Below are 226,078 nucleotides of genomic sequence, written 5' to 3' on the forward strand. Positions count from 1 at the left end.
GCGGTCAGCACGATGGGGCGCAGGCGCCGCACGGCCGATTCGACGATCGCGTCCCAGGCCGGCACGCCGGCGGCGCGGTCGAGCTCGATCTGGTCGATCAGGATCACGGCGTTGCGCTGGATCATGCCCATCAGCGCGATCACGCCGAGCAGCGCCACGAAGCCGAAAGGCCGGTTCAGCAGCAGCAGCGCGGCAGCCACGCCGGCGATGCCCATCGGGCCGGTGATGAACACCAGCAGCGAGCGGCTGAAGCTGTGCAGCTGCAGCATCAGCAGCGTGAACACCAGGAACAGCATGATCGGCACGCCCGCCACGATCGAGGCCGAGCCCTTGGAGCTTTCCTCCACGGCGCCCGCCACCTCGATGCGGTAGCCGCCCTGCCCGGCCGCATGCCAGCCGGCTTCCAGCTGGCGCAGCTTGGGCAGCAGCTGTTCGGTCACGGTGGCGCCCTGCAGGCCTTCCACCACGTCGCCCTGCACGGTGATGGCGTAGTCGCGGTTCTCGCGCCACATCACGCCGGGCTCCCAGGTGAACACCGGCCGGGCGATCTGCGTGAGCGGGATCGAACGGCCCGTGGTCGTCGGGATGTAGGCGTTGCCGATGTCCGAGATGGCCTCGCGCTCGTCGGCCGACTGGCGCAGCACGATGTCGATCAGCAGGTCGTTCTCGCGGTACTGGCCGACCGTGGTGCCGCTGAACATGGTGCGCGATGCTTGCGCGATGGCCTGGCTGGTCACGCCGAGCGCACGCGCCTTGGCCTGGTCGATCTCCAGGCGGATCACCTTGACCGACTCGTTCCAGTTGTCGTTCACGCCGCGCATGTTGGGGCTCTCGCGCAGCACGGCCTTCACCTCGTCGGCGCGGGCGCGCAGCTGGGCGGGCTCGGTGCCGATCACGCGGAACTGCACCGGGTACGGCACCGGCGGGCCGTTGGGCAGCAGCTTCACGCGGCCGCGCACCTCGGGGAACTCTTCGGCCAGCAAGGCGGGCAGGCGCAGGCGCAGCGTTTCGCGCACCTTCAGGTCCTTGGCCAGCACGATGAGCTGCGACACGTTGGTCTGCGGAAACACCTGGTCCAGCGGCAGGTAGAAGCGCGGCACGCCGGAGCCGATCCAGGTGCTGACGGTCTTCACGCCCTCTTCCTTCATCACGCGCTGTTCGACGCGCTTGGCCACCTCTTCGTTGGCGGCGAACGAGGTGCCTTCGGGGAACCAGATGTCCACCATGATCTCGGGCCGGCTCGAATCGGGGAAGAACTGCTGCTGCACCTTGCCCATGCCGACGATGCCCAGCGCAAAGATCAGCACGGTGGCGCCGATGGTCAGCCAGCGGTGCTGCACGCACCAGTTCACCGCGCGGCGGAAGCTGTTGTAGAACGGCGTGTCGAACAGCTCGTGCGGCGGCGCGTCGGGGTCGTGCGGCTTCACCTTGAGCAGCAGCGTGCCCAGGTACGGCACGAAGTACACCGACACGATCCACGACAGCACCAGCGCAATCACCGTCACCGCGAAGATCGCGAAGGTGTATTCGCCCGTCACCGACTTGGCGATGCCGATCGGCAGGAAGCCCGCCGCCGTGATGAGCGTGCCCGTGAGCATCGGCTTGGCCGTGACGTCGTAGGCGAAGGTGGCGGCGCGGACCTTGTCGTAGCCCTCCTCCATCTTCCGCACCATCATCTCGACCGCGATGATCGCGTCGTCCACCAGGAGGCCGAGCGCGATGATCAGCGACCCCAGCGATATCTTGTGCAGCCCGATGCCGAAGTAGTTCATGGCCAGGAAGGTCACGGCCAGCACCAGCGGAATGGTGATGGCCACCACCAGCCCCGGGCGCATGTCGATGTACCAGCCGAAGCGCCCGCCCTTGTGCAGGCCGAGCGCGATGATGCTCACGGCCAGCACGATGGCCACGGCCTCGATGAGCACGCCGACGAACTCGTTGACCGAGCTGGCCACCGACACCGGCTGGTCCTGCACCTGCGCCAGCTTCACGCCGGCCGGCAGGCGCTGGTCGATGGTGGCGGTGGTGGCCTTGAGCGCCTTGCCCAGCGCGATGATGTCGCCGCCCTTGGCCATCGACACACCCAGCGCGATCACTTCCTTGCCCTGGTGGTGCACCTTGACGGCCGGCGGATCCACGTAGCCGCGGCGGATCTCGGCGATGTCGCCGAGCTTGATCTGGTTGCCCGAGCTGCCGCGGATCGGCATCTCGCGCAGTTGCTCGACGCTGGTGAACTGGCCGCCCACGCGCACCTGCACCACGTCCAGCGGCGACTGGATCGTGCCGGCGCTTTCGACCGCGTTCTGCGAGCCGAGCTGCGCCAGCACGGCGTTGAAGTCGAGCCCCAGCTGGGCCAGGCGCTTCTGCGAGATCTCGATGAAAACCTTTTCGTCCTGCACGCCGAACTGGTCGACCTTGGCCACGTCCTTCACGCGCAGCAGCTGCTGGCGCACGTCGTCGGCCAGCGTCTTGAGCTCGGCGTAGCTGAAGCCTTCGCTTTCCAGCGCGTAGATCACGCCGTAGACGTCGCCGAAATCGTCATTGAAGAACGGCCCCTGCACACCCGCGGGCAAGGTGCCGCGCATGTCGCCGATCTTCTTGCGCACCGTGTACCAGACGTTGGCCACCTCGGCGGCCTTGGACGAGTCCTTGATCTGGAAAATGATCTGCGACTCGCCCGGCTTGGAGTAGCTGCGGATCTTGTCGGCGTACGGCGCTTCCTGCAGCGTGCGCTCCAACTTGTCGGTGACCTGCTCGGCCACCTGTTGCGCGGTGGCGCCGGGCCAGTAGGTGCGCACCACCATGGCACGGAAGGTGAATGGCGGGTCTTCGTCCTGGCCGAGCTGGAAGTACGCGAAGGCGCCCAGCACCATCAGCACCACCATCAGGTAGCGCGTGAGGGGCGCGTGGTCCAGCGCCCATTTGGAAAGGTTGAAGCCGGGCGACTTGTACTCGGACGCCGGAGTTGTCGCAGGGGTTGCGGGGGTCGCAGGGCCTTCCGTCATTTGGCGGCACCCGTTGCGATCTCCTTCTTCGTCGCGGCCACGGCCTCGACCGCCTGCTGCTTCGCCTGCGCCTGTTGCTGGCCATTGGCGGCGGCCGCCATGGCCTCCTTCGACTGGTAGATGGTGACCTTCTGCCCCGGCGACAGCACGTGCACGCCTGCGGCCACGACCATCATCCCGGTCGACAGGCCCGAACCGATCACGGCCTCATTGCCGTCGGCCGTGACCACCTGCACCGGCTGCGAGCGCACGGTCATGCTGTCCTTGTCGAGCACCCAGACCGCCGAGCCCTTGCCTTCCTGGCGCAGCGCGCTGGTCGGCAGCTTGATCACCGCGACGTCGGTGCGCGCCAGCGCCTGCGGCCTGGCGTAGACGGTGGCGCCGAGCGCCGGCGAGGTCGCGGCGTCGATCGACACCTTGACCGAGTAGGTGCGCGTGACCGCGTCGGCACTGGCCGCCACCTCGCGCACCTGGCCCTGCAGCACCTCGCCGCCGGACCAGCCGCGCACCGCGACCGGCGAGCCGGGCTTGATCAGCGCGGCGCGATCTTCAGGCACCGCGAACACCACGTCGCGCGCACCGTCCTGGGCGATGCGCACGACCGGCGTGCCGGCCTGCACCACCTGGCCCGGCTCGGCCTCGATGGCCGTGATGACGCCCGCCACGTCGGCCACCAGCGTCGTGTAGCTGGCCTGGTTGCCTTGCGAGGCCAGTTGCGCCTGCGCCTGTTCGAGCTGGGCCTGCGCGGCCTTCCAGGTGGTTTCGCGGCGTTCCAGTTCGGCGCCGCTGATGAAGTTCTGCGATCGCAGTTCGGTGTAGCGCTTGAGGTCGGCGGCTGCCAGATCGCGGTTGGTCAGTGCGGCAGCCTGCTGGGCACGGGCGGCCTCGGCGGCCAGGCGATAGTCCTGCGGATCGAGCTGAGCCAAGACCTGGCCGGCCTGCACGTGCTGGCCGAGCTCGGCCTGGCGGCGGATGATCTTGCCCGCCACCCGGAAGCCCAGGCGCGATTCGACCCGGGCCCGCACCTCGGCCGAGAACTCGGGCTGGGCGTCGTAGTCGCTGGTGCCGACGGTCACGAACTTGACCGCCCTCACGGGCTCCTGGGCAGGCGGTTTCGGCGAACAGCCGGCCAGAAAGATGGCGGGAAGCAGCAGCCAGGCGGCGCTGCGGGCACGGAGTGAGGCGGCGGAGGCGGTCATGAGACACCCAAGAAGAGAGGAACCGGGCCATTAATGACCCACCGGTTAGTAATCTAGGGTAAACGTTAAACAGTGTCAATGACCCGCGGGTCAGTTGACCATGTCGACAGCAATGTCTGCGCTAGGTTCTCTGCCCCATTTCGACCAACCGGTTATCAGGAAGCTCGAAGTAATCGGATGCCCGGCCCGCGTTGCGCTGCAGCCAGCCGAACAGCACCCGTCGCACCGGGTTCATGCCCGGCAGGTTCTCCTCGCCCACCGAGGCGCGGGAGACGAAGTACGAGGTCTTCATCGAGTCGATGGCCAGGGTCTTCTGGTAGGCCAGGATGCGGATGAACTCCGGCACGTCGGCCCGCTCCATGAAGCCGTGCCGCGCCGTGACCACCCAGATGCCGTCCATCTGCTGCTCGGCCTCGATGCGCAGGCGCGCGTCCACGCGCGGCGTGTCGCACGAGAGCACGCGCAGCACGATCACCTGCTCGTGCAGCACCTGGTTGTGCTTGAGGTTGTGCAGCAGCGCATGCGGCACCGCCGTGGCGTCGGGGTTCAGGAACACGGCCGTGCCGCTCACCCGGTGCGGCATGTTCAGCGCCAGCGACTCGACGAAGGGCCGCAGCGGCAGGCTGTCGGCCGCCGCCGCTTCCAGGCCCAGGCGCCGGCCCTTGGCCCAGGTGGTGAACAGCACCATCACCCCGGCCGCCACCGCCAGCGTGAGCCAGCCGCCCTCGGCCACCTTCAGGCTGTTGGACACCACGAAGGTCAGGTCGACCGCCGCGAAGGCCGCCACGCCGACCACCACCGCCACCTTGTTCCAGCGCCACAGGCCCCAGGCCACGATGCCGGCCAGCAATGTGGTCGTCACCATCGTGATCGACACCGCGATGCCATACGCCGCCGACAGCGCGCCCGAACTGCGGAAGCCCAGCACCAGCAGCAGCACGCCGACCATCAGCAACCAGTTGACGGCTGGCACGTAGATCTGCCCGATGGCCGTGCCAGAGGTCTGCACCACGCGCATGCGCGGCAGGTAGCCCATGCGCATCGCCTGCGCGGTGAGCGAGAAGGCGCCCGAGATCACCGCCTGCGACGCGATCACCGTGGCCATGGCGGCCAGCACCACCATCGGCAGCACACCCCACGAGGGAAAGAGCCGGAAGAACGGGTTGTCGATGGCCGCCGGGTTCGCCAGCACCAGCGCGCCCTGCCCGAAGTAGTTGAGCACCAGCCCCGGCAGCGCGATGAAGAGCCACGCGAGACGGATCGGCCTGGCACCGAAGTGCCCCATGTCGGCATACAGCGCCTCGCCGCCCGTGAACGCCAGGAACACCGCGCCCAGCACGGCCAGCGACTGCGCCCGGTGCACGACCAGGAAGCTCACCGCCCGGCGCGGGTCGAGCGCCGCCAGCACCTGCGGCTGCTGCAGCACCTGCCACAGCCCGGCCACGCCCAGCACCAGGAACCACAGCAGCATCACCGGCCCGAAGATCTTGCCGACCACACCGGTGCCCTTCTTCTGCACCATGAACAGCCCCACGAGGATCGCCAGCGTGATCGGGATCACCACGCGCTGCAGCACCGGCGCCTGCACCTCCAGGCCCTCCACCGCCGACAGCACCGAGATCGCCGGCGTGATCAGGCTGTCGCCGTAGAACATGGCCGCGCCCACCAGGCCCAGGACCCCGATCCCGCGCCACACCCAGGGCCGGGTCTTCGGGCCGGAAACGGCGTTGCGCGCCAGCGCCTGCAGCGCCAGGATGCCGCCTTCGCCGTCGTGGTCGGCGCGCAGCACGAACACCACGTACTTGAGCGTCACCACGAACATCAGGCCCCAGAAGATCAGCGAGAGCAGGCCCAGCACCGCGTCGGGCGAGAACGGCACGCCGTGCTCGGGGTTCATCGTTTCCTTGAAGGCGTACAGCGGCGAGGTGCCGATGTCGCCGAAGACGACGCCCAGCGCCGCGATCATCAGCCCCGGCCCGGCCGGATGTGCGGTGTCGCCCGAAGCGGGAAGCGCAGTCCCGGAAGCCGCGGCAGTTGCTTTCATCGTCATGAGCGAAAGAGAGATGGAAAGTGGCGACGCCGCCAGCATAGTGCCCGGACATGACGTCGCCGACAATCGTGGCGTGTCCGCCACTCCTCCTGCCAATCCTCGTCATGCCGCCGCGCCGGCCCATTACGAAAACTTCCCCGTGGCCTCGTGGCTGTGCCCGCCGCACCTGCGCCCGCCGATCGCCGCGATCTACCACTTTGCCCGCACCGCCGACGACATCGCCGACGAAGGCGACGCCTCGCCCGATGCGCGCCTGGCCGAGCTGCGCGCCTACCGCGAGGAACTGGCCGCCGCCGCGCGCGGCGAAGCACTGCCCGACTCGCGCTGGCCCCACGTGTTCGGTCCGCTGGCCTGGGCCATCACCGAGTACCGCCTGCCCGAAGACCTGCTCGCCGACCTGCTCAGCGCCTTCATGCAGGACATCGAGAAGACCCGCGACCGCGGCACCTACGCCGACCGCGCCGAGCTGCTCGACTACTGCCGCCGCTCCGCCAACCCGGTCGGCCGGCTGCTGCTGCACCTGTACGGCGTGACCGATGCGCAGGCACTGGCCCAGAGCGACGCCATCTGCAGCGCGCTGCAGCTCATCAACTTCTGGCAGGACCCGAGCGTCGACCTGCCGCGCGGGCGCTTCTACTTTCCGCGCACCGACTGCGCGCGGCGCGGCCTGACGTCCGAGCATTTCAAGGTCTTCGCGCCGCTGTCTTCCGCGCCGCCACCGCAGGAAGCTATCAATCTGATAGCGGTGGTGGCCTTCTGGGCGCGCGAGCTCATGACCGAGGGCGCCCCGCTCGTGCACCGCCTGCCGGGCCGCGTGGGCTGGGAGCTGCGCCTGGTCGTGCAGGGCGGCCTGCGCATCCTGGACAAGATCGAGGACCTGGGCTTCGACACCTTCACGCAGCGCCCCACCGTCGGCAAGGCCGACGCGCCCGTGCTGCTCTGGAAGGCATGGCGGATGCGGAGACAATCACGGCCCATGAAAGCAGCGCCTCCCCGATGAATCCCGAGCAATACGTGCAAGACAAGGCCGCCGCTTCGGGCAGCAGTTTCTATTACGCCTTCCTGTTCCTGCCCAAGCCGCGGCGCGCCGCGATCACGGCTTTTTATGCCTTCTGCCGCGAAGTCGACGACGTGGTCGACGAGGTCTCCGACCCCGGCGTGGCCGCCACCAAGCTCGCCTGGTGGCGCACCGAGGTCGCCCAGGCCTTTGCCGGCACGCCGCGCCATCCGGTCATGCAGGCGCTCATGCCGCATGCCGCCACCTACGGCATCGAGGCGCGCCAACTCAACGAAGTGATCGACGGCTGCCAGATGGACCTGGACCAGACCCGCTACCTCGACTTTCCCGGCCTCGCGCGCTACTGCCATCTCGTGGCCGGCGTGGTTGGCGAGGTGGCGGCGCGCATCTTCGGCCAGACCGATCCGCAGACCACCGCCTACGCCCACAAGCTCGGCCTGGCGCTACAGCTCACCAACATCCTGCGCGACGTTGGCGAAGACGCGCTGCGCGGTCGCATCTACCTGCCGGTCAACGAGCTGCAACAGTTCGACGTGAAGGCGCACGAAATTCTCAACCGCGTGCACTCCGACCGTTTTGTCGCGCTCATGAAGTTCCAGGCCCAGCGTGCCCACGCCGCCTACGACGAGGCGCTGGCCCTGCTGCCACTGGCCGACCGCCGCACGCAGAAGCCCGGCCTGATGATGGCCAGCATCTACCGCACGCTGCTGCGCGAGATCGAGCGCGACGACTTCCAGGTGCTGAACCAGCGCATCAGCCTGACGCCGGTGCGCAAGTTCTGGCTGGCCTGGAAAGTCCAGGCGCTGGGCCGGATATGACGCCCCACCCTTCGTGCCCATGAGGCTCGCCGTCATCGGCGCCGGCTGGGCCGGCCTGGCCTGCGCCGTCGAGGCCACGCGCCTCGGGCACGCCGTCACCCTGTTCGAAGCCGCGCCGATGGCCGGCGGGCGGGCGCGGCGGGTCGATCACATGCACGGCATGGCGCTGGACAACGGCCAGCACATCCTGATCGGCGCCTACACCGCCACGCTGGCGCTCATGCGCGACGTGGGGGTCGATGTCGACACCGCCCTGCAGCGCCTGCCGCTGTCGCTGCGCTTTGCCGACGGCGGCGGGCTGCAGCTGCCCGCGGGCCGGCCGCCGCCGCTCGACCTGCTCATCGGCATCTTCACCGCGCGCGGCTGGAGCTGGCGCGACAAGGCCGCGCTGCTGGCCACCGCCGTGCGCTGGCGCCTCGCGGGCTTTCGCTGCGCGCCCGGCACCAGCGTTGCCACGCTGTGCGCCGGCCTCACGCCGCGCGTGATGCACGAACTCATCGAGCCGCTGTGCGTCTCGGCGCTCAACACGCCCGTGCCGCAATCGAGCGGCCAGGTGTTCCTGCGCGTGCTGCACGACGCGCTGTTCAGCGGGCGCGGCGGTGCCGACCTGCTGCTGCCGCGCGTCGACCTTGGCGCCCTGCTGCCCGATGCCGCGCTGGCCTGGCTCGCGCGGCACGGCGCCACCGCGCGCATCGGCCACCGCGTGCGCGCCATCGCACCCGAGGGCGACCGGTGGCGCGTCGATGACGAGCTCTTCGACCAGGCCGTGCTGGCCTGCGCGCCCTGGGACGCGGCGCGCCTCGTGCGTGCCACCGGCCTGCCGGCCGCTTCGCGCTGGTGCAACGTCACCGAATCGCTGCGCTTCGAGGCGATTGCCACGGTCTACGTGCGCGGTGCCGCGCCGCTGGCCGAGCCGATGCTCGCGCTGCGCAGCCAGCCGGGCAGCGCACCGGCCCAGTTCGTGTTCGATCGCGGCCAGCTCGGTGGACCAGAAGGCGTGCTCGCCTTCGTCGTGAGCGCCAACGAAACGCCGCGCGAGACGCTCGAGAAACAGGTGCTCGCGCAAGCCGGCGCGCAGCTCGGGCAGCCCGGGCTCACGCCGATCCAGACCGTGGTCGAGAAACGCGCCACCTTCGCCTGCACGCCCGGCCTGGCGCGCCCGCCCGCCGCCATCGCGCCGGGGCTGCAGGCCTGCGGCGACTACACCGAAGGCCCTTATCCCGCCACGCTCGAAGGTGCCGTCCTCAACGGACTGGCCGTCGCGCGCGCACTAGCCACGCCATGACAACGACCCTGCGCTACCTGGATTTCGACTACAGCGAAGACACCGAAGACCACGGCACCTTCGACGCCATGGCCTCGACCCCGCCCGAGCGCACGCCCGAGGTGGAGGCCGAGATCGCGCAGGTGCTGGCCTGGGCCGAGGCCACCTTCCCCGGTGCGCGCGGCGCGCTCGACGACGGTGCGGTGTGGGACTGCGACGTGCAGCGCACGCGGGAAGACAACCCGCGCCTGGACACCCTCACGCTCTCGCTCAGCGGCACCGCCGACTTCTGCGCGGCGCTGCGTGAGCGCTTCGGGCTCGACTGAAGAAAGTCGGCGGCCTTCTCAGGCCGTCTTGTTGCGCAGGCGCAGCAGGCTCAACCCCAGCAGCACGAAGGCACCGCCCGACACGCGGTTGAACAGCTGCGCGCGCTTGGGGTTCGCGAACTGCTTCTTCAGCAGGCGCGCCAGCAGCACGTACGAGCCATGCGCCAGCACCGAGCCGGCCGCGAAGGTCGTGGTGAGCACGGCGAACTGCGTGAGGATCGGCGCGTCGTGCGTGAGGAACTGCGGGAACAGCGCCGAGAAGAACAGGATGCCCTTCGGGTTGGTCAGCGCCACCGTCACGCCATGCCCGAACAGCCGGCGCGCGGAACGCGAAGGCGCCGGCGCGGCCGACGGCTGCAGCTCGGCGAACACGCTCGTGCGGCTGCGCCACTGCCGGATGCCCAGGTACACGAGGTAGCCCGCGCCTGCCACCTTCAGCACCATGAAGGCCGTGGCCGAGGTGTTGAGCACCACGCCCAGCCCGCCCATCGCGGCGGCCGAGACCAGGAAGAGCCCGCAGGCGTTGCCCAGCGAACTGATCATCGCGCGGCGCGGGCCGACGGAGATGGCATTGGAGACCGCAAGCAGCACGGCCGGACCGGGCGTGAAGACGACGACCAGGGTCACGCCGCAAAAGAGGAGCCAGGTGGAGAGATGCATGGGAGGAAATTCGCGCGAAAGGGGTGTGAGAAGGCAGCCGCAAAACTATAGTCCGGGCAGCCGCGCGCCGCTCGGGCCGCGCCGATAGTCCCCTGACGCTCCTCACCCATGATCACCTGCTACCTGCGCTACATCGTCGATCCCTTCAAGCTCAAGGAATTCGAGCACTACGGCAAGCTCTGGATTCCGCTGGTCGAGAAGTTCGGCGGCCAGCACCACGGCTACTTCCTGCCGTCCGAAGGCGCGAACAACGTGGCGCTGGCGATGTTCAGCTTCCCGAGCCTGGCCGCGTACGAGACCTACCGGGCCGACTCGATGCAGGACGCCGACTGCCAGGCTGCCTTCCGCTACGCCGAGGAAACGCGCTGCATCGTCAGCTACGAACGCAGCTTCTTCCGCCCCGTGTTCCGCTGACCGCTGAGGTTCAGGCGCCCAGCGCGATGCACAGCGCGTGCAGGTTGGGCACGATCAGCTGCGGACGCGCGCCGTGCTCCCACGGTCGCTCGTCGCGCACCAGCCACGCGGCCTGCATGCCGGCGTTGAGCGCACCCACCACGTCGAGCGCGGCATCGTCGCCCACGTGCAGCACGTCCTTGGGCAGCAGGCCGACCGAGGCCGCCGCGGCGCGGAAGATCGGCGCGTGCGGCTTGCCGCTGCCGAAGGCGCGCGCATTGAAGGCAGTGCGGAACCACCGGCCGACGCCGGTCTTGTGGAGGTCGGCGTTGCCGTTCGACACCGCCACCAGCGGGTAGCGCTCGCTGAGCCACTTGAGTGCCGGCAGGGCGTCGTCGTACAGCGTGACGCGCTGGCGCTCTTCGAAAAAGGCGTCGAAGGCCGGATCGGCCAGCGCCGGGTCTTCGCCCGCGCGCACGAGCGCCGTGCGGATCGACTCGCGGCGCAGCGCGCTCAGGTCGTGTGCGAGGTCGGAGCGCTCCTTGGCGGTGGCTTCGCGCAGCTCGCGCAGCACGCCCGGCGTGAGCAGCAGCGAGGCCGTCTTGGGCGCCTCGCGCAGCAGCCATTCGTGCAGCACGCGCTCGGCACGCTCGATGGTCGGCCAGATCGGCCACAGGGTGTCGTCCAGGTCGAGCGTGATCGCCGAGATGCGCGAGATGTCGAGCGGCGTGGCGCCGCCGGGCGCCGAGGAAGCGGAAGTCATGCCCGAGAATATCGCATGCCTCTCGCCTCCGATGACCGCAAGAACGAACGCACCGCAGTGCTCTGGTGCAACCTGGGTTCGCCCGATGCCCCCACCGCCGCCGCGGTGCGCCCCTACCTCGCCGACTTCCTGGGCGACCCGCGCGTGGTCGAGATTCCCAGGGCGCTGTGGACGCTGATCCTGCACGGCATCATCCTGCGCACGCGGCCCGCGAAGTCGGCCGCGAAGTACGCCAGTATCTGGCTGCCCGAAGGCTCGCCGCTCAAGGTCTGGACCCAGAAGCAGGCCACCCTGCTGGCCGGCTGGCTCGGTGAACGCGGCCACCGCGTGACGGTGCGCGACGCGATGCGCTACGCCAACCCGTCGATCGCCTCGCGGCTCGACGCGCTGCAGGCCGAGGGCGCCACGCGCGTGCTGGTGCTGCAGGCCTACCCGCAGTATTCGGCCACCACCACGGCCAGCGTGATCGACGCCGTGAACGCCTGGAGCCGCCGCCAGCGCCGCGTGCCCGAGTTCCGCTTCGTCAACCAGTACCACGACGACCTGGCCTACATCGAGGCGCTCGCGCAAGGCATCGAGAAGCACTGGAAGACCGAAGGCCGCGGCGAGCTGCTGGTGATGAGCTTCCACGGCATTCCCGCGCGCAACATCGCGCTGGGCGACCCCTACGAGGCGCAGTGCCTCGAGACCGCGCGCCTGCTCGCGGCAAGGCTGGGCCTGGCGTCCACGCAGTACCGCACGACCTTCCAGTCGCGCTTCGGCCGCGCCAAGTGGCTAGAGCCCTACACCGAGCCCACCCTGCGCGAACTCGGCGCACGCGGCGTGAAGCACGTCGACGTGGTGTGCCCGGGCTTTCCGGCCGACTGCCTCGAAACGCTCGAAGAGATCGCCATGGAAGGCCGCGAAGCCTTCCTGCACGCGGGCGGCGAGCGCTTCGGCTACATCCCCTGCCTCAACGACAGCCCGGCGTGGATCACCGCGCTCGCGGGCATCGCCGAACGCCACCTGGCGGGCTGGCCGACCCGACAAGACACGACGACCACGCCATGAAGAAAGACCTGCACGAAGCCAACCGCCAGTCGTGGAACGCCGCCACGGTCGCGCACAACAGCCACAAGGGCGACCAAGCCGCCTTCTTCCGCGCGGGCGGCTCCACGTTGTTCCCCGAGGAAAGCGCCCTGCTCGGCGACGTGGACGGCCTGTCGGTGCTGCACCTGCAGTGCAACGCGGGACAGGACAGCCTGAGCATCGCGCGCCGCGGCGCCCGCGTGACCGGCGTCGACATCTCCGACGAAGCCATCGACTTCGCCACCCGGCTCTCGACCGAGTCGGGCATTGCGGCGCGCTTCGAGCGCGCGGACGTCTACGACTACTTCGAGGCCGCCGCCGCGCGCGGCGAGCGCCACGACCTCGTGTTCTGTTCGTACGGCACGCTGTGCTGGCTGTCCGACATCGGCGCCTGGGCGCGCGGCGTGGCACAGTTGCTGAAGCCCGGCGGTCGCTTCGTGATCGTCGAGTTCCATCCGTTCGCGCTGGTGTTCGACCCGCAGTGGAAGTTCCACTACGACTACTTCAACGACGCCCCTGTGCCCGAGGAAGGCGTGGGCGACTACGTGGCCGAATCGGGCGACGGCCTCGTGCCCGACGACCGGCCGATGCCCGGCGTGCAAGGCTTTCGCAACCCGCACCCGAGCTTCGAGTTCACCTGGGGCGTGGGCCAGGTGACGACCGCGCTCGCGCAGGCGGGCCTGGCCATCGAGCGCTTCGAGGAGTACCCGTACACCAACGGCTGGAAGCCCTTCGAGGGCATGCGCGAGTTGGGCGGGCGGCGCATGGCCCCGCCCGAAGGCATGCCGCGCATTCCGCTGATGTACGCGCTGGCGGCCCGCCGCGCCTGAGCGAACTCAGAAGCGGCCGAGGTAGTCCAGCTTGCCGATGGGCACGCCCTTGTGGCGCAGCACGTCGTAGGCGGTGGTCACGTGGAAGAAGAAGTTCGGCAGCGCGAACTGCAGCAGGTAGCGCTGCGCGGTGAAGTGCGCCTCGCCTTCGCGCGCCTTGATGGTCACGGGGCGTTCTTCGTGGCCGTCGATGAGCGCACGGTCCACGCTGGCCAGGAAATCCTGCGTCTTCACGATGCGCGCCAGCAGGTCGTCCCAGGTCTTTTCCTCGTCGGGAAAGCTCGGGGCCGTGATGCCCGCGATGCGCGCCGTGCCCAGCTTGGAGGCGTCGCTCGCGCGCTGGATCTGGCCGGCCAGCGTGAGCATGTCGGGCGCGAGGCGCGCCTCAACCAGCGTCGCCGGGTCGATGCCCTGGGCCTTCGCATGCGCGAGGCCCTTGTCGAGCAGGTGGGTGAGTTGCCCGAGTCCGCGGGTGAAAACCGGCACGGACAGGTCGTACATCGAGAGGGCCATGGCGAGGTGATCTTGGAGTTGAAGTCGGCCGGATTGTGATCCGGCCATGCCTTCAACGACCGGCCGCGCGAATAAACCCTTCGATCGGATCCAGTTGTTCCGCCACGTTGAGCGCGGGCGCGTGGCCGCAGCCCTGCACCTCGATCACCTGCAGACGCCCGGCCGCGCCCGGACCGCGCCGGTGCATCTCGTCGATCACCTCGGGCAGCACCAGGTCGGACTCGGCGCCGCGCAGGCACAGCACCGGCGCCTCGATCACGTCGTAGTGCGGCCAGATCAGGTAGTCGTTGTCGTGCGCGCTGAACTGCCTGACCATGGCCGGGTCGTAGTGCGGCGTGACGCGGCCGTCGGCCAGGCGGCGCGTGGAGCTTTCGGTCAGGCGGCGCCACTGCGCGTCGCTGAGCCAGCCGTAGGGCTTGTAGACCGTGCGGAAGAAGGCCTCCAGCTCGGCCACCGTGGCGAAGGCCGGCGGGTCGCCGGCGTAGGCGCGGATGCGCTCGATGGCGGCCTGCGCGAGCTGCGGCGCGTTGTCGTTGAGCGTGAGGCTGGCGATGCGCGCCTTCATGCGCGGCTCGAACAGGCCCGACGCGCAGACCGTGCCGATCGCGCCGCCCATCGAGGTGCCCACCCAGTGCACGCGGCCCAGCCGCAGCTCGTCGCACAGCGCGTTGGCCAGCCGTGCGTAGAACGCGAGCGTGTATTCGTCGTCGGGCGCCGGGCTCCACTGGCTCAGGCCACGCCCCAACGTGTCGGGACAGATCACGCGAAAGCCGCGCGCCGCGAAGTGCTGCGCCAGTTCGTCCATGTCGCGGCTGGTGCGCGCCAGGCCGTGCCAGGCGATGACGACGGGCGCGTTGGCGGGGCCCCAATCGAGCCAGTGGATTTCACGGCCTGCGAGTTGTGCGTAGTGCGATGTCGGCGTCATGGTGCTGTTGTTGTTGCCGTCGCTCATTTCGCTGCCCTCGCCCGCAGCTTGCCGACGATGCCGGTCGGGAAGTAGTAGACCGACAGCACGAACAACACGCCCAGCCACAACAGCCAGCGGTCGGGCGACAGCAGCGCCGCGAGCCACGGCAGGCCGCTGGCAGCCTCGTTGCCCAGGCGCAGCAGGTCCTGCAGGTAGCTCTGCGCCACCACGAACAGCACCGCGCCGATGGCCGCGCCGTGGATCGTGCCCATGCCGCCGATCACCACGATAAGCAGCACGTCGATCATGATCTCGAAGCTCAGCGAGGTGTCGGGCCCGTTGTAGCGCAGCCAGATGGCGAGCATCGCGCCGGCCAGCGTGGCGAACAGCGCCGACAGCACGGCCGCCGTGGTGCGGTACACCACCACGCGGTAGCCGATGGCCTCGGCGCGGAACTCGTTCTCGCGGATGGCCTGCAACACGCGGCCGAAGGGCGAGTTCACGATGCGCAGCATCGCCAGCACCAGCACCACCGCCGCCACGAACAGCAGGTAGTAGCACAGCAGGCGCCCGTCGAGCGAGACGCCGAGGAACGGTTCTTCGGCGAACTCGAAGCTCGGCGAGATCAGCTCGGGCAGCTTGAAGGTCAGGCCGTCCTCGCCGCCGGTGAAGTCCGACAGCTGCGAGGCCAGCGTCTGGAACGCCGAGGCCACGGCCAGTGTGATCATCGCGAAGAAGATCGCCCGCACCCGCAGCGAGAACAACCCGATGGCCAGCGAGAGCACGAGCGAGATCGCGAGCGACGCGCCCAGCCCCACCAGCACCGCGCCCCAGTTGGGCCCCAGCCGCGAGGCCGAGATGGCGATGCCGTAGGCGCCGATGCCGAAGAACATCGTGTGCGCGAAGCTCACGATGCCGGTGTAGCCCAGCAGCAGGTCGAAGCTCGCGACCAGCACCACGAACACCAGGATCTTGGCCGCGACGCTGAGCGCCTTCACGCCCGGGAACAGGAACGGCGCGAAGGCCAGCGCCAGGAACAGGGCCAGCAGCAGCAGCGCCAGCAGGCGGCTGCGCGGCATGTCGTTGGACAGAAGTCGTTTCAGGAACATGACGGCTTTCTCCTCAACGGTTCGCCACGGGGTACACGCCCTGCGGGCGCCACAGCAGCACGGCCACCATGAGGAAGATGCTCGCGAACTGCGTGAGCGTGGGCAGCAGGAAGCCGATGTAGTTGGTCATGAGGCCCACCAGCAGCGCGCCGAGCAGCGCCCCGCCGGTCGAGCCCAGCCCGCCGATGATGATCACGATGAAGATCAGCACGTTGACCTGAGCGCCCATCTGCGGCACCAGGTTCTGCTGGAACAGGCCCCACATCACGCCGCCCAGGCCGGCCAGCGCGCTGCCCACCACGAACACGCCCACGAACAGGCGCCCGATGCGGTAGCCCAGCGACTCGACCATCTCGTGGTCCTGCACGCCCGCGCGGATCAGGAGGCCGATCTTGGTGCGGCCCAGCGTCCAGGCCAGCACACCGAACACCACCACGCCCACGGCCACCGCGAGCAGGCGGTACTTGCTGATGGCGGCGTCGCCCACCAGCAGCGAGCCGCGCAGCGCCTCGGGCAGCGGCAGCGGAATCTGCGCCGGGCCCCAGATCACCTTGATGAGCTCTTCGCCGATGATCATGCCGCCCATCGTGATGAGGATCTGCTTCAGGTGCTGGCCGTACACCGGCCGCACGATGAAGCGCTCGAAGGCCAGGCCGATGGCACCGGCCACCGCCATCGCGGCCAGCATGGCCGGGAACACGGCCACGAGGTTTCGCCACAGCTCGCCCGAGCCGGTCCAGTCGCCCATGAGCCCGAGCACGCTGCTGGCCACGAAGGCGCCCAGCGCAATGAACACGCCGTGGCCGAAGTTCAGCACGTCCATCAGGCCGAACACCAGCGTGAGGCCCGAGGCGATGATGAAGATGATCATGCCCATCGCCAGCCCCGCCACCGTGAGCGTGAGCCAGGTCGAGACCGAGCCCGTGAGCGGCAGCGCGACGAGCGCGAGGATGGGGGCAAGAAGCAAGGGCTTCCAGTCGAAGTCGAGTTTCATAGGGCGAGTCCGAGCAGCGATTGCTGCAGTTGCGCATCGGCGGAGAACGCGGCCATCGAGCCGCTGTGCACCACGCGGCCGTTGTCCATCACCGCGACGGTGTCGCCCAGGCGCTGGGCGAAGTGGATGTTCTGTTCGACCAGCAGGATCGTCACGCCGCTGCGTTTGAGCTCGCCGAAGGCCTCGATCATGTTGTTGATCATCACGGGCGCCAGGCCCTTGCTGGGCTCGTCGATGATGAGCAGCTGGCGCGGCTCGACGATGGCGCGCGACACGGCCAGCATCTGCTTCTGTCCGCCCGACAGCTTGCCGGCCGGGTGGTTCCAGAACTTCTCGACCGCGGGAAAGAGCTTGAAGATCCACTTCAGCCGTGTGTCGTCGATGGCGTCGGCATTCTTGGCGCCGCGCGCGGCCAGCACCATGTTCTCCTTCACCGTGAGGTCGGAGAAGATGCCCATGTTCTCGGGCACGTAGGCCACGCCGAGCTCGGCGATCTGCGGCGTGTGCAGGGCCGTGATGTCCTTGCCGGCGAACTGCACCCTGCCCTGCGACGCATGCCACAGGCCCATGATGGTGCGCAGCGTGGTGGTCTTGCCCGCGCCGTTGCGGCCCAGCAGCATGGTGAGCTGGCCCTTGGGCACGGCCAGGTCGACGCCGTGCAGGATGTGGTACGCCCCGATGTGCGTCTGCACGCCTTCCAGGGTCAGCAAATTTTCGGTGCTCATGCGGCCTCCTTCGCGATGCCCAGGTAGGCCTCCTGCACGACCGGCGAGGCGATCACCTCGGCCGGTTCGCCGTCTGCCACGAGCGTGCCGTTGTGCAGCACGATGATGCGGTCCGCGAGCTCGCGCACCACGTCCATCTTGTGTTCGACCAAGAGGATGGTCTTGGTCTTGTCCTGCTTGAGCTTGCGGATCAGGTCGAGGATGACGGGCGCCTCGGCCGCGTGCATGCCGGCCGTGGGCTCGTCGAACATGAAGACCTTGGGTTCGAGCGCCATCAGCAGCGCCACCTCGAGCTTGCGCTGGTCGCCGTGCGGCAGGCTGGCCACGGTGGCGTGGGCGCGCGGCTCCAGCGCCACGTCGGCCAGGATCTGCTCGGCGCGTTCGGTCAGCGCCTTGTGGTCGCTCCAGATGCTCCACAGGTTGAGCCCGTGGCGGTGCGCGCCGGCGCGCGTGGCCTGCACCGCGAGCCGCACGTTCTCCAGCACCGTGAGGTTCGGGAACAGGTTGGTGAGCTGGAACGCGCGCCCCAGCCCGGCGTGCGTGCGCGCCGACGGCGACAGGTGCGACAACGGTTGCCCGTCGAGCGACACCGTGCCGGCCGTGGCCTTGAGCTGCCCGGAGATCAGGTTGAAGTAAGTGGTCTTGCCCGCGCCGTTGGGGCCGACGATGGCCGTCAACGTGCCTGGCGCGAATGCGCAGCTCACGCTGTTGACGGCCACGTGCCCTCCGAAGCGGATGGTCAGATCCCGGGTCTCAAGCATTGTGGAAAGGTCCTTGCGAATCGAAAAATCAGTGATGGATGAGCGGCCTCAACAGGTGCCGATCACGTAGTAGTTGGTGCCCGTCTGCTTCAGCGTGGTCATGGCGTAGATGTTCCACAGGCCCATCGACTGGCCCGAGCCGTTGGCATAGGTCAGCCCCCACAGCGCATAGGCGCGCCCGGCCATGGTGTGCGCGTAGTTGCTCGCGGTGTAGCACGTGCCTCCGCCGCCCGGGCCCGCCGTGGTCGCGCCCGTGGCGGCCGCCGACATCGCGCCTTCGACGTTGCTCGCGTTCAGCGCGGCCACGGTCCAGCTGTAGCTGGTCGACGCGGCCAGGCCGGTGTCGGTGTAGCTGGTGCCCGTCACCGGCGAGGCGTTGACCTTGCTGGCGCCGCGGTACACGTTGTAGCCCGAAGCGCCCGAGACGCCGGCCCAGCCGATCACCATGCTGCTGCTGGTCGCGCCCGAGGTGCCCACGCCCGTGGGTGCCGGCAGCCCGCCGCCGCCGGCCGAACCGGTCACGCGGTCGATCATGGCCTTCATGGCGGCCATCTGCGGGCCCGACTTCTTGGCGTAGTTGGCGCTGTCGTAGCCCCACCAGTCCCAGCAGCTGTTGGTGGCCGCGGTGCTGGTCTGCGGGTAGATCAGGATGATGTTGTTGGTGTCGGCCCAGCGGTTGTAGCCCGTCTTCTTGACGTACTGGTCGCTCACGTCGGTGTAGTTCTGCTTGCAGCCGTGCAGCACCAGGTGCACGCGGCACGAGGTGGTGGTGCAGGCCTGCGGCACGTAGAGCCAGCCGGTGGCGGCCACGCCGTGGCCGGAGACGAACTCCGACTGGTTGAACTCGGTGAAGGTGCCGCCCAGCGCGCCGTTGTTGCGCGGGTTCAGCGGGCCGTACAGCTGCGTGAGGATCTCGCCCGCGAGGTCGAAGCCGCAGTTGTTGATGTACGGCGCGGCCGTGGTGCTGCAGGCGCCGCCGTAGTCGTCGGTGACCATCGCGTGGCCCGCGCCGAGGTTGTTCTTGTAGACCGTGTTGGCGGCCGGCACGAAGCTCTGGTAGTAGGTCTTCAGGTCGTCCATCACCGGCTGCTTGACGGTGTTGTCCGAAGTGCCCGAGAACAGGTAGACCTTGGAATTCGTGAGGTTCGACACCGGGTCGATCGCACCGCTGGCGGCCCAGCTGTTGGTGGTGCTCACGAGCGTCGAGACCGGGATGCTGGTGCTGTGCGTCATGCAGCGCCCGGTGGCATTGACCACCGAGCCTTCGGCGCAGTAGTACGGACCGCCGGCGACCACGCCCGCGCCGCGCTTGAAGGTGGCCGAGTAGGCCACGTGCAGCTGCACCGCCATGAAGCCGCCGGCCGACAGGCCGGACACGCTCACCTCCGCCGGGTTGGCGCCCAGTGCCGGCAGCGGCACGGCCGCCGTCGCGGCCTGCGCCGCCGCCGTGATCACCGCTGCTGCGGCAAACCCCTTCCAGTTGTTCCATCGCATCGCTGGCATCGCTGTCTCCTATTGGTTTGTGTATCGAACGCTTGCTTGCAGACTGACGAATCGGCCGTGGAGCGCGGCAACTTGCGCGGACGCAGGCTGGCGCTTCGCCCGGCGGCCATCCGGGGCGAAAAGGGGCGGCGCCTGCATGCGCGCCGCGGGTTCAGGGAACGATCAGCGCCGTGTTCAGCGCTTGTTCTTGATGGGGATGTCCATCTCTTCCGGCTTGATTTCGTGCACCAGCTCCGGCACGCCCCACGCGAACGCGGGGTCGGCCTTGATCTTGAAGTGGTACATCGACTGCATCGCCTGGTGGTCTTCCTTGCGGAAGGTCATCTTGCCCTTGGGCGTGTCGAAGCTCATGCCTTCCATGGTGCTGATGAGCTTGTTGGTGCCGGTGTCGCCGTTGGTCTTCTTCAGCGCCGTCACCACCGCCATCGCGGCCGAGAAACCGCCGGCCGTGAAGAAGTCCGGCGGCGTCTTGAATTCCTTGTAGTGGGCCGCGACCATGGCCTCGTTCACCGGGTTCTTCGGGATGCCGAAGTAGTAGTAGGCCGCGCCTTCCATGCCCGGCAGCGACTTGTAGGCCGCCATGGCCGGCAGGATGTTGCCGCCGGTGGCGATCTCGATGCCGTAGCGCTTCAGGTCGAGGTCGACGATCTTGAACGGGTTGCCCGCGCCGGCCCAGACGATCCAGATGATCTTGCGGCCCGGCTGGTCCTTGAGCTTGTCGATCAGGCGCTGCGCACCGGCCGTGAAGTCGGTGGTGGCGGGCGGCAGGTATTCCTCGTGGGCGAGCTTGGCTTTCTTCAGCGCGGCGCCGAAGGCCTTCACGCCGTCGCGGCCGAAGGCGTTGTCCTGCGCCAGCGTGGCGACGGTGACGCCGGCCTTGTCGATGGCCACGGCGTTGGAGATGGCGTCCTGGCTCGAGTTGCGGCCGGTGCGGAAGATGTACTTGTTCCACTTGTCGCCGGTGATCGAGTCGGCCACGGCGGGCTCGACGATCAGGATCTTCTTGTACTCCTCGGCCACCGGCAGCATGGCCAGCGCCACGCCCGAAGCGGTCGGGCCGACCGCGAGCGCGGCCTTGTCGTCGGAGTACGCGGCGGCCAGCAGCGACTTGCCCAGGTCGGGCTTGCCCTGGTCGTCCTTCTCGATGACCACGAGCTTCTTGCCGTTGACCATCATCGTGCCGCCGGTGGCGTAGTTCAGGCCCATCATCAGGCCGGTCTGCGTCTGCTTGCCGTAGGCCTCCAGCGCGCCGGTCTTGCTGTAGACGTGGGCGATGCGGATCTCGTTCGATTGGGCCCAGGCGGGCATGGTGGCAACGGTGGCGCCCAGGGCGGCCAGGGCGATGAGGTGGCGACGGTGCATGTCTTGTCTCCTGATAAAGGTGACTGAATATTGCACAGTTCGTGCCACCCGCCTAAGCCATTGATAACAAAGGCTTCCTCATTCGGGTGCAACCGGTTTCGCCTGATTTCAGTGCATTTGCGTTGTCTTGTTTTCAGACAACTGTCTGCTGATCAGTCAGGGTTTCCCAGCAGAGTCGCGGCGCGCCGCGAGCCAACTTTCGAACTCGCGCTCGGCCCGCATCCGCAGCTCGTTGCGCGTGTGGTTGCACACCGCATGCGCGAGGCGCCGGTGCTTCTGCTGGCGCACGCCGCCCAGCGTGGCGTCGAGCAGGTGTTCGATGGTGGCCGACTCGGGGCGCCCATGCGGCTCGTCGAAGTCCATCGGCAGCCCGCACCAGTGGCAGTTCGGGCCGAAGGTGGAGCGCAGTGCCTTCACGCTCATGACAGGCCCATCCCCGTCATGCGTTCATACAGCGTGGCGCGCGAGATGCCCAGCAGCCGCGAGGTCGCGAGCTTGTTGCCGCCGGTGCTTTCGAGCGCGGCGGCGATGGCCTTGCGTTCCAGCTCGGCCACCTGCTGCGACAGCGGGCGCAGCAACGCGGCCTCCTGGTCGACGTCGCGCAGGCTGTGCGAGGTATCGGGTGCCTCGATCTGCTCCAGCCCGGCCTCGCGCAGGATGCGCTCGAGCTGCGCCGCGTCGATGCGCTGCGAGTCGCTGCGCATCGTCACCTGCTCCAGCACGTTGCGCAGCTCGCGGATGTTGCCGCGCCAGTGCTGGCCGGCCAAGAGCGCGAGCGCGTCGGGCGTGAGTTCGGGCGGGGCCTCGCCGCTGCGCAGCGCCATGTCCTCGCCCAGCGCCTCGACCAGCGCCGGGATGTCGCTGCGCCGCTCGCGCAGCGGCGGCACACGCAACGGCAACACGTTGAGGCGGTAATACAGGTCTTCGCGGAACAGGCCGCGGCGCACCAGTTCGGGCAGGTCGCGCGAGGTGGCGGCGATCACGCGGGCGTCGAAGGGAATCAGCTTGTTGGAGCCCAGCGGCTCGATCTCGCCTTCCTGCAGCGCGCGCAACAGCTTGGCCTGCAGGCCCAGCGGCATGTCCCCGATTTCGTCGAGGAACAGGCTGCCGCCGTCGGCCAGCTTGAACTTGCCTTCGCGCCCGCGCTTGTCGGCGCCGGTGAAGGCGCCGGGGGCGAAACCGAAAAACTCGGCCTCGAGCAGCGTATCGGGCACGGCCGCGATGTTGACGCTGACGAACTGGCCCTTGGCGCGCGTGGACGACGCATGGATCGCATGCGCCAGCAGCTCCTTGCCGGTGCCGGTCTCGCCCAGCAGCAGCACCGGGCTGGTGGACTGCGCGGCGCGGCGCGCATGGCGCTTCACCTCCACGGCCGCCGGGCTGCTGCCGATGAAGCTCGCGAAGGTGTACTTGGAACGGCGCTGGCCGTCGGGCGCGTGTTGGTACAGCGGGTTGTTGCGCTGGCTGGCCAGCTCGCGGCGCGCGTCGTCGAGGTCGCGCTGCAGCAGCGCGAACTTGCTGATGAGCGGCTGCAGCGTGGTCTCGGGCTGGTCGAACAGCACGATGCCGATGGCGCCGATGACCTTGCCCAGGCCCTCCCCGTCTTCGCGCTCCTCGCGCAGCGGAATGCGGCTGACGACGAAGGTGCCGGCCTTGTTGGTCAGCAGGTCGATGAGGATCGGCTCGCCGGTTTCGAGCACGCGGCGCATCATGGTGTTGGGGATCACGTCCTCGACCATGTGGCCCATGAACTCGTCGATGGACGAGAAACCCAGCGCCGGCAGGAAACGGCGATAGCCCTCGTTCACCCAGACGATGCGCCCGCTGCGGTCGACCAGGAACATGCCCTGGCTGATGCTCGAAAACAAATGAAACATCGAGCGCGCGGCGAGCGCGAGGATGCCTTCGGCGTCCAGGGGCAAGGCGGGCGGCGGTGCGGCGGCGGAGGGAGCGACGGACATGCGCGGATCGTACTGTGTGCGGCCCCTGCCCCTGCCGCGCGCAGGCCCACATGCAACCAAAAACAAAAGCCTTCAGCAAGCCTTAAGTAAATCAATCGTTTGATTTCAATCATGCTCTAATCGCGCCGATGAACGCCAGGGACCCCCTCCCCCCCACGCCAACGCCAACGCCCGTTCCATCGCCGCGCCGCGCCCCGCGCAGCGACGGCGCCGAGGCGCGCCACCGCCTGCTGCACACCGCGCTGCGGCTGTTCGCCCAGAACGGTTTCGCCAAGACCTCGATCCGCGAGATCGCGCGCGAGGCCGGCGTGAACGTCTCGGCCATCAGCTACTACTTCGGCGACAAGGAGGGGCTGTACTCCGCCACCTTCAACGAGCCGATGGGCAGCGATTCGAACGACCTGGTGGCCGCCTGCAACGTGCCCGGTCAGTCGCTCGAAGCCACGCTGCGCATCTGCATGGCGGCCATGATCGATCCGCTCAAGCAGGGCGAGATCGTGCGCCAGTGCATCCAGCTGCACATGCGCGAAATGCTGGAGCCCACCAGCCAGTGGGCCAAGGAACTGGAGCGCGACATCAAGGGCCCGCACCGCGCCATCGTCGAGCTGCTGTGCCGCCACCTGCAGGTGGAGCGCGCCGACGACGACATCCACCGCCTGACCTTCGCGATCACCGGGCTGTCGATGCAGCTGTACGTGAGCCAGGATTTCATCGAGGCCCTGCGCCCGTCGCTGCTGCGCACGCCGCGCGCCATCGACACCTGGGCCGACCGGCTCACGGGCTACGCGATGGCGCTGGTCCAGGCCGAAACCGCACGCCGCCGCCAGGTGGCCGCCGAGCAGAGAAAGAAGCCATGAGACGACTCCGACGGATTGCCCTTGTTCTGAGCCTGCCGCTGGGCCTCGGCCTTGCCGGCTGCGGCCTGACGCGCCCGCCCGCCTCGGTGCAGGCGCCCTTCCCCGCGCAGTGGCATGCGCCCCTGCCCCACGGCGGCTCGCTGGCCGCGCTGGCCGAGTGGTGGCGCCAGCTCGACGACCCGCTGCTGGTCGAGCTGATCGCCGCCGCCGAAACCGCCAGCCCCACCCTCGCGAGCGCCGCGGCGCGCGTGGCCGAGGCGCGCTCCACGCGCGTGCAGGCCGGCGCGGCGCTGCTGCCCAGCCTGGACGGCACGGCGTCGGCCAGCCGGGGCGTGTCGGGCTCGTCGTTCGGATCGGGCGGCTCTTCAAGCAGCAGCAGCGCCTCCACCGCGCCGGTCACCACGCTGCAGGCCGGCCTGCAGTCGAAGTGGGAGATCGACCTGTTCGGCCGCCTGCGCGCCGACCGCGACGCAGCCCAGCAGAAGCTCGACAGCGCCACCGCCAAGTGGCACGACGCCCGCGTCGCCGTGGCGGCCGAAACGGCCAACGCCTATTTCGCCGAGCGCGCCTGCCAGCAGCAGTTGAACGTGTCCGAGTCCGATGCGAAGTCGCGCGGCGAAACGGCGCGGCTCACCGACCTGTCGGCGCGCGCCGGCTTCACCGCACCGGCCGACGCCGCGCTGGCGCGTGCCAGCGCCTCCGACGCCTCCGGCCGCCTCACGCAACAGCGCGCCCTGTGCGCGGTGCAGCGCAAGGCGCTGGTGGCGCTCAGCGGGCTCGACGAACCCACGCTGGCGCAGAAGCTCGCGGCCTCCCCCACGCAGCGCGCGCTGCCGGTGGTCGGCGCCATCGCCAGCGTGCCGGCGCAGGCGCTCTCGCAGCGGCCCGACGTGTACGCGGCCGAACTCGGCGTGGCCGCGGCCAGCGCCGAGGTGGGCTCGGCCGAGGCCGAGCGCTACCCCAAGCTCACGCTCTCGGGCTCGATCGGCCGCATGCAGATCCGCACCAGCGGCTTTCGCGAATCGCTCGACACCTGGACGGTCGGGCCGCTGTCGCTCACCGTGCCGCTGCTCGACGGCGGCGCGCGCGCGGCCAACGCCGAAGCCGCCAAGGCGCGCTACACCGAGGCCGTGTCGCTCTACCGCGCCAACGTGCGCCAGGCGGTGCGCGAGGTCGAGGAAGCCCTGGTGAACCTCGACGCTACCACCGCGCGCAGCACCGACGCCGACAGCGCGGTGAAGAACTACCAGGCCTCGTTCGACGCCACCCAGGCCCGCTACAGCAGCGGCCTGGCCAGCCTGTTCGAGCTCGAGGATTCGCGGCGCACGCTGTTCGCCGCGCAGACCGCGCGCGTCTCGCTGCAGCGCGAGAGCACCGAAGCCTGGGTCTCCCTGTACCGCTCGATGGGCGGCGGCTGGAGCCGCCCCGCCGAAGCATCGTCCCCAATGACCACCACCCCGGCCGCCAAGGTCGCGACGTCGCCATGAAAACAATGAAGCGTTCCACCCTTGTCCTCGCGCTGCTGGCGCTGATCGTCGTCGTTGGCGCCGGCCTGTGGCTCACCCGCAAGCCGGCCGACGACAAGGCGGCACCCGCCGCGAAAGGCCCCGCCCAGCGCCCGGCGCTGACCGTCTCGGTCGCCAGGCCCGAGGCCACCGAGCTGACCGTCACGCTGGCCGCCAACGGCAACGTGGCGGCCTGGCAGGAGGCCGTGATCGGCTCCGAATCGAACGGCCTGAAGCTGGCCGAGGTGCGCGTCAACGTGGGCGACACCGTGAAGAAGGGCCAGGTGCTCGCGGTGTTCTCGCCCGAGACGGTGCAGGCCGACATCGCGCAGGCGCGCGCCTCGCTGGCCGAGGCCCGCGCCTCGGCGGCCGATGCCGCCGGCAACGCCGCGCGCGCCCGCACGCTGCAGGCCACGGGCGCGCTGAGCCAGCAGCAGATCAACCAGTACCAGACCACCGAGCAGACCGCCAAGGCCCGCGCCGAGGCGGCCGAGGCCGTGCTGGCCGCGCAGCAGGTGCGCGGGCGCAACACGCAGGTGCTGGCACCCGACGACGGCGTGATCTCCGCGCGCACCGCCACGGTCGGCAGCGTGGTGGGCGCCGGCACCGAGCTGTTCCGGCTGATCCGCCAGGGCCGGCTCGAATGGCGCGCCGAAGTCACCTCGGCCGAGCTGGGCCGCGTCGCCGTGGGCACGCCGGCCTTCGTGGTCAGCGCCAGCGGCGCGCAGGTGAAGGGCACGGTGCGCAGCATCGCGCCCACGGTCGATCCACAGACGCGCGCGGCGCTGGTCTACGTCGACCTGCCCAACGTGCAGCAGAACACCGGCGTGAAGGCCGGCATGTTCGCGCGCGGCGACTTCGAGCTCGGCCGCAGTTCCGCGCCGACCGTGCCGCAAAGCGCGATCGTGCCGCGCGACGGCTTCAACAACGTCTTCACGCTGCTGCCCGACGGCCGCGTGGCGCAGCTCAAGGTGCAGACCGGCCGCCGCCTGAAGGACCGCGTGGAGATCACCAGCGCCCTGCCCGAGGGCGTGCAGATCGTGGTGCAGGGGGCGGGCTTCCTCAATGACGGCGACCTGGTGCGCGTGGTGGATGCCACGCCCGCGGCCGCCTCGTCCGCCACCCCGGCGAAGGCAGGGGCCTCCGCGCCTTCGCCCAAGTAAGCCAACACAAGGAACACGCCATGAACGTTTCCGCCTGGTCCATACGCAACCCCATTCCGGCGGTGATGCTGTTCGTGCTGCTCACCTTCGGGGGGCTGCTGTCGTTCAACGCCATGAAGGTGCAGAACTTCCCGGACATCGACCTGCCGACCGTCACCGTCTCGGCCTCGCTGCCGGGTGCCGCGCCCTCGCAGCTGGAGACCGACGTCGCGCGCAAGCTCGAGAACTCCATCGCCACCATCCAGGGCCTGAAGCACATCACGACCAAGGTGCAGGACGGCGCCGCCACGCTGATCGTCGAGTTCCGCCTCGAGAAGCCCGTGCAGGAAGCCGTGGACGACGTGCGCTCGGCCGTGCAGAAGGTGCGCGCCGACCTGCCCGCCGACGTGCGCGACCCGGTCGTCACCAAGCTCGACTTCGCGGCCCAGCCGGTGCTGGCCTTCACCATCGCCTCGTCGCGCATGGACAACGAGGCGCTGAGCTGGTTCGTCGACAACGACATCACCAAGAAGCTGCTCGCGCTGCCCGGCGTGGGCGCGGTGAACCGCGTGGGCGGCGTCACGCGCCAGGTGCACATCGACCTCGACCCGGCCAAGCTGCAGGCGCTGGGCGCCTCGGCGGCCGACATCTCGCGCCAGCTGCGCCAGGTGCAGACCGAAAGCGCGGGCGGGCGCATCGACCTGGGCGGCAGCGAACAGCCGGTGCGCACCATGGCCACCGTGCAGTCGGCCGACCAGCTCGCCGACATGCAGATCGCGCTGAGCGACGGCCGCCGCATCCGCCTGGACCAGGTGGCGCGCATCAGCGACACCATCGCCGAGCCGCGCGCCGCCGCGCTGCTCAATGGCAAGCCGGTGGTGGGCTTCGAGGTGGCCCGCAGCCGCGGCGCCAGCGAGGTCGAAGTGGGCCGCGCCATTCAAAAGGCGCTGGCCGACCTGCGCGTGCAGCGCCCCGACATCGAGCTGACCGAGGCCTTCAACTTCGTCGACCCGGTGGAAGAAGAGTACGACGGTTCGCTGCACCTGTTGTACGAGGGCGCCATCCTTGCGGTGATCGTGGTGTGGCTCTTTTTGCGCGACTGGCGCGCCACCTTCGTCTCTGCCGTGGCGCTGCCGATGTCGGTGATTCCGGCCTTCATCGGCATGCACCTGCTGGGCTTCTCGGTCAACGTGATCTCGCTGCTCGCGCTCTCGCTCGTGGTCGGCATCTTGGTCGACGACGCCATCGTGGAGGTCGAGAACATCGTGCGCCACCTGCGCATGGGCAAGTCGCCCTACCAGGCGGCCATGGAGGCGGCGGATGAAATCGGTCTGGCCGTGATCGCCACCACCTTCACGTTGATCGCGGTGTTCCTGCCCACGGCCTTCATGAGCGGCGTGGCCGGCAAGTTCTTCAAGCAGTTCGGCTGGACCGCCTCGCTCGCGGTGTTCGCCTCGCTGGTGGTGGCGCGGGTGCTCACGCCGATGATGGCGGCCTACATCCTCAAGCCGATCGTCGGCGCCGAGAAGGAGCCCGGCTGGCTGCGCTGGTACATGCGCGCCGTGGAGTGGAGCACCCACCACCGCTTCAAGACGATGGTGATGGCCACCCTCTTCTTCTTCGGCTCGCTGGCGATGATCCCGCTGCTCAAGACCGGCTTCATCCCGGCCGACGACAACTCGCAGACGCAGGTCTACCTGTCGCTGCCGCCGGGTTCCACGCTGGCGCAGACCACGGCCGCGGCCGAGGAAACGCGCCGCCGCGTGATGAAGATCAACCACGTGAAGAGCGTCTACACCACGGTGGCGGGCGGCAGCGCCGGCGGCGACCCGTTCGCGAACTTCGGCACGCCCGAGACGCGCAAGGCCACGCTGACGATCCAGCTCGACCCGCGCGGCGACCGGCCGCGCAAGCAGGTGATCGAGAAAGAGATCCGCACCGCGCTCGAAACCCTGCCCGGCGTGCGCAGCACCGTGGGCCTGGGCGGCTCGGGCGAGAAGTACATCCTGGTGCTCACGGGCGAAGACCCGGTGGCGCTGTCGGCCGCCGCCGGCGCGGTCGAGAAAGACCTGCGCACCATTCCCGGCCTGGGCAACATCACCTCGACCGCGAGCCTGATCCGCCCCGAGATCGCCGTGCGCCCCGACTTCGCGCGCGCCGCCGACCTGGGCGTGACCAGCTCGGCCATCGCCGAGACGCTGCGCGTGGCCACGCTGGGCGACTACGACCAGGCGCTGGCCAAGCTCAACCTCGCGCAGCGGCAGGTGCCGATCGTGGTGAAGCTCGAAGACTCGGCGCGGCAAGACCTCGACCTGATCGGGCGCCTGTCGGTGCCGGGCGCGCGCGGCCCCGTCATGCTGAGCCAGGTGGCCTCGCTCACGATGGAAGGCGGCCCGGCCGTCATCGACCGCTACGACCGCTCGCGCAACGTCAACTTCGAGATCGAGCTGTCGGGCGTGGGCCTGGGCGACGCCAAGACCGCCGTCGAGGCCCTGCCCTCGATCCAGAAGCTGCCGCCGGGCGTGCGCATCGCCGAGGTGGGCGACGCCGAAGTGATGACCGAGCTGTTCGCCAGTTTCGGCCTGGCGATGCTCACGGGCGTGCTGTGCATCTACATCGTGCTGGTGCTGCTGTTCAAGGACTTCCTGCACCCGGTGACCATCCTGTGCGCGCTGCCGCTCGCGCTGGGCGGCGCCTTCGTGGGCCTCCTGATCGGGCAGAAGGCGCTGTCGATGCCCTCGCTGATCGGCCTGATCATGCTGATGGGCATCGCCACGAAGAACTCGATTCTTCTGGTGGAGTACGCCATCGTGGCGCGCCGCGACCACGGCATGAGCCGCTGGGACGCGCTGCGCGACGCCTGCCACAAGCGCGCGCGGCCCATCATCATGACCACGCTCGCCATGGGCGCCGGCATGCTGCCCATTGCCGTGGGCTTCGGCACCGCCGACTCGAGCTTCCGCTCGCCGATGGCGATGGCGGTGATCGGCGGGCTGATCACCTCCACGGTGCTGAGTTTGCTGGTGGTGCCGGCCGTGTTCACCTACGTGGACGACATCGAGCACTGGATACGGCGCACCGTGCGCAAGGTGCGCGGGCAGCCGGCCGATCCGCACATCGACGACGACCTGGTCGAGGCGCCGCAGCGCTGAGACCCCTGGGCGCGGGCAGCGGTGAACCCGCTACCGCGCCTCGATGTTCAGCACCACCACGCCCGCCACGATGGCCAGCAGGCCGACCACGCGCGTCAGCGTGACCGCTTCACCGAACCAGACCATGCCGGCGACCGCGATCAGCGCGGTGCCGGCACCGGCCCAGACCGCGTAGCCCAGCCCCACATCCAGTTCGCGCACCGCGAGCGACATGAGCCAGATCGCGCCGGCATAGCAGGCGGCGGTGAGCAGCGATGGCGACAGGCGGGTGAAACCTTCGGCATGGCGAAGGGCGATGGTGCCGGCGACTTCCGCCGCCACGCTGGCCGCAAGCAGCAGCCAGGCCAGAGTCTGTGGACTCTTCATGGGAATACCTCGTCACACCCCTGCCGTACCGGGCATGGAATGCGGGCGATGCAAGCGGTACCCCGAACGAAGCCGCCATTCTGGGGACATGCGGCGACGCGGTGATGACTGCGCAGTCAAGCCCCTTGGCGCCGCAGGCGCATTCAAAAAAAATGCCGCGGGCGCCAATCGCCCGCGGCATGTGAACCGAAAAAGAAAGTCGGTCGCGTCAGGCGTCCAGCTGCGCCAGTCGCTTCAGCTTGCGTTCGCTCATGCGCTTGGCCAGGCGCGGCAGCACCAGCACGGCGACGATGGCGATGATCACCACGATCGACTCGGGGCGCTGGAAAAACACGATCGGGCTGCCCTGCCCCATGGCGATGGCGTTGCGCAGGTTGGCTTCGGCGAGCGGCCCGAGGATCATGCCGACCACCACGGGGGCGGTCGGGAAGTCGAAGCGCCGCATCACCACGCCCAAGAGGCCAATGCCGAACAGCAGGAACAGGTCGAAGGTGTTCTGGCGCATGCCGTACGCACCGACGGTCGCGAAGATCAGGATGCCGGCGTACAGCTGCGGCTTCGGGATCTTGAGCAGCTTGACCCACAGGCCGACCATCGGCAGGTTGAGCACCAGCAGCATCAGGTTGCCGATGTACAGCGAGGCGATCAGCGCCCAGACCAGTGCGGCCGAGGTGGTGAAGAGCTGCGGGCCCGGCTGGATGCCGTAGTTCTGGAACGCGCCCAGCATGATGGCCGTGGTGTTCGACGTCGGAATGCCCAGCGTGAGCAGCGGGATCAGCGCGGCGGTCACGGTGGCGTTGTTGGCGGCCTCGGGGCCGGCCACGCCTTCGATGGCGCCGGTGGTGCCGAACTCGGCCTTGTTCTGCGGGTCTTTCGCGAGCTTCTTCTCGGTGGCGTAGCTCAGGAAGGTCGGGATCTCGGTGCCGCCGGCCGGAATGCAGCCGAAGGGCGTGCCGATGGCCGCGCCGCGCAGCCAGGCGGGAATGGAACGCTTCCAGTCGCGGCCGGTCATGTGCACGCGGGTCAGCTTGTTCTGGCCCTCGACCACGCGGCCTTCGTACAGCACGGCGTACAGCACCTCGGCCACGGCAAACAGGCCCACTGCCACCAGCACGATTTCGATGCCGTCGAGCAGCTCGGGCATGTTGCCGGTGTAGCGGCCCTGGCCGGTGATCTGGTCCAGGCCGACGCAGCCGATGGCCAGGCCGACGAACAGCGCCGTCATGCCGCGCAGCGTGCTCTTGCCGAGCACCGCGCTCACCGTGGTGAAGGCCAGCAGCATCAAGAGGAAGTACTCGGGTGCCGCCAGGCGCACGGCGTAGTCGGCCACGAAGGGCGCGAACAGCGTGACGACCACGGTGGCGATGGTGCCGGCCACGAAGGAGCCGATGGCCGCGGTGGCGAGCGCGGCGCCCGCGCGGCCGCTCTTGGCCATCTTGTTGCCTTCCATGGCCGTGACCATGCTGGCGGTTTCGCCGGGCGTGTTCAGCAGGATCGAGGTGGTCGAGCCGCCGTACATGGCGCCGTAGTAGATGCCCGAGAAGAAGATCATCGAGGCCGTGATGTCGACCTTGCCGGTGATCGGCAGCAGCATGGCCACCGCCACGGCGGGGCCGATGCCGGGCAGCACGCCCACGGCCGTGCCCAGGGCACAGCCGATGAGGCACCACAGCAGGTTGATGGGGGTGATCGCGGCCGCGAAGCCGGTCATCAGTGCGTTGAAGATATCCATTTGGCGTGGCTCCGCTCAGATCCAGCCGGTGCTGGTGAGACCCGGCAGGCTGATGGCCAGGAACTTGGTGAACATCCAGAAGACCGGGGCCGAGATCGCCAGGCCGGTCACCAAGTCGGTGACCCAGGTGGCCGGTGCGTTGACCTTGGCCTGCCCGGCGGCGCGGCGCAGGCCCTGCACGGCCAGCAGGTAGCACAGCGCGCAGCTCAGGATGAAGCCGATGCTGGTGATGAGCGCCGCATTGAGCAGCAGGCCCGCCGCCACCCAGATGAAGCCGGGCCAGTAGGCGGTGTCGGCGCCCGAGGGGGCGTCAAGCTCGCGGAAACCGCCGCTGAACGCTTCCCAGGTGATCCACGCGCCGCAGACCATCAGGACGATCGAGACCATCCAGGGCAGGAAGTTGGGGCCGACGCCGCCGTAGCCGGCTTCGGAAGAAATGCCGATGGCGCCGAAGGCCAGCGCAGCGCCGGTCAACAGCACGCCGAGGCCGACGACGTATTGCGGCCAGCGGGCCGCGCCGGAGGTGGCCTCAGCGGAATGTGAGACCGAGGATTCTGGAGTTGTCATTTTTTGCTCCCGCAGTCGTGGGGGAAAAGAACTGCCTCCTTCCAGAAACACCGCGGAACTGGCTCTGCCAGGCCGCAGGTGTTGCCCCCGGAAGGGGGTTGGCGCAGCGACACGAAGTGCGCGCAGCCTGGGGGCGAGCCAAATTCAGACCATGCCGGACTTGGCCATGATCGCGCGCAGGCTGGCGAAGTCGTCGTCGACGAACTTGGCGAAGGCATCGCCCGACAGCACGGCCGGCGTCCAGTCGTTCTTCTTGAGCGACTCGGCCCACGACGGGCTCTTGAGCGCAGCCAGCACCATGTCGGTCAGGGCCTTGCGCTGCTCGGCCGAGATGCCGGGCGCGCCGTACACGCCGCGCCAGTTGCCGATCTCGACGTCGATGCCCTGTTCCTTCAGGGTCGGCACGTTGATGCCCGGCAGGCGCTGGGCGGAGGTGACAGCAATGGGTTTCATCTTGCCGGCGGCGATGTACTCGGCGAATTCGCTGTAGCCGCTGCCGCCGATGGTGACGTTGCCGCCCAGGATGGCGGCGGTGGCTTCACCGCCTCCGCGGAAGGCCACGTAGTTGATCTTGGACGGATCGGCGCCGACCTTCTGCGCGATCATGGCCGCGGCGATGTGCTCGGTGGAGCCGCGCGAGCCGCCGCCCCACTTGACGCTGCCCGGGTCCTTCTTGAGCTGCTCGACCACGTCCTTCATGGTCTTGAAGGGCGAGTTCGACGGCAGCACGAACACGTTGTATTCGGTGGTCAGGCGCGCGATGGGCGTGGCCTGCGACAGGTTGACCGGCGGCTTGCCGGTGATGATGCCGCCCAGCATCACCGAGCCCATGACCATCAGCGCGTTGGCGTCGCCCTTGGAGCCGTTGACGAACTGGGCCAGGCCCAGCGCACCGGCGGCACCGCCCTTGTTATCGTAGGCGACGGTGTCGGCCACCTTGGCGTCGGTCAGGGCCTTGCCCAGCGCGCGGCCGGTGGTGTCCCAGCCGCCACCCGGGTTGGCCGGGATCATCATCTTGACGTTGGCGGCAGCGCGCGCCGACAGCGGCAAGGCGCCGGCAGCGGCCAGTGCGGCCAGGGACTTCAAAAAGGTATCGCGACGCATCGTTGGTGTCTCCTGAGAACTTGGGAACGGATGGAACCTGACTTGGACCTGAGCCGCTATCATGCGCCGCCCCGCTGTCAGTTGGCTGTCCACCAGACTGGGGAAAACACCGAAGTACCGACCCCTGCCCGTATGAAGCTGCTGCTCGTCGAAGACGACCCCTCGATGCAAATCACCCTGCAGCGCACCCTCGGGCGACGCCGCATCGACGTGCGCATCTGCGGCGACGGCGCGCAGGCGATCGCGCAGTGGCGCGCCGTCGAGCCCGACGTGGTGGCGCTCGACCTGAGCCTGCCGCACGTCGACGGCCTGCAGGTGCTGGCCCAGGCGCGCGCCGAGGGCCTGCGCACGCCGGTGCTGCTGCTGACCGCGCGCGGCACGGTGGGCGATCGCATCATGGGCCTGAACGCCGGCGCGGACGACTACCTGCCCAAGCCCTTCGACCTGGACGAGCTCGAGGCCCGCATCCGCGCGCTGCGCCGGCGCAGCCTGAGCGCGGGGCCCGACCCGACGCTGAACCCGCTGGAGGTCGGCAGCCTGCGCTTCGAGCCCGACAACGGCGCCGTCTATCACCGCTCGGAACTGCTCGAGCTCACGCCGCGCGAGCTCGCGCTGCTCAAGGCGCTGATGATGAAACCCGGCCACGCGGTCACCAAGGAGCGCCTGTTCGAGCTGGTGTTCCCGGGCGAATCCGAGGTGCAGTACGAGGCCATCGAGGTGGTCGTGTACCGCCTGCGCAAGAAACTGGTGGGCACCGGCACCGTGCTGATGACGATGCGCGGCCTGGGCTATCTCTTGCGGGCCGAGACTTGAGGGCGGCCCTGCGGCGCACGATGTCGTCCCTGCGCGCGCGGCTCCTGCTCGGCATCCTGGTGCCGGTGGCGGTGTTCGTCGTGATCAACAGCGTGAGCCTGTACCGCCAGAGCCTGGCGGCCGCCACCACCGCCTACGACCGCACGCTGCTGGCCTCGGCCAAGACCATCGGCGAGCAGCTCGACGTGGAAGGCTACGACGACATGGCGCGGCTGCGCGCGATCGTGCCCTACTCCGCGCTCGAGGCCTTCGAGGCCGACAACCGCAGCCGGCTGTTCTACCGCGTCTCGGCGCTCGACGGCGAGATGGTCTCGGGTTTCGCCGAGCTGCCCTTCTGGCGCGGGCGCATCCCCGACCGCGGGGCGTACGCGGCGCTGGTCGATTTCTACGACGCCGAGTTCCGCGGCCAGCCGGTGCGCGTCGCCGTGATGCTGCAGCCGGTGGCCAGCGCGCGCGGCCGCGGCATGGCCGTGGTGCAGGTCGCCGAAACATTGGAGTTGCGCGAGACGCTGGTGCGCAAGCTGCTGCTCGACATGCTCTGGCGCCAGCTGCTGCTGATGGGCGTGATCGCGCTGGTCACCGTGGTCGTGGTGCAGCGCGCCACGCGGCCGGTGCGCGAGCTCGGCGAAGCCATCGAGCGGCGCCCCGAAGACGACCTCTCGCCCATCGACGCGCCCGGCGCCCCGGCCGAGTTGCGCCCGCTGATCGACGCCACCACCGAGGTCATGGGCCGGCTGCAGCGCCTGCTCGACCACCAGAAGCGCTTCGTGCGCGACAGCGCCCACCAGCTGCGCACGCCGCTGGCGGTGCTGAAGGCGCAGGTGCAGTCGGCGCGCCGCGGAGACGTCGCACCCGAGCAGGCACTGGTCGAGATCAGCCAGACCGTCGAGCGCGCCACCACGCTGGCCAACCAGATGCTGTCGCTGGCCAAGGTGGAGCAGCTGCGCCAGCAGCCCGAGTCGGCGCTGCTCGACCTGGGCGACGTGGTGCGCCACATCGCGCTCGACCTGTCGCCGCTGGTGGCCGACAAGGCGCTCGATTTCGAGCTGGCCGCCGACGACGCCGTGACCGTGCGCGCGCACCAGTGGATGCTGCAGGAGCTCACGCGCAACCTGCTGCACAACGCCATCAAGCACAGCCCCGCGGGCGCGCCGCTCTCGGTGCGCGTGCAGGCCGAGGGCGACGAGGCCGTGCTCACCGTGCGCGACGACGGCCCGGGCATTTCCGCCGAGCTGCGCCAGCGCCTGTTCGCGCCCTTCTCGGCGGGCAACACCGCGAGCGGCTCGGGCCTGGGGCTGGCGATCTGCCGCGAGATCGTTCTGGCCCTGGGCGGGCGCATCAGCCTCGACAACCGCACGGTACCCAACCCCGGCGGCACCGACCGCGTGACCGGGCTCGACGCCGTGGTGCGGCTGCCGCTGTCGCGCCACAATGGCTGACCTTTCTTTTCCGACCTTCATGGACCGTCTGCGCATCGACAAGTGGCTCTGGGCCGCCCGCTTCTTCAAGACCCGCTCGCTGGCCGCGGACGAAATCGGCAAGAACCGCATCCAGGTGAACGGCGAGGTCGCCAAGGCCTCGCGCGAGGTCAAGGCCGGCGACACCGTCGCCATGCGCCTGGGCCCGCTCACGCGGACCGTGACCGTGCGCGGCCTCAGCGGCCAGCGCGGCCCGGCGCCCGTGGCCCAGCAGCTGTACGAGGAAACGCCCGAGAGCCTGGCGGCGCAGGCCGCCTTCCGCGAGCAGCGGCGCATGGGCAGCGAGCCGGCCCTGGCCATCGAGCAGGGCCGCCCGACCAAGCGCGACCGGCGCGAGATCGACGGCGTGCGCCACCAGGCCGAGTGGGACAACCGCTGGAGCGCGTCGATCGACGAAAGCAACGGCGACGACGACCACCCGCCGCCGCGCGGTCGCCCGCAACGCTGATTCGCGTACCCTGCGGGCTTCGTTTCTTTTTTGACGGAGCGCCCGCAGATGTCCAAGTTCAAGAAGTACCGCGTCGGCAGCAAGTTCAAACTCTCGCGCATCGACCCCGACGATTCGCCCTTTCTCACGGGCGACGAGTCGGCCCAGCGCGCCGAGCTCGACACCCTGGCCGTCGAGCTCGACGAACTGCAGGACGTGCTGCATGCCGAAGGCCGGCGCAAGGTGCTGCTGGTGCTGCAGGGCATGGACACCAGCGGCAAGGACGGCACGGTGCGCTGGGTGTTCTCGCGCACCTCGCCACTGGGCGTGCGGGTGACGGCCTTCAAGGCGCCGAGCGAAGACGAACGCGCGCACGACTACCTCTGGCGCTGCCACGCCGCCGTGCCGCGCACCGGCGAGATCATGGTGTGGAACCGCAGCCACTACGAGGACGTGCTGGTGCCTGTGGTCGAAGGCTGGATCGACGGCGACGAGGCCCGCCGCCGCTATGCGCAGATCAACGACTTCGAGCGGCTGCTCACCGAGACCGGCACGGTGGTGGTCAAGTGCATGCTGCACATCGACAAGGACGAGCAGCGCGAGCGGCTGCAGGCCCGCATCGACACGCCCGGCAAGCAATGGAAGTTCAGCATGGGCGACCTCGAGGTGCGCACCAAGTGGGCCGACTACCAGAAGGCCTATCAGAACGCGCTGGCCGCCACCTCGAGCGAGCACGCGCCGTGGCACGTGATCCCGGCCAACAGCAAGCGGCACCGCAACATGATGATCGCGCAGCTGCTCGTGAAGACGCTGCGCGACATGAAGCTCAAGCCCCCGCCGCCCGACCCGGCGCTCAAGGGCATGGTCGTGAAGTGAGCCGGGAAGGTCCGGCTCAGGAGCGGCGCACGGGCGCCGTGGGGCGCATCGGCGTTTGCGCCAGCACGCGGCAGTTGCCGAACTCGCAGCGCACGGCCCAGGCCACGCCGGTGGTGCACGGCACGCTGTAGCTCTCGTAGCCCGGGCCCTTGGCCGTCAGCTCGGCGCGCGGCTGCACGTTGCAGCGGCCGGCCTTGGCCAGGCGCTCGACGTTGTAGGTGTCGATGCCCGTGCGGCGCGGCTTGAGCGCGAGCACGGGGTTGAAAGTGTTGCCGTAGAACGTGTCCTGCACGTTCGGGTCGAGGTTGCGGTAGCCGCGCTTGGCCATGCAATGGACGATGGCGATCTGCTGGTGCTCGGCGATCAGCGCGCTGCTGGGGCGGGTCTTCCAGTCGATGACGGCGGCGCTGATGCCGGTGTACGAGGCCGCGGCGACGATGCCCTGGCCGTGCACCGTGATCAGGCCCAGGCCGAGTGCGGCCCACATGGCGTCGCCCGATTCGCTGCGCGCGGTGATGCGGGTGGCGGCGGTGCGGCAGTCGGCCACGTCGCTGTCGTAGCGCACCTTGTCCACGCCTTCCATGGCCACCATCGGCACGTACGACATGCCGGTGCCCTGGCCGGGCCCGGGCGGCGGTGCGCTGGCGCATCCGGCCAGAACCACGGTGGCCAATGCAATGCTGAGCGGCAGCTTCATGGGAATCCCTCGTCCTCTTCGCGGTAGTTGCGAGGGATTTAACCATACATATAGTTACTCTTGAATCGACTTGTCGCGAATGAGAGACGACCTCCAGACGAGGCATTCGGGCGGCGATCCGGGGTCTGCGACAGGGCAAGGTACAGTTTTCACCCCTCCCCGGTTTCCCCTCCATGCCCTGTATTCCCCGGCTTTCCGCTCCCCACTTTCTCTCGATTGCACTCGCCGCCGCATCCTTCGGTGCCGCAGCCCAGCAGCCGCAACTTTCCGCTGTCGACCTGGCCCGCAAGAACGCCTGCATGGCCTGCCATGGCCTGGTGCACAAGCAGGTCGGGCCGGGCTTCGCGCAGATCGCCGAGCGCTACCGCAACGATGCGGCCGCGCCGGCGCGCCTGGCCGACAAGATCCGCAACGGCAGTGTCGGCACCTGGGGCCGCGTGATCATGCCGCGCCAGTCGCTGGTGTCGGAGGCCGATGCGCAGGTGCTCGCGCGCTGGGTGCTGGCGCAGCCGCAACAGCAGCAGCCACCCGCGCGCTGAATCGCCGCTCAGGTCGACAGCTGCGACGGCGCGGCCGACGCCACCCGGAAATCCGCCGGGAACGTCCAGGTGCCGGGCGCCTCGCGCTTGCCCAGCTGGCTCAATTGATAGCCCATGCCCCACACCGCGTGCAGCGACAGGCCGTGCGGCTGGTCGACATACAACCCGAGCTTGCGGCGCAGCTTCGACACGTTGGCGTCCAGCGTGCGCGAGCCGGCGGCCACGCCGCTTTGCCAGCCGATCATTTCCAGGTGCTCCCGGTCCAGCGGCCGGTTCATGTGGCGGAAGAATTCGGCCGCGAGGTCGAATTCGATCGGCGTCAGGCGAATCTCGGTGCCGGCCACATCGACCATGTCGAACGGCGACAACAGGCTGAATTCCTGCCAGTCGAGGCTGCGCGGCACCACCGGCCGGTTGCGCTGGCGCAGGAAGAATTCGAGCATGAAGTACATCTCCTCGAAGGTCGACGGCTCCGGCAGCACGGCGTCGTCGGGGCCGGCGTGCAACAGCGACAACCCGCGGATCTGGCGCTTGCGCGCGCTCATGATCAATGGCGTGTGATAGCGCAGCGTTTCACGCACCTGGCCCACGAGTTTTTGTACGTCGTCGGGTGCCGAGGGAATTGAAAGCAGCAGCGCCTCGAAATTACCGCCGGGTGCCACCTGCGAAATCAATTCGTCGACATGCGCAAATGCGACGGGCGTATAACCCAGCATCTTGACGGCACGACTGGCGTGCCACCGCGTTCGGGGAGAGGGGTCCAACACTGCAATGTGCGGGGAGTTTTGCTCAAACATTGAAAATTACCTTGCACACCGTGGCGTCACAAACTTCTATTTTTGCCCCGTTGGCGGGGAAATCGACTTTCATCATTCAACCCTTCAGGAATAAATTGCTCTGAATTGTTGAAGGCAGACGCATTTTTTTACGAATGCATTTCCAGCCGGCGCAATTCCTTGGGAAGTGAATCTATTCCCAAATAAAGTTCACAGGTATGAATGAAGAGAACAGAAATATGAGGATCGGGCACGGCGGCCACGCCATGCACCCATCCACCGGCCAGGGCGGCCGGGCCGGCGGCGCGCCGGTCAGCTGAGGAGCAGCGTGCCGTCTGCCGCGGCCTGCCCCTGCTGCAGGGCGAAGGTGCGCGGCGTGCAGCCGTACTTCTTGCGGAAGACGAGGCCGAAGTAGGCCGGGTCTGCAAAGCCGCAGTCGTAGGCGACCTGGGCGACGAACCTGCGCGCGCCCTCGGGGCTGCGCAGCATGCGGGCCGCGGCCTCGAGCCGGTCGTTCTGCAGGGTTTCGAGAAAGGTCATGCCGCGGCCGGCCTTGGCGAACACCTTGTGCACGTAGCGCACCGACACGTTGAAGCTGGCGGCCAGCTTCTGCGCGTCGATCTCGGTGTCGGCGTGGTGCTCGCGAATCCAGGCCCGCATGCGGGCGTGCAGGTCGCCGTCGCGCGGCGACACGCGCTCGCCCAGCGCACCCGGCTGCGCCCTCAGCCCGTTCTGCTCCAGCGAGAACGACAGCATCGACATCAGGTGCTCACCGAGCAGCTGGCGCTGCGCGGGGCTCTGGATGCTGCACAGGTGCTCGACGTCCAGCGCCCGCAGGTAGCCCGACAGCATCCCGGCCCAGCCCTTGGCGCCGGCCAGCCGCAGGTCGGTGGACTGGTCCGCATGCGGCAGCCAGCGGTTCACCACCGCTTCCGACAGGCCCAGCGTCCATGAGTTGGTGGCCTCCGTCGAGCGCAGGCGCAGCGGCTGCCAGGAATCGATCAGGACCATGTCGCCCGCAGCCAGTTCGATGCGCTGGCGCTGCTCGCTGATGGCCAGGCCGCCGTCGAGCTTGATCAGCAGGTGATAGGGATAGACCTCGGCGCCCATGAGCTGGCTCGGGCCCGTGCGCTCGATGGTCGCGCCGCTGCCGTGCACCCGCATGAAGGCCATCCCGGCCGTGTCGACGATGGTGAGTTCCTGCTGGAAGTGGCTGCGCTCGGGGCTGTCCAGCCGCCCCACGTGCGGGCCGATCTCGTCGGCCCAGAAGGCGAACCCGTCTTTGCGCGACACCATGCCGGTGTGAAAGCGCTGGATGCGACTGTCGGTGTCGGACATGCGGCACGCCCCTCTTCCTCCATGCAGCCGGCGCCACGCCAGAAGCCGCGGGTCACGAACGGGAACTCCCGATTTTTTCCTGACAGGTCCGCGTGGACCTCGGATAATTTTTACAAACGATAACAGAGATAACAGCCCGGGTGTTCGGGGGGATGACGCACCGCGCCCACCGGCGCAAGCCACGGTTCCACGCCTTGCCGATCGCCGGTCGGCATGTCGGTCGGGCCCGCTTCGCCCTTCGGCCGGCGCTCGCGGCGGGCAATTGCATCCGGATGTGACTCGCGACACATCCGCGCCGCGAAAGCGAATGTCAAAGAAGGGCGCGATTCGTAGCATTCCTTCGGATCGAACGTCAACCGGAACTCTCTCTACTGGGGATGAAATGGCTGCCTTGTTTTTCACGGAACTCGAACCTTTCGGCACGCGATGGCGCGCAGCGCTGGCGTCCTGCCTGCCAGCGCTGCGCCGCGATGCCGAAGTGGTGCGGCCTGCTTCCCCCCCGCCGCCGGCGGACCGGGTGTGTGCGCTGGTCTTCATCGCCAACCTGGCGCAACTGGCCGACACCGACGGCCCGGAGGTGGCGGCGGGCGTGAGCCGCGAGATCCGGCGCCGGCTCTTCGCGGCCTTCCCGCCGTCGGGCGACACCGACCTGAGCTGCCTGCGCGACGACTGCTTTCTGCTGCGAACCCGCCACGCGCGGCTGGACGACCTGCTGGCCGCGCTCGGGCGCGAGCCGATCCTCGTGAAGGGCATCGCCGCGCAGCCGCAGCTGCATGCCGACTGGATCGCCCTGCGCGACAGCGGTCCGATGAGCCCGGCCGAGATCGAACTGGCGCTGTGGGCCGCACAACCGCATCCCGCGCCCACGGCCAGGGTGCGGCCTGCGAGCGACGTCGTGGTGGACGACATCGAGCACGTGTACGACCTGCGCATTGCGCGGCAGGGAGATGCCCTGTGGCTGCGCGAGCGCTGTCTGCGAGGTGCCGAGGAACGGGCCCGGATCGACACGCTGTTCGCGCAGCTCCAGCCCGGCTGAGATGGCCTTGCCGCCTTCAGCCCATCGCAGCCCGGCCCGGCGAAGGGGCGCCCGATGGCGAGTCGCCCCGGGGGCGCCGCACCGTCCTGTTCCTTGACCGCCGCCCGTGGATTCGCCCATGAGAACGAACCGCCGATGGTCTCGCAACCCCCTTGGCCATGTATCTCCATCCCCTGATCGCCAGCGTGCCGCCCGACGAGCGCGCCGCCTTGATTCGCAGCAGCGCGCTGCATTCCTACCGGCGCAACGAGATCGTGCTGCAGGCGGACACGCACACCGACCGCATCTACTGCGTGGCCACGGGCCTGCTGCGCGCGGTCGACAGGGACGTGACGACCGATTTCATCCGCCGGGGCGATTTCTTCCTCGGCCCCTCGCTGGGCGAGAACAGCTACCAGGCCACCTCGACGCTGGTGGCCGCCCTGCCCTCGTCGGTCTACCACCTGCCGGTGGCCGCGGTGCGCCGGCTGTGCGCGCTGTACCCCGAGGTGACCATGGGCCTGCTGGAGATCGCGATGAAGCGCGTCGCCATGGTGCGCGGGCAGCTGCGCCGCATCTCGTCGCTGTCGTCCGAAAGCCTGGTGAGCCGCGTGCTGCACGAGCTGACGCAGCTGGCGCCGGCCGCCACAGGCGGCTACGACAAGCGCATCACGCAGGCGGTGATCGCGTCGTACTCGGGGCTCTCGCGCGAGGTCGTCAACAAGACCATGCGCGACATGGAAAGCCGCGGGCTGGTGCGCCGCGACGACCAGGGCGTGCACGTGCCGCCGACCTTCGCCTCGACCGATTTCGGCAGCCTGCCGCCGGACGCCCACGAGCTCTCCGACGAGCTCTGTGCCTGGAACGGCGACAGCCCCGAAGCGCCATGACACGCCGCCTTCATCGGCCCTGACTGCAACAAGGACAGCACCGACGATGCCCAAAGGAATTCCGAACCCCGTCGACATGTATGGCATTTCGCCCCGCCCCTGGGGCTTCGAGGTGTCGCTCGTGCGAAACGGCGTGCGCTACGCGCGCCTCTTCGGCCACGCCAGCTACGGCGGCCCCCAGCAGGCGCTGCGATGCGCCCAGGCCTGGCGCGACACCATCGTGAAGGAGCATCCGCCGGTCGCGCGCAAGGACCGCGCGCAGACCCTGCGCAGCAACAACAAGACGGGCGAGCCCGGCGTCTTCAGCCGCCTGTCCGCGCAAGGCAAGCCGGTGGCCTGGCTGGCCAAGACCTACCTCGGGAACGAGGAAATCCTGCGCGCCGAATTCGACCTCGCCGACTGGGGCCCCGCGGCCCGCGCGCATGCCATCGGCGAGCGGCAACGCCAACTCGGCCGCATGGTCGGCCTCGCGCGGCTGCACCCCGCCGAAGAAGCCATCCGCCGGCGCCCGCCGCCCGACGACGAAGCGGCGCTGCCGCCCAAGCGCTCGAAGTCGGAGATCGTGCGACGCAACAACACGAGCGGCGTCAGCGGCGTGCAATTCAAGACGCCGCGCGCGGGCCATCCGGGGTACTGGGTGGCGATCACCTACACGGCGGGCAAGGGCAGTGTGAGCAAGTCGTTCTCGGTGCGCACGCTCGGCCATGACGTGGCCCGCGACATGGCCATCGCCGAACGCCAGCAGCAGTTGCAGGCGAAGACGTCGGACGACGACGCCTGAGCGCCAGCAGCGTCCTGGCGAGGATTTGCAACGCCGCCCTGGCGTGAAAAGCGCGATTTCATGCCCAGTTATTTGCGGGACACCACACCAGCTAACGCTGGTTCTGTTGCTCGCTCCTGTGCGCGATGACCGCGTCGCGCACCGCGCGCTTCGGCGCCAGTTGCGGCTTGCCGCAACTGCTGCAGCGATAGAAGCGCAGGCCGGGCAGGAACTTCATCCACGACCGCCGGTGGATGCGCTCCAGCCCGGCCAGTCCGCATCGGCAGCGGACGAAAGGATTGCCGAAGGCCGGGCCGGGCGCGCGGCCGTGGCGTGTCGTTGCGTACCCAGGAGCGTCGGTGTGCATGCGGGTCATCGTGCCGACCCACGGACACGCCGCACGCCCGACTGTGATCCCGCTCACTTGCCGCCGCAACAAATCTGCGCGCGGCCCCGCGCGGGTCTACGTGGCAGCAGGCGCCTGCGGTTCGCCCAGCGAGAGCATCAACCGGTTGGCCCAGTTGAAGAAGGCCGCGCCGTGCACGACGTCGGCAATCGCCAGGTCGTCCAGCCCCTGCGCGCGCAAGGCGTCGACGTGCGCAGGCCCGAAGGTCGACGGTGTGGCCGACAGCGCGACCGACGCCTGCACGATCGCATTCCAGCGCGCGCCCAGCTCAGCTTGCACGCCCTCGTCGAGCAGGCGCTGCACGTCGTCCGTGCGCTGCGAGAAATGCGAGGCGAAGCGCGCGTGCACCGAGGCGCAGTAGATGCAGCCGTTGAAGCGCGAAGCCGCGGCGGCCGAGAGCTCGCGCTCGGCGCGCGGCAGGCCGGCCTCGGGGTTGTAGAAGATGTCCTTGTCGGTGCGCGTGCGCGCGCCGAGGATGTCGGGGTCGCGCGCCAGCAGGCGGAAGTACGGTGACTTGGCGCGCGACGCATCGACGAGGCCCGCGTAGTGGCGCTCGGTCAGTTCGTCCTCCGGCAGCGGCTCAAGCCAGGGCAGCCATTCGAGCTGCGCCTGCGTGAAGCTGCGCGGGTGCGTGTTGCCGGGATGGGTCAGGGTCGATTCGGTGCTCATGGGGCGCTCATGCAGAAGGAGTGGCCAGCGCGCGCAGGCCGATGACGACGCGGATCTGGAACGCAAGGAACGCCACCAGTTGCGACAAGGTGACGATCTCCGTGGTGCGCCATCCCGCGTCGAGCAGCGCCTGCAGCGCGGCCGGGCTGGCGTCGCGCGGATGAAAGACCAGCAGGTGCGCATGCGCGAGGCCGGCCGACAGCCGCTCGCCGAGCACCGCGCGCTGCGCCGCATCGACGGCGTAGACCGGGCCGTCCGCGTCTTCCACGCTCAGCGGACCTTCCGGATAACGGCCATACGGCCCTTGGGCAGCACCGCGTGCGACCTCCGCCTCGATGGCCTGCGCCACGCCCTGCCCCGCCAAGGCCTCGGCATAAAAGCGCGCCACGTCGGGCTGCTTGTGCAATCCAGCGACGAAGGCCGCTATGGCGAAACGATCCGCGATCTCGAAGTGACCGGCCACGGGTTCAACCGGCGCGAACAGCGCGAGATAACTCTGCTGTGCCTGCGTGCGCGCCTGCTCGCGCTGCGCACGCAGTCGATCGAGCGCGCTGCCGGGCGCAATGCCCACCAGCTGGTCGATCACGTCAACAGCTTCGGGAACGGGAAAAGAAGAAACAACGGCATTCATAGAAGAAAAACAGCCTAGAGAAGCGCAAGCGATTGAAGGTCCGGCACGCCCGTGTCGCGCGCCCAGCCCAGGGCCGGTGCGACGACCGTGGCGGTCAGTTCGATGGAACGCAGGATGGCCGCGTGCGGCGGATCGACCGAATGCACCTGGCACACGAGGTCGGTCACGCGCGCGAGCGTGCGGTCGGCGCGCAGCGAGGCGATCACGTCGTCGGGCGCGCCGACATGCACGTCGTACGCGGCGATCAGCTGGTCGAGCGGCGCATCGGTGCGGACGCGGTCGGCCAGGCCGATCTGCCCCGTGGCGGCGGCCTGCACCACCGCGCGGCGCAGCCCGGTCTCGGCCAGGCGCAGCGCCTCCTTGCGGGTGTCCGCCACGAACACGCTGCGCGAGCCCACGATGCGCGGCGTGCGCCCCGGCGGCAGCGCGGCCAGGTAGGCGTCGATGATCGGGTCCTGCAGGTCGGCCAGCGATGCATCGGGCGCCGGCGCGGTACGCGGCTGCGTGCGCGAAAGCATCAGCCCGTCGCCAGCCGTGCCAGCGCGCGTGCCGCCGCTCACCGAGAACGTGGCCTGCCAGAGCCGGCCGAGCAGTTGCGCGCCCGCCGGGTACAGCGTGTCGCCGCCGGGCAGCGGCCGGCCGGCCCAGGCGTCGCGCACCGTGGCGAGCTGCCGTTCGAACAGCGCCGCGCGGTCGTCGCTGTCCAGCCCGAAGGCGGCGAAGGACGCCGGCGTGCCGCCCGTGCCGACGCCCACTTCGAGCCGGCCGCCCGAGAGCAGGTCCAGCACGATCGCGTCTTCGGCCGTGCGCACCGCGTTCTCCAGCGGCAGCGTGACGATGCCCGTGCCCAGGCGGATGCGCCGCGTGCGCGAGGCGACGTGGGCGAGGAAGACGAAGGGCGACGGCAAGCCGCCCTCATGCTCATGGAAATGGTGCTGCGCCACCCACGCGGAATCGAAGCCGAAGGCCTCGGCATGGGCGATCTGCGCGGTGACGAGGCGGTAGCGCTCGGCGGCGGGGGCATCGTCGAGCAGCCGACTGAAGAAGCCGAGCCGCTTGCGCGGGGAAATGAAGGTACCGGGCATCCGAAGGCCTGTGGGGTCGAGAGCCTTCGAGTGTTGCGCCGCAGGCCGCTCGAATGGAACGCCGGTTTTCGCGTTTGCTTATGCGCTTTGCGCGCATCGCGCGTTCAGTGCGGCATCGCAGGTGATCGCCGTGTGAAGCGCCGCAGCCAGCCCACGCCCGCCCCGGCGCCGACGGCCATCAGCCCGGTGGTGGCCAGCATCGCCGCCGTGTGGAGCGCGACGGCGGCGAGCGCCGGCACGAGCGAACCACTCATCGCGCCCTTCGCTGCATCGCCCATGCACAGCGGGATCAGCGCCGGCACCAGCATCAGCCCGGCACCGTGCGCGGTGGACATCATGAAAGACCACAGCGCCAGCCCCGCATGCCCCGCCGGCGCACGCGCCATGGCGGGCAGGCGCCCCGACAGGTGAACAAGCGCGACCACCGCGAACAACCCGCCGGCCAGCCACTGCAACAGGCCCCGGTCCATCGACAGGCCGAAGGCGACCGCAATGACCACGAGCGCCACTGAGGCGACGTGCCCGACACCGATCGGCCACAGCGCCCGCAGCGCCTGCGCCCGGTCGTGCGAACGCAGGCCCCAGGCGGCGGCGAACATCCAGCCGGTGGTGGGGTTCAGGCCGTGCAGGACGCCCATTCCCGCTACCGCCAGCCAGGGCCAGAGGCTTGCCATGATGCGGACCGATCGGCACGCCAGGTCGCGCGCTTTCTTAGGACTGCGCGTGGCAGCAACCACCCGCCGCCGCAACAGGCGCGGGCTCGTAGCGGTCGTGGTGACGGATCCAGTCCATCGCGTAGGACGGGTTGTGCTCGTCGCGGCCCTTGGGCACGAGGTCGAGCATGTTGTAGGTGCCCATCATCACTTCCACGCCGCGACCGTAGGTCGAGTAGGTGTGGAACACGTCGCCGGCGTCGTCCTTGAAGAACACGCTGACGCCGGGTGCCTCCTCGCTCGGGAACGGCTGCTTCACGTAGTTGTAGGCAACGGCGCCGCTGGCCATTTCGTCGGGCGTGAAGCTCACGCCGAAGTCGTGGTTGAAGTCGTTGTCGTGCGACGAGACCCAGGCGAACTGCCAGCCCATGCGTCGGCGGAAGGCCTCGATGTGGGCGAGCGGCGCGCGCGAGACGGCCACCAGCGTGACGTCGCGGTGCTCGAGGTGCACGCGCATGCCGTCGGAATGGTCGGCCATGAACGAGCAGCTCTGGCAGCCCTGCTCCCAGTCGGGGCCGAACATGAAGTGCTGCACGAGCAGCTGGCGGCGGCCTTCGAACAGGTCGGCCAGCGGGCGGCGACCTTGAGGGGTGTCGAAGACGTAGGCCTTCTCGACGCGGGTCCACGGCAACGCGCGGCGCTCTTCGGCGATGCGGTCGCGCAGCTGGGTCAGTTCCTTCTCGCGCGCCAGCAGCGACTTGCGCGCGTCGATCCAGCGCTCGGGGGTCACGACGGTGTGATTCACTGGGGTGTTCATGGTGTGCTCCTTGCCGTGTGTCTCGTTCAGGCCGTGGCCGTCTTCGGGCGACGCACCGCACGGACCTTGCTGGCCCGGCCGTCGCCGGCGTAGAAGAGCCCCGCGCCGTCGGACTCCAGGCCGCTCACGCCGACGCCGCTGGGCATTTCCAGCCGCGCGATCACGTCGCCGCTGGCGGGGTCGATGCGGCGGATGTCGCTCTGGTCGCCTTCCCAGGTGCCATGCCAGAGTTCGCCGTCGACCCAGGTCACGCCGGTGACGAAGCGGTTCGATTCGATGGTGCGGCGGATGGCGCCCGTCGCCGGATCGATCTGGTGGATCTTGCGGTCGCGGTACTCGCCCACCCACAGGCTGCCTTCGGCCCAGGTGAGGCCCGAGTCGGAGCCGTTGCCGGGCGCGGGAATCGAGGCCAGCACCTTGCCGGTGGCGGCATCGATCTTGTCGATGCGCGCCTCGACGATCTGATAGAAGCAGGTGCCGTCGAAGGCGGTGCCGGCGTCGCAGGCGACGTCGATGCGGCGCGTGGCTTCGCCGCTCGCGGGGTCGAAGGCGACCAGTTGCCCGCCGGTGGCGGCCCACACCTGGTGGCCGTCGTGCGTCACGCCGTGGATGCGCTCCACGCCTTCGAACGGGCCGTATTCACGCACGATCTGCGCGGCCTGCACGGCGCCTTCGAAACGGTCCTTGCCTGCCTTCTTGCTCTGACTGCTACTGCTCATGGTGGGCTCCTGTAGGTGCGCCACAGGGGGTAGCGCATGAGCCCGACTCTATTCAATCGGCAGCGCGGCGGGGAGTAACAAGATCGTCGTGAATCCCGCCAGCGGCGGGGCCAGCCAGCGGCGCGCCCGCGTCTGCCCGATGGCACGCACGCGCCGTTCCGCCTCGAGTTCGGCCAGCGCGCGCTGCACGGTGCGCTGGCTCGCGCCCAGCGCCAATGCGAGCGCCGAGGTCGACCAGGCCGCGCCGTCGGACAGCAGCGCCACGAGCGAGGCCTGCTCGCCGTCGATGGGCGGTGCCAGCACCACGACCGGACGCGCATCCAGAGGTTGGAGGATGAAGCCCTGCGGCGTGGCCTCGATGCGCGCCATCGGCTTGAGGAGCGCGCGCAGCCGGCCGATCTCGACGCGCAGCCGCGCGCGGTGCGTTTCGTCGGGGTCGCGGGTGCGGAAGGCGTCGGCGATCAGCGCGTCGCGGTCGACATCGCCGGGCCAGGCCGCAGCCAGCGCACGCGCCAACGAGAACAGCACCGGCCGGCGCGCGAGCGAACGCCAGGTGTCGCCGCCCCCGACGCCGCGGCGGCAGGCATCGACGACGAGCGCGTCGGACGCGAGCAGCGCCTCGACCTCATCGAGGCGCAGGGCCTGTTCACCGCCGACCGCGATGCGCCGGGCGGCGGGACGTTCGAGCGCGGCCCGTGCTTCCGCCACCTCGGCCAGCAGTGCCGGCACGCGCGCACGCAGGGCCGCGTCATGCGCGCGGGTGAGCGCTGCCCGTGCTGTGCCTGTGCGCAGCGAACGCAAGGCCAGCTCCGCCGATGCCAGCTCGGCCACCGCCGCCAGCAACGGCGGCAGGCTGTGCCCGTCGAGCAGCGACAGCGCGGCAGCGGCCTCGTCGAGCCGGCCGAGCAGCAGCAACCGGCGCGCCGCGATGAGCCGCGCCTGCAGCGCATTGGCCAGATCGTCGCGCGCCTCGAGCGTGGCGGCCGCCGCGGTCAGCGCGCGCGGCGAGCCGCCCAGGTCGCGCATCGCCAACGCCACCTCGGCCTCGGCGACGACGCAACGTGCACGCGCCAGTTCTTCGTGCGACCCGAAGCCGCTCGCGGCACGCCGCAGCAGCTCGCGCGCACGCGGGTGCTCGCCAAGCTGGGCCATCGCGATGCCGCGCAGCGCGAGCGCCGGCGGGTCGTCGCGCAGGGCCACGCGCTTGAGGGCACCCAGCGCGTCGCCGGCAGCGAGCGCGCGCGCGGAGGCGGCGATGAGGGAATCCATGGGGCGACAGGCTACAACACCGCGGGTGCGCCGCGGCCTGCCTCCTCACGAGGCGGCGTCTTCAGTCCAGCGAGATGCCGCGCTCACGGATCAGCGCGTGCCACTTCTTGGTCTCGGCGAAGGCGTAGGTCTTCATCAGCACGCTGTCGCTCGGCACCGGCTCCCAGCCGCCTTCCTGCAGCCGCTTGCGCACGCCCTCGTTCGCCAGCGCGGCCTGCATCTCCTTCGAAAGGCGCTCCTGGATCGCGGCGGGCGTGCTGGCCGGCACCACCAGCCCCTGCCATGCGTAGGCTTCCGAATCCTTGAAGCCCTGCTCGCCCACCGTGGGCACGGCGGGCAGGATCGGCAGGCGCTTGGCGCTGAACGCCATCAGCGGAATGACCTTCCCCGACTGGATGGCGCTGAGCCCCGACGAGGTGTCCACCACCATCAGCGGCACCTGTCCGCCCATCACGTCCTGCAGCGCGGGCGCGGCACCGCGGTACGGCACGTGCATCGTCGACAGGCCGCTGCGGCTCAGGAACAGCTCCATCGCCAGATGGTGCGGGCTGCCGTTGCCCGGCGAGGCGTACGACAGCGTGCCCGGCTTGCTCTTGAGCTGCTCCATCAGGGCGCCGATGGTCTTGAGATTCGTCGACGGCGCCGCCACCAGGACCAACGGCGTGCGCGCCATCAGGCCGAGCATCGCGAAGTCGCGATCGACGGCATAGGGCAGCTTCTTGTAGAGCGCGGGGTTGTACACGAGCACGCCGTTGTCGGCCGTGAACACGGTGTAGCCGTCGCCCGGCGACCGGGCCGTGACCTCGGCGCCGATGATGGCGCCGGCACCGGCCCGGTTGTCGACGATCACCGGCTGGCCGGCCTGGACCGACATCTGTGCGCCGATGGTGCGGGCCAGGAAGTCGCTGCCACCGCCAGCGGGGTAGCCGACGATCCACTTGATCGGCTTGGACGGAAAGGCCTGTGCCTGCGCTTGCGCGGGAGCCCCCGCGAAAGCAAGCGCGGCGGCCGCGAGCGAAAGAAAGCCGCGGCGCGCAAGGCGATGAGAAACGGGCATGAACGATGTCTCCTGGCAGTGGTTGTTGTGATGGCGCTGCGATTGGATGCGAGCTTCATTCATGGTTCAATCAGATATTTCTTTCCCACTTATCGGATAAACCGATGAATGTCACGTTGCGCCAATTGCGCGCCTTCATCGCGGTGGCCCGCGCCGGCAGCGTGACCGAGGCCGCCCTGCGGCTGCACATCACGCAGTCGGCGCTGAGCGGCCTCATCAAGGACCTGGAGTCGAACCTGGGCGTGCAGATGCTTCACCGCACGACGCGCAAGCTGCAGCTGTCCAGCGCAGGCGAGGTGTTCCTGCCGATGGCCGAGCGCATCCTGCAAGACCTGGGCATGGCGCTCGATGCGGTGTCCGACCTGCGCGAGCTGCGCACCGGCACCGTGCGCATCGCGGTGCCGCAGGTGATGGCGTGCACGGTCATGCCGGAAATCATGGCCGCCTTCGCCCGGAAGTACCCCGGCATCCGCGTGCGCCTGCAGGACTCGATGGTGGAAAGCGTGCTGGGCCGGCTCATCAACGGCGACGTGGACCTGGCCATCGGCCCCGAGCGCGACGCGCCGGCCAACGTGGTGGCGCGCACGCTCTTCACCCTGCCCTTTCTGGCGGTGCTGCCGCCGGGGCATCCGCTGACCAAAAAGCAGCGGGTCGCCTGGAGCGACCTGGTCCGCTACCCCGTGATCTCGCTGCAGGGCGAATACACGCAGCTGCTCAGTGCCGAGCTGTATGCGTCGCCGGGCCGGCTCGAGTTCAGCCCGACGCATGAAGTCGCCTTCCTGACGACGGCCTTGAGCATGGTCGAGCACGGGCTGGGCGTGACCACCTGCCTGCCCTATGCGGGCGTGCTGCTGCAGCGCCAGCAACTCGAATTCCGCCCGCTCGTCACGCCCGTGCTCAGCCGCAAGTTCCAGGTGTGGCTCAACAAGGACCGGGGGCTCTCGCCGTCGGCGCAGGAGTTTCTGGACTTCCTGCTGCAGCACATCGAAGACCACCCGGCGCCCGAGGTGCGCGCGTTCCGCAAGGCGCGCTGAGCACGCGCGCAGCGGACCTCAGCTGCTGCCAGCGCCCATCGCGGGCGCCTGCACCCTCGCCTCCAGCCGCGTGCCCCCATCGCCCGCATCGATCTGCAACGTGCCGCCGATGCGGGCCATGCGCGCCTGCATGCTGCGCAGGCCCAGTCCGCCGATCGATGAGGCGACCGTCACCGCGTCGAAGCCCACGCCGTCGTCCTCGACGCTCAGCAGCACGCCCGCTTCGCCGTCGGCCAGCAGTTGCACGCGCAGGGTGCGCGCACGGCTGTGCTTCACCACATTGGCCAGCGCCTCCTCGAGCAGGCGCGTAAGGCCCAGCACCTGGCGCGCGGACAGCGCGCAGGGCCAGGCCGCGGGCGTCTGCCAGTGGCTGCGCACGCCCATCTCCTCGAACAGGCGTCCGAAGCGGTGGCGCATGGGCGCCAGCCATTGCGTGGGCGTGGCGGCCACCGGGGCCGCGCCGCCGCTGTGGGTGTCGATGATCTGGCGCAGGTCGTCGCGCAGCGACTTGAACATCGACAGGTACTGCGGCCGCTGCAGCGCCTCGCCCGACTGTTCCACCAGCGCGATCGAGCGCACCAGCGAGCTGCCCAGGCCGTCGTGCAGGTCGTGCGCCACGCTCAGGCGCTCGTGCAGCCGCACGTTGTCGAGCTCCAGGCGGTGTTCGCGGCTGAGCGTGTCGGCCAGCTCGGTGCGCGCCCCGCGCACTTCGCGCGCCAGCTCGTCGTTGAAGCTCTCGACACGGCGCAGGCTGCGCGTGAAGCCGCCCGCCAGGATCAGCGACATGCCGATCATGATCAGCGGCGCCGTGACCACGGTGTAGCCGAAGCGGTCGTCGATGACGCGCAGGATCATCAGCGCGTCGTGCACCGCGGCCACCAGGAAGCCGAAGGCGCACAGGGCCAGCAGCAGGTGCTCGGTTTTCTTCGTGTCGAGCGCGCGCAGGATGAACTGCACACACACGGCCATGAAAAGCAGCGAATACGCGATGAACACCGCCAGCGTCGCGACCGACAGCGCGGGCTGCGGCAGCAGCGCGATCGCCGCCACGGCCAGCGCGGCCACGGCCCACAGCGCGCGGCTCAGGCGCGGAAAGCGCTGGCCGCCGAAGTGCCACATGAACATGCAGAAGCAGCTCACATACAGGACCATCCAGGCCGTGATCCAGCGCGACCAGGCGTCGGTGGAGGCGAACGGCCACGGCAAGGTGCTGACCACGGTGTTGCTCGCGAACACCAGCCAGGCGATGGCGCTGAGCGCGTACCAGCCGTAGGCGACCTCTTGCCGGCGCATGAGCCACAGCACGAGGAAGAAGCAGCCCAGCGTGATCGAGATGACGAGGTTGACCGCGGGCAGCACGCGCGCGAACAGGCGGCGTTCGTCGTGGTACGCCACCGCCGCGTCCGCCGGGCCGAGCACCACGCGGCCCAGCCCCGAGCCGTACATGCTGCCGCCCACCACCTGCACCCACAGCGTGTTGGTGCCGGGGTTCAACGCGGCGGCCGGCAGGAAGAAGACGCGCGGCGTGTTCCAGCTGCGGCTCAGCGGCTCGACCAGGCTGGCGTCGCGCCAGAGCAGGTTGTCGTTCAGCGAGAGCGCGCCGGCCATGCTCAGGTAGTCGACGGCCACGCCCAGCTGCGGCGCGTCGTCGCGACCGGCGCAGGGGCGCTGCCAGTCGATGCGGTACCACACGATGCCTTCGAAGCCGGGCCAGCGCGTGGCCCAGTGGTCGGGCAGCGTCACCGGCTGCCAGCCGTCGATGGGCGGCGGTGCTTCAGGCCCCGCGCCGGCGGTGGCGCGCACGGCCCGCACGCTGTCGATGTGCGGTGCGCACGCCTCGGCCGCCCATGCCGTGTGCGCGAACAACCACCACAGGCTCAGGCCAGCAAGCCACGCGAACGCGCTGCGAAAACGGCGCGCGTGCGCGAGGAAACGGTGAGCTTGCGGTAGATGTTCTTGATGTGGCATTCGACGGTGTGCCGCGACAGGAAGATCTGCTCGGCTATCTCGCGGTTGGTCAGGCCTTCGGCAACCAGCTGGAGGATCTGCAGTTCGCGCGCGGTCAGCACATCTTCGCCGACGCGCCCCGGCGTGGCCGGCGGCGCTTGCGTGAGGTCGAGGATGCGCCGCGCGATGAAGGGATCGATCGGCGCCCCGCCGCGCAGCACGCTGCGGATCGACAGCAGCAACTCCAGGTCGTCGCGCTCCTTGAGCACGTAGCCGGTGGCGCCGGCGCGCAGCGCGTTGAGGATCAGGTCGTCGGTGCTCCAGGCGGAGATCACGAGGATGCCGGGGCCGTCGTCGGCGCTCATTGCCGCACCGGTCGGTGCGCTCATCTGCGCGATCAGCTCCACGCCGTTGCCGTCGGGCAGGCCCAGGTCGACCAGCGCCAGCGCGAACGACTGCCGCGCGAGTTCGATGCGCGCATCGGCCAGCGTGGCGGCGAGCACCAGCACGTCGTTGCCGTAGCCCAGCTGGTTCAGGATGCCGACGATGCGCCGCTGCATCAGCGCGTCGTCCTCGACGATGAGCACGGGCGCCGGCAGGTCGGGGCTGGGCGGCGGCGTCATCGCCGGGCCGTCGGGGTGGGGAGAGAAAGCGGGCATCAGGACGGTTCGGACAAGGGGGCAAGCATGCCCGAATCATCACCCAGGCTCCGCGCGCGAAGGTGCAGTGTCCCCTTGCGGCGGCTCTGCGGCCATCACCAGATCTGGGGGTTCTGACGGCGTGGCGCGGCATCGGTCGGCCTTCGCCTACAGACAGGCACCATGCGAGCGACCATCGTGAGGTCATGACACATCCGATCGAACTCATCATCGACGAGCCGGCTCCCGGATCCTTTGTCTGGCGGCTGCTCGAAACCGACACCGACGGTGCGCATCCCACCGTCCTTCGCTGCGCCTTCGACCCGGTCGAGAGCTACGAGCTCGCCCTGGCCTCGGGACAGCGCGCCCTGCGCAGCGAGATGCGTGCGCACGGCACTACAACAGAAGGCCACTGAGCGTCAGCATGCGCTGACGGCGGCTTCGCGAGGCGTCCTACCGCTCTCGCGCCGTCGGTTCCTAGGATGGTTTTCGGGCGCCGGTTCTCTTGCGCTTGTCGCAACGAGGCAACCGCCGGCGCCTTCAAGGAGATGACCATGCAAAGAAAGCTCATGTGGATGTGCGCCGTTGCCGTGTCCTGTCTCACGGCCGTGTCGGCGCAAGCGCAGGTGAACCCGCCGCCCGCGGCCACGGTCGATCCGGCGGTCGCCGAATACAAGGCGGCCCGCGACAAGATCTCGGCCGACTACAAGGCCGACCGCGCCGCTTGCGATGCCATGAAGGACAACGCCAAGGACGTCTGCGTCGAGGAAGCCAAGGGCAAGGAAAAGATCGCCAAGGCCGAGCTCGACCAGAAGATGAAGCCCAGCGACGGCAATGCCCGCAAGGTGGCCGAAGCCAAGGTGGAAGTGGCCTACAGCATCGCCAAGGAAAGATGCGACGACCAGAAGGGCGAGGCCAAGTCGACCTGCGTGAAGCAGGCCAAGGCCGATGAAAGCAAGGGCATGGCCGAAGTCAAGGCGATGAAGAAGTAACCAACCGGGTCGCAGCCCTTCCCGTTGGCGCTGGCCGGGGGCGGTCGCATACTCGACAGATGCCCTCCTCTTCCACGCGTCCACGGGTCTACCTTGCCGGCCCCGACGTGTTCCGGCCCGACGCCGCGCAGTACTTTGCCGCGCTGGCCCTGGCCTGCGACGCGCTCGGCATGACGGCCGTGCCACCGTTCGACGGCAAGGCGGCCGGCCCCGACCCCGCGCGCCGGATCTACGAGGAAAACATGAAGCTGCTGCGGTCGGCGGACGGCGTCATTGCCAACCTCGCGCCGTTTCGCGGGCTGGAGCCCGACTCGGGGACGGTGTTCGAGGTCGGCGTGGCCATTGCGCTGGGCCTTCCGGTGGCCGCCTACGGCGTTCCGCCGGGCACCTATGCGCAGCGCGCCGCCACGGCCGGCGTCGTCGGCCGCGACCCGGACGGCAGCCTGCGCGACCCCGAGGGCACGCTGATCGAAGATTTCGGGCTGCCGCTGAACCTCATGCTGGCCTGTTCGGTGCGCTTTTCGGACCTGGCGACCGACGCCTTGCGGGTGCTGGCCGAGGTGTTGGGGTCTGCACCTGCCCAGCGGCAGTGAGCAAAAATTCGTGAAATAAGTCACGAATCTAAGGCGGGACATCACCAATTCTGGGGAGCGATCCTCTCGAAGTAAGCCTTTCAGCCTCTTTTTGCGTTGGACATGCCAACGCCCCAATAAGGAGGCCCGGATGCCCCCCTCAGATCAACAAGCAGTTTTCGAAGCGGCGGGCCGCCTGGGTTCCATGGAGGTCCTGACCACGCAGACCAGCGCCGTCGTCTCGATGCTGCGCGCGCTGTACGCCGCGCACCCCGAGCCGGCCAAGGTCCGCTACCACTTCGACCGGCTGATCGGCCAGTTGCTGACCAGCCCCTACCTCAGCCACGACCCGGATCACGCGCTGATCCTCCAGGACACGGCCGCGACCCTCGTGCGGCCACCGCTCGAATCCGACCCGGTGCGCTGAGCATCGGATGCACACCCAGGAGACACTGAAATGAGTTTTGAAAAAATCAAGCTCCGGTTCGGCCGGTCGTTCCGTCGCGGCGATCGCGTCGTCTGCGAAGGCCGGCTCGGCACCATCACCGGGGCGACCTATCCGCATGTGCGGGTGCGTTTCGACGGCCGGCAGATTGCGGTGCCTTGCGATCCTTGCGAACTGCATGTGGGCACAGCGCCGATCGCGACGCTGTCCGCGCTCGAACCGCAGCCGTCCTGAAGACATCGCCTCGCCTTTTCGGCGGGCAGCCACGCATTGCGAGCAGACGCAAAAAAGCCCCGACTGGCGGGGCTCTTTTGGGCTGTTTGATCACTGCAAGGTGATCAGGAAGCCAATCCTGGCGGAACCGGAGGGATTCGAACCCTCGATGAGGCTCTACACCCCATACTCCCTTAGCAGGGGAGCACCTTCGGCCACTCGGTCACAGTTCCTGAAAGCAACCGCAATTATGCCATTACTTAAGCGCTCGGTTGGTCCAGATCGAACGCTTTATGCAGTGCGCGCACGGCCAATTCCATATATTTTTCGTCGATCACGACCGAGGTCTTGATTTCGCTGGTCGAGATCATCTGGATGTTGATGCCCTCTTCGCTCAACACACGGAACATCTTGCTCGCGACGCCCACGTGGCTGCGCATGCCGATGCCCACGATGCTGACCTTGCAGATCTTGGTGTCGCCCACGATTTCGGTGGCGCCCAGCGAAGGCATCACCTTCGACTCGAGCAGTTCGACCGTGCGCGCGAACTCGTTGCGATGCACGGTGAAGCTGAAGTCGGTCTTGCCGTCCTTGCTCAGGTTCTGGATGATCACGTCGACTTCGATGTTGGCGTCTGCCACGGCACCGAGGATGTGATACGCGATGCCCGGCTTGTCGGGCACGCCGAGCACCGAGATCTTGGCTTCGTCGCGATTGAATGCGATGCCGGATACGACGGCTTGTTCCATGTTTTCGTCTTCCTCGAAAGTGATCAGCGTGCCGGACTTGGCCTCTTCATTGATGTCGATGTCCCATGCGGTGAAGCTCGAGAGCACACGCAGCGGCACCTTGTACTTGCCGGCGAATTCCACCGAGCGGATTTGCAGCACCTTGGAGCCCAGGCTGGCCATCTCGAGCATCTCTTCGAAGCTCACGGTGGTCAGACGGCGCGCATCGGGCTCGACGCGCGGGTCGGTGGTGTAGACGCCGTCGACGTCGGTGTAGATCAGGCACTCGCTGGCCTTCATGGCCGCCGCGATGGCCACGGCCGAGGTGTCGCTGCCGCCACGGCCCAGCGTGGTGATGTTGCCCTCGTCGTCCACGCCCTGGAAGCCGGTGATGACCACCACGCGACCGGCTGCGAGGTCGGCACGCACCTTGGCGTCGTCGATGCTCTCGATGCGGGCCTTGGTGTACGAGTTGTCGGTGCGCACCGACACCTGCCAGCCCGCGTAGCTCACCGACTCCACGCCCTCGGCCTGCAGCGCCATGGCCAGCAGTGCCGACGACGCCTGTTCGCCGGTGGAGGCGAGCATGTCGAGTTCGCGGTGATAGGCCACGCCGGGTTTGCCCGGGGAGAGCTCCTTGGCAAGACCGAGCAGGCGGTTGGTTTCGCCGCTCATGGCGCTGGGCACCACGATCATCTGGTGACCCGCACGCGCCCATTTGGCGACGCGCTTGGCGACATTGCGGATGCGCTCGGTCGAGCCCATCGACGTGCCGCCGTATTTGTGAACGATCAATGCCATGGATGAAATCAGAGAAAGATAAAGGGCCGCCTGGAAAGCGGCGCCCTGCAAGCCGTCAGAGCGAAGTCTTCAGCGAGGGCGGGGCATTGTACCAATGCAGCCGCTCTCCCCTGCGCTCGGCGAAGCCCGCGCCCACCTTGAGGTGGATGCGGTGGCCGCGCGTGGTGCAGGCGCGGACCTGGTCCAGCAGCTGGTCGAGCTGCGCCGCGCTCGGTGCGCAGCCGTGCGACTGCATCAGCCAGTGGCGCAGCACGTTGGCTTGCCGCGCGCGGGACAGCGCCTGCAGCGGCCGCAGCTGCGGCGGTTCACCGACCACGGCCAGGTCCTGCGCCGCCAGTTCGCCCAGCAGCTGCTGGGCCTGCGCCGCGTGGCCGATGCTGCGGGCGAAGGTCGCACGAAACTGCGGGAAGGTGTCCGCCAGCGCCGGCAGCAGCACGGCGCGGATGCGGTTGCGGGTGTAGCGCGCGTCGGCGTTGCTCGGGTCTTCGATCCACGGCAACTGCTGTTGCACCAGCCAGCTGCGGATGTCGGCCGCTGGCACTGCGAGCAGCGGCCGGTGAATGTTCAATCCGTCGCGCACCGCATGCGCGGGCATGGCCGCCAAGCCCGGCAGGCCGGCGCCGCGGGAGAGCGCCAGCAGCAGTGTTTCGATCTGGTCATCGGCATGGTGCCCCAGTGCAATGGACGACACGGCAGGCCGCGCCCCATCGGCTTGCGCCATGGCGGCATACGCCTGATAGCGTGCGCGTCGCGCCGCATCCTCGGGACTGTCGCCTAAGGCATGCCTCGCATCGACCCGGTGCGTCACCAACGGCACACCGAGCTGTTCGCAGAGCCGCGCGCACTGCCGCTCGAAATCGTCGGCCGCCGCCTGCAGGCCATGGTGCACGTGAAAGGCGATCACTTGCCCCGGCCATCGCGTCGCGCAGGCCGCGAGCAAGGCGGTCGAATCCGCGCCGCCGCTGAAGCCGACGGCCAGCGGCAGGCTCGCCGGTTCGAACGCGGCCATGGCGCGTTCGAAGGCTTCGCTCATGATGGAAAAGGGAAAGCCGCTCAGCGGCTGTTGTCGGCCTTGGTGTCGTTGAACCGGCCGTAGCTCTGCAGGCGCTCGTAGCGGCGGTCCAGCAGTTCCTTCGTCTTCAGGTCGCTGACCTGGCGGAAGGCGTCGTTGAGCGCGCGCTTGAGGAACGCGGCCATCTGGCGATGGTCGCGGTGCGCGCCGCCGACGGGTTCGTTGACGATCTTGTCGACCAGGCCCAGCGCCTTCAGGCGGTGCGCCGTGATGCCCAGTGCATCTGCGGCTTCCTGCGCCTTGTCGCTGGTCTTCCAGAGAATCGACGCGCAGCCTTCGGGGCTGATCACCGAGTAGATCGAGTACTGCAGCATCACGAGCTGGTCGCCGACCGAAATGGCCAGCGCGCCGCCCGAGCCGCCTTCACCGATGATGGTGACGATGATGGGTACCTCGAGCTGCGCCATCTCGAAGATGTTGCGGCCGATGGCTTCCGACTGGCCGCGCTCTTCGGCGTCGATGCCGGGGTAGGCGCCGGGCGTGTCGACGAAGGTGAACACCGGCAGCTTGAATTTCTCGGCCGTCTTCATGAGACGCAGCGCCTTGCGGTAACCCTCGGGCTTGCTCATGCCGAAGTTGCGCGCGGTGCGCTCCTTCGTGTCGCGGCCCTTCTGGTGACCGAGCACCATGCAGGGCACGCCATTGAAGCGCGCCAAGCCACCGACGATCGACAGGTCGTCCGAGAAGTGGCGGTCGCCATGCAGCTCGACGAAGTCCGTGAAGATCTCGTTGACGTAGTCGAGCGTGTACGGGCGCTCCGGATGCCGCGCGATCTTGGTGATCTGCCAGGGCGTCAGGTCGCTGTAGATGTCTTTGGTGAGTTGCTGGCTTTTCTTGCCGAGCTGATCGATTTCTTCCGAGATGTCGACCGCCGATTCGGTCTGTACATAGCGCAGTTCTTCGATCTTTGTTTCGAGTTCAGCAATGGGCTGCTCGAAGTCGAGGAAGGTTCGTTTCGCCAACGTCTTCTCCTGTTTGTTTCATCAATTGACCGGCCATCCGGCTCTTTTGCATTTATTCCAGAAACACCGAGGAACCGGCTTTGCCGGGCCTGCGGTGTTGCCCCCTCGAAGGGGGTTGGCGAAGCGACACGAAGTGCGCGAAGCCTGGGGGTGATCCTTAGTAAACGACCGGCACGGGGTCCAGCGATCGCCAAATATACCAAGTCGCCACGCTGCAATACGGCGCCCAGGCCACGGCGACATCGCGGGCATCGCTGCGGCTGACCGGGTCGCCCGAAAAATAGTTCACGCTGATGCCGTTGAGCAGGCCCTGGTCGTCGACCGGCAGCACGTTCGGGCGCATCAGGTGGAAGATGAGGAACATCTCGGCGGTCCAGCGGCTGATGCCACGGATGGCCACGAGCTCTTCGATGATGAGCTCGTCCGACATGTCTTTCCAGCGGTCGACATGCACGGTGCCCGAATCGAAATTCAGGGCCAGGTCGACCAGGTATTCGATCTTGCGCGCCGACAGCCCGGCGCCGCGCATGTCGTCGACCTTGAGCTTGAGCACGTTGGCCGGCGTGAGCTTGCGCGGCAGCGCCGCGAACTTGTCCCAGGTCGACTGCGCAGCCTTCACCGAAATCTGCTGGCCCACGATGCTGCGCGCCAGCGTGGTGAAGGCGTCGCCGCGCGACTCGAGGCAGGCCTCGCCGAACTTCGGAATGAGCCGCTTCATCACGCGGTCTTTCTTGGCCAGGTGCTTGCAGGCTTCCTCCCAATAGTCCGGCGTGTAGATGCGCACGCTGGTCTGCTGGGTGGCGGGTACGGGGTTCGTCGTTCCGTTCACTGTGCAGCCGCCCAGGTCGTTCCCGTGGGCGAATCCTTGAGCACGATGCCCTGCTCGAGGAGTTCCTGGCGAATGCGATCGGCTTCGGCGAAATTCTTCGCCGCCTTGGCCGCCGCGCGTGCCTCGATCTTCGCCTGGATGGTGGCTTCGTCGAGCGTGGTGCCCGCCTGCAGGAACGCCTTCGGATCGCCTTGCAGCAACCCCAGCGTGCCGGCCAGCGCCTTGAGCAGGCCCGCGGTGTCTGCGGACTTCGTGCGATTGACTTCGCCGGCCAGCTCGAACAGCACGGCGATGGCTTCGGGCGTGCCGAAGTCTTCGTCCATCGCCGCCTTGAAACGCGCCGCGTGGGGCTGCGTCCAGTCGATGGCCACGGTCCCTGGCGCCACCAGGTCGAGCGCGGTGTACAGGCGCTTGAGCGAGTTGCGCGCGTCGTCGAGGTGCGCGTCGCTGTAGTTGAGCGCGCTGCGGTAATGCGTGCGCACGAGGAAGAAGCGCAGGCTCTCGGCGTCGTACTTCTGCAGCACTTCGCGGATGGTGAAGAAGTTGCCCAGGCTCTTGGACATCTTCTCGTTGTCCACGCGCACGAAGCCGTTGTGCACCCAGAAACGCGACAGCGGCTTGCCGTTGGCGCCTTCGCTCTGCGCAATTTCGTTCTCGTGGTGCGGGAACTGCAGGTCGGCGCCGCCGCCGTGGATGTCGAAGGTCTCTCCGAGCGTGGCGCAGCTCATGGCCGAGCACTCGATGTGCCAGCCCGGGCGGCCGGTGCCGAAGGGGCTGTCCCACTTGGCGTCGTCGGGCTCGGTCGGCTTGGCGGATTTCCAGAGCACGAAGTCGAGCGGGTCCTGCTTGCCGTCGAGCACCGCGACGCGTTCGCCGGCATGCAGTTCGTCGAGCGACTTGCCCGAGAGCTTGCCGTAGCCCGGGAACTTGCGCACGGCGTAGTTCACGTCGCCGTTGTCCGAGCGGTAGGCCAGGCCCTTGCGCTCCAGCGTCTCAATGATGCCGAGCATCTGCGGCACGTATTCGGTGGCGCGCGGCTCGATGGTCGGCGGCTCGATGCGCAGCGCACCGATGTCCTCGTGCATGGCCGCGATCACCTCGTCGGTCAGCGCGCGGATGGTGATGCCGCGCTGGACCGCGCGGGCGATGATCTTGTCGTCGATGTCGGTGATGTTGCGCACGTAGGTCACGGCATAGCCGCTGGCACGCAGCCAGCGCTGCACCACGTCGAACGCCATCATCATGCGGGCGTGGCCGATGTGGCACAGGTCATAGACGGTCATGCCGCACACGTACATGCGAACCTGTCCAGGTTGCAGGGGGGAGAAATCCTCCAATTCACGCGACAGCGTGTTGTAGATGCGCAGACTCATGGGACTCGGAAAGCGTTGATTCGCGCACGTGCGGTACGGGCGAGCAACGGTGTATTTCAGGGGTGACGGGGGGCGTGGCTACGAGGGGTTCGACGTGGCCCCTCGGCTACAATGCGACGCAGTATAAACGGCTGCCGCCGCGCAGCATCCGGGTGTTCTCCAGGCCCCCGCTCCCCCCCAATCCTGCCGAGGCTTCATGAAGCACGCCGCGTTCTCCAGACTCCCCATCGCCTTTGCACTGCTGTTCGGTCTGTGGGGCTTCGCCGCGCACGCCAACGACTACGACGACGTCAACCTCCTGCTGCGCCAGGGCAAGGCCGCCGAGGCGCTGGCCAAGGCCGACACCTACATCGCCGGCAAGCCGCGCGACCCGCAGATGCGCTTCCTGCGCGGCGTGATCCTCACCGAGCAGAACAAGACCGCCGACGCGATCACCGCGTTCACGCAGCTCACCCAGGATTTCCCGGAACTGCCCGAGCCCTACAACAACCTCGCAGCGCTGTACGCGTCGCAGAGCAAGTTCGACCAGGCCCGCGCCGCGCTCGAAACCGCGCTCAAGCTCAGCCCCAACTACGCCACCGCGCACGAAAACCTCGGCGACGTGTACGCGCGCCTGGCGGCCCAGGAATACCAGCGCGCCCAGCAGTTCGCCACCACCAACGCGAGCGTCGCGCCCAAGCTCGCGCTGATCCGCCAGATCTTCACGCCCAAGGCTGCGGCCGATGCGGCCGTGCTGCCGGCCGCGCCCGCCGAAGTGCGCAAGCCCGTGGGCCGCACGACCAAGTAACAGCCTCTTGCAATCCGGCGGTGCGCACACAGTTGCCTCCCAACCTGCGCCATCGCAGGCCCACTGCCCTCCCCTCCACCCGCACACGGAGCCTCATTTGACGACCTCTGCACTTTCCCGTTTCAGCCGCCGCGGCGCCCTCGCACTGGCCGCGGCCCTGGCCTTCGGCGCCGCCGCCGGCGTGCACGCCCAGCAGGCCGCGCCGCGCGTCAAGCTCGCCACCTCGGCGGGCGACATCGTGGTCGAGCTCGATGCGGCCAAGGCCCCCAAGACGGTCGAAAACTTCCTGCAGTACGTCAAGGACAAGCACTACGACGGCACGGTGTTCCACCGCGTCATCGACGGCTTCATGATCCAGGGCGGCGGCTTCACGGCCGACCTGCAGCAAAAGCCCACGCGCCCGCCGATCCCGCTCGAGGCCAACAACGGCCTGAAGAACGACAAGTACACGATCGCGATGGCCCGCACCGGCAACCCCAATTCGGCCACCTCGCAGTTCTTCATCAACGTGAAGAACAACGACTCGCTCAACGCGCCCAACCCCGACGGCTACGGCTACACCGTGTTCGGCAAGGTCGTCGCCGGCACCGACGTGGTCGACAAGATCCGCGCCGTGCAGACCGGCAACAAGGGCGGCATGCAGAACGTGCCCGTCGAAACCCTCACCATCAAGTCCGCCACGCTGGCGAAGTAATCTCGTTTCCGAAGAAGGAGCTAACTCATGAGCAACCCCCAAGTCGAACTGCACATCAAGAACTACGGCGTCATCACGCTCGAACTCGACGGCGTGAAGGCACCGAAGTCGACCGCCAACTTCATCGAGTACGTGAAGAAGGGCCACTACGACAACACGGTGTTCCACCGCGTGATCCCCGGCTTCATGGTGCAAGGCGGCGGTTTCGAGCCCGGCATGAAGCAAAAGCCCACCGGTGCCGAGATCGAGAACGAAGCCAACAACGGCCTCAAGAACGCCAACTACACCGTGGCCATGGCCCGCACGAGCGCACCGCACTCGGCCACCGCCCAGTTCTTCATCAACGTGGCCGACAACGGATTCCTGAACCACACCGCCCCCTCGGCCCAGGGCTGGGGCTATGCGGTGTTCGGCAAGGTCACGGGCGGCACCGATGTCGTCGACAAGATCAAGGCCGTGAAGACGGGCCGCAAGGGCTTCCATGACGACGTGCCCCTCGAGGACGTCGTGATCGAAAAGGCAGTCGTCACTGTCGAGTGATGCACTTCAGGCACGGCGCAGCGGCATGACCCCGGTGGCGAACCCGGCTTTCTCCGAGCTGGTGGCGCCGCCCGCGTGGCGCACCGTCGACCTGATCTCCGACCTGCACCTGCAGGCCAGCGAGCTGGCCACCTTCGAGGCCTGGCAGGGCTACCTGCAGACCACGCCGGCCGATGCGCTGGTCATCCTCGGCGACCTGTTCGAGGTGTGGGTGGGCGACGATGCCGCCGCCCAGCCCGGCTTCGAGGCGCAGTGCGCCGAACTGCTGCAGCGCACCGCGCAGCGCATGCCGGTGTTCTTCATGCACGGCAACCGCGACTTCCTCGTCGGCAAGGCCTTTGCCGCGCAATGCCGCCTGACGCTGCTCGACGACCCCACGGTGCTGGTGCTACACGGCGAACGCTGGCTGCTCAGCCATGGCGACGCGCTCTGCCTCGAAGACACCGACTACCTCCAGTTTCGCGCCCAGGTGCGCACGCCCGAATGGCAGGCCGCATTCCTCGCGCGCCCACTGGAAGAGCGCCGCGCCCTCGCCCGCGCCATCCGCGCACAGAGCGAAGACCGCAAGCGCGATCCCTCGACCCTCTGGGCCGACGTGGACGCCGACGCTGCCCGCCAATGGCTGCAGCATGCGGGCGCCAGCGCGCTGATCCATGGCCACACCCACCGCCCCGCCGTCCACGACCTGGGCCACGGCCTGCGTCGCATCGTGCTGAGCGACTGGGACGCCGCCGCACACCCGCCGCGCGCGCAGCTGCTGTGCCTGTCGGCCGCCGGCGCGCAGCGCGTCGACCTGCGGTAAGCACACCGAACGCCGATGTTCAAGTGGCTGCGCCGGCTGCGCACCCTGCCCCCGATTCCCGACGCCGCCTGGCGCGCCACGCTCACGCGCTACGCCTTCCTGGGCGCCTTGCCGCCTGCGCAGCAGCAACGGCTGCGCACGCTGGCGGCCGAGTTCCTGCGGGACAAGGAATTCCACGGCACGCAGGGCTTCGTCATCACCGACGAGGTGGCGCTGGCCATCGCGGCGCAGGCCGTGCTGCCGGTGCTGCACCTGAAGGACGGGCTCGACTGGTACGACGATTTCGTCGGCATCGTGGTGCATCCGTCCGAGGTGGTGGCGCCGCGCAAGGTCGTCGATGACGCGCTGGTCGTGCACGAGTACGAAGAGGTCGTCGCCGGCGAGGCGATGGACCAGGGCCCCGTGATGCTCAGCTGGCAGGACGTGCTCGCGAGCAGCGTCAGCAGCGAGGGCGGCTACAACGTCGTGATCCACGAGTTCGCCCACAAGATCGACATGCGCAACGGCATCGCCGACGGCTGCCCGCCGCTGCCAGCCGGCTTCATGGGCCGGCGCAGTGCGCGCGAGGCCCGCGCGACCTGGATGGCCGTGCTGCAGCCGGCCTACGACGACTTCCGCGAAAAGACCATCCTCGCCGAACGCTTCGGCGCCGAGCCGCCCTGGCTCGACGATTACGGTGCCACCTCGATCAGCGAGTTCTTCGCGGTGGCCTGCGAGGCCTACTTCGTGAATCGGCCGAACTTCGCGCGGGACTTCCCGGGAGTGCTGGTTCTCTTCGATGCGTTCTTTCGGCCTGCGCAGGCCTGACCGCCCCTCACATCTGGTTTCCTTGCTTGCGCGCGCGATCGCGGTCCGCATACCTCGTCCTGAGTAGGCGCTGATCGGGGGCGCCTTGCCTTTGCAGGCCCCAGGCGTAGCATCGCTGCGGCCATCGCCCTCCACAGCGTCGCTGCGCGCCTGATGACCTGGAGCGTCGCCATCGGGGGCGGCGTTGCTTCATGTGATTCGCCCCCGCGGATAACAACACAGGAGCAGAAAATGGTGACCTATATCGGCATGCTGAGCTTCACGGACAAGGGCATCCAGAGCGTCAAGGAAACCACCAAACGCGCTGCCGCCGCCAAGGAAACCGCCCAGAAGCTCGGCGTCAACATGCGCGAGATCTTCTGGACCATGGGCGACTGCGATGTGGTCTGCGTGCTGGAGTCCGAGGACGAGCAGGCGCTCTGTGCATTCAGCCTGGCCATCGCCATGCAGGGCAATGTGCGCACGCGCTCCCTGCGCGCCTATACCGCCGGGGAAATGGACAAGATCCTGGCCAGGCTGCCTTGAGCCGGGACGGGTCGACACGCATGAAAAAGCCCGCACGCGGCGGGCTCTTTCTCATGAATGCGCGCTGGCGCCTTACTTGCGCAGCAAGGCCTTCAGTGCGTTCTGCAGACGGCGCGCAGTGGCGGCGTCGTGCGCGGCGGCGAGCACCTTGCCGGCGTCCTGACCCCAGGTCTGGGCCGGCGTCGGATCACCACGCTTCGTCAGCAGCTTGAGCTGCAGCGCGCGGCGTGCGTCGAGTTGCTCGGCGGGCGTCGGCACTTCGGCGGCCATCTCCAGACGCAGCAGCGCTTCGGCGGCATCGCTCGCGGCGGCCGTCGGTGCGGCGCCCACGGCTTGCGACCATTGCGTGCGCACGGCCGGCGTCACGGCACGGCCCAGTTCCTGCACGCTCGGCAGGCGGGCGGCATCGCGCTGCTCCCAGGCGCCAAGCACCTGCGTGAGCGCTTCGCCGTGGGCCTGCGCGGCCAGCTTGCGCAGCGCCATATCGGCACGCTCGAGCGCCTCGCGCTGGGCGCGGAAGGCGGCATCGCCCAGACGCGGGCCGCGGTCTTCGCGTGGCGGACGGTCGCCGAAACGGCCACCGCCCGGTGCGCCGCGATCGCCACCACGGGCATCGGGACGCGGGCCGCCGCGGTCGTTCGGACGGCCGGGGCCGCCGGCACCAGGACGGCCACCGTCGCGGCGATCACCGAAGCGACCCGTGCCGCGAGCGGCCGGTGCGGCTTCGGCCTTCTTGCTGCTCGGCCGGTCGTCGCCACGCATGGCGACCACGGGCTTGGGTGCGGGCTTCGGCGGTGCGGCCGGCGCGACGCTTGCGGCTTCACCTGCTTCGTGCGCGGCGCTGTCGCTGCGGGCCGAAGCATCGGCGCCGTCTGCGGGCGCGACCAGGTCGGGCGCGTCGGCCGCAGCTGCCGCGGGTGCGGACGGCGTGGCTTCGGCATCGCTCGAACCCGGCGTCTGCTCGGCGCTCTCGCCGAACTCGGCGGCAGCCTGGCCGGGGGCTTCGACACCGGTTGCGCCGACCGAAGGACCGTCGCTCGTGGTGGCGGGAGCCGATGCAGGCGCCGGCACTTCACCGCGCAGCGCGGCTTCGAGGCCGGCGATGGCGGCGCGGATCTTCTGTGCGTCGCCACCGGCATTGGCCGCGTCGAGCGCCCTGGACGCGTCGAGCACGTAGCGATCGTGCTCGCTCATGGCGGCCGATGCCTTTTCGCGCTCGACCGTCTTGCGGTTGAAGGCTTCGTCGATGGGTGCGCGGAACGCGTCCCACAGCTTCTGTTCGTGGCGGCGGTCGAGCGGCACGCTCTGCGCCTCGTGCTGCCAGCGCTGCTGCAGCGCCTTCACGGCGTCGATGCGCAGCATCGGCTGGGCGCCCAGCTCTGTGGCCTCGGCGATCATGGCCTGGCGGCGTTCGACGCTGGCCTTCTGCGCGGTTTCGAACGGGGCACGGGCAGCACCGAAGGCTTCGTTCCACAGCGGTTGCAGCTCGGCAAACACCTTCTCGCCCACGTGGCCGGCATCGCGCCAGCGGTCGGCAAACTGGTGCAGCGCGCGGTTGTGCGCCTTCAGGTCGGTGGCGCCGGCATGCGCGGCGGCCCAGGCCTTGACCTCTTCGATCAGCGCGACGCGCAGGGCGCGGTGTTCGGCGGCATCGGCACGCACCTTCTCGAGCCAGGCCTCGACGACCTTGTGGGCTTCGTTGCAGGCTTCGTCGAAACGCTTCCACAGCGCGTGGTTCGGCACGCCGCCCTGGTCGGCCTGCTTCCACTGGTCGCGCAGGGCGCGCAGGGTTTCCTGCATCTTGCGGCCACCAAGGGCCTGGCCTTCGGGGCGCTTGAGCAGGCCTTCGGCCTTGGCGACGAGGTCTTCGCGGACCTTGTCGGCGCTCCAGCGCTGCCAGCCTTCGAGTTCTCCGGCAGCGACCAGTGCGGCATGCACGCGGGCTTCGAGCGGCGCGTCGACCAGCTTGCCGTGCTCCTTGAGCACGGCGCGCAGCGCGGCGGCAGCGCCGGCGCTGGCCTTGCCGTGGCCTTCGGCGGTTTCCTGTTCGAGTTTGGCGAGCGCGGCCTGCACGGCGTCTTGCGCCGCGGCGCGCACGGCCGGGTCGACCTTGGGTGCGGCGGGACGGGCGGGCGCGGCGGGCTTGGGCGCAACCACTTCGCCGCGTGCGGCGCGCAGTTCGTCGGCCCAGACGGGCACCGGCGGCAGCGGCGCGGCGGCATCGGCGGCCGCAGCCACGGCCTGCGCCAGCGCGCCGTGGAACGAATCGGACACCACGAGCAGCTGCGACTTGGAGGCTTCGAGCTGGGGCGCGAACTTGGCGTCGAGGCTGTTCCAGTTGGCGTCGGCCACGATGTCGGCGGCCTGCTGCTGCCAGTGGGTCACGTCGGCGCGCAGCGATTCCTCGGCGGCCTGGGCGTCCTTCCAGCCCTTGGTGGACAGCACTTCGAAGCGCTGCGCCAGCAAGACGGCGGCTTCGCGGTGGACCTGCGCGCGGTGCTGCAGGTCTTCGATGCCCTTGACGCGCTCGGCCAACTGGGCCTTCAGCCCGGCCAGCGGTTCGCGCGACAGCGGCGCGCCGGCCTTGGCGGCGTCACGCTGCCAGGCCAGTGCGTCGGCGATGTTGAGCTTGGACTGCGCCAGCAGCGTTTCGGCCTTCTGCGCCCATTCGGCGGCGATGGCTTCCTGGCCCTTGGCGCGTTTGATTTCGTCGAGCTTTTCGCGCAGCAGGCGCGCGGCGCCCTTGTCGCGGCCGCTCAACTCCTTGAAGACCTCTTGCATCTGCTCGGACGAAGGGTTGCCCGCGAGCCAGTCGCGGATGCGCGCGGCGCGCTCGCCCGAGGTCGGCGCGGTGAAGGCGCCGCCGGTGAGCGTGTCGAGGGCCTGGAGGTCGTGTGGCTTGGAAGAAGTAGAGGTCACTGCGCGAAATCGTTGTCTTGGTAGAGAAAGCGAAGGCGCCGGCAAAGGCCGGCGCACATCGACATTTTCACCCAGTTGGCGAACAGCCCGCCGAATTCCGTGTCGGAACTGCGGCGCGCACCGTTCAGCGGGCTGGAAAGGGCCCGCAAGATATATGGCAAGGCGAGGCGAAAAGCCAGGCCCCGCCGGCTATTTCATGGTCAGGCTCAGCTCGGCGCCGGGCTTCCAGTCGTTGCCGCTGGCCGTGGTGCGCACGGCCCCCAGGAACAGGCGCTCGCTCGGCAGCTTCTGCGCCAGCAGGTAGTCGCGCACCACGGCGCCGCGCTCGACGGCGAGCTGGCGCATCGATTCCTCGTCGACCGGCACGCTGGCCAGTAGCAGGTTTTCCATTTCCTTCACCGGCAGGTCCTTGGCCAGGCCGACCATGTTGCGCGGCTTGGTGATGTCGGAGCGCTTGTAGACGGCCGTGAGCAGCTCCGGGTATTCAGCATCGGTCACCGGCGCCACCTCGGTGCCGGTCTGGCCACCGCGCACGGCGACGCGGCGCTTCTCGGCCTGGGTCAGCTGGCGCAGGCGCTGGCGCTGGTAGGCGTCGCGCTCCTTCTCGAGGCTGGAGGTGCCCACCACCGTCATCTGCAGCGTCGGCCGCTCGGTCAGGGCCTTCACGACCTTGTCCAGGCTTTCTTTCGCGCCGCTGCTGAGCGTGGAACTGCCAGGCTCGAAGGTGATGGCGCTCGAGTCGCCGCTGCCGCCACCGCCCAGGCCGCCGGTCAGCAGGCTGAACGGCGCGGTCACGGCCTTGACGATCAGGTTGACCACGGCCTTGAAGATCAGCGGGCCGATGCTGAACTGCGGATCGTTGAGCGAGCCGCGCAGCGGCAGGTCGACATCGATCACGCCGTTGCGGTCGGCCAGCAGGGTCACGGCCAGGCGCACGGGCAGGCTGTTGGGCGCGCCGGCCACCTCGTCGCCGAACTTCAGCTGGTTGAGCACCAGCTTGTTGGTGGCGGTGAGCTGGCCGTCGGGCGCGATCTTGTAGTTGACGTCCATGCTCATCTTGCCGCGCTCGATGCCGTGGCCCGCGTAGCGCACCGAGTACGGCGACAGCGGCGCCAAGTCGAGGTCGCGCATCTTGGCCGTGATGTCGAGTTCGAGCGGCTTGGCCAGCGGGTTGAGCTTGCCGGTGATTTCCAGCGCCGCGGTCTGCTGCGCCTTGCCGCGCAGCTCGAGGTCGGCCAGCGCCGGTCGACCGCCCTGCCCGTTCGGCGGGTTCGACGAGAAGGAACTGAGCTTGCCGGTCAGCTCGCTCAGGTCGGCCGAGTAGTTGGGCTTGACGAACAGGTCGGTGAAGTCGATCTTGCCGTTGACCAGGCTCATCGGACCGAAGTTGATGACCGGCGCCGGGCCGCTGTCGGCCGCCGGCGCGACAGCCACGGCCGGTGCGGACGCGGCCGGCGCAGGCTCGGACGCGCCGCCGACCATGGCTTCGGCCGACACCGGCGCACCACCCGAAGCCCGCTGCGGCGCCGAGGCGGCCGGCGCGCGGGTCGTGGTGGTCGTGCCGCCCGGGCCCTTCCTGGTGCTGGCTTCGGTGGCGGCGGCCGCGGCGGCCTTCGAGGCTTCCTCGCCCTTCTTGGTCAGGCTCAGCAGGTTCAGGCGGCCGGTGGGATCGACGATCACGCGAGCGAAGAAATCGGTCAGCGTGGTTTCGCGCACGTCCACCGTCGGGGCCGCGTTGGGTGCGAGGCTGACCTGCAGGCCGCGCAGGCTCAGGGTCTTCCAGCTCAGCAGCTGGCTGTTGTTGCGGTCGAAGCCCGGCGACTGGGTCAGCGAGACACTGTTGGCGCGGAAGTCGTCCAGCGCGGTGTCGCCGGCCAGCTTCAGGCTCATGCCGGCCGGCGCGCTCGCGTAGCGCACCGTGCCGCGGTAGTTCGCGAAGGCGCGGCGGATGTCGACATTGAGCGCGTCGGCGTAGTAGGCCTTGAAGGCATGCGCCGGGAACGACGCCACCTCGAGCCGCCCTTCGGCCGCCAGCGGCTTGAGCACGATGTTGCCCTTGTAGTCGAAGCGCCCCGGGTCCGCGCGGCGGCCCGCGCCGATGCGGCCCGACACCTGCAGCGGCGAGACGGTGTTGGTGTCGGGTGCGATCTTCTGGGCCAGCAGCTTGAAGGCCGTGACCTCGATCGCCACCGGCGCCGAGCCGGCCTTGTCCGCATACGACAGGTTGCCGTTGTCGACCGCCAGCGTGCCCAGCGTCAGCGCCCAGGGCTTGGTGTTGGCGCTGTTGGGACGCGCCGCGCCGGCGTCGGCCGGCTTGGGCGCCGCCACCTTGGCGCCGCCGGCCGGGGTCTTGAGCCAGCGCTCGAACATCCAGCGCTTCTCGTTGTCGCGCTCGACGCTCACCTTGGGGTTGGTCGCGGTGAACGACGCGATGTTCAAGGTGTGCCTGGTCATGTCGACCTCGGCGTCGACCAGCTCGAAGCGCCCGACGCTGGCCAGCGCGGTCTTGGCCTGGGTCAGCGCCAGGCCGTCGGCGGCCAGGCGGCGCGCCTTGAACTTCAGGTCGGGCTGGGCCCAGGACACGTCGATCTGGCCGCTGAGCTTGCCGTCGAGCGTGGGCTCCAGGCTCTGCGCCAGGTACGGCGCGGCCAGCGACAGCGGCAGCGCCTCGACCTCGGTCTGCACGTCAGCGACCTTGTCGGTGGCGTTGCCCTTGAACTTCAGCGTGGCGCCCGCGACGGCGGTGCTGCCGTCGAACTGCGCGGGCTTTTCCATGGGCCAGGTGACGGCCGTGAGGTTGATGCCGAGGTCGGTGAGGTCGATGGCTGCGGCGGGCTTGACGGTTTCGTCGCGCCAGCCGACACGGCCGCCGTCGAGCGCGATCTTGTCGACCTGCACCTTGAGCTTGGGCTTCTCGGCGGCCGGATTGCCGCCCGGGGCGCTGGCGGCGGGCGCGGGCAGCGGCGCCGCCTTTTCGGCCGCGCCGGTCGCCGGGTCGGTGGCCATCAGGTTGAGCTGGCCGGCGGCGTCGCGCGCCACCACCAGCTGCGGCTTGGCCAGCGCGACCTCGCTCAGGTGGAACACCGACTCCAGCGGTCGCACGTCGGCCAGCGCCAGCTTGAGCGAGTCGAAGCCCAGCAGGTCGCGCCCGCGCGCGTCGCCCAGCTTGGCGCCATGGGCCTCGACCGTGCCCGTGATCTTCAGGCCGATGGTGTTGGTCTGCTGGAAATCGATCTTCAGGTCGGCATCCAGGCTGCCGGCCTGCAGCTTCACCGGCAGGCCGCCGGGGATGTAGCCCAGGTAGGGCACGAGGTCGAGCCCCTTGAACTGCACGTGGGCGTCGGTCTTGCGGCTTTGCGCGAACGGGGTCGTGAAGGCGGCCGAGTCGAACTGGCTGCCGTTGAGCGCGAAGGCCAGCTTGGGCTCGGTCTTGATCTCGCGCTTGGAGGCGAGGTTGCTCAGGAACGGGACGTTCAGCATGAAGCCGCGCAGCTCGTGCCGGCGCTTGACGGTCTGGTCGTCGAAGTCGACCGCGCCGTCCTTGATCGAGATGTTGTAGATCGCGAAGCGCGCGGGCTCGGCCTTCGGATCGGGCGGCGGGCCCGAGGCCAGCTTGGCCAGGATGTCGTCGATGTCGTACTTGCCGTCGGCCAGGTGCGTGAGCAGCACCGCGGGCGCCTCGACCGTCACCGCGTCGATCACGGGCGCCAGGCGGAACAGCGATTGCAATTCAGCGTCGGCATAGATGCGCTTGATGGCCACCTGCGGCTGCTTGCCGTCGGCGGTGGCGATGCGCAGGTCATTCAGTGCGAGCTCGAGCGTCCAGGGCTTGAAGTCGATCTTGCCGACGGTGACCTGCCGGCCCAGTTTCTCGCTCGCGATCTTCTGGAGCTGGCTCTTGGCGATCGGCGGCACCGCCAGCCACGCGATGACCCACAGGGCCAACAACACCAGCAACGCGACGACCCCACGCCGCACCCATTTGTTCTGTTTGATCGAAGCAGCATCCATCCGCAGAAGTGTGCCGCAAACAGATGCCAACAAAGTCTGCGGAAACGTGAATGCGTTCCCTTTTGGCGAGGCATTGCGATGCCCGCGCGCCCCTCGACAGGATCGGTAGGCCGAAAGTGTGAGCCCCACAAACAAGAAAGCCCGGTGAGTCGACGAAGTGTCTTGTCACCGGGCTTGATGGCGGGCTCAAAACCCATGCCATCGATTCGCGCGACCGGAAGTAATGGTTCCCGCCGTGCTGGCAGCAAGAGATTGCCGCCGTGGAGTCCTCCATCGTTCGAGTCCTTGACTTGCACCTCGGACTGCCTGACTTCGGAAAAACGCCTGAAACCTCAGGCCCGTCCAGATTAGGCGTCTCACCCTTCCTTTGCAAATCCCTTTTTCCAAGGGATTTCCCGTAGGCCCGCCCCCCTTGGAAGCCCCTCGGACGGAGGGATTCTTCAAGCACTTATTAACATATGAAACCAAATCCTTATGCTTGACCGTGTATTTAGCCACGATAGAATCCCGCCTGCCCTTGCTGCCGGACGCAGCAGGGCCTCCCTGAATCCGCTGCCGAATTCCACCGGCGTGATCAGGCCGCCGCGCTCCCTACCCCACACCCCCTCCATGCGCGGAGCCTGATTCGTACATACCAATCCAAGCGCCGCTGCCTTCATCCACCGCCCTTTCAGGCGCTGCATGCCAGGTGCCGCACAGAAAGGAAAAAAGCGATGAGCAAGGCGTTTGATGCCACAGCCCGCGGGCTACGGACCTTCGTGTCCGATGTGGCAGACGGCTTTTTTGAAATCACCCACAACGGGTTTGCGCTGGTCGGCCTGGCCATCGTGTTCGCGGCCCTCGCCCTCGTGGCGCGTCCCGACCTGCGCAAGACCGGCGAGGAACAACTGATGGGCTGGCTGCAGTCGCGCAAGCCCGCGCCCGAACCCACCGACCTGGAGCCGACCGCCATCGAGCGCACTACGGCCGCAAGCCCTGACGAGCTGCCCAAGCAGCAGGCGGCGGTGGCCTACTGGCTCAGCAAGAAGTACCGCGTCGCGGCCGAGCCGCTGAGCGTACTGGTTTCCGAGGCCTACCAGATCGGCAAGCGCACCAAGCTCGACCCGACGCTGATCCTGGCCATCATGGCCATCGAGTCCAGCTTCAACCCGTTCGCGCAAAGCCACGTCGGCGCCCAGGGCCTGATGCAGGTCATGACCCGCGTGCACGGCGACAAGTACGAAAGCGCGGGCGGCACGCTCACCGCCTTCGACCCCGTGACCAACATGCGCGTCGGCGTGAAGGTGCTGCAGGAATGCATCGCCCGCGCCGGCTCGCTCGAAGGCGGCCTGCGCTACTACGTGGGCGCCGCCAACCTCGACGACGACGGCGGCTATGCCGCCAAGGTGCTGGCCGAACACGAGCGCCTGCGCCAGGTCGCCGCCGGCCGTGCGCCGTCGACGATGGTCGTGCCGCCGCCGACCACGGCGCGCGCACAGCCGATCCCGGTCGTGGCGCCGGCCAAGCCCGCGGGTGAAGAGCCCGCCACCGGCAGCGAGCCGGCCAAGGTCGCCCTGCTCTCCGCAGTTTCCTGAGGCCTTGCCGGCCCTCCCGGCCTGGATGCGTGCAGGCCTGCGCTACACTCGGCCTGTACGCGACTGGCGATAGGCGCAGCACCCTGAAAAAGGTGCCACGCGCTGACGTGGAATACCACTGGGAAGCGTGCCGCCTGACCACAACAGGCGTTCAGCCGTTCGCCTGGGCAGCCCTTGTTTGGTTGAACAAGGACCTCGTCTTCAAAGGACTGCCATGTACCAACGCAATATCCTGGTCGAACAGACCGATCCCGAAATCTGGGCCGCCATTCAAGCCGAAAACGCGCGCCAGGAACATCACATCGAGCTGATCGCCAGCGAGAACTACGCCTCGCCGGCCGTCATGGCCGCCCAGGGCTCGCAGCTCACTAATAAATACGCCGAAGGCTACCCAGGCAAGCGCTACTACGGCGGCTGCGAGCATGTCGACGTGGCCGAGCAACTGGCCATCGATCGCGTCAAGCAGATCTTCGGCGCCGACGCCGCGAACGTGCAGCCGCATTGCGGCGCCTCGGCCAACGAAGCCGTGATGCTCGCCTTCCTGAAGCCCGGCGACACCATCATGGGCATGAGCCTGGCCGAAGGCGGCCACCTGACCCACGGCATGCCTCTCAACATGAGCGGCAAGTGGTTCAACGTGGTGAGCTACGGCCTGGACGCCAATGAAGCCATCGACTACGACGCAATGGAACGCAAGGCGCATGAGCACATGCCCAAGCTGATCATCGCGGGCGCCTCGGCCTACTCGCTGCACATCGACTTCGAACGCTTCGCCAAGGTCGCCAAGGACGTCGGCGCGATCTTCATGGTCGACATCGCCCACTACGCCGGCCTCGTGGCCGCGGGCGTGTACCCCAACCCGGTGCCGCACGCCGACATCGTGACCTCGACCACGCACAAGAGCCTGCGCGGCCCGCGCGGCGGCATCATCCTGATGAAGTCGCAGCACGAGAAGGCGATCAACAGCGCCATCTTCCCCGGCCTGCAAGGCGGCCCGCTGATGCACGTGATCGCCGCCAAGGCCGTCGCGTTCAAGGAAGCCCTGACGCCCGAGTTCAAGGCCTACCAGCAACAGGTGGTCAAGAACGCCCAGATCGTGGCCGACACCCTCACCGCGCGCGGCCTGCGCATCGTGAGCGGACGCACCGAAAGCCACGTCATGCTGGTCGACCTGCGTTCCAAGGGCATCACCGGCAAGGAAGCCGAAGCCGTGCTGGGCGCCGCCCACATGACGATCAACAAGAACGCGATCCCCAACGACCCGGAAAAGCCGATGGTCACCAGCGGCGTGCGCATCGGCACCCCCGCCATGACCACGCGCGGCTTCAAGGACGAAGAGGCCCGCATCACGGCGAACCTGGTGGCCGACGTGCTCGAGAACCCGCGCGACGCGGCGAACATCGACGCGGTGCGCGCCAAGGTCCACGCCTTGACGAGCCGCTTCCCTGTCTACCGTTGATTTCGTAAATAGAAGAAGAGAAGCACTGGCCGCATGAAATGCCCTTTTTGCGGTCATCTCGAAACGCAGGTCGTCGAGACCCGCGTTTCGGAAGACGCCGACTTCGTCCGCAGGCGCCGCCAGTGCAGCGCCTGCGACAAGCGCTTCACCACGTATGAGCGCCCAGACGTCAATTTCCCCGTCGTGGTCAAGAAGGACGGCAGCCGCGCCGACTTCGACTCGACCAAGGTCCGCGCCTCGATGATGCTGGCGCTGCGCAAGCGCCCCGTGAGCATCGAGCAAATCGACAACGCCCTGCTGCGCATCGAACAGAAACTCCTGGCCAGCGGCCTGCGCGAAATCGATTCGACGAAAGTCGGCGAGCTCGTGATGCGCGAACTCAAGAAACTCGACAAGGTCGCCTACGTGCGCTTTGCCTCGGTGTACCGCAGCTTCGAGGACGTGGACGAGTTCCGGCAGCTGCTGCGCGACATCTGACCCCCGAGAAGGCGTGAACGAACCCGGCATGTCCTCTTCCCAACACGACGCCTCCCACATCGCGACCGCTCTGCGGCTCGCCGCCTCCGCGATCCGCCTGACCGACCCGAACCCGCGCGTCGGCTGCGTGCTGTGCGACGCCGACGGCCACGTGATCGGCCAGGGCCACACGCAACAGGCCGGCGGCCCGCATGCCGAAGTGATGGCGCTGCGCGACGCGCAGGCCCAAGGCCATTCGACTGCGGGCGCCACCGCCTACGTCACGCTCGAACCCTGCTCGCACCACGGCCGCACCGGCCCCTGCTGCGACGCACTGATCGCCGCCGGCGTGCGCCGCGTCGTGGCCTCGCTCGCCGACCCGAACCCGCTCGTGGCGGGACAAGGCTTCGAGCGCCTGCGTGCGGCGGGCGTCGAGGTCGAAGTCGGGCCGGGCGCCGACGAATCCCGCGAACTCAACATCGGCTTCTTCAGCCGCATGATCCGCAAGCAGCCTTGGGTTCGAATGAAGATCGCCGCCTCGATCGACGGCCGCACCGGCCTGCACAACGGCGTGAGCCAGTGGATCACCGGCGAGGCCGCGCGCGCCGACGGCCACGCCTGGCGGGCCCGCACCGGCGCCGTGCTGACCGGCGTCGGCACGCTGCTCGAAGACAACCCGCGGCTGGACGTGCGCCTGGTCGAAACGCCGCGCCAGCCCCACCTCGTGGTGGTCGACAGCCACCTCCAGACCTCGCCCGACGCTCACATTTTCATAGCTGGCCGCGCCGTCTGGATCTATGCGGCCAGCCGGCACAACGAAGAAAAGGCGGCCGCGCTCGAAGCCCGCGGCGCCACCATCACCTGCCTGCCCAACCTGCACGGCAAGGTCGACCTGCCCGCGATGCTCCAGGACCTCGCGGCACGCGGCGTCAACGAGCTGCATGTCGAATCGGGCCACAAGCTCAACGGCTCGCTGCTGCGCGAAGGCTGCGTGGACGAACTGCTGGTGTACCTGGCGCCCAAGCTGATCGGCAGCGGGCTCGACATCGCCAGCCACCTGCATGCCGAAGGCCCGCTCACGTCGCTCGCAGGCGCGCTGCCGCTCGAATTCAAGTCGGTGGACATGCTGGGGCCCGACCTGCGCATCGTCGCGCGCGTCGCCGGCCGCGACCGCTTCTGAGCCGCCGCGCACGCGGCGCGGCACATTCGCAGCCGCAAACCGGCCCTTCGGGCCGAAGACCCCTCGATGTCTGCGAAAATGTGGAAATGTTCACCGGAATCATCACCGGCGTGGGGCGCATCGCCGCCATCCACGACCTCGGCACCTCCTCCTCCTACGGCAAGCGACTCAGCATCGAGGTGCCCGACGGCTACCTCGACGACGTCGGGCTCGGCGACAGCATCGCGCTCAACGGCGCCTGCATGACGGTCACCACGCTCGCACCTGAACGCGGGCAATTCACCATCGACATTTCCGCGGAGTCCCTCGACAAGACGGCCGGCCTGACCGACGAAGGCAGCCGCATCAACCTCGAGAAGGCCCTGCGCGCGAGCGACCGCCTCGGCGGCCACATCGTCTCGGGCCACGTGGACGGCATCGGCCACGTGAGCTTCTTCGCGCCGGTCGGCGAAAGCTGGGAGCTGCGCGTGGTCGCACCGCCCGCGCTGGCGCGCTTCCTGGCCTACAAGGGCTCGATCACCATCAACGGCGTGAGCCTCACGGTCAACAGCGTGGCTGACATCGAAGGCGGCGCCGAGATCAGCATCAACCTGATCCCGCACACCGTGGAAAACACCTCCCTCGGCGGCCTGAAGGCCGGCTCGAAGGTCAACCTCGAAATCGACACCGTGGCGCGCTACGTGGAGCGCATGCTTCAGGCCGGCATGCTCACCCCCTCTCCTACGTCTCCCAAGGACACTTCGAAATGAACGCCTCCGTCACGCCGATCGGCGCCCCGCGCGCCGACCGTGCACCCGCACCGATCTCCCCGGTCGAAGACATCGTGGCCGAGCTGGCCGCCGGCCGCATGGTCATCCTCGTGGACGAGGAAGACCGCGAGAACGAAGGCGACATCGTCATCGCCGCCGACCACATCACCGCCGAATCCATCAACTTCATGGCCCGCCACGCGCGCGGCCTGATCTGCCTCACGCTCTCGCGCGAGATGTGCGAGCGGTTGCAGCTGCCGCCGATGGTCCAGCGCAACGGTGCCAAGCATTCCACCGCCTTCACCGTCTCCATCGAGGCGGCCGAAGGCGTGACCACCGGCATCTCGGCCGCCGACCGCGCCCGCACCGTGCAGGCCGCCGTGGCACGCAACGCCGTGGCCGCCGACCTGGTGCAGCCCGGCCACATCTTCCCGCTGCAGGCGGTGGACGGCGGCGTGCTCATGCGCGCCGGCCACACCGAAGCCGGCTGCGACCTCGCCGCCATGGCCGGCTGCTCGCCCGCCTCGGTGATCTGCGAGGTGATGAATGAAGACGGCACGATGGCCCGCCTGCCCGACCTGCAGATCTTCGCGGCCGAGCACGGCCTCAAGATCGGCACCATCGCCGCGCTCATCGAGCACCGCAGCCGCGTCGAATCGCTGGTCGAAAAAGTCGGCTGCCGCGAAATCCAGACCAACTGGGGCACCTTCACCGCCCACGCCTTCGTCGACAAGCCCAGCCGCGGCGTGCACCTCGCGTTGGTGCGCGGCCAGTGGGCGCCTGAAGACACGGTGTCGGTGCGCGTGCACGAGCCGCTGTCGGTGCTCGACGCGCTCGAAGTCAACCGCCCGATGCACTCCTGGAGCCTGGACGCCAGCCTCTCGCACATCGCGAACGAAGGCAAGGGCGTGGCCGTGCTGCTGAACTGCGGCGAAACCGCGGCCGAGCTGCTTGCGCAGTTCGACGGCACCGCACGCCCCGCGCAAGCGCCCGAGCGCGGCCGCATGGACCTGCGCAACTACGGCATCGGCGCGCAGATCCTGCGCGAATGCGGCGTGCACAAGATGAACTTGCTCGGCGCGCCGCGTCGCATGCCGAGCATGGCCGCCGGCTTCGGCCTCGAGATCGCCGGTTACCTCACGAAAGACTGAACGACCATGCAAGGTTCCAACAAGGGCGAGATCACGCTCAACGGCAAAGGCCTGCGCATCGGCATCGTGCAGGCGCGCTTCAACGCCGACATCACCGACGCACTGGCCGCGGCCTGCCTGTCGGAGCTCGAGGCGCTCGGCGTGGCTGCGTCCGACATCCATCATGTGCAGGTGCCCGGCGCACTCGAAGTGCCGGTGGCGCTGCAGGCGCTCGCCGAGCGCGGCGGCTACCACGCGCTCGTGGCACTGGGCTGCATCATCCGCGGCGAGACCTACCACTTCGAACTGGTGGCCAACGAATCGGGCGCGAGCGTGAGCCGCGTCGCGCTCGACTACCGCCTGCCCATCGCCAACGCGATCCTCACGACCGAAAACCTCGAACAGGCCGTCGCCCGCCAGACCGACAAGGGCCGCGACGCAGCCCAGGTGGCGGTCGAGATGGCACAACTGCTGGCCACCCTTTCATGACCGAAGACACCTCCAAGTCCGCCAAGCCCCGCCAGTCGCGCACCGGCCTCACCAGCACGGGCGCACGCAAGGCCGCGGCCAAGTCGAACCGCAGCCGCGCACGCGAGTTCGCGCTGCAGGCGCTCTACCAGCACCTGGTGGGCCGCAACGACCCGACCGACATCGACCACTTCACGCGCGACCTCGCGGGCTTCCACAAGGCCGACGCGGCGCACTACGACGCGCTGCTGCACGGCTCGATCAACGGCGCCGAACAGCTCGACGCGCTGATCCTGCCGCTGCTGGACCGCAAGTTCGCAGAGATCTCGCCCATCGAGCACGCCGTGATGTGGATCGGCGTGTACGAGTTCCAGAACTGCCCCGACGTGCCCTGGCGCGTGGTGCTCAACGAGTGCATCGAACTCGCCAAGGAATTCGGCGGCACCGACGGCCACAAGTACGTGAACGCCGTGCTCAACGGGCTGGCACCGCAGCTGCGCCCACTTGAAGTGGAAGCCGACCGGGCCACCGGCAAGGCGCGCCCATGAGGATCTCGACGCGCGCGCAGCGCATCGAACCGTTCTACGTGATGGAAGTGGCCAAGGCGGCCGGCGTGCTGGCCCGCGAAGTGGCCCACACCGACCGTCCGATGATCTTCCTGAACATCGGCGAGCCTGACTTCACCGCCCCGCCCCTGGTGCAGGAAGCGGCCGCCCGCGCCGTGCGCGCCGGCGCCACGCAGTACACGCAGGCCACCGGCCTCGATCACCTGCGCGAGCGCATCAGCGGCTGGTACAAGCAGCGCTTCAATGTCGACGTGCCGGCCCGCCGCATCGTCGTCACGGCCGGTGCCTCGGCCGCGCTGCAACTGGCCTGCCTCGCGCTGATCGAATCGGGCGACGAGATCCTGATGCCCGACCCGAGCTACCCCTGCAACCGCCACTTCGTGAGCGCGGCGGACGGCAAGGCCGTGCTGGTGCCGACCACGGCCGAGGAGCGCTTCCAGCTCACCGCCGCCAAGGTCGAGGCCGCCTGGACCGACAAGACGCGCGGCGTGCTGCTGGCCTCGCCCTCGAACCCGACCGGCACCTCGATCGCGCCCGACGAGCTGCGCCGCATCCACGAGGTGGTGTCGCAGCGCGGCGGCATCACGCTGATCGACGAGATCTACCTGGGCCTGTCGTACGACGATGCCTTCGGGCAGACGGCGCTGGCCATCGACGACAACGTCATCAGCATCAACAGCTTCAGCAAGTACTTCAACATGACGGGCTGGCGCCTGGGCTGGCTGGTGGTGCCTGAAGTGCTGGTGCCGGTGGTCGAGCGCCTGGCGCAGAACCTCTTCATCTGCGCGAGCACGGTGTCGCAGTACGCCGCGCTGGCCTGCTTCGAGGCCGAGAGCATCGCCGAGTACGAACGCCGCCGCGCCGAGTTCAAGGCGCGCCGCGACTGGTTCATTCCGCAACTGAACGCGCTGGGCCTGAACGTGCCCGTGGTGCCCGACGGCGCCTTCTACGCCTGGGCCGACTGCACGAGCGTGGCCGACAAGCTCGGCATCTCGGGCAGCTGGGACTTCGCCTTTGAGACCATGAAGCGCGCCCACCTGGCCGTGACGCCGGGCCGCGATTTCGGCACGGCCGAAACCGCGAAATTCGTGCGCTTCTCCACCGCCAGTTCGATGGCGCACCTGCAGGAATCGGTCGAGCGCCTGCGGGCCATGATCGCCTCATGAGTTTCGAGTTTCCGATTCGCGTCTACTGGGAAGACACCGATGCGGGCGGCATCGTGTTCTATGCCAATTACCTGAAGTTCATGGAGCGCGGTCGCACCGAGTGGCTGCGCTCCCTGGGCGTCGAGCAGCGCAAGCTCAAGGAAGCCACCGGCGGCCAGTTCGTGGTGAGCGAAACGCAGCTCAAATACCATCGGCCCTCGCGGCTGGACGACGAACTGCTGGTTACAGCCGAGCTGCGGCAACTGGGCACCGCGTCGTTGATAATCGGTCAGCGCGTGCTATCAAAAACAGAGCAAGAACGCACCGGGGCCGCGGCACCGGTCTTGCTGTGCGAAGGCACGATCCGCATCGGCTGGGTGGACGCCGCCACCTTGCGCCCTGCGCGCATTCCGGCCCAAGTTTCGGGAACCCTCGAGCACTCCAGCGGCTCCATGACTCAACCTTTCAAGCCATGAACCAAGATCTCTCCATCATCAATCTCCTGCTCCACGCCAGCTTCGTGGTGCAACTGGTCGTGCTGCTGCTGGTGATCGTGTCGGTCGCCAGCTGGGCCGCCATCATCCGCAAGTACTTTGCCCTCAAGCGCATCCGCGTGCTCAACGACGACTTCGAGCGCGAGTTCTGGTCGGGCACCAGCCTGAACGAGCTGTTCGCCTCGGCGGCGCAGAACGCCAAGTTCGCCGGCCCCATGGAGCGCATCTTTGCCTCCGGCATGCGCGAGTACCAGAAGCTGCGTGAGCGCCACGTGACCGACGCGGCCACGCTGCTCGACGGTGCCCGCCGCGCCATGCGCGCGAGCTTCCAGCGCGAACTCGACGCGGCCGAGCAGAACCTGTCGTTCCTGGCCACCGTCGGCTCGGTGTCGCCGTACGTGGGCCTCTTCGGCACGGTCTGGGGGATCATGCATGCCTTCACCGGCCTGGCCGCCCTCACGCAGGTGACGCTGGCCACCGTGGCGCCCGGCATCGCCGAAGCGCTGGTGGCCACGGCCATCGGCCTGTTCGCCGCCATTCCCGCGGTGGTGGGCTACAACCGCTTCGCGCGCGAGATCGACAAGATCGCCATCGCCCTGGAGACCTACATCGAAGAGTTCTCCAACATCCTGCAGCGCAACCTCTCGGCCAACCCCGGCGCCGTGACGCCCGCCGCCTCAGTCAACGCCGCGAACCGCTGAAGAGCGGCGCGCACAAGACAAAGGACGCGACGACATGCCCGCCGTTTCATCCCGGGGCCGCGGCCGCCGCACGATCAACGAGATCAACATGGTCCCGTTCATCGACGTGATGCTGGTGCTGCTGATCATCTTTATGGTCACGGCCCCGCTCATCACGCCGAGCGTGATCAACCTGCCGACGGTCGATCGGGCCAACAAGCAGCCGGACAAGCCCATCGAGATCGTCATCAAGAGCGACGACGAAGTGCAGATCAAGAAAGACCCGTCCACCGGCACCGGCGGTGCGTCGATCCCCATGACGCAGATCGGCTCGGCCGCCAAGGCCGCGCAAGGCGGCGACGCCCAGCGCCCCGTGGTCATCAGCGCCGACAAGTCGGTGAAGTACGAAACCGTCGTGAAGGCGATGAACCAGCTCAAGCGCAGCGGCATCGAGCGCGTGGGGCTGTCGGTCACGACCACGGGCGGCAAATAAGGCATGTCGCTCGCCCTGGATCGCCCCGAGTTCGCGCCGCCGCCGCAACGCGGCACGCCCCGCGCGGTTGCGCTCGCCCTCATTGCCCACGCGTTGCTGATCGCCGCCCTCACCTGGGGCGTGCGCTGGCGCAGCGAAGCCGACGATGGCGCAGTCGATGCAGAGCTGTGGTCCACCACGGTGATGCAGGCCGCCCCGCGCCTGTCGGTGCCGGAGCCGCCGGCGCCCGTGCCTGCACCGCCGCCACCTGCGCCCGCGCCGCCCCCGCCGCCTCCCCCGGCCGTCAAGCCGCCCGAGCCGGCGCCCGCCCCTGCGCCCGACATCGCGCTGGAGCGCGAGAAGAAGCTCAAGGAACAGAAGGCGCAGAAGGAGCGCGAGCTCGAGCAGCAGCGCGTGCAGCAGCAAAAGAAGAAGGAGCTCGAGGCCAAGGAGCGCGCCGAGGACGAAGCCGAGCGCAAGAAAGAACAGCAGAAGAAACTGGCCGAGCAGAAGAAGCAGCAGGAAGCCGAGGCCAAGCAGGCCGAAGCGAAGAAGGCGGAGGCGGCTGCCAAGCAGGCCGCCGCCGACCGCGCTGCGACGCTCAAGCGCATGCAGGGCCTGGCAGGCGCCAGCGGCAGCGACGATGCCAAGGGCAACGCCCAGCGTTCGTCCGGTCCGTCCAGCGGCTACGCCGGCCGCATCGCTGCCGCCGTGCGCCCGAACATCACCTTCCCCGATGCCGACAGCGTGAACGGCAACCCCGAGGCCGAGTTCGAAGTGCGGCTGGCACCCGACGGTACCATCGTCGGCGTCAAGCTCGCCAAGTCCAGCGGCCTGCCCGCCTGGGACGAAGCGGCCGAACGCGGCCTGCGCAAGACCGACAAGCTGCCGCGCGACACGGACGGGCGCATCTTCCCTTCGCTGATCGTCACGCTCAAGCCCAAGCGCTGACACTCGCAATCACCTACATCGTGGGTGATTGCAAGCGACACCACCCGCTCGTTTAGGATCGTCGGCAACTCATTGTTGCTGGCGCTCCTGACATGGTCGACTCTTTCCCTGCCGTTCGCCTCCAAGACCTGACGCCGCTGCCCTACCAGCAGGCACTGGCCGCCCACCTCCAGGCGAACGAACCCGAGGCCTGGCGCTGGGCCGCTTCGGCCGAAGCGCGCGAAGAACACACGGCCGCCATGCGTGCCGAATTGCTGCGCAGCGCCTACCGCCTCGACGCCGACGCGCACCCCGACCTGCACGCCGACGCCACCCTGGCCGCGCAGCGACTGGGCGTCACGGCGCGCATCACGCTCTACCAGGCCCCGTCCGGCGACGGCGCGGCCATGAACGCCGCGATCTACGTCGTGCCGGGCGAGGCGCACATCGTGCTCTCGGGCCCGCTGCTCGAAAAGCTGCAGCCGCCCGAGCGCCAGGCCGTGCTCGGCCACGAACTGGCGCACTACCTGCTGTGGGAGCGCGACGGCGGCAAACACCACGTCGTCGACCGCCTGCTGCACGCCACGGCGGCCGACCCGCGCGCCGACGCGAGCCACCTGCAGGCCGCGCGGCGCCATGCGCTGTACACCGAGGCCTTCGCCGACCGCGGCGGCTGCGTGGCCTGCGGCGCGCTCGAGCCCGCCGTGAGCGCGCTCATCAAGATCGAGACCGGCCTCACGCAGGTCAACGTGGCGAGCTACCTGGCGCAGGCCGAGGAAATCTGCGCCGACCCCAACAACAAGGCGCTGCAGACGCGCGGCGTGAGCCACCCCGAGGTGTTCGTGCGCGCCCGCGCGCTGCGCCTGTGGGCCGGCCGCGAGCACGACGCCGACGAATGGCTGGCCGCCGCGCTCGAAGGCCCGCTCGACCTGGGCACGCTCGACATGCTCGGCCAGCAGCGCGTGAGTGCGCTCACGCGCGGCACCCTCGCGCAGCTGCTGCAGCGGCCCGTGCTGCAGTCGGAATCGCTGCTGGCGCATGCGCGCCGCTTCTTCCCCGACTTCGCGCCGCCCACCTCGGCGATGCCGCCGCCCGAGTCCGCGCCCGCCGGCCTGCACGACTACCTGGCCAGCGTGCTGGTCGACTTCGTCGCCGCCGATCCCGAGATGGACGACGTCACCCTCGCCGCCGCGCTGGGCCTGGCCGATGCGCTCGGCTGCGACACGCCCTTCGAACAGCGCGTGCTGAAAGACCTGGGTCTGTCCAAGCGCAACTTCACCCGCGTCAAGCGCGACGCCGCCGCCCTGCTCGACAGGGCCGCCACATCTTCTTCGCAGGCCGCCGCCGCATGACCCTCGCTCCCGCCCCGCTCCTGCAACTCCTCGCCACCGCCGAGGCCCACGGCGGCCTGCAGACCGACGACGTGCTCAAGCTCGTGCTGCCGCTGCTGCGCGAAGTCTCGGCCCTGCACGAACACGGCCACGTCGCGGCGCTCGGCAACGCCTTCGCCTACCGCGTGACCGAGGTGCCCGCCGAACCCGCGCTGGCGCTGGCCCAGCCCGACGGCACCGCGCCGCGCCGCCACCCCGAGGCCATCGCGCCGCTCGAACAACCCGCCGCCTCGGTGCTGCGCGTGGTCGGCGAAACGCGCCTGACCGTCGATGCCGACGCCGGCGTGGCGCTCGAGAACCTCGCGGTGATGCCCGAGGCCGGCCCCGACACCGTGCCCACGCGCCCCGTCTACCTGCCCGGCTACGCCGCGTGGGAACTGCGCCTGGGCCACCACGACGCGCTCGGCGACATCCTGTGCCTGGGCCAGGTGCTGGCCAGCCTGTCGTGCGGGCTCGACTTCACCGACGGCGACGACCTGACCCGCTTTGCCACGCACCGCGGCAACCTGTTCGAGCTGAACCGCCGGCTGCACCCGGTGGTGGCCGCCGTGATCTTCGAGATGACCGCGCTCGACCGCCACGAGCGCGCACGCGACCTGCCCTCGGTCATCCGCCGCCTCGAGACCTACCGCGACCAGCCCGTGGACCTCGGCCTGGACCGCATCGCACCCGCAAGAGACGGCGCGGGCCAGCGCCGCCAGGCGATCCAGCTGCACCTGCGCGACCGTCTGTTCGACCTCTCGCGGCGCAACCGCCTGCTGTACTTCAAGCCGACGCAGGCGCATGTGAACCTCACCGTCGCCAGCGTGCCGCTGGTGGTCGACCTCAACAGCATCCGCACCGACCAGCTGTGCGTGTGGGACGGCCGCTTTGCCGCCGACATCGCGCGTTGCGACCCCGTGCCGTTGGCGCGCTGGCTGCGCTTCGAAGACCAGCCCTACCTGCCCGGCGCGCTCGACCGCATCCTGCAGGAGGCACGGCGCGACCGGGCCGAGTACGGCTTCTCGCAGCTGTCGCTGGTGATCGCCTTCCTGCGCTGGCACAACCTCAAGGAGGGCGAAGCCGAACGCGCCGAGCGCATCGCCTCGCCGCTCCTGATGCTGCCGGTGGAGCTGACGCGCAAGAAAGGCGTGCGCGACCAGTACCTGCTCGAAGCCTCGGCCAGCGAGGCGCAGGTGAACCCCACGCTGCGCCATCACCTGCGCCAGCTCTACGGCATCGCGCTGCCCGAGGCGGTGGACCTGCGCGAGACCTCGCTCGAACAGTTCCATGCCCAGCTGTCGGCGCAGATCGCGCAGAGCGAGCCCGGCGTGCAGCTGCGGCTCGTGAAGCAGCCCGAGATCGCCGTGATGCACCAGCGCGCGCGCCAGCGGCTCGAGCAGTTCAAGCGCCGCACCCGCGTGCGCTCGCCCTCGGCGGTGCCGGTGGCCGCGCAAGACTTCAGCTACGCGCAGGACGACTTCCGCCCGCGCGGGCTGCAGCTGTTCCATGCGCGCGTGCGCCCCGTGCCGCTGCCGGTGCGCGAAGCCGTCGGCGGTGCACCGCAGCCGCGCGCGCCGCAGATGGCGGCCGCCGCGGTCGACGACACCGAGCGCAAGACCTTCGCGCTGCGCGAGAGCAGCGGCAACCCCTACCAGTGGGACATCGACCTCACGGCCGTGACGCTGGGCAATTTCAACCACCGCAAGATGTCGCTGGTGCGCGACTACTCGGGGCTGGCCGAGTCCGACCTGGCGAGCGAGGCCTTCGACCGCGTGTTCTCGCTGCAGCCGCGCCGCGTCGACGCCGAGACGCTGCCCGCCCTGCCGCTGGCCGACCAGTGGCCCGTAGTGCAGGCCGACGCCACGCAGACCGCCGCGGTGGCGCTGGCGCGCACCGGCACCAGCTACATCATCCAGGGCCCGCCGGGCACGGGGAAGTCGCAGACCATCACCAACCTGATCGCCGACTACGTGGGCCGCGGCCAGCGCGTGTTGTTCGTCTGCGAGAAGCGCGCCGCCATCGACGTCGTGTTCCACCGCCTGCGCCAGCAGGGGCTGGACGAGCTGTGCTGCATGATCCACGACTCCCAAGGCGACAAGAAGGCCTTCGTGCAGAACCTGCGCAAGACCTACGAGCTGTGGCTCGAAGCGCCCGGCACGCTGGCGCAGGAAAGCGCCGAGCGCACGCAGGTGCTCGACGCGATGGACCTCGACCTGCGCGCGCTCGAGCGCTTCGACGCCGCCATGCACGACGTGCCCGAGCACATCGCCGTGACGCTACGCGAGCTGCTCTCGCGGTTGGTGGCGCTCAAGGCCGGTGACCCGTCGCTCACGCCGCTGCAGGCCGAGGCGCTGCCCGCCTTCGCGGCCTGGCGCCGGCATGCGGAGCTGGTGTCGCGCCTGCACCTGGCCGTGACCGAAAGCCTGGGCGCGCCCAGCTTCGCGCAGCATGTGTTCGCACAGCTCGCGCCCTCGCTGCTGGCGCAGGAGAAACCGCTGGCGCGGCTGGTCGAGCGCAGCGAACGCGCCATCGACCTGAGCGCCCCCTGCCGCGATGCGCTGATCGACGCCTGGCCACCGCTGGCCGAGGCCGGCGTGCTGTGGCGCGATGCGCTGGCCGTGGTGGCCGATGCGCGCAGCGTCGCCGCGCTGGCCGCGCGCGGCCAGCTCGCGCTGCTCGATGCGGCGCACCCGAGCAGCCTCGCACTCGGCAATGCCCTGAACGAAAGACGCACGCTGCAGCAGGCGCTCGACGCGCAGCTGCAGCGCACCGCCCACTGGCGCGACAAGCTCTCGCCCGGCGACACCGAAGCCGCGCTGGCGCAGGCCCGCACGCAGCAGGGCTCGCTGCTGCGCTGGCTGCAACCCTCGTGGTGGCGCCTGTCGGGCGAACTCAAGCGCCGCTACGACTTCGCCGCGCATGCCGTGCGCCCGCAGCCCAGCCAGATCCTCGAAGACCTGCGCGCCGAACAGGCCGCGCGCACCGCGCTCGACCAGCAGGCGGCGCGCCTCGAGGCCGACTACGGCTGCACCGACGCCGAGGCTTTCGCGCAGCAGCTGCAGGCGATGCGCGGCATCGACGCCGGCGCCGGCCTGCGCGCGGCGTTCCAGGTCCACCTGCGCACCGACGCGGGCCGCCGCAGCGTCGAGCAGTTCGTCGCCGCCGCGCCGCGCGTCGACACGCTCGACGCCCTCTGGCGCGACCTGCTGCACGACGCCGGCACGCAACCGCTGGACGCGCTCGACGCCCTGGCCCGCACGCTGCGCGACCAGGCCGACGCGCTGCCGTCGGTGCTCCAGCCGCTGCAGGAACTGGCCGATGCCGACCCGGCCGTGGCCGCCGCGCTGCGCACCCTGCCGCTGCCGCCCGAGGCCATCGAGTACGCCGTCGCGCGCGAAGGGCTGGAGCGCGTGTACCGCACCGAACGCTGGCTGCCGCGCTTCGACGGCGCCACGCTCGCACGCCATGCGCAGCGCCTGGGCGAAGGCGAACGCAAGCTGCTCGAACGCAATGCGCGCACGCTCGCCGCCGGGGTGCGCCAGCGTTTCCGCGACCACGTGCAAAAGAGCGCCCTGCCCGCCAGCCAGCTCGACGCCGACGGCAAGGTCTTCAAGAAGAGCTACAACGCGGGCCGCCGCGAGCTCGAGCACGAGTTCGGCAAGACCATGCGCTACAAGGCGATCCGCGAACTGGCCAGCGGCGACACCGGCCGCGTGGTGCGCGACATGAAGCCCATCTGGCTCATGAGCCCGCTGTCGGTGTCCGACACGCTGCCGCTCGCGGCCGACCTGTTCGACGTGGTGATCTTCGACGAGGCCAGCCAGATTCCAGTGGAAGAAGCCGTGCCCGCGCTGTACCGCGCGCCGCAGATCATCGTGGTGGGCGACGAGATGCAGCTGCCGCCCACGAGCTTCTTCTCGTCGGGCCGCGATGCCGAGGAAGACACCGTATCGGTGGCAGGCGAGGATGCAGAGAACGGCGAGGAAGGTGAACGCATCGCCGTGGTGCTCGACGCCGACAGCCTGCTGAACCAGGGCGCGCGCAACCTGCCGGCTACGCTGCTGGCCTGGCACTACCGCAGCCGCTACGAATCGCTCATCGGTTTTTCGAACGCGGCCTTCTACGCGGGCAACCTGTACACCATTCCCGACCGCAGCCTGCCCGCGCCCGAGCGCGGCGAGATCGTGGTGCAGTCGCGCAGCCCGACGGACGAGTCCGTGAAGGCGCAGGTCGATGCCCTGCTCTCGCGTGCCATCAGCTTTCACCGCGTGGCCGATGCGGTGTACGAGAACCGCATCAACGATGGCGAGGCACGCCATATCGCGCAGCTGGTGCGCGAACTGCTCAAACGGGAGACCGGGCGCAGCCTCGGGATCGTGGCGTTCTCGGAAGCGCAACAGGGCGAGATCGAGGAGGAGCTGAACGCGCTCGGTGCGGTCGATGCCGACTTCGCGGCGCGGCTCGAAGCAGAGTACGTGCGCGAGGAAGACGACCAGTTCTGCGGCCTCTTCATCAAGAACCTGGAGAACGTGCAGGGCGACGAGCGCGACATCATCATCCTGAGCATCTGCTACGGCCCCAACCCCGAGGGCCGCATGCTGATGAACTTCGGCCCCATCAACCAGCGCGGTGGCGAGAAGCGGCTGAACGTGATCTTCAGCCGCGCCAAGCACCACATGGCGGTGGTCTCGACCATCCGCCACGAGGCGATCACCAACGACCACAACGAAGGCGCAGCGGCGCTGAAGAACTTCCTGCGCTATGCCGAGTGCCTGTCACGCGGCGACGAGGACACGGCGCGGCGCGTGCTCGAAGGCATGAACCCGCTGGCGCGCGGCCACGTGGCGCGGCACGCACGCGCGGACGAGGTCACGGCGCAGATCGCGCAGGCGCTGCGCGCACGCGGCCATGCGGTGGACGAACAGGTGGGGCAGTCGCGTTTTCGCTGCGACCTCGCGGTGCGCGCAGCGGGCCAGGGCCACTATGCGCTGGGCCTCCTCGTGGACGGTGCGGCGCAAGAAGGCACGCGCCACAACGTGCTGGAACGCTATGTCTCGCGTCCGCGCATCCTCGATGCTTTCGGCTGGCAGGTGATGCAGGTGCTGGCCAAGGACTGGCTGCACGCCCCCGAGGCCGTGCTCGACCAGGTCGAGCAGGCGCTCGGGAAAAAGGCCGGGGTCAGCGCAGGACGGTGATGACGCGCTTCACGTCGAGTTCGGTCTTGCCGGTGAGCCGGTCCTTGTCGAACTCGCCGCTGAGCTCGACGCGCACCTTGTCGTCGATCTTCACGCCCGGCGGGAAGTACTTGGCGTCGATCTCGACCTTCAGGCGCCCCGTGTCGTCGGCAAAGGTGTAGTGCTCGCCGCCGTCGTGCGAGACGATGAAGCCGCGCACCGTGGCGTGCTGGTCGTCCTGGCCGGTCTCGATCAGCTGCTTGACCGTCAGGTTCGGCACCGAGCTCGGGCCGGCGTACTGGGCCCAGGCCGCGGCCATGGGCAGCGCCACGCCGAACGTCAACGCGGTGGTCTTGAGGATCTTCTTGAAATGCATGCGGTCATTCCTCCTGTGAGTGGCCCAAGGCCAGGTTGCAACAGACTGATGGACCGCGTGCAGGCCCCGAGGTTCCCCGGGGCCGCGCGATCCGATCAATCGTAGATGACCTGCGCCTTGCCCGCTTCGGCCTGCGCGGTCCAGCTCGCGAGCGCCGCATCGGTCGGGAAGAACTTGGCGCGCTCGCCCAATTGCAACTCAACCTGCGCCCCGCCCCGCGCCATCGACAGACGCACGGGCAGGCCGTGCACCAGGTCGCCGACCTCGGTCTGCTCGGTGCGCGCCGGAAAGTCTTTCAGGAGGCGCGCGATCTCGGGCACCTTGCCGTTGACCGCCACGCGCAGGAACTTGCCGAAGCGGCAGCGCGCCGAGGCCAGGTCCCACACCTGCTGCACCTGGAAGCGCGCTTCGAAGCCGCCGCGTGCGGGCTGCAGCTTGCCGCTCACGATGACGAGTTCGTCGTCCTTCAGCGTGTTGCGGTTGGCGTTGATGAGCGCCTCGTCGGCCGTGGCGTCGATGGACTCCGACTTGTCGTCCAGCTTGAAGATCGCCAGCCGGCCGCGCTGGCCGTTGATGACGCGGAAGTCGCTCACGATGCCGGCGATGACCTGCGGGTCGCGGCTGTCGAGCAGGTCGCCGATCTCGCGCTTGCAAAAGCGCCGCACCTCGTGCGAGACCTCGTCGAAGAGGTGGCCCGACAGGTAGAAGCCGACGGCCGTCTTTTCGAAGGTCAGGCGTTCCTTCACGCCCCAGGGCGTGGCGTCGACCAGGTCGGGTTCCTGCGTGGCCGAGCCGTGCTCGCAGTCGCCGAAGATGTCGGCCTGCGAGGCGTTGGCCGCCGTGGCAATGGCGAACTCGAAGGCACGGTCGACCGAGGCGATGAGCGAGGCGCGGTTCTGCTGGATGGCATCGAACGCGCCGGCCTTGATGAGCGCTTCGACCGTGCGCTTGTTGATGCGCTGGCGGTCGATGCGCACGCAGAAGTCGTACAGGCTCTTGAACGGCCCGCCCTCTTCACGCGCCCGCACCACGGCCTCGACCGCGAGCTGGCCCGTGCCCTTCACGGCGCCCAGGCCGTAGCGGATGATCCGGTTGGTGACCGGCTCGAAGCGGTAGTTGCCGCGGTTCACGTCCGGCGGCTCGAAGGTGATGTTGAAATTCTTCTGGGCGTCTTCGAACAGCAGCTTGAGCTTGTCCGTGTCGTCCATTTCCACGGTCATGTTGGCGCAGAAGAACTCGGCCGTGTAGTGGACCTTGAGCCAGCCCGTGTGGTACGCCAGCAGCGAGTAGGCGGCGGCGTGCGACTTGTTGAAGCCGTAGCCCGCGAACTTCTCCATCAAGTCGAAGATTTCGTCGGCCTTGTCCTGCACGATGCCGTGCGTGGCCAGGGCGCCCGCGCGGAACTTCTCGCGGTGCTCGGCCATTTCCTCGAGCTTCTTCTTGCCCATCGCGCGGCGCAGCAAGTCGGCGCCGCCCAGCGAGTAGCCGCCCAGGATCTGCGCGGTCTGCATCACCTGCTCCTGGTAGACCATGATCCCGTAGGTCTCGGAGAGCATTTCGGCCACGGCCGGGTGCGGGTACTCCACGTCTTCGCGGCCGTGCTTGCGCGCCACGAAGCTGGGAATCAGGTCCATCGGGCCCGGGCGGTACAGCGCGTTCAGCGCGATCAGGTCTTCCAGGCGCGTGGGCCGGGCGTCCTTCAGCATGCCCTGCATGCCGCGCGATTCGAACTGGAACACGGCCTCGGTCTTGCCGTCGGAGAACAGGCGGTAGGTCGGCCCGTCGTTCAGCGGGATGTTCTCGAACGCGAAGTTCTCCTGGCCCTTGTGGCGCTTCATGATGAACTCGCGCGCGATCTCCAGGATCGTGAGCGTGGCCAGGCCCAAGAAGTCGAACTTCACGAGGCCGATGGCTTCGACGTCGTCCTTGTCGTACTGGCTCACGGCCGATTCGCTGCCGGGCTGCTGGTAGAGCGGGCAGAAGTCGGTGAGCTTGCCCGGCGCAATGAGCACGCCGCCGGCGTGCATGCCGATGTTGCGGGTCATGCCTTCGAGCTTCTGCGCGAGCTCGACCAGCATGCGGACTTCTTCTTCCTTCTCGATGCGCTCCGCCAGCTGCGGCTCCATCTCGATGGCGTAGTTGTTCTTGTCGCCCTCGATCTTGGTCGCGGGCGGGTACTGCAGCGTGACCGACATGCCCGGCTTGTTCGGAATCAGCTTGCTGATGCCGTCGCAGAACATGTAGCTCATGTCGAGCACGCGGCCCACGTCGCGGATGGCCGCGCGCGCGGCCATGGTGCCGAAGGTGGCGATCTGGCTCACGGCGTTGCGGCCGTACTTGTCCTTCACGTAGTCGATCACGCGGTCCCGGTTGCCCTGGCAGAAGTCGATGTCGAAGTCGGGCATCGAGACGCGTTCGGGGTTCAGGAAACGTTCGAACAGCAGCTTGTATTCGAGCGGGTCGAGGTCGGTGATCTTCAGCGCGTAGGCCACGAGCGAGCCCGCACCCGAGCCCCGGCCCGGGCCCACGGGGCAGCCGTTTTCCTTGGCCCACTTGATGAAGTCGCCCACGATCAGGAAGTAGCCGGGGAAGCCCATGTTCAGGATCGTGTTGATCTCGAACTCCAGGCGCTCCACGTAGCGTGCCCGTTCGGCCTCGCGTTTGGCTTCGTCGGGGTACAGGTGCTTCAGCCGCACCTCCAGCCCGTCGAACGACTCCTGGCGGAAGAATTCGCCGATCGGCATGCGCACGCCTTCGCTGATGAAGGGCGTGGGAAAGTCCGGCAGCTGCGGCTTGCCGAGCACCAGCGTGAGGTTGCAGCGCTTGGCGATCTCGACCGTGTTGGCCAGCGCGCTCGGCACGTCGGCAAAGAGCGCCTGCATCTCGGCGCTCGACTTGAAGTACTGCTCCTCGGTGAACTTGCGCACGCGGCGCGGGTTGCCGAGGATTTCGCCTTCGGAAATGCACACGCGGGCCTCGTGCGCCTCGTAGTCCTGGCGTTCGGCGAACTGCACCGGGTGCGTGGCCACCACCGGCAGCTTCAGGCGGGCGGCGAGCTTCACGGCGGCGATCACGTGCGGCTCGTCTTCCGGGCGGCCGGCGCGCTGCAGCTCGATGTAGAAACGGTGCGGGAACATGCCCGCCAGTTGCAGCGCCAGTTCGGCGGCGCGCTCTTCCTGGCCCTGCAGCAGCGGCTGCCCCAGCGGCCCGGCCTGCGCGCCCGACAGCGCGATCAGCCCGCCCTGCAGCTCCTGCAGCCATTCGAGCTTGCAGGCCGCCTGCGACTGGCCGCGGCTCACGTTCTGCGTCCAGGCCCGGGCCAGCAGTTCCGACAGGTTGAGGTAGCCCTCCATACTCTGCACCAGCAGAATGAGGCGGGTCAGCGCGCCGGGCTCCTTGCCCAGCCCGTCGATGAAGATTTCAGCGCCGATGACGGGCTTGACGCCCTTGCCCCGGCCCTGCTTGTAGAACTTGACCGTCCCGAACAGGTTGTTCAGGTCGGTGATGGCCAGCGCGGGCTGCTTGTCGGCAGCGGCGGCCTTGATGACTTCGTCGATTCGATTCGTGCCATCGACGACGGAAAACTCGGTGTGCAGACGCAGGTGAACAAACATCCGTCGATTGTAGGAAGCCGCCCTCCACGATGTGGTGTGGCGATCCCTACAATCCCGCCCCGTGCAAGAGATTTTGAATATCGCCGCCTACAAGTTCGTAGGCATCAACGACAGCCCCGTGCTGCGTGAGACCCTGCGCGACCGTGCGCAGGCCCTGGGCCTCATGGGCACGATCCTGCTGGCGCCCGAAGGTATCAACCTGTTTCTGGCGGGGACGGCGCAGGCCATCCACGCCTTCCTGGCCGACCTGCGCGCCGACGCGCGCTTTGCCGACCTCGAAACCAAGGAAAGCTGGTCGGCCACGCAGCCCTTCCGGCGCATGCTGGTGAAGCTCAAGCGCGAGATCATCCGCATGGACCATCCGGCGATCCAGCCCGCCGCCGGCCGCGCGCCCGGCGTGGACGCGCCCACGCTCAAGCGCTGGCTCGACCAGGGCCACGACGACGAGGGCCGCGAGATCGTGATGCTGGACACGCGCAACGACTTCGAGGTCGACGAAGGCACCTTCGACGGCGCGATCGACTGGCGCATCACCAAGTTCACCGAGTTCCCGCCCGCCCTGAAGGCGCACCGCGCCGACTTCGAGGGCAAGACGGTGGTGAGCTTCTGCACCGGCGGCATCCGCTGCGAGAAGGCCGCCATCCTCATGCGCGAGGAAGGCGTGGAACACGTGCTGCAGCTCGAAGGCGGCATCCTCAAGTACTTCGAGGACGTCGGCGGCGCGCACTACCACGGCGACTGCTTCGTGTTCGACGGCCGCCGGGCCCTGGCGCCCGACCTCAGCGCGCGTGCCTCCGATGCCAGCGCCCGGGCCTCGGAAGACCCGGACATCGGCATCAAGCAATAAGCAAAAGGCTCAGACCGGCGTCGTGCCCGTGTCGGGCTCGCGCACGCCGAAAGGCTTGCCCGGCAGCGGAATGAACTCGGTCTCGCCGGGCACGTGGCCCATGCGCTGGGCAGCCCAATCGGCGCCGGCCTCGAGGATGCGCTCGCGCCGGCTCGAGACGAAATTCCAGGTGATGTAGCGCGGGCCGTCCAGCGGCTCGCCGCCGATCACCATCAGGCGCACGGCGGCGTCGGCAGTGAACACCGCGCCCTGCCCGTCGGGCAGCACCGCCATCGTGTGGGCGGGCGCCGGCTCGCCGTTCACGTTCGCATCGCCGTCGACCATGTAGACCGCCAGTTCGGGCGCCAGCGCGGGCAGCTCGAAACGCCCGCCAGCCGGCAGCGCGATGTCAAGGTAGACCGTCTGCGCCAGCGTCTTCACCGGCGAGCGCACGCCAAAGGCCTCGCCCACCAGCACGCGCACGGGCACGCCCTGCACCGTCAGTTCGGGAATGGCGTCGGCCGGCGTGTGCTCGAAGCTGGGTTCGACCTCTTCATGGGCCTGCGGCAGCGCGGCCCACAGCTGCAGGCCGTGGTTCACGAAAGTGTCGGCCAGCAGGCGTTCGGGCTTGCGCTCGGAGTGCACGATGCCGCGTCCCGCGGTCATCCAGTTGATGGCGCCGGGCTGGATCTCCTGCACGCTGCCCAGGCTGTCGCGGTGCATCATCGCGCCCTCGAACAGGTAGGTGACCGTCGACAGGCCGATGTGCGGGTGCGGGCGCACGTCGTGCGCGTTGCCAGGCTGCTCGGTGGCCGGGCCGAAGTGGTCGAAGAACACGAAGGGCCCGACCGAACGGCGCTGCGCCGCCGGCAGCACGCGCCGCACGTTGAAGCCGCCACCCAGGTCCTTGTCGTGGGGCCGCAGCAATTGGATTTCGGGGATGGTGTCGGTCATCGTGGGGTCCTTGTGGGCGAGGTTCGGTGGGGGCGTTATGCGCGCGATCTTGCCACCGCGCCCACGCGCTCGCCGAAGGCACGCGCGGTTTCCAGGTCGCCCTTGGGCATCTCGGCCGGGCTCGCGTCCGAGGGCGACTGCGTGAGCAGGCCGCCGTAGCCGCCGACGTAGTTCATGGCGTCGCGCGTGGCCGCCTTGTTGTTGGTCGGCAGGATGCCCATGCTGACCCAGATGCCGCTGTGCTGCATGGCCAGCGTCCACAGGTAGGTCATGGTGGTGACCTTGTCGCCGTTCATCGTGGCGCTGTTGGTGAAGCCGGCGAAGAGCTTGTCTTTCCAGCCTTGCGTGTACCAGACCTTGGACGACGCATCGGCGAATTTCTTGAACTGCCAGCTGACGCCGCCCATGTAGGTCGGCGAGCCGAAGATGATCGCGTCGGCCGCGGCCAGCGTCTCCCAGCCATTGGCGGGCAGGTTGCCGTCGGCGTCGATGGCGAGCAGTTGCGCGCCCGCCCCGTCGGCCACGGCCTGGGCCACGCGCTGGGTGTGGCCGTAGCCGGAATGGAAGACAACGACGATGTTTGCCATGAAACGGATTTCCTCAAAGAAGCGATGAAGTCAGAAGGCTGCGCCCACCAAGTGCGCGCAGCCCGGGTGCGAGCTTATTTCTTGTCGATGCTGAAGCGACCGGCGCCGAAGGCGGCGAAAGCCAGCAGGCCGCCTGCGATGGCGATGTTCTTGAAGAACATGAGCTGGTTCACGAACGCCTTGTCGGCGGGCATGCCCCAGTAGTTGTGGAACATCACGGCCGCGGCCACGGTGAAGATCGCCAGCACGATCGCCGACACGCGCGTCTTGAAGCCGACCAGCAGCAGCAGGCCGAGCCCCAGCTCCACGACGATCGCGATCACCGCCGCGACCTGCGGCAGCGGTGCGCCCACCGAGGAGATGTACCCCACGGTGCCGGCAAAGCCCATGAGCTTGCCGAAGCCTGCGGGCACGAACAGTGCTGCAAGCAGCACGCGGCCGATGAGTGCCAGGGTGTCCTGGGCGGCGTTGGGGGCGGTGGTTGTGGTGGTAATGGCCATGGTGAAACTCCTCGTTGGTTGTTGAAGCGAAAGGAACAAAGAAAAGAAAAAAGACGCCGTCTCAGGCCGTCAGGTCGAACACCAGCACTTCGGCATCCTTGCCGGCGCCGAGCGTGAGTTGCGATTCGCCTTCGAGCATCGCGGCGTCGCCGCCCGACAGCTTCTGGCCGTTGACTTCGAGCTCGCCGCGCACCAGGTGCACGTAGCTCTTGCGTTGCGGGTCGAGCGCCAGGCTGGCGGTTTCGCTGCCGTTGAACAGGCCGGCGAACAGGCGGGCGTCGGCATTCACCGTCACCGAGCCGTCGCGGCCGTCGGGCGAGGCCACCAGGCGCAGGGTGCCGCGCTTCTCGGCGTCGCTGAACTGCTTCTGCTCGTAGCCGGGGGTGATGCCGCGTTCCTTGGGCTCGATCCAGATCTGCAGGAAGTGCGTGGTCTGGTCGGCCTTGTGGTTGAACTCGCTGTGCATCACGCCACGGCCGGCGCTCATGCGCTGCACGTCGCCCGGCGGAATGGATTCGATGTTGCCCATGCTGTCCTTGTGCGCGAGTTCGCCCGAGAGCACGTAGCTGATGATCTCCATGTCCCGGTGGCCGTGGGTGCCGAAGCCGGCGCCCGCCGCCACGCGGTCTTCGTTGATCACCCGCAGGTTGCCGAAGCCCATGTAGGCCGGATCGTAGTACCCGGCGAAGGAAAAGCTGTGGAACGAGCGCAGCCAGCCATGGTCGGCATAACCGCGTTCCTGGGATTTACGCACTTGCAACATATCGAACTCCTTGCTGCCCCACCCGGTTCGGGCGCCGGGGCTTTCGTCGTGGGCCGCGCCGGATGCGCAGCGGATGAGAAGAATTCTGGACCTCCATCCCCCTCTGAAAGACGCCCGGTTTTGATGGCATCATTCAAATTATTTGAATGATGGAGCCCGCCCCATGACGAGCGCCCGAGACGTCCTCACCCCCGACGCGCTGGCCATGCTGCAGACGGTGGCCACCACCGGCAGCTTCGCCGCCGCCGCGCGCGCGCTCGGCCTGGTGCCCAGCGCGCTAAGCTACCGCGTGCGCCAGATCGAGGACGCGCTCGACGTGCTGCTGTTCGACCGCAGCGCGCGCCAGGCCCGCATCACCGAGGCCGGCGCCGAACTGCTGCGCGAGGCCGCGCGCCTGCTCGGCGAGATCGACGCCGTGGCCAACCGCGTGAAGCGCGTGGCCACCGGCTGGGAGCCGATGCTGACCATCGCGGTCGACAGCGTGATCGCACGCGACCCGCTGCTCGACCTGTGCACCGCCTTCTTCGCGCTCGAGCCGCCCACGCGCCTGAAGCTGCGCGACGAAACGCTGCTCGGCACCATCGAGGCGCTGACCAGCGGCGAGGCCGACCTGGCCATCGGCGCGGTGCTCGATGCCGCGAGCCTGGCCTTCACCGCCACCGGCATTCGCAGCCGGCCAATCGGCGAACTGCGCTTCGTGTTCGCGGTGGCGCCGCACCATCCGCTCGCGCGCCTGCCGCAGCCGCTGAGCGACGCGGTGCTGCGCCAGCACCGTGCGGTGGCCGCGGCCGACTCGGTGCGCAGCGGGCCGAGCATGACCGTGAACCTCGTCGGCGGGCAGGACGTGCTCACCGTGCCCAGCATGCAGGCCAAGATCGCGGCGCAGCTGCACGGCCTGGGCGGCGGCTTCCTGCCCGAGCCGATGGCGCGGCCCTACATCGAGGCCGGCCACCTCGTCGAGCTGCAGACCGAACGCCAGCCGCCGCTGGGCACCATGCATTGCGCGTGGCGCGTGCGCAGCGCGGGCAAGCCGGGGCGCGCGCTCGCATGGTGGCTCGCGCAGTTCGAGCACGAGGGCACGCGCAAGGCGCTGCTCGAACGGCACCGCGGCCGCTGAACGCCGCGCGATGACGGCGTCATAAGGGTCGCCCCCAGCCCGGCGACGCGCGCAGACCGAGGTAGAGTGTGCACGGCCTCCTCAGTCATCACCCTGTCAAAAGAAAAGAGTCCGCCATGCCCAAAGCCAAAGCCCGCGCCACCGCCGACCGCCACCGAACTCCCGCCGCCGCCCGCCATTTCGCCGTGATCGGCGCCGGCATTGCCGGCGTGGCCTGCGCCCGCACGCTGATGCAGGCCGGGCACCGCGTCACGGTGTTCGAACGCGAGGCCACGCCGGGCGGGCGGATGGCGAGCATCGACACCGCCTTCGGCCGCTTCGACAGCGGCGCGCAATACTTCACCGTGCGCGATCCGCGCTTTGCGCAGGTGCTGGCCACCACGCCCGCGCTGTGCCGCCCCTGGAGCGCCAACCTCGTGCGCGTGCTCGACGCCCACGGCCGCGTGGCCGAGGCGGCGCTGCCCTCGCTGGAGCCGCACTGGGTCGCCCAGCCCGGCATGGACGCGCTCGTGGCCCACTGGGCCGCGCCGCTGGGCGAGCACCTCGTCACCGGCACGCAAGTCACCCGCATCGAGCCCGACGCGCTCGACGCCACCCGCTGGCAGCTGCGCACCGCCGGTGCCGACGATTCGCAGCATGTGTACTCCGGCTTCGACGCCGTGCTGCTGGCCGTGCCGCCCGCACGCACCCGCGAACTGCTCGCCGACGGCGAACGCTCGGCCACGCTGAGCCGCAAGATCGACCGCGTGCGCATCGCGCCCTGCTGGACGCTGATGATCGCCTTCCCCCAGGCCAACCAGGCCAACATGTCGCACCTCGGCCCGCAATGGAACGTGGCGCGCAGCACCCACCACCGCGTGGCGTGGCTGGCGCGCGAATCGTCCAAGCCCGGCCGCGAGCGCGTCGAGCGCTGGACCCTGCAGGCCAGCGCCACCTGGTCGCAAGAACACCTGCGCGACACGCCCGCGCGCATCGAGGCCAAGCTGCTGCGCGCCTTCTCGGAGATCACCGGCATCCACGCCACGCCCAGCCACGCCAAGGCGCGCTGCTGGCCCGAGGCGCAGACGCAGGTGCCCGTGGGCCAGACCCACCTGTGGGACGCCAAGGCGCGCATCGGCATCGCCGGTGACTGGTGCATCGGCCACCGCGTGGAAGACGGTTTCGTTTCGGGCCTTTCGCTGGCCCTGGCCGTTCTCTAAGTCCTCCAAGAAAGGATGCGGGCCACCGGCCGCTTCGCCCCCTCGCCCACCGGCCCGCTGCACGCCGGCTCGCTGGTGGCCGCGCTCGCGAGCTGGCTCGACGTGCGCGCGCGCGGCGACAGTGCGCGCTGGCTGGTCCGCATCGAGGACGCCGACACCGAGCGCTGCCTGCCCGGCATGGGCGAACACATCCTGCGCCAGCTCGCCGACTGCGCGCTGCTCCCCGACGAACCGCCCGAGTGGCAGACGCAGCGCACCGCGCACTATGAAGCGGCGCTGGCCGCGCTGCAGGCGCGCGGCCTCACCTACCCCTGCGGCTGCTCGCGCAAGGACATCGACCTGGCCCTGGCCCGGCTCGGCCATGCGCACGAACGCCACGGCGAGCGCGTCTACCCCGGCACCTGCCGCGACGGCCTGCACGGCAAGCCCGCACGCGCCTGGCGCTTTGCCGCGCACCGCATGCCGGCCGGCGACCTGCACTGGCACGACCGCCGCCTCGGCCCGCAGCGGCAGGACGTGCAGCGCGAGGTCGGCGACTTCGTGCTGCGCCGCGCCGACGGCCCCTGGGCCTACCAGCTGGCCGTCGTGGTCGACGACGCCGAACAGGGCGTGACCGACGTGGTGCGCGGCGAGGACCTGGCCGACAACACGGCGCGCCAGATCCTGCTGCAGCAGGCGCTCGGCCTGCCCACGCCGAGCTACCTGCACACGCCGCTGGTGCGCGGCGCCGACGGCGACAAGCTCTCCAAGCAGAACGGTGCCACGGCCATCGACACCGCCACGCCGCAGGCCGCGCTGGCCGCGCTCGACACCGCCGCGCGCGCGCTCGGCCTGCGCCCCACGGCCGCCGGCCACTGCACCGCCGCCCTGGCCGGCTGGGTGCCCGAATGGCGCGATCTCTACAATTCGCGGCCCTCATGAACATTCCCGACACCGTGTCCAACGACCTCCCGCCCGGCGACGACCTGCCCGCATCCCCCGAAGACGACGCCACCGACGGCAAGCCGCATCCGCTGCACCGCCGCCTCAAGAGCTTCGTGAAGCGCGCCGGCCGCACCACCGACGGCCAGGCCCGCGCCTTCGCCGAACTGGGCCCGCTGTTCCTCGTTCCCTACACGCCCGAGCGGCTCGACCTCACGGCGGCCTTCGGCGGCCGCGTGGGCCCGACGGTGCTGGAGATCGGCTTCGGCATGGGTGAGGCCACGGCCCACATCGCCACGGTGCTGCCCGAGACCAATTTCCTGTGCTGCGAAGTGCACGAGCCCGGCGTGGGCGCGCTGCTCAAGCGCATCGGCGAGCAGTCGATCTCGAACATCCGCATCTGCGCGCACGACGCGGTCGACGTGATCGACCACATGCTGCAGCCCGGCACGCTGGCCGGCGTGCATGTGTTCTTTCCCGATCCGTGGCACAAGAAGCGCCACAACAAGCGCCGCCTGATCCAGCCCGAGCTCGTGACCAAGCTGGCGCAGCACCTGCGCCCCGGCGGCTACATCCACTGCGCCACCGACTGGCAGCCCTACGCCGAGCAGATGCTCGAAGTGCTGGGCGCCGAGCCCCTGCTGCGCAACACCGCGCCGGACACCGGCTACGCGCCCAAGCCGGCATACCGCCCGCTCACCAAGTTCGAGAACCGCGGCCTCAAGCTGGGCCACGGCGTGTGGGACCTGGTGTTCGAAAAACGCGCCTGAGCGCGCGTCACCTTCCCCCGCTCACTCGACGAGCTTGAAGCGGAACGGCAACCGCATGCGGGCGCGCACCGCACGCCCGTCCGCGGTGCGCGCCGGGTCGAAGCGCCATCCCTTGAGCGAATCGGTCGCCGCCTGCGACAGCAGCGGGTGCGGCGAGCGTTCGACGCGGATGTCTTCGGGCTTGCCGTCCACGCCGACGAAGAAGGCCGTGACCACCAGGCCCTCGACGCCCTCTTCCACCAGCGCGGACGGATAGCTGGGATAGCGGCGCTGACGGATCACCGGCTCCGTCACGACAGCGTCCGCCGCAACGCGCGGATCGGCGCGTGGCGCCGCCATGAGGGTCGGCCCCGACGGCAATGCCATCGGCGGCCCCGCCAGTGGCAGCGGTGGCGGCTCGATCGTCGATGGCGGCGGCATGGGCGGCGGCTCGATCCTCGGTTGCGGCGGCTGCGGTGCAGCCACGGGCACGAAGACCTCCGGCGCGGGCAGCGCCTTTTCCACCACCTTCGATGGGGGCGGCACGACGCACCCGGCGAGCGCCGCGCACATCCCTCCCAGAACCCAGGACACAGTTGTTTTCATCAGGGCAATTCTGGAGCACCCGCGCCTTCCGCCCTGGCCTCGAAATTGCTACACTTTTTTACTATTGTTAGCAAAAGGTAGCCAATGAACGCGTCTCGCAGGACATGGCTGGGAAAAGCCTCCATAACGCTGCTTCTGGGAAGCGGCCTCGGCATCACCCGTCCCTTGCTGGCACAGACGCCACGCCCGGCCGCCGCCGGGGCCCGCGTCGTCCTGCTCGGCCAGTCGGTGCCGCTCACCGGCAGCGCCAACGAGATCGGCAACGCCTTCGCGGCCGGCAGCCGGCTCGCCGTGAGCGACTTCAACACGCGCAACGCCGCCACCGGCCTGCAGCTGAAGCTGCTGCAACTGGACGACGGCTACGACGCCGCCCGCGCCACCACCAACGCCCGCACCCTGCTGGGCGCGAACAAGGCCGACATGCTGTTCGGCTTTGTCGGCACCGCCAGCAGCGAGGCCGGCGCCAAGGTGGCCACGCAGCAGGGCAGCCTGCTCTTTGCGCCCTTTGCCGCGTCCGACACGCTGCGCGGCCCCGAGCATCCGAACGTGTTCCATGTGCGCCCCGGCATGATCGACGAGGCCCTCAAGATCGTGCGCCAGTGCGCCACCGTGGGGCAACAACGCATCGCGCTGGTGGGCGACGACGACGCCATGGGCCGCGCCGGCCTGGCCGCCGTGCAGCAGGCCGTCACCGAACTCAAGCTGCCGCCGCTGGTCGCGAGCGCGCTGGTGCCTGCCGGCGCCGACAAGCTCGACACCGCATTGAAGACCGTGCAGCAGCAGACGCCCCAGGCCATCGTGCTGGTGTCGCTCTCGGGCACCACGGCCAGCGCCATCCGCAAGCTGCGCAAGAGCGGCTACACGGGCAACTTCATGGCCTTCTCGATCGTGGGCATCGACCCGCTCTACGCCGAGCTGGGCAAGGACATCGGCGGCATCGTGATCTCGCAGGTGGTGCCCTCGCCGCGGCCCTCGGCCATTCCGATCGTCAAGGAGTACCTCGCGGCGGTCGACAACTCCGACCAGACCGCGTCGTACGAAGGGCTCGAGGGCTTCATCGCCGCCAAGGCCGCGGGCGAGGCCGTGCGCCGCGCTGGCCGCGGCTTCAACACCGCCACCCTGCAGCGCACGATGACGGCGATGACCGACTACGACGTGGGCGGCTTCCGCATCAACCTGCGCCCCGGCCTGCGCGACAACGTGCGCAGCATCGACCTCATCAGCATCTCGGCCGACGGCCGCGTGCTCCGCTGAAGCGCCTCACACGGCGCTGTCGCGCAGCAGTTCGGTGAAGCGCTGCTGCACATACAGCGCCGTCGCGCCGAGCGGCCGCCCCTGCAGCCACAGCATGCGCACCGACAAGCGCGGCAAGGCCAGCGACGGGCACGGCACTTCCTTCAGCGCCTTGCTGAAGCCTTCGTAGCGCGCGATGTTGATGGGCAGCACGGCCCAACCCAGGTTGTCGGCCACCATCTCGGCCGTGCTGTAGAAGCTGTCGGAGCGCCACACGCGCGGGCTGTAGGCCACCTCGTGCACGTCGTCCGCGTGCATCAGCAGCTGGCGTTGCCGCGCCAGGTCCTGGCGCCGCACCGTGCGGCCGTCGGCCAGCGGATGGTCGCTGGCCACGAACACGCCCTGGCGCACGCTGCCGATGTGGCGCTGGTCGAAGCTCGCGCGCACCGGGCCGCGGTCGAAGTGAAAAGCCACGCTGGCGCGCTCCTGCTCGACGTAGTCGGCCACCTCGGTCGCGGTGCCGTTGAGCAGCGTGAGCTCGAGGCTCGGAAACTTCACCGACAGCTCGCGCATCAGCGTGCCGATGGCGGTGTACGGCAGGGCTTCGTCCAGCGCCAGCGACAGCGCCGCCTCGTCGCCTTCGTGCAGCGAGCGGGCGCGCTGGTCCAGCTGCTCGGCCTGCCGCAGCAGTTCGCGCGCCTCCAGCAGCAGCACCCGGCCCGCGTCCGACAGCTGCGCGTTGCGGCGCGAGCGATCGAACAGCGCCACGCCGAGGTCGACCTCGAGCAGCCCGATGGCGGTGCTCACGGCCGACTGGGCCTTGCCCAGGTGGCGCGCCGCGGCCGAGAACGAGCCGCACTCGGCGGTCGTCACGAACTGGCGCAATTGGTCGACGGTCCATTCCATTTCGGCCACCTACTCATCTATTTATCAGATGGATTTCATCTTTATTCATTCATTTTAATGGCGCAATATGGCGCCATGACGAATGCAAACAACAAGACGACACCGGCGTTCGAACTGAGCTGGTGCAGCGATCCTTCCCAGGCGCAGGCGTTGACCGGCCTGTTCCTGCAGCAACTTTCCCCTGCCTACATCTCCCACTCGGAACTGCAGGAGCAGCGCGCCGTGGCCCTCGGCGAATGGCGCGCCGACCTGCCCGCCGTCTTCATGGCGCAAGTGCGCGAAACGCTCGCGCTCGACCCGGCCACCGCAAACGCACGTGTGGCCGTCGCGCGAATCGACGATGCGCTGGCCGGCTTCGCGCTGGTGTCCATCGACGACACCCGTCGCGCCGCGCGCAGCTTCGCGACGCTCGACGACCTCGTCGTCGACGCGCGCTTCCAGGGCCTGGGCCTGGGCGGTCGGCTGTTCGACTGGGTCTGCGCCGAGCTGCAACGCCACGGCATCCAGCGCCTCTTTCTCGAAAGCGGCATCGGCAACGCGCGTGCACACGACTTCTTCCACGCACGCGACTGCGAGACGGTCTCTGTGACGATGCTCAAGGAACTGGACGGCACCACCGCACAGTCGCACGACCGGAGGGCCACGCCATGAACGGCTTGAACCCCACCGCCAAGAAATGGATCACGCTCGGCATCGTCTCGATGGCGCTGCTGCTGATCGTGGTCGACATGACCGTGCTCTACACGGCGCTGCCCACGCTCACGCACGACCTGGCCGCGTCGGCCACCGAGAAGCTCTGGATCCTCAACGCGTACACCGTGGTCGTGTCCGGCTTCCTGCTGGGCATGGGCGCGCTGGGCGACCGCGTGGGCTACCGGCGCATGTTCGTCGCGGGTCTTTCCGTGTTCGGCGTGGCCTCGCTGTGCGCGGCCTACGCGCCGAACCCGGCCGTCCTCATCGCCGCGCGGGCCCTCTTGGGCGTGGGCGCGTCGATGATGATGCCGGCCACGCTGGCGATCCTGCGGCTGGTGTTCACCGACGAGCGCGAGCGCGCCGTGGCTATCGGCGTGTGGGCCTCGGTGGCCTCGGGCGGCGCGGCGCTCGGGCCGGTCGTGGGCGGCGTGCTGCTCGAATACTTCTGGTGGGGTTCTGTGTTTCTCATCAACGTGCCCGTGGTGGTGCTCGCGCTGGTGCTGGCCCTGTGGCTGCTGCCGACGCAGAAGAACACCGGCACACGCCCGTGGGACTTCATCGGCTCGGTGCAGGTGCTGGCGGGGCTGGTCTTCCTGGTGCTGACCATCAAGGAGCTCACGAAGTTCGCGCCCTCGGCCACAACGGCCGCCATCACCGGCGCGCTGGCCGTGGTGGCCATGGCCCTCTTCGTGCGACGCCAGCGGCGCAGCAGCGCGCCGCTGATCGACTTTCGCCTGTTCCGCAACGCCTACTTCTCGGGCGGCGTGATCGCGGCCATCGTGGCCTCGGTGGCGCTGATCGGTGTCGAGCTGGTGTTCAGCCAGCGGCTGCAGCTCGTGGTCGGCCTCACGCCGCTACAGGCGGGCCTCACCCTGCTGCCGCTGCCGCTGGCCGCCTTCGTGGCGGGGCCGCTCGCGGGCCTGCTGCTGGCACGCATCGGCTCGCGCCCCGTCATCCTGGGCGGCCTCGTGACCACGGCGCTCGCGCTGTGCGCGCTGGCACTGGCGGTCGATGCCGGGGGCCTGCTCAAGCCGGCGATCCTGGTGCTGCTGGGGCTGGGCGTGGGCGCGACCATCACGGCGGCGTCCAACGCGGTCATGAACAACGCGCCCGTCGAGCACGCCGGCATGGCGGCGTCGATCGAAGAGGTGTCGTACGAACTCGGCGGCGTACTGGGCATCGCGCTGCTGGGCAGCGTGCTCTCGGCGAGCTACACCGCCGCGCTGGTGATTCCCGACGGCCTGGCCGTGCCGGCCTCGGCCGGCGACAGCATCGATGCCGCGCTGCTGGCCGCAGAAACGCTGCCCGCGCCCATCGCCTCGCAGCTCGTGGCGCTCGCGCACACGGCCTTCGACCAGGCCTTCTTCTCGGTGATGGGCGTGGCCGTGGCGATCGTCATCGCAGCGGCCTGCGCCGTGGCGTTCCTCGGCTGGCGGGCCCGCCCGACAAGTGCGCAGCGCACGGAGCGCTGCGCGTAGCCGGCCTCAGGCAGCGCTCGCGGCTTCGTCGATGAGCGCCGCCACGGCCTGCGGCTGCGAGGCCAGCGAGGCGTGGCTGGCCGCCAGCGTGATGACCTTCTTCGCGCCCAGCCGCGCCGACATGCGCTCCTGATTGACGGGCGAGATCATGCGGTCCTCGCTCGAGATCTGGTACCACGACGGCTTCTTCTTCCAGGCCGGCGCCGTGATGGTGTCGCCGAAGGTGCTGGCCAGCGGCGCCTTCTGCGTCAGGCCCATCACCAGGCCCTCTTCGGCGCTCAGGTCCTGGCAGAAGCTCTCGTGGTATTTCTCGGGTATCACCCACAGGTAGCCGTCGCTGTCAGGCGCCAGGTTGGGCACGGCCACGGGCGGATGCTCCTGCGTGATGCCGCCGGGGCTTTCGCCCGCGTCGGGTGCGAAGGCGGCGATGTAGACCAGCCCCACCACATTGGGCAGGTCGCCGGCCTGCGTGATCACCGCGCCGCCGTACGAGTGGCCGACCAGCAGCACCGGCCCCTGCACCTGCGCCACCATCTTGCGCGTGCGCTCGGCGTCGTCGGCCAGCGAGGTCAGCGGCAGCTCGACCGCGCGGATGGCCGTGTGGCCCTTGCGCAGCAGCTCCACGATGACGTTGTGCCAGTGCGCCGCACCACCCCAGAACCCATGGACCAGGACGACCGTCGGTTTGTTGTTGCTCATGATTCGCCACCTTCCAGTGAAGAAATAAGACACCGGGCCGCCGGAATGACGGGCCGGGAAAGTCTTATACGCCTGCGCCCTGCCCGCGCTGTGACAAGACCCTCAGCCCGTGCGCACCAACCCCTGCAGTGCCTCGAGCGAGCGCAGTTCGATGCGCCCGTAGCCCAGCGACACCACGCCTTCGGTGGCCAGCGCGTTGAGCTCCTTGGACAGCGTCTGGCGCGTCACGCCGAGCATCATGGCCAGCGCCTCCTGCGACAGCATGAGTTCGTGCCGCAGGTGCACCGACTGCGTGGCGTCGCCGCGCGCCAGCACCAGCAGCCGGTGCGCCACGCGCGCGCGCAGGCTGCGCAAGGTGGCGTCTTCGGCCAGGCCGTAGAGCATGCGCACGCGCGCGGCCAGCATGGCCGCGATGGCGTTGGAAAACACCACGTCGCGCATCTGCCGCACGAAGGCCTCGGGCGGCACCACCAGCAGGTCGAGCGCTTCGAGCGCGGTGGCGTCGTGCGTGCGCGGCGAGCCGTCGATGAGCGTGATCTCGCCGAACCAGTTGCCCGGCTCCAGCACCGCCAGGATGGCCTCGCGCCCGTCCTGGCGCAGCGACGAGATCTTGATCGTGCCCGCCACCAGCCCGTAGAAGCCGCCGCCCGCCGCATGGATCGGGTCGCCCTGGCGGAACACCATGGTGCCGCGCCGCACATGCAGCAGCTCGGCCGCGCCCAGCAGCGCGTCGCGCTGCGCACGCGGCATGCTGGTGAACCAGGGGTTGCCGTCGAGCGCGGCGCGGTGCGCGGCCGACAGGCGCGGCTTGGTCGAGGTGGCCATAGAGGGGAAAAAGGCGCCCGGAGGCGGGTTTACCAGAACCTCGCATTGTCAAATTCTTGACAGTTGAAGGTCAAGCGCAGGTCTACAGTGGTCGCCATCCCCCCAGAACGGAGACCCCACACGATGAACGCACGGGCAAGTTTCAAGCGCATGCAGGACAGCACGCGCGAAGACTGGCAACTGATCGGCGGCGAGTTCATGCAGTTCGCGGGCGGCCTGCCCGCACGCGTGATCAAGCACCTGCAGATCCTCGAAGGCGACTACGGCGGCTTTCCGGTCGACCGCTACACGCACTCGCTGCAGACCGCCACGCGCGCGCTGCGCGACGGCCGCGACGAGGAGTACGTGGTGTGCGCGCTGCTGCACGACATCGGCGACACGCTGGGCAGCTTCAACCATCCCGACATCGCCGCCGCCATCCTCAAGCCCTTCGTGAGCGAGGCCAACCACTGGATGGTGCAGAACCACGGCATCTTCCAGGGCCACTACTTCTTCCACCACATCGGGCTGGACCGCGACATGCGCGACAGCTTCAAGGACCACCCGCACTACGAGCGCACCGCCGAGTTCTGCGCGCTCTACGACAACCCGGCCTTCGACCCGAAGGCCGAGACCCTGCCCATCAGCGAGTTCGAGCCCATGCTGCGCCGCCTGATGGCGCAGCCCAAGCAGAGCGTCTACAAGACCGTGCTGCAAGAGCCGACTACTGCCTGATCAAGACCAAGGACACACCCCATGAACGCCACCTCCGCCTCCGAAATCCAGAAGCTCGTCTCCGCCGAAGAATGGCAGCTGCGCGTCGACCTCGCCGCCTGCTACCGCCTGGTGGCGCTGTACGGCTGGAGCGACCTCGTCTTCACGCACATCAGCGCGCGCGTGCCCGGCCCCGAGCACCACTTCCTGATCAACCCCTACGGCCTGATGTTCGACGAGATCACGGCCTCGAGCCTGGTCAAGGTCGACCAGCAGTGCAACAAGATCATCGACTCGCCCTACCCCGTGAACCCGGCCGGCTTCGTGATCCACAGCGCCGTGCATGCCGCGCGCGAGGACATCCAGTGCGTGCTGCACACCCACACCCGGGCCGGCATCGCCGTGAGCGCGCAGAAGAACGGCGTGCTGCCCATCAGCCAGCAGTCGACCTTCGTGCTGGCCTCGCTGGCGTACCACGACTACGAAGGCGTGGCCTTCCGCGACGACGAGAAGCCGCGCCTGCAGGCCGACATGGGCAACGCCAACTTCCTCATGCTGCGCAACCACGGCCTGCTGACCTGCGGCAAGACCATTGCCGACGCCTTCCTTTCGATGTACACCTTCGAGAACACCTGCCAGATCCAGATCGCCGCGCAGGCCGGCGGCGGTGAACTCACGCACGTGGACCCGAGGATCATCGACGGCGTGGGCCAGGCCATGAAAGTGCAAAGCGGCGGCCTGGGCGGCATGTTCGTCTGGCCTTCGCTGATCCGCAAACTCGACCGCATCGACGACAGCTACAAACAATAAGACAGACGTCGATCCCGGTTTCCACGGCTGCCAGCGCCCGCGCGACGGGTGCCGGCAGCCATTTTTTTAAGCAGAAGAACCCAAGAGGAGACACCACCGCATGGACACCACGCTCATCGTGACCCGGTTCCTGTTCGGCGCGCTCGCGCTCGTGATGTTCGGGCTGGGGCTGTCGCTCTCGCTCGAGGATTTCCGGCGCCTGTTCAAGCACCCGAAGGCCGTGACCATCGCGCTCGTGCTGCAGGTCATCGGCCTGCCGCTGGCCTGCTACGCGATCATCGTGGGCTTCGGCCTGTCGCCGGTGTTCGCCATCGGGCTCATGCTGCTGGCGGCCTCGCCGGGCGGCATCTCGGCCAACCTGTTCTCGCACCTGTTCGGCGGCAACGTGGCGATGAACATCTCGCTCACGGCCGTGAACACGCTGCTGTCGATCGTCACGCTGCCGCTCATCGCCAACTGGGCCATCGGCCATTTCGCGCAGAGCGGCCAGGTGGTGCCGCTGCAGACGCGCAAGCTGGTCGAGGTGATCGCCATCGTGCTGGTGCCGGTGGCCATCGGCATGGTGGTCGCGTCGCGAAAGCCCGGCTTCGCGGCGCGCATGGAAAAGCCGACCAAGATCTTCAGCGCCGTGGTGCTCGCGGTGGTCACGGTGCTGGCCATCGCCAACGAGTGGAAGAACATCACCACCACCTTCGCCGAGATCGGCGTGCCGGTGCTGCTGTTCAACCTCGTGAGCCTGCTGGCCGGCTACTACCTGAGCCGCGCCGCGGGCCTCGACAAGCCGCTGGCCACCGCCATCAGCTACGAGATCGGCATCCACAACTCCACGCTCGCCATCTTCATCGCGGTGAGCGTGCTGGGGAGCTTTCCGCTCGCGCTGCCAGCGGCCATCTACTCGGTCGTGATGTACATCACCGCCCCACTGTTCGGATGGCTGTTGCTGCGGCGCGGCCAGCCCGCCGCCGTGCCTGCGCCATGATGCGCGCATGGAACTGAGACAACTGCGCTACTTCGTCAAGGTCTGCGAGCTGCGCAGCATGGGCCGCGCGGCGGTGGAGCTGGGGGTGGTCACCTCGGCGCTGAGCCAGCAGATCAGCCGGCTCGAAAGCGAACTCTCGACGCGGCTGCTGCGCCGCCATTCGACCGGCGTCATGCCCACCGACGCGGGCCTGGCCTTCCTGCACCAGGCGCAGCTCACCTTGCGCCACGCCGACGACGCCGTGCGCGCGGCGCAGCAGGCGCGGCTGTCGGGCCATGTGAGCGTGGGCCTCGCGCCCACCACCGCCACCGTGCTGGGCGTGCCGCTGATGCAGGCCATGCAGGCGCGCTACCCCGAGGTGCGGCTGCACATGGTCGAGGCGCTGTCGGGCCACCTCACGACCATGCTGCACGCGCGCCAGCTCGACCTGGCCGTGCTGTTCCAGACCGACACGCCACGGCGCTGGAGCGTGGCGCCGCTGCTGGCCGAAAAGCTCTTCGTGATCGCGTCGCCCGGACTCACGCCGCGCCCCACGGGCAAAAAGGTGCGCCTGTCGCAGCTGGCCGAGGTGCCGCTGATCCTGCCCAGCGGCAGCCACGGCCTGCGCGCCACGTTGATGGCCGCCTTTGCGCGGGCACGCGTGGCGCCGCGCATCGTGGCCGAGGTCGACGGCCTGGCGCTGCTGATGGACGCGGTGCGCGCCGGCCACGGCGCCACCATCCAGCCCGGCGCCGCCACCGCGCGGCACGACCGCGACGACCTCGAGCTCACGCAGATTGCCGACGCGCACGTGGGGCGCCGCAACCTGCTCGTGAGCCTGTCGGACGACGAGCTCTCGCCCGCCGCGCTGGCCGCGCGCGTGGTGGTCGCCGAAACGGCCCGCACGCTGGTGAGCGAAGGCCGCTGGGCCGGTGCAAGTCTTCTCGAAAACTGAACACCTGTTGCCTCTTTCGGCCTTTCGCGTGAAGGCCATGCTCCCTAAAGTCTCCTGCATTCCAAGGAGACCCACGAGTGATAGACGTACTGGTTGTCGGCGGCGGCAATGCCGCGCTGTGCGCCGCGCTGATGGCGCGCGAGGCCGGCGCCTCGGTGCTGCTGCTGGAGGCCTCGCCCAAGGAGTGGCGCGGCGGCAATTCGCAACACACCCGCAACCTGCGCTGCATGCACGACGCGCCGCAGGACGTGCTGGTCGAGGCCTACCCTGAAGAGGAGTACTGGCAAGACCTGCTGAAGGTGACCGGCGGCCTCACCGACGAGCACCTGGCCCGCCTCGTGATCCGCGCCTCGTCGAGCTGCCGCGACTGGATGCGCCGCCACGGCGTGCGCTTCCAGCCGCCGCTGTCGGGCGCGCTGCACGTGGCGCGCACCAACGCCTTCTTCATGGGCGGCGGCAAGGCGCTCGTCAACGCCTACTACCGCAGCGCCGAAGCGCTCGGCGTGCAGATCCGCTACGACACGCCCGTGGCCTCGGTCGAGCTCGAGGGCAAGCGCTTCGTGGCCGTGCGCACCGAAGCCGGCGAGCGCATCGAAGCCAGAAGCTGCGTGCTGGCCTCGGGCGGCTTCGAGTCGAACCGCGACTGGCTGCGCGAAGCGTGGGGACAGAACGAACGCGGCGAGTGGCCGGCCGACAACTTCCTCATCCGCGGCACGCGCTTCAACCAGGGCGTGCTGCTCAGGCACATGATCGACGCGGGCGCCGACAGCATCGGCGATCCGTCGCAGGGCCACATGGTCGCCATCGACGCGCGCGCGCCGCTGTACGACGGTGGCATCTGCACGCGCATCGATTGCGTGTCGCTCGGCGTGGTGGTCAACCGCGACGCGCGGCGCTTCTACGACGAAGGCGAGGACTTCTGGCCCAAGCGCTATGCGATCTGGGGCCGGCTCGTGGCGCAGCAGCCGGGGCAGATCGCGTGGTCGATCATCGACCAGCAGGCCGTCGGGCGCTTCATGCCGCCCGTGTTCCCCGGCACGCAGGCGAACACGCTCGGCGAACTGGCACAGAAGATCGGCCTGGACGAGGCCACCTTCGTGCGCACCGTGCAGGACTACAACGCCGCCTGCCGCGTCGGCCGCTTCGACCACACGGCGCTGGACGACTGCCACACCGAAGGCCTCGCGCCCGCCAAGACGCACTGGGCGCGCCCGCTGGACACCGCGCCCTTCTACGCCTACCCCGTGCGCCCCGGCATCACCTTCACGTACCTCGGCCTGAAGGTGGACGAGACCGCCGCCGTGCGCTTCGGCGGCCGGCCCAGCCCCAACCTCTTCGTGGCCGGCGAAATAATGGCCGGCAACGTGCTAGGCAAGGGCTACACGGCCGGCGTGGGCATGAGCATCGGCACGGCCTTCGGGCGCATCGCCGGCACGCAGGCTGCGCGTGCGGCAAAGAACCATTCGAAGAATTCTCCGGAGACCACCTTTGCAGCAGCTCACTGACCTCGTCGCACGCGCCCGTGCGGATGCCGATGGCATCGGCAGCAACCCGTCGCCATCGCAGCGCGTGATCCCGATCCAGCCCTCCCTGCCGCTCACTGCTTCCGAGGGCGAGGTCGCGCGCATCCTGCAGATCTGCAACGCCTGCCGCTACTGCGAGGGCTTCTGCGCCGTGTTCCCCGCCATGACGCGCCGGCTCGAATTCGGCAAGGCCGACACGCACTACCTCGCCAACCTGTGCCACAACTGCGGCGCCTGCCTGCATGCCTGCCAGTACGCGCCACCGCACGAGTTCGCCGTGAACTTGCCGCAGGCGATGGCGCAGGTGCGCCTGCAGACCTACCACCACTATGCCTGGCCGCCCGCGATGGGCGCGCTCTACAAGCGGGCCGGGCTCACCGTGGCATTGGCACTGGCGGGTGGGCTCGCGCTGTTCCTTGTGCTGGCCGTGGCGATGTCGGGTTCGCTCGTGCACGCGCCACTCGCGGGCAACTTCTACGCGATCTTTCCGCACAACTTCCTCGCGCTGGTGTTCGGCGCGGTGTTCCTGTTCGTGATGTTCGCGCTGGCCATGGGCACGCGCCGCTTCTGGCGCGAGGTCTCGCCCGCGAACGACCCGGGCAACGCGCCCGACCTGCCGGGTGTGCGCCGCGCAGCCAGCGCCGAAGCCGCGCACGACGCGCTGCGCCTGAAGTATCTCGATGGCGGCCATGGCGAAGGCTGCAACAACGCCGACGACCGCTTCACGCTCTGGCGCCGGCGCTTCCATCACTTCACCTTCTACGGCTTCATGCTGTGCTTCGCCTCCACCTGCGTGGCGACGCTGTACCACTACCTGTTCGACCTGCATGCGCCCCATGCGCTCACGAGCCTGCCCGTGCTGCTGGGCACCACGGGCGGCATCGGCCTCGTGATCGGCCCTGTCGGCCTGTTGTGGCTCAACCTGCGGCGCCATGCCGCGCACGGCGACGCGGCGCAGCGGCCGATGGACCGCGGCTTCATCGCGCTGCTGTTGCTCACCAGCCTCACGGGCCTGGCCCTGCTCGCGTGGCGCGACACGACGTTCATGGCGCTGCTGCTGGCGGTTCACCTGGGCGTGGTGATGGCGCTCTTTCTCACACTGCCCTACGGCAAGTTCGCGCACGGCATCTTCCGCTGCGCAGCGCTCCTGAAGTTCGCCATCGAGAAGCGACTGCCCAGCCGGTTGCGCCTGGGCGCGGACTGACCGGCATGGCCTGAAGCGGCCGGGATCGGACAAGCCCCTACGCCCAGGGCGGAAACCCGCTGGCCGGGGCGGGCGGGCGTTGTCTGCAGAATAGGCGGCCATGCATGTTCGAAAAGCCGCCGTTCTCGCCCTCGTCCTGTCCGCCCTCTCCCTCCCCGCCATCGCGGCGTCCGTTCCGAAAAACCTCCAGCCCTCCGACGCCGCCGAAGCGCGCATCGAGTCGTTGATCGCGCGCATGACGCTGCAGGAAAAGGCCGGCCAGCTCAGCCTCTACGGCCCGGCCGACATCAACATCCCGAACAACCCGCAGGCCGGCTGGCGCAACGGGCAGCAGGAAACCGAGGACGTGCGCAACGGGCGCCTCACGGGCCTGTTCAACAACGCCGGCCTCGAGGGCAAACGGCGGCTGCAGCAGGTGGCGGTGCGCGAGTCGCGGCTGGGCATTCCGCTGATCTTCGGCGCCGACGTGATCCACGGCTTTCGCACGATCTTCCCGATGCCGCTGGCCGAGGCCTCGAGCTGGGAGCCCGCGCTGGCCGAGCGCACCGCGCGCGCGGCGGCGGTCGAGGCCACGGCCGACGGCTTTCGCTGGACTTTCGCGCCCATGGTCGACATCGCGCGCGATGCGCGCTGGGGCCGCGGCCTCGAAGGCGTGGGCGAAGACCCGTACCTGGCGCGCCAGTTCGCGGCGGCGCGCGTGCGCGGCTTCCAGGGCAGCAGCCTCGCGAACGCCGACTCGATGCTGGCCACGCCCAAGCACTTCGCGGCCTACGGCGCGGCCGAGGGCGGGCTCGACTACAACACGAGCGAAATTTCCGAGCGCACGCTGCGCGAGGTCTACCTGCCGCCGTTCCGTGCGGCGCTCGATGCGGGCGCGCTCTCGGTCATGAGCGCCTTCAACGAGATCGGCGGCGTTCCCTCGACCGCCAACCCCGCGCTGCTCACCGGCGTGCTGCGCGACGAATGGAAGTTCAAGGGCTTCGTGGTGTCGGACTACACGGCCGACGAAGAGCTCATCGAGCACGGCCACGCCGCCAATAGCCGCGAGGCCGCCAAGCTGGCCTTCATGGCCGGCACCGACGTGAGCATGCAAAGCGGCCTGTACATCCGCCACCTGCCCGACCTCGTGGCCTCGGGCGAGGTGCCGATGGCGCGGCTCGACGAGGCGGTGCGGCGCGTGCTGCGGGTCAAGCTCAAGCTCGGCCTCTTCGACGACCCGATGCGCGGCCTCGACGGTCCGCCGGCCGCACAGCGCGTGGAGAACCCCGAGTTCATCGCACTGGCCCGCGAGAGCGCGCGCCGTTCCATCGTGATGCTGAAGAACGAAGGCCAGTTGCTGCCGCTCGCGAAGACCGGCCCGCAGAAGATCGCGCTGATCGGCCCCTTCGCCGAGGGCACGAAGGACCTGATGGGCTCCTGGAGCCTGTTCCCGGGCCAGTCCGCGCCCGTGGGCATCGACGAAGGCTTGCGTGCCGCGCTGGGTACCGAGGCCTCGCGGCTGACCGTCACGCGCGGTGCGAACGTCGAGTCGCCGCTGCCCGGCGGCATCGAGGCCGCCGTGGCCGCCGCGCGCGAGGCCGACGTGGTGGTGCTGGCGATCGGCGAGAGCCAGAAGATGTCGGGCGAGTCGCGCTCGCGCAGCGACATCGGCCTGCCGCAGGCCCAGCAGGACCTGGCCGAGGCCGTGGCCGCCACCGGCAAGCCGGTGGTCGTGCTGCTGAGCAATGGCCGCGCGATGGCGCTCAAGGGCGCGGTGCGCGATGCGCGCGCGATCCTCGTGACCTGGTTCCTCGGCGTGCAGACCGGCCACGCGATCGCCGACGTGGTGTTCGGCGACGCCAACCCCTCGGGCCGCCTGCCCGTGAGCTTTCCGCAGACTGCCGGCCAGGTGCCCTACTACTACGCCCACAAGCGCACCGGCCGCCCCTCGCCCGAGGGCGCGCCGGGCACGGCCTTCAAGACCCGCTACCTGGACGCCACGAACGAGGCGCTGTACCCCTTCGGCTTCGGCATCGGCTATGCGCCGGTGCGCTACGACCAGGTCGAACTGAGCACGGACCGCCTCGCCATGGGCAAGACCCTGCGCGTGCGCGCGACCGTCACCAACACGGGGACGCGCGAGGCGGAAGAAGTGGTGCAGCTGTACCTGGCGCAGCGCGCTGCGAGCGTGACGCGGCCGGTGCGCGAGTTGAAGAATTTCCGCAAGGTGCGGATTGCGCCGGGGGCGTCGGAGGTGGTCGAGTTCAATGTTGGCAATGACGACCTGCAGTTTCTGGGGCGGGACATGAAGCCTGTGATCGAGCCGGGTGAGATCGATCTGTGGGTGGCGCCTTCTGCTGCGGGCGGGATTCAGAAGCGCTTCGTGCTGACGCGCGAGTGAGCTGACGCGCGAGCCGACTCCTTCAGCCCCTCAGTCGTCGCACCGCACCGGTCACAGCACACGCTGCGACAGCGCCGACGAAAAAAGCTGCGCCCCTTCGCTGCGCAGCAAGGTCACGAGGCGCCGCGCCGCCGGCGACAGGTAGCCCTCCTTGCGGTACGTGACGCCCAGGTGGCGGCGCAGCGTGGTCTCCTTGAGCGGCACTTCGCGCAGCGTGCCTTCGCGCCCGGCCGCGCCAAGCGTGTGGCGCGACAGGAAGCTCAGCAGGTCGGTACGCGAGATCAGGCGCGGCAGCAGCGGGATCGAGTTCGCGTTGACCTGCACTGCGGGCAGCGGCAGCCCGCGCGACTGGAAGGCCGCGTCGAGCCACTGGCGGCTGGGAATGGGGTCGGCGGGCAGCACCCAGCGCCATTGCAGGAGCGACTTCATCGTGATCTTCGGCAGCTCGAACACGGGGTGCTGCGGACTGGCGGCGACCACCACCACATCCTCGACGATGGAATGCGTGACGAAGGCCGGATCGTGCTCGGGCATGAGGCCGATCAAGAGGTCGATGGCGCCTTCGCGCAGCCGCTCGCGCAGCGCCATGCTGGGCGCGACGGTGATGTCGATGCGCGTGTCGCCGGCCTCGGCCAGCAGCAGGTTGCACACCTCGGGCAGCACGTGGTCCGCCGCGATGGGCCCGCTGCCGATGCGCACGTGGCCCGCGTTGCCCTTGGCGAAATCGCTCACCTCGCGCAGCGCCTCTTCCGTGGCGCCGCGCAGCAGCCGGGCGCGCGCGAGCAGCACCTCGCCCACCGCCGTGAGCTGGATGCCCCGACCCTTGCGCTCGAACAGCGCGCTGCCGAAGGCCTCCTCGAGCCGCTGCACCGCCTTGGTCAGCGCGGGCTGCGTGCGCCCGAGCTTGTCGGCGGCCTGGCCCAGGTGGCCGGTGTCGGCGACCACCTCGAAATATTTCAGGTCGCGCAACTGGATGTCCATTCATAGCTCCGAGGAATCGTTGAATGAACATTATCGATTGGACGGAATGAATGGCGATTTCCACAATCCAGCTCATACCGACCCTCGAACGACCCTCTCTCTCCATGAACCCCACTGTCCTGGTCACTGCGCCACGGCTTGCCAAGGCCGGCGTTGACCTTCTCGCCGAAGCCGGCGCCCGCGTCATCTGCCTTGCGAATGCAGACAGCGTTGAAGAAGTCGAGCGCGTGATGGCGAGCGAGCCCATCGACGCCGTCATCTCGCGCACCGTGCAACTGTCGGCCCGCGCCATCGCCGCGTGTCCGACGCTAAAAGTGATTTCAAAGCATGGCGTGGGCGTGAGCAACATCGACGTCGAGGCGGCCACCGCGCGCGGCATTCCGGTCTACGTCACGCCCGGCGCCAACGCGCAGTCGGTCGCAGAGATGACGCTCGGCCTGATGCTCGCCGCCGCACGCCGCATCGGCTGGATGGACCGCGAGCTGCACGATGGCCGCTGGTCGCGCGCACAAGACGGCGTGGAGCTGCACGGCAAGACGCTGGGCCTGGTCGGCTTCGGCCAGATCGGCCAGCGCGTGGCCCGGGTCGGCCTCGCGCTCGGCATGCAGGTGGCCGCGTTCGACCCGGCCCTCGGCGAAGGCCCGAGCCCGGTGGCCGGCGTGCGCCTGCTGCCTTCGTTCGATGCGCTGCTGCCGCTGAGCGATGTGCTCAGCCTGCACGTGCCGCTCAACCGCCACACGCGCCAGATGCTCGGCGCCGCGCAGCTTGCGGCGCTGCCGCGCGGCGCGATCGTCGTCAACACGGCGCGCGGCGAGGTGATCGACGAGCCCGCGCTCATCGCGGCGCTGCAATGCGGCCAGCTGTACGCGGCCGGCCTCGACACCATGGCCGACGAACCCCTGCCCGCCGGCAGCCCGCTGGCCGCCCTGCCCAACGTGGTGCTCACGCCGCATGTCGGCGGCTCCACGCCCGCGGCGCTCGCGGGCATGGCCAGCGGCGCCGCACGCAACGTGCTGGGCTGGCTGCAAGGCTGTCCGGTCGATCCTTCGGCTTGCGTGAACCCGCAGGTCCTGTCTTCCCCCCTTCTGCACGGAATCACCGCATGACCGCCCCGCTCTCCTGGCCGCCCGGCTACCGCATCAACCCGCGCGCGTCCGGCCCAGACGCCGCCCTCGTCGACGCTTTCCGCACGCTGCCCGTGGCCGCCATCGGCGATGCGATGAGCCGCAATGTCGGCACCGTCGGGCTGCGCCAGTACCACGCGCGCCTCGACACGGTGCTGTGCGGCCCCGCCGTCACCGTGCGCGTGCGGCCCGGCGACAACCTGATGATCCACAAGGCGCTGATGATGGTCGCGCCGGGCGACGTGCTCGTGATCGACGGCGGCGGCGACGTCACGCAGGCGCTGGTCGGCGGCCTGATGCGCACCACCTGCATCGCGCGCCAGCTGGCGGGCCTCGTCATCGACGGCGCGGTGCGCGACCTGTGCGAATGGGCCGAAGACGGCATGCCGATCTTCGCGCGAGGCCACACGCACCGCGGGCCGAGCAAGGACGGCCCCGGCGAGGTGAACGTGCCCGTCTCGTGCGCGGGCCTGGTCGTGATGCCGGGCGACCTCGTGGTGGGCGACGCCGACGGCGTCATCGCGGTGCCGGCCGCCGAAGCGGCCGACGTGCTCGAGAAGACGCGGGCCCACCTGGCGCGCGAAGCAAAGATCCGCGAGACCAACCGCACCGGCACCGCCGACCCCGAGCGCTTCGACGCCGTGCTGCGCGCCAAGGGCCTGCCGGTCTGAACGGCAGCCACGAGATCACAAGAACCCCCAGGAGACAAGACATGAACCGAAGAGACTTTCTGCAGACCACCGCCTTCGCATCCATCGCTCAAACGGCGGGCATGGCCTACGCGCAAGGCGATTGGCCGCAACGCCCCGTGAAGCTGGTGGTGCCCTTCACGCCCGGCGGCGGCACCGACGCGACCTCGCGCCTGATTGCCGAACGCCTCACCTCGCTCGAGCGCTGGACCGTCGTCGTCGACAACAAGCCCGGCGCGGCCGGCAACATCGGCCTCGACGCCGTGGCCAAGGCCACGCCCGACGGCTACACGATAGGCATGGGGCAAACGTCGAACCTCACGATCAACCCCTGGCTCTATTCGAAGATGCCCTTCGAGGCGCTGAAAGACTTTTCGCCCATCGCCGAAGTGGCCTCGCAACCCGTCGTGCTCGCCGTGCGCGCGGACTCGCCGCTGCGCACGCTGGCCGACTTCATCAAAGCCGCGAAGGCGAAGCCGGGCGAGTTCAGCATCGCGCAGGCCGGCAACGGCACCGTGGGGCACCTGGCCGGCGAAATGCTGGCGCGCCGCGCGGGCATCAAGGTCATGCAGGTGCCCTACAAGGGCGCAGGCCCGGCCATGAACGACCTGATCAGCGGGCAGATCGCGCTGTACTTCGGCAGCAGCGTTTCGGTGATGTCGCAGCTGTCGAACGGCCGCGCCCGCGCGCTGGCCGTCACCTCGGCCAAGCGCCTGCCCGCGCTGCCGAACGTGCCCACCGTGGCCGAACAGGGTTTCGCGGGCTTCGAGGCCACGACCTGGGTCGGCCTCGTCGGGCCCGCAGGCCTGCCCGCCGACGTGGTCAACCGCATCAACGCGGCCGTGGTGAAGACGGTGGCGCGCAAGGACGTGCAGGACAAGCTCGCACAGGAAGGCAGCGTGCCCGCCAGCGGCACGCCGCAGCAGTTCGACGCCTACATCCGCGCCGAGCACGCCAAGTGGGGCGCGCTGATCCGCGAAGCCGACATCAAGCTGGACTGAGCCGCATGGACCGGATCGACTGCGTCGTGATCGGCGCCGGCGTGGTGGGCCTGGCCGTCGCGCGATCGCTCGCCATGGCCGGGCGCGAGGTGGTGATCCTCGAGGCCGAGCACGCCATCGGCACGCATACCAGCGCGCGCAATTCGGAGGTGATCCATGCGGGCATCTCGTATGCGCCCGGCTCGCTCAAGGGCCGGCTGTGCGTGGCGGGCAAGGCCGCGCTGTACGCCTACTGCGCCGAACGCGGTATCGGCCACCAGCGCATCGGCAAGCTGATCGTGGCGGTGCAGGACTCGGAGCTGCCCGAGCTCGACAAATACGTCGCGCTCGGCGCGGCCCACGGCGTGACCGACCTGCGCATCCTCGACGCCGCCGAGGCACGCGACATGGAGCCCGAGGTGGCCTGCGTCGGCGCCCTGCACTCGCCCTCGACGGGCATCGTCGACAGCCACGCGCTGATGCTGTCGTACCTGGGCGACGCGGAACGTGCGGGTGCCTCGCTTGCTTTGCAGAGCCGTGTGCTGGCCGCGCGGCCCACGCCAGACGGCCTGGTGGTCGAGGTGGGCGGCGCGGAAGCAACGAGCGTGCTGTGCAACACGGTGGTGAACGCGGCGGGGTTGGGTGCGCAGCAGGTGGCATCGCGGATCGACGGCATGCCGGCCGGCCTGATGCCACCGCTGTACTACGCGATCGGCCACTACTTCTCGCTGGCGCGCAAATCGCCCTTCCGCCATCTCGTGTACCCAACCGGGCGTGAAGGCGCCTTGCGCGCCCACGTGACGCTCGACCTCGGTGGGCAATGCAAGTTCGGGCCGGACCTGAGTTGGCGCGACGGCATTGACTACAGCTTCGACGCCTCGCGCGAAGCGGCCTTCTACCAGTCGGTGCGCCGCTATTACCCCGCCTTGGAGGACGGTGAGTTGCAGCCGGGCTATACCGGCATCCGCCCGCGATTGGCGGGCCCGGGTTCGTCGATGCACAACACGGCGACGGATTTCGTGATCCAGACGCCGCAGGCACACGGCATCGCGGGGCTGGTCAACCTGTTCGGCATCGAATCGCCGGGGCTGACGGCATCGCTCGCGCTGGGCGAGCACGTCGCGGACCTCGTGGCAAAGATGCGGGCATGAAAAAACGGGCCCGAGGGCCCGTTCTTCTTTGTCAGCCCCCGAAGGAGCTGCAGTCAACCAATTACAGGCCAGCCTGGCGCGTGAACGACACGCTGGGCTTCTTGTAAGCGGCCGGCACTTCGTCGCGGTAGAACGCGCGGCGGTCGAGGCTGGCGAGCGGGTCGTGGGCCTTGGCGACGGCTTCAGCGCGGATCGTCGAGCGGTCGGCGGTCGAGGTGAAGGTCTGTGCGCCGGCGGTGGCGCCGTCGCTGTACTCGTTGCCGGCACGGGCGGCGGCCACGGCTTGCGACGCGACTTCCGAACGCGAGAGGGTCGAGTTCACGGTGTGCACGCCGTCATAGGTTTCGGCGTGGGCACCGGCAACAGCCAGGAGCGAGAGGGCAACGGCGGCGAGGGTCTTCGAGGCATTCATTTCAATCTCCTTCAGGTGGTGTGTCGATGGGATGAAGTTTGAGCCTGAAGCGCCCCAAAAAACGGCAGCAAAAGGAATCGCGGCGTTCACGGGATTGAAACAATCGCGCGCCGCTCGCGCATGCGATGCGGCGGTCGGAACCCTCTCCTCCAGAGGGTACGCACGAAAAAGTTCTCGCCTCCGTCATTCCTTGCATGCGCCTAGCGCATGCAAGGAATGCACGCCGAACCCTCAGTGCGAGATCATCCAGGGCCGCCGCGACGGGGCCGATTTCGCACCGTTCGGCGCGGTCTGCGTGGCACTGCGCCGCGACGATCCCGAGCAGCAGCCGCAGCCCGAGGGATGCCTCAGCCGCGCATAGTCGCGCGAGTTCGCGGGCTCGTGGCGCGCGCGTTCGTTGGTGGCCATTGCGTGACGCGTGTCGGCCGCCATGAGCGCCAGGCGCGGCGCGGCCGTGAACACGCGCGGCGAGGCGCTGCCGCAGTCGGGGCAGGCGGCCGGTTCGTCGCGCTGGCCCGAAGGCCGCAGCGATTCGAAGCCGCCGCATTGCCCGCAGGCGTAGTCGTAGGTCGGCATGGCTTCAGCGCAGGTCGTGCGACAGCGGCATGTCGATGCTGCCGTCGATGAACTTCACCGGCCCCGAGGCGTTCGGGTTGATGTCGAAATCGAAAATGCCCGTGGGCAGCCACAGCGTGGCGCACGAGTTGGGCACGTCGACCACGCCGCTGATGTGGCCCTGCACGGGCGCGGTGCCCAGGATCGAATAGGCCTGCGCGCCCGAGTAGCCGAACTTCTTCAGGTACTCGATGGCGTTCAGGCAGGCCTGGCGGTAGGCCACGTTCACGTCGAGGTAGTGCTGCTTGCCGCTCTCGTCGACCGAGATGCCTTCGAAGATCAGGTAGTCGTTGTACTGCGGCGTGATCGGGCTGGGCTTGAAGATCGGGTTCTTGATGCCGTACTTGGCCATGCCGCCCTTGATGAGCGTGACCTTCATGTGCACCCAGCCGGCCATCTCGATGGCGCCGCAGAAGGTGATCTCGCCGTCGCCCTGGCTGAAGTGCAGGTCGCCCACGCTCAGGCCCGCGCCGTCGACGTACACGGGGAAGAACACCTTCGAGCCGCGCGACAGGTCCTTGATGTCGCAGTTGCCGCCGTGTTCGCGTGGCGGCACTGTGCGCGCGCCTTCCGCTGCGGCCTTCGCCCTCGCCTCGCCCGTCATCTTGCCCATGTGGGCGGTGCCGGCAAACGGCGGGTTGGCCAGGCCGGGCACGCGGTCCGGGTCGGTGGCGATGAGTGCCTTCTCCCGCTCGTTCCACATGTCGAGCATCGGCTTGTCGGGCAGGCAGCCGATGAGGCCCGGATGGATCAGGCCCGCGAAGTTCACGCCCGGGATGTGGCGCGAGCTCGTGAACATGCCCTTGAAGTCCCAGATCGATTTCTGCGCTTCGGGAAAGTGATCGGTGAGGAAGCCACCGCCGTTCTTCTTCGAGAAGAAGCCGTTGAAGCCCCACAGGCTGTCCTGCTTGGCGCCGATGTCCAGCAGGTCGACCACCAGCAGGTCGCCGGGCTCGGCGCCCTTCACGCCCACCGGGCCCGAGAGGTAGTGCACCGTGCTCAGGTCGATGTCGCGCACGTCGTCGGCGCTGTCGTTGTTCTTGATGAAGCCGCCGGTCCAGTCGAAGGTCTCGAGGATGAAGTCGTCGCCCGGGTTGACCCAGCAGGCCATCGGAATGTCCGGGTGCCAGCGGTTGTGGATGTTCTCGTTCTCCGTGGGCGGCTTGGTCAGGTCGACCTTGATCAGCGTGTCCGTCATGTGCAGTGGCTCCTGGGGTTGTGGTTAGACAGAGAGATAGGCTTTGATGTGTTCCACATCGGTCTTGTCGCGCGCGGTCTCGTGCACGAGCCGGCCGCCTTCGATGACGAACAGCCGGTCGGCCACGTCCATCGCGAAGCTCAGCACCTGCTCGGACACGACGATGGTGATGCCGCGCAGCTTGCGGATCTCGTTGAGCGCCTTGGCGATGTCCTTGATGATCGAAGGCTGGATGCCCTCGGTGGGCTCGTCGAGCAGCAGCACCTTGGGGTCGGTGACGAGCGCGCGCGCAATGGCGAGCTGCTGTTGCTGGCCGCCGGAGAGGTTGCCGCCCTTGCGGCTTTTCATGTCCCACAGCACGGGGAACAGCGCGTAGATTTCTTCGGGGATGCGGCGGGTCTTCGAGTTCTCCAGGCCGGTCTGGATGTTCTCTTCCACCGTCAGCGTCGGGAAGATCATCCGGCCCTGCGGCACGTACGCGATGCCCTTGGCCACGCGGCGAAAGCTCTCGTCGCGCGACACGTCCTGCCCCGCCACCTCGATGCGCCCGCTCTTGATCGGCAGCACGCCCATGAGGCTCTTGAACAGCGTGGTCTTGCCCATGCCGTTGCGGCCCATGATGGCGATGGTTTCGTTGGCATGGCCCACGAACGAGATGCCGTGCAGCGCCTCGCTCTGGCCGTAGGCGGTGTGCAAGTCGTCGACCTTCAGCATGATGGTGCTCATGGTTCAGTGGCCCAGATAAACGTCGATGACCTTCGAGTCGGCCTGCACCTTCTCCATCGGCCCTTCGGCGAGGATCTTCCCCTGGTGCATCACGGTGACCTTGTGCGCGATCTGCTTGACGAAGGCCATGTCGTGCTCGATGACGATCACCGCGCGGTTGCGGCAGATGCGTTGAAGCAGGTCGGCCGTGAGCTCGCGTTCGCGCGCGCTCATGCCGGCAATGGGCTCGTCGAGCATCAGCAGCTCGGGCTCCTGCATCAGCAGCATGCCGATCTCCAGCCACTGCTTCTGGCCGTGGCTCAAGAGGCCCGCTTCGGTGCCGAGCTTGTCGACCAGGCCGATCTCCGTGGCGATGGCCTGCACCTTGCCCTTCACCTCGTCGTCGCACTGGAAAGCCAGCGCGCCGAACACCGAGCGGCCCTTCGGAAAGGACACCTCCAGGTTCTGGAACACGCTCAGGTTCTCGTAGATCGACGGCGTCTGGAACTTGCGGCCGATGCCCAGCCGCACACGCTTGTGCTCGGCCATCTTGGTGAGCTCGGTGTTCTTGAACTTGATGCTGCCGGCGCTGGCGCGCGTCTTGCCGCAGATCAGGTCGAGCAGCGTGGTCTTGCCGGCGCCGTTGGGGCCGATGATCACGCGCAGCTCGTTCCTGTCGATGTACAGCGTCAGGTCGTCGATGGCCTTGAAGCCGTCGAAGGAGACGCTGAGGTCTTCCACGGCGAGGGCGAAGTCGGTGTTGCTCATGGGGTGGGGGCTCCGGTGTCGGTCAGGCGCGCTGGCGGCCGATGCCTTCGGGCAGCGCGGGCTCGGCCTGCGGCGCGGCGACGGGTGAAGGGGCCGACACGGCGGCGGGCGGCGGCTTCGTCGCGGCGTCGCGCAGGGCCTGGCGGCGCGAGGCCCACCACGGCTTGATCGTGTCTTCCCACAGACCCGCCAGGCCCATCGGGAAGGCCATGGTCACGCCGATGAAGAGCGCGGCCATCAGGAACAGCCACAGGTCGGGAAAGCTCTCGGAGAACAGCGTCTTGCCCGCGTTCACCAGCAGCGCGCCGTACACCGCGCCCACCAGGCTCATGCGGCCACCGACGGCGCAGAAGATCACCATCTCGATCGAGGGCACGATGCCCACGAAGCTCGGCGACATGAAGCCCACCTGCAGCGCGAACATCGCGCCACCGATGCCCGAGAGCCCGGCCGCCAGGCAGAAGGTGAAGACCTTGAAGTTCGACACGTCGTAGCCCGAGAAGCGCACGCGGTCTTCCTTGTCGCGCATGGCCAGCAGCAGCGTGCCCAGCTTGCTGGTCTGCACCCAGCGGCACAGCACGATGCTGGCCACCAGCAGGCCCACGCAGACGTAGTAGAGGATGTACTTGGCGCTGTCGGTGCGCGTGTCCCAGCCCAGCAGCGTCTTCAGGTCGGTCATGCCGTTCACGCCGCCCGTGTAGCCCTGCTGGCCGATGATGAGCACGGTGCAGATGAGCGCCACCGCCTGCGTGATGATCGCGAAGTACACGCCGCCCACGCGGCGCTTGAACATCGCGAAGCTGATGAGCCAGGCCAGCGCCATCGGCGCCAGCACCACCAGCGCCAGGCTCAGCGGCAGGCTCTTGAACGGCAGCCACAGCGCGGGCAGTTCGGTGATCTGGTTCCAGTCCATGAAGTCCGGGATGCCGGGCGTCGACTGGATCTTGGTGGTGATGGGGTCGGAGGCTTCGAGCTTGAGGAACATCGCCATCGCATAGCCGCCGATGCCGAAGAACACGCCCTGCCCCAGGCTCAGCACGCCGCCGTAACCCCACACCATGACGAGGCCCACGGCCACGAAGGCATAGCTGAGGTACTTGCCCACGAGGTTGAGGCGGAAGATGTCGAGCGACAGCGGCAGCACCACCGCGAGCAGCAGCACCAGCAGCAGGAGGCTGCCGAGCTGGTAGCGCCGGATCGAGGCCTTGAGGAAATTCATCGGGAGGTTCTCCGGGAAGGATTCGGGTTCAGCGACGGACCTTGACTGCGAACAAGCCCTGGGGGCGCATCATCAGGATCAGCACGATCAGCGACAGCGTCAGCACCTTGGCCATCGAGCCGGTCATGAAGAACTCCGAGATCGACTGCGTCTGCGCAATGCCGAAGGCCGAGACCACGGTGCCCAGCAGGCTGGCCGCTCCGCCGAAGGTGACGACCAGGAAGGCGTCGACGATGTAGAGCGACCCCGAGGTCGGCCCGGTCGAGCCGATGGTGGTGAAGGCCGCGCCCGCCACGCCGGCAATGCCGCAACCGATGGCGAAGGTGAGGCGGTCGGTCTTCTTCGTGTCGATGCCGGTGGCGTTGGCCATGGTGCGGTTGACCACGGTGGCGCGCACCCGCAGGCCCCAGCGGCTCTTGTGCAAGGCGATGAGCACGCCGCCCGTGACCAGCGCGGTGAGCGCCAGCACGAACAGGCCGTTGATCGGAATGTCCAGGCCTTCGTGCGGCGTCCACGAACCCATGAGCCACTCGGGCAGCGTGGGGCTCACTTCCTTCGGGCCGATGAAGGTGCGGAAGATCTGCTGCAGGCCCAGGCTCACGCCCCAGGTGGCGAGCAGCGTGTCGAGCGGCCGCTTGTACAGGTGGCGGATCAGCGCCCACTCCACGAGCCAGCCGGCGATGAAGGCGAACACGAAGGCCAGCCCGATCGCGATCGGAAAATAGTACGGCATGAGCGAAGGCGCCATGCGCTCGGTCACCTGCGCGGCCAGGAAGATCGAATAGGCGCCGATGGTCATGAACTCGCCATGCGCCATGTTGATCACGCCCATCTGCCCGAAGATGATCGCGAGCCCGAGGCCCATGAGCAGCAGCACCGCGAAGAGGCTCAGCCCCGCGAAGCCCTGCATCAGGCCGATGTTCATCATGTCCGACAGCGTCATGGCGGAAGTTCCGGAGTGTGGGTATTGGCGCCCCCTCCCGCACGCGGGAGAGGGTTGGGGTGAGGCCCTGCGGCCTGCTTACTGGTAGCCCTTCGGGAACGGATCGGGCTTGATGAGCTCGCCCGATTCAGCGACCACCTTGAAGCTGCCGTCCAGCTGCCCCTGCCCGATGCGCGCCTTGCTCCACAGATGGTGGTTGGCATCGAGCTTCACGTAGCCTTCCGGTGCGGTCTTCAGCTCGATGCCCGGCGACGCCGCCACCACCTTGTCGATGTCGAAGCTGCCCGCCTTCTCCACCGCGGCCTTCCACAGCCACGGGCCCAGGTAGCCCGCCTGCGTCACGTCGCCGATCACGGCGTCCTTGCCGTACTTGGCCTTGAAGGCGGCCACGAACTTCTTGTTGTTCTCGTTGTCCAGCGTCTGGAAGTACTTCATCGACGAGTAGAAGCCCGCAAAGTTCTCGCCGCCCACGCCGGTCATTTCGTCCTCGGTCACGGCCAGCGTCAGCAGGAACTGCTTGTCGCCGGTGATGCCGGCGGCCTTGAGCTGCTTGTAGAAGGCCACGTTCGAGCCGCCCACCACCGCCGCGAAGATGCAGTCGGGCTTGGCGACCTTGATCTTGTTGATCAGCGAGTTGAAGTTGGTGTGGCCCAGCGGGTAGTACTCCTCGCCCTTGACCGAACCCTTCTGGAAGTTCTCGATGTGCTTGCGCGCGATCTTCATCGAAGTGCGCGGCCAGATGTAGTCGGAGCCGACGAGGAAGAAGGTCTTGGCCTTCTTCTCCTTCGCGCCCCAGTCGAGGCCCCAGATGATCTGCTGCGTGGCCTCCTGCCCCGTGTAGATCACGTTCTTGCTCTGCTCCAGGCCTTCGTAGAAGGTCGGGTAGTACAGCAGGCCGTTCTCTTTTTCGAACACCGGCAGCACAGCCTTGCGCGAGGCGCTGGTCCAGCAGCCGAACACGGCCGCGACCTTGTCGTTGACCAGCAGCTTCTTCGACTTCTCGGCGAAGGTGGGCCAGTCGGAGGCGCCGTCTTCCTTGATGACCTTGATCTTGCGACCCAGGATGCCGCCCATCGCGTTGATCTGGTCGATGGCGAGTTGTTCGGCCTGGATGGAGCCGGTCTCCGAGATGGCCATGGTGCCGGTGGACGAATGCAGCTGGCCCACCGTGACTTCGGTGTCGGTCACCGCGAGCTTGGTGGTGTTGACCTTGGCCGTGGGGAACTGACCCTGGCCGAAGCTCAGGCCGCTCAGGCCCATCACGGGTAGCGCGGCGGCGCCCTGCAGCAGGCGGCGGCGGCGCAGTGCCATGGCATCGAGGGAAGAAGGATCGGAATCACGCGACATCAGGAACTCCAGGCAGGTTGAAAGAAGAGTGAGCCGCGCACCATCGCAGTGCATCGGACGGTGCTGCGAGCACCATGGCTGGTACTTTAGAAATCACTTGCCTCTGCGCGAATACGTCATTCAACGTAGCGATGCGCCCCTGCCCGGGCCGCAGACTCGCGAGCAGACAAGGCACGGGACAGCAGGGAGCGCTTCTTGCTGTACCTGCCGCATGCCACCGTTGCCGCCGCCGCGAGAACCCGCCATGACATCCGTCTCCGGACAGAAGATCTTTCGCATCCGCCGCGACTACAACGCCTGGGTCGCGAACGAAACGCTGGAGGACTACGCGCTGCGCTACACGCCGCGCAGCTTTCGCAAGTGGTCGGAGTTCCGCGTGGCCAACGCGGCCTTCGGCGCCACCTCGTTCCTGGCGCTGGAGGCCATCGGCGGCGCCATCGCACTGAGCTACGGTTTCTCGAATGCGCTGTGGGCGATCCTGGTGGTGGGGCTCATCACCTTCCTCACGGGCCTGCCTATTTCGTACTACGCGGCGCGCCACGGCGTCGACATGGACCTGCTCACGCGCGGCGCGGGCTTCGGCTACCTGGGCTCCACGCTCACCTCGCTGATCTACGCGAGCTTCACCTTCATCTTCTTCGCGCTCGAGGCGGCCATCCTCGCGCTGGCGCTGCAGATGTACCTCGATTGGCCGCTGTGGCTGCTGTACCTGGTGTCGTCGATCGTGATCATTCCGCTGGTGGCGCGCGGCATCACGCTCATCTCGGGGCTGCAGCTGTGGACGCAGCCGATCTGGATCGTGCTGTTCGTCTGCCCCTTCATCGCGGTGATGGTGAAGAAGCCCGAGCTGTACGCCGACTTCACCGGCCTCGTGGGCCGCACTTCCGACAGCAGCGGTTTCGATCCGCTGATGTTCGGCGCGGCGGCCACGGTGGCCTTCTCGCTCGTGGTGCAGATCGGCGAGCAGGTCGACTACCTGCGCTTCCTGCCCGAGAAGACCGCCGCCAACCGCGGTCGCTGGTGGACGGCGGTGCTGGTCGCGGGGCCGGGCTGGATCGTGCCGGGCATGCTGAAGATGATGGGCGGCGCGTTCCTGGCCTTCCTGGCGTTGCAGCACGAGATTCCGGCCAACCACGCGATCGAGCCCACGCAGATGTACCTCACGGGCTTTTCGTACGTGCTGCGCGACCCGGCGTGGGTGCTGGGCATCACGGTGCTGTTCGTGGTGGTGTCGCAGATGAAGATCAACCTGACCAACGCCTATGCGGGCTCGCTGGCATGGTCGAACTTCTTCGCGCGGCTCACGCACAGCCACCCGGGCCGCGTGGTGTGGCTGGTGTTCAACGTGGCCATCGCGATCCTGCTGATGGCGCTGGGCGTGTTCGCCGCGCTGGAGCACGTGCTGGGCTTCTACAGCAACATCGCCATCGCCTGGGTCGGCGCACTGGTGGCCGACCTGGTCATCAACAAGCCGCTGGGCTGGAGCCCGAAGACCATCGAGTTCAAGCGCGCGCACCTGTACGACATCAACCCCGTGGGCCTGGTCGCGATGCTGGTGGCGGCGGCGCTGGCGATGCTGGCCTACTCGGGCGCACTGGGCCAGTGGGCGCGGGCCTTCTCACCCTTCATCGCGCTGGCCACGGCCATGGCCGTGTCGCCGCTGCTGGCGTGGCGGACGCGCGGGCGCTACTACCTGGCGCGCACCGACATCGACCGCTGGACGCCGGGCCAGAGCGTGAAATGCTCGGTTTGCGACAACAGCTTCGAATCGGAAGACATGGCGCACTGCCCGGCCTACAGCGCACCGATCTGCTCGCTGTGCTGCACGCTCGAATCGCGCTGCCACGACCGCTGCAAGACCGACTCGCGCGCGGCCGAGCAGATGAGCGGCTGGCTGCAGGCGCTGCTGCCACCGGCGCTGTCGGCGCGGCTCAACTTCCGCGTCGCGCACTACCTGCTGGTCGCCACTTCGCTCATCGCGCTGCTGGCCACGGTGGTGGGGGTGGTCTACGCGCAGGAGGCCATCGCCGGCACCATCGATTCGGCGATGGCGACGGCCTTTCTCAAAGTGTTCGCGCTGCTCTCGGTGATCGCCGCCGTGGCCGCGTGGTGGGTGGTGCTGGGCAGCGAGAGCCGGCAGATGGCGCAGGAAGAATCGAACCGCCACAACAACCTGCTGGCCCTGGAGATCGAAGCGCACCGCCGCACCGACGCCGCGCTGCAGACCGCCAAGGAAGCCGCCGAGGCCGCCAACCAGGCCAAGACGCGCTACGTGGCCGGCATGACGCATGAGCTGCGCACGCCGCTCAACAGCATCCTGGGCTACTCGCAGATTTTGCTCAAGGGCGGCGACGCGGCCCTGCCGCCGCGCGAGGCGGTGCAGACCATCCACCGCAGCGGCGAGCACATGCTGGGCCTCATCGACGGGCTGCTCGACCTGGCGCGCATCGAGGCCGGGCGGCTGCAGCTGGAGCCCTCGCCGCTGGCGCTGCCGGCCTTTCTCGACCAGGTGGTGCAGATGGTGCGCCCGCAGGCCGAGGCCAAGGGCCTGGCGTTCATCTACACGCACGCGGGCCGGCTGCCGCCGTGGGTGCATGCCGACGTGAAGTGGCTGCGGCAGATTCTCATCAACCTGCTGACCAACGCCGTGCGCTTCACCGACAGCGGCACCGTCACGCTGCATGTGGATGCACGGCGCGAGGTGCTGCGCTTCGACGTGGTCGACACCGGCATCGGCGTGGCGCCGCAAGACCGCCAGCGCATCTTCCTGCCCTTCGAGCGCGGCGCCGCGGGCCGCCGGCGTGGCGAGCCGGGCACGGGGCTGGGCCTGACCATCACGGGGTTGCTCACCTCGCTCATGGGCGGCGAGCTCAAACTGGCGTCGACCTCGTCGGCGGGCAGCACCTTCAGCGTGCGCGTGTACCTGCGTGAGGTGGCTGACCCCGGCCCGCAGGCGGGCTCGCGCGAGCCGGTGTCGGGCTACCTGGGCGAACGCCGCACGCTGCTGGTGGTGGACGACCAGCCGGTGCAGCGCCAGATGCTCGCCGGCATGCTCGCGCCGCTGGGCTTCACGGTGCGCGAGGCGGCCAGCGGCACCGAGTGCCTGGACAGCCTGCGCGAAGAGCTGCCCTCGGCCATCCTGCTGGACCTGACGATGGACGACATGGACGGCTGGCAGACCGCGCGCTCGGTGCGAGCCTCGGGCTTCGCCGAGCTGCCGATCATCATCGTCTCGGCCAACATGTTCGAGAACCAGGCCGACCGGCTGCGCGCCGCGGGCTGCCAGGCCTTCGTGGGCAAGCCGGTGATCGAGTCGGAACTCATCGCCACGCTGGAGCGGCACCTGGGCCTCGAATGGCTGGCGATCGGCGACGCCCTGCCGCCGCCCGCCGACCCCGACGCGAACCCGGTGCGCCCGCCCCTGCTCGCGCTCGGCGAAGACGACCGCGCCGACCTCATGCGCCTGGTGCAGATGGGCCACGTGCGTGGCCTGCACACCGCGCTCGACCGGCTGGCCGCGGCCTCGCCCGCGGCGGCGGCCACCTGCACCTGGCTGCGCGGCATGGTCGCGCGCTTCGAACTCGACAACCTCCGCAACGCACTGGCAGAAGATGCAGACACTCCCCTCGCCCGGTCATGAATCCGAACGCCCCGTCGTGCTGGTGGTGGACGACGCCCCCAGCAGCCTGGGCATGCTGTGCGACACGCTCGAGGCCAGCGGCTACACCGTGCTGGTGGCGGCCGACGGCGAGGCTGCGCTGCAGCGGCTCGAGCTGGTGGTGCCCGACGCGATATTGCTCGACGGCCTCATGCCCGGCCTCTCGGGCTTCGAGACCTGCCGGCGCATCAAGGCCAACGCGGCGCTGGCGCACATCCCCGTGCTGTTCATGACCGGCCTGTCGGAAACCGCGCACGTGGTCGAGGGCTTCGAGTGCGGCGGCGTCGACTACGTGGTGAAGCCGATCCGCGCGCAGGAGGTGCTGGCGCGCCTGCACACCCACACGCGCAACGCCCGCATCACGCGCATGGCGCGCGACGCGGTCGACGTGGCGGGCATGGGCGTGGTGTTCGTCGACACGCGCGGGCGCATCGCCTGGCGCTCGCCGCAGGCCGCGCTGTGGCTGCATGCGCTCGAAGACCCGGTGGCGCCGGGGCGCCTGCCCGCGTCGGTGGAGCCTGCGCTGGCGCCGGGTGCGTCGATCGCCATCGGCACCGCCACGGGCATGCGCCTGTCGGTGCGCAACCTGGGCGCGGCGGCGCTGGGCGAGACCATGCTGCTGTTCGCCATCCAGCGTGAAGGCCCGGCCGCGCGCCTGGCCGATGCGGCCCTCACGCCGCGCGAGACCGAGGTGCTGTCCTGGCTCGCCAAGGGCAAGACCAACCGCGACATCGGCGAGATCCTGGGCACCAGCCCGCGCACGGTGAACAAGCACCTGGAGCACATCTTCGAGAAGCTGGGGGTGGAGACCCGCGCGGCGGCTGCGGCACTGGCGAGCGGCATGTAAAGCCCCACGGGGTAACCGCCCCCGCGGCGCTGGGCTATCGCCCCCCAAAGGCGCCGGTTGCGCTCAGAATGCGAAAGCCACAGGAGAGAGACATGCTTTCAAGCCTGCTGACCTTCCCGCCCCGCGAAAGCGCCTACCGGCGCAAGTTCCTGAACAACACGGACGAGAACCTCTTCATGGGGTCGTTCGAGAGCTTCGAGGCGGCCGAGGCCGGCGCGCCGCCCTCCAAGGCCGTCGGCTACGCCAACGCCGACGCGGGCGAGCTCTACAGCCCGCAAATCTATTTCTACGACTATCCCGGCCTCTTCTGGCTGGGCCGCTCCATCGACGCGGGCCTGACGCGCGTGTTCGACCTGGGCGGGCACGTCGGCATCAAGTACTACGCCTTCCGGCGCGTGCTGAGCTACCCCGACACCCTGCGCTGGACGGTGTGCGACGTGCCCGGCGTGGTCGAGAGCGGCCGCGCGATGGCCGTCAAGCGCGAGGCGACCGCGCAGCTCGGCTTCACCACCGACTACCGCGACGCGAGCGGCTGCGACGTGCTGTATGTGTCGGGCAGCCTGCAGTACCTGCCGATGCGCATGGACGCGATTCTTTCCGCGCTCGCCGTGAAGCCCCGGCGCATCGTCATGAACACCACGGCCGTGCACCCCGAGCGCACGATCTACACGCTCAACAGCATCGGCGTGGCCGTGTGCGCCTACCGCATCCAGCACCACGACGAGCTGCTGGCCGACCTGGCACGCGCCGGCTACCGCAAGCGCGACGTGTGGCGCAACGAGGGCAAGCCGATCGAGGTGCCCTTCGTCGATGGCGGCGACAAGCCGTACTACGCGGGCTGCTGCTTCGACCTGATCGTCTGATTCGACCTCGTCGCCTTGCGCGTGCGACCCTATCGCACCTCGTAGTCTTCCATCGGCTTGTCGCTGGGGTTGGCCCAGGCGGCCCTGGTCAGGGCGCTGGCCGGCAGTCCCACCTTCGCGCCGTGCGGCGCAATGGGCTGCATGAACCACTTGTCGTAGATCCGCGCGGCGTCCCCGCTCCTTGCCAACGCCAGGACGCTTTGATCGACCAGCTTCTTGAACGCGGCATCGCCCTTGGGAATCATGATCGCGATCGGCTCGACGCTGAGCACCTGGTCGAGCAACCGGTACTGCGCCGGCTCCTTGCTCCTGGAAATCAAGGTGGCAAGGATCTGCCCGTCGGCGACGAAGCCCTCTGCGCGGCCCGATTCGAGCAGCAGGAACCCTTCGCTGTTGTCCTTGGCGTACACCTGCGCGATCTCAGGGGCGTTGTCGCGCTTGAGTTTTCTCAGCAGCTGGACGGAGGTGCTCCCCGTCGTGACGGCCACCGCCTTGCCGGCGAGCTGGGCCGCAGAAGCAACGCCGGATGTCGCCTTGACCGCGATGCGAACCCCCTCGACATAGAGCGTCGGGGCGAACGCGACGTCTTTCTGGCGCGCCGCATTGTTGGTCGTGGTGCCGCACTCGATGTCGACCGTTCCGTTCTGCACGAGCGGCATGCGGTTCTGCGGCGTGACGAGCTGGTACTTCACGTGGATCTTGCCGATCTGCAACGCCTTCCCGATGTCGGCAATGACACGTTCGCAGACCTCGACGTGAAAGCCCGTGTAGCTGCCGGGCCCCAGCGTGAAGGACATGGCGCCCGAGGCGTCGCGCACGCCCATGGTGATGGCGCCGGACTCCCTGATCTTCTTCAGCACGTCGGTTTGGGCGGATGCACGCCCGGCGCACAGCAGGAGCGCCGCGGCCGTTGCGGCCGCCAGAAGGCAGTGGGTTGTTTTCACGTCGGCGCTTTCAGACGGCGAACAGCGAATCCAGGTCCGCAAAGGACTTCAGCTCGATGGCGTTGCCCGACGGGTCGAGAAAGAACATCGTCGCCTGTTCGCCGGGCTCGCCCTTGAACCGGATGTAGGGCTCGATCACGAATTTCGTCTGGCGTGCGATGAGCTTGTCGGCCATTGCCTGCCACAGGTCCATCGGCAGCACGGCGCCGAAGTGACGCACAGGCACGTCATGGCCGTCCACGGCGCTGTGCGTCTTGTGGCCGCATTCGTCGGGCGCCAGGTGCGCCACGATCTGGTGGCCGTGGAAGTTGAAGTCGACCCACTCGGTCGAACTGCGGCCTTCGGGACATTCGAGCAACTCGCCGTAGAAGGCGCGCGCCTCGGCGATGTCGCGCACGGGAAAGGCCAAGTGGAACGGGATGCGTGCAGTGGGGGTGCTCATGGGGTTCATCGATCAAGGAGTTCAGGGTGAGCAAACTCTAAGCAGCGGGCCACATAACCGAAAACGATATATTTCATCGCTGAGCACCACCTATTTCGATGAATCCCGAATGATCACCGAGCTTCGAACCTTCATCGCCGTGTGTCGCCACGGCACATTCGCCGCGGCGGGAGAGCGCATCGGCCTCACGCAATCGGCCGTCAGCAGCCAGATCAAGCGGCTCGAGGAATCCCTGGGGTTCCCGCTTTTCGACCGCACAGGCCGCTCTGCCACCTTGAATGCGGCGGGCGAGACCACGCTGGGACGGGCGGAAGAAATCTGCGGCCTCTACGCCAAGCTCGGCGAGCTGCCCGACGACGCTGCGAATGCCGGGCTGCTGCGCATCGGCGCCATTGCGTCCGCGCAGCCGACACTGGTGGCGCGGGCGCTCGAAAAATTGCGCGCCGGCTTCCCCCTGCTGCGCGTGCACATCTCGCCCGGCGTGTCGATGCGGCTGATGGACGACCTGGACGCCGGCAGCATCGATGCGGCCGTGATCATCCGGCCGCCTTTCGGCATTCTTCCCGAGCTGACCTGGCAGACCCTGGTGCGCGAGCCCTATGTGCTCATTGCCCCCGCGAGCGTGCCGGGCAGGAACTGGCGCACGCTGCTGCAGGAACAGCCGTTCCTGCGCTACGACCGCGCATCGTTCGGCGGGCGCATGGTCGAACGATTCCTCCAGCGCGAAGGCCTCGTGGTCAACGACGCCATCGAGGTCGACGAAATCTCCGGGCTCATCCACCTGGCCTCCAAGGGCCTGGGCGTTGCGCTCGTGCCGTGGGTCGAGGCCCACTTGCCGCTGCCGCCGGGCGTGCGCATGCTGTCCCTCGGCGAGGCCACGTTCCATCGCGAGATCGGCCTCCTGCAGCGCAAGCCACGCGCCAGCCCGCCCCTCGTCGCGCAGTTTGCGCAGTGTCTGCGGGACGCGGCCGAACCCGCGAAGGCGGGGCGAAAGAAAGCCTTGACGACCTCCAAAAAGATATTAGAGTGATATCACTTTCAACAGGAGGCATTCATGCACGAGCAGACCCCGTCCATCCCTCGCCCGGTCCGCAGGGAGCGGCCGTACCGGTCCGTCAACGGCTACGGCCTCGTGGCCGTGTCGCTCGTGCTGATCGGGCTCGGCGCCTGGGCCCTCGTGCAGCGGATGATGCCGCTGCCCATGAACATCGTGCTCATCGTCGCGGGCGTGGCGCTGCTGCCGGGGCTGTACATGCTGCAGCCCAACGAGGGCATCATCCTCACGCTGTTCGGCGAGTACCAGGGCACCGACCGCACCGAGGGCCTGCGCTGGACCAACCCGTTCCAGGCCGGCCAGAAAATCTCGCTGCGCGCGCGCAACCTGAACACGCCGCCGCTCAAGGTGAACGACAAGCGTGGCAACCCGGTGGAGATCGGCGCGGCCGTGGTCTGGCGCGTGCACGACACGGCGCAGGCCGTGTTCGAGATCGACGACTACAACAAGTTCGTCGCCATCCAGTCCGAAGCCGCCATCCGCCACCTGGCCACGCTCTACGCCTACGACAGCGGCGACGACCTGCAAAGCGACGAGGTCACGCTGCGCGCCGGCCTGGACGTGGTGGCCGACGCCCTCAAGGCCGAGCTGAACCAGCGCTTTGCCAGCGCCGGCGTCGAGGTGCTCGACGCCAAGCTCACGCACCTGGCCTATGCGCCCGAGATCGCCCAGGTGATGCTGCGGCGCCAGCAGGCCGTGGCCATCGTGAGCGCGCGGCACCAGATCGTGGCGGGCGCGGTGGGCATGGTCGAGGCCGCCCTCAAGGGGCTGTCGGAGCGCAACCTCGTCGTGCTCGACGACGAGCGCAAGGCCTCGATGGTGTCGAACCTGCTGGTGGTACTGTGCTCGGACCGCGAAACCCAGCCCGTGGTCAACACGGGCACGCTCTACACCTGATGCATCCACGGCCCCCGCTCACCGCCGCCACGTCGTTGTTCCCTGATGGCCAGTCCCGGTAAGAAGTCCTACCCGCTGCGCATCGATCCGGCCCTGTGGGCCGAGATCGAGCGGCTGGCGGCCCAGGAGCTGCGCAGCGCGAACGCGCAGGTCGAGTTCCTGCTGCGCGAAGGGCTGGCGAAGCGGGGGCGGCTGCCGGCGGCTGCGGCGCCCACCAAGGACGCGGACCCGCCCAAGCCCTCGCGCTAGTAGTAACCCCGAATTTCCTGAAGGCCGATTGACAGCCTCGGCCCCTACGATGGCACGGCACGATCTTCAGGAGACACATGCCGTGACAGCCTTCGCCTTCCCCCGTTCCGCCCTGACCCGCCGCGCCGCCCTGGCGCTGGCCGCCTCATTCGCGCTCGCCGGTTGCACCAACCTCGGTGGTGGCACCCCACCCGCCGCCACAGGCGACATCCACGTCATGACCTCCGGCGGCTTCACCGCCGCCTACAACGAGCTGCGCCCCGGCTTCGAGCGCAGCACCGGCCGCAGCGTGAAGACGGCCTACGGCGCGTCGATGGGCAATGCCACCGACTCGATTCCTAGCCGCCTCGGGCGCAACGAGCCGGCCGACGTCGTGATCCTCGCGCGCCCCGCGCTCGATGCGCTGGTGGCGCAGGGCAAGGTGGTGGCGGGCAGCCAGGTCGACCTGGTGCGCTCGTCGATCGGCTTCGCGGTGCGCAAGGGCGCACCCAAGCCCGACATCGGCACGGTCGACGCGCTCAAGCGCACGCTGCTCGCGGCGCCGTCGATCGCCTATTCGGCGAGCGCGAGCGGCACCTACTACGAGACCGAGCTGCTCAAGACGCTGGGCATCGAGGACCAGGTCAAGCCCAAGAGCAAGCGCATCCTCAGCGAGCGCGTGGGCACGGTGGTGGCGCGCGGCGACGCGGCCCTCGGCCTGCAGCAGGTGAGCGAGCTGCTGCCCATCGAGGGCATCGACTACATCGGCCCGCTGCCCGCCGAGGTGCAGCGCGTGACGGTGTTCTCGGCCGGCGTGGCCACGGCCTCGAAGCAGCCCGACGCGGCGCGCCAGCTGATCCGCTACCTCAACGCGCCGGCCGCGGCGCCGACGATCGCGAAGACGGGGCTGGAGCCCCTGTCCGCGCGCTGAAGCGGCGGCTTCGCGGCCCGTAAACTGGCGGCCTTCATCCCCTCCTTCCGCCTTCCCGACGAACGGACGCCATGACCACATCGCCCTCTTCCGCCCTCGTGACCGCCTTCGCGCCCAGCGGCACGCTGCGCGCCTCGATCAACCTCGGCAATCCGATCCTGGCCAACAAGGACGCCACCACGGGCGAGCCGGTCGGCGTGTCGATCGACCTGGCCCGCGAGTTCGCGCGGCGGCTGGGCGTGGGCATCGAGCTGGTGGTGTTCGAGAAGGCCGCAGCCTCGGTGGACGCGGTGAAGAACGAGAAGGCCGACATCGGCTTCTTCGCGGTCGATCCGGCGCGCAGCGAAGGCCTTCGCTTCACGGCGCCGTATGTGCTGATCGAAGGCAGCTACCTCGTGCCCGAATCTTCTGCGCTGACCGACAACGCGCAGGTCGATGCCGCAGGCCACCGCATTTCGGTCGGCTCTGGCAGTGCCTATGACCTGTTCCTCACGCGCGAGATCAAGGCGGCTGAGATCGTGCGCCTGCAGGGCGCGGGGCCCGCGCTCGCCGCATTGCGCGCGGGGCAGGTCGAGGTGGCGGCGGGCATTCGCCAGCTGCTCGAAGGCGAAGCGGCCCGCGCACCGGGGGTGCGTGTGCTGCCGGGGCGCTTCATGGTGATCCAGCAGGCGATGGGGACGCCGGCAAGCCGGGGGGCCGAGGCGCAGGCGCTGCTCTCTTCCTTTGTCGAGGAGATGAAGGCTTCAGGCTTTGTAGCCGATGCGCTGAAGCGCCATCGCATCGAAGGCGCGATCGTTGCGCCGTAACTAAGCGCTCTTGTTCAGGGCGCGTGCACAGGCCACCGGGTACTTCCCTCCGCGAATGTCCCCCGGCCTTCGGCCTCCTCCTTGATTTCGCTGCGGGAAGCACCCAGTGTCCTGCGCACGATGGGCGCTGTCGTGGTGCCGGCCTCTCAAAGCTTGTGCGCTTCCACCGGTCCCTGCGAATAGAACAGGAAGTAGCCCGTCTGGGTCTTGAAGCCGTTCTTCTGCCAACCGGGCGGCACCTTGAAGATGCCGAGCTGGTCGCTCGAGATGCCGACGAAGGACGTGTTCTCCGTGTCGGTGGTGATGCGGCTCCAGCGCTCGCGCGTCACCGGCTGCAACTGCATCTTCGGTTCGCTCCACTCGGGCGTGCGCACCTTGTCGCGCATGATGTAGCGGTCGCCGTCGCGCTCGATCTTGACGACCTCCTTGAGCACGCCGTTGCGTTCGACGGCGTAGACGCCGACCAGTTCGGTCTCGGGCCCGCCGCGCGCGCCGCAGGCCGAGAGCAGTGACACGCAGGCCACTGCCAGCAAGGAATTCAGAAGAGTTTTCATGAGGTTCGAATGAGGTGACGCATGCGCCGCCCGGCGGCGCATGCGGGGTTCACGAAAGAAGGCTCAGTTCAACTCAACTCAACGCTTCTGGTTCTCGCGCAGCGGCAGCTTGCCCTGGAAGCGCAGCGCGTGCGGGTACTCTTCCTTGCCGCCCGCCTCCACCGCCGCCATCTTCTGCTGGCTCAGCTGCGTCTTGGCGAGCAGCGGCGCCGGCAGGTTGAGCACGCCCTTGATCTGGTCGTACTGCGCCTGCGTGATGCGCCCCACGCCCAGCAGGCGGAAGGCATCACGCTCGATGTTCAGCAGCAGCGGCTTGTTGCCTGCGAAGTTCTGCACCTTGGCCAGCAGGTTGCTCCACGAGGGCGCGCTGTAGTTGCTCACGTAGTAGTCCTGCCCCGTCGGCCCGGCCAGCACCGCGGTGCAACCCGGCAGCTCGACCTGCGTGGCGTTGTTCGACATCACGAAGGTCTCGCGCTTTTCCATCGCGTCGCCGTACGCCAGCGTGACGGGAATGGTCCACGTCGAGGCCGGGAACTGGTTCTGGTTGGGGAACGACTCCTGCGTGATGCTGACGTAGGTGCGGTCGCCGGCGCATTGCGCATCGACCGTGAGCAGCGGAATGCCGGTCTGGCGGATGAAGCTGTCGCCGATCTCGCTCACCTTCTTGCCGCCGGCGGCCTTCTCCAGCGAGGTCCACAGCCGCGTGGGCGTGACGTTGCCGAACGCGTAGTCCTTCAGATAGATCTGCAGGCCCTTCTGCATCGCCTCTTCGCCGATGTAGTTCTGCACCATCTCCAGCACGTGGCTGCCCTTGTTGTAGACAAAGATCGCCGGACTGATGAAGCCGAAGGAGCCCGCGTCGTTCAGGTTGCGCTGCACCGGCACGGCGGAGGGCTTCAGGTCGGCCACGATCACGTTGTGCTTGTCGAGCACGTAGTCGGAGAAGCTGTAGTACTCGGGGTGGAACTTGATCGTGGTGCGCCGTTCGAACCAGCGCGCGAACGATTCGTTGAGCCACACGTTGTCCCACCAGTCGAGCGTGACCAGGTCGCCGAACCACTGGTGCGCCACCTCGTGCGTGACCACGGTCACCGAGTACAGCGTGGGCTTGTCGCCGGGCTTGGTGAGCACCGCGTCGGCAAACTCGAAGATCGCGCCCCAGTTCTCCATGCCGCCGAAGCCGGTGTTGGGCTTGTTGTCGTAGCTGTCGTTGGCGGCCACGGTGTCGAACTTCTTGAAGGGCAACGAGATGCCGGTGTACTTGTAGTAGTAGTCCATCGACACCTTGGTCCACTCCATCGCGAACTTGGCCCAGTCGGAGCGGCCCGGCGGCGTGAACCAGCGCAGCGCCATGTCGCTGCCGTCCAGCGGGTTCTTGAAGGTGTCGGCCAGGATGTCGAACTTGCCGCCGCCGAAGAAGGCCAGGTACATCGGCATCGAGGGCGTCTTCTCGAAGGCCACGCGCTGGTAGCCGTCGGGCAGTTTCACGGCCTCGGTCTGCGCGCCGTTGGACACGGTCTTCCAGTCGCCCGGCACCTCGGCCGAGATCTCGAAGGTGTGGCGGAAGGCCGGCTCGTCCCAGCCCGGGAACCACTGGCGCGCGAAGTTGGTTTCGCCCTGCGTCACGATGGCGTCGCTGCTCACGCCCTCGGGCGTCGAGAGACCCACCTTGAAGATGCCCGACGCGGCCGAGCACAGCGGGTTCTTCGCCATCACTTCCGGCGTGCAGTACTCGGCGTCGGAGAACTGGATCTTGCCGTCCCACTCCATGTGCAGCAGGTACTTGCCCTTGGCGATCTGGCCGTCGTTCAGCCGCAGCTGCACGAAGTCGCCGCGCGTCTGCGGCGTGGGAATCAGCGGGATCACCTCGCCCGGCTTGGACACCTTGCGCAGCGTGGTGCGCCCGCGCGCAAAGTTGAGGTCGTGCGCGGCGACGACGATGGCGTCGACCGGCTTGAGCACGTCGATCTCCACGTCGGCGCGGCCCACGAACGTCTTGAGCGCCGCATCGGGGCGGAACCACAGCTTGTAGTTGACGGGCCAGACCGTGTCGGGCAACTCCATCGGCCGGGCCGAACGATCGACCGCGGCCACCGCCGCGTCGCGTGCGGTGGGCACGCCGTCGTCGGGGGTCTTCTTGGTGGTGTCGCCGCCGTCGGCCGCAGGCGCGTTGGCCAGCGATGGCGCATTCAGGCCGGAGCCGCCGAACGATGCGCCACCGCCGCTGTCTCCGCCGCCGCCGCAGGCCGTCAACGCGGCAAGGGTCACGGCCGTGAGGGCCAGGCAATGAACGACAGGTGTATTCAGTGATTTCATGATCGCCTCTGGGTACTCTTGGTAAGGAACATGCGCCGCACCGCAGGCACCGGCGGATAGCCGGCGATGCACGTGACGCGCGCGGGATGAGTGGAACGACAGATCAGCAGGAAATGCGGGCAGCACAGTGCCCTCCCGGCGAACAGACAGTTCGTCAGGAACGCAGGCTCAGGCCGGACCGCACCGCATGTGCTGCGGTGGTCCCAGAATGCGCGGGGCGAGCGGCGCCATTCCCGTCAAGACGCGGGGTGTGGGGGGGGAGCGTGTGAACGCGGTGGGGTGTCGCGGGCCGGGCTCAGTGCCCGTGCATCGACACAATGCGTTCACCCGTCAGGTGAACGGCCGGGGCCATGGCGAAAGCGATGGCGACGGCAAGACTGGCTGCGGCTCTTGTGGTTGATTTCACGCGCATTCCCTCGTCCGTTGAAGTGCACGCAGTTGTAGCTGATCGATGCAATGAGCTCAACGATCCGCGGAACTTTTCTCTCTCCAATTGTTCGCGCGCGATAGGCCGAATGGCGTCATGACATGCAACGCATGCCATGCACTACGAAGATGGTTCTGCGACCGAAACACCTGCTCACGCAGATGACAAAGACACGGGCCCTTCACTGTGACGAAGCGGCCACAGTACGAAGGTTCAAGCCACGGCGAAGGCTACGAAAGCTGTGAACCAGAGACTGCAGCAGTGCGTTGCGCGCGCTCGCGCCACCACAACAGAAAGCCGCATGCGAACACCACGATCTGCGTGCCGATGAGCAGTGCAAAGCCCGCGAAGAAACCCGCCGCCGACGAAGCCGCGGTGACCGTTGTGTGTGCTGCGCCGCCGCTGTGCGACACCGCGGTGATCACGCCGCCCATCAGCGCCGGCATGAAGCCCGCCACGAGGCTGCCCACGCCGTTGGTCACGCCGAAGGCACTGGCCGTGTGCTCGGGCCGCGAGCAGTGCTGCACGGTGCTCGGAATGGCGGGGCTCTGCAGGCCCCAGAAGAAGTTCGCCGCCACGAGGCAGGTCGCTGCCATGTACGGGTCGCGCGCATTGATGGCCAGCAGCACCGACAGTGCCACGCCCGCGCTCGCGCCCATGAAGATGAAGGGCACGCGGTCGCGCCCGAGTTTGTCGATGAGCACGCCGCCCGTGAACACCGCGAGCACGGCGGCGTACTGCGGCAGCGAGGCGATCCAGCCCATCTCACGCAGCGAGAAGCCGCGCGCCTCGCGCAGGTAGGTCGGCAGCCAGTTGCTGCTGCCCCAGAGATAGGCCAGCGCCGCCGAGGTCAGCAGCGTGATGAGGAACAGGTGCCGCGTGTGCAGCGCGCCTTTCACGATGCCCGCCACGCGCGACATCGCATCGCCGAACGACGAGGGCTTGATGCCGTCGCCGTGCCCCGCGGGCATGCGCACGAAGGCCAGCACCAGCGGAATGCCCAGCACGATGTTGAGCACGCCCAGCACGTGGAACGAGCTGTCCCATTCGAACTGCGTGAGCAGGTAGCCCACCAGCGGATAGCCCACCGCCAGGCCCAGGCCCGTGCCCATGTTCACCAGCGCATTGGGCTTGCCGTTCTCGTCGCTCTTGAAGTGCGCCTTGATGTACGACGAAGCCAGCGAGAACAGCGGCCCCTCCGACACGCCCAGCAGCACGCGCGACGCCAGCAGCATGCCGTAGCTGTGGAACATCGGCGAGGCCCAGGTCACCACGCCCCACAGCACGAGGCCGTAGATCAGGCTGCGCCGCACGCCGAACAGCGCCGAGCAGAACGGCGTGAGCACGAAGGCCGAGATGCCGTAGCCCAGCATGAAGGCCGTGGCCAGCAGGCCCTGGCTCACGCGGTCGGAGGCGTCGATGCCCACGTGCTTCAGAAACGCCGCATCGGTGATCAGCACTGCGATGTTGATGCGGTCGACGTAGGAGATCGCGACGATCACGAACAGGGTGACGACCCCGTACCAGCGCATGGCCTTGGATGACATGGGATTCTTCTCAGGTGGGTTGCACGGGGGCCGGCGCGGCGTCAGGGGCAGTCGCTCGCCGGCCTGCCTGCGTCGAGGACCGTTCGGGCGAATCCGAACGCGTCGGATTGCGAGGCGCCGATGACCGACCGGTGGGTCTGTCCGGCGTACTGCTTCAGTTGCACGGTCGCGCCGCGCGCGCACAGGCTGCGCACCATCGCCGCCGTGGTGTCGGGCGTGACCGTCGTCTCGTCCTTCTCGCCCTGGATGACCGACACAGGCACCCGCATCGTGAGCGACGACGCATCCTGCGCGGCCAGCAACCGGGCCATCGCGTCGTACGCCGCGCCGGGCTTCAGGTACGGCCCCGGCGGCAGCGGCGGCATCGCGAACAGCCCCGAGAGGCAGGCCGAGCCCATCGCCTCGAGGTGCGGGCGCAGCGCGGGCGTAGTCATGGCCTGCACGTCGATGGCCGGATTCATCGCCTTGGCGCTCATCACGGTCAGCGACACGAAGGGCAGCGCCGGAACGGCCACCGCTTCGCCGCGCATCACGCTGTCCATGAACCACAGCACGCCGGGCCCCGTGGGCGCGATGGCGATGGCCGCCCGCAGCGGGTAGCGGCCCGCGCTGCGGTCCGGCAGGCCGGCGGCCCACAGCACGGCGCCGCCGCCCTTGCTGTGGCCCACGGCGATCCAGTCGGGGCGCAGCTTCGCGCCGTCGAGCGCATGCGCGGCCGCCACGGCATCGGCCAGGTTCTCGGCGTTGCTGCGGCTGTGCAGGTCGGGCACGGGCCCGAAGGCGCCCCACCCTGCGTAGTCGGTGCGCACCACGGCATAGCCCTGCTGCACCCAGGCGTTGAGGTAGGCATCGCGCTCGCGGTTCACGACCAGCGAAGGCGCGCACTGCGGCGCGAGCCCGGTCGATCCGTTGGCCCAGGCGATCACGGGATAGCCGCCGGCGGGCGCGGGCGTGCGCGGCAGCGCCACCTGGCCGACGACCACCGCGTTGGCGCCGTCGAAGGTGGTGGACGCGTACGACATGACCCAGTTGCGCTCTGCGTCGGGCAGGCCGTGCAGCTTGTCGGCGCTGGCCAGCAGCAGCTGGCCGGGCGCGGGCGGCGCGGTCGGCGACATGCCGGCGCAGCCGGCCACGAGCAGCGATCCGAAGGCCAGCGCCGCGAGGCGCCGCACCTGCGGCCAGACGGGGGTTGCGCGCATGCCGGCCCCTTCGCGTCAGAACATGTGCCGCATGCCGAACTCGACGCCGCTGGAGGCGCGGTTGGGCATGGTGATGGCGCCGGCCAGGGCCTGCGTCGCACCGTTCTTGTTGCTGATGCGCGCGATGGTGCCGTACACCGCCGTGCGCTTGGACAGGTTGTGCACGTAGCCGATGGCCAGCTTCGACGACGTGGGCTCGCGCACCGCGTTGGCGGGCTCCAGCTTGTAGCGCGCGTACGAGGCCTTGATCTCGCCCGGCCCGATGGGCAGCTGGAAGCCGATCAGCACGCCCTTGGCGTCGGTGCTGCCCTTCGATTCCTTGTACAACTCGCTCGTGAGCTTGAGGTTCATGAGCGCCGCATCGAAGGTGTAGGACGCGCCCAGGTTGGTCACGCGCAGGTCGCCGGCGGTGTAGCGCGTGCGGCCGGTGGCCAGCGCCACATTGAGGCCGCCGCTCTGGTAGCCGAAGCGCGCGCCGGTGTGCTGGCCGTCGCGCTTGTTCGACACCTGGGTGCCGGGCAGCACCGAGTTCGAATCGTTCTCGCCCATCGCGTACATCACCTGGCCGTAGAAGCCGCCCAGGTTGGCCGGCAGGAAGTAGCCGATGCTGTTCGAGGCGCGCGTGCCGGTGGGTGCCACCAGGCCGCCCAGGCCCGAGAAGTAGATCTGGTTGGCGCCGATGCCGCCGCCGGTGCCGAAGGGGTCGAAGATCGCGGTGTTCCAGAAGGCGGGCACGTAGTCGCGGCCCAGGCGCACTTCGCCGAAGGGGCCGGCCAGGCTCACGGTCGAACGGCGGTTGAAGCTCAGCACGCCAGGCGTGCCGTTGCCGCTGGCCTGGTTGTTGGAGTTCGACGGAAAGCCCGTGCCGCTGTCGTTCTGCAGGCCCATCTCGAGCCAGAAGTTGGCCGAGTAGCCGCCGCCGAGGTCTTCGGTGCCGCGAAAACCGAGGCGGCTGAACATGTTGCCGCTGTTGCCCAGCTGCGTCTTGTGGGCCGATCCGTTGCCGCTGCCGCGCGTGTAGACCACGGAGGCGTCGACGACGCCGAACAGCGTCACGGAAGATTGGGCCAGCGCTCCGCCAGCCGCGGTGGCCGCAGCCATCGCGATCAAGTACTTTTTCATTGAATGTCTCGGTTGGTTTTTCTCTCGGCCGTCTTTTGGGTTGTGGCCTTCTCGTTCAGATGTCCAGCACCAAGCGCTCGCCCTTGCAGCGAGAGACGCAGATCATCATGGTCTTGTTGGACGCACGTTCGATCTTGGTGAGGATGCCGTCGTGGTGATCGACTTCGCCCTCGAGCACCGCCGTTTCGCAGGCGCCGCAGACGCCTTCCTTGCAGCTGTGATCGGGGTTGAGGCCAGCGTCGATCAGGCTGTCGAGAATCGATTTGCCCGGAGGCACCTCGACGCTCTTGCCGCTCTTGGCGCACTGCACCACGCAGGTCTGCGTGGCGCTGGGCGCCTCCACATGCACGGCGGCGAAGCGCTCGATGTGGGCGTTGGCATAGCCCAGTTGCTCGCAGCTCCTTTCGAAGGCGTCGAGCATCGGCGTGGGGCCGCAGCAGTAGTAGTGGCTGGTGGCGCCCTTGCCGGCCAGCAGCGACGCGAGGTCGGGCGGCGCGCCCTTCTCGTCGTCGAAGTGCCAGGTGAGCTGCACCGATTTCTCGGTGGCCAGCGCCTCGATGGCGTCGCAGAAGGCGGCTTCCTTGCGGGTGCGTGCGCAGTAGACGAACTCCACCGGCTTGCCGATGGCGATGAGCCGCTGCAGCATGCACCAGATGGGCGTCACGCCGATGCCGCCGGCCACCAGCACCGAGCGCTCGGCGCCCTCTTCCAGCTTGAAGTTGTTGCGCGGTGCCGAGATGGGCAGCGTCATGCCCACGCGCAGCTGCTGGTGCACGTAGCGCGAGCCGCCGCGGCTCTTGCGGTCGTTGAGCACGCCCACCACGTAGCGCTGGCGGTCGCTCGAAGGGTTGCACAGCGAGTAGCTGCGCACCAGCCCGTTGGGCAGGTGCAGGTCGATGTGGGAGCCGGCCTCGAAGGCGGGAAAGTCCACCGCCGGCGTGGCCGGCCGGAACTCGACGCTGACGATGCCGTCGGCCTCGTAGCGCATGGTGTGCACGAGGGCGTTCAGCGTGGGAGAAGACATGGCGGTGCTCGCTTGCTTTCAGTTCAGGCCGTGGCGGCCTCGGCTTCGGCCAGTTGCGCTTGCGCCAGGTTGCGCATGTGGCGGCGCAGGCGGACGATGCCCAGGTCGTGCTGGTACAGGTTCTCGTGCTGGTTGGCGTCGGCTTCCATCTCTTCGAGCATCACGCGGTCTTGTTCCAGCACGTGCCAGTGGCGCGCCTCGAGGCGGTTCTTGTAGAGGAAGCGCCAGGTGTCGCGCTCCCAGCCCGGCGCCAGCTTGCGTGCGCGCCAGAAGAAGGTGGCGGTCATGCCGTTGGCCATCGGCGAGAAGGCGCCGATGATGATGAAGTTGCCGCCGGGGCCGCCGGTCTTCGGGTACGGAATCTCCAGGCGCATCCAGTGGATGCCGGTGTCGGCCCACTCGGTCCAGTCGAAGTTGACGTTGCGCTGGCCTTCCTTCTCGAACACGAAGCCGATGTCGGTCGGGCGCACGCCGAACTTGGCGCTCGAGTCGCCCTCGGCCATCGAGTGCGACTGCTTGTGGAGGTACGTGCCGTGCATCGGGTCCATCACGTTGTCCAGCACGTAGCGGTAGTCGCCCTTCCATTCCGTGTAGCACAGGAAGTTCGAGTACTCGGCCGCGTCGGTCAGCTGCTCGGGCAGCACCAGCGGCGGCGGCACGTCGACCGGCTCTTTCGAGTTGTAGAGGAACACGGCACCCGCGCGCTCCTGCACATGGAAGTGCCGCGTGGCACGCGAGCCTTCGAGCTTGCAGCCCGGGCTGCCGGGCACGCGCGTGACCACGCCGTCGTGGCGCACTTCGACGCCGTGGTACGGGCACGAGAGGCGGTCACCCAGGATCACGCCTTGCGACAGCGGCGCACCGCGGTGCGGGCAGCGGTCTTCCAGCGCATGCAGCACGCCTTCGCCGTCGCGCCACAGCGCGATCTTGCGGCCGAGGCGGCGCAGGGAGATCGGGTTCTCCTTGATGAAGTGCGAGGGGCAGATCGGGTACCAGAGGTCTTTCAGGCCGATCTCGAGCAGGTGGTCGACCGGATCGGCGGGAACGGGATGGATGGCGATGGTCATGGTGGTTCTCCTCAGGCGGCCAGCGTGGCCATTTCCTTGCGGTACAGCGCCTCGGTCCATGCGAGGCCGCCCGGCGTGGCCAGGCCGCTGTCGTTCAGTCGCTGCACCAGGCCCGGCAGGTCGTGGATGCCGTCGGCGTAGGCGCGTTCGATCACGTCGCCCAGCAGGTCTTCGTAGGTGGTCGCGGGGCGCTGGCGCGCCTGGTGCGGTTGGAGAAAGCGGTCTTGTTGCATCGTGAGCCTCCGTAAGCGAGGGGAAAAATTTCAGGCGGTGGCAGCAGCGCCTTGCGCCGGCACGCCCAGCGGCACGGCCCAGGCGTCGTAGGCGTACACCCAGTCGGCGTTGCCGCCTTCGCGCAGCCAGCTGTTGCCGCGCGAGCCGAGCTGCACCTGGCTGGCGCGTTCGATGCGTGCCGTCTGGTAGGCCTGCAGCGCGGCGGGAATGCCGGCCATGGCCACGCCGTCGAGGTGGCGCGACAGCACCACGGCGTCTTCGATGGCCATGCCGGCGCCCTGCGCCATGAAGGGCAGCATCGGGTGCGCGGCATCGCCCAGCAGTGCCATGCGGCCCTGCGCCCAGGCGGGCATGGGGTCGCGCTCGTACAGCGCGGTCTTCAGCACCGTGTCGCAGGCGTCGAGCAGCGCGCGCGCCTCGGGGTGGTAGGCCACGTACTGCTCGCGCAGCTCGTCGACGCTGCCTGGCGCGGTCCACGACTCGAGGTGCCAGGTGTCCTGCGGCGTGGTCGCGAAGATGAAGATGTCCTTGCCGCGGTTCAGCGGGAAGGTGACGATCTGGCTCTGCGGGTTCGGGCCCCACCACTTGGTGAAGGCGCCCAGGTTGGGCACGCCGGCCACGCGCTCGGCGGGCACCACGGCGCGGTACGCGACGATGCCCGTGAAGCGCGGGCTCTCCGCGCCGAACATCGCGGTGCGCACGCCCGAATGGATGCCGTCGGCACCGATGAGTGCACCCACGCGGGCGCTGGTGCCGTCGCTGAACGACAGGGTCACGCCGTTGTCGTCGGCCGCAATGGTCTCGGCGCGCTTGCCCAGCGCCACGCGCTCGGCCGGGAACATGTCGGCCAGCGCGGCCAGCAGGTCGGCGCGGTGGATGGTGAGCTGCGGCGCACCGTAGCGCTGCTCGGCCGAGTCGGCCATTTCGAGGCGCGAGGTTTCTTCGCCGCTGTCGTAGGTGCGGCTGATGCGGTGCGACGGGCGGGCCGCCGTCACGCGGGCGGCGTCGCCCACGCCCAGGCCGTCGAGGGCGCGCACGGCGTTGGGCGTGAGGTTGATGTCGGCGCCGACGCGGGCGAACTGCTTGGCCTGCTCGAACACGACCACGTCGTGCCCCGCGCGGCGCAGTGCGATGGCGGCGACCAGGCCGCCGATGCCGGCACCGACGATGCCGATGGTGGATTCACTTGTCTGCATGGTCTCTGTCTCTCTTTGTTCTTGGGGGTGGCTCACTCGGCCACGATGTTGCGGGCCTTGATGATCCGGGCCCAGACGGCCGTCTCATCGCGGATGTGGGCAGCAAACTCGGCGGGCTTCATGGCCGCGTCGGTCATGCCCTGCGCCTTCAGGCGTTCGCGCACGTCGGGCTGGGCCAGCATCTCGGCCGCGTCCTTCGCCAATTGCTCGACCACGGCCGGCGGCGTGCCCTTGGGGGCCAAGAGGCCATACCACGAGGTCACGGCCACGCCCTGGATGCCCTGCTCCGCCAGCGTGGGAATGTCGGGCGCGGCGGCGCTGCGCTTGGCTTCGGTCACGCCCAGCGCGACGAGCTTGCCGTTCTTGATGAAGGGCATGGTCGCGGGCAGGTTGCTGAACATCAGCGGCACCGAGCCGCCGAGCACGTCGTTGAGCGCGGGCGCCGTGCCCTTGTAGGGCACGTGCAGCAGGTCGATGCCAGCCTGCTGCTTGAACAGCTCGCCCGCCAGGTGCAGGCCGCTGCCCACGCCGGGCGAGGCATACGACAGCGTGTTGGGCTTGGCCTTGGCCATGGCCACCAGCTCCTTCGCACTCTTGATGCCCGAGGACGGCGCGGCCACCAGCACGTTGGGCGCCTTGGCGAGCATGGTGACGGGCACGAAGTCCTTCTCGATGTTGAACGGGAAGTTCGGCATCAGCGTCGGGTTGATCGTGAGGTTGCCGGCCGGCACCACGAGCAGCGTGTGGCCATCGCCCTTCGCACGCTTGACCTTGTCGATGCCGATGTTGCCGGCCGCGCCCACCATGTTCTCGACCACGGCTGCCTGGCCGTAGCGCTTGGCCAGGCCGTCCGACAGGATGCGGGCCAGCGTGTCGACCGGGCCGCCGGGCGGGAATGGCGAGACGATGGTGAAGCGGTCGCTCGACAGCTGCTTGTGCGCGTCGCTCTGTGCGTGCACGGGCAAGGCGATGGCCAGCGCCGCGGCGGCCAGCAGGGAGAAGGAAAAACGTCGTTGCATGAGGGTCACCGGATTCATTTCTTCTCGGTCAGGAAAGCACCTTTCGGGCCTTCCGCGTTCTTCTGGCGACGGGTGTGGCCATCGAGGCCGCCATCGACCGCCCATTCGGCGAACACGGTCGGGCCGGGTTCGAACTCGCGCGGCTGCCAGTCGGCGGTGAGCTGGTCTTCGTCGGCGTAGTACTCGATGAGGCCGCCGGCCGGATTCTTGAAGTACCAGAAGTACGCCGACGACACCGGGTGGCGGCCCGGGCCCAGCTGGGTGTCCCAGCCGCAGCGCGAAAAATGCAGGCCGCCGCCGAACACCTCGTGGATGTCGCGCACGGTGAAGGCCACGTGGTTGAGCCCGCGCTTGCCCGACGGAATCTGCAGCAGGAACAGGTCGTGGTGGCCGCCCTCGGGCGCGCAGCGCATGAAGGCGCCGCGGTTCGGATAGCCGTCGGACGACACGAAGCCGAAGCGCTGCGCGTAGAACGCGCTCGTGCCCTTCACGTCGCTCACGAAGAACACGACGTGACCCACCTCGATCGGCGTGGCGCGTTCGTAGATCGGTGCGGGCTGGTTCACGCGCGGCTTGGCGTTCCAGGTGTTCATGGCGCCGCAGTCGACTTCGACCGCGCGCTTGCGGCTGACCTGCAGGCGCACGGCCAGGCCGTTGGGGTCGGTGCAGCCGATGCGGCGCGCGCCGTCGACCGTGGTGTCGACAAAGGCCGAGTCTTGCGCGATGGCGGCGGCGTAGCGGTCCAGGTCAGCGTCGCTTTCCACGCCCCACACCACTTCGCGCAGCGTCGGGCCCTCTTCCATCGCGGGCGGCAGGCCGGGCTTGTCCCACGCCGCAACGACCACCTTGCAGCCGTTGAGGCACTCGAAGACGAGTTCGTCGGCGGCTTCGGACGTGAGTGAAAGGCCCCAGTCCTGGAAGAACTGGCGGCAGGCGGGCAGGTCGTCCGCGCCGTAGGTGATCTGGTCGATGCCAAGTACGCTCATCGTGTGCTCCTGTTCAGTTCGCCCACGGGAGCGGTTGTTCGTTCGTGCCCCAGTACATGCTCTTTTGCTCCATGTACTGGAAGATGCCTTCGCGGCCCTTCTCGCGGCCCAGGCCGCTGTCGCGCCAGCCGCCGAACGGCGTCGAGACCGAGAACTGCTTGTAGGTGTTGACCCAGACCGTGCCGGCCTGCACCGCGCGACCCAGCTTCCAGGCGCGCTTGAAGTCGCGGCTCCACACGCCCGCGGCCAGCGCGTAGACGCTGTCGTTGGCCTGCGCGATCAGTTCTTCCTCGTTGTCGAAGGGCATCGCGACCAGCACCGGGCCGAAGATTTCTTCCTGGCTGATGCGGGCGTTGTTGGTCAGGCCTTCGAGGATGGTCGGCTGGTAGAAGTAGCCCTTGTCGTAGTCGGCGCCGTGCGGACGCACGCCGCCCGTGCGGATGCGCCCGCCTTCGGACACGCCCAGGTCCACATAGCGCTCGATGCCCTCGCGGTGCTTCGCCGTGATGAGCGGCCCCATCTGCGTGCGCTCCGACGCCGGGTCGCCCACGCGCAGCGCATTGGCGCCTTCGGCCAGCCGCGTCAGGAACTCGTCGTAGATGCTGCGGGCCACGAACAAGCGCGAGCCCGCGATGCACGACTCGCCCGACGAACTGAAGATGCCGTAGAGCACGCCGTTCACCGCATGGTCGAGGTCGGCGTCGTCGAGCACCATGGTGGGCGACTTGCCGCCGAGTTCGAGCGACACCGGCATCATCTTGTCGGCCGCAATGTGGGCGATGTGCTTGCCGGTGGTGGTGCCGCCGGTGAACGACACGCGCTTGACCAGCGGATGCTTGGTGATGGCGTCGCCGATCACCGAGCCCTTGCCCGGCAGCACGCTCACGATGCCCTTGGGCACGCCGGCCTGCTCGCAGATGCGCGCCAGTTCCAGCGCCATGAGCGGCGTGACTTCGGCGGGCTTCACGACCACCGCGTTGCCGGCGGCCAGCGCGGGCGCCAGCTTCTGCGCTTCGCTCGCGATGGGCGAGTTCCACGGCGTGATGGCCGCGACCACGCCCATGGGCTCGTGCACGCTCATCGTGACGAAGGCACCGCGCGAGGGGGTGATGGTTTCTTCGAGCGTCTCGAGCGCGGCGGCGAAGAACTGGAAGGTGCCCGCGGCGCTGGCCACGAGGTTGCGGGTTTCGCTGATCGGCTTGCCGTTGTCCAGGCGCTGCTTCTGCGCCAGCGACTCGCCCTCTTCGCGGATCAGCTGCGCCACGCGGTGCAGCACGGCGGCGCGCTCGTGCGGCAGGCGCTGGGCCCAGCCGCTGGTGCGAAAGGCGTGGTCGGCGCGCGTGATGGCTTCTTCGACGTCGGCCAGGCTCGCGGCCTTCAGGCGCGCGATGGGTTCGCCGGTGGCCGGGTACAGGCTTTCGTAGACGTCGCCGCCGCCCAGGCGCCATTCGCCGGCGATGCAGATCGGAAGGAGTTCGGTGGAGATCATGGGATGGCTCAGATGGCAAGGGGCGCGACGCGGTTGCGCAGCGCGCGCACGGCGCTGTACACGGTCAGGGCCGAGGTCTTGGGGTTGGCCGCGAGCGGCTTGTTGCGCATGGTCAGCGCGAAGCTGCCGAAGGCGCCTTCGGCTTCGACGGTGTGCACGTTCTCGGTGGTGGCCGGGTCGGCAATGAGGCGCACCAGCGTCTGGTCCAGGCCCAGGCCCGCGAGCGAGACGGTGGCCGCCACGTTGGCGTTCTTCGGATAGAGCAAGGCGGCTTCGCGCGCGCTGCCTTCGAAGATCACGGTTTCGTGCACCAGCGTGTCCAGGTTGCGGCCCTGCTCGGCCGGCGTGCCCTTCCAGGCCTGCGGCGGCTTGCGGCCCGTGTAGCGCACGCTGTCCAGGCCGCCGATGCGGGCCGCGGCGAGCGCGTCGATGCCGCCGATGGCGCCGGGAATCAGCTGCACCTGCGTGCGGCCGGCAACCGCGGCGGCTTCGAGCTTCTCGGCGAAGCCCGTGGCCGACAGCGCGCCCACCGAGGCCACCACGCAGGGCGTGCCGCGTGCCAGGGCGGGCAGCACGTGTTCCTCGATGGCGGCATGGCCGGCGGTCTCGACCACGAGGTCGATGCCGTCGGCGGGCACGGCGCTGCCCACTTGCACGTCGGGTGCGACCTTCTGTGCGGCAGCGATGCCTTCGGCCGGCACGACGATGGCCACCACCTTCAGGGCGGGATCGCCGCGCAGCAGTTCGAGCACCGAGGTGCCGATGGCTCCGCAGCCGACGAGGGCGATGCGCGTGATGGCGGTGGTCATGCGTGGGGCTCCGCGTTCGCTCACTTGGCCGCGCCGAGCGCGGGAATCTGCGTGACCGTGTTGGTCGGCGGGCCGGCGAAGCTGGTCTTGAAACCGCCGATCGACAGCATGTCGATCTCCAGCAGGAACGGGCCGTCGGCGGCCAGCGCCTGGTCGAGCTGCGCCGGCAGGTCGGCCAGGTCTTTCACGCGGGCGTGCGGCAGCGCGATCGACTTGCACAGCAGGTCGTAGTCGGGCGTGTGCAGCTCGGCGTAGCACTGGCGGCCGCCGTACTGCGCGTCCTGGATGTTCTTGATCACGCCGTAGCTCTTGTCGTTCATGAGCACGATGACCATGGGCGCCTTCTCCTGCACCATGCAGGCCAGCTCGCCCAGGTTCAGGATGAAGCCGCCGTCGCCGGCCAGGCAGAAGGTCTTGCGGCCCGAGCCCGTCACCGCCGCGCCGATGGCCGCGCCGATGGCCATGGGCATGCCCTGGCCGATGCCGCCGCCCGTGGCGTGCACGCCGGCGCTGGGTTCGAACACGCGCAGCTCGCGGTTGCCCCAGGTGCTGTTGGACACCGTGACGTCGCGCACCCAGTTGAACTTGCGGCCGGCCACCGACTGCAGCTGGCGCACGAGTTCGGCATACGGGCCGAGGCCGTCGCGCAGCGTGGCCACGGCCTGGTCGTGCGCGGCGCGCAAGTCGACCAGCAGCTGCGGGTCGGCCTGGTACTTCGCGGCTTCGAGGCGGTCGGCCAGGCCGTCGAGGGCCAGCGCGGAATCGCCGCAGACAAAGGCTTCGGACGCATAGCAGCGGCCTTCGGCGGCGGCATCGGCGTCGATGCGGTACAGCGGGCGCGGCAGCTTCAGTTCGTACTTGAGCGTCTCGTTGCCGCGCAGGCGCGAACCGACCACGAGCATCGCATCGCAGGTCTGGTAGAAGGCCTCGACGGGCTTCTGGATGTTGTAGGCGCCGAGCGAGCCGGCGTCGTCCTCGGGCACCGTGCCGCGGCCCTGCGTGGTCGTGACCACGCCGAAGCCCAGCTTCTGCAGGCGCTGGATCGCACTGCGCGCATGGCGGGCACCGCCCCCCACCCACAGCAGCGGACGCTTGGCGGTGGCCAGCCGCGCGGCCAGTGCATCGAGGCCGGCGGCCGAAGGCACGGGGCGCTCGATGGGCAGCGGCGACAGGTCGGCCGGCATGGTCGTGAGCGCCGACTGGATGTCGATCGGGATCTCCACGCTCACCGGGCCGGTCGGCGCCGTCATGGCGAGCTGCACCGCGCGCTTGAGCGTGCCCAGCACCGTCTCGACGCTGCGCACGCGCAGCGCGGCCTTCGACACCGCCTTGAGCATGGTGAGCTGGTCGGGCGCCTCGTGGATGTACGACATGCCCTTGTCCAGGTACGGCGTCTCGATCTGGCCGGTGATGTGCAACAGCGGCGCGCCGGCCGTCAGTGCCTCGACCATGCTGCCGGCGATGTTGCCCGCGGCCGGACCGGTGCTGGTGATGCACACGCCCAGGCTGGCGGTGGAGCGCGCATAGGCGTCGGCCATGTTGCCCGCGCCGGCCTCGCCGCGCGCCGAGATGAAGCGCACCGTGCCGCGCTGCGCGAAGGCATCGAGGATCGGCATGTTGTGGATCGAGATCACGCCGAAGGCTGCCTTGACGCCGCACTGCTCGAGGAACGCGGCGACGACGGCGCCGACCGTGACGGTGTTGTTGGGGTTATGCATGGCGGGAATGGCCTCCGGAGATGTCGATGTGGCTGCCGGTCGTGTACGACGCGAGCGGTGAAGCAAGGAAAAGGATCGCGCGCGCGGCTTCGGTCGGAAGCCCCAGGCGACCCAGCGGGATGTGTTTGGTGGTGGCGAGCTGGCGGCTCCAGGCGGCCCAGTCCTGCGACTTGTCTTCGCGCGCCTCGAAGCGGCGGCGCCACTGGCCCGACTCGACCAGGCCGATCAGGATGCCGTTGACGCGCACGCCCTGCGGCGCGAACTCGGTGGCCATGGAGCGCACGAGGTTCAGCAGGCCCGCGCGCGCGGCCGAAGTGGCGACCATGTGCGGCTCGGGCTGGCGCGCCAGCAGCGAGTTGGCGCAGACGATGGCGGCATCGCCGAGCACCGCGCGCTGCGCGGCGAGCTGCGGCAGGAAGGCGCGCGTGGGGTGGATGACCGAGAAGAACTTCAGGTTCAGCTCTTGCATCCAGGCCGCGTCGTCGGTGTCGGCGAAGGTGGAGACACGCCCCTGCCCTGCGTTGTTGACCAGCATCGAGGCCGGGCCGAGCGCGGCCTCGCTGGCGGCGGCGAAGGCGCGCACCGAGGCGGCGTCCAGCACGTCGCAGGTCTGCGCGAACAGCTTCGCGTCGGGGTATTGCGCGCGCAGGCCGGCCACGGCGGCATCGAGCCGTTCGGCGTTGCGCCCGCACAGCGCCACGGCGGCGCCGCAGCCCAGCAGCAGCTCGACGGTGGCCAGGCCGATGCCCGACGACCCGCCCGTGACCACGGCCACGCGGCCGGCCAGTGCGTCGGCGGCGAAGAAAGAGGAGGAAGGGGCGAAGGTCGTCATGGTCGATCGCAAATCAGTCGTCAGGCGCTGCGCAGCGGCACCACCTTGCTGGTGCGCGCGGGCGAGTAATTGAGCAGGCCCGAGATCTCGTCGGCGGTGCCGCGCACGCGCTGCACCATCTCGTCCATGCGGTTCTCGTCGATGTGGCCCGAGGTGATGGTGGCGCCCAGCGCCGCCACGATGTGGCCGCTGTGGTCGCGCACCGGCGCGGCGATGGTCGAGATGTTCGATTCGAAGAAGCCCTCGCCCAGCACATAGCCGCGCTGGCGGTCGGCCTGCACCATGTCGAACAGCTCGTTCACGGTCTTGGGCGTGCTCGGCGAGAAGGTCTCGAGCTTGTCTTCGGGGTACAGCGCGCGCAGCTGCGGCAGCGTGAGGTCTTCGAGCAGGATGCGGCCCAGCACCGTGGCGTGGGCCGGCAGGCGCGTGCCCACGGTGACCGAGCTGGCGAAGGGCGTGGCCGGCGCCACCTTGGCGACGTAGACGATCGAGCGGCCGTCGCGCACCACCAGGTTGCAAGGCGTGCGCAGTTCGTCGCACAGGCGGTTGAGCAGCGGCGTGCCCAGCTGCGTGAGTTCCAGCGAGGCCAGGTATTCGAAGCCCAGGCGCAGCACGGCCAGGCCCAGGCGGTAGTCGCGCCCGCCCTCGGCGCGCTCGAGGAAGCCCATGTTCTCCAGCGTGGTCAGCAGGCGGAAGACGGTCGAGCGTGGCAGGTCGAAGCGGCGCGCCAACTCGGGCGCGGAGAGCGTGCGGCTCTCGCGGCTGAACTCGCACAGCACGCGCAGGCCGCGCTCCAGCGCGGGCACGTTGTAGCGGTCCGCGCCCTCTTCCATCACTTCGTTGTCGGTGGCCATGTCTGGATTCCTCTCGGTTGTCTTGTTCGTGTCGGGTCAGCCGGCGAGCGATTCGCGCAGCAAGGCGGCGACGGCCTGCGGTTGTTCCACATAGCCGGCGTGACCCGCATCGTCCACCAATTCGAGGGGCACGCCGCAGCGGCGCGCGACTTCTTCGCAGGCGGCGGGCGGCGTGACGACGTCGAGCGCACCGCAGGCCACGCGCACGGGCATCGGCGGCGGCAGGTCGGCCAGCAGGTCGGCGTTGCACAGCAGCTCGACGGCCTGGCGGTAGCCGTGGTCATTCAGGCGCGCCATGTTCCAGCGCACCCACTGGCGGGCGTGTTCGCTGGCACCGTCGGACACGAGCCGCCCCGCGCGCTTGGCGGCCATGCCGGCAATGCCGAGGTCGTCGAGCGTGGCCAGGCGTTCGGCGCGCACCTTGGCGCGGGCGTCGATGCGCGCGGCGGCGCCGTAGCCGATGGCGGGGCTCACGAGCACGAGGCGGCGGATGCGGGCACTGGCGCTCGCATCGCTGCGGGCGGCCGACGCGGCCACGATGGCGCCCAGCGAATGGCCGACGAGCACGCAGGAGCGGATCGACAGCGCATCGAGCATTTCTTCAAGGCGTGCGGCGTAGTCGGCGGCGGTCGGCGCGGCCGAGGCCAGCGGCGTCGAGCGGCCGTAGCCCGGTGCATCCCAGGCGATGAGGCAGGCCTGCGGCGCCAGCAGCGCCGCGGTGTCGAGCCACGAGGCCGCGCCCGAGCCGATGCCGTGCAGGCACACGATGACGGGGCCCTGCCCGCATTCGCGCACCGACACCACCGCGCCGCCGCCCACCGCGACGTCGCGGGCCGGAAAGCGCGCGTCGAGCCGCGCCAGCTCGGAAGCCGGCAGGGTCTGCGCGGAGATGTCGACGGTGCTCATGGCCTGTTCGCTCGCTTGCTTGCTCGCTCAGCGCTTGATCTTGGCCAGCGGGTGGTCGGCGGGGTACGTCGGCGTGACCGGCTTCTTGGCGCCGAGCATCACGCACATCAGCGCGTCTTCGTCGCCGATGTTGATCTCTTCGCGGTACACGCCGGGCGGCACCGAGATCAGGTCGCGGTCGGTCATGATGGTTTCGAAGCGCTCGCCGTCTTTCTCGATCACGACCTTGAGCTTGCCGCGGATCAGGAAGAACACCTCTTCCACGTCGGTGTGGATGTGCGGCGGGCCTTCGTGGCCGGCCGGGATCACCATGGTCGAGAAGGTGAAGTGCTCCGAGGGCACGGTGTTGGTGTCGGCCGCGACACCGGTGCCGCCGGTGCCCACGTAGCGCATCTGCGCGCGGCGGAACTTGGGGTCGAAGTCGGCCTGGAACTTCAGCGCGTCCCAGTCGTACTTGCGGGTTTCGTAGCGGGCGATGCGGGTGTTCATCCACTCGGCCAGGCTGCTGCCTTCGGGCTGCGCCAGGGTGTTGTTGATCTTCTGCTGTTCGGACAAATCGCTCATGGGTGTACTCCTTGGTCGGGAAATTCGGTCGGTGGTGACGGGCTCAGTGCATCGCGAAGCCGCCGTTGACGGCGAGCAGCTGGCCGGTGACGAAGCGCGCCAGGCAGGACAGCAGGAACACGGTCGCGCCGCAGACGTCGGCCGCCTGTTGCTCGCGCGGGATGGCGCGGCCTTCGAGGTATTTCTGGTGGCGCGCCATCGGCACGTACTCGGTGGCCTCGACCAGCGTGAGGCCGGGCGCCACGGCGTTCACCGTGATGTTGTCGCCGCCCCATTCCCGCGCCAGCGACCGCGTCATGGAGATGACCGCGCCCTTGCTTGAGGCATAGGCCAGCAGGTTGGGCGCGCCCCACAGCGCCGTGTCCGACGCGAGGTTGACGATGGCGCCACGGCCGCTGGCCGCCAGCGCGGGGCGGCAAGCGCGGCCCATGAGCCAGCTGCCGCGCACGTTGACGTTCATCACGCGGTCCCACATGTCGATCTCGAGCTGGTGCGCGTCGCGCCCGCCCGAGTTGGTGATGGCGGCGTTGTTGACGAGGCCATCGAGGCCGCCCAGCAGGCGCACCGCCTCGGCGGCGCCCGCCTCGATGGAGGCCGGGTCCGACAGGTCGATGGCCAGCGCGTGTGCCGTGCGGCCGGCATCGCGCAGCGCCTTGGCTTCCGTCTCGGCCAGCTCGCCGAGGATGTCGGCCAGCACCACGCTCGCACCCGCCGCGGCCACGCACTGCGCGAACGCCAGGCCCAGGCCGCGCGCGCCGCCGGTCACGAGCACGCGGCGGCCGGCCAGCAGGTTGGCGGGCATCTCGGCCAGCAGCGACTGCAGGCTGGAGGGATCGGCGATGGCTTTGAGGTCGGTCATGGCGGGCGTCTCCGTGAAGTTCAGTCGGCCTGGATGCCGAGTTCCTTGATGACCTTGCCGAAGCGCGCGAAGTCGGCGGCGTTGGTCTTGGCCAGCACGTCGGCGTCGCCGCCCACGGGCGTGGTGCCCAGCACGGCCATGCGCGCGACGATCTCGGGCATCTTCAGGATCTCGTTGAAGTGGCCGTTGAGCGTCTTCACGATTTCGGGCGACAGGTTGCGCGGGCCCCACAGGCCGTTCCAGGCGGTGAGCTCGACGTCCTTGTAGCCCAGCTCGGCGAAGGTCGGCACCTTGGGCGCGAGCGGCGAGCGCTCGCGCGAGGCCACGGCCAGCGGGACCATCTTGCCGTTGGGCATGTACGGCGCCACGGGGCCGAGCGTGATGAAGGTCACCGGCACATGGCCACCGAGCACGTCGTTGACGGCGGGCGCCACGCCCTTGTACGGCACGTGCGCCAGGCTGGTGCCCGAGGCGCGGGCGAACATCTCGCCCAGGATGTGCATCGGCGAACCGCTGCCCGGGCTGGCGTAGCTCAGCGACTTGCCGCCCTTGGCCGCGGCCACCGCGTCCTTCAGGCCGGTGTAGCCCTTGGCGCCGCTGGCCACGAGGAACAGCGGCAGGTTGCCGGTCTGCACGATCGGCGTGAAGCCGTTGAGCACGTCGTAGCCCGAGGTGCTGCCGGTCTTGAGCACCAGCTGCGCGATCGAGAAGGTGCTGGGCGCGAGCAGCAGCGTGTAGCCGTCGGGCGCGGCCTTGGACACGAAAGCGCTGCCGATGATGCCGCTGGCGCCGGGGCGGTTGTCGACCACCACGGGCTGGCCGACGCGGGCCGAGAGCTTCTCGGCGTACAGGCGCGCCAGGGCGTCGGTGTCGCCACCCGCCGGATAGGCAACGACCAGCGTGATCGGCTTGCTGGGGTAGGTGTCTGCCCAGGCGAATCCGGAAGCGCAAGCGGCGGCCAGGGAGACGGCAGCGGCGATGGCGAGGCGGCGAGTGTGTGTCATCGAGGGTCCGTGGAATCGGTGGTTTGTTTCGCTAACGAAACAACGATTTATTAATGGAACACCGCGAGAATACCGACGAAGACAACTTCATGACTAGGTAAAAACCCTAGTTGAGGTGACACCGGCGTGCGCGGCCCACGAAAAAGGGCGGCCGTTTCGGGCCGCCCTTCGAGGGTGGAAGCGGGGTTGGGCTACCCGCCGTAGCGCGCCACGGTCAGGCCTTCCATGTCGATTTCGGGCGCCCTGCCCGCGACCAGGTCGGCCATCACGCGGCCGGTGCCGGCCGCCATGGTCCAGCCGAGCGTGCCGTGGCCGGTGCTCAGCAGCAGGTTGGGCACGCGGGTGGCGCCGATCACCGGCGTGCCGTCGGGCGTCATGGGCCGCAGGCCGGTCCAGAAGGAGGCATCGCGCACGGGGCCGCCGCGCGGGAACAGGTCGGTCACGACGTGCTCGAGCGTGTCGCGCCGCCGCGCGTCGAGTGCCAGGTCGAAACCCGAGAGCTGCGCCGTGCCGCCCACGCGGATGCGATCGCCCAGACGCGTGACGGCGACCTTGAAGGTCTCGTCCATCACGGTCGATTCGGGCGCGCCGCTCGCGTCGGTGATGGGCACCGTGATAGAGAAACCCTTGACCGGGTACACCGGCAGGTCGATGCCCAAGGGCCGCACCAGCGCGGGCGAGTAGCTGCCGAGCGCGACCACGTAGCGGTCGGCGGTGAACACGCCCTGGTCGGTGCGCACCCCGGTCACGCCCTTCCCCGCTTCGCGTTCGAGGGCCTGGATGTTCACGCCGAATCTGAATTGCACGCCCTCGGCTTCGGCCAGCTTGGCCAGCGCCTGCGTGAACTTGAAGCAGTCGCCGGTCTCGTCGCCCGGCAGGCGCAGGCCGCCGACGAACTTGTCCTTCACGGCGCCGAGCGCGGGCTCATGCAGCACACAGCCGTCGCGGTCGAGCACCTGGTAGGGCACGCCCGACGCCTTCAGCACCTCGACGTCCTTCGCGGTGCCGTCGAGCTGTGCCTGCGTGCGAAAGAGCTGCAACGTGCCCTGCATGCGCTCGTCGTAGCGGATGCCCGTGTCGGCGCGCAGCGCCTTCAGGCAGTCGCGGCTGTATTCGGCCAGCCGCACCATGCGGCCCTTGTTGAGTTCGTAGCGTGCCTGCGTGCAGTTGCGCAGCATCGACAGGCCCCAGCGCCACATCGCCGGATCGAGCATCGGCTTGATGACCAGCGGACTGTGCTGCATGAGCATCCACTTGATCGCCTTGACCGGCACGCCAGGCCCGGCCCAGGGCGCCGAATAGCCGGGCGAGACTTCGCCGGCGTTGCCGAAGCTGGTTTCGAGCGCGGGCGCCGGCTGGCGCTCCAGCACCGTCACCGCGTGCCCGGCGCGCGCCAGGTAGTACGCCACCGAGGTGCCGATGACACCGCTGCCGAGAATCAGGACCTGCATGACAACCCCTCCCTCTTGAAAGCCGCCATGGGCCGAGGGTACAGGGTCGGCGACCTGCTGCGCACGACATCTCGCGGGCCTTGCGCGAGAAGGTCGATGGAAAGCAGCACCCAGGCCTCGTCGACGGCCCGGCAGCTTCGGCGGATGCGCCCGTCAGAGGGCGTTCAACACGGCCTGCATCGAGGTCAGGCGCGCCTCGTTCTCGTCGGCGTGCGGCCAGCCGGGATGGCGCACACGGGCGCGCTCGTTCAGTGCCAGTTGGCATGCGATGGCGGCCAGTGCCTCGTCGCGCATCGCTGGATCGACCTCGCCCGTGATCTTGAGCTGCCCGAAGGCCGTCGCGACGCGCGCGCGGCATTCGGACTGCAGGAAGGTCTCGTGCATGTCTTCCTCGGCCAGCCATGTCTCGCGCACGTCGGCATCGGCCCGGTGCATGGATTCCGGCACGCCGAAATCCCAGTCGGCGAGCATCGCCTTGAGGAAGCCCGCGACCTTGCCGTTCTTGCCGCCGTCGCGGTACCAGTCTTCGAGCGACGAGAGCGTGTCGTTGCCGTCGTCGCTGCCGAAGGGGCTGAAGTCGTCGGCCTGGTCGTAGTAGAAATCGTCGGCGGCGAGCGTCACGAAGCGCGGGTGACTGGTCTCGCGGGCGAGGCCTTCTTCGGGGTCGTCGAAATGGTGGGGCATCGGATGGCTTCGGCGGAGTGAATGTACGGATGAACGGGCCCTAAAGGCCCAGCGAGTCCTGCAGTTCGCGTGCCGTCCAGCGCTTCGGCTGTTGCGGCCAGGCCTCGAGCAGCGCGACCATGCGCGCGTTGCGCGGTGCGCTCAGGCCGTGCTCCTGCGCGAGCCGCACCACCTCGCCGCTGAGCGCATCGATCTCGGTGCGACGGCCCAATGCGAGGTCGTCGGCCATGCTGGAGCGGGCCTTGGCGTCGATGCGCAGCATGCGCGCCGCGACGATGCGAAACAGCCAGTCGGGCAAGCGCAACAGCCCCGGCAAGCGCCGCGCCGGCACGGCCGCCACCTGCGCGGGCACGATGCCGCCGGTGCGCAACACGCCCAGCGTTTCGTCGATGAGCGCCGCGAAGCAGCGGCGGTAGCCGCGCTGCATGAGCTCGTCGCGCAGCGGCAGGCCCGACAGCGCGTTGACCGGGTTGTTGAGGTTGAGCAGCAGCTTGCCCCACTGCACCGGCAGCAGGTCGGCATGCAGGTCGAGCGGCACGCCGGCGCGCTCGAACACGGGCAACCAGTCGCGCAGCACGGGGTCGTCTTCCGCGGCCAGCCGGCCGGGCGTGCCGCGGTGGAAGGCGCCGTCGTCGATCTCGGCCACGTTGTACGGCACCATGCCGGCGCGGATGTTGAGCGAGGGGCCGGCCTGCCCCGCGGCGGCGCAGTTCGAGATGCCGTTCTGCAGCGAAACCACCGTGGTGCCGGCCGGCAAGGCAAAGGCCAGTTCGCGCGCCGCCTCGGCCGTGGCGCCGCTCTTCACGCACAGCAGCACCAGCGCGGGCCGCGCGCCCACCGGCACCTGCTCGCACAGGCGCAGCGTGGGCGCCGCCAGCTTGTGCCGGGCGCCGTCGAGGTCGGTGAGCGTGAGGCCGTGGCGCGCGAGCTTGTCGAGCACGCGCGGACGACCGACGAAGGTGACGGGCACGCCCGCCGCGGCGAGGCTGCCGCCGATGAAGCAACCGATGGTGCCCGCCCCCATCACGAGCACTTCACCGGGGATCGCGTCGGACATGAAGTGCTGTGTGGGTAATGAGCGGGAAGGACCTCAGGTCCGTTGGGCGACCCAGGCCTGCACCGATTGCAGCGCGGCAGGCAGGCCCGCGGCGTCGGTGCCGCCGGCCATGGCCATGTCGGGCTTGCCGCCGCCCTTGCCACCGACCTGCTGGGCCACGAAGTTGACCAGCTCGCCGGCCTTGACCTTGGCGATGCTGTCGGCCGTGACGCCGGCCGCGATCTGCACCTTGTCGCCATCGACGGCGGCCAGCACGATGGCGGCGGTTTTCAGCTTGTCCTTCAGCTTGTCCATGGTGTCGCGCAGCGTCTTGGCGTCGGCGCCATCGAGCTTGGCCGCGAGCACCTTGATGCCGTTGACGTCCACCGCCTGCGCGATGAGCTCGTCGCCCTTGGACGACGCGAGCTTGCCCTTGAGCGCGCCCACTTCGCGTTCGAGCGTCTTGACCTGCTCGAGCACCTGCGAGAGGCGGCCCTGCAGCTCGGCGGCCGGCGACTTGAGCGTGGCGGCCACGCTGTGCACGGTCGACTCGAGGTCCTGCAGGTACGACAGCGCGTTGGCGCCCGTGACGGCTTCGATGCGGCGCACGCCGGCGGCCACGCCGCCTTCGCTGACGATCTTGAACAGGCCGATGTCGCCCGTGCGGCCCACGTGGGTGCCGCCGCACAGTTCGCGGCTGGTGCCGATGTCGAGCACGCGCACGGTCTCGCCGTACTTCTCGCCGAACAGCATCATGGCGCCGGTCTTCTGGGCCGATTCGAGGTCCATCACGCGCGCTTGCGTGGGCGCGTTGTCCAGGATCTCGGCGTTGACGCGCTTTTCGATCTCGAGGATCTGCTCGCGCGTGACGGGGGCGTTGTGCGCGAAGTCGAAGCGCGTCTTGTCGGCGTCGACCAGCGAGCCCTTCTGCTGCACGTGGTCGCCCAGCACTTCGCGCAGGGCCTTGTGCATCAGGTGGGTGACCGAGTGGTTGCGCATGGTGGCGGCGCGGCGCGCGGTGTCGACCGCGGCCTTGACCGCGTCGCCGACCTTCAGCGTGCCTTGCGTTTGCGTGCCGTGGTGGCCAAACACGTCGGCCTTGATCTTCTGCGTGTCGTCGACGCCGAACTGCACGCCTTCCGCCACGAGCACACCCTGGTCGCCGACCTGGCCGCCGCTTTCCGAATAGAACGGCGTGGTGTCGAGCACCACGATGCCGCTCTGGCCTTCCTTCAGCTCGTCGACGGCCACGCCTTCGAGGTACAGCGCGACGACCTTGGCGTTTTCTTCCAGGTGGTCGTAGCCGGTGAAGGTGTTGCCCGCGCCGGCGTACTCGACGTTGCGGTCCATCTTGAACTTGCCGGCGGCACGGCCCGCGGCCTTCTGCTTTTCCATCGCGGCGTGGAAACCCGCTTCGTCGACGCTCAGGCCGCGTTCGCGGCACACGTCGGCCGACAGGTCGAGCGGGAAGCCGTAGGTGTCGTGCAGCTTGAAGGCGACGTCGCCCGGCAGCACCTTGGCGTCGCCGGCCAGCGCCGCGTCGAGGATTTCCATGCCGTTGGCCAGCGTTTCGAAGAAGCGTTCTTCTTCGGCCTTCAGCGTGTCGATGATGCGCTTCTCGTCGGCCACCAGCTTGGGGTAGGCGTCGCCCATGAGCTTCACGAGGTCGGGCACCAGCTTGTGGAAGAAGGGCTTCTTCTGGCCCAGCTTGTAGCCGTGGCGGATGGCGCGGCGAACGATGCGGCGCTGCACATAGCCGCGGCCTTCGTTCGACGGAATGACGCCGTCAGCCACCAGGAACGAGGTGGCGCGGATGTGGTCGGCGATCACGCGCAGCGAGTTGTTCGACAGGTCCTGCGTACCCGTTTCGCGGCCGGCGGCCTTGATGAGCGCGTCGAAGATGTCGATCTCGTAGTTGCTGTGCACGTGCTGCAGGATCGCCGCCAGGCGCTCCAGGCCCATGCCGGTGTCGACGCAGGGTGCGGGCAGCTTCTTGACCGAGCCGTCGGGCTGCATGTCGAACTGCATGAACACGTTGTTCCAGATCTCGATGTAGCGGTCGCCGTCTTCATCGGGCGAGCCGGGCGGGCCGCCGGGGATCTCGGGGCCGTGGTCGTAGAAGATCTCGGAGCACGGGCCGCACGGGCCCGTGTCGGCCATCATCCAGAAGTTGTCGGACATGTAGCGACCGCCCTTGTTGTCGCCGATGCGCACGACGCGCTCGGGCGGCAGGCCGATTTCCTTGGTCCAGATGTCGTAGGCCTCGTCGTCCTCGATGTAGACGGTGGCCCAGAGCTTCTCGGCCGGCAGCTTGTAGACCTGGGTCAGCAGCTCGAAGGCCCACTTCAGCGAGTCGCGCTTGAAGTAGTCGCCGAAGCTCCAGTTGCCCAGCATCTCGAAGAAGGTGTGGTGGCGCGCGGTGTAGCCCACGTTCTCGAGGTCGTTGTGCTTGCCACCGGCACGCAGGCAGGCCTGCACCGAGGCGGCGCGCACGTAGGGGCGCTTGTCTTCGCCGAGGAACACGTCCTTGAACTGGACCATGCCCGAGTTCGTGAACATGAGCGTCGGGTCGTTGCCCGGCACCAGCGAGCTCGAAGGCACCACCGTGTGGCCCTTGGAGGCGAAGAAATCGAGAAAGGTCTTGCGGATGTCCGCGACCGTGAATGTGGGCTGGCTCATCTTTGGATTTCGTCTGCTGTCGGGGGCGGCCTGGCGATGGCGACCCTGCGTCGAAACCACTGCGTTGAACCGGCCTAACTGCTTGATTTGCTTGAACAATCGATTATAGGTTTGCGCATGGTGCCCGGACCCGCCGCGGGCCTTGCGCACGCGCGATCCGGGAGCCGGGGCTAATATGGACGGCTGAAGCGGTGCGCGCCCTCCCCGGCTGCAGCCTGTTTCGCCCCTGTTTTCATCGGCAACATGAATCAAGGAGCACGCATGGCGGGTCAGGCGTCGGAACACTGGAAGATCGAAGACCTCGATTTCTCCCGCATCGCACGCGAGCAGGTGCGCACGGACGAAAACCTCTTCTACCTGGTGGCGTCGGCCTCCTTCATCGAGAGCGGCTCCGACCTGTACACGCAGAACCTGGTCGATTTCTTCCGGGGCGACGACGAGGTCACCGAGTGGCTGTCGAACCACTGGGAGCAGGAAGAGCTGCAGCACGGCCGGGCCCTGCGCGCCTACGTGGACCACGTCTGGCCCGAATTTCCCTGGGAAAGCGCCTACCGCGGCTTCCTCGACGAGTACGCCACCTACTGCAAGGTCGAGCTGCTGGCCCCGACCCGCGCCCTGGAAATGACCGCCCGCTGCGTGGTCGAGACCGGCACCGCCACCTACTACCGGGCCATGGCCCGCAGCACCACCGAGCCGGTGTTGCGTGACCTGGCCACGCGCATCGCGACCGACGAGGTCAACCACTACAAGCACTTCTACCGGTTCTTTCGCCGCTACCGCGCGCAGGAGCGGCTGAACCGTTTCCGCGTGATGGGCACCATCGGCCGGCGCACGCTGGAGCTGAAAAGCGAGGACGCCGACTGCGCCGTCCGCCACGTGCTGCAGGCCCGCGCCCCGCACCGCGCCGGCGACGCGGCCTACGTGCAGCAACTGAGCGCGCACATGAACCGCACCATCCGCACCCACCTGAGTCCCGCCGCCACGTTGAAGATGCTGATGCGCCCGCTGGAGCTGCCGGCCCGGGTGCAGACGGTGATCCAGTACCCGATCCGGCAGTTCATGGAGCATGTCTTCCTGCGCTGACGGGCCAAAACCCCAGAAAACGCCGGAAAACGCGCAAAAAAAACCCAGCACGATGCTGGGCTGAATCTCTGGATTGCTGTCACGCACAGAGAACCCGCACTTGAAGCGAGTCCGCAAAATTTAGGGCCCGGGCCGCCCCCGGCTTGTCGGACAACACCGACAGTTCTGCACGATCGTTCGGACCGAGGGTATCCCCCGAAGCTCGAAAAAGTGCCAAATTCTTCACACTTTTTAACTTGTCCTACGGTTACGACATTTTTCAGCTGACATGCGGGGCGCGCGTCCTCGCCGAGGATGCACTTGCTGTCACGCAACAGGGCCGCAAAAGAAGAGCTCTCTGTTTGCCTTAGAGCGCGCCCCTTCGGGGGCCCCTCGAGATACCCGCTCCGGCGGGTATTTTTTTGCCCGCCGCCGGGCCGCCCGTCGCCCTACCACATCGCCATGACGGGTTTTCCCAATCCGGTGGGGACAATGTTGTGGAAAACCGTGTGTGCAGCGCGCGAAACCCTTGCCTGGCGGGGCCTGCAACGCGGTGCCTGCGAAAGAGGCAGCGAAGGTAAAAAACCCGGAAAAATATTTTTCCCGCCCGTTTTCCTCTCCGAGACCCGCCCGCAGCCGCCCCGAACGGCGCTGAAAGAATTCATCAGACTCCCACCCCGAAGCCCCCGCTAGCATCGAACGACCCGGGCGGCCAGCCTGCGCCGCGCCGGGGACCCAAGGGAGCAAAACATCGTGAAGTGGATCGTGGCTGGCTTTGTGGCGCTGGTTTTCTCAGTGCTGTCGTTCAACGCATTCATTGCCAACGACCTGAGCCGCCAGACCCGCGGCAACCGGCTCATCGCCATGCTGACCGACCTGTACGGCTGGCTGATGGGCACCCTGGGCGCCGTGCCGACGGGCGTGCTGTTCGCCGCGTGCGCCGTGGGCATCGTGGTGCTGGCGGTCCGGGACGGCAAGAAGGCGTCCTGAGCCATGCCGGTGACCACGCGCGTGGCCCTGCTCGACCCGCAAGGCACCACCGGACCCCAGCTGCTGCACAGCCTGCCCCGCCTGGGCTACGACACCCTGCGGTTCTCGAGTGCGGGCGACTTCTTTGCGTTGCTGGACAGCGGCCAGCCGATCGACCTGCTGCTGCTGGTGGTCGAGAACGAGCTGGCTTCGCGCAGCCTCTTCGCCGCCTGCAGGGCATTGAACATCCCGACGCTGCTCATCGTGCGCGAAAGGCGCTGGGAGCAGCTCATGCCCTGGCGCGACGCGCCGGGCTGGGACGACTTCATCGAGCTGCACGGCGCCGGCATCGACGACGCCATCAACGAACTGGCCTGGCGCATGCGCACCCTGCTGCTGCGCGCCCGGCAGGCCGCGCAGACCGCCAGCCTCGGCGCGGCGAGCTGGGGCCCCTACCGTTTTCTCGACATGGCCCACACGGTGCTGCTGCACGAGCGGCGCATCCGCCTGCAGCCGCGCCAGTACGCCTTCGCCGTCACGCTGTTCCGCAACGCCGGGCAGGTGATCACGCGCGAGTGGCTGTGGCAGTCGATCTGGGACAAGACCACGCCGTATGAAGGCACGCGCGTGCTCGACGTGTGCGCGGCCAACATCCGCAAGCGCCTGGACCTGTGCGCCGCGAACGGCTACGAGCTGCGCGCGGTCTACAAGCAGGGCTACCGGCTGGTGTCGGTGTTGCCCGGGCGCGAACCCGTCAAGGAGAGGGAGTTCACGCGAAGAGGCCGGCCACGCCATGCCGCCCTTGCCGTGAATTGCTGACAGGCCCGGCCCCGCAGCGGGCCGGGCCCCGGGCGCGCGTCAGGCGTCCGCCCCCACGCGAATCAGACGCGCCGGCTTCAGCCGGCCGTCCAGCGACGCCAGCCAAACGCCCAGGTCCTCGTTCGACACGGGCGTCAGCAGCAGCTCGTAGGAACGCTGCGCGCGCACCGCGACCGGCACCGACTCCACGCTCTCCAGCTCCGAGCGGTGCGTGAGGTACAGCAGCGGCAGCATCCAGTCGGCCGCCTGGTGCATCGCGGGCACGCGCGCCACCGTCTTCTGCGCGTCGGCGTGCAGCCCCACGATCACCCCGTCGAAGCGCTGGCCCACCTCCAGCGCCTGGATCAGGTCGGCGATGCGCACGAAGGGAATGAAGTCGGCCCCCAGCGCCGTCAGCGAGTTGCCGGTACAGGCGCGCTGCAAGGCGTCGGAATCGACCAGCGCGATCCGGTACCCCGAGGGAGCAGGCGCGTTCATCGTCACTGCTCCCCTGCGATGTCGAGCTCGACGCGCCGGTTGGGCTGCAGGCACTGCAGCAGCGCTGGCGTGCTGCGACTGCCTTCGCAGTCGGACACCAACGGCTGGCGCTTGCCCATGCCCGCGGTGCGGATCAGCTTGCGGTCCAGCCCCTGCTGCACCAGCAGGTCGCGCACGGTATTGGCGCGCTCCAGCGACAGCGCCTCGTTGTAGGCGTCGCCGCCCAGCCGGTCGGTGTGGCCCGTCACCACGATGTAGTGCAGCGAGCGGAAGTTGTTGCGCAGCTCGACGGCCAGGTGCTCCAGCCGCGTGCGGCCCGCGGGCTGCAGGTCGGTGAGCGAGGCGCCGTCGAAGCGGAACAGGCCATCCGCATTGAGCGTGACCTTCTGCGGCGGCGCCAGCTTGGTGCTGGCCGGTATCGGCGTGGCCGCCGGCGGCTGCGCGAGCAAGGCGCAGTCGGGGTTCTTCCACCAGCCGCCAGTCATGAGCTCGCTGCCGTTGAAACGCACCATGTACTGGCAGGTGACGTGCTCGCTGCCCTTGCCCGTGTAGAAGTGGAAGATGTAGTTCCACTCGCGCACGCCCCACAGGCCTTCGCTGAAGTGCGGCCAGCCCAGCAGCTCGCGCAGCTGGTCCTTGCCCATGCCGGGGCGCACGCGCTGGAACTTCTCGGTGCCCGGGAAGGCGCCCTGCTTCCACTTGGCGCTGTCCAGCGCCGGAAACTCCTCGGGCCTGGGCGCTGCGGGCTTCTCGGCCGCTGCGCGCGCCTGCGCGTCCTTGTCGATGGCGGCGCCGGGCGAGGCGCAGCCCTGCAGGGCCGCGAGCAAGGCCGCCAGTGCGACGGCGGACAGGGTTCGGTTCATCTGCTTCATTCTTTTTCTCTCCCGCTTCAATTGAAGACCCACTCGGCACCGACCGTGGCCGCGGCCCCGGCGCGGCTCATGCCCACGCCGCCGGTCACGCTCCAGCCGTTGTTCTCGGCCGTGCGGCGGAAGCTGATGCCCACCGCGCTCTCGCCCTTGAACGTGCCGTAGCCCACGCGCATCACCGTCTTGCCCGGCACCGAGGTGCCCGGCATCTGCACGGCCATGGCGGCGGCCACGCCGGCATAGGCGTTCTTGGCGGTGTTGCGCAGCTCGTTGCCCAGCGCGTTGGTGCGCGCGTCGGTGTAGGCCATGCCGGCGGCGCCGGCCTGGTTCAGCTGCTGCACGTTGACCGCGTCGGTGGGCGCCACGCCCGGTGCCACGTTCTGCACCGTGACCGGGCCGGTGGAGGCCCCGTTGCCCATGGTCACGCTGTTGTAGTTGACGCTGCCGTCCACGTTCGTGTCGTAGCGCACCGCGCTTTGCTGCACGGCCTGCAGCTGGCGCACGTTCACCGCGTCGGTGGCCTGCGTGCCGCCAGCCACGTTGGTGATCTGGCGTTCGTTGCCGGCCGCACCGACCGACACCGCGCCCTGCGCCGACTGCACCACGGTGTTCGAGAACATCTCGCGCTGCCCGTTCATGCCCGCGCGGTTGGCCACCGCGCCGTCGCCCAGCGCCACGCTGTTGGCCGTGCTGGCCGTGCTGTTGGCACCCAGCGCGATGCTGCCGGCCGCCTTGGCCTGCGCGTTGTTGCCGGTGGCGATGGCGTTGTTGCCCAGCGCGACCGCGTTCGGCCCGATGGCCACGCTCTCGGCGCCGGCGGCGTTCGAGTCGGCCGCCTTCGAGTTGGCGTGGAAGTACTTGATGCCGCCGCCACCGGTGGTCATGTTGTTGATCGCCTGGTTCGTCGCGTACAGCTGGCTGCCGTTCACCGCGTCGGTGCTGGTGGCGCTGATCTCGCCGGCCGCGACGTTGGTGAGCTGGCGCTCGGCATCCTTCGAACCGACGCTGACCACGCCCACCGGCTTGGTGCCGGCGAACTGGTAGGTCGTGCCCTGGAGCGTGACGCTCTCAGTGGGCTTGGCCTCCGCCGTGGTCGCGTCGTTGCCCAGCGCGACGCTGTTCTTCGTGGTGACCACGGCGCCCGTGCCGATCGCCACGCCCCGGTCGGCCTTGACGGCCGCGCCCGAGCCCACCGCCGTGCTGTCGGTGCCCGTGGACGTGGGCGCCACGTAGGTCGTCGGCGAACCGGTGATCCACTTGCTGCCCGCCGCCGCGGCCTGGCTGGCCACCGCCTGCAGCTGCGCCACGTTCACGGCGTCGCTCGGTGCACTGCCGGCGGCCACGCCGGTGATCTGGCGGAACACGCCGTTGGCGGCGTCGCCCACGCCCACCGCACCCGTCGTGCTGGTGGTGGCCGCGATGGCATCCGCTTGTGCCGCGGTCGCCTCCGGCGGCACATAGCCCTTCACGCCCGCTGCGCGGTCGGCCACCGAGCCTGCGCCCAGTGCCGCGCCACCGGCCGCGGTGGCCGTGCTGCCTGCGCCCACGGCCACGCTGACGTCGCCGGCGGCGGCGCTCAGCGCGCCCATCGCGACGCTCGCCACGCCCGAGGCGTTCGATGCCATGCCCGCGGCCACGCTGCCATTGCCGCCGGCCCGTGCCCAGGCGCCGAAGGCGGCGCTGTCGATGCCGTCGGCAGTCGAGAAGTAGCCCACCGCCGTGCTGCGGTCGCCCATCGCCCAGGCGGCATTGCCGATCGACGTGGCGCTGACGCCCGCGGCCTGCGCCGCAGTGCCCATCGCCACCGCGTTAACGGCCGTCGCCTGCGCGTCCTTGCCCGCAGCGATCGCGTCGGCGCCCGTGGCACCGTCGTTGTTCTCGTTGCCGCCGCCGGTCGAGTTCACGCTGTAGTACTTGGTCTTGCTCTCGGCGACCGTGTCCTTGAGCTGGCTGACGTTCACCGCATCGGTGCCGGCCACGCCGGGTGCCACGTTGGTGATCACCTTGCCGCCCGCATCGACCCCCGCCGTGGTCACGCTCGGACCGCCGACGATGGTCAGGCCGGTGGCGCCGAGGGTGACGTTCGGGCCCACGGTCACGCCGGCGTTGTTCATCACCGTGTCGCCGGTGGTCACACTGTCGAACTTCACGTCCTTGGCTGTGGCCACGGTCAGCGTGTTGCCGTTGCGGGTGACGACCATGTTGTCGCCATTGGCGAAATTGGCCGTGCCGCCGGGCGCGATGTTCTGCGGCGTCGCCTCGCCGTTCGCGCTCAGGTTCCAGCCCTTGCTGGCCGTGGCGTCGACCAGCTTGAGCTGCTCTTCGGTGGCCGCGCGGCCCACGGTCGCGAAGCTCGGGTCGGTCAGCGTCTTGTTGCTCAGGCCCTGGATGTCATTGCTGACGCCGCTGAGCTTGACGGTGCCGCTGGTGACGCCGCCGGCTGCGACTGCGGTGGTCGTCGTGCCGTTGTTGACCGTCAGGCCTGTAGTGTTCAGCACGCTCTGGCCGACCGTCACGCTGTTGTTGACCTTCACGTCGTCGGCCAGCTTGAAGTCGAGGTTCGTGCCGGTGCGCGTGATCGCGATGTTGCTGTCCGAGTTGCTGAAGTCGACCTTGCCGCCTGGAGCGACATTGCCGCCGGTGGCTTCGCCATTGGCTGCGACATTCCAGCCTGCGCTGGCCGTGTCGTTGACCTGCTTCAGTTGCTCTTCCGTCGCAGCACGGCCCACAGTCGCGAAGCTCGGGTCGGTCAGCGTCTTGTTGCTCAGGCCCTGGATGTCATTGCTGACGCCGCTGAGCTTGACGGTGCCGCTGGTGACGCCACCCGCCGCGACGGCCGTGGTGATCGTGCCGTCGTTCACGGTCAGGCCCGTGGTGTTGAGCACGCTCTGGCCCACAGTCACGCTGTTGTTGACTTTCACGTCGTTCGCCAGCTTGAAGTCAAGGTTCGTGCCGGTGCGCGTGATGGCGATGTTGCTGTCCGAGTTGCTGAAATCGACCTTGCCACCCGGTGCGACGTTGCCGCCCGTGGCTTCGCCGTTGGCTGCGACATTCCAACCCGCGCTGGCCGTGTCGTTGACGATCTTGAGCTGTTCTTCCGTGGCCCCGCGGCCCACGGTCGCGAAGCTCGGGTCGGTCAGTGTCTTGTTGCTCAGGCCTTGGATGTCATTGCTGACGCCGCTGAGCTTGACGGTGCCGCTGGTGACGCCGCCGGCTGCAACAGCCGTGGTGGTCGTGCCATCGTTCACCGTCAGACCCGTGGTGTTGAGCACGCTCTGCCCCACCGTCACGCTGTTGTTGACCTTCACGTCGTTAGCGAGCTTGAAGTCGAGGTTCGTGCCGCTGCGCGTGATCGTGACGTTGCTGTCGGAGTTGCTGAAGTCGACCTTGCCGCCAGGAGCGACATTGCCGCCCGTGGCTTCGCCGTTGGCCGCGACATTCCAGCCTGCGCTGGCGGTGTCGTTGACCTTCTTCAGTTGCTCTTCGGTCGCTGCACGTCCCGCCGTCGCGAAGCTCGGATCGGTCAGCGTCGTGTTGCTGAGACCCTTGATGTCGTTGGTGACACCGCTGAGGTTCACGCTGCCGCTGGTCACGCCGCCTGCGGCCACCGCAGTGGTCGTGGTGCCGTTGTTGACCGTCAGGCCCGTGGTGTTGAGCACGCTTTGGCCTACGGTCACGCTGTTGTTGACCTTGACGTCATCGGCCAGCTTGAAGTCCAGGTTCGTACCGCTTCGCGTGATGGCGATGTTGCTGTCCGAATTGCTGAAGTCGACCTTGCCGCCCGGCGCGACGTTGCCGCCCGTGGCCTCGCCGTTGGCCGCGACATTCCAGCCTGCGCCGGCGGTGTCGTTGACCTTCTTCAGTTGCTCTTCAGTGGCCGCACGCCCCACGGTTGCAAAGCTCGGGTCGGTCAACGTCGTGTTGCTGAGACCCTGAATGTCGTTGGTGACACCGCTGAGGTTCACGCTGCCGCTGGTCACGCCGCCTGCGGCCACCGTGGTGGTCGTGGTGCCGTTGTTCACCGTCAGGCCCGTGGTGTTGAGCACGCTCTGGCCCACGGTCACGCTGTTGTTGACCTTCACGTCGTCAGCGAGCTTGAAGTCGAGATTCGTGCCCGTGCGGGTGATCGCGATGTTGCTGTCGGAGTTGCTGAAGTCGACCTTGCCGCCAGGCGCCACATTGCCGCCCGTGGCCTCACCGTTCGCTGCCACGTTCCAGCCTGCGCTGGCCGTGTCATTGACGATCTTGAGCTGCTCTTCAGTCGCTGCACGGCCTACCGTCGCGAAGCTCGGGTCGGTCAACGTCTTGTTGCTCAGGCCCTGGATGTCGTTCGTCACGCCACTCAGGCTGACCGTCCCGCTGGTCACACCGCCAGCAGCCATCGTCGTGGTGGTCGTGCCGTTGGTCACGGTCGTGCCTGTCGCCGACGTCGTCGTGACGTTGCCTGCGCCGTCGTTCACCGTCAGGCCCGTCGTGTTGAGCACGCTCTGGCCCACGGTCACGCTGTTGTTGACCTTGACGTCGTCGGCCAGCTTGAAGTCGAGGTTCGTGCCGGTGCGTGCGATCGCGATGTTGCTGTCCGAGTTGCTGAAGTCGACCTTGGCGCCCGGTGCGACATTGCCGCCCGTGGCTTCGCCGTTCGCCGCGACATTCCAGCCTGCGCTGGCCGTGTCGTTGACGATCTTGAGCTGCTCTTCCGTGGCCCCACGGCCCACCGTCGCAAAGCTTGGATCAGTCAGCGTCTTGTTGCTCAGACCCTGGATGTCGTTGGTCACGCCACTCAGGTTGACCAAGCCACTGGTCACGCCGCCTGCCGCGACTGCGGTGGTGGTCGTTCCGTTGTTGACCGTCAGACCGGTGGTGTTCAGCACGCTCTGGCCCACGGTCACGCTGTTGTTGACCTTCACGTCGTCAGCGAGCTTGAAGTCGAGGTTCGTACCGCTGCGGGTGATCGTGACGTTGCTGTCGGAGTTGCTGAAGTCGACCTTTCCGCCAGGCGCCACATTGCCACCCGTGGCCTCACCGTTCGCCGCCACGTTCCAGCCTGCGCTGGCCGTGTCATTGACGATCTTGAGCTGTTCTTCCGTAGCCCCACGGCCCACCGTCGCAAAGCTTGGATCAGTCAGCGTCTTGTTGCTCAAACCCTGGATGTCGTTGGTCACGCCACTCAGGTTGACCGTCCCGCTGGTCACGCCGCCTGCCGCGACCGCGGTGGTGGTCGTGCCGTTGTTGACCGTCAGACCCGTGGTGTTGAGAACGCTCTGGCCCACGGTCACGCTGTTGCTGACCTTCACGTCGTCAGCGAGCTTGAAGTCAAGGTTCGTACCGCTGCGGGTGATCGTGACGTTGCTGTCGGAGTTGCTGAAGTCCACCTTGCCGCCAGGCGCGACATTGCCGCCCGTGGCCTCGCCGTTGGCCGCCACGTTCCAGCCTGCGCTGGCCGTGTCATTGACGATCTTGAGCTGCTCTTCAGTGGCCGCACGGCCCACCGTCGCAAAGCTCGGATCGGTCAGCGTCTTGTTGCTCAGCCCCTGAATGTCGTTCGTCACCCCACTCAGCTTGACCGTCCCGCTGGTCACGCCACCGGCCGCAACGGCTGTGGTCGTCGTTCCATCGTTCACCGTCAGGCCCGTGGTGTTGAGCACGCTCTGGCCCACCGTCACGCTGTTGTTGACCTTCACATCGTCAGCCAGCTTGAAGTCGAGATCCGTGCCGGTGCGCGTGATCGCGATGTTGCCGTCCGAGTTGCTGAAGTCGACCTTGGCGCCCGGTGCGACGTTGCCCCCCGTGGCTTCGCCGTTGGCCGCCACGTTCCAACCCGCGTTGGCGGTCGCATCGACGGCCTTGAGCTGGCTCACGTTCACCGCATCCGTATCGACCGCGCCGGCCGCCACGTTGGTGATGCGCCGCTCGGCACCCACGCCGCCTACCGACACTTCGCCCACCGGCGTCGCGCCGGCGACCGACGTTGCGCCCGGCGGCACGTAGGCCGCGTTCGCGTTCAACGTCGCCAGGTCCGTGGCCGTGGTGCTGTTGGCACCGAGCGCCACCGCGTTCGCGTAGGTGGCGCTGGCATCGGTGCCGATGCTGACGCCGCTGTCGCCCGTGGCCTTGGCACGGGTGCCGATGGCGACGGTGTTGCTGGCGCTGATGTTCTCGCCCGCGTTCAAGCCGATCGCGACGTTGGCGCTGCCCTGGACCCCGCCGCCGGAAAGACCGCCCAGCGCCACGTTGAAGGCGCCGTTGGTGCCCTGCCCCGCGGAACTTCCGATGCCCACGTTGGAGAAACCGGTCGTGACTGCCCCGCCGTTCACGCCGATGCCGATGTTGGAGTCACCAGTGACGCGGGCGCCCGCGCTCAACCCGAGCGCGGTGTTGTTCCCGCCCGTCACCGACACACCCGCGCTGTTGCCGACGGCCGTGTTGTCCGCTCCCGCAACCTGCCGGCCCGCACCGTACCCGACGAAGGTGTTGTGCGAGTTGCCAGCCGCCGTGCTGCCCGAGCCGGCCATGTTGCCGACCGCCACGGTGCCCACGCCCGCGGCCACGGCATCCACGCCTGACGCGATCGCATTGATGCCGGTCGCGCCCTTGTTGTCGTAGTTGCCGCCCTGCGTGCCGTTGTCGTTCACGCTGTAGTAGTGCGTCTGCGCGCCCTTGAGCTGGCTCACGTTGACGGCATCCGTATCGTCCGAGCCCGCCGCCACGTTGGTGATGCGCCGCTCCTTGCCCGCGCTGCCCACCGACACCTCGCCCACCGGCGCGGTGCCGGCCACGGCCGTCGCGCCTGCCGGCACATAGGCGTTCTTGAGCGCCAGTGCGGTTGCGTCCTGCGTCGCCTTCGAATCCGCGCCGAGCGCGACACCGTTGGCCGCACTGGCCTGCGCCTGGCGGCCGATGGCAACGCCGTCGTTCTTGCTGGCCACGGCGCTGTTGCCGATGCTCACCGTGTTGTCGGCGGTGATGCCACTCAACGTCGCGGGATCGACCACGCCCGCCAGGGTGCCGATGGCGACGTTGCTGTTGCCCTTGGTGCCGGCGCCCGCCGCCGCGCCGATGCCGACGTTCGTGTCGCCGACGACGGAGGAGCCCGACAGGTCGCCCATGGCGATGTTGTCGTTGCCGTTCACGGCCTGGCCCGCACTGCCGCCGATCGCGGTGTTGTAGGTGCCCTTGGTCCCGATGCCGCTGTAGACACCCATCGCCAGGTTGTAGTCGCCCTGGACGCCCTGGCCCGCCGCGATGCCGAACGCCGCGTTCGAGCTGCCAGCCACGTCCTTGCCCGCAGCGGAACCCACGGCGGTGTTGCTGGAACCCACGACACCACCACCCGCTTCGGTGCCGATGCCCACGTTGTTCTGGCCGGCCAGGCCGGCGCTGGCGCCCACACCGGCCTGGTAGCCGATGGACACGCTGCGCTCGCCGTTGGCCTGCGCGCCCACGCCCGCCGCCAGTGCATTGATGCCGGTGGCGCCATCGTTGGCGTAGTTGCCGCCCTGCACGCCGTTGTCGTTCACGCTGTAGTAGTGCGTCTGGCCCGCTTTCAGCTGCGCGACGTTCACCGCGTCGGTGGCTTGCGTGCCCGCCGCCACGTTCGTGATCTGGCGCGTCTGCCCGTTGCCGCCCACGCTCACTGCGCCCAGCGTGCTCTTCCACGTGGCCGAGGTGTCCGTCGAGGCCAGGCCCGTGGCCGGGTCGAAGCCCGCCACGCCCTTGTCCGTGCTCGCCACCGACTTGCTGCCCAGTGCCACGCCGTCGGCCACCGTCACGCTGGTCGAATCGCCCAGTGCCGTGACATTGGCCACGTTGACCTTGACGTTGTTGCCCAGCACGAAGGTGTTGCTCGCCGCTGCGCCCAGCGTGTTGTTGTTGCCCACGCTGTAGCTGTTGGCGCCGTCGATCACGGTCGGGTCGCCGATGGCGCCGCTGTTGTTGCCGTTGACGACGTTGCCCGTGCCGATGCTGATCGACTGCGTGCCCAGCGCCTGGGCGCCCGTGCCGATCGCGATGGCGCGCTCGGCATTGGCAAATGCCTGGGTGCCCAGGGCGATCGTGTCGCTCGCCGTCGTCGGCGTGATGTTCCCGGCGGCCACATCGCCGGCAAGGCCCGCGGCCGAGCCGATCGCCAGGTTGCGGTTGCCGCTCACCAGGGCCCCTGCCGTCTGGCCGAGCGCGATGTTCTCGTTGCCGTCGGCGGCAAGACCGGCGTTCTGGCCCAGCGCCACGTTGCCGTTGCCCTTGGCGATCGAGCCTGCCCCCGCACCGATGGCGAGATTCGCATCACCCTGGGTGCCAAGCCCCGCCCCCTGCCCGATCGCGGCATTGCCCGAACCCACGACGCTGGCGCCCGCCGAAGTGCCCATGCCGATGTTGCCGTCGCCCTTCACGAAAGCGCCCGCGGCGAAGCCCCATGCGGCATTGCTGTCGCCCTCGGTGTTTGCGCCCGCCAGGTTGCCGAAGGCCGAGTTGGCGGTGCCCTTGGAGAAGATGCCCGCCCCCGCGCCGATGAAGCTGTTCAGGTCGCCTTCCGACGAGCTGCCGGCCGTTGCCCCGATGAAGGTGTTGCTGTTGCCCGACGCCGCCTGCCCTGCGTTGTTGCCGATGGCGGTGATGTCCGCGCCCGCGCTCTTGTTGCCGGCACCGGCACCGATGAAGGTCCCCGTCAGCACGGTCGAATCCTTGCCCGCGCTTGCGCCGATTGCCACCGTGCCGCCCTTGGCGGCAGAGGCCTGGGTTCCGATCGCCACGCCGTTCGCGCCGGCCGCGTTGGCCTGGTAGCCCTGCGCAATCGCATAGTGGCCGCCGGCCGTCGCGCCATGACCCATGGCGGTCGCATGGTCCCCGCCGGCCTTGGCATCGACGCCCGAGGCCATGGCGTTGAGGCCCGTGGCGCCCTTGTTGTCGTAGTTGCCGCCCTGCACGCCGTTGTCGTTCACGCTGTAGTAATGCGTCTGCCCCGCCTTGAGCTGCGCGACGTTCACCGCATCGGTGGCTTGCGTGCCCGCCGCCACGTTCGTGATCTGCCGCGTCTGGCCGTTGCCGCCCACGCTCACCGCGCCCAGCGTGCTCTTCCACGTGGCCGAGGTGTCCGTCGAGGCCTTGCCCGTGGCCGGGTCGAAGCCCGCCACGCCCTTGTCCGTGCTCGCCACCGACTTGCTGCCCAGCGCAGCGCCGTCAGCCACCGTCACGCTGGTCGAGTCGCCCAGCGCAGTCGCGTTGGCCACGTTGACGTTGACGTTGTTGCCCAGCACGAAGGTGTTGTTCGCCGCAGCGCCCAGCGTGTTGTTGTTGCCCACGCTGTAGCTGTTGGCGCCGTCGATCGTGCTCGGATCGCCGATGGCGCCGCTGTTGTTGCCGTTGACGACGTTGCCCGTGCCGATGCTGATCGACTGCGTGCCGTTGGCCTGGGCACCCTTGCCCATGGCAATGGAGGCTTCGCCCTTCGCAAAGGCGCTGTCGCCCACCGCCACGCTGGACACACCGAACGCCTTGCTCGTCGTGCCGATGGCCACGGCGGCCTTGTCGCCGGCGACCGCCGACGAGCCCAGCGCCACGGCGTCGTCGCCGGTGGCGCGCGACAGGTGGCCGATGGCCGTCGTGCGGCTGGCATCGATGCCGGCCACGCCGTTGCGCTGGAACGCCTGGGTGACCGAGGTCTGCAGCTCGGCGGCGGTGACCAGCACGTTGCCGCTGCTGGCCTCGATGACGTTGCCGCTGGCGTCCAGGGTGTAGGTGCCGTCGGCCAGGCCGGCCTCGGTCACGCCGCGCTTGGCCAGAAAGCCCATGTACTCGGTCTGCGCCGCCAGGTTCGCCGCCTGCACGGCGGCCTGGGAGATCGGGGCGTTCGGGTCCTGCGCGGCCAGCGCCAGGTTGGCGCTCGCCAGGGTGCCGAGCGCGATGTTGTTGCTGCCCTTGGCCTGAAAGCCCGCCATCGTGCCCTGGTTGATGTTCTGGTCGCCCGTCACGAACTGGCCGGCGCGCTGGCCCACCGCGACGTTGCGGTTGCCGCTCGAGAGCCCGCCCGCGCCGTAGCCCATGCCGGCGTTCTCGTCGCCCTGCACCACAAGGCCCGCCTGGTTGCCGACGTAGGAATTGCGCGCGCCATTGCCGCTCGCGCCCGAGCCGCTGCCGACGAAGGTGTTGAGCGAATTGCTGAAATCGTTGGGGTCGGCCTTGGCGGGGCGGCCCGTGCCCGCGAACGTGCCGATCGCGACGGTGTCGTAGCCGGCTTCGGCGCGCGAACCCAGCGCGGTGCCGCGTCCCTCGGCCTTGGCCGAGCCCCCCAGGGCCACGGAGTTGCCTTCGGTCGCGGAGGCATAGGTGCCCACCGCCACGGAACTCCAGTTCTCGGTCGGTCCGGTCAGGCGGTCGCCACCGCTCGCAATGGCGGCGCGGCCGATGGCGATGTCGCCGAGCTTGTGCGCCTCGGCGCCGTTGCCCATGGCCACGGTGTCGTTCGCGAGCGCCTTCGCATCGGGGCCGATCGCCACGCTGTTGACGCCGATGGCGCCCGAGTTGGCCTGCGTCGAGTTGCCGACCGCCGTCGAGTTCACGTGCAGGTACGGTGTCTCGTCGACATTCACCCAACGACCGTTCTTCCAGGTCATCAGCCCGACGCCGAGGCCGTTGGCCGAGGTGCCTGCCGTGGTGTTGAAGACGACCATGCCTTCCACCGGCGTGGGCGCGGCGAGACCCCAGGTCGATGCGTCGGCCAATGCCACACGCGGCATCAGCACGCCCTTGTTCGGTACGCCCGGGCCCGGCTCCGCACCGATCGTCAGCCAGGCACTGGGGTCCGGGTTCGGCGTCCCGATCCCGACCTGCGCGAGCGCCGGCCCGCCCAACAGGAGCATGCCCAGACCCAGCGCCGCGAGCTGGCGTTGCGCGCTGCGGCTTTTCTTGCCTCGGGCCGAAGCAATTTCCGACGCGGCAACCCAGGCGCCCAGCGCCTCATTCCAGATGGATCGATAAGACTTGTTCATTTCCCCTGTTCCTCGGATGCAAGCCGGCTGTACCCCGCAGGATCGCGACATGGCGAGCGGAGATGACCGGAGATGTGGAGTGATCGGAGCGCCGGGTGGCGCTACAGGGGGCGGATGATGTCGACGGCCTTCGAGGGTCGAAGGGCCGGCGTGAGGTTTGGTCAGATTTGCGGCCAGCTTTAGGCTGCATTTGTGAATTTCTTTACTACTTCATAACCATCGCCAACAATGTTGCTAACGTTCACGCTACGGAATTCGTCAGATTTCGGGTGTGGATTCACTGTCAAAATTGCCGCCGCCACCCTTGGAGTCCATGCGCATCGCCATCCTTGAAGACGACCCGAACCAGCTCTCGCATCTCGTGCGGACACTCGAGCAGCTGTTAACAATTGGCGAGACGAATGTGACCTGCATCACGTTTTCGAACGGGTCGACCTTGCAACAGGCACTGCGGCGCGAAAGCTTCGATCTGCTGGTGCTCGACTGGAACGTGCCCGGCCTGGCCGGCGTCGAATTGCTGCAGTGGCTGCGCAAGTGGCAGACCGACAAAGTGCCGGTGCTCATGCTGAGTTCGCGCGCTTCCGAGCACGACGTGGTGCAGGCACTGAACCTCGGCGCCGACGACTACATCGTCAAACCCTTCCGACCGCTCGAACTGCGCGCCCGCGTGCAGCGCCTGATGGCCCGGCGCGTGCCGCTCGCGCCGTCCGACGGCGAGCGCTTCGGCCGCTGGGAGTTCGAACGGGTGTCGCAAAGCGTCCTGATCCACCCGGTCCCGGGCGACGACGCCGCGCCGCAGCGGCATGCCCTCACCGACCGCGAATTCAAGCTCGCGCTGACGCTGTTCCAGCACATGGGCGACACGGTGTCGCGCGCGCATCTGCTCGAAAGCGCCGGCTACAGCAACGAAGAGCTGCCTTCGCGCACGCTGGACAGCCACATCTACCGGCTGCGCAGCAAGCTCGGCCTCGAAGCCGAAAGCGGACTGAGCCTGCGCACGGTGTATGGCCGCGGCTACCGGCTCGAGGCCACGCAACACGCACCGCAGGCGGATTCCTGATGGCGACGACGCACCCAACCCTGTTCCGCCTGCGCCGCCCGCACCGCCTCCTGGCCTGCGCCGCGCTGCTCCTCGCCACCGCGGCGGGCGCGCAGTCGCCGCACGTGGTGAAGCCCGGCGAGACCTTGTGGGGCATCTCGGGCCAGCAGATGGACACGCCGCTGCGCTGGCCCGAAGTGCAGCAGCGCAACCAGGTGGGCGAGCCCCGCCTGTTGCAACCGGGCACGGTGCTGTACTTTGCCGATGGCCGGCTCGTGCCCGAGGGCGCGGCGGTGGTCACCGCGGTCGAAGGCCGGGCCTCGCGCAAGCGCGCGGGTGTGCCTGAACAGGTCCTCACGCCCGGCCTGCCGATCCAGGCCGGCGACACGCTCATCACCGGCACCGATGCCTTCGTGACCCTCGGGGTGGCGGGTGGCAGCCGCGTCGTGCTGCCCTCGCGCAGCGCGCTCGAGGTGCTGGCCATCGACGCCAATACCGTGCGGCTGCGGCTCATCGAAGGCCGCGTCGAATCGCAGGTGCACAAGCAGCAGCCGAACCAGCAATTCGAGATCCGCGCGCGGTCGATGGGCCTGGGCGTGCGCGGCACGCACTTTCGCGTGCGCGACGAAGACGGCGTGCTGACCGGCGAAGTGATTTCGGGTGAAGTGGTGGTGCAGCGCACCGCGCAGGCAGAACCGCCGCTCGTGCTGCGCGAAGGCCGCGGCGCGGTGCTGCTGGAGAGCGGCCCGTCGCAAGCGCAGGGGCTGCTGCCGGCGCCCCAGCTGGTGCCCGAAACGACGGCGCGCAACGACCGCACGTTCCGCTTCACGCCCGTTGCGGGCGCGCAAACCTACCGCCTGCAATTGGCGCGCGACGAGCGCTTCCTGCTGCCGGTGTACGAACAACGCGGCCCAGGACCTTCCTTCACGGTGCCGGCGGAACTGCCATCGGGCCTCTACCAGCTGCGCCTCACGGCCTTCGATGCCGCCCGGCTCGAAGGGTTGCCGGGCGACGGCACGGTCTACCTGCCCACGGTCGAAGGCGGCGCGGGCGGCCAGAGCACGTCGACCGCACTGCCCGACGGGCGCGTGGAGGTCCGCTGGCCGGGCATCGCGGGCCAGCGCTACACCTTCGAACTCGCGCGCAGCCCTGACTTCGCCGTGTTGCTGGTCAACGAGCCCGCGGTCTATGCCACCGGCATGACGGTCGGCCCCTTCGCGCTCGGCGGGCGCTACCACTGGCGTGCACGCCAAGCCACCCCCGACGGTGCGGCATCCGCAGCGACCGGTTTCGGCGGAAGCTTCGACATTCCGGCGCGCTGAAGCGGGGCCACGCGCATGCGCCTCGTCGTCGAACGCCTGCTGATGGCGCTGCTGCTGCCGCTGGCCATGCTCGGCCTGGCGCACCGCCCGGGCCTGCTGCAGATGGATGCGTACATCCACGACCGCCTGCTGATCCTGGCCTCGCACCGGGCGTCGGCCGACATCCTGATCATCGCCATCGACGAGCACAGCCTGCGCGAACTCGGGCGCTGGCCCTGGAGCCGCGCGACCCACGCGCGCCTGCTCGAACGGCTCGCCCCGGCGGCGCCGCGCGCGGTGCTGCTCGATCTCTTCCTGACCGAGCCGAGCGCCGACCCGCGCGAAGACGCGCACCTGGCGCAGGCCATGGGCCTGCTGCCCGTGTACCTGCCGCTGCTGCATGCGAGCCCCCTGGCCTTCACGAGCCACGAATGGCCGGGCTTCCTGCCGCCGCTGCCGGACTTTGCCGCCCAGGCCCGCGGCGTGGGGCATGCCGGCCTTGCGCCCGACACCGACGGCGTGGCGCGCACGCTGTACCTGCTCGAGGGCTATCCGAACCAGCTGCAGCCCTACGTGGGCGCGTTGATGGCGCAGCGCGTCCCCTCGCCTGCGATCGACCCCGAGGCCATGTCGACCGACTGGCTTCGCCAGAGCCCGTTGCGCCTGCTGTTCGCCGGCCCGCGCGGCAGCTACCGCACCGTGCCCTACGTGAGCGTGCTGCGCGGCGAAGTGCCCGCCGAACTGCTGCGCGACAAGCTGCTGCTCGTGGGCGCCACCGCGCCCGGCCTCGGCGACCAGACGCTCACGCCCAACGCCGGCATCCGCGGCGTGCTGCCCGGCGTGGAGGTGCATGCCAATGCCATCGACAACCTGATGCACGGGCGCAACGTGAGCGTGTCGCCGCCGCTGTGGCACGCGGCCTGGACGGTGGTGCCGCTGTGGCTCGCGCTGTGGCTGCTGGTCCGACGGGGCCGGCACGCGCTGCCGATCGCCGCCGGCCTCGCGAGCGCGTGCCTGCTGATCAGCGGCATCGCCATGCTGGCGTGGCACCACTGGCTGCCGCCTGTCGCGCCGATGCTCGGCCTGGCCATCCTCTACCTGCTGTGGAGCTGGCGCCGTCTCGAATCGCAGTTCGTCTACCTGCGCAAGCGCGCGCAGGTGCTCGACGCCCTGCCCGGCGGCACCTTCGAAGTCATGCCGGCCCGCTCGCCGGCGCCCGCCGATCCGGCGGAGCATCCCAAGCAGGCGCTCGACCGCGCCATTGCACGCCTGCGGCGCATGCAGCAGCTCATGGACAAGGCCATGCAGGCGATGCCCGTGGCCATGCTGATCTGCGACGAAGAGGGGCGCATCGGGTCGGGCAACGCCGCGGCCTTCCGGCTGCTGGGCGCCGGTGCCATGCCATCGCACGACGACGACGATGGCATTGCACCGCCCGCGCTGCGCGGCGTGCGCCTGCCCGAGCTGATCGCGCCGCTGGCCGTGCCGCCCGCCAGCGGCACGCCGACCCGCACGGACGCTGCCCACTGGACCGACCGGCTGCACGGCGAATACACCACCCCCGACGCGCGCGTGTTCCGCCTGGAGGCCGCGGCCTTCAGCGGCGACGCGCCCGAAGACCGGGGCTGGGTCGTGATGCTGCCCGAGCTCACGGCCGAGCGCGAAGCGCAGCGCCAGCGCGACGAGTGGCGCCAGTTCCTGTCGCACGACCTGCGCAGCCCGCAGGTCACGATCCTCAGCATCCTGTCGATGCATCCCACGGCCGATGCCGACATGCGTTCGGCCATCGGCCGCGAGGCTGAGCGCACCCTCGCGATGGCCGAGGGCTTCATGGACTTCGCGCTCGCCGAATCGGACGACTACCGCTTTGCGGACACGCACGTCGGCGCCGTGCTGCTCGATGCCAGAGACCAGGTGTGGCACTACGCGCAGGCCCATGGCGTGCGCGTCGAAGCCCGCATCGACGACGACGCCGGCGACACGATCCTGCGCGCCGACGGGGCCTTGCTGACCCGCGCCATCGTCAACCTGCTGAACAACGCCATCCGCCACAGCCCGTCCGGCCGCCGCGTGGAATTGGGCATGGCCATCGAGCCCGGCGCCAACGGCGCAGACGCGACCAGCGTCCGGATCTCCGTCAGCGACCAAGGCTCGGGCATGACGCCCGGACAGCTCGACGCCCTCCTCCACGCGCCGCGCGGACGGCGCGCGCCCACCGTGCCGGAAGCCGCCCCCGGCGAGACCAAGGGCACGGGCACGCGGCGCATGGGCCTGGGCTTTTCCGTCGTGCGCGCGGTGGTCCAGAAACACAATGGCACCCTGGGCGCGGACAGCACGCCCGGTGCCGGCACCACCGTCTGGCTGCGGCTGCCCCTGCCTGGTTCGCGCCCTAGCACATCGAAGTGACGGGTTTTCCAATCCCGATGGGGACAATGTTGTGGAAAACCGTGTGCGCAGCGCGCGAAACCCTTGCCTGGCGGGGCCTGCAACACGGTGCCTGCGAAACAGGCAGCGACGCTGAAAAACCTGGAGAAATATTTTTCTCGGCGTTTTCGCCACACTTTCCGCGCTGAATCGGGACGCGCCGCAGCCCCGGCGGGACCACCGCGGCGCTCAGTCCGCAGGCTCGCTCGCCGCGCCGTCGGCGAGCATGGCCGCGATGGCCGACGCCTCCAGCCCGGCTTCGGCCAGAAGGCGGCGCGTGTCCGCGCCACGACGCACCGGCGCGCGCAGCGAAGGTGTCAGCGGCTCGCTGGACGTGAAACCGATGCCTGGCACCGGCACCCGCCGCGCGCCGTTCGGCAACGGCAGTTCCACGTGCGGCCAGTCGCGCGCCATCTGTGCCGCCGCCTGTGCGGGGCGCATCACCGGCGTGGCGGGCACGCCGTGGCGGGTCAGCAGCGCATCCCATTCGGCCGTGGTTCTTCCACCCAGCGCCTGGCCCAGCAGCGCCTGCGCGCGCGGCACGTCGCGCAGTTCGGCGGCCTCGTGCAGCGACGACAGCAGCGAGGCGTCCGTGCCGGCTTCGCGCAGCGCGTTCAGCAGCCCCTTCGCCTGGTCGGCCGCATTGCAGACGATGGCCAGCTGGCCGTCGGCCACCTCGAAGGCGCCCGACAGCGGGCTGCCGGAAAACGCGGTCGATGCGCTGCGCGGCATCTCCATGCCGCTGACCAGCGGCCCCGCGTAGGTGGGCGCCATCAGCGTGAGCGCCGCGCCCATCATCGACACCTGGAGCCATTCGCCGCGCGTGCGCGCCTCGCCGTTCGGTCGGTCGCGCCGGTAGAGCGCGCTCATCACCGCCAGCGCGGCCTGCTGGCCCACGGCGTAGTCGACGAGCGGGAAACCCACCCGCTGCGGCTTGCCGTCGCGGTCGGCGTTGGCCGCCATGAGCCCGCTCGCGGCCTGGATCACGTGGTCGTAGGCGCGCCGGTCCGATGCGGGGCCGAAGCCGGTGATCGAGCAGACGACCAGCTGCGGATGGCGCGCGATCAGTTGCTGCGGATCGAAGCCGAGCGTCGCCAGCTTGCCGGGCCGGAAGTTCTCCAGCAGCACATCCGCGCTGCCGATCAGTTCGCTCAGCGCCTCTTTGGCCCGCGGGTCGCGCGCATCGATGGCCAGCGAGCGCTTGCCCGCGCCCTGCGTCACGAAGGTCTCGCCCAGTCCGAGGGCGGTCAGTTCGGCATCGAGGCCCTTGGCACGGATCATGTCGTCGCCGTCGGCGCGCTCGATGCGGATCACCTCGGCGCCGAGCAGGCCGAGCTGGTAGCCGGCGAAGGGGCCGGCCAGCACGTGGGTCCAGTCGATGACGCGCAAGCCGGCCAGGGGTGTGGGGTTCGATGTCATCGCGTCACTCCGGCTTGACACCACTGTTCTTCACATAACGCGCCCAACGGGCGATCTCTTCCCTGGCGAAGCGGCGACCTTCTTCCAGATTGAACGCCAGCGGCTGCGTTCCGCTGCTGGCGCGCAGTTGCACCGACTCCGGCGACGCCGACGATTTGCGGATGGCCTCATGCAGCGTCTCGACGATGGGCGCGGGCGTGCCCGCGGGCACGAACACGGCGGTCCATCCGGTGATCTCGAAATCGGCAATGCCTTGTTCACGGAACGTGCCGACGTCCTGCGTGGCCAGATAGCGCCGCGCGGCGGCCACGGCCAGCGGCTTCAGCTTGTTCCCGTCGATGAAGACCTTGGCCACCGACGCGTCGGAAAACGCGAACTCGATGTGCCCGCCGGCCAGGTCCGCCAGCGATTGCGGGTTCGACTTGTAGGGAACCGTGACGGCGTCGATGCCCGCCGACTTGCGAAAGATCTCGCAGGCCACCTGCGTCACCGCGTTGCCGCTGCCGCACCTGAGCGCGTTCGGATGGGCCTTGCCGTAGGCCATCAGGTCGGCCAGGTTGCGCCACTTGGCGTTGGCCGCGACGTACAGCGAGATCGGGCTGCTGCCCAGGCCCGCCACCATCTCGAACGACCCGGGTTCATAGCCGAGCCTGGCCGGGAAGAACGAGAAATTGACGGCGTTGGTCGTGGCCGAGCCGATCAGCAGCGTGTACCCGTCGGGCTTCGCGCGTGCTGCGGCCGCCGTTCCCAGCGCGCCGTTCGCGCCCTGCCTGTTGTCGACGATGACGGGCGCCTTCAGGATGTCCGTCAGGTCCTTGGCCAGCACGCGCGCGCCGATGTCGGTGCCGCTGCCCGCGGCGAACGGAACCACCAGCGTGATGGGGCGCGAAGGATAGGCCGCTTGTGCGCAGGCCGAGGCAGTCCCCAGGGCCCAGAAGGCGCACAGGGCGCCCAGGAAGAAAGAACTGCGAAGCATGATGGGTGTGTCTCCTGGTGGTGTCCGGGCTGAACGATAGGTTGCCGCCCGGCGCGCAGCAACCTACATTCCGTGGCGACCTTTTCCACTTTGGAAAACCATGAACTTGAACGACCTCCATCTGGCCGTGGTGATCGCGCGCGAAGGCGGGCTGAGCCATGCCTCGGCCTGTCTCGGCATTTCACCGGGCACCCTGAGCAAGGCCGTGACGCGGCTCGAGCGCGCCACCAAGGTCAAGCTGTTCGAACGGCTGGCCCGGGGCATGCGCCCCACCGAGCTGGGCCAGGCCTTCCTGAAGCGAGCGCAGCGCATCGACCTGGACGCCACCGACCTGCATGCGGAACTGCGCGACCTGCGGCAGGCGCGCGCCGGCGTGCTGCGCTGCGGTGTCGGCGACGGCATTCCCGACCGCTGGGTGCTGCCGGTGGTGGCCGCGCTCATCGAGCGCGGGATCCGCGTGGACCTGTCGGGTGGCAACTCCGACTCGCTCACGCGGGCCGTCGCCATGGGCGAGCTGGAGTTCGCCCTGACCGGCCTGCACAAGAAGCCGACGGCCGCGCTGGCATGGGAAGGCCTGCGGGACGACCCGTTGCTGCCCATGGCGCCGATCGGCCATCCGCTGGCACGCACCAGACGCGAGGTGGGCTGGGACCAGCTCGCGCAGGCGCGGTGGATCGTCATGGCGCCCGGCACGTCGACGCACACCGAGTTCGAAGCGAACTTCCGCGCGCACCGGCTCGACCCGCCCGAGCCGGTGGGCACCTCGCGTTCGTCCCAGCGCGAGCTGGCGTTGGTGCGCTCGCTGGGCGCCTTGATGCCGGTGCCGCGTTCGGTGCTGAAAGAGCCGCCGGTCGCGGCGCAGTTCGTGCCGGTCAGCCCCGTCGGCGGATGGCGATCGACCCGTCGCGTGGGCATCGTGCGGCGCGCCGGCGGCTACCTCAGCCCCTCGGCGTTGCAAGCCATGGAGGCGCTGGAAGCCATCCTGCGCAAGGAGCGCTGACGACTGGAGCCGCAAGGCATGACGCGCCGCGTGCGTTAGGCTCCACGATCCCTTCAACCCCTCCTCCCATGCACATCGAAGAACGCATCCACATCGCCGTCCCGCCCCGGGTCATCGACCGCATCTGGAGCGAGGTCGACCGATGGCACCTGTGGGACCCGGACACCAAGCAGGCCCGGCTCGACGGCCCCTTCGCCGTGGGCACCAAGGGCCGGATCGTTCCGCAAAAAGGCATGGGCGTCCCGATGGTGGTCACGGAGCGCTCCGAGGGCCAATCGTTCACCGCGCAGGGCTACATCCCCTTGTTCCGCATGCACTTCAAGCACACGGTGTCCGCAACGGACAGCGGCTCGGACGTGGTGCACCGCGTGTGGTTCACCGGCGCCCTGGCCTTCCTGTTCGGGCCGGGCGTCGCCAAGCAGGTTCGACACGGACTGCCCCGGACCATGCGGTCGCTGAAGGCCTATGCCGAGCAGCGCCACGCCACGTCGGGGTCCGGCGACGCCCCCTGAAAGCCGCCGCGCGCTGGCATCGCACCGCGAATTCCCGCGCGCTGGCGAATGAAGGCGCATCATGGGCCGATGAACATCCAGCTCGGTTTCGAGATCGCCTACCAGTTTCCCCGGCCGACGCCGATGATCCTGGCCCTCAGCATTCACTACTCGCGCGCCTCGGACCTGCTGCGCCCGGACCATCTGCTCACGAAACCGGCCGTTCCCACCACCGCGTACCGCGACCTGTTCGGGAACTGGTGCACACGCCTGGTCGCCCCCGCGGGCCGCTTCGTGCTGAGCACGGACACCGTGGTTCACGACAGCGGCGCACCCGACATCGTCGTGCCCTCGGCGCCGCAGGTGCCGGTGGAGTACCTGCCCGAGTCCACCCTGCTCTACCTGCTGGGCAGCCGGTACTGCGAAACCGACCTGCTGTCCGACTTCGCCTGGCAGCGCTTCGGCAACGGCCCGACCGGCTGGGGCCGCGTGCAGGCGGTGTGCGACTTCGTGCACCAGCACATCGAGTTCGGCTACCCGCATGCGCGGCGCACCCGCTCGGCGTTCGAAGCCTTCAAGGAAGGGCAAGGCGTGTGCCGCGACTATGCGCACCTGGCCATCACGATGTGCCGCTGCCTGAACATTCCGGCCCGCTATTGCAGCGGCTACCTCGGCGATGTCGGCACGCCGCCCCCGCACGGCACGATGGACTTCGCGGGCTGGTTCGAGGCCTTCCTGGGCGACCGCTGGTACACCTTCGACGCGCGCAACAACGTGCCCCGCATCGGCCGCGTGCTGATCGCGCAAGGGCGCGACGCCAGCGACGTCGCGCTGTCCAACACCTTCGGGCCCAACGAACTGGATGGGTTCAGGGTGTGGTGCGACGAGGTGCAGTGAACTGAATCGCCGGTCGCACGCACGCGGCCGCGTCAGCCCTGCGCCAACGCCACGCGCTACGCGCTGCCCCAGCCCCCGCCCAGCGCCTTGTACAGGTTCACGGTGTTCACCGCCGCCTTGAGCTGCAGTTCGATCAGCTGCTGCTGCCCGGTGTAGAGCTCGCGCTGCGCATCCTGGCTGGAGAAGTAGTCTTCCATGCCGCTGCGAAAACGCGTGCGCGAGATGCCGGCCACCTTCTCGAGCACCTGCACGCGCGCCTGTTGCGCCTCCAGCTGCGGCTGCAGGTGGTCGCTGGCGATCAGCGCGTGGGCCACCTCGCGAAAGGCGACCTGCGCCGCCGATTCGTAACCGGCCATCGCGGCGGCCAGCCGCTCTTCGCTGGCGCTCACGTTGGCCGACCGGCGGCCCCAGTCGAAGATCGGCAGCGACACGCCCAGCACGCCGGCCCAGCTGCTGTTGCCGCTGCTGAGCAAGGTCGACAGCTCCTTGCTCACACCGCCGGCCAGCGCCGTGAGCGAGATGGTCGGCAGCATCGCGGCCTTGGCCGCGCCCACGCCGGCGTTGGCGGCCTCGACGCGTGCATAGGCCGCGAGCAGGTCAGGCCGGCGCTGCAGCAGGCTCGACGGCAACCCGGCCGCGACCTGCGCGGTGGAGCGCTCGGGCCAGGGCCGCGCGCTGCCCGTCTCGGGCGGCACGGGGCGCCCGACCAGCACGTTGAGCCACTGCAGGTCCTGCGCGACACGCATGCGGTATTCCTCCTGCCGCACGCGCGCGGTCTGCAGCAGCGACTGCACCCGGTACACGTCCAGCTGCGCGGCGCCGCCCACGGCGCGGGCGCGGCCGATCGTGTCGGCATTGGCGTTCAGCGCGGCCTCGTTGGACTCGGCCAGCGCGAGCAGGGCACGGTCGGCGCGCAGCGTGAGGTAGGCGTTCGACACCTCGCCCACCAGGTTCATGCGCGCGGCCGCGTGGTCCTTGTCGCCGGCCTCGGCGAGCGCGCCGCTTTGTTGCGCGGTGCTCTGCTGCCGGCCGAAGAAATCGAGCTCGTACGACATCACGCCCGCCTGCACGTCGAAGCTGTTGGACACGCGCCCGTCCGATGGCAGGTTGCCGACCGGGCTGAGCGAGCCCTGCGGCGTGGTCTGCGCGCGCTGGGCATGCGCCGACAGGCCCAGCGCCGGGAACAGCGACGCGCGGTTGCCCGCATAGTTCGCGCGCGCCTCGCGGGCCTTCGCGGCATAGGCGCGCAGGTCGCGGTTCTGCTCGAGCGCGGTGGCGATCAGGCCGCGCAGTTCCTCGTCCTGCACGAAGCTGCGCCAGTCCACGGGCTGCGCGCCCGGCGCCGTGGCGCCCGCGGGCCACTGCGAAGGCACCGACAGGTCGGGGTCCTTGAGCGGCGGCGTGAGGTTGCACCCGGTCGTCACGAGCACGATGCACACGGCCAGCACCGCGAAGAGCAGGCGCAGCGACAGCCGCGCGAAGCCCGCGCCCGGCGCGCGCATGCCCGCACTCGCGAACAATGCCGACGCCGCCTGCCAGGGCCGCACCTGCACGGCCACGTGGCTCGGCGGCACGTTGAAGACATGGCGCACGAGGTCTTCGCGCTGCGCCTCGGTGGCGGCGAACTTCAGCTCGGCGCCCGCCCTGCCGCGCGCGGCGAGGTGGGCCGGCAGCCAGCCGACCGGCTCGACATGCACCTCCAGCGGCTGCCCGACGCGCAGGCGCTTGAGCGGCCCCCGGCCTTCGAGCAGCGCGCCGTCGGCCGCGATGTTGACGAAGCGCGACTCGCCCTCGCCCGTCGCCGTGCGCACCCGTGCCCGCGCGCGCCAGGGAAAGCGCTCTTCCTGCTGCGGGCGCGGCAGGTCGACGCAGGCCATGAGCGCGCTCAGGCACAGCACCAGCGCGATGCCGGTCCACACGAGGTTGAGCTGGTCGCCCGGCGTGAGCGCCTCGCCGCCCAGGGCCGCCATCGCGGCCGCGCCCTGCAGCGCCACCAGCAGCCCGCCGAAGACGGCCACCAGCTTCCAGTGCACCACGGTGCGCGAGCGGTCCAGCCCCTTGGCCGTCACCTTGAACGGATGGCCGAAGGGCTTCAGCATCGCGCGCGCCAGCGTGCCGCTCACGGCCATTGCCGCCACCAGCTGGCTCACCTCGCTGAACACGGGCAGGCAGCGGCGCTGGCTGACCCAGTAGCTGTAGGCCCAGAACATCACGAGCGACGGCAGGCCGTAGGCCGCAAAGGCCTGCGGCGTGGCATGGAAGGCCGAGACGCCGGCATACCAGTACAGCGCCGGCGCCAGCAGCACCAGCACCATGAAGGGCTTGCCCAGCCAGTGCAGCAGCCCGTGCAGGAAGTGCAGCCGCGCCGACAGGCTGTAGCCCGGGCCGCGCAGGGGCCCGTCGGGCAGCAGCGCGAGCTGCACGGTGCCCAGGCACCAGCGGCTGCGCTGGTTGATGTAGTCGATGATGCTCTCGGCCGACAGCCCGTTGGACAGCCGCTCGCCCAGCCAGCGCGTGATGCGGCCGTGGCGCAGCAGCAGGTAGGTGGTGTGGATGTCTTCGCACACGCTGCCGACCGGGAACCCGCCGGCCTCGGTGATCGCGTCGCGCCGCACGATGAACGATGTGCCCACGCAGAACGCCGAATCGACCGCGTCCTTGGCGGGCTGCAGCACGTCGAAGAACACGCGCTGCTCGTCGACCCAGCTGTCGGTGGCGCGCAGGTTGTGCTGGATGGGGTCGGCGTTGTAATAGAACTGCGGCGTCTGCACCAGCCCCACGCGGCGGTCCTCGAACAGGCCGAGCATGCGGTAGACGATCTGGCGCTGCGGCGCGAAGTCGGCGTCGAGCACGAGGATGAACGGCGCGTCGGTCACGCCCGCGGACAGGCGCAGGCCGTTGTTGAGGTTGCCGGCCTTGGCATTGCGGTTGTCGGGCCGCCGCGCGTAGTGCACGCCGCGGCGCTCGCAGTACGCGCGCAGCCAGTCGCGCCGCGTGTCATCGAGCACCCAGACGTTCAGCCGCGGGTAGTCGATGGCCTGCGCGGCGATGATGGTCTTCTCGAGCACGGCCAGCTCTTCGTTGTAGGTGCAGATGAAGACATCGACGGCCGGCACCTCCTCGCCACGCGCATGGCGTTCGCGCAATGCGGCCTCGCCCCGGTCGGCCTGCGCGCGGTTGTCGCGGCGCCGCATGAGCATGTGGATCGACATCAGCGTGTAGACGATGGCCGTGAGCTCGAAGCCCAGGAACACCCAGGCGAACAGGGTCTCGAAGCCCAGGTCCGAGGGCGGCATCGTGGCGACCACGCGCCAGACGGCGTAGCGCAGCAGCAGCAACGCGGTGAGCGCGCCGAACAGCACGCGGTGGGTGATGCGCTCGACCCTGGCCCAGGTCATGAGGAGCAAGGCGAGCCCCCCGACCAGGGCGTTGAGCTGGAATTCCGGTGTGGCGATCAGGCTGGACATGAGGGGACTTCCGATGCGGCGGTCTTGCCGGTGAAGGGGTTGAAACCCGTGGCGGCCAGGGCGATCCAGGCGGTCGCGCCCAGGTGCGGCCAGCGGTAGTAGAAGAAATCGGCACCGGTCGAATCGGGGCCGATAGCCAGGCCGGTGGCAATGCGCGCGCTCGGCGTGGCGTAGTACAGGCCGTTGCCGGCGCGCTGCGAGGCCAGCAGCTGCCACAGCGCCTCGGGCGCCGCGCCCTTGCGGGCCACCAGCGTGGCGGCGGCCTGCGCGCTGCCTTCGGTCCAGATGCCGTCGGGCTCGCGCGAGAAACCGTAGCCCGCGCCGACGCGGTGGTGCTTCTCGACCCAGTCGAGGCTGCGCACCCAGGCGCAGGAGCCCTCGGGCGCCGCGAGCAAAGGCCACAGCTGCGCATCGAGGCCGGAGCCTTCGGTGGAGATCGTGGCGCCATCCTCCTTGGTGCCGATGTGAAAGCGCTGCTCCGACGGGTTCCACATGCGGCCCACGAAATCGAGCGCGGTGCGCGCCTGGCGTGGCTCGGGTCCGTCCGGCTGGCCGTCGGCGCGCACGGCCCGTGCGGCCCACGCCGCCGCCACGGCGATGTCCAGGTTGTGCTCGGTCGACTTCCAGGTCTGCGCGCGCTGCGCGTGGTCCCAGCCGTGGCGCCCGCCGTTGTAGCCGTCGGGGCCGTTCCGGGCGCGCGTGTTCTGCTCGGTCCAGGCCAGCAGCCGTCGCGCGGTCGCCAGGTAGGCGGGCGTGGGCTCGGCCTGGTGCAGGTTCAGCAGCAGCAACGCGGCCCAGGCCACGTTGCCGGTGGCGGTGCTGACCTGGTAGGCATCGGCGATCCACTGCTTGCGCCCCGCATCCCAGCGGCCGGGCAGCGCGGGCTTTTCCTCGGTGACCGGCCCGGCGCGGTAGGCATTGCGCACGCGCCCGTCGGGCATCGTCTGGTCGTGCGCCACCGCCCGCACCACGGCGTCGCCGATGCGCCGCGCGGCGGCGCGCTCGCCGCACGCCAGCAGCGCGATGCCGGCCAGCGCGTTGTCGTAGGTGAAGCCGGCGCCCGCCAGCGCAGGCTCGAACGGCGGTTCGCCCTGTGCATTCGCCGGGCGGTAGCTGGTCAGGAACAGCGGCCCCGACGTCGCGCCCCCCTGGTCATGCGCGACGGCGCGCCGCAACCCGTCGCAGCTCTCGCGCGCAAGGGCCTTCTGCGTGGCACCGGGTGAAGAGGGAGGCGCAGCAGCAGCGATGCCGGCGAGCGCCATCGATGCGGCGGCGCACCGTGCCACGGCACGGAAGGAGAAAGGGATCGACATGGCGTTCTCGGTGGGCTGCGCGACATGCTTTTTCACGCCTTGGCGAGGCTGGCCGAGACCACCTTGCCCGGCACGCACAGGGTCTGACGGCTGCCGTCTTCCGAGGGCGGCGGCTCGGGCGCCTCGATGCGCGCCACCGCATAGATCGAGCCCTGCTCGGCAAAGGGGAAGGGCACGCTGTACGTGCTCTGCAGTGCGTCGGAGGCCACGGGCAGCAGCTGCTCGACGCGCGCCTGCACGTCGACGTTCTGCGCCACCTTCACGTCGAGCTTGGAACCGACGCTCAGCCGCTTGGCCAACCGCGCGGGAAACACGGCGACGACGCCGATCCGGCTGCAGTCGGTCACGCGCACCAGCGAGGAGCCCGCCATGACATACGCGCCCTCGGGCGCCAGCACCGTGTGCACCATGCCGGGCTGGCTCGCCTTGACCTCGTAGGCGGCGAGCTTGTCGACGCGGCGGCGCTCTTCGTCCTCGAGCTGCGTGATCTGCGCGAGCTGCTTGACGATCGCGGTGCCGTCCTGGCGCGCGCGGTCGCTGCTGTTGCGCAGCGCTTCGCGCCGGCTCGCGAGCGTCTGGAACAGGCTGTTGCCGCTGGTGCCCACGAAGGCGCCCTGCCCCGCGCTCGCCACCGTCTGCGCCTGCCCCGCGAAGGCCTGCTCGGCCACCGCTGCATTGGCACGCGCGGTGCTCAGCTGGGCCTCGGACGCGTTCATCACCTGCTCGCTGATGGCGCCTTCTTTCAGCAGCGCTTCGTTGGTGCGCACCTTGTTCTCCTGCTCGGCGACCACGCTGTGCGCCACGTCGCGCTGGCGCTGTGCGATCTCCCACGCGTCCCAGGTCTGCGCCAGCGAGGCCTGACGGGTCACCTGCGCCTGCTGGCCGATGGAGCGCATCTCCTGGCTGTCGGACTTGTACTGGTTGCCCAGCTGCGACAGCTGGCTCTGCAGGGCCAGGCGCTGCGTGGTCAGCGTGGTGAGGATCTCCTGGCTGACGGTCGGGTTGCGCACCGTGGCCACCAGCGTGCCGGGCGCCACAGCGTCGCGCGTGCGCACCGCCATCTGCGTCACCACGCCGTTGATCGGCGAGGTGACGATGCCGACCGGCGCCTGCAGCACGGCCCGCGTGGCCTGCGAGGACAAGAGCGGCTCGACCAGCGTGGCGACCATCAGCCACAGCACGAAGGCCAGCAGCGCATAGGCCGCCAGCTTCGGAACGAAGGCGCCCCGCTGGCGCCGGGCACGTCCGGCACCCGGGGCGCGCGGTCGGCCCGGTTCCGACGGAAAAGGAATGGGTCTGGACACTCGCATAACCACCTCTTGGAAACATCGACGGCATGCCGGCGAACGGCATGCCGTCTGGTGAAGAAAGAGACTTGACTCAACCCTCCCGATCCCTCAGTCCGCGCCTTCGATTTTTCGTGCTGCGGTGCAATAAAGGTACGCCCAAAGCGCGGCCCGTCCTGCTTCCGGGAGAAACAAGATGTGCGAACTTCACATCTACTTTTCGGCCACGGACCGGGCGAAGTCCTACATAGGTGTTGCGGCGGTGGGGGTTGACACGGGCTGGGCGTGTCGGCACGCGCGGAACAGCGCGTGATCGCGTTTGTCTCGAAGGCCCACGGGCATCGCACGGGGCAAGGTCCGATGAAGCGGCCCGCTGCGCGCGCGGCGTCGAGAACGCGGCTTCCGCGTCGCGTTCAACAGGCCGTAACGATATTGCCGCGATTGGTCACAGCCGCTGCGGGGGCGATGTGGCGGGCACGCATCAGCGACGGTCATCAACCCCGGCGAGCCCCATGCCCTTCGCGACATGGGGACACGCCCAGGCTGCGGCATGCGCGCGTTCTTCCTTTGCACCACCGGCTTTTCGGCGGTTGTCCTACACCTCGGGCCGCGCAGAAGACTAGACCTGTAGCTGCGCCGGATCAGTGCCGTGCGCACCCCTTTTCCCGCCATGAACCACGGCCGCCCAACTTACTTTTTCTTCAAAGGATTCCAGATGCGAAAAGTCAACGCTGTGATGACCCGCGATGTCGAGGTCATCAGTCCCGACGCCACCATCGCGGAGGCCGCCAGGCGCATGCGCGACGGCGACTTCGGGATGATGCCGGTGGGCGAGAACGACCGCATGATCGGCGCGATCTCGGACCGCGACATTGCCGTGCGCGGCATCGCCGAAGGACACGACGGCAACGCCAAGGTGCGCGACGTCATGTCGGACGGCATCCGCTGGGCCTACGAGGACGACGCCGTCGACCATGCGGCGCAGCTCATGGCCGAGCACCAGATCCGGCGCCTGCCCATCGTCAACCGCGACAAGCGGCTGGTGGGCATCCTGGCGCTGGCCGATGTCGCGGTGAAGGAGCCCAAGGTCAAACCGGCCGCCGAGGCGCTGTGCGGCATCTCGCAACCCGTCGAGGCCTGAGAAGGTCTGACCAGGCGAGGTCCTTCACCCCGATTCACTGTCCCTTCCCTTTCTTCCTGGAGGACTTGCCATGCACGTCGCACCTTTCCACCTGCTTGCAGCCGCCGCCATCGCGGCGAGCCTCGCCGTGACCGGCTGCACGGTCACCCGCCCCAGCGGCGCGGCGAACGACATCCCGGCGTCCTCGGCATCGGCCATCGACGCCCAGGTCGACGCATCGCTGGCCCGCCTCTATGACACCGTCGCCGGTTCGCGCGCGCTCGTCGCTGGCGCGCAGGGCGTGCTGGTGTTCCCGTCCGTGGTGGGCGGAAGCTTCGGCATCGGCGCCGACTATGGTCGCGGTGCCCTGCGCAGCGGCGGCCGCACGCAGAGCTACTACAGCACGACCGCCGGCTCCATCGGCTTCCAGGCCGGTGCGCAGTCGAAGGCCGTGTTCTACGTGTTCACCTCCAGGGAGGCGCTGGACAAATTCCGCCAGAGCCGGGGCTGGACGGTGGGCGTCGACGCGACGGTGGCGCTGGCACGCTACGGTGCCAACGGCGTCGTCGACAGCAGCACCTTCCGGCAACCCGTGGTCGCTTTCGTGATGACCAATGTGGGCCTGGAGGCGGGTGCGTCGGTGCAGGGTGCGAAGGTCACCGAAATTCGACCTTGATACGGGCATGACATAACGGGCATCCGGTCGGAAACGCCATCGACAAGGAGCGCCCGCCATCATGCTCAACGGAGCCGAAGCCCACCCGATCCAATCTGCGACGCGCGCGTTGTTCGACCGCTATGAGCGGGAATTCAATGCGGGACTGACCGGCGAAGCCGACCTCGAAGCCGTGGCGGCGCTGTACGCCGCGTGCTTCATTGCCGCTTCGCCCGCCGGCGTCTTCACGGGCAAGAACGATGAAGAACTCAGGCGCGTGTCCGCGAAGGGGTTCCAGCATTACCGCGACACCGGCGTGCAGCGGATGAACGTGCGCAACCTGGACATCTCGGCCATCGACGAATTGCACGGGCTCGCCCGCGTGGCGTGGAGAGCGATCTACAAGGTCGAGGGCGCGCAGAAGGTGATCGACTTCACCAATGTCTATCTGGTGCGGCTCGAGGGGGACAGCGCGAAGGTGTTCGGCTGGATCACCGGCGATGAGGCCGAGGTGCTGCGGCAGCACGGCATCGGTTGAGAGGCTGCCGGGCGCCGAGGAATGGGGGCTGGAGCGGGTGAAGGGAATCCAATCTATTCTTCTACATCACAGGAGGATTGAAGATAACCCATTCAATGCAACACTTGTTCCCCTCGTCGTTCCCCTGAATTTGGGGTTCGAATCCCTTGAGGGTCCTGGCTGAGCGAGTTTGTTGCCATTCCGCGACGCGATGTCGGACTAAGCACCTTGCTTGCGCCCCGCGGTATTCCGCGAATATCGATAGGCATGTTCCGTCGACTCAGGTGCAAATGAGGCGTGCGCGTACGGACTCGGCGACCGGCCAAACCGCATGGTCAGCCGGATAGCCGCGGCAGCCCTTTCACCCGCACTAGTCGGCCGCTACCGCGGTAGCGGCCCTCGCGCCATGCGCGGAAATTCGCGCGGCCGTCTTCTTGACTTCCACGCCCTTTCTGGAAGTCAAGATTGGTACAGTTGAAGTGAGGGCCCGACGCCCTCCCTTCGAGCAATCGAAAGGACGGAAGGAACTTTTCGAGAAGGCCCGGCGTGCAGAAGACTGACATCCAACTTCCCCTCGATGATCCCATCGATCTTTGGGATTTCACTCGGCTAATCGCCAAGTCCATCTGCCCCAGCATGCGAGAAGCCGAAGACTATGCCTGGCTCCAGAAGAAGCTCGTAAAGCTGCCGACCTCGGATCTAGAGATCCAATCCGATATGTCAGCGGCAGAACGAGCAACGCTGCTTCGAATCTTGCCAGGTCTGCCACCACACGCCGGTATGCCCCCAAGAGAGCGAGAGGTGTTCATGGATGCCTATCTGAAGCATCCTGATCGCCTCCCTTGGAGGCCCGTGTTTGTGAGCGAAGAAACGGTTGCCGCCAACGGCCACCAGATACTCCAGATTCAGGAGAAGCATCGCCTCGCACTTCAGCAAGAAATCGCGTCCGGCAAGCTCATCGCATTCAACCAGCATCACATCGACGAGGGCCGTGCAGGAAAGAACATCTTCATCCGTCGCGAAGATGCGTTGAACTACCTCAAGGCACATAGGTTTCGCACGGTTGATGATCCAGGCTCTCGCTCCATCCACTCGGTGTCGAAACCGAAAGCCTCGGCCGCAAGAACGGCAACATCACCTAAAGCACTTGAAGCCGATCACCAAAGTGATTCGGTGAAAGCAGACCCGACCAGCGCCCCCGAAGGGACGACAGCACTCGTTGACCTCGCTTCTCCCGTAACGACGCCAATCTCGGCATCCCCGCGGCCAAAAATGAAGCAGCCATCCTCCCAACAGGACAGCAAGTCTCACCGATCACCGAGGGAAAGCATAGAAGCTTCAGTGGAACCCACGCAGCACAGCTCTGCCACAGTGATCTTGCGCCGGCGCCAAGTCGAGGCGCGAACCTCGTTGTCGCGCTCGGCCATCTATGACCGACTCGACGCAAACTCTCCGCGCTATGACCCCGCCTTTCCCAAACAGGTGAAACTCGGCAGTTCAAGCGTTGGCTGGCTGGAAAGCGAAATTGAAAGTTGGCTCGCAGCGAGGACCCGCGCGTCGCGCCAATGAGGCAACGATGGTCACCACGCTGAGCTATTCATGCAGTATGTAGTACTGCAAGCACTGGCGCCCATGCCGCAACTCTACAGATTCGAAACACGACTGCTTCACTCCAAGGAAGCCGTCGCCCGTATGGTGTCTCGCGCTCAAGTCTCCATGAGCGACAAAACCCCAAGAGCCGCTACCACGACAAGACGTTCCCCAGCCCAGTGCAGATCGAGCAACGTGCCATTGGCTACCGAGAGGATAAGCTCGATGCATGGATTGCATCACAGCTCCAGAAAGAACAATGAGCCTAGCTCAACGGTTTTCAGGACACCATCGCCAAGACGAATGACGAAGCGATAGCTCTCTCTGAACGCATGCAGAAGTGAAAACGAATATGAATAGCTCCATCTTTTCCATTGTCCCTTCGACGGACCGTGACGTTGACCTAAAGGATTGCGGTTGAACAGCGATCGGGACAGCCTCCAAGAGTTATTGCAGAACATTGCGCGCTCCATGCGCAGGGGCGCCGAAGCAATCCCTGTCTCACCTCCGATCAACTACGATCAGATGCGCAGCTTCGCCCTCGAGCAACTGCGAGAAACTGGTCGGACGAGCTCAATGATCGAGTTGTCTTGCCTCATAAAGCCGAGCTTCTTCGAGCAACATGTGAAGCTGCGGCTGCCCAAGAAAATGCCGACAGCGAAGGTAAAGCGGATCGAGGGCATGGTCCGCGAACTGGAGCAGGCAATCACCTGGCATATCCTGGCGTCGTACCCTGCCTCGATGGTCCATGACCTTTTCGTGGACAGTACCATTTCGCGCCTGGTGCTCCACGATGAGCTCAGGGCCAAGCACGAGCAGATCGAAGAAGCAGCGAAACAGGCCCGCAAAAAAGGCGGCAAGAACAGCGACAAGGGGTACAAGGACACCCCCCGCCTCCTGCGTTTGGCTATTCGCTTTCTGCGCACCATGGCTCCCCCCGAAAAGTGGCGGTACAAGCGCCACGCAACGGAGAACATCGGTGAACGCTTGAGTGAGATCGCTCACAAGTACAAGGGGAAAATCAATGTCGCCTTATCCGAGGAGACTTGGATCGATAAGGTTGACCTACTGATTCGGAATGATCCGCGCGCATTGGAAGTTTGTCGGCGCTACGCCCACGAACGCTTTATCAAACGCTTGAGCCAACCCTCCCGATAGAAACGCTCGTGAGGCCCTCCTCTCTACGCCAACCTTCATCCATTTCCGGACGCCAACCGGGATGCACGAATGCGCATGGCGCGCATTCGTTGCAGCGCAATGGCGAGCTCTCTCAGCCTTCGGCGCATCACGACAGCACCCTGGAAGTAGCGCACCCGAAGCACAGCAAGCAACCAAAGCGCGACCACTTGTTCACGCGGATGCAGCGGCGCCTTCAGCCTCCGGCCACAACTTGCGCTTGGCGCCCCCCGGGTAGGGCTGCTTGTAGCGACGGCTGATCACGAATGACTTGCCCGATGCGTCATAGCGCATCCAGAAGTCCGTCTTGGTCAGGTAGGAGGCTGCCGATTCAAGCAGCGCGTGACGCGCCACCACATTGGAGTAGTGGATGCGCCCCAAGACGGGCTTCACGTACTTTTGCGCGTTGCAGTTGAAGTAACGCCCCTTCCCTTCGGTGATCACCCACTCCCAGTGCTCGCCCATCGCCTTTGCGGTCCCCACGCCGTCCTGGGCGAGGCTTCCGTTCAGGAACACCAGCATGTGAAAGTGGAACCCGGTCTCGGTCCCGTACTCCATGTTGCGCATGTAGCGCACCAAGGGGTGGCGCTCACGCAGATAGCGCTCAAACTTCACGATATAGCCGTACGCCTCATCCTCCGACACAGCCGGTGCGTAGGGATACCCATCCAACTGCGAGTGGAAGTGCAGGTCCAAGCGAATCGTCAGGAGATCAGCGCAGTCTTGGAACGACTCTTCTTCTGCCTTCTTCACCGACTTCCAGCGCTTGTCCGAGCGACGTCGCGCGGTGTCCAATGCCTTGCGTACCCCTCCGGACGTCCAGCCCTCGCGGATATCTCGCACTACCGCCTCCAACGAGCCCAGCAACACATGTGCCGCGTCGTCGGTATGCGCGTTCCAAAAGCTCAGCGCCATAGGGTCCGGGGTGTGCTTCTCACGAGAGCGCTGCAAGAGTTCGTACAGCGGGTTCATGTGATGCTGTGGCAGCGTCGCCTGGATGTCGTCAAAAGGCAACTGCAGGGCCTGCAGCAAGCGCTTTCCATCGTGGCTCGCGCGGATTACCTGGCATGTCCCGCCGCGCTCCTTTTCCAGCCAGAAGACCGCGCCCTGCGAGCGAGCAACCGCGTGCGCCACCTGCGCGGCGCGCTTGACGTCCGAGGCGTATTCGTGCTCCTTTCCCAGAACGAGCGTCTGGGTGCGCCCGCCGTTCTTGTTCAGTCCATAGATGTACGCATGGCGCTCAGGCGCACGGCGATCAAAGAGCTTGCGCTCGTAGCCTTTCGAGATCACTTTTTTCTCCTATCGCTTCGGCCCATGAGGTCCTTCTCATGGACTGACAGTTCCGCCTTGCCGAAAAGAAAATAGCAAGTAGCGTTGTGCCCCACCTTGTGGGGGGATTTGAGGTTCAAGAGCTCCTCGCCCTTGATGATTGCAAGTTCTTTCGTCTCTCGACGATTTCATCTCTCCCTTTTCCTCATTACCGCACTGATTAACGACAGTGCATTTCACTTCGATTTCTCCTGATATCTCCAAGCAGGCTGATTGGTTGATGGACGTGGATCTTCATGATCCTAAATTCATGCTCTTGAGGAGCATGAATTCACCTCGTTCGTCTTCAGATTTCGACTGTCATTGGACAGTCGAAAGATTCCTATCCCCATCTCTTATCGAGCAATAACATAGATACCGGATCTCGGCCTGCGCAGAAGTGTGATCGCAATCAGCACTGCCCTCAGATTTCCCCGGCCTAACGCGCGTTTCTTCTCCTTCCACTCGTCGTTGAATTGGTCACCGACCGGCTGACCAAACATGCAGTCGACCTCCCCTGCACGTGGATCGATCAACAGCGTTGAGAGGAATTCTGAGACATTCGATTTCGGAAGAACAGGGCTGCAACTAAATCCATCGATGTGTTTTGAGCAGCCCCCCAAAAAGTGGGGAAGGTGCGGATCACGGACGATCGAGAACTCCAAAAATGAAAAGTTGCTTGTTGATCTAGTTCCTGCTTGGTGGATGCACGGCAGCCATTCCTTCGCATTCCCGCCTCGGGCGTCCATCCCCCACTAGATTCGGAGTCCTGCATGAAATTAGGGGAGGTGCTGAACGAGCACACGTCCATTCAGCTGAAGCAACTAGAACGAGGAGGTGCATTCATCTAAATTTCTCGGGGTGCCACATGACAACGCGGCCCGTATCGCGAATGCGGCTTGGTGTATCTGTAATCGACCTCGGAATGTATTGATGTATCTCCCCGATGACCCCTACCCGGTGCTTTCGAGCGGGCCGCTGATCTCCAGCGCAGCCATCGAGCACAGCCACAACACCGACACCGCACAGGCCATTCCGGCCATCGCTGCAATGACTTCCGCTGCTGCGGCTGTTCAGGATCACTTTGATGTCCAGCGCCCGGATCTGGCGCCGTCGCCCATCGCCATGATCTCCTTCATTTGCGCCCAATCGGGTGAAGGCAAGAGCACGGGAGCCAAAGTGTTCCTGGAGCCTCACGAGCGCGTGCAGATGCAGTTGGACGAGCAAGCACAGGATCTCCATGAACTCGAAGCCTCGCGGCTTGTGTGGAAGGAGGAATTGGCCCACAAGCGTTCCGAGGTGCGGCGCCTTCTCGCCGAAGAGAAGTCGACCGCGCAGGCGCAAGCAGCCATCGTCGCGCACCTGCGCAATGAGCCAAAGGCGCCGCCGCAAATTCAGCTGCTCTACCAAAACCCGACCCCAACCGGTTTGCGACGTGGCCTTGCAGCCTGGCCATCCGGGTTCATCGTCTCCATGGACGCAGGTCAGATGCTCAATGGAGCAATGGGCAAGGACTTCGATTTCATGGATTCCACGTGGGATGGCGACACGAACCGGTCTGCAACCGCCGAGCACGCCTTCACCATCTATGGCCCTCGTCTTTCGGCTCTGAGCTTCGTGCAGCCGTTGCCCACGCTTCGGTACTTCAAGCGTCGCGGCGAAGAAGCGCTAGACACAGGTTTTTCTGCACGGGTGGAATGGGCATACCTACTGCCCAAAAGAGCAAACGATCACCCCCCGTATTCGGGACCGAAGAGGCACATCGCCGTTCCGGCGTACCAATCGCGCACCAGCTACTTGTTGGAGGAACGCATCCGCACCCGTAGGGCAGGAAACAAGCCACGGCGTGCAATCCCATTCACGAGGGATGGGGCCGCATATTTCCGCGACCTGCGTCAACGCACCGTCTCGATGTCTGCACCTGGAGGGGCTCTTCAACACCTCGGAGGCTACGCGGCCAAGCTTGCGGAACGCGTAGCCCGATATGCATGCATCATCCACACGTTCAACGATTTTCCGGGCTTCATCAATGCGGAAACACTCGCCCATGCTGAATGCATCGTCCAGTGGCACTCACGCCAGTTCGTGCGCATGATCACAGAGACGTCACCGCAGACACGAGCTCAGCACGACGCGATGCAATTGGAGCAGTTGATTGGGCACGCCATCTACCGTGGAGAGATGATTCGACTCGCAGACTTGTCGCACATCGCCCCCCCGGACTGGGGGCGTCCGCGACGCATCCAGGCTTGGCAGGTGCTTCAGTACTCCGGGCGCGCTTGCCTCAGGCAATTTCGACGCATTTCGTACGTCCAGTTGACCTCAATGCCGCAGCTTCTTCCCCCCTGAAGCAAGGGGCGAAAAGCGTCACTCGGCGACAAGTAGGCAGCTCCCCGCCGCGTGTATTTCGACATCGATGCTTCCCATGGTGTGTCATCAATCCGCCCTCCGGGGAACGTCCAGTTGGGGACGTTGGTGCGGCTGGTGAATGAGGAACTGCAGCAATGTATCGAGGCTGCGGATGGGACGACCGGCTGCAACGGTTAAAGGTTGTCCGACACCCGCCCTCAGCCGCTGTCGTACGAGGGCTCGTGGTGTTGCACGGGCAGCACTGCGACATCTCGGCGGCAGCTGGCGCTTCAGGCTGCCGCCGATCGCCTTGGCGTGGCGCCGCCGTCCCCGACCTGAGGGGCAACCTGTGAGGGTGCGTCTACCAGTTCTCGGGTATGGCCGTTTGCGCTGTTGCTCACTAACATCGCCGGCCGTAACAAATGGCAGGGCCTTGCGAGAACATGAGATGGCACGGATCGGAGCCTCGGCTCCACTCAAGCGAAATTCTTCTCCGCGTCGCAGGCGCGCTGGTGGCGCTAGTCGTTTCAGGGTGCGGCGGGGGTGGAGGTGGCGGCTTTTCCCCGATCTCGGTGCCGCCCCCCGCCCCCGCCCCCGCGCCCTCTCCTGCCCCCGCGCCCTCTCCTGCCCCAGCGCCCCCAGCCCCAACTCCCCCCGCACCGACCTATACGATCGGCGGCAAGGTCACGGGGCTGCTCGGCGCCGGGCTTGTGCTGCAAAACAACGCAGGTGACGACCTGCCCATCGCCACCGATGGCCACTTCAGTTTTGTGACACCGCTTGCCGATGGTGCGAGCTACGCTGTGTCGATCAAATCCCAGTCGAAGATCCTGACGCGCGTGTGTACCGTAAGCAACGGCAGCGGAACGATCGCGGCGGCCACGGTGAGCGACATCCAGGTCGTCTGCGCCGAGCCTCCTTCACGCTTTGCCTACGTGTCGAACGGCAACAGCGACAGCGTGTCGGCCTACGCCGTCGATGCGACGACCGGCACCCTGCGCCCGGCAGCAACGCTGTCGGTGCCAAGTCCGTACGCGTTGACCATCGAGCCCTCGGGCCGATTCGTCTACGTGTCGAGCGCTTTGGGCAACGGCGTGTCGGCGTACGCGATCGATCGCACGACGGGCGACCTGCGCCCCATCGCCGCCCCAACTGTGGCGGCGGGGGGAATCTCAGCGGGGATGGCGGTGGATCCCACTGGTCGCTTCGCCTACTTCGTGAATTTGGTGGGCAACAGCGTGCGGGTTTTCAACATCGACCCCGAGACGGGTGCGCTGAGCGCGATGGCGGTGCCGTCCGTGGCGACCGGCAGAGCGCCTTACGGTATTGCCATCGACCCCACGGGCCGCTTCGCCTATGTGGCGAACATCAGCGACGCCACCGTGTCGGCATTCAACATCGATGCCACGTCCGGTGCGCTGAGTCCCATGGCGATCCCCACCGTGGCGGCCGGGGCCGGAGCCCGCGATATTGCCGTGGATCCCTCCGGCCGCTTCGCCTACGTGTTGAATCAGGGCGACTGGAACATCTTGGCTTACTCCATCGATCCCGTGTCGGGCGCACTGGCGCCGCTCGCAACAACACCGCCTGCGACAGGTCGCGCTCCATTCAGCATCACCGTGGACCCGAAGGGACGCTTTGCCTACGTGGCGAACCTGGACAGCCATGACGTGTCGGCCTATACCCTGGACGCCTCGACCGGTGCGCTGGCACCCGCAGTGACGCCAACCATTCCCACAGGAAATCGTCCTGCCTCGATTGCGATAGAACCGAACGGGAGGTTCGCGTATGTGGCGGACAACACTGACAACAACGTGTCGGTCTACTCCATCGATGCGGTGTCGGGCGTGCTGAATCCACAAGTGGCACTGACAGTCATGGCAGGACGTTCGCCGAACAAGATTTTCTTGTCGAGGTGAAGAAGTGTCATTGAATCGCTGTACGTGGCCCGTCCGGCACGAGGTGCTGGAGCCATGTCCGCGTCAGTCCTCCGGCAGAAACGCCTGGTTGTAGACCACCTCCCACAGGTGCCCGTCCAGGTCCTGGAAGTAGCCCGCGAAGCCACCCCAGAAAGTCTTCTGCGCCGGCTTCACGATGGTCGCCCCGGCCGCCTCGGCCTGCGCCATCGTGGCCAGCACCTCGGCTTCGCTGCGCACGTTGTGGCCAATGGTGAAGTCGGGCGAGGCGCTGCCGCGGCGCGCGATGCCGCTGTCGTGCGCCAGGCTCTCGCGCGGCCACAGCGCCAGCTTCAGGCCGGGCTGCAGGTCGAAGAAGGCAACCGCGCCGTGTTTGAATTCCTGGCCGATGATGCCCAGCGTCGCCAGGCCCAGGCCGTCGCGATAGAAGCGCAGCGCGCGCTCCAGGTCGTCGACGCAGAGGGTGAGAACGGAAATACGGGCTTTCATGTGTGGGGCTCCTGGTTTGCTGTCCAATCGAAGCCTCCAGCTTGCAGCACGTCATGCCCGCCGACTTGAACAAAACGGCCACACCGCTCGCCCAGGAGGTGGGTCACTACGCCGAAATCCCGGTGCCGCCGCCCTTGCGTGGCATCTTTGCCTGTCAGTGGATGCATGTGCTGCCTACTGATGCCGACGGCACGCCGCTGCTGGTGGTGCCCGACGGCTCGATCGACCTGCAGTGGATCGATGGCGTGGTGCGCGTGGCCGGCCCCGACCGGCAACCGCACGCCGAAGCGCTACGGCCCGGCGCGCAGGTGCTGGGCCTGCGCTTCCATCCCGGTGCGGCGGCCGCATGGCTGGGCATCGACATGGATGCGCTGACGGATTGCCGCGTTGCACTGGACGATCTGTGGGGTTCGCGTGCGGCATGTCTCGCCGCCGATTCGTCCACAGAATTCGTACACAGGGTGGCCGCGCGGCCAGTCGCGGACCTCACGCCCGATGCCGCAATGGCCGAAGCCTTTTGCCTGCTGCAGTCCGGTATGGCCCCCGCAGACTCGCCGCTGCGCTGGCTCTGCGAGCGCTTGCAGCAGCCCGAGCGCACGCTGCGTCGCCGTTTCGTGCAGCACTTCGGCTACGGCCCGCAAACACTGGCACGCCTGCTGCGCTACCAGCGCTTCCTGCAGTTGGCGCGCGCAGAGCCATCGACACCGTTGGCCCAACTGGCCGCCGAAGCCGGCTACGCCGATCAACCGCACCTGGCGCGCGAAAGCCGTCACCTCGCGGGACGTCCGCCCTCCACGCTGCCACGCGATTGACTCAGCACGCGGCCACCACCCACCCCTTGGGACCGGGCACGCGCTTGCGCCGAGAGGCCCAGACGCGGTTGTACTTTGGAGAGTGGATCCTTCGTAGATCCCTCTCAACGTACTGGCGCCGACCGGAAACTGAGCCGATCTTGTAAGTAGTGCCGTCTGGTGCGCTCCTTACCTCATCATCGGCACTCACACTCGAGGTCGGCCGTCTTATCCTTTGGGGTCGCGGGCCCTCGGTAAACGAGGTAGCCATCTCTCTTGATCTCTGAGCACTTCTGAATACAGGCCTGTTGCGGCGTGGGCAAGTCGCGTCTTAGATACCCGACAAGCCATGGCAATCCTGCTATGACTGCAAGTACCAACAGGAGGATCGCCGCCCGGCGAGTATCCATGTTCATGTTCAGAACGTAGCCCCGCGCTTGCAGAAGCTCTGTGCTATTGAGTGGTGAGACGTTCCGCAATTTCGCGCGCACCAAGCTCTCGCACTGCCGCAAGACTCTCGAGTTGCGCAGCCCGCGGACGCGCTTTGCCTTGTTCCCAGTGATAGATCGTCTGTCCAGACACGCCCACCAGTTGTCCATAGATCGCGGCAGATAGTCCCAACTTTGCGCGATGTGCCGCCAACCTTGAAGCACTGAAGCGGCGCTTCGTCACCTCGCCTGCATCACCACCCGAATCCGGAGCCGCAGAAGAACGTACCGCGCCCTTCGCGACGCGTCGCAGCTCCTTTTCCAGCGCGCTCACTTGACGGCGGAGGTCGGCAATGGACGAACGATGTGCGACCGATGCTTTCTTCAGCGTTTCAATCTCGGCGCGCACTTCTTTGCGAGCTACGCGGGAAATTTCAGCTTTGAGAATCGAGGCGATATTTGGCATGAGCGCATTGTGCCGTTTCTTGCTTAGTTGGCAGTTCGGCCAAGATGGCCGCTTCGAGTGCCTTAGACCCTTCCGCTCTAGGACGATACGAGAACTGCCAAAAAGAAGTCGTAGCTGACCGTCTGGGCACTCCTTCACGAATTCGTTTCGTGAAGGAGTGCCCAGACTTTCTTTCAACCGATTTCCTTGCGGCCGCGATCGCTTCGCCGATCAATCCCGTATGCGTTCGTCAAGTTGGCTAGCTGACTCTCAACCTCCACAGCCCGCCGCACTTCCTCCAAGCGAGAGGGATCAGCTTGCTTGCGTGCAAGCATTGCACGGTCTACCTGGCTGAGAAACTCTTCGTCGAACAAGATCTCCGCGTCCTGAGACTGTGCGCTTGAGGCTCGTGTCTCATCGACTTGCCTCATCGGAAGGCCTCCTTGAGGAAGATCGCCTCCACGCGCTTGGCCCTTGTTCCATGGGCAGGGAAACCCATGATGACCGAGCGGTCACGCTGCTGACAGATGCCGCAGTTCAGGCAATCGATGTTGCCCAGGCTCGCTGGGCACACAACGACCTGACGGCCTGCTGGCGTGCGCACTGGCTTGATGGTGCCCTGCGGCAGAGTGACGACGACGGGTGCGATCCCCAGGCTGGCGTAGCTGTCGGCCTGAGCCAGCGTCTGTGCACTCAGGTTGACCGTGAAGCCAAGTTGATTCGCCTGCTGAATGGCTGCGCTGTTCGCTGGCGTGGGCGGGTAGTGGGTGTAGGTGAATCCGCGCAGCCCCCTGTTTGCCCTCGCGAGCCTGACCAGCAACCCCGCATCGATCACGCCGGGCGACGATGGTGTCAGGTCCCCGGCTTGGTTGTGGCGCCACAGCGCACGGCGAGGCAGCGTGCCGATCTCCTGCAGCAGCGCGTCGAAGGTCGAGCCGCGCAAGCCTTCCGAGACGGCTCTCCAGTGAATCGCCAGCGGCCCGCTCTCGGCATAGCAGCCGTTGTGCCGTAGGCCACAGTTCGGAGGACACGTGTTCGCGCTCGTCGTCGTGACAGCCATCGGCCCAGTCTTCTCATTGCGGCTGACGCGGGTGAAGTGATAAATGAATGGTTCGGCGGGGGCAGTCGACGCAGCGCGCAGCGCCGGACCACCTCGTGAGATCGTGGTGACCAAGGTTTTCTCCTTTGAGAGTCGATGCCGCAGCGCACCGCCCTCGCCTACCCACTGCATGGGCTCGAGAAGAAGTCCGGGCCTGCGGGATGGAAGGGATGGTTCGGGCTCGCGGGGCCCGAGAAGGAAGGGCCTAGCTATCGAGGCGCTGTTTGAGCTTTCGTTGGATCTCGACGGCGCAGCCGTGCCAGGCATGGCCGCTGACCATTCCGGTATCCAGTGCTTCTGGATCGGCTGCGGCCACCTTCTGCGCGTAGTACGTCAATGCCTGCAGCACGAAGGCCTGGATCAACGCCCCATGCGCGCTGAACTCCATCAGGTCCACCACGAACTCGACGTTGGTCTGAGATCGAGATTGCTTCATGCGCGCGCCCTCGCCTCTGGCGCAGGCAGCAGCGCCGCTTGCTGCAGCTGCCTTGCCTTCATGCGGAAGATCACCCCGTCCTCGCGCTGCACCTCCCAACCACGCCGGCCCAGGCTGTGGCGCAGTTCGTAGGTACGCCCGTCGTACGAGACGCGCAGCCCCTGCCGAATGGCTGCTCGCTTGGCCATTCGGTTGGTATGGAACTCACGCACCTTCTCGCGCCAAGGTCCTGCGTAGGGACCAATCGGAGGATCGGCGCGATCCAGAAAGGCCAAAGGACAGTCGAAGTAGCACGGGCCGCAGCTCTCGTCCATGCTCTTGACGGCCGCTTGGCCGCTCCTGCAGTCGATGAGAGTCAAGCCGATCCAGATCCGTCCGGCATGTTTCCCCGAGCGGGTTTGCGCCAGGAACCACAGTCGGTTGCCGATCGCGCGATGAGCAAGCACCGCGGCGAAAGCTCCCACGTTCTGCAGCTCGTCATGGACGGCTTGGTCCTTGGTAGCCCGGTAGACGATGCTCCCCATGTCAGTTGCTCCGATTGGATGAGCCGAGCGTGGCAACGCATGCGCAAGGCGGGTGGAATGTGGGGACGAGCGCGACGGGCACGCCGATCCCCGCGAAAAAAGTGTTGTGTGGCATGTGACTGATGAAGAAAGCCCGCGCAAGGCGGGCTGTAGGGAGGGAAGAGAAATTCCGGGCATGGCCGCAGCCAGTCCCAGGGCAAGTTGTCGCGTGCGCGCTCATCTACCGGCGCCTGGCACGGCACAATTGCGCACATGACGACAAAGGAGAGGCTGTCCGACGAGGAGCTGGGCGCACTGGCGAGCGAGTGGCGCAAGAAGGCGCTGCAGGGAGACCTCTACGCGCGCGGCACCGCTCACGAGTTCGAGACAGAAATGCGCCGCCGCGCCGGCTCACCGTTCACGAACTACGACACCCTGGACCTGCGCCCTCTGGAGCTGCGGACAGCAACGCAGCGTCGGTGGTGGCGGTTCTGGCGGGTCGGTTGACGGGCGGGAGCTTTCAGGGCTCAGAGATGACGGTGCGACCATCTCGCCTTGGTCGAGCGGTGCCTGATCGATCTCCACGCAGTGCCAGAACTCGCGCTCGGCCTCGATGAGCCGGGATATCTCGACTTCGTCCCGCTCGACGCGATAGATGCGCAGATCCTGCCCACAGATCAGCGCGACGACGTCGATGGCCTGGACACCGGCAACGGCCAGTTGATGCAGGACCTGAATCCGCACGTAGCCGGGAAGGCCTTCAGCCCACATTGCCGCGGCATCCATCCCGACGCATCGGCACTCCAGGAGTTGGACGTCGGCAGCACCGACAACCTCGCGACCGGGGTGGGCGAACATCCAAGGATGCTGCGGGTGCCGCAACAAGGTGCTCGTGCGCTGCACCTTGCGGCCGGTGCGCAAGGTGTAGTGCGCCGCGACGATGGGATCGAGCAGTCGATTCCAGTAGGAAGCACTGTCCTCAAGCTGCGAGCGGTGCTTCTGGGCAGGCTGCAGCAGGTCATGCCGCTCTGTCTTCTCCCTCCAGAGCCGGACTGGCATCTTGAAGGGATTACGACCGACGGCTGCAGCGGCGTCGAGGTGTCCGAGGCCGGCTTCGCGCATGTTCGGCCATCGCTCGGGCGTCGGCGTCTGCGGATGGGCGCGCTGAACCAGTTGCAACGCAGGGCCGCGCCGCCGGACGCGCGCTGCCAGAGTGCGTTGCGTGGTCTCGCTGTTTGGATTCTTCATGAGTTCTCTCCATGAAAGGGTTGGAATCGATCTCCATCCAGCAAAAAGCCCCGCCCTCTCAATGGAGAGGCGGGGCTTTGACGAGGGATCGAATGCGGAAAGTTCGGATGTAGAAGTCTGGGAGGTCGCAGATCGGCGAAACCGCATCAGTCCAGGTCCGGGTCCTCGGGGTCGTCGTAGTACGGGGTGCTCGTTGGGGACGGATCGGTCGGTCGGAACGACGACGACACAGGTGATGAATCCGGTGGCGACCACGGCCCTTCGGACGCGCCCCGTCGACCACTGAATGTGTGACCGCAGGTGGCGCACCTGCAGTTGTTCAGGACCCGGTCGTCGACGACGCGGCCGAAGATGGCGCCGACCTCGGTGCCGAGAGCACCACCACCCAGGCCTCCGAGCACGACACCGATGACTGTGCCGAGCGTTCCGCCGGCCGGGCCGGCAGCCATGCCGATCGCGAAGCCGGCACGCGCGCCGCGAAGCGCACCGGCGACGCCGCCGGCGGCACCGGCCAGGCCACCGAGCGTGCCGCCGGTTCGCTGGGCGATGTCGCGGGTCTCGATACGGTCAGAGCCGCAGTTGGGACATTGAAGATAAGACAAGGTGAATGGGTCCTTTTGTTGAGGTTGAGGGGTTGGGATGGAAAGGAAGCAAGGGACAAATCAAGGGAGCTGTGGCGATGCGGCGGCATAGAGCCCGACGCGGGCGGTGGCCGCGCCGGGCGCTTCGGAAGACGGAAACGAAAAAGCCGCCCGAGGGCGGCTTGTGGTGAGCGGAGAGATGGCTCCCTTGGAGCGAGAGAGCTCCTGTTGTGGCGTCAGGAGCGTTTGCCTTCACGGCATTCGGTCTCCCATTCGGAGAGCTGGTCAGCGGTGATCACTTCTTCGTCTCCATGCTGGATCCGAAAGGCGACGATGCGGGCGTCGATGCACCCCTGGAGTTTGGCTGGCGTGGGTGCCGCGACTGATGTACTCGAGGTGGCGGCTACCACCGCGTGGTAACACTCGGCGTTGAGTTGATCGATCGCTGAATCATTGAGAAAATCTCGCCCCTCCTGAGCCAGTTTGTCGCGGCGCTCCTTGACGCAAGCCCGGACCTTCTCCCGGCGCGCGTCTTCAGCAATCCTCTCCAGATCAGGGATATACCCATCGCTGGGATCCGCCGCATAGACCACCTTGCCGTTTGCGTAGCGCTGAGCGACGTACTGCTCGTTCACGGTCCGTTCGGTCTTGGGGTCGCGCTTTGAACGCAACACATCGCCGTTCAGCTGGCCCATCACCCAGTTTTGGCGGTATTCGAGGATTCCGCTCTCATGGACATACTGCTCTTCGAGTCCGTGCTTCACCCCCATCTGCACATGCGATCGGTAGTACAGCTGGGTGCCATGCTTGACGTACTCGACGATCTCGCCCGTGATGGCCCCGTCTTCGACCGGGATGCGGCGCACGAGCTTGCCAGACTGGTCATCGAAGATTTCTTCGGTCTGGGCGAGCTTGCCCTGTTTGAAGGTCACATTGAGCACCTCCCGGCCGCTTTCGGGACCGTAAACGATAGAGCGTCCATCAAGTACACCGTGGTCGGTGCGGACCACTGCCTTGGGCTTGTTCGTCCCTGGGAAATAGAACTTGAACTCGCCCGTGAGCACGCCTTGATCGAACGTCATTTCGTAGGCCTTGAATTTCCCTGAGCCTGTGGTGCAGGTCGTGGCGCCATCCAGGACACCTTCGTCAACCCGGACTTCGCAGACTTGGCCCATGGCGTTGTGCAGAATGTCCGGAGCCGCCTTGTCCAACACGTTTGTGGGAAGCGCGCTGACAACATCGAACTCTTTGCGTACGAGGATTGTGTTGCTAGGCACGTTGTCGATCTTGCCGCTGAAAGGCTTGTCGGCGCCTTGGCGGTAGAACTTGCCTTGGACGATCTCCGCGTTGCGGAACTCCAAGGTCGAAGGACCGCAGGCGACCAGTAGGAGCGCGGCGGCCACGGACGTGCACGGCGCGAGAAGCGCCTTGATGATGGTTTTCATGGGGTGTGGGGAGGAAGGAATTGGTTGTCCGCTCGGCTCACTTGCGGACTGACAAGCCGATGGCGCCGCCGATGAGAGTCATGCCGGCGAAGCCTTGGAAGGCCTCGTCATCGCCCGCCAGGGCGATCAGCAGCAGTGCGGTGATCACCGTCATGATGATCTTGGCGCTCTTCGGGAAAGTCTTGATGGCTGTGCCCGCCAAGTAGTAAATCTCGCCACTCCAGGCGACGACCACGGCTGCTGGAGCGAAGACCAGGAACATGCAGACCAAGGCCCAGCGCTGGCGGAACCAGGGAATGGCGCCGTAGGGACCAGGAGCTCCCGCCAATGGCGCATGAGTGGTGGATGCAAGCTGCGGTGCGACAGCTTGAGGCGCGCCGCATTTGGGGCACGTCGGGGCGGTTTCGTGGATCTGGTGGCCGCAGCCGCGGCAGTGGACGAAGTTGGTCATTGGGTTCTCCTTAATTTCTGACTGAACTGAAAGGTCGTGAAAGGCGCGAGAGAACGCCGGACGTAGAGCCTCACGTGTCTCTGCGAATCTCCAAGCGACAGCAAGCTCCCAAGGCGTCCCTACGCTCCTTGAAACTCTTTTCTCAAATGGTAACCATATCCCGCGCAATCTTATCCCGTGGAGCTTTATGCAGGAGGACAAGACCATTGGCGGATGGTCAAAACTGGTACATCGGACAAGCAGAAAGCCTCAGAGCTAGTGGCTTTCGGAGAAGCCGTTCGCCGCCGCAGAAAGGACCTTGGCTATTCGCAAGAGGCGTTTGGCGATGCTTGCGGAATAGATCGCAGCTATATGGGTGGAATTGAACGCGGCGAGCACAATCTCGCACTCATCAACATCCTCAAAATCATCGAGGGCCTCGGCGTCCAACCGTCAGAGTTTTTTAAGGACCTGGACAAGTCCGTCGGCCATGCACGAAAGCCAACGCGAAAGAGCTGAGCTCTCCTGCGTGCTCACCTTAGTCATATGGGTCTGAAAAATTCTGGAATCCAGAAGTTTTGGCTAGATTTTCAACATCGGGTCGCTCCCAGCGCTACATCAGCGATGCCATGACCGCGTCGGCGGCATTGCCGACGGCCGCGCTAGCCTTATACCGGCGGCACCAGGAACGGCAGGCGGGGCAAATGATGTCGAAAGGGAGCCGCCTCCCCCTATGGAATCGGCAGGAATTTTGGGCTACGCTGGTCGCATGTTCGACGTCGTCCGTGGTGCAAACGCCTTGTATTTCGCGACATCCCGGCAACGAAAATCGGGTGGCACGTGGGAGGGAGTTGTCCAAATCGTCTCGGAAGACGGGACCAAAATCCACGTGTGCACTACCTGTCGAGACAATGCCGACGAAGCCGCCAAGGACGCAGTTTTGGACGCCATTCTTTTGGCCTGCGACAAGCCCGCCTTCGACGATTAGGCGCCCTTTCGAGCAGGTCTATCCCGAAGATCGCGCCACGATTTTCCGTTCAGTCTCGCTTCGGAACCGCTCGAGATGTGTCGCAACGCGCACCTTCATCTCACGCAAGCGCTCAGCACTCGCGGGGCCGCCTTTCACCGACGCGATACGTGTCAGCTCCAGGAGCCGATCCATGCGTGCACTGAAATCTGGCAGCCTGGCCGAATACTGGTCCGCGAACAGGTCTTCAAGCAAGAAGCGCAGGGAGGTGATTCGGGCCGATTGCTCGAATTGCTCCTCGAAGATTGGTTGCAAACTGGCGTCTAGCAAAACCAGTACGTCTTCTCTGTCCATTTTCCGCTCCTCGTTGTGGCCATGGTGTTGTGACCGAACTCTAATGGTCCGCGGCGTTTCGATGAAGTTGCGTCGACTGGAGAGACGCAGAGCTTTCAACCCGAACTGTCGGTCAGCGCGGACATCGGCGACGTCTGCATTGCAGCGTTTTCCGACATCCCTTGGCCTCGCGCGAATGGCTACTATCGGCCAATAGCGGAAGTTCGGCGCGGCGGTCCAGTTTCTTGCCAGAGTCGCCTCGGAAGCGACAAAGCTGATGGCGGAGCGACCGCGGGCCACGAAAAGTGCTTGACCCTCTCGTAACGGCACGGTCTAGGATGCCTTTCAAATTGAGAGGGAAGGCATGTTTCTGAGGATTGGTGAACTGGCCCGGCGCACCGGGCTGACAGTGCGCGCGTTGCGGCACTATGACGATATCGCCCTGCTGGTGCCGTCCGAAAGGTCCAGTGGCGGCTACCGCCTATATGGGCGGAAAGACGTGGCGCGTCTCTACCGCATTCAGGCGTTGCGGCGACTCGACCTGTCGCTTGCCGACATACAAGGCCTGCTCGACAACGCAGCCGGCGGTATCTCGGAAGTCGTGGCGCAGCAGGTGGCGCAGCTCGACCGCGAAATCCTGCAGGCGTCGGCGCTGCGCACCCATCTGCTCGCGGTGCAGGACCAGCTGCAAGCCAGCGAAGAACCCGGCATGGACGACTGGCTGCTGGCACTCGAAAGCATGGTCGCGGGCTCGAAGTACTTCAGCGAAGACGAACAGCGCACGCTCAAGGCGCAGCGCGACGGTTTCGCTGACGCCATGGCGCCCGAGCGTGCCGAGTTGTCGGCGTGGCTGCACCGCCTGGTCGCCGCCGGCGTATCGCCCGAGAGCCCGCAAGCGCAGACCCTGGCTCAACGTTGGATTGAGCTGTTGCTCGACGAAGCTGGCGGCGACGAGGGTCTGCTGATGAAGCTCTACACCATGCACTGGAACGAGCCGTCGCTCCACGCGCTGACCGGTGTGGACCGCGCAGGCATCCGCTACATCTCGCACGCCATGGCCTTCGCGCGCCTCCAGCTCTACGCGCCCTACTGCAGCGTCCGCGACATGGCCAAGCTGCGCCAGCACTACGTTGCGCAGACCGATGCATGGCCGCCGCTCATCGCCGAAGTTCGGCAACAGATGTTGGCAGGCACCCCCATCGATGCCGAAGCCATGCGTGCGCTGGCCCGGCGCTGGCAGGAGCTCTCGCTCGCCAAGGTGGGCGGCGATGCCGCACTAGGCGCGAAGCTGCAGCGCGCGTTTCACCAAGATTCGGCGCTGCGGGTTGGCTCAGGCATCGACGAGACATTGGCCACCTACGTCGGGCAAGCCATCGCGCGCCTAAAGGACACATCGACCTCACAAATGAACCCCAAAGGCTCCACGTGAACGCAGAAGCACAAACGAACCCTCACTTCTTCGCCGGCAACTACGCACCGCTCGCCGAGGAGCACGACATCACGCACCTCCACATCGAAGGCACGATGCCACTCGGACTGTCGGGCAGCCTGTACCGTGTCGGCCCAAGCCCGCAGTACGCGCCGCGCGACAACAACTACCACTGGTTCTCTGGCGACGGCATGGTGCATGCCTTCCACGTCGACAAGGGCAGCGTGTCGTACAGCAACCGTTGGGCGCGCACGCCGAAATGGCAGCTCGAACATGAAGCCGGGCGCGCGCTCTTCGGCACTTTCGGCAACCCCGCCACCAGCGACCCGCTGGCGCAGGGCCAAAACGGTGGCACGGCCAACACCAGCATGCTGTGGCACGGCGACCGGTTGTTCGCCCTCGAAGAGTCGCATCAACCTTTTGAGCTCGACGCCTACACGCTGGCTTCCAAAGGGCACCAGAGCTTCGGCGACCGGGTGAGCTCGCGATGCACCGCGCACCCGAAGGTGGACCCCGAGAGCGGCGAACTGCACTTCTTTGCTTACTCGCCAGACGGCCCTTGTTCGCCGACCATGCTCTACGGCGTGATGGACAAGCACTGCGAGGTCACACGGCTAGAGTCTTTCAAAGCGCCGCATGCCAGCATGGCGCACGACTTCATGGTGACGCGCGGGCATGTGCTCTTTCCCGTTACGCCACTGACGCTCAGCGTGGAACGCGCGATGCGCGGAAAGCCACTGCTGGCCTGGGATGCCGCCCTGCGGACCCATGTTGGCGTGATGCAGCGCAGTGGCACTGCGGACACACTGCGTTGGTTCGACTCCGACGCCTGCCACGTGTTCCATGTGATGAATGCCTGGGACGACGGCGCCACTGTCGTGGCTTATGTGATGCAGTCGGAAACGGCGCCTGGACTGCCCGATGCCGAAGGCCTTGCCGGTGACCCCGCCGCCATGGCTGCACGCCTGTGCCGCTGGACTTTCGATTTAAGCGGCACGGACACGGGATTCCGGCGCGAGTACCTCGACGACTTGGTGGCTGAGTTTCCGCGCATCGACGAGCGCTACGCGGGCCGGCGCAACCGCTATGGTTTCTACACCTGCCATGCGACGGCGCGAGCAAGGGATGACTCGGAAAGCGTGCTTTACGACAGCCTAGCCCGTTTCGATTTCAATACCGGCGAGCGCAGCATGCACACGCTGCCGCATGGAGACGTGGTGTCGGAACCAGTGTTCGTGCCGCGCGCCACCGACGCAGCCGAGGGCGACGGCTGGCTGCTCGCCGTGGCCTGGCGTAAACAGGACAGGCGCAGCGACCTGCTGGTATTCGATGCAATGGACCTGGCGGCGGAACCCGTCGCGGTCGCCCGTTTGCCGCATCGCGTACCGTTCGGCTTCCACGGAACTTGGCGACCTGCGCGCATTTGACCCTTTCAGGCCATCAGCCAGTGACTGCCTTCAAGAAGGTCAGGAAACAGGAACCGGCTCGAAGTTCTTTCGCGCGACCGGTGTCATCGAAGACGATTCCCTAGCTCGGGCCACAAAGGACTTTCTCGTCCGTCAAGGCCAGGTAAGAACCTTGCCCGCGAAGTCGTAGAACGGCCAGGACCGGGCGTTTGACTCCGCCTCCCGAAGCGCGTGCGCACTGACTGGTAGTCTTGGAGCCTTCCGCGGCGTCATAGAAAATGCCATGGGCCGCATTGCTCGGATGGATGGTCTTCGGCCATTGGCCCAATGCCACCAGTTAGATGGGCATGAGCCTGATCGCGCTCGGCGGAGGCTACGCGGCGCTTCAGGCTCGATCCATCGGGCGCTAGTTGTCGCCCGCGGCAGTCGCACGATGAACGCACGAGCTCATCCGCATCGCGGCCATCCGAGCGACATTCTTCGCACCGCGATTCGAAAGGCCGCGTCACTTCCCACTCGCCCCTCTGCCACGCGTCGCTGTCGCCCGGCTCGGCTGCAGGCCCTGCGCGACTTCGAGTAGCAAGCTGCGGAGCCAAGCGATCGCAGGATCGCGCTCCTGGTACTTGTGCCATTGCATGTGCTCGGCAAACGCAGGGATCTCCACCGGACACTCGACGACGCGCAGCGGAAAGCGCTCGGCGATCTGCTGCGCCAGCCGTGTCGGCAGCGTGGCGATGCGCGGTGTTCCGACCAACAGTGGCGGCACCAGGGTGAAGCTGGGCGCGATGACGTCCTGCCTGCGGGCGCGCTTACCCACGGCGATCAACTGTTGGTCATAGGTCAGGCGCCGACCACCGCCCCACTCGACACCGATGTGCGAGGCCTCGAAATACTGCTCCGCCGTGAGCTTCTTCGTCATGCCGAAATGCTCGGGACTCACGAGACATGAAAACGTGTCCTCGAACAACAACTCGGAAGGATGCCCGGGCACGATGGCGAACTGCGGCGTGATGAGCAGCTCGATCTCTCCGGCCTGCAACAGGTCGCGAGACTGCGGGCTTCTGGCGCGCAGGTCGAACTCCATCCGAGGCGCTGCGCTGGCCGCACGCCTGACCACCTCCGACAGCAACACCGAGATGACGTAGTCCGAGGAATCGATGACGAAGCGCCGCTGCGAGGTGGCCGGGTCGAATGTTGGCTGTGCCCGGGAGATGGCCTGCACACGCAGGAGCACGTCGTGAACCGGTTTGACTAGTTCGGCAGCCAGCGGCGTGAGGACGAATGACTTGCCGATGGGCTGCAGCAATTCGTCCTTGAAGTACTCACGCAGACGCCGCAAGGACAAGCTGGTCGCAGGCTGGCTGAGGAAGACGCGCTCCGCGGCGCGCGTCACGCTGCGGGTGGTCAGGAGGGCGTCGAGCACGACGAGGAGATTCAGGTCGAGTTTGTCGAATCGCATGTCGGTTCTTCCATTTGCGTGGCAAATGACAATACTTTAAACAATTCATTTGTCGCATGGATGTGGGCTGCGAACAATCGAGCCCATCGAGGGACGCCTCGGTCCGTCACCTCACTCACCCGGAGACAAACAAGAATGACCTCATCGCTCGCGCGGCATGCAGCTGCGCCAAGATCCGGCTTGCGCCGTTCGCCTGCCAGGCACATCCATCTGGTGGCCGCGTGCGCGGCATGGGCTGCCACGAGCGCGGGCGCCCAGAGTTCCATCACCCTGTCCGGAAAGGTGGAAATGTCCGTCGACCACCTGCGCATCTCCTCGCCCAACGGCAGCTCCCGCACGCTGACGGCCCTGTCCAGCGACTCGTCGCGCCTGATCTTCGAGGGCGTTGAGGACCTGGGTGGCGGCTGGGGCGCGAAGTTCAAGCTCGATCATGGCTTCAACGCAGACACCGGCACCGTGGGTTTCGGCGGAATCTACTTCGGCCGCGAGGCCATGGTTGGGCTGGTGACGCCCTATGGCGAATTGCGGCTGGGTCGCAACTACATCCCCATGGACGACCTCACCGGGCCGCTCGATCCCTTCTACTTCACCGGCATCGGCGCAGCCTGGCCGATGACCCTCTTCACGCCGCGCATCAACAATTCGGTCAAGTACCTCAGCCCGCGCATGGGCGGCTTTCAAGTGCGTGCGCTTGCCAGTGCCAGCGAAGGCGTCAGGGGTGCGCAATACACCGGCCTGGGCGTCTCTTACAACGACACGAATTTCGACCTGCACGCGGCCTACACCATCCAGAAGAACGCGGTGCCCGCCGGCGATCGCAAGGAATTCATGGTAGGCGGCGACTACAAGTTCGGCGGTCCACGCCTGACCGGTTTCTACATCCAGCGCAACGATCCGGGCCAACCCCGACGTTCCTCGGCATTGGTCGGCACAAACTGGCCGCTCGGCGCCGGTGAAATCCGCGCGAGCTACCTGGTCGAGCGGCAAGGGGCAAGCAAGGCCTCCAGAGTCGCCCTCCAGTACATGCACTTCCTCTCTCGGCGCACGGCAGTCTTTGCCGGCATCGCACGTCTGAACAATGGCGCGGGCTTCTCCGAAACACTGAATCCAGCGCTGCCCGTTCTCGCCAAGGGCGAAGACGTCATGGGCACGCAACTTGGCGTTCGCCACAGCTTCTGACGCGGCCCTTCAAGAAAAAAGGAAATCCCAATGAGACGAGCCTTCCTGACCTTCTGCGCCGCAGCCACCGCACTGCTGGCGCTCACGCCAGCCTTCGCGCAAGAGACGGCGTATCCCAACAAGCCCATCCATGTCGTGTTTCCCTATCCTGCGGGCTCTTCGCTGGAAGTGGTGGGACGCCTGGTGTCGGAACGCGCCTCGCGCATCCTCGGCCAACCGATCGTCTTCGAGAACAAGGCCGGCGCCAACGGCATCCTCGGCACCACCCAGGTGGCCCGGGCCAAGCCGGACGGCTACACGCTGGCACTGACGACGACCTCGGCCCTGCTTCTGAACAGCCTGCAGCGCAAGGACCTGCCCTACGACCCGGTGCGCAGCTTCACGCCGGTCATTGCCGTCGCTGACATCCCGGTGGGCCTGATCGTCAGCTCGCGGCTGCCCGCGACCGACCTGCGCGCGCTCGTAGAGCAGCTGAAGAAGCAGCCGGGGCAGCCCTATGCGAGCGTCGGCATCGGCTCCTTCAACCATTTGCTGATGGAGCAGTTCAAGGCGGTGGCGGGCGTGGACATGCTCCACGTGCCCTACCAGGGCGCCGCGCCCATCATCCCTGAACTGCTCAGCGGTCGCGTGGACGTGACGGTGCTTAGCGTCGGGTCGGTGCTGGGGCAATGGAAAGCGGGACAGGTGCGGGTGCTGGCCTTCATGTCGGACAAGCGCCTGGCATCGCAGCCGGGCGTTCCGACGATGACGGAAGTGTTCCCGTCGTTCCGCCCGTTCGGCAACTGGATGGGCTTCGTCGCACCGGCGAACACGCCGGAGCCGATCGTGCGCAAGCTCAACGCCGCCTTCGCCCAGGCGCTTCAGCTGCCGGAGGTGCGCAAGAAGATCGAGGAAGAACAGTGGCGCGTCATGGGCGGCTCGCCGCAAGACCTGGCGCGCCTGATTTCGAATGATCGCCCGATGGTCGAAGCGGCCATCAAGGCAGCAGGCATCCAGCCTGAATAGGGAGCAAACAAACATGCAATCATGGGATGTCATCGTGGTGGGGGGTGGCCCTTCGGGCTTGACGCTCGCCGCCGAACTGGCGGGTGCGGGCGCGAAGACGCTGGTGTTCGAACGCAGGACTGAGGGCGTGCAGTCGCGGGCGGGGACCATCCTGCCGCGCGTGCTCGAGTTGTTCGATGCGCGTGGCATTGCGGATCGGTTCATCGAGCGCACGCGCGAGATCGTGCCGTACCCGTTTCGGCCTTCGCACATATGGGCCGGCTTTCATCCGATTCGCTGGCAGCACCTGGAAAGCCGATTCGGCTTCACACTGGGATTGCCACAGAACTTCACCGAAGAAATCCTCTGGCAATGGGCGACCGAGAGCGGCGCGCAAATTCGCCGCGGCACGGAACTGCAGTCCTTCGAGCAGGATGGCAGCGGCGTGACCGTGTCGGTCACCGATGCCCAGGGGGCGCCAGCGACGCTGCGCGCGCGCTACCTCGTCGGCGCGGACGGCGGCCGCAGCACGGTGCGCTCCGGTGCCGGCATCCCGTTCGATGGCCATTCCGGCACCTTCCGCGGCATCGTCATCGATGCGCACCTGGATGCGCCCTGGCCCGGAGGACGCATCAACGTCGACAACGAGATGGGCTGGGTGCGCGGTTACGCCTTCGGTGAAGGCATCACCCGTTTCAACATCGTCCATCGCGACCGACGCATGGCACCGAAGGATGAGCCCGTCACCCTGGAAGAAGCGCTGAAATGCATCGCGGACGTGCACGGCACCGACTACGGCATCACCAGCCACCGCTGGGCATCGCGCTTCGACGACCAGATGCGTTCGGTGCCGTCGCTGCGAAAGGGTCGCGTGTTCCTAGTGGGCGAGTCGGCCCGCATCCACTATCCAGCCAGCGGCGTCGGCATGAACTTCTGCCTGCAGGATG

At 68.1% G+C, this 226,078-nt stretch carries 204 protein-coding genes, 1 tRNA gene and 1 riboswitch (2 of these 206 running past the window's edge); of the genes, 98 read left to right on the top strand and 107 right to left on the bottom strand.

The window, feature by feature from the left end:
• The 3 genes from VHAB30_RS11850 to VHAB30_RS11860 all read right to left on the bottom strand — a co-directional run.
• Positions 1–3,005: the 5' portion of an efflux RND transporter permease subunit gene (locus VHAB30_RS11850; protein WP_174250220.1), read on the bottom strand. It extends 175 nt beyond the left edge of the window; the window shows 3,005 of its 3,180 coding nt (coding positions 1–3,005); the start codon lies at positions 3,003–3,005; the stop codon falls past the left edge of the window.
• Positions 3,002–4,204: an efflux RND transporter periplasmic adaptor subunit gene (locus VHAB30_RS11855; protein ID WP_062475847.1), complete on the bottom strand. Its 1,203-nt coding sequence runs from the start codon at positions 4,202–4,204 to the stop codon at positions 3,002–3,004. The genes VHAB30_RS11850 and VHAB30_RS11855 overlap by 4 nt, the downstream gene beginning before the upstream one ends.
• Positions 4,205–4,325: 121 nt before the next feature.
• Entirely contained in the window at positions 4,326–6,170 is a 1,845-nt protein-coding gene (locus VHAB30_RS11860; protein ID WP_159278337.1) for a potassium transporter Kup, read from the bottom strand.
• A gap of 223 nt (positions 6,171–6,393) precedes the next feature.
• On the opposite strand from VHAB30_RS11860, the gene hpnC reads away from it, so the two are divergent.
• The 4 genes from hpnC to VHAB30_RS11880 are packed head-to-tail and all read left to right on the top strand — an operon-like array spanning position 6,394 to position 9,680.
• Entirely contained in the window at positions 6,394–7,254 is an 861-nt protein-coding gene (gene hpnC, locus VHAB30_RS11865) for a squalene synthase HpnC (protein WP_235926594.1), read from the top strand.
• A complete protein-coding gene (gene hpnD, locus VHAB30_RS11870) occupies positions 7,251–8,090 on the top strand; it encodes a presqualene diphosphate synthase HpnD (protein WP_062475853.1) in 840 nt (279 codons plus the stop codon). The genes hpnC and hpnD overlap by 4 nt, the downstream gene beginning before the upstream one ends.
• Positions 8,091–8,109: 19 nt before the next feature.
• The gene (hpnE, locus tag VHAB30_RS11875; RefSeq protein WP_159277151.1) at positions 8,110–9,375 is read left to right on the top strand and encodes a hydroxysqualene dehydroxylase HpnE; all 1,266 of its coding nucleotides are present in this window, start codon (positions 8,110–8,112) and stop codon (positions 9,373–9,375) included.
• Positions 9,372–9,680, top strand: a complete 309-nt coding sequence (locus tag VHAB30_RS11880) for a hypothetical protein (protein WP_095745072.1) — start codon at positions 9,372–9,374, stop codon at positions 9,678–9,680. Before hpnE ends, VHAB30_RS11880 begins: the two co-directional genes overlap by 4 nt.
• Before the next feature lie 18 nt (positions 9,681–9,698).
• On the opposite strand, the gene VHAB30_RS11885 is transcribed toward VHAB30_RS11880, so the two are convergent.
• On the bottom strand, positions 9,699–10,340 hold the full coding sequence (locus tag VHAB30_RS11885) for a LysE family translocator (protein WP_159277152.1): 642 nt from the start codon (positions 10,338–10,340) through the stop codon (positions 9,699–9,701).
• Between the two features lie 108 nt (positions 10,341–10,448).
• Here VHAB30_RS11885 and VHAB30_RS11890 point away from each other — a divergent pair, with 108 nt between their 5' ends.
• Complete coding sequence (locus VHAB30_RS11890; protein WP_062475864.1) at positions 10,449–10,754, top strand: NIPSNAP family protein; 306 nt, start codon at positions 10,449–10,451, stop codon at positions 10,752–10,754.
• Between the two features lie 10 nt (positions 10,755–10,764).
• On the opposite strand, the gene VHAB30_RS11895 is transcribed toward VHAB30_RS11890, so the two are convergent.
• Positions 10,765–11,496 (bottom strand): HAD family hydrolase, encoded by a 732-nt coding sequence (locus VHAB30_RS11895; RefSeq protein ID WP_159277153.1) that lies wholly within the window; start codon positions 11,494–11,496, stop codon positions 10,765–10,767.
• Between the two features lie 15 nt (positions 11,497–11,511).
• Here VHAB30_RS11895 and hemH point away from each other — a divergent pair, with 15 nt between their 5' ends.
• Together hemH and VHAB30_RS11905 are read left to right on the top strand one after the other, a co-directional pair.
• A complete protein-coding gene (hemH, locus tag VHAB30_RS11900) occupies positions 11,512–12,546 on the top strand; it encodes a ferrochelatase (protein ID WP_159277154.1) in 1,035 nt (344 codons plus the stop codon).
• Positions 12,543–13,394: a class I SAM-dependent methyltransferase gene (locus VHAB30_RS11905; protein WP_159277155.1), complete on the top strand. Its 852-nt coding sequence runs from the start codon at positions 12,543–12,545 to the stop codon at positions 13,392–13,394. Before hemH ends, VHAB30_RS11905 begins: the two co-directional genes overlap by 4 nt.
• A gap of 6 nt (positions 13,395–13,400) precedes the next feature.
• Here the strand turns inward: VHAB30_RS11905 and VHAB30_RS11910 are convergent, their stop codons facing one another.
• The 10 genes from VHAB30_RS11910 to VHAB30_RS11955 all read right to left on the bottom strand — a co-directional run bounded on the left by VHAB30_RS11910 (position 13,401) and on the right by VHAB30_RS11955 (position 23,229).
• Entirely contained in the window at positions 13,401–13,907 is a 507-nt protein-coding gene (locus tag VHAB30_RS11910) for a DUF1993 domain-containing protein (RefSeq protein WP_159277156.1), read from the bottom strand.
• A 52-nt stretch (positions 13,908–13,959) separates the two neighbouring features.
• A complete protein-coding gene (locus tag VHAB30_RS11915; protein WP_159278338.1) occupies positions 13,960–14,832 on the bottom strand; it encodes an alpha/beta fold hydrolase in 873 nt (290 codons plus the stop codon).
• A gap of 23 nt (positions 14,833–14,855) precedes the next feature.
• On the bottom strand, positions 14,856–15,923 hold the full coding sequence (locus tag VHAB30_RS11920; RefSeq protein WP_159277157.1) for a branched-chain amino acid ABC transporter permease: 1,068 nt from the start codon (positions 15,921–15,923) through the stop codon (positions 14,856–14,858).
• Between the two features lie 13 nt (positions 15,924–15,936).
• Positions 15,937–16,917, bottom strand: a complete 981-nt coding sequence (locus VHAB30_RS11925; RefSeq protein WP_159277158.1) for a branched-chain amino acid ABC transporter permease — start codon at positions 16,915–16,917, stop codon at positions 15,937–15,939.
• Positions 16,914–17,642 carry an ABC transporter ATP-binding protein gene (locus tag VHAB30_RS11930; RefSeq protein ID WP_159277159.1) on the bottom strand — a complete coding sequence of 243 codons (729 nt, stop codon included), beginning with the start codon at positions 17,640–17,642 and terminating at the stop codon, positions 16,914–16,916. Before VHAB30_RS11930 ends, VHAB30_RS11925 begins: the two co-directional genes overlap by 4 nt.
• A complete protein-coding gene (locus VHAB30_RS11935; protein WP_062475886.1) occupies positions 17,639–18,403 on the bottom strand; it encodes an ABC transporter ATP-binding protein in 765 nt (254 codons plus the stop codon). Before VHAB30_RS11935 ends, VHAB30_RS11930 begins: the two co-directional genes overlap by 4 nt.
• A 48-nt stretch (positions 18,404–18,451) precedes the next feature.
• Positions 18,452–19,906 (bottom strand): extracellular catalytic domain type 2 short-chain-length polyhydroxyalkanoate depolymerase, encoded by a 1,455-nt coding sequence (locus VHAB30_RS11940; RefSeq protein ID WP_159277160.1) that lies wholly within the window; start codon positions 19,904–19,906, stop codon positions 18,452–18,454.
• A 174-nt stretch (positions 19,907–20,080) separates the two neighbouring features.
• On the bottom strand, positions 20,081–21,268 hold the full coding sequence (locus tag VHAB30_RS11945; RefSeq protein WP_070060448.1) for a substrate-binding domain-containing protein: 1,188 nt from the start codon (positions 21,266–21,268) through the stop codon (positions 20,081–20,083).
• 156 nt (positions 21,269–21,424) lie between these two features.
• Positions 21,425–21,691, bottom strand: coding sequence for a hypothetical protein (locus tag VHAB30_RS11950; protein WP_070060447.1), 267 nt, complete (start codon positions 21,689–21,691; stop codon positions 21,425–21,427).
• Positions 21,688–23,229 carry a sigma-54 interaction domain-containing protein gene (locus VHAB30_RS11955; RefSeq protein WP_062475896.1) on the bottom strand — a complete coding sequence of 514 codons (1,542 nt, stop codon included), beginning with the start codon at positions 23,227–23,229 and terminating at the stop codon, positions 21,688–21,690. The genes VHAB30_RS11950 and VHAB30_RS11955 overlap by 4 nt, the downstream gene beginning before the upstream one ends.
• A gap of 128 nt (positions 23,230–23,357) precedes the next feature.
• Here VHAB30_RS11955 and VHAB30_RS11960 point away from each other — a divergent pair, with 128 nt between their 5' ends.
• Genes VHAB30_RS11960 through VHAB30_RS11975 form a run of 4 tightly spaced genes read left to right on the top strand, consistent with a single transcriptional unit; the run spans position 23,358 to position 29,885 of the window.
• The gene (locus VHAB30_RS11960; RefSeq protein WP_159277161.1) at positions 23,358–24,086 is read left to right on the top strand and encodes a TetR/AcrR family transcriptional regulator; all 729 of its coding nucleotides are present in this window, start codon (positions 23,358–23,360) and stop codon (positions 24,084–24,086) included.
• Positions 24,083–25,573, top strand: coding sequence for an efflux transporter outer membrane subunit (locus VHAB30_RS11965; RefSeq protein WP_159277162.1), 1,491 nt, complete (start codon positions 24,083–24,085; stop codon positions 25,571–25,573). Before VHAB30_RS11960 ends, VHAB30_RS11965 begins: the two co-directional genes overlap by 4 nt.
• Positions 25,570–26,754 carry an efflux RND transporter periplasmic adaptor subunit gene (locus tag VHAB30_RS11970; RefSeq protein ID WP_159277163.1) on the top strand — a complete coding sequence of 395 codons (1,185 nt, stop codon included), beginning with the start codon at positions 25,570–25,572 and terminating at the stop codon, positions 26,752–26,754. Before VHAB30_RS11965 ends, VHAB30_RS11970 begins: the two co-directional genes overlap by 4 nt.
• A gap of 20 nt (positions 26,755–26,774) precedes the next feature.
• Entirely contained in the window at positions 26,775–29,885 is a 3,111-nt protein-coding gene (locus VHAB30_RS11975) for an efflux RND transporter permease subunit (RefSeq protein ID WP_159277164.1), read from the top strand.
• Positions 29,886–29,915: 30 nt separating this feature from the next.
• Here VHAB30_RS11975 and VHAB30_RS11980 read toward each other — a convergent pair whose 3' ends face one another.
• The 4 genes from VHAB30_RS11980 to VHAB30_RS11995 form a co-directional block, all read right to left on the bottom strand.
• Positions 29,916–30,251 carry a DMT family transporter gene (locus VHAB30_RS11980; protein WP_159277165.1) on the bottom strand — a complete coding sequence of 112 codons (336 nt, stop codon included), beginning with the start codon at positions 30,249–30,251 and terminating at the stop codon, positions 29,916–29,918.
• Positions 30,252–30,459: 208 nt separating this feature from the next.
• The gene (locus tag VHAB30_RS11985) at positions 30,460–31,983 is read right to left on the bottom strand and encodes a tripartite tricarboxylate transporter permease (RefSeq protein WP_095745061.1); all 1,524 of its coding nucleotides are present in this window, start codon (positions 31,981–31,983) and stop codon (positions 30,460–30,462) included.
• A 15-nt stretch (positions 31,984–31,998) separates the two neighbouring features.
• A complete protein-coding gene (locus VHAB30_RS11990) occupies positions 31,999–32,550 on the bottom strand; it encodes a tripartite tricarboxylate transporter TctB family protein (RefSeq protein WP_062482508.1) in 552 nt (183 codons plus the stop codon).
• A 144-nt stretch (positions 32,551–32,694) separates the two neighbouring features.
• Complete coding sequence (locus VHAB30_RS11995) at positions 32,695–33,654, bottom strand: Bug family tripartite tricarboxylate transporter substrate binding protein (RefSeq protein WP_070060440.1); 960 nt, start codon at positions 33,652–33,654, stop codon at positions 32,695–32,697.
• A 132-nt stretch (positions 33,655–33,786) separates the two neighbouring features.
• Between VHAB30_RS11995 and VHAB30_RS12000 the strand changes: the two genes are divergently transcribed.
• From VHAB30_RS12000 to VHAB30_RS12015, 4 genes are read left to right on the top strand one after another with little or no spacing between them, the layout of a single operon-like run.
• On the top strand, positions 33,787–34,467 hold the full coding sequence (locus VHAB30_RS12000; protein ID WP_062481159.1) for a response regulator transcription factor: 681 nt from the start codon (positions 33,787–33,789) through the stop codon (positions 34,465–34,467).
• Positions 34,468–34,487: 20 nt separating this feature from the next.
• Positions 34,488–35,906, top strand: coding sequence for a sensor histidine kinase (locus VHAB30_RS12005; RefSeq protein ID WP_172438295.1), 1,419 nt, complete (start codon positions 34,488–34,490; stop codon positions 35,904–35,906).
• Positions 35,907–35,925: 19 nt separating this feature from the next.
• Complete coding sequence (locus VHAB30_RS12010) at positions 35,926–36,393, top strand: RNA-binding S4 domain-containing protein (RefSeq protein WP_062481157.1); 468 nt, start codon at positions 35,926–35,928, stop codon at positions 36,391–36,393.
• A 48-nt stretch (positions 36,394–36,441) separates the two neighbouring features.
• On the top strand, positions 36,442–37,248 hold the full coding sequence (locus VHAB30_RS12015) for a PPK2 family polyphosphate kinase (protein ID WP_159277166.1): 807 nt from the start codon (positions 36,442–36,444) through the stop codon (positions 37,246–37,248).
• Positions 37,249–37,264: 16 nt separating this feature from the next.
• Here VHAB30_RS12015 and VHAB30_RS12020 read toward each other — a convergent pair whose 3' ends face one another.
• A complete protein-coding gene (locus tag VHAB30_RS12020) occupies positions 37,265–37,945 on the bottom strand; it encodes a hypothetical protein (protein ID WP_159277167.1) in 681 nt (226 codons plus the stop codon).
• Positions 37,946–38,118: 173 nt separating this feature from the next.
• Between VHAB30_RS12020 and VHAB30_RS12025 the strand changes: the two genes are divergently transcribed.
• A complete protein-coding gene (locus VHAB30_RS12025; RefSeq protein WP_235926596.1) occupies positions 38,119–38,484 on the top strand; it encodes a c-type cytochrome in 366 nt (121 codons plus the stop codon).
• An 8-nt stretch (positions 38,485–38,492) separates the two neighbouring features.
• On the opposite strand, the gene VHAB30_RS12030 is transcribed toward VHAB30_RS12025, so the two are convergent.
• Both VHAB30_RS12030 and VHAB30_RS12035 read right to left on the bottom strand, forming a co-directional pair.
• The gene (locus tag VHAB30_RS12030; protein WP_216850709.1) at positions 38,493–39,146 is read right to left on the bottom strand and encodes a winged helix-turn-helix transcriptional regulator; all 654 of its coding nucleotides are present in this window, start codon (positions 39,144–39,146) and stop codon (positions 38,493–38,495) included.
• A gap of 426 nt (positions 39,147–39,572) precedes the next feature.
• Positions 39,573–40,598 (bottom strand): AraC family transcriptional regulator, encoded by a 1,026-nt coding sequence (locus VHAB30_RS12035; protein WP_159277168.1) that lies wholly within the window; start codon positions 40,596–40,598, stop codon positions 39,573–39,575.
• Positions 40,599–40,980: 382 nt separating this feature from the next.
• Between VHAB30_RS12035 and VHAB30_RS12040 the strand changes: the two genes are divergently transcribed.
• The 3 genes from VHAB30_RS12040 to VHAB30_RS12050 all read left to right on the top strand — a co-directional run bounded on the left by VHAB30_RS12040 (position 40,981) and on the right by VHAB30_RS12050 (position 43,284).
• Positions 40,981–41,634, top strand: coding sequence for a hypothetical protein (locus VHAB30_RS12040; protein WP_235926604.1), 654 nt, complete (start codon positions 40,981–40,983; stop codon positions 41,632–41,634).
• A gap of 158 nt (positions 41,635–41,792) precedes the next feature.
• Positions 41,793–42,503 (top strand): Crp/Fnr family transcriptional regulator, encoded by a 711-nt coding sequence (locus VHAB30_RS12045; RefSeq protein WP_095745057.1) that lies wholly within the window; start codon positions 41,793–41,795, stop codon positions 42,501–42,503.
• Between the two features lie 46 nt (positions 42,504–42,549).
• On the top strand, positions 42,550–43,284 hold the full coding sequence (locus VHAB30_RS12050; RefSeq protein ID WP_235926606.1) for an AP2 domain-containing protein: 735 nt from the start codon (positions 42,550–42,552) through the stop codon (positions 43,282–43,284).
• A gap of 91 nt (positions 43,285–43,375) precedes the next feature.
• Here VHAB30_RS12050 and VHAB30_RS12055 read toward each other — a convergent pair whose 3' ends face one another.
• From VHAB30_RS12055 to VHAB30_RS12095, 9 genes are all read right to left on the bottom strand, one after another.
• Positions 43,376–43,639: a hypothetical protein gene (locus VHAB30_RS12055; protein ID WP_216850710.1), complete on the bottom strand. Its 264-nt coding sequence runs from the start codon at positions 43,637–43,639 to the stop codon at positions 43,376–43,378.
• An 87-nt stretch (positions 43,640–43,726) separates the two neighbouring features.
• Positions 43,727–44,338 carry an alkylhydroperoxidase domain protein gene (locus VHAB30_RS12060; protein WP_159277169.1) on the bottom strand — a complete coding sequence of 204 codons (612 nt, stop codon included), beginning with the start codon at positions 44,336–44,338 and terminating at the stop codon, positions 43,727–43,729.
• 7 nt (positions 44,339–44,345) lie between these two features.
• Positions 44,346–44,969, bottom strand: coding sequence for a CMD domain protein (locus tag VHAB30_RS12065; RefSeq protein WP_159277170.1), 624 nt, complete (start codon positions 44,967–44,969; stop codon positions 44,346–44,348).
• A gap of 14 nt (positions 44,970–44,983) precedes the next feature.
• Entirely contained in the window at positions 44,984–46,054 is a 1,071-nt protein-coding gene (locus tag VHAB30_RS12070; RefSeq protein ID WP_159277171.1) for a putative FMN-dependent luciferase-like monooxygenase, read from the bottom strand.
• A 104-nt stretch (positions 46,055–46,158) separates the two neighbouring features.
• Positions 46,159–46,728 (bottom strand): hypothetical protein, encoded by a 570-nt coding sequence (locus tag VHAB30_RS12075; RefSeq protein ID WP_159277172.1) that lies wholly within the window; start codon positions 46,726–46,728, stop codon positions 46,159–46,161.
• 37 nt (positions 46,729–46,765) lie between these two features.
• Entirely contained in the window at positions 46,766–47,524 is a 759-nt protein-coding gene (locus VHAB30_RS12080) for a DUF899 domain-containing protein (protein WP_159277173.1), read from the bottom strand.
• Positions 47,525–47,550: 26 nt separating this feature from the next.
• Positions 47,551–48,243 (bottom strand): Vgb family protein, encoded by a 693-nt coding sequence (locus VHAB30_RS12085; RefSeq protein WP_070060429.1) that lies wholly within the window; start codon positions 48,241–48,243, stop codon positions 47,551–47,553.
• Positions 48,244–48,291: 48 nt separating this feature from the next.
• The gene (locus VHAB30_RS12090; protein WP_159277174.1) at positions 48,292–49,512 is read right to left on the bottom strand and encodes a helix-turn-helix domain-containing protein; all 1,221 of its coding nucleotides are present in this window, start codon (positions 49,510–49,512) and stop codon (positions 48,292–48,294) included.
• Between the two features lie 61 nt (positions 49,513–49,573).
• Positions 49,574–50,569, bottom strand: coding sequence for a Bug family tripartite tricarboxylate transporter substrate binding protein (locus tag VHAB30_RS12095; protein WP_159277175.1), 996 nt, complete (start codon positions 50,567–50,569; stop codon positions 49,574–49,576).
• Positions 50,570–50,673: 104 nt separating this feature from the next.
• Here VHAB30_RS12095 and VHAB30_RS12100 point away from each other — a divergent pair, with 104 nt between their 5' ends.
• Positions 50,674–51,603 (top strand): LysR family transcriptional regulator, encoded by a 930-nt coding sequence (locus tag VHAB30_RS12100; RefSeq protein ID WP_095947825.1) that lies wholly within the window; start codon positions 50,674–50,676, stop codon positions 51,601–51,603.
• Positions 51,604–51,621: 18 nt separating this feature from the next.
• Here the strand turns inward: VHAB30_RS12100 and VHAB30_RS12105 are convergent, their stop codons facing one another.
• Together VHAB30_RS12105 and VHAB30_RS12110 are read right to left on the bottom strand one after the other, a co-directional pair.
• Positions 51,622–53,469 carry a sensor histidine kinase gene (locus VHAB30_RS12105; protein ID WP_159277176.1) on the bottom strand — a complete coding sequence of 616 codons (1,848 nt, stop codon included), beginning with the start codon at positions 53,467–53,469 and terminating at the stop codon, positions 51,622–51,624.
• A gap of 11 nt (positions 53,470–53,480) precedes the next feature.
• Positions 53,481–54,209, bottom strand: a complete 729-nt coding sequence (locus VHAB30_RS12110) for a LuxR C-terminal-related transcriptional regulator (RefSeq protein WP_235926608.1) — start codon at positions 54,207–54,209, stop codon at positions 53,481–53,483.
• Positions 54,210–54,394: 185 nt separating this feature from the next.
• On the opposite strand from VHAB30_RS12110, the gene VHAB30_RS12115 reads away from it, so the two are divergent.
• The 5 genes from VHAB30_RS12115 (at position 54,395) to VHAB30_RS12135 (ending at position 56,431) form a co-directional block, all read left to right on the top strand.
• Positions 54,395–54,604 carry a hypothetical protein gene (locus VHAB30_RS12115; protein WP_139705507.1) on the top strand — a complete coding sequence of 70 codons (210 nt, stop codon included), beginning with the start codon at positions 54,395–54,397 and terminating at the stop codon, positions 54,602–54,604.
• A 138-nt stretch (positions 54,605–54,742) separates the two neighbouring features.
• Positions 54,743–55,180, top strand: a complete 438-nt coding sequence (locus VHAB30_RS12120; protein WP_159277177.1) for a hypothetical protein — start codon at positions 54,743–54,745, stop codon at positions 55,178–55,180.
• 59 nt (positions 55,181–55,239) lie between these two features.
• Positions 55,240–55,773, top strand: coding sequence for a nucleoside 2-deoxyribosyltransferase (locus VHAB30_RS12125; RefSeq protein ID WP_062480933.1), 534 nt, complete (start codon positions 55,240–55,242; stop codon positions 55,771–55,773).
• Between the two features lie 130 nt (positions 55,774–55,903).
• Positions 55,904–56,179, top strand: a complete 276-nt coding sequence (locus VHAB30_RS12130) for a hypothetical protein (protein WP_095947829.1) — start codon at positions 55,904–55,906, stop codon at positions 56,177–56,179.
• A gap of 30 nt (positions 56,180–56,209) precedes the next feature.
• On the top strand, positions 56,210–56,431 hold the full coding sequence (locus VHAB30_RS12135; protein ID WP_062480937.1) for a hypothetical protein: 222 nt from the start codon (positions 56,210–56,212) through the stop codon (positions 56,429–56,431).
• A 119-nt stretch (positions 56,432–56,550) separates the two neighbouring features.
• Here VHAB30_RS12135 and VHAB30_RS12140 read toward each other — a convergent pair.
• The 6 genes from VHAB30_RS12140 to cysS form a co-directional block, all read right to left on the bottom strand.
• Positions 56,551–56,643: transfer RNA gene (locus VHAB30_RS12140), tRNA-Ser, on the bottom strand.
• A gap of 27 nt (positions 56,644–56,670) precedes the next feature.
• Complete coding sequence (locus VHAB30_RS12145) at positions 56,671–57,939, bottom strand: aspartate kinase (RefSeq protein WP_062480939.1); 1,269 nt, start codon at positions 57,937–57,939, stop codon at positions 56,671–56,673.
• 55 nt (positions 57,940–57,994) lie between these two features.
• On the bottom strand, positions 57,995–58,972 hold the full coding sequence (gene tilS, locus VHAB30_RS12150; RefSeq protein WP_159272080.1) for a tRNA lysidine(34) synthetase TilS: 978 nt from the start codon (positions 58,970–58,972) through the stop codon (positions 57,995–57,997).
• A 20-nt stretch (positions 58,973–58,992) separates the two neighbouring features.
• On the bottom strand, positions 58,993–59,973 hold the full coding sequence (locus VHAB30_RS12155) for an acetyl-CoA carboxylase carboxyltransferase subunit alpha (RefSeq protein ID WP_056582036.1): 981 nt from the start codon (positions 59,971–59,973) through the stop codon (positions 58,993–58,995).
• Between the two features lie 157 nt (positions 59,974–60,130).
• Positions 60,131–60,802: a DNA-3-methyladenine glycosylase family protein gene (locus VHAB30_RS12160; protein ID WP_095947831.1), complete on the bottom strand. Its 672-nt coding sequence runs from the start codon at positions 60,800–60,802 to the stop codon at positions 60,131–60,133.
• Positions 60,799–62,175 (bottom strand): cysteine--tRNA ligase, encoded by a 1,377-nt coding sequence (gene cysS / locus VHAB30_RS12165; protein ID WP_159277178.1) that lies wholly within the window; start codon positions 62,173–62,175, stop codon positions 60,799–60,801. The genes VHAB30_RS12160 and cysS overlap by 4 nt, the downstream gene beginning before the upstream one ends.
• A 196-nt stretch (positions 62,176–62,371) precedes the next feature.
• Here cysS and VHAB30_RS12170 point away from each other — a divergent pair, with 196 nt between their 5' ends.
• From VHAB30_RS12170 to VHAB30_RS12195, 6 genes are all read left to right on the top strand, one after another.
• Positions 62,372–62,962 carry a tetratricopeptide repeat protein gene (locus tag VHAB30_RS12170; protein WP_159277179.1) on the top strand — a complete coding sequence of 197 codons (591 nt, stop codon included), beginning with the start codon at positions 62,372–62,374 and terminating at the stop codon, positions 62,960–62,962.
• A gap of 97 nt (positions 62,963–63,059) precedes the next feature.
• The gene (locus VHAB30_RS12175; protein ID WP_159277180.1) at positions 63,060–63,656 is read left to right on the top strand and encodes a peptidylprolyl isomerase; all 597 of its coding nucleotides are present in this window, start codon (positions 63,060–63,062) and stop codon (positions 63,654–63,656) included.
• A 27-nt stretch (positions 63,657–63,683) separates the two neighbouring features.
• Positions 63,684–64,196, top strand: coding sequence for a peptidylprolyl isomerase (locus tag VHAB30_RS12180; RefSeq protein ID WP_070060416.1), 513 nt, complete (start codon positions 63,684–63,686; stop codon positions 64,194–64,196).
• A 25-nt stretch (positions 64,197–64,221) separates the two neighbouring features.
• Positions 64,222–64,998 carry a UDP-2,3-diacylglucosamine diphosphatase gene (locus VHAB30_RS12185; RefSeq protein WP_159277181.1) on the top strand — a complete coding sequence of 259 codons (777 nt, stop codon included), beginning with the start codon at positions 64,222–64,224 and terminating at the stop codon, positions 64,996–64,998.
• Positions 64,999–65,013: 15 nt separating this feature from the next.
• Positions 65,014–65,805: a M90 family metallopeptidase gene (locus tag VHAB30_RS12190; protein WP_159277182.1), complete on the top strand. Its 792-nt coding sequence runs from the start codon at positions 65,014–65,016 to the stop codon at positions 65,803–65,805.
• Positions 65,806–66,036: 231 nt separating this feature from the next.
• Positions 66,037–66,330 carry a GYD domain-containing protein gene (locus VHAB30_RS12195; RefSeq protein ID WP_070060413.1) on the top strand — a complete coding sequence of 98 codons (294 nt, stop codon included), beginning with the start codon at positions 66,037–66,039 and terminating at the stop codon, positions 66,328–66,330.
• A gap of 72 nt (positions 66,331–66,402) precedes the next feature.
• Here the strand turns inward: VHAB30_RS12195 and VHAB30_RS12200 are convergent, their stop codons facing one another.
• Positions 66,403–69,249, bottom strand: coding sequence for a DUF349 domain-containing protein (locus VHAB30_RS12200; RefSeq protein ID WP_159277183.1), 2,847 nt, complete (start codon positions 69,247–69,249; stop codon positions 66,403–66,405).
• Between the two features lie 189 nt (positions 69,250–69,438).
• Positions 69,439–73,260, bottom strand: a complete 3,822-nt coding sequence (locus VHAB30_RS12205) for a DUF748 domain-containing protein (RefSeq protein ID WP_159277184.1) — start codon at positions 73,258–73,260, stop codon at positions 69,439–69,441.
• Positions 73,261–73,973: 713 nt separating this feature from the next.
• Between VHAB30_RS12205 and VHAB30_RS12210 the strand changes: the two genes are divergently transcribed.
• From VHAB30_RS12210 to VHAB30_RS12280, 15 genes are all read left to right on the top strand, one after another.
• Positions 73,974–74,834, top strand: coding sequence for a lytic transglycosylase domain-containing protein (locus tag VHAB30_RS12210; RefSeq protein ID WP_062481551.1), 861 nt, complete (start codon positions 73,974–73,976; stop codon positions 74,832–74,834).
• Positions 74,835–74,883: 49 nt separating this feature from the next.
• Positions 74,884–75,010, top strand: a riboswitch (ZMP/ZTP riboswitch).
• 38 nt (positions 75,011–75,048) lie between these two features.
• Positions 75,049–76,293, top strand: a complete 1,245-nt coding sequence (glyA, locus tag VHAB30_RS12215) for a serine hydroxymethyltransferase (RefSeq protein WP_139705484.1) — start codon at positions 75,049–75,051, stop codon at positions 76,291–76,293.
• 33 nt (positions 76,294–76,326) lie between these two features.
• Complete coding sequence (gene nrdR, locus VHAB30_RS12220) at positions 76,327–76,770, top strand: transcriptional regulator NrdR (RefSeq protein WP_007836918.1); 444 nt, start codon at positions 76,327–76,329, stop codon at positions 76,768–76,770.
• Between the two features lie 28 nt (positions 76,771–76,798).
• Entirely contained in the window at positions 76,799–77,929 is a 1,131-nt protein-coding gene (gene ribD / locus VHAB30_RS12225) for a bifunctional diaminohydroxyphosphoribosylaminopyrimidine deaminase/5-amino-6-(5-phosphoribosylamino)uracil reductase RibD (protein ID WP_159277185.1), read from the top strand.
• An 86-nt stretch (positions 77,930–78,015) separates the two neighbouring features.
• The gene (locus VHAB30_RS12230) at positions 78,016–78,678 is read left to right on the top strand and encodes a riboflavin synthase (RefSeq protein WP_159277186.1); all 663 of its coding nucleotides are present in this window, start codon (positions 78,016–78,018) and stop codon (positions 78,676–78,678) included.
• Positions 78,675–79,829, top strand: a complete 1,155-nt coding sequence (gene ribBA, locus VHAB30_RS12235) for a bifunctional 3,4-dihydroxy-2-butanone-4-phosphate synthase/GTP cyclohydrolase II (protein WP_159277187.1) — start codon at positions 78,675–78,677, stop codon at positions 79,827–79,829. Before VHAB30_RS12230 ends, ribBA begins: the two co-directional genes overlap by 4 nt.
• A gap of 6 nt (positions 79,830–79,835) precedes the next feature.
• On the top strand, positions 79,836–80,297 hold the full coding sequence (ribH, locus tag VHAB30_RS12240) for a 6,7-dimethyl-8-ribityllumazine synthase (protein WP_056582067.1): 462 nt from the start codon (positions 79,836–79,838) through the stop codon (positions 80,295–80,297).
• Positions 80,294–80,824: a transcription antitermination factor NusB gene (gene nusB / locus VHAB30_RS12245; RefSeq protein WP_062481565.1), complete on the top strand. Its 531-nt coding sequence runs from the start codon at positions 80,294–80,296 to the stop codon at positions 80,822–80,824. Before ribH ends, nusB begins: the two co-directional genes overlap by 4 nt.
• Positions 80,821–82,008, top strand: a complete 1,188-nt coding sequence (locus VHAB30_RS12250) for a pyridoxal phosphate-dependent aminotransferase (protein WP_159277188.1) — start codon at positions 80,821–80,823, stop codon at positions 82,006–82,008. Before nusB ends, VHAB30_RS12250 begins: the two co-directional genes overlap by 4 nt.
• A complete protein-coding gene (ybgC, locus tag VHAB30_RS12255; protein ID WP_070060388.1) occupies positions 82,005–82,463 on the top strand; it encodes a tol-pal system-associated acyl-CoA thioesterase in 459 nt (152 codons plus the stop codon). The genes VHAB30_RS12250 and ybgC overlap by 4 nt, the downstream gene beginning before the upstream one ends.
• Complete coding sequence (gene tolQ / locus VHAB30_RS12260; protein WP_159277189.1) at positions 82,460–83,182, top strand: protein TolQ; 723 nt, start codon at positions 82,460–82,462, stop codon at positions 83,180–83,182. The genes ybgC and tolQ overlap by 4 nt, the downstream gene beginning before the upstream one ends.
• Positions 83,183–83,216: 34 nt before the next feature.
• Positions 83,217–83,654, top strand: coding sequence for an ExbD/TolR family protein (locus tag VHAB30_RS12265; protein ID WP_070060386.1), 438 nt, complete (start codon positions 83,217–83,219; stop codon positions 83,652–83,654).
• A 3-nt stretch (positions 83,655–83,657) separates the two neighbouring features.
• Entirely contained in the window at positions 83,658–84,584 is a 927-nt protein-coding gene (gene tolA / locus VHAB30_RS12270; protein WP_159277190.1) for a cell envelope integrity protein TolA, read from the top strand.
• Positions 84,585–84,676: 92 nt separating this feature from the next.
• Positions 84,677–85,915: a M48 family metalloprotease gene (locus VHAB30_RS12275; protein WP_159277191.1), complete on the top strand. Its 1,239-nt coding sequence runs from the start codon at positions 84,677–84,679 to the stop codon at positions 85,913–85,915.
• On the top strand, positions 85,912–91,131 hold the full coding sequence (locus VHAB30_RS12280; protein WP_159277192.1) for an AAA domain-containing protein: 5,220 nt from the start codon (positions 85,912–85,914) through the stop codon (positions 91,129–91,131). Before VHAB30_RS12275 ends, VHAB30_RS12280 begins: the two co-directional genes overlap by 4 nt.
• Here the strand turns inward: VHAB30_RS12280 and VHAB30_RS12285 are convergent.
• On the bottom strand, positions 91,115–91,486 hold the full coding sequence (locus VHAB30_RS12285) for a YgiW/YdeI family stress tolerance OB fold protein (protein ID WP_083259096.1): 372 nt from the start codon (positions 91,484–91,486) through the stop codon (positions 91,115–91,117). The genes VHAB30_RS12280 and VHAB30_RS12285 overlap by 17 nt on opposite strands.
• 95 nt (positions 91,487–91,581) lie before the next feature.
• Positions 91,582–95,100 (bottom strand): DNA polymerase III subunit alpha, encoded by a 3,519-nt coding sequence (gene dnaE, locus VHAB30_RS12290; protein ID WP_159277193.1) that lies wholly within the window; start codon positions 95,098–95,100, stop codon positions 91,582–91,584.
• Between the two features lie 61 nt (positions 95,101–95,161).
• Here dnaE and VHAB30_RS12295 point away from each other — a divergent pair, with 61 nt between their 5' ends.
• Positions 95,162–95,947, top strand: coding sequence for a sulfurtransferase (locus VHAB30_RS12295; protein ID WP_153284573.1), 786 nt, complete (start codon positions 95,162–95,164; stop codon positions 95,945–95,947).
• A gap of 9 nt (positions 95,948–95,956) precedes the next feature.
• On the opposite strand, the gene VHAB30_RS12300 is transcribed toward VHAB30_RS12295, so the two are convergent.
• From VHAB30_RS12300 to VHAB30_RS12315, 4 genes are all read right to left on the bottom strand, one after another.
• Positions 95,957–96,880, bottom strand: coding sequence for a pirin family protein (locus VHAB30_RS12300; protein ID WP_159277194.1), 924 nt, complete (start codon positions 96,878–96,880; stop codon positions 95,957–95,959).
• Between the two features lie 35 nt (positions 96,881–96,915).
• Entirely contained in the window at positions 96,916–97,467 is a 552-nt protein-coding gene (locus tag VHAB30_RS12305) for a flavodoxin family protein (protein ID WP_159277195.1), read from the bottom strand.
• Positions 97,468–97,541: 74 nt separating this feature from the next.
• The gene (locus VHAB30_RS12310) at positions 97,542–97,967 is read right to left on the bottom strand and encodes a DoxX family protein (RefSeq protein WP_172438299.1); all 426 of its coding nucleotides are present in this window, start codon (positions 97,965–97,967) and stop codon (positions 97,542–97,544) included.
• A gap of 61 nt (positions 97,968–98,028) precedes the next feature.
• Positions 98,029–98,730 (bottom strand): pirin family protein, encoded by a 702-nt coding sequence (locus tag VHAB30_RS12315; RefSeq protein WP_159277196.1) that lies wholly within the window; start codon positions 98,728–98,730, stop codon positions 98,029–98,031.
• A gap of 163 nt (positions 98,731–98,893) precedes the next feature.
• On the opposite strand from VHAB30_RS12315, the gene VHAB30_RS12320 reads away from it, so the two are divergent.
• From VHAB30_RS12320 to trmB, 4 genes are all read left to right on the top strand, one after another.
• On the top strand, positions 98,894–99,847 hold the full coding sequence (locus VHAB30_RS12320) for a LysR family transcriptional regulator (RefSeq protein ID WP_062481635.1): 954 nt from the start codon (positions 98,894–98,896) through the stop codon (positions 99,845–99,847).
• Between the two features lie 116 nt (positions 99,848–99,963).
• Positions 99,964–101,046 (top strand): NAD(P)/FAD-dependent oxidoreductase, encoded by a 1,083-nt coding sequence (locus VHAB30_RS12325; protein WP_159277197.1) that lies wholly within the window; start codon positions 99,964–99,966, stop codon positions 101,044–101,046.
• A gap of 15 nt (positions 101,047–101,061) precedes the next feature.
• Positions 101,062–101,967: a tRNA glutamyl-Q(34) synthetase GluQRS gene (gene gluQRS / locus VHAB30_RS12330; protein ID WP_159277198.1), complete on the top strand. Its 906-nt coding sequence runs from the start codon at positions 101,062–101,064 to the stop codon at positions 101,965–101,967.
• A complete protein-coding gene (gene trmB / locus VHAB30_RS12335; RefSeq protein ID WP_159277199.1) occupies positions 101,964–102,737 on the top strand; it encodes a tRNA (guanosine(46)-N7)-methyltransferase TrmB in 774 nt (257 codons plus the stop codon). The genes gluQRS and trmB overlap by 4 nt, the downstream gene beginning before the upstream one ends.
• Positions 102,738–102,758: 21 nt before the next feature.
• Here trmB and VHAB30_RS31275 read toward each other — a convergent pair whose 3' ends face one another.
• Complete coding sequence (locus tag VHAB30_RS31275) at positions 102,759–103,262, bottom strand: energy transducer TonB (protein WP_159277200.1); 504 nt, start codon at positions 103,260–103,262, stop codon at positions 102,759–102,761.
• Between the two features lie 144 nt (positions 103,263–103,406).
• Here VHAB30_RS31275 and VHAB30_RS12345 point away from each other — a divergent pair, with 144 nt between their 5' ends.
• Positions 103,407–104,576: an ABC transporter substrate-binding protein gene (locus tag VHAB30_RS12345; protein ID WP_159277201.1), complete on the top strand. Its 1,170-nt coding sequence runs from the start codon at positions 103,407–103,409 to the stop codon at positions 104,574–104,576.
• Between the two features lie 6 nt (positions 104,577–104,582).
• Here VHAB30_RS12345 and VHAB30_RS12350 read toward each other — a convergent pair whose 3' ends face one another.
• Complete coding sequence (locus VHAB30_RS12350) at positions 104,583–105,461, bottom strand: LysR family transcriptional regulator (RefSeq protein ID WP_070060373.1); 879 nt, start codon at positions 105,459–105,461, stop codon at positions 104,583–104,585.
• 75 nt (positions 105,462–105,536) lie between these two features.
• On the opposite strand from VHAB30_RS12350, the gene VHAB30_RS12355 reads away from it, so the two are divergent.
• Positions 105,537–106,112 (top strand): GNAT family N-acetyltransferase, encoded by a 576-nt coding sequence (locus tag VHAB30_RS12355; protein WP_159277202.1) that lies wholly within the window; start codon positions 105,537–105,539, stop codon positions 106,110–106,112.
• Positions 106,109–107,632 carry an MFS transporter gene (locus VHAB30_RS12360; RefSeq protein WP_159277203.1) on the top strand — a complete coding sequence of 508 codons (1,524 nt, stop codon included), beginning with the start codon at positions 106,109–106,111 and terminating at the stop codon, positions 107,630–107,632. Before VHAB30_RS12355 ends, VHAB30_RS12360 begins: the two co-directional genes overlap by 4 nt.
• A 6-nt stretch (positions 107,633–107,638) precedes the next feature.
• On the opposite strand, the gene VHAB30_RS12365 is transcribed toward VHAB30_RS12360, so the two are convergent.
• Together VHAB30_RS12365 and VHAB30_RS12370 are read right to left on the bottom strand one after the other, a co-directional pair.
• The gene (locus VHAB30_RS12365; RefSeq protein WP_062478359.1) at positions 107,639–108,331 is read right to left on the bottom strand and encodes an alpha/beta hydrolase; all 693 of its coding nucleotides are present in this window, start codon (positions 108,329–108,331) and stop codon (positions 107,639–107,641) included.
• Positions 108,332–108,433: 102 nt separating this feature from the next.
• Complete coding sequence (locus tag VHAB30_RS12370) at positions 108,434–109,156, bottom strand: Crp/Fnr family transcriptional regulator (protein WP_095745012.1); 723 nt, start codon at positions 109,154–109,156, stop codon at positions 108,434–108,436.
• A 123-nt stretch (positions 109,157–109,279) separates the two neighbouring features.
• Between VHAB30_RS12370 and VHAB30_RS12375 the strand changes: the two genes are divergently transcribed.
• The 7 genes from VHAB30_RS12375 to VHAB30_RS12405 all read left to right on the top strand — a co-directional run bounded on the left by VHAB30_RS12375 (position 109,280) and on the right by VHAB30_RS12405 (position 117,679).
• Positions 109,280–109,870 (top strand): HD domain-containing protein, encoded by a 591-nt coding sequence (locus VHAB30_RS12375; RefSeq protein WP_139706971.1) that lies wholly within the window; start codon positions 109,280–109,282, stop codon positions 109,868–109,870.
• A gap of 21 nt (positions 109,871–109,891) precedes the next feature.
• The gene (locus VHAB30_RS12380; RefSeq protein ID WP_056582112.1) at positions 109,892–110,659 is read left to right on the top strand and encodes a class II aldolase/adducin family protein; all 768 of its coding nucleotides are present in this window, start codon (positions 109,892–109,894) and stop codon (positions 110,657–110,659) included.
• 100 nt (positions 110,660–110,759) lie between these two features.
• Complete coding sequence (locus tag VHAB30_RS12385; protein ID WP_070060368.1) at positions 110,760–111,638, top strand: bile acid:sodium symporter family protein; 879 nt, start codon at positions 110,760–110,762, stop codon at positions 111,636–111,638.
• Positions 111,639–111,645: 7 nt separating this feature from the next.
• Positions 111,646–112,572, top strand: a complete 927-nt coding sequence (locus VHAB30_RS12390; protein ID WP_159277204.1) for a LysR family transcriptional regulator — start codon at positions 111,646–111,648, stop codon at positions 112,570–112,572.
• Positions 112,573–112,649: 77 nt separating this feature from the next.
• The gene (tcuA, locus tag VHAB30_RS12395) at positions 112,650–114,077 is read left to right on the top strand and encodes an FAD-dependent tricarballylate dehydrogenase TcuA (RefSeq protein WP_159277205.1); all 1,428 of its coding nucleotides are present in this window, start codon (positions 112,650–112,652) and stop codon (positions 114,075–114,077) included.
• The gene (gene tcuB, locus VHAB30_RS12400) at positions 114,061–115,299 is read left to right on the top strand and encodes a tricarballylate utilization 4Fe-4S protein TcuB (RefSeq protein ID WP_159277206.1); all 1,239 of its coding nucleotides are present in this window, start codon (positions 114,061–114,063) and stop codon (positions 115,297–115,299) included. Before tcuA ends, tcuB begins: the two co-directional genes overlap by 17 nt.
• Positions 115,300–115,399: 100 nt before the next feature.
• Positions 115,400–117,679 carry a glycoside hydrolase family 3 N-terminal domain-containing protein gene (locus VHAB30_RS12405; RefSeq protein ID WP_159277207.1) on the top strand — a complete coding sequence of 760 codons (2,280 nt, stop codon included), beginning with the start codon at positions 115,400–115,402 and terminating at the stop codon, positions 117,677–117,679.
• 51 nt (positions 117,680–117,730) lie between these two features.
• On the opposite strand, the gene VHAB30_RS12410 is transcribed toward VHAB30_RS12405, so the two are convergent.
• On the bottom strand, positions 117,731–118,660 hold the full coding sequence (locus VHAB30_RS12410; RefSeq protein ID WP_062478332.1) for a LysR family transcriptional regulator: 930 nt from the start codon (positions 118,658–118,660) through the stop codon (positions 117,731–117,733).
• Between the two features lie 104 nt (positions 118,661–118,764).
• On the opposite strand from VHAB30_RS12410, the gene VHAB30_RS12415 reads away from it, so the two are divergent.
• The 4 genes from VHAB30_RS12415 to VHAB30_RS12430 are packed head-to-tail and all read left to right on the top strand — an operon-like array spanning position 118,765 to position 122,604.
• Complete coding sequence (locus tag VHAB30_RS12415) at positions 118,765–119,766, top strand: hydroxyacid dehydrogenase (RefSeq protein WP_159277208.1); 1,002 nt, start codon at positions 118,765–118,767, stop codon at positions 119,764–119,766.
• Positions 119,763–120,455 (top strand): RraA family protein, encoded by a 693-nt coding sequence (locus tag VHAB30_RS12420; RefSeq protein WP_062478327.1) that lies wholly within the window; start codon positions 119,763–119,765, stop codon positions 120,453–120,455. Before VHAB30_RS12415 ends, VHAB30_RS12420 begins: the two co-directional genes overlap by 4 nt.
• A gap of 41 nt (positions 120,456–120,496) precedes the next feature.
• The gene (locus VHAB30_RS12425; RefSeq protein ID WP_159277209.1) at positions 120,497–121,474 is read left to right on the top strand and encodes a Bug family tripartite tricarboxylate transporter substrate binding protein; all 978 of its coding nucleotides are present in this window, start codon (positions 120,497–120,499) and stop codon (positions 121,472–121,474) included.
• 5 nt (positions 121,475–121,479) lie between these two features.
• The gene (locus VHAB30_RS12430) at positions 121,480–122,604 is read left to right on the top strand and encodes an NAD(P)/FAD-dependent oxidoreductase (RefSeq protein ID WP_159277210.1); all 1,125 of its coding nucleotides are present in this window, start codon (positions 121,480–121,482) and stop codon (positions 122,602–122,604) included.
• A 61-nt stretch (positions 122,605–122,665) separates the two neighbouring features.
• Here VHAB30_RS12430 and VHAB30_RS12435 read toward each other — a convergent pair whose 3' ends face one another.
• From VHAB30_RS12435 to urtA, 8 genes are all read right to left on the bottom strand, one after another.
• Complete coding sequence (locus tag VHAB30_RS12435) at positions 122,666–123,016, bottom strand: hypothetical protein (RefSeq protein ID WP_056582144.1); 351 nt, start codon at positions 123,014–123,016, stop codon at positions 122,666–122,668.
• Between the two features lie 231 nt (positions 123,017–123,247).
• A complete protein-coding gene (locus VHAB30_RS12440; protein ID WP_159277211.1) occupies positions 123,248–123,592 on the bottom strand; it encodes a zinc ribbon domain-containing protein in 345 nt (114 codons plus the stop codon).
• A gap of 4 nt (positions 123,593–123,596) precedes the next feature.
• Positions 123,597–124,829, bottom strand: coding sequence for a formamidase (gene fmdA, locus VHAB30_RS12445; RefSeq protein ID WP_095947569.1), 1,233 nt, complete (start codon positions 124,827–124,829; stop codon positions 123,597–123,599).
• 24 nt (positions 124,830–124,853) lie between these two features.
• On the bottom strand, positions 124,854–125,543 hold the full coding sequence (gene urtE / locus VHAB30_RS12450; RefSeq protein WP_062478384.1) for an urea ABC transporter ATP-binding subunit UrtE: 690 nt from the start codon (positions 125,541–125,543) through the stop codon (positions 124,854–124,856).
• Between the two features lie 15 nt (positions 125,544–125,558).
• On the bottom strand, positions 125,559–126,302 hold the full coding sequence (gene urtD, locus VHAB30_RS12455; protein WP_159277212.1) for an urea ABC transporter ATP-binding protein UrtD: 744 nt from the start codon (positions 126,300–126,302) through the stop codon (positions 125,559–125,561).
• A 22-nt stretch (positions 126,303–126,324) separates the two neighbouring features.
• Positions 126,325–127,521 carry an urea ABC transporter permease subunit UrtC gene (urtC, locus tag VHAB30_RS12460; protein WP_070060354.1) on the bottom strand — a complete coding sequence of 399 codons (1,197 nt, stop codon included), beginning with the start codon at positions 127,519–127,521 and terminating at the stop codon, positions 126,325–126,327.
• Positions 127,522–127,549: 28 nt separating this feature from the next.
• Positions 127,550–128,464, bottom strand: a complete 915-nt coding sequence (gene urtB, locus VHAB30_RS12465) for an urea ABC transporter permease subunit UrtB (RefSeq protein WP_159277213.1) — start codon at positions 128,462–128,464, stop codon at positions 127,550–127,552.
• 78 nt (positions 128,465–128,542) lie between these two features.
• Positions 128,543–129,811: an urea ABC transporter substrate-binding protein gene (gene urtA / locus VHAB30_RS12470; RefSeq protein WP_062478305.1), complete on the bottom strand. Its 1,269-nt coding sequence runs from the start codon at positions 129,809–129,811 to the stop codon at positions 128,543–128,545.
• A 244-nt stretch (positions 129,812–130,055) separates the two neighbouring features.
• On the opposite strand from urtA, the gene VHAB30_RS12475 reads away from it, so the two are divergent.
• From VHAB30_RS12475 to VHAB30_RS12485, 3 genes are all read left to right on the top strand, one after another.
• Entirely contained in the window at positions 130,056–133,451 is a 3,396-nt protein-coding gene (locus VHAB30_RS12475) for a hybrid sensor histidine kinase/response regulator (protein ID WP_159277214.1), read from the top strand.
• The gene (locus VHAB30_RS12480) at positions 133,423–134,316 is read left to right on the top strand and encodes a response regulator transcription factor (protein ID WP_062474629.1); all 894 of its coding nucleotides are present in this window, start codon (positions 133,423–133,425) and stop codon (positions 134,314–134,316) included. The genes VHAB30_RS12475 and VHAB30_RS12480 overlap by 29 nt, the downstream gene beginning before the upstream one ends.
• A 92-nt stretch (positions 134,317–134,408) precedes the next feature.
• Entirely contained in the window at positions 134,409–135,179 is a 771-nt protein-coding gene (locus VHAB30_RS12485) for a TIGR04325 family methyltransferase (RefSeq protein ID WP_159277215.1), read from the top strand.
• Positions 135,180–135,208: 29 nt separating this feature from the next.
• On the opposite strand, the gene VHAB30_RS12490 is transcribed toward VHAB30_RS12485, so the two are convergent.
• Positions 135,209–136,123, bottom strand: coding sequence for an amino acid ABC transporter substrate-binding protein (locus tag VHAB30_RS12490; RefSeq protein ID WP_062474625.1), 915 nt, complete (start codon positions 136,121–136,123; stop codon positions 135,209–135,211).
• Positions 136,124–136,133: 10 nt separating this feature from the next.
• Entirely contained in the window at positions 136,134–136,565 is a 432-nt protein-coding gene (locus tag VHAB30_RS12495; RefSeq protein WP_062474623.1) for a VOC family protein, read from the bottom strand.
• A gap of 109 nt (positions 136,566–136,674) precedes the next feature.
• Between VHAB30_RS12495 and VHAB30_RS12500 the strand changes: the two genes are divergently transcribed.
• From VHAB30_RS12500 to VHAB30_RS12520, 5 genes are all read left to right on the top strand, one after another.
• Complete coding sequence (locus tag VHAB30_RS12500; protein ID WP_062474621.1) at positions 136,675–137,595, top strand: LysR family transcriptional regulator; 921 nt, start codon at positions 136,675–136,677, stop codon at positions 137,593–137,595.
• Between the two features lie 24 nt (positions 137,596–137,619).
• Positions 137,620–138,516: an SPFH domain-containing protein gene (locus VHAB30_RS12505; RefSeq protein WP_159277216.1), complete on the top strand. Its 897-nt coding sequence runs from the start codon at positions 137,620–137,622 to the stop codon at positions 138,514–138,516.
• A gap of 45 nt (positions 138,517–138,561) precedes the next feature.
• The gene (locus tag VHAB30_RS12510; RefSeq protein ID WP_159277217.1) at positions 138,562–138,765 is read left to right on the top strand and encodes a hypothetical protein; all 204 of its coding nucleotides are present in this window, start codon (positions 138,562–138,564) and stop codon (positions 138,763–138,765) included.
• A gap of 82 nt (positions 138,766–138,847) precedes the next feature.
• Positions 138,848–139,675 (top strand): substrate-binding domain-containing protein, encoded by an 828-nt coding sequence (locus VHAB30_RS12515; RefSeq protein ID WP_235926614.1) that lies wholly within the window; start codon positions 138,848–138,850, stop codon positions 139,673–139,675.
• A gap of 71 nt (positions 139,676–139,746) precedes the next feature.
• Complete coding sequence (locus tag VHAB30_RS12520; RefSeq protein ID WP_159277219.1) at positions 139,747–140,481, top strand: transporter substrate-binding domain-containing protein; 735 nt, start codon at positions 139,747–139,749, stop codon at positions 140,479–140,481.
• A gap of 146 nt (positions 140,482–140,627) precedes the next feature.
• On the opposite strand, the gene VHAB30_RS12525 is transcribed toward VHAB30_RS12520, so the two are convergent.
• From VHAB30_RS12525 to alaS, 24 genes are all read right to left on the bottom strand, one after another.
• Positions 140,628–141,035: a lipoprotein gene (locus tag VHAB30_RS12525; RefSeq protein WP_095947556.1), complete on the bottom strand. Its 408-nt coding sequence runs from the start codon at positions 141,033–141,035 to the stop codon at positions 140,628–140,630.
• Between the two features lie 78 nt (positions 141,036–141,113).
• On the bottom strand, positions 141,114–143,351 hold the full coding sequence (locus tag VHAB30_RS12530) for a M1 family metallopeptidase (RefSeq protein ID WP_159277220.1): 2,238 nt from the start codon (positions 143,349–143,351) through the stop codon (positions 141,114–141,116).
• Positions 143,352–144,008: 657 nt separating this feature from the next.
• Complete coding sequence (locus tag VHAB30_RS12535; protein WP_159277221.1) at positions 144,009–145,325, bottom strand: MFS transporter; 1,317 nt, start codon at positions 145,323–145,325, stop codon at positions 144,009–144,011.
• Positions 145,326–145,366: 41 nt separating this feature from the next.
• Positions 145,367–146,524: an alpha/beta hydrolase family protein gene (locus VHAB30_RS12540; protein WP_159277222.1), complete on the bottom strand. Its 1,158-nt coding sequence runs from the start codon at positions 146,522–146,524 to the stop codon at positions 145,367–145,369.
• Between the two features lie 15 nt (positions 146,525–146,539).
• Complete coding sequence (locus VHAB30_RS12545) at positions 146,540–147,646, bottom strand: porin (RefSeq protein WP_159277223.1); 1,107 nt, start codon at positions 147,644–147,646, stop codon at positions 146,540–146,542.
• Positions 147,647–147,701: 55 nt separating this feature from the next.
• Positions 147,702–148,670: a PDR/VanB family oxidoreductase gene (locus tag VHAB30_RS12550; protein ID WP_159277224.1), complete on the bottom strand. Its 969-nt coding sequence runs from the start codon at positions 148,668–148,670 to the stop codon at positions 147,702–147,704.
• Positions 148,671–148,693: 23 nt separating this feature from the next.
• On the bottom strand, positions 148,694–149,737 hold the full coding sequence (locus VHAB30_RS12555) for an aromatic ring-hydroxylating oxygenase subunit alpha (protein WP_159277225.1): 1,044 nt from the start codon (positions 149,735–149,737) through the stop codon (positions 148,694–148,696).
• A gap of 11 nt (positions 149,738–149,748) precedes the next feature.
• A complete protein-coding gene (locus VHAB30_RS12560; protein WP_062474598.1) occupies positions 149,749–149,970 on the bottom strand; it encodes a recombinase-like helix-turn-helix domain-containing protein in 222 nt (73 codons plus the stop codon).
• Between the two features lie 30 nt (positions 149,971–150,000).
• The gene (locus VHAB30_RS12565; RefSeq protein WP_159277226.1) at positions 150,001–151,167 is read right to left on the bottom strand and encodes an FAD-dependent monooxygenase; all 1,167 of its coding nucleotides are present in this window, start codon (positions 151,165–151,167) and stop codon (positions 150,001–150,003) included.
• A gap of 32 nt (positions 151,168–151,199) precedes the next feature.
• On the bottom strand, positions 151,200–152,204 hold the full coding sequence (locus VHAB30_RS12570; protein ID WP_390903979.1) for a Bug family tripartite tricarboxylate transporter substrate binding protein: 1,005 nt from the start codon (positions 152,202–152,204) through the stop codon (positions 151,200–151,202).
• Positions 152,201–153,172 carry a VOC family protein gene (locus tag VHAB30_RS12575; protein ID WP_159277227.1) on the bottom strand — a complete coding sequence of 324 codons (972 nt, stop codon included), beginning with the start codon at positions 153,170–153,172 and terminating at the stop codon, positions 152,201–152,203. Before VHAB30_RS12575 ends, VHAB30_RS12570 begins: the two co-directional genes overlap by 4 nt.
• 13 nt (positions 153,173–153,185) lie before the next feature.
• Complete coding sequence (locus tag VHAB30_RS12580; protein WP_159277228.1) at positions 153,186–154,661, bottom strand: aldehyde dehydrogenase; 1,476 nt, start codon at positions 154,659–154,661, stop codon at positions 153,186–153,188.
• 8 nt (positions 154,662–154,669) lie between these two features.
• On the bottom strand, positions 154,670–155,470 hold the full coding sequence (locus tag VHAB30_RS12585) for an aspartate dehydrogenase (protein ID WP_159277229.1): 801 nt from the start codon (positions 155,468–155,470) through the stop codon (positions 154,670–154,672).
• 20 nt (positions 155,471–155,490) lie between these two features.
• Positions 155,491–157,188 carry a thiamine pyrophosphate-binding protein gene (locus VHAB30_RS12590; protein WP_062474586.1) on the bottom strand — a complete coding sequence of 566 codons (1,698 nt, stop codon included), beginning with the start codon at positions 157,186–157,188 and terminating at the stop codon, positions 155,491–155,493.
• A complete protein-coding gene (locus tag VHAB30_RS12595; protein ID WP_159277230.1) occupies positions 157,181–158,020 on the bottom strand; it encodes an SDR family oxidoreductase in 840 nt (279 codons plus the stop codon). The genes VHAB30_RS12590 and VHAB30_RS12595 overlap by 8 nt, the downstream gene beginning before the upstream one ends.
• Before the next feature lie 20 nt (positions 158,021–158,040).
• Positions 158,041–158,874, bottom strand: coding sequence for an IclR family transcriptional regulator (locus tag VHAB30_RS12600; RefSeq protein WP_070060330.1), 834 nt, complete (start codon positions 158,872–158,874; stop codon positions 158,041–158,043).
• Positions 158,875–158,910: 36 nt separating this feature from the next.
• Complete coding sequence (locus VHAB30_RS12605) at positions 158,911–159,780, bottom strand: alpha/beta fold hydrolase (RefSeq protein WP_159272146.1); 870 nt, start codon at positions 159,778–159,780, stop codon at positions 158,911–158,913.
• A gap of 27 nt (positions 159,781–159,807) precedes the next feature.
• On the bottom strand, positions 159,808–160,344 hold the full coding sequence (locus tag VHAB30_RS12610) for a cupin domain-containing protein (RefSeq protein WP_062474577.1): 537 nt from the start codon (positions 160,342–160,344) through the stop codon (positions 159,808–159,810).
• A 43-nt stretch (positions 160,345–160,387) separates the two neighbouring features.
• Positions 160,388–161,203 carry an SDR family oxidoreductase gene (locus VHAB30_RS12615; protein WP_159277231.1) on the bottom strand — a complete coding sequence of 272 codons (816 nt, stop codon included), beginning with the start codon at positions 161,201–161,203 and terminating at the stop codon, positions 160,388–160,390.
• A 20-nt stretch (positions 161,204–161,223) separates the two neighbouring features.
• Positions 161,224–162,207, bottom strand: a complete 984-nt coding sequence (locus tag VHAB30_RS12620; RefSeq protein ID WP_159277232.1) for a Bug family tripartite tricarboxylate transporter substrate binding protein — start codon at positions 162,205–162,207, stop codon at positions 161,224–161,226.
• Positions 162,208–162,398: 191 nt separating this feature from the next.
• Positions 162,399–163,658, bottom strand: coding sequence for a D-amino acid dehydrogenase (locus tag VHAB30_RS12625; RefSeq protein WP_159277233.1), 1,260 nt, complete (start codon positions 163,656–163,658; stop codon positions 162,399–162,401).
• A 153-nt stretch (positions 163,659–163,811) separates the two neighbouring features.
• On the bottom strand, positions 163,812–164,342 hold the full coding sequence (locus VHAB30_RS12630; RefSeq protein WP_159277234.1) for a MolR family transcriptional regulator: 531 nt from the start codon (positions 164,340–164,342) through the stop codon (positions 163,812–163,814).
• 40 nt (positions 164,343–164,382) lie between these two features.
• The gene (locus VHAB30_RS12635) at positions 164,383–165,399 is read right to left on the bottom strand and encodes a 2-dehydropantoate 2-reductase (RefSeq protein WP_159277235.1); all 1,017 of its coding nucleotides are present in this window, start codon (positions 165,397–165,399) and stop codon (positions 164,383–164,385) included.
• A 33-nt stretch (positions 165,400–165,432) separates the two neighbouring features.
• The gene (alaS, locus tag VHAB30_RS12640) at positions 165,433–168,057 is read right to left on the bottom strand and encodes an alanine--tRNA ligase (RefSeq protein WP_159277236.1); all 2,625 of its coding nucleotides are present in this window, start codon (positions 168,055–168,057) and stop codon (positions 165,433–165,435) included.
• Positions 168,058–168,318: 261 nt separating this feature from the next.
• On the opposite strand from alaS, the gene VHAB30_RS12645 reads away from it, so the two are divergent.
• The 3 genes from VHAB30_RS12645 to VHAB30_RS12655 all read left to right on the top strand — a co-directional run bounded on the left by VHAB30_RS12645 (position 168,319) and on the right by VHAB30_RS12655 (position 170,907).
• On the top strand, positions 168,319–169,140 hold the full coding sequence (locus tag VHAB30_RS12645) for a ferritin-like domain-containing protein (protein ID WP_095947537.1): 822 nt from the start codon (positions 168,319–168,321) through the stop codon (positions 169,138–169,140).
• Positions 169,141–169,872: 732 nt separating this feature from the next.
• Complete coding sequence (locus VHAB30_RS12650; protein WP_095744972.1) at positions 169,873–170,109, top strand: hypothetical protein; 237 nt, start codon at positions 169,873–169,875, stop codon at positions 170,107–170,109.
• 3 nt (positions 170,110–170,112) lie between these two features.
• Complete coding sequence (locus VHAB30_RS12655) at positions 170,113–170,907, top strand: winged helix-turn-helix domain-containing protein (protein ID WP_235926616.1); 795 nt, start codon at positions 170,113–170,115, stop codon at positions 170,905–170,907.
• Positions 170,908–170,946: 39 nt separating this feature from the next.
• Here VHAB30_RS12655 and VHAB30_RS12660 read toward each other — a convergent pair whose 3' ends face one another.
• Genes VHAB30_RS12660 through VHAB30_RS12670 form a run of 3 tightly spaced genes read right to left on the bottom strand, consistent with a single transcriptional unit; the run spans position 170,947 to position 183,235 of the window.
• Positions 170,947–171,384 carry a hypothetical protein gene (locus VHAB30_RS12660; RefSeq protein ID WP_159277237.1) on the bottom strand — a complete coding sequence of 146 codons (438 nt, stop codon included), beginning with the start codon at positions 171,382–171,384 and terminating at the stop codon, positions 170,947–170,949.
• 2 nt (positions 171,385–171,386) lie between these two features.
• The gene (locus VHAB30_RS12665; protein ID WP_159277238.1) at positions 171,387–172,247 is read right to left on the bottom strand and encodes an OmpA family protein; all 861 of its coding nucleotides are present in this window, start codon (positions 172,245–172,247) and stop codon (positions 171,387–171,389) included.
• Between the two features lie 26 nt (positions 172,248–172,273).
• Positions 172,274–183,235: an ESPR-type extended signal peptide-containing protein gene (locus tag VHAB30_RS12670; RefSeq protein ID WP_159277239.1), complete on the bottom strand. Its 10,962-nt coding sequence runs from the start codon at positions 183,233–183,235 to the stop codon at positions 172,274–172,276.
• A 313-nt stretch (positions 183,236–183,548) separates the two neighbouring features.
• Here VHAB30_RS12670 and VHAB30_RS12675 point away from each other — a divergent pair, with 313 nt between their 5' ends.
• From VHAB30_RS12675 to VHAB30_RS12685, 3 genes are read left to right on the top strand one after another with little or no spacing between them, the layout of a single operon-like run.
• Complete coding sequence (locus tag VHAB30_RS12675) at positions 183,549–184,295, top strand: response regulator transcription factor (RefSeq protein ID WP_159277240.1); 747 nt, start codon at positions 183,549–183,551, stop codon at positions 184,293–184,295.
• Positions 184,295–185,596, top strand: a complete 1,302-nt coding sequence (locus VHAB30_RS12680) for a FecR domain-containing protein (RefSeq protein ID WP_159277241.1) — start codon at positions 184,295–184,297, stop codon at positions 185,594–185,596. Before VHAB30_RS12675 ends, VHAB30_RS12680 begins: the two co-directional genes overlap by 1 nt.
• A 15-nt stretch (positions 185,597–185,611) precedes the next feature.
• Complete coding sequence (locus tag VHAB30_RS12685) at positions 185,612–187,981, top strand: CHASE2 domain-containing protein (RefSeq protein WP_159277242.1); 2,370 nt, start codon at positions 185,612–185,614, stop codon at positions 187,979–187,981.
• A gap of 207 nt (positions 187,982–188,188) precedes the next feature.
• On the opposite strand, the gene VHAB30_RS12690 is transcribed toward VHAB30_RS12685, so the two are convergent.
• Positions 188,189–189,418, bottom strand: a complete 1,230-nt coding sequence (locus VHAB30_RS12690; RefSeq protein ID WP_159277243.1) for a CaiB/BaiF CoA transferase family protein — start codon at positions 189,416–189,418, stop codon at positions 188,189–188,191.
• Between the two features lie 4 nt (positions 189,419–189,422).
• Positions 189,423–190,394: a Bug family tripartite tricarboxylate transporter substrate binding protein gene (locus VHAB30_RS12695; protein WP_159277244.1), complete on the bottom strand. Its 972-nt coding sequence runs from the start codon at positions 190,392–190,394 to the stop codon at positions 189,423–189,425.
• Between the two features lie 100 nt (positions 190,395–190,494).
• Between VHAB30_RS12695 and VHAB30_RS12700 the strand changes: the two genes are divergently transcribed.
• The 3 genes from VHAB30_RS12700 to VHAB30_RS12710 all read left to right on the top strand — a co-directional run bounded on the left by VHAB30_RS12700 (position 190,495) and on the right by VHAB30_RS12710 (position 192,782).
• The gene (locus VHAB30_RS12700; RefSeq protein WP_159277245.1) at positions 190,495–191,394 is read left to right on the top strand and encodes a LysR family transcriptional regulator; all 900 of its coding nucleotides are present in this window, start codon (positions 190,495–190,497) and stop codon (positions 191,392–191,394) included.
• Positions 191,395–191,462: 68 nt separating this feature from the next.
• Positions 191,463–191,906, top strand: coding sequence for an SRPBCC family protein (locus VHAB30_RS12705; protein WP_062482767.1), 444 nt, complete (start codon positions 191,463–191,465; stop codon positions 191,904–191,906).
• A 69-nt stretch (positions 191,907–191,975) separates the two neighbouring features.
• Positions 191,976–192,782, top strand: coding sequence for a transglutaminase-like domain-containing protein (locus tag VHAB30_RS12710; protein WP_159277246.1), 807 nt, complete (start codon positions 191,976–191,978; stop codon positions 192,780–192,782).
• 56 nt (positions 192,783–192,838) lie between these two features.
• Here the strand turns inward: VHAB30_RS12710 and VHAB30_RS12715 are convergent, their stop codons facing one another.
• The 3 genes from VHAB30_RS12715 to VHAB30_RS12725 are packed head-to-tail and all read right to left on the bottom strand — an operon-like array spanning position 192,839 to position 198,872.
• A complete protein-coding gene (locus VHAB30_RS12715) occupies positions 192,839–196,249 on the bottom strand; it encodes an efflux transporter outer membrane subunit (protein WP_159277247.1) in 3,411 nt (1,136 codons plus the stop codon).
• On the bottom strand, positions 196,237–197,562 hold the full coding sequence (locus VHAB30_RS12720) for a hypothetical protein (protein ID WP_159277248.1): 1,326 nt from the start codon (positions 197,560–197,562) through the stop codon (positions 196,237–196,239). The genes VHAB30_RS12715 and VHAB30_RS12720 overlap by 13 nt, the downstream gene beginning before the upstream one ends.
• A gap of 32 nt (positions 197,563–197,594) precedes the next feature.
• Complete coding sequence (locus tag VHAB30_RS12725) at positions 197,595–198,872, bottom strand: HlyD family efflux transporter periplasmic adaptor subunit (RefSeq protein ID WP_159277249.1); 1,278 nt, start codon at positions 198,870–198,872, stop codon at positions 197,595–197,597.
• Positions 198,873–199,563: 691 nt separating this feature from the next.
• Between VHAB30_RS12725 and VHAB30_RS12730 the strand changes: the two genes are divergently transcribed.
• From VHAB30_RS12730 to VHAB30_RS12755, 6 genes are all read left to right on the top strand, one after another.
• Positions 199,564–199,989 (top strand): CBS domain-containing protein, encoded by a 426-nt coding sequence (locus VHAB30_RS12730; protein ID WP_159277250.1) that lies wholly within the window; start codon positions 199,564–199,566, stop codon positions 199,987–199,989.
• A gap of 70 nt (positions 199,990–200,059) precedes the next feature.
• On the top strand, positions 200,060–200,644 hold the full coding sequence (locus VHAB30_RS12735; protein WP_095744962.1) for a BPSL1445 family SYLF domain-containing lipoprotein: 585 nt from the start codon (positions 200,060–200,062) through the stop codon (positions 200,642–200,644).
• A 61-nt stretch (positions 200,645–200,705) separates the two neighbouring features.
• Complete coding sequence (locus VHAB30_RS12740; RefSeq protein WP_216850711.1) at positions 200,706–201,161, top strand: nuclear transport factor 2 family protein; 456 nt, start codon at positions 200,706–200,708, stop codon at positions 201,159–201,161.
• 525 nt (positions 201,162–201,686) lie between these two features.
• Positions 201,687–202,709: a helix-turn-helix transcriptional regulator gene (locus VHAB30_RS31140; protein ID WP_235926620.1), complete on the top strand. Its 1,023-nt coding sequence runs from the start codon at positions 201,687–201,689 to the stop codon at positions 202,707–202,709.
• 80 nt (positions 202,710–202,789) lie between these two features.
• Positions 202,790–202,993, top strand: coding sequence for a helix-turn-helix transcriptional regulator (locus VHAB30_RS31380; protein WP_390903991.1), 204 nt, complete (start codon positions 202,790–202,792; stop codon positions 202,991–202,993).
• Positions 202,994–203,147: 154 nt separating this feature from the next.
• The gene (locus VHAB30_RS12755) at positions 203,148–203,888 is read left to right on the top strand and encodes a hypothetical protein (protein WP_159277251.1); all 741 of its coding nucleotides are present in this window, start codon (positions 203,148–203,150) and stop codon (positions 203,886–203,888) included.
• Positions 203,889–204,080: 192 nt separating this feature from the next.
• Here VHAB30_RS12755 and VHAB30_RS12760 read toward each other — a convergent pair whose 3' ends face one another.
• Positions 204,081–205,196 (bottom strand): YagK/YfjJ domain-containing protein, encoded by a 1,116-nt coding sequence (locus tag VHAB30_RS12760; protein WP_159277252.1) that lies wholly within the window; start codon positions 205,194–205,196, stop codon positions 204,081–204,083.
• 951 nt (positions 205,197–206,147) lie between these two features.
• Between VHAB30_RS12760 and VHAB30_RS12765 the strand changes: the two genes are divergently transcribed.
• Positions 206,148–207,563, top strand: a complete 1,416-nt coding sequence (locus VHAB30_RS12765) for a DUF3987 domain-containing protein (protein WP_159277253.1) — start codon at positions 206,148–206,150, stop codon at positions 207,561–207,563.
• A gap of 710 nt (positions 207,564–208,273) precedes the next feature.
• Entirely contained in the window at positions 208,274–209,482 is a 1,209-nt protein-coding gene (locus VHAB30_RS12770) for a lactonase family protein (RefSeq protein ID WP_159277254.1), read from the top strand.
• A gap of 63 nt (positions 209,483–209,545) precedes the next feature.
• Here the strand turns inward: VHAB30_RS12770 and VHAB30_RS12775 are convergent, their stop codons facing one another.
• On the bottom strand, positions 209,546–209,968 hold the full coding sequence (locus VHAB30_RS12775; protein WP_062480654.1) for a VOC family protein: 423 nt from the start codon (positions 209,966–209,968) through the stop codon (positions 209,546–209,548).
• A gap of 53 nt (positions 209,969–210,021) precedes the next feature.
• Here VHAB30_RS12775 and VHAB30_RS12780 point away from each other — a divergent pair, with 53 nt between their 5' ends.
• Complete coding sequence (locus VHAB30_RS12780; protein ID WP_159277255.1) at positions 210,022–210,780, top strand: helix-turn-helix domain-containing protein; 759 nt, start codon at positions 210,022–210,024, stop codon at positions 210,778–210,780.
• A 432-nt stretch (positions 210,781–211,212) separates the two neighbouring features.
• On the opposite strand, the gene VHAB30_RS12785 is transcribed toward VHAB30_RS12780, so the two are convergent.
• The 9 genes from VHAB30_RS12785 to VHAB30_RS12825 all read right to left on the bottom strand — a co-directional run bounded on the left by VHAB30_RS12785 (position 211,213) and on the right by VHAB30_RS12825 (position 217,395).
• Positions 211,213–211,653 (bottom strand): helix-turn-helix domain-containing protein, encoded by a 441-nt coding sequence (locus tag VHAB30_RS12785; protein ID WP_159277256.1) that lies wholly within the window; start codon positions 211,651–211,653, stop codon positions 211,213–211,215.
• 173 nt (positions 211,654–211,826) lie between these two features.
• Positions 211,827–212,063: a hypothetical protein gene (locus VHAB30_RS12790; RefSeq protein WP_159277257.1), complete on the bottom strand. Its 237-nt coding sequence runs from the start codon at positions 212,061–212,063 to the stop codon at positions 211,827–211,829.
• Complete coding sequence (locus VHAB30_RS12795) at positions 212,060–212,806, bottom strand: DUF7227 family protein (protein ID WP_159277258.1); 747 nt, start codon at positions 212,804–212,806, stop codon at positions 212,060–212,062. The genes VHAB30_RS12790 and VHAB30_RS12795 overlap by 4 nt, the downstream gene beginning before the upstream one ends.
• 130 nt (positions 212,807–212,936) lie before the next feature.
• Positions 212,937–213,167, bottom strand: a complete 231-nt coding sequence (locus VHAB30_RS12800) for a hypothetical protein (RefSeq protein WP_159277259.1) — start codon at positions 213,165–213,167, stop codon at positions 212,937–212,939.
• The gene (locus VHAB30_RS12805) at positions 213,164–213,691 is read right to left on the bottom strand and encodes a hypothetical protein (RefSeq protein WP_159277260.1); all 528 of its coding nucleotides are present in this window, start codon (positions 213,689–213,691) and stop codon (positions 213,164–213,166) included. Before VHAB30_RS12805 ends, VHAB30_RS12800 begins: the two co-directional genes overlap by 4 nt.
• Before the next feature lie 390 nt (positions 213,692–214,081).
• Positions 214,082–214,918: a YqaJ viral recombinase family nuclease gene (locus VHAB30_RS12810; protein ID WP_159277261.1), complete on the bottom strand. Its 837-nt coding sequence runs from the start codon at positions 214,916–214,918 to the stop codon at positions 214,082–214,084.
• 146 nt (positions 214,919–215,064) lie between these two features.
• The gene (locus VHAB30_RS12815; RefSeq protein ID WP_216850712.1) at positions 215,065–215,520 is read right to left on the bottom strand and encodes a hypothetical protein; all 456 of its coding nucleotides are present in this window, start codon (positions 215,518–215,520) and stop codon (positions 215,065–215,067) included.
• Positions 215,521–215,735: 215 nt separating this feature from the next.
• Positions 215,736–216,944: a toxin-antitoxin system YwqK family antitoxin gene (locus tag VHAB30_RS12820; RefSeq protein ID WP_159277262.1), complete on the bottom strand. Its 1,209-nt coding sequence runs from the start codon at positions 216,942–216,944 to the stop codon at positions 215,736–215,738.
• A gap of 37 nt (positions 216,945–216,981) precedes the next feature.
• Positions 216,982–217,395, bottom strand: a complete 414-nt coding sequence (locus tag VHAB30_RS12825) for a zinc ribbon domain-containing protein (protein WP_159277263.1) — start codon at positions 217,393–217,395, stop codon at positions 216,982–216,984.
• Between the two features lie 177 nt (positions 217,396–217,572).
• Here VHAB30_RS12825 and VHAB30_RS12830 point away from each other — a divergent pair, with 177 nt between their 5' ends.
• Positions 217,573–217,893 (top strand): helix-turn-helix domain-containing protein, encoded by a 321-nt coding sequence (locus VHAB30_RS12830; protein WP_235926630.1) that lies wholly within the window; start codon positions 217,573–217,575, stop codon positions 217,891–217,893.
• A gap of 250 nt (positions 217,894–218,143) precedes the next feature.
• Positions 218,144–218,362 (top strand): hypothetical protein, encoded by a 219-nt coding sequence (locus VHAB30_RS12835; RefSeq protein WP_159277264.1) that lies wholly within the window; start codon positions 218,144–218,146, stop codon positions 218,360–218,362.
• Positions 218,363–218,380: 18 nt separating this feature from the next.
• On the opposite strand, the gene VHAB30_RS12840 is transcribed toward VHAB30_RS12835, so the two are convergent.
• The gene (locus VHAB30_RS12840) at positions 218,381–218,695 is read right to left on the bottom strand and encodes a hypothetical protein (protein ID WP_159277265.1); all 315 of its coding nucleotides are present in this window, start codon (positions 218,693–218,695) and stop codon (positions 218,381–218,383) included.
• Positions 218,696–219,038: 343 nt separating this feature from the next.
• Between VHAB30_RS12840 and VHAB30_RS12845 the strand changes: the two genes are divergently transcribed.
• Positions 219,039–220,103 (top strand): MerR family transcriptional regulator, encoded by a 1,065-nt coding sequence (locus VHAB30_RS12845; protein ID WP_159277266.1) that lies wholly within the window; start codon positions 219,039–219,041, stop codon positions 220,101–220,103.
• Entirely contained in the window at positions 220,100–221,530 is a 1,431-nt protein-coding gene (locus tag VHAB30_RS12850; protein ID WP_159277267.1) for a carotenoid oxygenase family protein, read from the top strand. Before VHAB30_RS12845 ends, VHAB30_RS12850 begins: the two co-directional genes overlap by 4 nt.
• Before the next feature lie 484 nt (positions 221,531–222,014).
• Here the strand turns inward: VHAB30_RS12850 and VHAB30_RS12855 are convergent, their stop codons facing one another.
• Positions 222,015–222,968, bottom strand: coding sequence for a LysR family transcriptional regulator (locus VHAB30_RS12855; protein ID WP_159277268.1), 954 nt, complete (start codon positions 222,966–222,968; stop codon positions 222,015–222,017).
• Between the two features lie 135 nt (positions 222,969–223,103).
• On the opposite strand from VHAB30_RS12855, the gene VHAB30_RS12860 reads away from it, so the two are divergent.
• The 3 genes in view from VHAB30_RS12860 to VHAB30_RS12870 are tightly spaced (at most 30 nt apart) and all read left to right on the top strand, a layout consistent with a single transcriptional unit that may run on beyond the window.
• A complete protein-coding gene (locus tag VHAB30_RS12860) occupies positions 223,104–224,147 on the top strand; it encodes a porin (protein ID WP_159277269.1) in 1,044 nt (347 codons plus the stop codon).
• Between the two features lie 30 nt (positions 224,148–224,177).
• A complete protein-coding gene (locus VHAB30_RS12865; protein ID WP_159272660.1) occupies positions 224,178–225,152 on the top strand; it encodes a Bug family tripartite tricarboxylate transporter substrate binding protein in 975 nt (324 codons plus the stop codon).
• A 13-nt stretch (positions 225,153–225,165) separates the two neighbouring features.
• Positions 225,166–226,078 carry the 5' portion of an FAD-dependent monooxygenase gene (locus VHAB30_RS12870; protein WP_159277270.1) on the top strand. Its footprint extends 599 nt past the window's final position, so only the first 913 of its 1,512 coding nucleotides appear in the window; its start codon is at positions 225,166–225,168; its stop codon lies beyond the right edge, outside the window.

It is taken from the genome of Variovorax boronicumulans (assembly GCF_009811375.1).
Lineage (GTDB): Bacteria > Pseudomonadota > Gammaproteobacteria > Burkholderiales > Burkholderiaceae_C > Variovorax > Variovorax boronicumulans.

Excerpts from the sequence above, each read along its gene's own strand:
- VHAB30_RS12350 (WP_070060373.1), bottom strand. The coding sequence starts at position 105,461 with ATGGAATGGACCGTCGACCAATTGCGCCAGTTCGTGACGACCGCCGAG.
- VHAB30_RS12785 (WP_159277256.1), bottom strand. The coding sequence starts at position 211,653 with ATGCCAAATATCGCCTCGATTCTCAAAGCTGAAATTTCCCGCGTAGCT.
- VHAB30_RS12325 (WP_159277197.1), top strand. The coding sequence starts at position 99,964 with ATGCCCAAAGCCAAAGCCCGCGCCACCGCCGACCGCCACCGAACTCCC.
- VHAB30_RS12410 (WP_062478332.1), bottom strand. The coding sequence starts at position 118,660 with ATGGACATCCAGTTGCGCGACCTGAAATATTTCGAGGTGGTCGCCGAC.
- VHAB30_RS12070 (WP_159277171.1), bottom strand. The coding sequence starts at position 46,054 with ATGCCCGGTACCTTCATTTCCCCGCGCAAGCGGCTCGGCTTCTTCAGT.
- VHAB30_RS12060 (WP_159277169.1), bottom strand. The coding sequence starts at position 44,338 with ATGAGCACCGAATCGACCCTGACCCATCCCGGCAACACGCACCCGCGC.
- VHAB30_RS12610 (WP_062474577.1), bottom strand. The coding sequence starts at position 160,344 with ATGAGCGATTTGTCCGAACAGCAGAAGATCAACAACACCCTGGCGCAG.
- VHAB30_RS12710 (WP_159277246.1), top strand. The coding sequence starts at position 191,976 with ATGAACATCCAGCTCGGTTTCGAGATCGCCTACCAGTTTCCCCGGCCG.
- VHAB30_RS12630 (WP_159277234.1), bottom strand. The coding sequence starts at position 164,342 with ATGCCCCACCATTTCGACGACCCCGAAGAAGGCCTCGCCCGCGAGACC.
- VHAB30_RS12110 (WP_235926608.1), bottom strand. The coding sequence starts at position 54,209 with ATGCCCGCTTTCTCTCCCCACCCCGACGGCCCGGCGATGACGCCGCCG.
- VHAB30_RS12705 (WP_062482767.1), top strand. The coding sequence starts at position 191,463 with ATGCACATCGAAGAACGCATCCACATCGCCGTCCCGCCCCGGGTCATC.
- urtC (WP_070060354.1), bottom strand. The coding sequence starts at position 127,521 with ATGAATTTCCTCAAGGCCTCGATCCGGCGCTACCAGCTCGGCAGCCTC.
- tilS (WP_159272080.1), bottom strand. The coding sequence starts at position 58,972 with ATGAGCGAAGCCTTCGAACGCGCCATGGCCGCGTTCGAACCGGCGAGC.
- VHAB30_RS12230 (WP_159277186.1), top strand. The coding sequence starts at position 78,016 with ATGTTCACCGGAATCATCACCGGCGTGGGGCGCATCGCCGCCATCCAC.
- VHAB30_RS12665 (WP_159277238.1), bottom strand. The coding sequence starts at position 172,247 with ATGAACCGAACCCTGTCCGCCGTCGCACTGGCGGCCTTGCTCGCGGCC.
- VHAB30_RS12625 (WP_159277233.1), bottom strand. The coding sequence starts at position 163,658 with ATGCAGGTCCTGATTCTCGGCAGCGGTGTCATCGGCACCTCGGTGGCG.
- VHAB30_RS12680 (WP_159277241.1), top strand. The coding sequence starts at position 184,295 with ATGGCGACGACGCACCCAACCCTGTTCCGCCTGCGCCGCCCGCACCGC.
- ybgC (WP_070060388.1), top strand. The coding sequence starts at position 82,005 with ATGAGTTTCGAGTTTCCGATTCGCGTCTACTGGGAAGACACCGATGCG.
- VHAB30_RS12135 (WP_062480937.1), top strand. The coding sequence starts at position 56,210 with ATGAGTTTTGAAAAAATCAAGCTCCGGTTCGGCCGGTCGTTCCGTCGC.
- VHAB30_RS12170 (WP_159277179.1), top strand. The coding sequence starts at position 62,372 with ATGAAGCACGCCGCGTTCTCCAGACTCCCCATCGCCTTTGCACTGCTG.
- ribD (WP_159277185.1), top strand. The coding sequence starts at position 76,799 with ATGTCCTCTTCCCAACACGACGCCTCCCACATCGCGACCGCTCTGCGG.
- VHAB30_RS12095 (WP_159277175.1), bottom strand. The coding sequence starts at position 50,569 with ATGCCCGTTTCTCATCGCCTTGCGCGCCGCGGCTTTCTTTCGCTCGCG.
- gluQRS (WP_159277198.1), top strand. The coding sequence starts at position 101,062 with ATGCGGGCCACCGGCCGCTTCGCCCCCTCGCCCACCGGCCCGCTGCAC.
- VHAB30_RS12660 (WP_159277237.1), bottom strand. The coding sequence starts at position 171,384 with ATGAACGCGCCTGCTCCCTCGGGGTACCGGATCGCGCTGGTCGATTCC.
- VHAB30_RS12480 (WP_062474629.1), top strand. The coding sequence starts at position 133,423 with ATGCAGACACTCCCCTCGCCCGGTCATGAATCCGAACGCCCCGTCGTG.
- VHAB30_RS12010 (WP_062481157.1), top strand. The coding sequence starts at position 35,926 with ATGGACCGTCTGCGCATCGACAAGTGGCTCTGGGCCGCCCGCTTCTTC.
- VHAB30_RS11925 (WP_159277158.1), bottom strand. The coding sequence starts at position 16,917 with ATGAAACTCGACTTCGACTGGAAGCCCTTGCTTCTTGCCCCCATCCTC.
- urtD (WP_159277212.1), bottom strand. The coding sequence starts at position 126,302 with ATGAGCAACACCGACTTCGCCCTCGCCGTGGAAGACCTCAGCGTCTCC.
- hpnE (WP_159277151.1), top strand. The coding sequence starts at position 8,110 with ATGAGGCTCGCCGTCATCGGCGCCGGCTGGGCCGGCCTGGCCTGCGCC.
- VHAB30_RS12055 (WP_216850710.1), bottom strand. The coding sequence starts at position 43,639 with ATGACCCGCATGCACACCGACGCTCCTGGGTACGCAACGACACGCCAC.
- VHAB30_RS12100 (WP_095947825.1), top strand. The coding sequence starts at position 50,674 with ATGAATGTCACGTTGCGCCAATTGCGCGCCTTCATCGCGGTGGCCCGC.
- VHAB30_RS11915 (WP_159278338.1), bottom strand. The coding sequence starts at position 14,832 with ATGACGCCGACATCGCACTACGCACAACTCGCAGGCCGTGAAATCCAC.
- urtA (WP_062478305.1), bottom strand. The coding sequence starts at position 129,811 with ATGTCGCGTGATTCCGATCCTTCTTCCCTCGATGCCATGGCACTGCGC.
- urtE (WP_062478384.1), bottom strand. The coding sequence starts at position 125,543 with ATGCTGAAGGTCGACGACTTGCACACCGCCTACGGCCAGAGCGAGGCG.
- VHAB30_RS12590 (WP_062474586.1), bottom strand. The coding sequence starts at position 157,188 with ATGCATAACCCCAACAACACCGTCACGGTCGGCGCCGTCGTCGCCGCG.
- VHAB30_RS11930 (WP_159277159.1), bottom strand. The coding sequence starts at position 17,642 with ATGAGCACCGAAAATTTGCTGACCCTGGAAGGCGTGCAGACGCACATC.
- VHAB30_RS12420 (WP_062478327.1), top strand. The coding sequence starts at position 119,763 with ATGACCGCCCCGCTCTCCTGGCCGCCCGGCTACCGCATCAACCCGCGC.
- VHAB30_RS12300 (WP_159277194.1), bottom strand. The coding sequence starts at position 96,880 with ATGACCGACACCATCCCCGAAATCCAATTGCTGCGGCCCCACGACAAG.
- VHAB30_RS12485 (WP_159277215.1), top strand. The coding sequence starts at position 134,409 with ATGCTTTCAAGCCTGCTGACCTTCCCGCCCCGCGAAAGCGCCTACCGG.
- VHAB30_RS12595 (WP_159277230.1), bottom strand. The coding sequence starts at position 158,020 with ATGACGACCTTCGCCCCTTCCTCCTCTTTCTTCGCCGCCGACGCACTG.
- VHAB30_RS12065 (WP_159277170.1), bottom strand. The coding sequence starts at position 44,969 with ATGAATGCCGTTGTTTCTTCTTTTCCCGTTCCCGAAGCTGTTGACGTG.
- VHAB30_RS12865 (WP_159272660.1), top strand. The coding sequence starts at position 224,178 with ATGAGACGAGCCTTCCTGACCTTCTGCGCCGCAGCCACCGCACTGCTG.
- VHAB30_RS12115 (WP_139705507.1), top strand. The coding sequence starts at position 54,395 with ATGACACATCCGATCGAACTCATCATCGACGAGCCGGCTCCCGGATCC.
- VHAB30_RS12535 (WP_159277221.1), bottom strand. The coding sequence starts at position 145,325 with ATGTCATCCAAGGCCATGCGCTGGTACGGGGTCGTCACCCTGTTCGTG.
- ribBA (WP_159277187.1), top strand. The coding sequence starts at position 78,675 with ATGAACGCCTCCGTCACGCCGATCGGCGCCCCGCGCGCCGACCGTGCA.
- nrdR (WP_007836918.1), top strand. The coding sequence starts at position 76,327 with ATGAAATGCCCTTTTTGCGGTCATCTCGAAACGCAGGTCGTCGAGACC.
- VHAB30_RS12615 (WP_159277231.1), bottom strand. The coding sequence starts at position 161,203 with ATGACCGACCTCAAAGCCATCGCCGATCCCTCCAGCCTGCAGTCGCTG.
- VHAB30_RS12310 (WP_172438299.1), bottom strand. The coding sequence starts at position 97,967 with ATGGCCATTACCACCACAACCACCGCCCCCAACGCCGCCCAGGACACC.
- VHAB30_RS12315 (WP_159277196.1), bottom strand. The coding sequence starts at position 98,730 with ATGTTGCAAGTGCGTAAATCCCAGGAACGCGGTTATGCCGACCATGGC.
- VHAB30_RS12005 (WP_172438295.1), top strand. The coding sequence starts at position 34,488 with ATGTCGTCCCTGCGCGCGCGGCTCCTGCTCGGCATCCTGGTGCCGGTG.
- VHAB30_RS11935 (WP_062475886.1), bottom strand. The coding sequence starts at position 18,403 with ATGCTTGAGACCCGGGATCTGACCATCCGCTTCGGAGGGCACGTGGCC.
- VHAB30_RS12205 (WP_159277184.1), bottom strand. The coding sequence starts at position 73,260 with ATGGATGCTGCTTCGATCAAACAGAACAAATGGGTGCGGCGTGGGGTC.
- fmdA (WP_095947569.1), bottom strand. The coding sequence starts at position 124,829 with ATGACGGACACGCTGATCAAGGTCGACCTGACCAAGCCGCCCACGGAG.
- VHAB30_RS11955 (WP_062475896.1), bottom strand. The coding sequence starts at position 23,229 with ATGTCCGTCGCTCCCTCCGCCGCCGCACCGCCGCCCGCCTTGCCCCTG.
- VHAB30_RS11885 (WP_159277152.1), bottom strand. The coding sequence starts at position 10,340 with ATGCATCTCTCCACCTGGCTCCTCTTTTGCGGCGTGACCCTGGTCGTC.
- VHAB30_RS12840 (WP_159277265.1), bottom strand. The coding sequence starts at position 218,695 with ATGGACAGAGAAGACGTACTGGTTTTGCTAGACGCCAGTTTGCAACCA.
- VHAB30_RS12605 (WP_159272146.1), bottom strand. The coding sequence starts at position 159,780 with ATGAGCACCGTCGACATCTCCGCGCAGACCCTGCCGGCTTCCGAGCTG.
- VHAB30_RS12560 (WP_062474598.1), bottom strand. The coding sequence starts at position 149,970 with ATGCAACAAGACCGCTTTCTCCAACCGCACCAGGCGCGCCAGCGCCCC.
- VHAB30_RS12185 (WP_159277181.1), top strand. The coding sequence starts at position 64,222 with ATGACCCCGGTGGCGAACCCGGCTTTCTCCGAGCTGGTGGCGCCGCCC.
- VHAB30_RS12780 (WP_159277255.1), top strand. The coding sequence starts at position 210,022 with ATGCCCGCCGACTTGAACAAAACGGCCACACCGCTCGCCCAGGAGGTG.
- nusB (WP_062481565.1), top strand. The coding sequence starts at position 80,294 with ATGACCGAAGACACCTCCAAGTCCGCCAAGCCCCGCCAGTCGCGCACC.
- VHAB30_RS12580 (WP_159277228.1), bottom strand. The coding sequence starts at position 154,661 with ATGATCTCCACCGAACTCCTTCCGATCTGCATCGCCGGCGAATGGCGC.
- VHAB30_RS12320 (WP_062481635.1), top strand. The coding sequence starts at position 98,894 with ATGACGAGCGCCCGAGACGTCCTCACCCCCGACGCGCTGGCCATGCTG.
- VHAB30_RS11975 (WP_159277164.1), top strand. The coding sequence starts at position 26,775 with ATGAACGTTTCCGCCTGGTCCATACGCAACCCCATTCCGGCGGTGATG.
- VHAB30_RS12125 (WP_062480933.1), top strand. The coding sequence starts at position 55,240 with ATGCCCTCCTCTTCCACGCGTCCACGGGTCTACCTTGCCGGCCCCGAC.
- VHAB30_RS12570 (WP_390903979.1), bottom strand. The coding sequence starts at position 152,204 with ATGAATCCGGTGACCCTCATGCAACGACGTTTTTCCTTCTCCCTGCTG.
- VHAB30_RS12435 (WP_056582144.1), bottom strand. The coding sequence starts at position 123,016 with ATGAATGCCTCGAAGACCCTCGCCGCCGTTGCCCTCTCGCTCCTGGCT.
- VHAB30_RS12545 (WP_159277223.1), bottom strand. The coding sequence starts at position 147,646 with ATGAAAAAGTACTTGATCGCGATGGCTGCGGCCACCGCGGCTGGCGGA.
- VHAB30_RS11945 (WP_070060448.1), bottom strand. The coding sequence starts at position 21,268 with ATGCACCGTCGCCACCTCATCGCCCTGGCCGCCCTGGGCGCCACCGTT.
- VHAB30_RS12620 (WP_159277232.1), bottom strand. The coding sequence starts at position 162,207 with ATGACACACACTCGCCGCCTCGCCATCGCCGCTGCCGTCTCCCTGGCC.
- VHAB30_RS12075 (WP_159277172.1), bottom strand. The coding sequence starts at position 46,728 with ATGGCAAGCCTCTGGCCCTGGCTGGCGGTAGCGGGAATGGGCGTCCTG.
- VHAB30_RS12390 (WP_159277204.1), top strand. The coding sequence starts at position 111,646 with ATGGAACTGAGACAACTGCGCTACTTCGTCAAGGTCTGCGAGCTGCGC.
- VHAB30_RS12020 (WP_159277167.1), bottom strand. The coding sequence starts at position 37,945 with ATGAAGCTGCCGCTCAGCATTGCATTGGCCACCGTGGTTCTGGCCGGA.
- VHAB30_RS11920 (WP_159277157.1), bottom strand. The coding sequence starts at position 15,923 with ATGTTCCTGAAACGACTTCTGTCCAACGACATGCCGCGCAGCCGCCTG.
- trmB (WP_159277199.1), top strand. The coding sequence starts at position 101,964 with ATGAACATTCCCGACACCGTGTCCAACGACCTCCCGCCCGGCGACGAC.
- VHAB30_RS11855 (WP_062475847.1), bottom strand. The coding sequence starts at position 4,204 with ATGACCGCCTCCGCCGCCTCACTCCGTGCCCGCAGCGCCGCCTGGCTG.
- VHAB30_RS12540 (WP_159277222.1), bottom strand. The coding sequence starts at position 146,524 with ATGCGCGCAACCCCCGTCTGGCCGCAGGTGCGGCGCCTCGCGGCGCTG.
- alaS (WP_159277236.1), bottom strand. The coding sequence starts at position 168,057 with ATGAGCCAGCCCACATTCACGGTCGCGGACATCCGCAAGACCTTTCTC.
- urtB (WP_159277213.1), bottom strand. The coding sequence starts at position 128,464 with ATGACGCTGTCGGACATGATGAACATCGGCCTGATGCAGGGCTTCGCG.
- VHAB30_RS12250 (WP_159277188.1), top strand. The coding sequence starts at position 80,821 with ATGAGGATCTCGACGCGCGCGCAGCGCATCGAACCGTTCTACGTGATG.
- VHAB30_RS12040 (WP_235926604.1), top strand. The coding sequence starts at position 40,981 with ATGGCTGCCTTGTTTTTCACGGAACTCGAACCTTTCGGCACGCGATGG.
- VHAB30_RS11890 (WP_062475864.1), top strand. The coding sequence starts at position 10,449 with ATGATCACCTGCTACCTGCGCTACATCGTCGATCCCTTCAAGCTCAAG.
- VHAB30_RS12500 (WP_062474621.1), top strand. The coding sequence starts at position 136,675 with ATGATCACCGAGCTTCGAACCTTCATCGCCGTGTGTCGCCACGGCACA.
- VHAB30_RS12280 (WP_159277192.1), top strand. The coding sequence starts at position 85,912 with ATGACCCTCGCTCCCGCCCCGCTCCTGCAACTCCTCGCCACCGCCGAG.
- VHAB30_RS12700 (WP_159277245.1), top strand. The coding sequence starts at position 190,495 with ATGAACTTGAACGACCTCCATCTGGCCGTGGTGATCGCGCGCGAAGGC.
- VHAB30_RS12120 (WP_159277177.1), top strand. The coding sequence starts at position 54,743 with ATGCAAAGAAAGCTCATGTGGATGTGCGCCGTTGCCGTGTCCTGTCTC.
- VHAB30_RS12195 (WP_070060413.1), top strand. The coding sequence starts at position 66,037 with ATGGTGACCTATATCGGCATGCTGAGCTTCACGGACAAGGGCATCCAG.
- VHAB30_RS12360 (WP_159277203.1), top strand. The coding sequence starts at position 106,109 with ATGAACGGCTTGAACCCCACCGCCAAGAAATGGATCACGCTCGGCATC.
- VHAB30_RS12190 (WP_159277182.1), top strand. The coding sequence starts at position 65,014 with ATGTTCAAGTGGCTGCGCCGGCTGCGCACCCTGCCCCCGATTCCCGAC.
- VHAB30_RS12000 (WP_062481159.1), top strand. The coding sequence starts at position 33,787 with ATGAAGCTGCTGCTCGTCGAAGACGACCCCTCGATGCAAATCACCCTG.
- VHAB30_RS11985 (WP_095745061.1), bottom strand. The coding sequence starts at position 31,983 with ATGGATATCTTCAACGCACTGATGACCGGCTTCGCGGCCGCGATCACC.
- VHAB30_RS12180 (WP_070060416.1), top strand. The coding sequence starts at position 63,684 with ATGAGCAACCCCCAAGTCGAACTGCACATCAAGAACTACGGCGTCATC.
- VHAB30_RS12090 (WP_159277174.1), bottom strand. The coding sequence starts at position 49,512 with ATGGATTCCCTCATCGCCGCCTCCGCGCGCGCGCTCGCTGCCGGCGAC.
- VHAB30_RS11950 (WP_070060447.1), bottom strand. The coding sequence starts at position 21,691 with ATGAGCGTGAAGGCACTGCGCTCCACCTTCGGCCCGAACTGCCACTGG.
- VHAB30_RS12695 (WP_159277244.1), bottom strand. The coding sequence starts at position 190,394 with ATGCTTCGCAGTTCTTTCTTCCTGGGCGCCCTGTGCGCCTTCTGGGCC.
- VHAB30_RS12385 (WP_070060368.1), top strand. The coding sequence starts at position 110,760 with ATGGACACCACGCTCATCGTGACCCGGTTCCTGTTCGGCGCGCTCGCG.
- VHAB30_RS12810 (WP_159277261.1), bottom strand. The coding sequence starts at position 214,918 with ATGAAGAATCCAAACAGCGAGACCACGCAACGCACTCTGGCAGCGCGC.
- VHAB30_RS12285 (WP_083259096.1), bottom strand. The coding sequence starts at position 91,486 with ATGCATTTCAAGAAGATCCTCAAGACCACCGCGTTGACGTTCGGCGTG.
- VHAB30_RS11965 (WP_159277162.1), top strand. The coding sequence starts at position 24,083 with ATGAGACGACTCCGACGGATTGCCCTTGTTCTGAGCCTGCCGCTGGGC.
- VHAB30_RS12015 (WP_159277166.1), top strand. The coding sequence starts at position 36,442 with ATGTCCAAGTTCAAGAAGTACCGCGTCGGCAGCAAGTTCAAACTCTCG.
- VHAB30_RS12415 (WP_159277208.1), top strand. The coding sequence starts at position 118,765 with ATGAACCCCACTGTCCTGGTCACTGCGCCACGGCTTGCCAAGGCCGGC.
- VHAB30_RS11860 (WP_159278337.1), bottom strand. The coding sequence starts at position 6,170 with ATGATCGCGGCGCTGGGCGTCGTCTTCGGCGACATCGGCACCTCGCCG.
- VHAB30_RS11940 (WP_159277160.1), bottom strand. The coding sequence starts at position 19,906 with ATGCCAGCGATGCGATGGAACAACTGGAAGGGGTTTGCCGCAGCAGCG.
- VHAB30_RS12855 (WP_159277268.1), bottom strand. The coding sequence starts at position 222,968 with ATGCGATTCGACAAACTCGACCTGAATCTCCTCGTCGTGCTCGACGCC.
- VHAB30_RS12585 (WP_159277229.1), bottom strand. The coding sequence starts at position 155,470 with ATGACCACCGCCATCACGCGCATCGCCCTCGTCGGCTGCGGAGCCATC.
- VHAB30_RS11960 (WP_159277161.1), top strand. The coding sequence starts at position 23,358 with ATGAACGCCAGGGACCCCCTCCCCCCCACGCCAACGCCAACGCCCGTT.
- VHAB30_RS12820 (WP_159277262.1), bottom strand. The coding sequence starts at position 216,944 with ATGAAAACCATCATCAAGGCGCTTCTCGCGCCGTGCACGTCCGTGGCC.
- tolA (WP_159277190.1), top strand. The coding sequence starts at position 83,658 with ATGTCGCTCGCCCTGGATCGCCCCGAGTTCGCGCCGCCGCCGCAACGC.
- VHAB30_RS11990 (WP_062482508.1), bottom strand. The coding sequence starts at position 32,550 with ATGACAACTCCAGAATCCTCGGTCTCACATTCCGCTGAGGCCACCTCC.
- VHAB30_RS12845 (WP_159277266.1), top strand. The coding sequence starts at position 219,039 with ATGTTTCTGAGGATTGGTGAACTGGCCCGGCGCACCGGGCTGACAGTG.
- VHAB30_RS12370 (WP_095745012.1), bottom strand. The coding sequence starts at position 109,156 with ATGGCCACCTCGACCAAGCCGCGCCTGTCGGCCGCGCACCGCGCCGCG.
- VHAB30_RS12375 (WP_139706971.1), top strand. The coding sequence starts at position 109,280 with ATGAACGCACGGGCAAGTTTCAAGCGCATGCAGGACAGCACGCGCGAA.
- VHAB30_RS12720 (WP_159277248.1), bottom strand. The coding sequence starts at position 197,562 with ATGTCGATCCCTTTCTCCTTCCGTGCCGTGGCACGGTGCGCCGCCGCA.
- VHAB30_RS12405 (WP_159277207.1), top strand. The coding sequence starts at position 115,400 with ATGCATGTTCGAAAAGCCGCCGTTCTCGCCCTCGTCCTGTCCGCCCTC.
- VHAB30_RS12530 (WP_159277220.1), bottom strand. The coding sequence starts at position 143,351 with ATGAAATCACTGAATACACCTGTCGTTCATTGCCTGGCCCTCACGGCC.
- VHAB30_RS12805 (WP_159277260.1), bottom strand. The coding sequence starts at position 213,691 with ATGGGGAGCATCGTCTACCGGGCTACCAAGGACCAAGCCGTCCATGAC.
- VHAB30_RS12510 (WP_159277217.1), top strand. The coding sequence starts at position 138,562 with ATGGCCAGTCCCGGTAAGAAGTCCTACCCGCTGCGCATCGATCCGGCC.
- VHAB30_RS12690 (WP_159277243.1), bottom strand. The coding sequence starts at position 189,418 with ATGACATCGAACCCCACACCCCTGGCCGGCTTGCGCGTCATCGACTGG.
- VHAB30_RS12495 (WP_062474623.1), bottom strand. The coding sequence starts at position 136,565 with ATGAGCACCCCCACTGCACGCATCCCGTTCCACTTGGCCTTTCCCGTG.
- VHAB30_RS12265 (WP_070060386.1), top strand. The coding sequence starts at position 83,217 with ATGCCCGCCGTTTCATCCCGGGGCCGCGGCCGCCGCACGATCAACGAG.
- VHAB30_RS12555 (WP_159277225.1), bottom strand. The coding sequence starts at position 149,737 with ATGACCATCGCCATCCATCCCGTTCCCGCCGATCCGGTCGACCACCTG.
- VHAB30_RS12085 (WP_070060429.1), bottom strand. The coding sequence starts at position 48,243 with ATGAGCAGTAGCAGTCAGAGCAAGAAGGCAGGCAAGGACCGTTTCGAA.
- VHAB30_RS12130 (WP_095947829.1), top strand. The coding sequence starts at position 55,904 with ATGCCCCCCTCAGATCAACAAGCAGTTTTCGAAGCGGCGGGCCGCCTG.
- hemH (WP_159277154.1), top strand. The coding sequence starts at position 11,512 with ATGCCTCTCGCCTCCGATGACCGCAAGAACGAACGCACCGCAGTGCTC.
- VHAB30_RS12520 (WP_159277219.1), top strand. The coding sequence starts at position 139,747 with ATGACCACATCGCCCTCTTCCGCCCTCGTGACCGCCTTCGCGCCCAGC.
- cysS (WP_159277178.1), bottom strand. The coding sequence starts at position 62,175 with ATGAGTCTGCGCATCTACAACACGCTGTCGCGTGAATTGGAGGATTTC.
- VHAB30_RS12740 (WP_216850711.1), top strand. The coding sequence starts at position 200,706 with ATGCTCAACGGAGCCGAAGCCCACCCGATCCAATCTGCGACGCGCGCG.
- VHAB30_RS12275 (WP_159277191.1), top strand. The coding sequence starts at position 84,677 with ATGGTCGACTCTTTCCCTGCCGTTCGCCTCCAAGACCTGACGCCGCTG.
- VHAB30_RS12635 (WP_159277235.1), bottom strand. The coding sequence starts at position 165,399 with ATGTCCGACGCGATCCCCGGTGAAGTGCTCGTGATGGGGGCGGGCACC.
- VHAB30_RS12765 (WP_159277253.1), top strand. The coding sequence starts at position 206,148 with ATGTATCTCCCCGATGACCCCTACCCGGTGCTTTCGAGCGGGCCGCTG.
- VHAB30_RS11980 (WP_159277165.1), bottom strand. The coding sequence starts at position 30,251 with ATGAAGAGTCCACAGACTCTGGCCTGGCTGCTGCTTGCGGCCAGCGTG.
- VHAB30_RS11905 (WP_159277155.1), top strand. The coding sequence starts at position 12,543 with ATGAAGAAAGACCTGCACGAAGCCAACCGCCAGTCGTGGAACGCCGCC.
- VHAB30_RS12365 (WP_062478359.1), bottom strand. The coding sequence starts at position 108,331 with ATGAGCAACAACAAACCGACGGTCGTCCTGGTCCATGGGTTCTGGGGT.
- tolQ (WP_159277189.1), top strand. The coding sequence starts at position 82,460 with ATGAACCAAGATCTCTCCATCATCAATCTCCTGCTCCACGCCAGCTTC.
- VHAB30_RS12725 (WP_159277249.1), bottom strand. The coding sequence starts at position 198,872 with ATGCGAGTGTCCAGACCCATTCCTTTTCCGTCGGAACCGGGCCGACCG.
- VHAB30_RS12825 (WP_159277263.1), bottom strand. The coding sequence starts at position 217,395 with ATGACCAACTTCGTCCACTGCCGCGGCTGCGGCCACCAGATCCACGAA.
- VHAB30_RS12800 (WP_159277259.1), bottom strand. The coding sequence starts at position 213,167 with ATGAAGCAATCTCGATCTCAGACCAACGTCGAGTTCGTGGTGGACCTG.
- VHAB30_RS12715 (WP_159277247.1), bottom strand. The coding sequence starts at position 196,249 with ATGTCCAGCCTGATCGCCACACCGGAATTCCAGCTCAACGCCCTGGTC.
- dnaE (WP_159277193.1), bottom strand. The coding sequence starts at position 95,100 with ATGTTTGTTCACCTGCGTCTGCACACCGAGTTTTCCGTCGTCGATGGC.
- VHAB30_RS12355 (WP_159277202.1), top strand. The coding sequence starts at position 105,537 with ATGACGAATGCAAACAACAAGACGACACCGGCGTTCGAACTGAGCTGG.
- VHAB30_RS12645 (WP_095947537.1), top strand. The coding sequence starts at position 168,319 with ATGGCGGGTCAGGCGTCGGAACACTGGAAGATCGAAGACCTCGATTTC.
- VHAB30_RS11895 (WP_159277153.1), bottom strand. The coding sequence starts at position 11,496 with ATGACTTCCGCTTCCTCGGCGCCCGGCGGCGCCACGCCGCTCGACATC.
- VHAB30_RS12145 (WP_062480939.1), bottom strand. The coding sequence starts at position 57,939 with ATGGCATTGATCGTTCACAAATACGGCGGCACGTCGATGGGCTCGACC.
- hpnD (WP_062475853.1), top strand. The coding sequence starts at position 7,251 with ATGAATCCCGAGCAATACGTGCAAGACAAGGCCGCCGCTTCGGGCAGC.
- VHAB30_RS12790 (WP_159277257.1), bottom strand. The coding sequence starts at position 212,063 with ATGAGGCAAGTCGATGAGACACGAGCCTCAAGCGCACAGTCTCAGGAC.
- VHAB30_RS12565 (WP_159277226.1), bottom strand. The coding sequence starts at position 151,167 with ATGCAGACAAGTGAATCCACCATCGGCATCGTCGGTGCCGGCATCGGC.
- VHAB30_RS12775 (WP_062480654.1), bottom strand. The coding sequence starts at position 209,968 with ATGAAAGCCCGTATTTCCGTTCTCACCCTCTGCGTCGACGACCTGGAG.
- VHAB30_RS12860 (WP_159277269.1), top strand. The coding sequence starts at position 223,104 with ATGACCTCATCGCTCGCGCGGCATGCAGCTGCGCCAAGATCCGGCTTG.
- VHAB30_RS11995 (WP_070060440.1), bottom strand. The coding sequence starts at position 33,654 with ATGCGTCGCGATACCTTTTTGAAGTCCCTGGCCGCACTGGCCGCTGCC.
- VHAB30_RS12685 (WP_159277242.1), top strand. The coding sequence starts at position 185,612 with ATGCGCCTCGTCGTCGAACGCCTGCTGATGGCGCTGCTGCTGCCGCTG.
- VHAB30_RS12210 (WP_062481551.1), top strand. The coding sequence starts at position 73,974 with ATGAGCAAGGCGTTTGATGCCACAGCCCGCGGGCTACGGACCTTCGTG.
- VHAB30_RS12550 (WP_159277224.1), bottom strand. The coding sequence starts at position 148,670 with ATGTCTTCTCCCACGCTGAACGCCCTCGTGCACACCATGCGCTACGAG.
- VHAB30_RS12430 (WP_159277210.1), top strand. The coding sequence starts at position 121,480 with ATGGACCGGATCGACTGCGTCGTGATCGGCGCCGGCGTGGTGGGCCTG.
- VHAB30_RS12050 (WP_235926606.1), top strand. The coding sequence starts at position 42,550 with ATGCCCAAAGGAATTCCGAACCCCGTCGACATGTATGGCATTTCGCCC.
- VHAB30_RS12575 (WP_159277227.1), bottom strand. The coding sequence starts at position 153,172 with ATGAGCGTACTTGGCATCGACCAGATCACCTACGGCGCGGACGACCTG.
- VHAB30_RS12600 (WP_070060330.1), bottom strand. The coding sequence starts at position 158,874 with ATGGCCACCGACAACGAAGTGATGGAAGAGGGCGCGGACCGCTACAAC.
- VHAB30_RS11970 (WP_159277163.1), top strand. The coding sequence starts at position 25,570 with ATGAAAACAATGAAGCGTTCCACCCTTGTCCTCGCGCTGCTGGCGCTG.
- VHAB30_RS12655 (WP_235926616.1), top strand. The coding sequence starts at position 170,113 with ATGCCGGTGACCACGCGCGTGGCCCTGCTCGACCCGCAAGGCACCACC.
- VHAB30_RS12670 (WP_159277239.1), bottom strand. The coding sequence starts at position 183,235 with ATGAACAAGTCTTATCGATCCATCTGGAATGAGGCGCTGGGCGCCTGG.
- VHAB30_RS12730 (WP_159277250.1), top strand. The coding sequence starts at position 199,564 with ATGCGAAAAGTCAACGCTGTGATGACCCGCGATGTCGAGGTCATCAGT.
- VHAB30_RS12475 (WP_159277214.1), top strand. The coding sequence starts at position 130,056 with ATGACATCCGTCTCCGGACAGAAGATCTTTCGCATCCGCCGCGACTAC.
- VHAB30_RS11880 (WP_095745072.1), top strand. The coding sequence starts at position 9,372 with ATGACAACGACCCTGCGCTACCTGGATTTCGACTACAGCGAAGACACC.
- glyA (WP_139705484.1), top strand. The coding sequence starts at position 75,049 with ATGTACCAACGCAATATCCTGGTCGAACAGACCGATCCCGAAATCTGG.
- VHAB30_RS12675 (WP_159277240.1), top strand. The coding sequence starts at position 183,549 with ATGCGCATCGCCATCCTTGAAGACGACCCGAACCAGCTCTCGCATCTC.
- ribH (WP_056582067.1), top strand. The coding sequence starts at position 79,836 with ATGCAAGGTTCCAACAAGGGCGAGATCACGCTCAACGGCAAAGGCCTG.
- VHAB30_RS12425 (WP_159277209.1), top strand. The coding sequence starts at position 120,497 with ATGAACCGAAGAGACTTTCTGCAGACCACCGCCTTCGCATCCATCGCT.
- VHAB30_RS12080 (WP_159277173.1), bottom strand. The coding sequence starts at position 47,524 with ATGAACACCCCAGTGAATCACACCGTCGTGACCCCCGAGCGCTGGATC.
- VHAB30_RS12380 (WP_056582112.1), top strand. The coding sequence starts at position 109,892 with ATGAACGCCACCTCCGCCTCCGAAATCCAGAAGCTCGTCTCCGCCGAA.
- VHAB30_RS12025 (WP_235926596.1), top strand. The coding sequence starts at position 38,119 with ATGCCCTGTATTCCCCGGCTTTCCGCTCCCCACTTTCTCTCGATTGCA.
- VHAB30_RS12440 (WP_159277211.1), bottom strand. The coding sequence starts at position 123,592 with ATGCCGACCTACGACTACGCCTGCGGGCAATGCGGCGGCTTCGAATCG.
- VHAB30_RS12045 (WP_095745057.1), top strand. The coding sequence starts at position 41,793 with ATGTATCTCCATCCCCTGATCGCCAGCGTGCCGCCCGACGAGCGCGCC.
- VHAB30_RS12735 (WP_095744962.1), top strand. The coding sequence starts at position 200,060 with ATGCACGTCGCACCTTTCCACCTGCTTGCAGCCGCCGCCATCGCGGCG.
- VHAB30_RS12835 (WP_159277264.1), top strand. The coding sequence starts at position 218,144 with ATGTTCGACGTCGTCCGTGGTGCAAACGCCTTGTATTTCGCGACATCC.
- VHAB30_RS11910 (WP_159277156.1), bottom strand. The coding sequence starts at position 13,907 with ATGGCCCTCTCGATGTACGACCTGTCCGTGCCGGTTTTCACCCGCGGA.
- VHAB30_RS12035 (WP_159277168.1), bottom strand. The coding sequence starts at position 40,598 with ATGTCCGACACCGACAGTCGCATCCAGCGCTTTCACACCGGCATGGTG.
- VHAB30_RS12305 (WP_159277195.1), bottom strand. The coding sequence starts at position 97,467 with ATGGCAAACATCGTCGTTGTCTTCCATTCCGGCTACGGCCACACCCAG.
- VHAB30_RS12505 (WP_159277216.1), top strand. The coding sequence starts at position 137,620 with ATGCACGAGCAGACCCCGTCCATCCCTCGCCCGGTCCGCAGGGAGCGG.
- VHAB30_RS12525 (WP_095947556.1), bottom strand. The coding sequence starts at position 141,035 with ATGAAAACTCTTCTGAATTCCTTGCTGGCAGTGGCCTGCGTGTCACTG.
- VHAB30_RS12345 (WP_159277201.1), top strand. The coding sequence starts at position 103,407 with ATGAACGCGTCTCGCAGGACATGGCTGGGAAAAGCCTCCATAACGCTG.